This window comes from Steroidobacter gossypii, from assembly GCF_016801985.1.
Classification (GTDB): domain Bacteria; phylum Pseudomonadota; class Gammaproteobacteria; order Steroidobacterales; family Steroidobacteraceae; genus Steroidobacter; species Steroidobacter gossypii.
The window spans coordinates 692,059-855,223 of the sequence record NZ_JAEVLS010000003.1; the positions used below are offsets into that span (position 1 = coordinate 692,059).

The 163,165-nt window shown below is 61.8% G+C and carries 137 protein-coding genes, 3 tRNA genes and 5 pseudogenes (1 of these 145 cut by a window edge); 84 read left to right on the plus strand and 61 right to left on the minus strand.

The window, feature by feature from the left end:
* The 3 genes in view from dnaX to recR are tightly spaced (at most 43 nt apart) and all read left to right on the plus strand, a layout consistent with a single transcriptional unit that may run on beyond the window.
* Window positions 1-625, plus strand: the final stretch of a protein-coding gene (dnaX, locus tag JM946_RS16730; RefSeq protein WP_203168483.1) for a DNA polymerase III subunit gamma/tau. The gene continues 1,031 nt to the left of window position 1, outside the view; the window shows 625 of its 1,656 coding nt (coding positions 1,032-1,656); the start codon falls outside the window, past its left edge; the stop codon is at window positions 623-625.
* 43 nt (window positions 626-668) lie between these two features.
* Window positions 669-995, plus strand: a complete 327-nt coding sequence (locus tag JM946_RS16735; RefSeq protein WP_203168484.1) for a YbaB/EbfC family nucleoid-associated protein — start codon at window positions 669-671, stop codon at window positions 993-995.
* A gap of 1 nt (window position 996) precedes the next feature.
* Window positions 997-1,596: a recombination mediator RecR gene (gene recR / locus JM946_RS16740; RefSeq protein ID WP_203168485.1), complete on the plus strand. Its 600-nt coding sequence runs from the start codon at window positions 997-999 to the stop codon at window positions 1,594-1,596.
* A gap of 82 nt (window positions 1,597-1,678) precedes the next feature.
* On the opposite strand, the gene JM946_RS16745 is transcribed toward recR, so the two are convergent.
* Window positions 1,679-2,437, minus strand: coding sequence for a helix-turn-helix domain-containing protein (locus JM946_RS16745; RefSeq protein WP_203168486.1), 759 nt, complete (start codon window positions 2,435-2,437; stop codon window positions 1,679-1,681).
* A gap of 148 nt (window positions 2,438-2,585) precedes the next feature.
* Here JM946_RS16745 and JM946_RS16750 point away from each other — a divergent pair, with 148 nt between their 5' ends.
* The 11 genes from JM946_RS16750 (at window position 2,586) to tuf (ending at window position 17,554) form a co-directional block, all read left to right on the plus strand.
* Window positions 2,586-4,580, plus strand: coding sequence for a serine hydrolase domain-containing protein (locus tag JM946_RS16750; RefSeq protein WP_203168487.1), 1,995 nt, complete (start codon window positions 2,586-2,588; stop codon window positions 4,578-4,580).
* Window positions 4,581-4,646: 66 nt separating this feature from the next.
* Entirely contained in the window at window positions 4,647-6,866 is a 2,220-nt protein-coding gene (locus JM946_RS16755) for a TonB-dependent receptor (RefSeq protein ID WP_203168488.1), read from the plus strand.
* Window positions 6,867-6,884: 18 nt separating this feature from the next.
* Window positions 6,885-7,928, plus strand: coding sequence for a DUF1611 domain-containing protein (locus JM946_RS16760; RefSeq protein ID WP_322110945.1), 1,044 nt, complete (start codon window positions 6,885-6,887; stop codon window positions 7,926-7,928).
* 52 nt (window positions 7,929-7,980) lie between these two features.
* Entirely contained in the window at window positions 7,981-9,099 is a 1,119-nt protein-coding gene (locus JM946_RS16765; RefSeq protein ID WP_407700569.1) for a YkvI family membrane protein, read from the plus strand.
* A 49-nt stretch (window positions 9,100-9,148) separates the two neighbouring features.
* Window positions 9,149-10,276, plus strand: a complete 1,128-nt coding sequence (locus tag JM946_RS16770) for a dipeptidase (protein ID WP_203168490.1) — start codon at window positions 9,149-9,151, stop codon at window positions 10,274-10,276.
* A 91-nt stretch (window positions 10,277-10,367) separates the two neighbouring features.
* Window positions 10,368-10,880, plus strand: coding sequence for an RNA polymerase sigma factor (locus JM946_RS16775; RefSeq protein ID WP_203168491.1), 513 nt, complete (start codon window positions 10,368-10,370; stop codon window positions 10,878-10,880).
* A 2-nt stretch (window positions 10,881-10,882) separates the two neighbouring features.
* On the plus strand, window positions 10,883-11,926 hold the full coding sequence (locus JM946_RS16780) for a FecR family protein (RefSeq protein WP_203168492.1): 1,044 nt from the start codon (window positions 10,883-10,885) through the stop codon (window positions 11,924-11,926).
* A gap of 62 nt (window positions 11,927-11,988) precedes the next feature.
* Window positions 11,989-14,694: a TonB-dependent receptor gene (locus JM946_RS16785; RefSeq protein ID WP_203168493.1), complete on the plus strand. Its 2,706-nt coding sequence runs from the start codon at window positions 11,989-11,991 to the stop codon at window positions 14,692-14,694.
* Between the two features lie 2 nt (window positions 14,695-14,696).
* Window positions 14,697-15,032: a LysR family transcriptional regulator gene (locus JM946_RS16790; protein ID WP_218042908.1), complete on the plus strand. Its 336-nt coding sequence runs from the start codon at window positions 14,697-14,699 to the stop codon at window positions 15,030-15,032.
* A gap of 110 nt (window positions 15,033-15,142) precedes the next feature.
* Entirely contained in the window at window positions 15,143-16,057 is a 915-nt protein-coding gene (locus JM946_RS16795) for an alpha/beta fold hydrolase (RefSeq protein WP_407700553.1), read from the plus strand.
* A gap of 309 nt (window positions 16,058-16,366) precedes the next feature.
* Window positions 16,367-17,554: an elongation factor Tu gene (gene tuf / locus JM946_RS16800; protein ID WP_203168496.1), complete on the plus strand. Its 1,188-nt coding sequence runs from the start codon at window positions 16,367-16,369 to the stop codon at window positions 17,552-17,554.
* Window positions 17,555-17,600: 46 nt separating this feature from the next.
* Here tuf and rsgA read toward each other — a convergent pair whose 3' ends face one another.
* The gene (rsgA, locus tag JM946_RS16805) at window positions 17,601-18,530 is read right to left on the minus strand and encodes a ribosome small subunit-dependent GTPase A (RefSeq protein WP_203168497.1); all 930 of its coding nucleotides are present in this window, start codon (window positions 18,528-18,530) and stop codon (window positions 17,601-17,603) included.
* A complete protein-coding gene (locus JM946_RS16810) occupies window positions 18,527-19,780 on the minus strand; it encodes a M48 family metallopeptidase (protein ID WP_203168498.1) in 1,254 nt (417 codons plus the stop codon). The genes rsgA and JM946_RS16810 overlap by 4 nt, the downstream gene beginning before the upstream one ends.
* A 101-nt stretch (window positions 19,781-19,881) precedes the next feature.
* Here JM946_RS16810 and orn point away from each other — a divergent pair, with 101 nt between their 5' ends.
* Window positions 19,882-20,430, plus strand: a complete 549-nt coding sequence (gene orn / locus JM946_RS16815) for an oligoribonuclease (protein WP_203168499.1) — start codon at window positions 19,882-19,884, stop codon at window positions 20,428-20,430.
* A gap of 93 nt (window positions 20,431-20,523) precedes the next feature.
* Here the strand turns inward: orn and ppsA are convergent, their stop codons facing one another.
* Window positions 20,524-22,896 (minus strand): phosphoenolpyruvate synthase, encoded by a 2,373-nt coding sequence (gene ppsA, locus JM946_RS16820; RefSeq protein WP_203168500.1) that lies wholly within the window; start codon window positions 22,894-22,896, stop codon window positions 20,524-20,526.
* A 153-nt stretch (window positions 22,897-23,049) separates the two neighbouring features.
* Between ppsA and ppsR the strand changes: the two genes are divergently transcribed.
* From ppsR to JM946_RS16835, 3 genes are all read left to right on the plus strand, one after another.
* Window positions 23,050-23,874 (plus strand): posphoenolpyruvate synthetase regulatory kinase/phosphorylase PpsR, encoded by an 825-nt coding sequence (gene ppsR, locus JM946_RS16825; RefSeq protein WP_203168501.1) that lies wholly within the window; start codon window positions 23,050-23,052, stop codon window positions 23,872-23,874.
* Window positions 23,875-24,007: 133 nt separating this feature from the next.
* Window positions 24,008-24,487, plus strand: coding sequence for a DUF1249 domain-containing protein (locus tag JM946_RS16830; protein ID WP_218042910.1), 480 nt, complete (start codon window positions 24,008-24,010; stop codon window positions 24,485-24,487).
* Window positions 24,484-25,524 (plus strand): hypothetical protein, encoded by a 1,041-nt coding sequence (locus JM946_RS16835; protein WP_203168503.1) that lies wholly within the window; start codon window positions 24,484-24,486, stop codon window positions 25,522-25,524. Before JM946_RS16830 ends, JM946_RS16835 begins: the two co-directional genes overlap by 4 nt.
* Before the next feature lie 72 nt (window positions 25,525-25,596).
* On the opposite strand, the gene JM946_RS16840 is transcribed toward JM946_RS16835, so the two are convergent.
* Window positions 25,597-27,750 (minus strand): carboxy terminal-processing peptidase, encoded by a 2,154-nt coding sequence (locus JM946_RS16840; protein ID WP_203168504.1) that lies wholly within the window; start codon window positions 27,748-27,750, stop codon window positions 25,597-25,599.
* Between the two features lie 260 nt (window positions 27,751-28,010).
* Here JM946_RS16840 and JM946_RS16845 point away from each other — a divergent pair, with 260 nt between their 5' ends.
* Entirely contained in the window at window positions 28,011-28,298 is a 288-nt protein-coding gene (locus JM946_RS16845; RefSeq protein WP_203168505.1) for a hypothetical protein, read from the plus strand.
* A gap of 150 nt (window positions 28,299-28,448) precedes the next feature.
* Here JM946_RS16845 and JM946_RS16850 read toward each other — a convergent pair whose 3' ends face one another.
* On the minus strand, window positions 28,449-28,733 hold the full coding sequence (locus JM946_RS16850; protein WP_203168506.1) for a hypothetical protein: 285 nt from the start codon (window positions 28,731-28,733) through the stop codon (window positions 28,449-28,451).
* A 193-nt stretch (window positions 28,734-28,926) separates the two neighbouring features.
* Entirely contained in the window at window positions 28,927-29,379 is a 453-nt protein-coding gene (locus JM946_RS16855; protein WP_203168507.1) for a hypothetical protein, read from the minus strand.
* A gap of 149 nt (window positions 29,380-29,528) precedes the next feature.
* Here JM946_RS16855 and JM946_RS16860 point away from each other — a divergent pair, with 149 nt between their 5' ends.
* Complete coding sequence (locus tag JM946_RS16860) at window positions 29,529-30,497, plus strand: Gfo/Idh/MocA family protein (RefSeq protein ID WP_203168508.1); 969 nt, start codon at window positions 29,529-29,531, stop codon at window positions 30,495-30,497.
* Here the strand turns inward: JM946_RS16860 and JM946_RS16865 are convergent.
* Entirely contained in the window at window positions 30,466-31,701 is a 1,236-nt protein-coding gene (locus JM946_RS16865) for a hypothetical protein (RefSeq protein WP_203168509.1), read from the minus strand. The two genes, JM946_RS16860 and JM946_RS16865, sit on opposite strands and share 32 nt — an antisense overlap.
* A gap of 515 nt (window positions 31,702-32,216) precedes the next feature.
* On the opposite strand from JM946_RS16865, the gene JM946_RS16870 reads away from it, so the two are divergent.
* Window positions 32,217-33,368 carry an adenylate/guanylate cyclase domain-containing protein gene (locus JM946_RS16870; protein ID WP_203168510.1) on the plus strand — a complete coding sequence of 384 codons (1,152 nt, stop codon included), beginning with the start codon at window positions 32,217-32,219 and terminating at the stop codon, window positions 33,366-33,368.
* 5 nt (window positions 33,369-33,373) lie between these two features.
* On the opposite strand, the gene JM946_RS16875 is transcribed toward JM946_RS16870, so the two are convergent.
* The 6 genes from JM946_RS16875 to gspC all read right to left on the minus strand — a co-directional run bounded on the left by JM946_RS16875 (window position 33,374) and on the right by gspC (window position 40,549).
* Window positions 33,374-34,075: a UdgX family uracil-DNA binding protein gene (locus JM946_RS16875; RefSeq protein ID WP_203168511.1), complete on the minus strand. Its 702-nt coding sequence runs from the start codon at window positions 34,073-34,075 to the stop codon at window positions 33,374-33,376.
* A 130-nt stretch (window positions 34,076-34,205) separates the two neighbouring features.
* Window positions 34,206-34,478: a hypothetical protein gene (locus JM946_RS16880; RefSeq protein WP_203168512.1), complete on the minus strand. Its 273-nt coding sequence runs from the start codon at window positions 34,476-34,478 to the stop codon at window positions 34,206-34,208.
* 144 nt (window positions 34,479-34,622) lie between these two features.
* Window positions 34,623-35,840 carry a type II secretion system inner membrane protein GspF gene (gspF, locus tag JM946_RS16885; protein WP_203168513.1) on the minus strand — a complete coding sequence of 406 codons (1,218 nt, stop codon included), beginning with the start codon at window positions 35,838-35,840 and terminating at the stop codon, window positions 34,623-34,625.
* A gap of 6 nt (window positions 35,841-35,846) precedes the next feature.
* Window positions 35,847-37,370 carry a type II secretion system ATPase GspE gene (gene gspE / locus JM946_RS16890; RefSeq protein WP_203168514.1) on the minus strand — a complete coding sequence of 508 codons (1,524 nt, stop codon included), beginning with the start codon at window positions 37,368-37,370 and terminating at the stop codon, window positions 35,847-35,849.
* Between the two features lie 34 nt (window positions 37,371-37,404).
* Window positions 37,405-39,555: a type II secretion system secretin GspD gene (gene gspD / locus JM946_RS16895; protein WP_203168515.1), complete on the minus strand. Its 2,151-nt coding sequence runs from the start codon at window positions 39,553-39,555 to the stop codon at window positions 37,405-37,407.
* A gap of 52 nt (window positions 39,556-39,607) precedes the next feature.
* Window positions 39,608-40,549 (minus strand): type II secretion system protein GspC, encoded by a 942-nt coding sequence (gspC, locus tag JM946_RS16900; protein WP_203168516.1) that lies wholly within the window; start codon window positions 40,547-40,549, stop codon window positions 39,608-39,610.
* A 457-nt stretch (window positions 40,550-41,006) separates the two neighbouring features.
* On the opposite strand from gspC, the gene clpS reads away from it, so the two are divergent.
* A complete protein-coding gene (gene clpS / locus JM946_RS16905) occupies window positions 41,007-41,324 on the plus strand; it encodes an ATP-dependent Clp protease adapter ClpS (protein ID WP_129645834.1) in 318 nt (105 codons plus the stop codon).
* Between the two features lie 115 nt (window positions 41,325-41,439).
* Window positions 41,440-43,722, plus strand: a complete 2,283-nt coding sequence (clpA, locus tag JM946_RS16910) for an ATP-dependent Clp protease ATP-binding subunit ClpA (protein ID WP_203168517.1) — start codon at window positions 41,440-41,442, stop codon at window positions 43,720-43,722.
* A gap of 23 nt (window positions 43,723-43,745) precedes the next feature.
* Here the strand turns inward: clpA and infA are convergent, their stop codons facing one another.
* From infA to trxB, 4 genes are all read right to left on the minus strand, one after another.
* Complete coding sequence (gene infA, locus JM946_RS16915) at window positions 43,746-43,964, minus strand: translation initiation factor IF-1 (RefSeq protein WP_116810962.1); 219 nt, start codon at window positions 43,962-43,964, stop codon at window positions 43,746-43,748.
* Between the two features lie 116 nt (window positions 43,965-44,080).
* Entirely contained in the window at window positions 44,081-44,821 is a 741-nt protein-coding gene (aat, locus tag JM946_RS16920; RefSeq protein ID WP_203168518.1) for a leucyl/phenylalanyl-tRNA--protein transferase, read from the minus strand.
* Window positions 44,822-44,873: 52 nt separating this feature from the next.
* On the minus strand, window positions 44,874-46,052 hold the full coding sequence (locus tag JM946_RS16925) for a GNAT family N-acetyltransferase (RefSeq protein ID WP_203168519.1): 1,179 nt from the start codon (window positions 46,050-46,052) through the stop codon (window positions 44,874-44,876).
* Window positions 46,052-47,023, minus strand: coding sequence for a thioredoxin-disulfide reductase (trxB, locus tag JM946_RS16930; RefSeq protein ID WP_203168520.1), 972 nt, complete (start codon window positions 47,021-47,023; stop codon window positions 46,052-46,054). Before trxB ends, JM946_RS16925 begins: the two co-directional genes overlap by 1 nt.
* Window positions 47,024-47,381: 358 nt before the next feature.
* Here trxB and JM946_RS16935 point away from each other — a divergent pair, with 358 nt between their 5' ends.
* From JM946_RS16935 to serS, 5 genes are all read left to right on the plus strand, one after another.
* Window positions 47,382-49,706 (plus strand): DNA translocase FtsK, encoded by a 2,325-nt coding sequence (locus JM946_RS16935; protein ID WP_203168521.1) that lies wholly within the window; start codon window positions 47,382-47,384, stop codon window positions 49,704-49,706.
* Window positions 49,707-49,712: 6 nt separating this feature from the next.
* Complete coding sequence (gene lolA, locus JM946_RS16940; RefSeq protein WP_203168522.1) at window positions 49,713-50,369, plus strand: outer membrane lipoprotein chaperone LolA; 657 nt, start codon at window positions 49,713-49,715, stop codon at window positions 50,367-50,369.
* Window positions 50,370-50,375: 6 nt separating this feature from the next.
* Window positions 50,376-50,777: a VanZ family protein gene (locus JM946_RS16945; RefSeq protein ID WP_203168523.1), complete on the plus strand. Its 402-nt coding sequence runs from the start codon at window positions 50,376-50,378 to the stop codon at window positions 50,775-50,777.
* A 47-nt stretch (window positions 50,778-50,824) separates the two neighbouring features.
* Window positions 50,825-52,063, plus strand: coding sequence for a replication-associated recombination protein A (locus JM946_RS16950; RefSeq protein WP_203168629.1), 1,239 nt, complete (start codon window positions 50,825-50,827; stop codon window positions 52,061-52,063).
* 143 nt (window positions 52,064-52,206) lie between these two features.
* Complete coding sequence (gene serS, locus JM946_RS16955; protein ID WP_203168524.1) at window positions 52,207-53,487, plus strand: serine--tRNA ligase; 1,281 nt, start codon at window positions 52,207-52,209, stop codon at window positions 53,485-53,487.
* Window positions 53,488-53,578: 91 nt separating this feature from the next.
* On the opposite strand, the gene JM946_RS16960 is transcribed toward serS, so the two are convergent.
* Window positions 53,579-54,253 carry a Bax inhibitor-1/YccA family protein gene (locus tag JM946_RS16960; protein WP_203168525.1) on the minus strand — a complete coding sequence of 225 codons (675 nt, stop codon included), beginning with the start codon at window positions 54,251-54,253 and terminating at the stop codon, window positions 53,579-53,581.
* Window positions 54,254-54,629: 376 nt separating this feature from the next.
* Between JM946_RS16960 and JM946_RS16965 the strand changes: the two genes are divergently transcribed.
* Window positions 54,630-57,347 carry a LuxR C-terminal-related transcriptional regulator gene (locus JM946_RS16965; protein ID WP_218042914.1) on the plus strand — a complete coding sequence of 906 codons (2,718 nt, stop codon included), beginning with the start codon at window positions 54,630-54,632 and terminating at the stop codon, window positions 57,345-57,347.
* Window positions 57,348-57,459: 112 nt separating this feature from the next.
* Here JM946_RS16965 and JM946_RS16970 read toward each other — a convergent pair whose 3' ends face one another.
* On the minus strand, window positions 57,460-60,264 hold the full coding sequence (locus JM946_RS16970; protein ID WP_203168527.1) for a YncE family protein: 2,805 nt from the start codon (window positions 60,262-60,264) through the stop codon (window positions 57,460-57,462).
* A gap of 192 nt (window positions 60,265-60,456) precedes the next feature.
* Here JM946_RS16970 and JM946_RS16975 point away from each other — a divergent pair, with 192 nt between their 5' ends.
* Complete coding sequence (locus JM946_RS16975) at window positions 60,457-61,605, plus strand: PepSY-associated TM helix domain-containing protein (protein WP_203168528.1); 1,149 nt, start codon at window positions 60,457-60,459, stop codon at window positions 61,603-61,605.
* Window positions 61,606-61,637: 32 nt separating this feature from the next.
* Here the strand turns inward: JM946_RS16975 and JM946_RS16980 are convergent, their stop codons facing one another.
* The 3 genes from JM946_RS16980 to JM946_RS16990 are packed head-to-tail and all read right to left on the minus strand — an operon-like array spanning window position 61,638 to window position 64,836.
* Window positions 61,638-62,828: a carbohydrate porin gene (locus JM946_RS16980; RefSeq protein WP_203168529.1), complete on the minus strand. Its 1,191-nt coding sequence runs from the start codon at window positions 62,826-62,828 to the stop codon at window positions 61,638-61,640.
* A complete protein-coding gene (locus tag JM946_RS16985) occupies window positions 62,825-64,156 on the minus strand; it encodes a sensor histidine kinase (protein WP_203168530.1) in 1,332 nt (443 codons plus the stop codon). Before JM946_RS16985 ends, JM946_RS16980 begins: the two co-directional genes overlap by 4 nt.
* A 5-nt stretch (window positions 64,157-64,161) precedes the next feature.
* On the minus strand, window positions 64,162-64,836 hold the full coding sequence (locus JM946_RS16990) for a response regulator (protein WP_203168531.1): 675 nt from the start codon (window positions 64,834-64,836) through the stop codon (window positions 64,162-64,164).
* A gap of 260 nt (window positions 64,837-65,096) precedes the next feature.
* Here JM946_RS16990 and JM946_RS16995 point away from each other — a divergent pair, with 260 nt between their 5' ends.
* Window positions 65,097-66,119 carry a right-handed parallel beta-helix repeat-containing protein gene (locus JM946_RS16995; protein WP_203168532.1) on the plus strand — a complete coding sequence of 341 codons (1,023 nt, stop codon included), beginning with the start codon at window positions 65,097-65,099 and terminating at the stop codon, window positions 66,117-66,119.
* An 83-nt stretch (window positions 66,120-66,202) separates the two neighbouring features.
* Here JM946_RS16995 and JM946_RS17000 read toward each other — a convergent pair whose 3' ends face one another.
* The 3 genes from JM946_RS17000 to JM946_RS17010 all read right to left on the minus strand — a co-directional run bounded on the left by JM946_RS17000 (window position 66,203) and on the right by JM946_RS17010 (window position 67,017).
* Entirely contained in the window at window positions 66,203-66,598 is a 396-nt protein-coding gene (locus JM946_RS17000; RefSeq protein WP_203168533.1) for a type II toxin-antitoxin system HicB family antitoxin, read from the minus strand.
* A gap of 57 nt (window positions 66,599-66,655) precedes the next feature.
* Window positions 66,656-66,751 carry a type II toxin-antitoxin system HicA family toxin gene (locus JM946_RS31700; RefSeq protein ID WP_407700554.1) on the minus strand — a complete coding sequence of 32 codons (96 nt, stop codon included), beginning with the start codon at window positions 66,749-66,751 and terminating at the stop codon, window positions 66,656-66,658.
* A 176-nt stretch (window positions 66,752-66,927) separates the two neighbouring features.
* Window positions 66,928-67,017 (minus strand) — tRNA-Ser (locus JM946_RS17010).
* A gap of 143 nt (window positions 67,018-67,160) precedes the next feature.
* Between JM946_RS17010 and JM946_RS17015 the strand changes: the two genes are divergently transcribed.
* The gene (locus JM946_RS17015) at window positions 67,161-68,462 is read left to right on the plus strand and encodes an MFS transporter (RefSeq protein WP_203168534.1); all 1,302 of its coding nucleotides are present in this window, start codon (window positions 67,161-67,163) and stop codon (window positions 68,460-68,462) included.
* A 101-nt stretch (window positions 68,463-68,563) separates the two neighbouring features.
* Complete coding sequence (locus JM946_RS17020; RefSeq protein ID WP_203168535.1) at window positions 68,564-70,408, plus strand: DUF885 domain-containing protein; 1,845 nt, start codon at window positions 68,564-68,566, stop codon at window positions 70,406-70,408.
* A gap of 44 nt (window positions 70,409-70,452) precedes the next feature.
* Here JM946_RS17020 and JM946_RS17025 read toward each other — a convergent pair whose 3' ends face one another.
* Window positions 70,453-71,661 (minus strand): RtcB family protein, encoded by a 1,209-nt coding sequence (locus JM946_RS17025; RefSeq protein WP_203168536.1) that lies wholly within the window; start codon window positions 71,659-71,661, stop codon window positions 70,453-70,455.
* A 606-nt stretch (window positions 71,662-72,267) separates the two neighbouring features.
* On the opposite strand from JM946_RS17025, the gene JM946_RS17030 reads away from it, so the two are divergent.
* Window positions 72,268-72,753 (plus strand): hypothetical protein, encoded by a 486-nt coding sequence (locus JM946_RS17030; protein ID WP_203168537.1) that lies wholly within the window; start codon window positions 72,268-72,270, stop codon window positions 72,751-72,753.
* Here the strand turns inward: JM946_RS17030 and JM946_RS17035 are convergent.
* From JM946_RS17035 to JM946_RS17050, 4 genes are all read right to left on the minus strand, one after another.
* Complete coding sequence (locus JM946_RS17035) at window positions 72,724-74,010, minus strand: cation:proton antiporter (RefSeq protein WP_203168538.1); 1,287 nt, start codon at window positions 74,008-74,010, stop codon at window positions 72,724-72,726. The two genes, JM946_RS17030 and JM946_RS17035, sit on opposite strands and share 30 nt — an antisense overlap.
* A gap of 126 nt (window positions 74,011-74,136) precedes the next feature.
* Window positions 74,137-75,651, minus strand: a complete 1,515-nt coding sequence (locus JM946_RS17040; protein WP_203168539.1) for a tryptophan halogenase family protein — start codon at window positions 75,649-75,651, stop codon at window positions 74,137-74,139.
* Window positions 75,652-75,655: 4 nt separating this feature from the next.
* Window positions 75,656-76,618, minus strand: coding sequence for a hydrogen peroxide-inducible genes activator (locus tag JM946_RS17045; RefSeq protein WP_203168540.1), 963 nt, complete (start codon window positions 76,616-76,618; stop codon window positions 75,656-75,658).
* Window positions 76,619-76,716: 98 nt separating this feature from the next.
* Window positions 76,717-76,986: a hypothetical protein gene (locus JM946_RS17050; RefSeq protein ID WP_203168541.1), complete on the minus strand. Its 270-nt coding sequence runs from the start codon at window positions 76,984-76,986 to the stop codon at window positions 76,717-76,719.
* A 188-nt stretch (window positions 76,987-77,174) separates the two neighbouring features.
* Between JM946_RS17050 and JM946_RS17055 the strand changes: the two genes are divergently transcribed.
* The 3 genes from JM946_RS17055 to JM946_RS17065 all read left to right on the plus strand — a co-directional run bounded on the left by JM946_RS17055 (window position 77,175) and on the right by JM946_RS17065 (window position 80,731).
* Window positions 77,175-77,420, plus strand: a complete 246-nt coding sequence (locus JM946_RS17055; RefSeq protein ID WP_203168542.1) for a hypothetical protein — start codon at window positions 77,175-77,177, stop codon at window positions 77,418-77,420.
* A 326-nt stretch (window positions 77,421-77,746) separates the two neighbouring features.
* Window positions 77,747-79,900 (plus strand): TonB-dependent receptor domain-containing protein, encoded by a 2,154-nt coding sequence (locus tag JM946_RS17060; RefSeq protein ID WP_203168543.1) that lies wholly within the window; start codon window positions 77,747-77,749, stop codon window positions 79,898-79,900.
* A 75-nt stretch (window positions 79,901-79,975) separates the two neighbouring features.
* The gene (locus tag JM946_RS17065) at window positions 79,976-80,731 is read left to right on the plus strand and encodes a class I SAM-dependent methyltransferase (protein WP_203168544.1); all 756 of its coding nucleotides are present in this window, start codon (window positions 79,976-79,978) and stop codon (window positions 80,729-80,731) included.
* Window positions 80,732-80,805: 74 nt separating this feature from the next.
* Here the strand turns inward: JM946_RS17065 and JM946_RS17070 are convergent, their stop codons facing one another.
* The 4 genes from JM946_RS17070 to JM946_RS17085 all read right to left on the minus strand — a co-directional run bounded on the left by JM946_RS17070 (window position 80,806) and on the right by JM946_RS17085 (window position 83,313).
* Complete coding sequence (locus tag JM946_RS17070; RefSeq protein WP_203168545.1) at window positions 80,806-81,276, minus strand: SRPBCC family protein; 471 nt, start codon at window positions 81,274-81,276, stop codon at window positions 80,806-80,808.
* On the minus strand, window positions 81,273-81,626 hold the full coding sequence (locus tag JM946_RS17075) for an ArsR/SmtB family transcription factor (protein WP_203168546.1): 354 nt from the start codon (window positions 81,624-81,626) through the stop codon (window positions 81,273-81,275). Before JM946_RS17075 ends, JM946_RS17070 begins: the two co-directional genes overlap by 4 nt.
* A gap of 196 nt (window positions 81,627-81,822) precedes the next feature.
* Complete coding sequence (locus JM946_RS17080; protein ID WP_203168547.1) at window positions 81,823-82,503, minus strand: glutathione S-transferase family protein; 681 nt, start codon at window positions 82,501-82,503, stop codon at window positions 81,823-81,825.
* A gap of 387 nt (window positions 82,504-82,890) precedes the next feature.
* Window positions 82,891-83,313: a hypothetical protein gene (locus JM946_RS17085; RefSeq protein ID WP_203168548.1), complete on the minus strand. Its 423-nt coding sequence runs from the start codon at window positions 83,311-83,313 to the stop codon at window positions 82,891-82,893.
* Between the two features lie 325 nt (window positions 83,314-83,638).
* On the opposite strand from JM946_RS17085, the gene JM946_RS17090 reads away from it, so the two are divergent.
* Both JM946_RS17090 and JM946_RS17095 read left to right on the plus strand, forming a co-directional pair.
* Window positions 83,639-83,920, plus strand: coding sequence for a type II toxin-antitoxin system TacA family antitoxin (locus tag JM946_RS17090; protein ID WP_203168549.1), 282 nt, complete (start codon window positions 83,639-83,641; stop codon window positions 83,918-83,920).
* 211 nt (window positions 83,921-84,131) lie between these two features.
* Window positions 84,132-84,206 (plus strand) — tRNA-Asn (locus JM946_RS17095).
* A 193-nt stretch (window positions 84,207-84,399) separates the two neighbouring features.
* On the opposite strand, the pseudogene JM946_RS31705 reads toward JM946_RS17095, so the two are convergent.
* The 3 genes and pseudogenes from JM946_RS31705 to JM946_RS17110 form a co-directional block, all read right to left on the minus strand.
* Window positions 84,400-84,666, minus strand: a pseudogene (locus JM946_RS31705) (MerR family transcriptional regulator); the annotation flags it as partial.
* The gene (locus tag JM946_RS17105; protein ID WP_203168550.1) at window positions 84,663-85,085 is read right to left on the minus strand and encodes a nuclear transport factor 2 family protein; all 423 of its coding nucleotides are present in this window, start codon (window positions 85,083-85,085) and stop codon (window positions 84,663-84,665) included. The gene JM946_RS17105 and the pseudogene JM946_RS31705, both read right to left, overlap by 4 nt.
* Before the next feature lie 67 nt (window positions 85,086-85,152).
* On the minus strand, window positions 85,153-86,349 hold the full coding sequence (locus tag JM946_RS17110; protein ID WP_203168551.1) for a pyridoxal phosphate-dependent aminotransferase: 1,197 nt from the start codon (window positions 86,347-86,349) through the stop codon (window positions 85,153-85,155).
* Between the two features lie 194 nt (window positions 86,350-86,543).
* Between JM946_RS17110 and uvrB the strand changes: the two genes are divergently transcribed.
* The gene (gene uvrB, locus JM946_RS17115; RefSeq protein ID WP_203168630.1) at window positions 86,544-88,580 is read left to right on the plus strand and encodes an excinuclease ABC subunit UvrB; all 2,037 of its coding nucleotides are present in this window, start codon (window positions 86,544-86,546) and stop codon (window positions 88,578-88,580) included.
* A 57-nt stretch (window positions 88,581-88,637) separates the two neighbouring features.
* Here the strand turns inward: uvrB and JM946_RS17120 are convergent.
* Window positions 88,638-88,712, minus strand: a tRNA-Val gene (locus JM946_RS17120).
* A gap of 514 nt (window positions 88,713-89,226) precedes the next feature.
* On the opposite strand from JM946_RS17120, the gene JM946_RS17125 reads away from it, so the two are divergent.
* The 4 genes from JM946_RS17125 to JM946_RS17145 all read left to right on the plus strand — a co-directional run bounded on the left by JM946_RS17125 (window position 89,227) and on the right by JM946_RS17145 (window position 95,241).
* A complete protein-coding gene (locus tag JM946_RS17125) occupies window positions 89,227-89,664 on the plus strand; it encodes a FecR/PupR family sigma factor regulator (RefSeq protein ID WP_203168552.1) in 438 nt (145 codons plus the stop codon).
* Between the two features lie 454 nt (window positions 89,665-90,118).
* Complete coding sequence (locus tag JM946_RS17130) at window positions 90,119-90,421, plus strand: hypothetical protein (RefSeq protein ID WP_218042920.1); 303 nt, start codon at window positions 90,119-90,121, stop codon at window positions 90,419-90,421.
* 723 nt (window positions 90,422-91,144) lie between these two features.
* Window positions 91,145-94,012 (plus strand): TonB-dependent receptor domain-containing protein, encoded by a 2,868-nt coding sequence (locus JM946_RS17140; protein ID WP_203168555.1) that lies wholly within the window; start codon window positions 91,145-91,147, stop codon window positions 94,010-94,012.
* Window positions 94,013-94,662: 650 nt separating this feature from the next.
* Window positions 94,663-95,241: a FecR domain-containing protein gene (locus tag JM946_RS17145; protein ID WP_203168556.1), complete on the plus strand. Its 579-nt coding sequence runs from the start codon at window positions 94,663-94,665 to the stop codon at window positions 95,239-95,241.
* Window positions 95,242-95,557: 316 nt separating this feature from the next.
* Here JM946_RS17145 and JM946_RS17150 read toward each other — a convergent pair whose 3' ends face one another.
* Complete coding sequence (locus tag JM946_RS17150; protein WP_203168557.1) at window positions 95,558-96,520, minus strand: ornithine cyclodeaminase family protein; 963 nt, start codon at window positions 96,518-96,520, stop codon at window positions 95,558-95,560.
* 139 nt (window positions 96,521-96,659) lie between these two features.
* Complete coding sequence (locus JM946_RS17155) at window positions 96,660-97,697, minus strand: proline racemase family protein (protein WP_203168558.1); 1,038 nt, start codon at window positions 97,695-97,697, stop codon at window positions 96,660-96,662.
* A 319-nt stretch (window positions 97,698-98,016) separates the two neighbouring features.
* On the opposite strand from JM946_RS17155, the gene thrS reads away from it, so the two are divergent.
* From thrS to JM946_RS17205, 10 genes are all read left to right on the plus strand, one after another.
* The gene (thrS, locus tag JM946_RS17160) at window positions 98,017-99,945 is read left to right on the plus strand and encodes a threonine--tRNA ligase (RefSeq protein ID WP_203168559.1); all 1,929 of its coding nucleotides are present in this window, start codon (window positions 98,017-98,019) and stop codon (window positions 99,943-99,945) included.
* Between the two features lie 3 nt (window positions 99,946-99,948).
* Complete coding sequence (infC, locus tag JM946_RS17165) at window positions 99,949-100,473, plus strand: translation initiation factor IF-3 (protein WP_203168631.1); 525 nt, start codon at window positions 99,949-99,951, stop codon at window positions 100,471-100,473.
* Window positions 100,474-100,634: 161 nt separating this feature from the next.
* Complete coding sequence (gene rpmI / locus JM946_RS17170) at window positions 100,635-100,832, plus strand: 50S ribosomal protein L35 (RefSeq protein ID WP_116810930.1); 198 nt, start codon at window positions 100,635-100,637, stop codon at window positions 100,830-100,832.
* 11 nt (window positions 100,833-100,843) lie between these two features.
* Window positions 100,844-101,212 (plus strand): 50S ribosomal protein L20, encoded by a 369-nt coding sequence (rplT, locus tag JM946_RS17175; RefSeq protein ID WP_203168560.1) that lies wholly within the window; start codon window positions 100,844-100,846, stop codon window positions 101,210-101,212.
* Window positions 101,213-101,387: 175 nt separating this feature from the next.
* Window positions 101,388-102,416 (plus strand): phenylalanine--tRNA ligase subunit alpha, encoded by a 1,029-nt coding sequence (gene pheS, locus JM946_RS17180; protein ID WP_203168561.1) that lies wholly within the window; start codon window positions 101,388-101,390, stop codon window positions 102,414-102,416.
* Window positions 102,417-102,438: 22 nt separating this feature from the next.
* Window positions 102,439-104,820, plus strand: coding sequence for a phenylalanine--tRNA ligase subunit beta (pheT, locus tag JM946_RS17185; RefSeq protein WP_203168562.1), 2,382 nt, complete (start codon window positions 102,439-102,441; stop codon window positions 104,818-104,820).
* Window positions 104,821-104,833: 13 nt separating this feature from the next.
* Window positions 104,834-105,133: an integration host factor subunit alpha gene (gene ihfA / locus JM946_RS17190; RefSeq protein WP_066919939.1), complete on the plus strand. Its 300-nt coding sequence runs from the start codon at window positions 104,834-104,836 to the stop codon at window positions 105,131-105,133.
* Complete coding sequence (locus JM946_RS17195; protein ID WP_129649508.1) at window positions 105,114-105,470, plus strand: MerR family transcriptional regulator; 357 nt, start codon at window positions 105,114-105,116, stop codon at window positions 105,468-105,470. The genes ihfA and JM946_RS17195 overlap by 20 nt, the downstream gene beginning before the upstream one ends.
* A 97-nt stretch (window positions 105,471-105,567) precedes the next feature.
* Window positions 105,568-105,777 (plus strand): FecR/PupR family sigma factor regulator, encoded by a 210-nt coding sequence (locus tag JM946_RS17200; RefSeq protein WP_203168563.1) that lies wholly within the window; start codon window positions 105,568-105,570, stop codon window positions 105,775-105,777.
* A 351-nt stretch (window positions 105,778-106,128) separates the two neighbouring features.
* Window positions 106,129-106,392 carry a hypothetical protein gene (locus tag JM946_RS17205; RefSeq protein WP_203168564.1) on the plus strand — a complete coding sequence of 88 codons (264 nt, stop codon included), beginning with the start codon at window positions 106,129-106,131 and terminating at the stop codon, window positions 106,390-106,392.
* Between the two features lie 712 nt (window positions 106,393-107,104).
* Here JM946_RS17205 and JM946_RS17210 read toward each other — a convergent pair.
* Window positions 107,105-107,548 (minus strand): DUF6210 family protein, encoded by a 444-nt coding sequence (locus JM946_RS17210; protein WP_203168565.1) that lies wholly within the window; start codon window positions 107,546-107,548, stop codon window positions 107,105-107,107.
* A 1,764-nt stretch (window positions 107,549-109,312) separates the two neighbouring features.
* Between JM946_RS17210 and JM946_RS31710 the strand changes: the two genes are divergently transcribed.
* The 3 genes and pseudogenes from JM946_RS31710 to JM946_RS17230 all read left to right on the plus strand — a co-directional run.
* Window positions 109,313-109,573, plus strand: a complete 261-nt coding sequence (locus tag JM946_RS31710) for a DUF3072 domain-containing protein (protein WP_269141025.1) — start codon at window positions 109,313-109,315, stop codon at window positions 109,571-109,573.
* Between the two features lie 123 nt (window positions 109,574-109,696).
* The gene (locus JM946_RS17220; protein WP_203168567.1) at window positions 109,697-110,347 is read left to right on the plus strand and encodes a GDSL-type esterase/lipase family protein; all 651 of its coding nucleotides are present in this window, start codon (window positions 109,697-109,699) and stop codon (window positions 110,345-110,347) included.
* A gap of 731 nt (window positions 110,348-111,078) precedes the next feature.
* Window positions 111,079-111,984 (plus strand): annotated as a pseudogene (locus tag JM946_RS17230) (IS3 family transposase); the annotation flags it as partial.
* Window positions 111,985-112,453: 469 nt separating this feature from the next.
* On the opposite strand, the gene JM946_RS17235 reads toward JM946_RS17230, so the two are convergent.
* A complete protein-coding gene (locus JM946_RS17235) occupies window positions 112,454-112,729 on the minus strand; it encodes a hypothetical protein (RefSeq protein WP_218042922.1) in 276 nt (91 codons plus the stop codon).
* A gap of 475 nt (window positions 112,730-113,204) precedes the next feature.
* Here JM946_RS17235 and JM946_RS17240 point away from each other — a divergent pair, with 475 nt between their 5' ends.
* Window positions 113,205-113,447: a type II toxin-antitoxin system Phd/YefM family antitoxin gene (locus JM946_RS17240; protein ID WP_203168632.1), complete on the plus strand. Its 243-nt coding sequence runs from the start codon at window positions 113,205-113,207 to the stop codon at window positions 113,445-113,447.
* Window positions 113,444-113,829: pseudogene (locus JM946_RS31715) on the plus strand (type II toxin-antitoxin system VapC family toxin). Before JM946_RS17240 ends, JM946_RS31715 begins: the two are co-directional and overlap by 4 nt.
* Window positions 113,830-113,917: 88 nt before the next feature.
* Here the strand turns inward: JM946_RS31715 and JM946_RS31720 are convergent.
* The 4 genes from JM946_RS31720 to JM946_RS17255 all read right to left on the minus strand — a co-directional run bounded on the left by JM946_RS31720 (window position 113,918) and on the right by JM946_RS17255 (window position 114,994).
* Entirely contained in the window at window positions 113,918-114,139 is a 222-nt protein-coding gene (locus tag JM946_RS31720; protein WP_203168633.1) for an ATP-binding protein, read from the minus strand.
* Window positions 114,139-114,330, minus strand: a complete 192-nt coding sequence (locus tag JM946_RS17250) for an ATP-binding protein (RefSeq protein ID WP_203168571.1) — start codon at window positions 114,328-114,330, stop codon at window positions 114,139-114,141. Before JM946_RS17250 ends, JM946_RS31720 begins: the two co-directional genes overlap by 1 nt.
* A 176-nt stretch (window positions 114,331-114,506) precedes the next feature.
* A complete protein-coding gene (locus JM946_RS31725) occupies window positions 114,507-114,833 on the minus strand; it encodes a Mu transposase domain-containing protein (RefSeq protein ID WP_407700570.1) in 327 nt (108 codons plus the stop codon).
* Window positions 114,821-114,994, minus strand: a complete 174-nt coding sequence (locus JM946_RS17255) for a hypothetical protein (protein ID WP_203168572.1) — start codon at window positions 114,992-114,994, stop codon at window positions 114,821-114,823. Before JM946_RS17255 ends, JM946_RS31725 begins: the two co-directional genes overlap by 13 nt.
* A gap of 367 nt (window positions 114,995-115,361) precedes the next feature.
* On the opposite strand from JM946_RS17255, the gene JM946_RS17260 reads away from it, so the two are divergent.
* Together JM946_RS17260 and JM946_RS17265 are read left to right on the plus strand one after the other, a co-directional pair.
* Window positions 115,362-115,574 carry an IS66 family transposase gene (locus JM946_RS17260; protein WP_203168573.1) on the plus strand — a complete coding sequence of 71 codons (213 nt, stop codon included), beginning with the start codon at window positions 115,362-115,364 and terminating at the stop codon, window positions 115,572-115,574.
* The gene (locus JM946_RS17265; protein WP_203168574.1) at window positions 115,558-116,244 is read left to right on the plus strand and encodes an IS66 family transposase; all 687 of its coding nucleotides are present in this window, start codon (window positions 115,558-115,560) and stop codon (window positions 116,242-116,244) included. The genes JM946_RS17260 and JM946_RS17265 overlap by 17 nt, the downstream gene beginning before the upstream one ends.
* 668 nt (window positions 116,245-116,912) lie before the next feature.
* On the opposite strand, the gene JM946_RS17270 is transcribed toward JM946_RS17265, so the two are convergent.
* Both JM946_RS17270 and JM946_RS31730 read right to left on the minus strand, forming a co-directional pair.
* Entirely contained in the window at window positions 116,913-117,203 is a 291-nt protein-coding gene (locus JM946_RS17270; protein WP_203168575.1) for a helix-turn-helix domain-containing protein, read from the minus strand.
* Complete coding sequence (locus tag JM946_RS31730) at window positions 117,200-117,520, minus strand: type II toxin-antitoxin system RelE/ParE family toxin (RefSeq protein ID WP_203168576.1); 321 nt, start codon at window positions 117,518-117,520, stop codon at window positions 117,200-117,202. The genes JM946_RS17270 and JM946_RS31730 overlap by 4 nt, the downstream gene beginning before the upstream one ends.
* Before the next feature lie 757 nt (window positions 117,521-118,277).
* Here JM946_RS31730 and JM946_RS17280 point away from each other — a divergent pair.
* The 11 genes and pseudogenes from JM946_RS17280 (at window position 118,278) to JM946_RS17335 (ending at window position 125,158) form a co-directional block, all read left to right on the plus strand.
* A complete protein-coding gene (locus JM946_RS17280; RefSeq protein WP_203168577.1) occupies window positions 118,278-118,682 on the plus strand; it encodes a hypothetical protein in 405 nt (134 codons plus the stop codon).
* Window positions 118,683-119,299: 617 nt separating this feature from the next.
* Window positions 119,300-119,494, plus strand: a complete 195-nt coding sequence (locus tag JM946_RS17285; RefSeq protein WP_203168578.1) for a hypothetical protein — start codon at window positions 119,300-119,302, stop codon at window positions 119,492-119,494.
* 57 nt (window positions 119,495-119,551) lie between these two features.
* Window positions 119,552-119,809 carry a type II toxin-antitoxin system Phd/YefM family antitoxin gene (locus JM946_RS17290; protein WP_203168579.1) on the plus strand — a complete coding sequence of 86 codons (258 nt, stop codon included), beginning with the start codon at window positions 119,552-119,554 and terminating at the stop codon, window positions 119,807-119,809.
* Entirely contained in the window at window positions 119,809-120,222 is a 414-nt protein-coding gene (locus JM946_RS17295) for a type II toxin-antitoxin system VapC family toxin (protein ID WP_203168580.1), read from the plus strand. Before JM946_RS17290 ends, JM946_RS17295 begins: the two co-directional genes overlap by 1 nt.
* Window positions 120,223-121,157: 935 nt before the next feature.
* On the plus strand, window positions 121,158-121,493 hold the full coding sequence (locus JM946_RS17300; protein WP_218042926.1) for a type II toxin-antitoxin system TacA family antitoxin: 336 nt from the start codon (window positions 121,158-121,160) through the stop codon (window positions 121,491-121,493).
* Between the two features lie 11 nt (window positions 121,494-121,504).
* Window positions 121,505-122,014: a GNAT family N-acetyltransferase gene (locus tag JM946_RS31735; RefSeq protein WP_407700571.1), complete on the plus strand. Its 510-nt coding sequence runs from the start codon at window positions 121,505-121,507 to the stop codon at window positions 122,012-122,014.
* A gap of 113 nt (window positions 122,015-122,127) precedes the next feature.
* A pseudogene (locus JM946_RS31920) lies at window positions 122,128-122,687 on the plus strand (transposase); the annotation flags it as partial.
* Window positions 122,688-122,775: 88 nt separating this feature from the next.
* Window positions 122,776-123,147 carry an IS66 family insertion sequence element accessory protein TnpA gene (tnpA, locus tag JM946_RS17320; protein WP_203168585.1) on the plus strand — a complete coding sequence of 124 codons (372 nt, stop codon included), beginning with the start codon at window positions 122,776-122,778 and terminating at the stop codon, window positions 123,145-123,147.
* The gene (tnpB, locus tag JM946_RS17325) at window positions 123,144-123,497 is read left to right on the plus strand and encodes an IS66 family insertion sequence element accessory protein TnpB (RefSeq protein WP_203168586.1); all 354 of its coding nucleotides are present in this window, start codon (window positions 123,144-123,146) and stop codon (window positions 123,495-123,497) included. Before tnpA ends, tnpB begins: the two co-directional genes overlap by 4 nt.
* A 92-nt stretch (window positions 123,498-123,589) precedes the next feature.
* A complete protein-coding gene (locus tag JM946_RS31745) occupies window positions 123,590-124,504 on the plus strand; it encodes an IS66 family transposase zinc-finger binding domain-containing protein (protein ID WP_203168587.1) in 915 nt (304 codons plus the stop codon).
* Between the two features lie 12 nt (window positions 124,505-124,516).
* Window positions 124,517-125,158: a hypothetical protein gene (locus JM946_RS17335; protein WP_203168588.1), complete on the plus strand. Its 642-nt coding sequence runs from the start codon at window positions 124,517-124,519 to the stop codon at window positions 125,156-125,158.
* A gap of 152 nt (window positions 125,159-125,310) precedes the next feature.
* Here the strand turns inward: JM946_RS17335 and JM946_RS30035 are convergent, their stop codons facing one another.
* Together JM946_RS30035 and JM946_RS17340 are read right to left on the minus strand one after the other, a co-directional pair.
* Window positions 125,311-125,463, minus strand: a complete 153-nt coding sequence (locus JM946_RS30035; protein WP_218042927.1) for a hypothetical protein — start codon at window positions 125,461-125,463, stop codon at window positions 125,311-125,313.
* Window positions 125,464-125,668: 205 nt separating this feature from the next.
* Window positions 125,669-126,088, minus strand: coding sequence for a hypothetical protein (locus tag JM946_RS17340; RefSeq protein ID WP_203168589.1), 420 nt, complete (start codon window positions 126,086-126,088; stop codon window positions 125,669-125,671).
* Window positions 126,089-126,755: 667 nt separating this feature from the next.
* Here JM946_RS17340 and JM946_RS17345 point away from each other — a divergent pair.
* From JM946_RS17345 to JM946_RS17355, 3 genes are all read left to right on the plus strand, one after another.
* The gene (locus tag JM946_RS17345) at window positions 126,756-127,010 is read left to right on the plus strand and encodes a hypothetical protein (RefSeq protein WP_203168590.1); all 255 of its coding nucleotides are present in this window, start codon (window positions 126,756-126,758) and stop codon (window positions 127,008-127,010) included.
* Between the two features lie 236 nt (window positions 127,011-127,246).
* A complete protein-coding gene (locus JM946_RS17350; protein ID WP_203168591.1) occupies window positions 127,247-127,528 on the plus strand; it encodes a hypothetical protein in 282 nt (93 codons plus the stop codon).
* 190 nt (window positions 127,529-127,718) lie between these two features.
* Complete coding sequence (locus JM946_RS17355) at window positions 127,719-128,636, plus strand: restriction endonuclease (RefSeq protein WP_203168592.1); 918 nt, start codon at window positions 127,719-127,721, stop codon at window positions 128,634-128,636.
* Between the two features lie 474 nt (window positions 128,637-129,110).
* Here the strand turns inward: JM946_RS17355 and mutS are convergent, their stop codons facing one another.
* Together mutS and JM946_RS17365 are read right to left on the minus strand one after the other, a co-directional pair.
* The gene (gene mutS / locus JM946_RS17360; RefSeq protein WP_203168593.1) at window positions 129,111-131,699 is read right to left on the minus strand and encodes a DNA mismatch repair protein MutS; all 2,589 of its coding nucleotides are present in this window, start codon (window positions 131,697-131,699) and stop codon (window positions 129,111-129,113) included.
* A 395-nt stretch (window positions 131,700-132,094) separates the two neighbouring features.
* Entirely contained in the window at window positions 132,095-132,904 is an 810-nt protein-coding gene (locus JM946_RS17365) for a hypothetical protein (RefSeq protein WP_203168594.1), read from the minus strand.
* 707 nt (window positions 132,905-133,611) lie between these two features.
* Between JM946_RS17365 and JM946_RS17370 the strand changes: the two genes are divergently transcribed.
* The 3 genes from JM946_RS17370 to JM946_RS17380 are packed head-to-tail and all read left to right on the plus strand — an operon-like array spanning window position 133,612 to window position 137,259.
* The gene (locus JM946_RS17370) at window positions 133,612-134,886 is read left to right on the plus strand and encodes a DEAD/DEAH box helicase (protein ID WP_230979808.1); all 1,275 of its coding nucleotides are present in this window, start codon (window positions 133,612-133,614) and stop codon (window positions 134,884-134,886) included.
* On the plus strand, window positions 134,816-136,240 hold the full coding sequence (locus tag JM946_RS17375) for a hypothetical protein (protein ID WP_203168596.1): 1,425 nt from the start codon (window positions 134,816-134,818) through the stop codon (window positions 136,238-136,240). The genes JM946_RS17370 and JM946_RS17375 overlap by 71 nt, the downstream gene beginning before the upstream one ends.
* Window positions 136,240-137,259, plus strand: coding sequence for a hypothetical protein (locus JM946_RS17380; protein WP_203168597.1), 1,020 nt, complete (start codon window positions 136,240-136,242; stop codon window positions 137,257-137,259). The genes JM946_RS17375 and JM946_RS17380 overlap by 1 nt, the downstream gene beginning before the upstream one ends.
* 63 nt (window positions 137,260-137,322) lie before the next feature.
* Here JM946_RS17380 and JM946_RS17385 read toward each other — a convergent pair whose 3' ends face one another.
* The 6 genes from JM946_RS17385 to JM946_RS17410 form a co-directional block, all read right to left on the minus strand.
* The gene (locus JM946_RS17385; protein WP_203168598.1) at window positions 137,323-138,102 is read right to left on the minus strand and encodes a hypothetical protein; all 780 of its coding nucleotides are present in this window, start codon (window positions 138,100-138,102) and stop codon (window positions 137,323-137,325) included.
* Between the two features lie 136 nt (window positions 138,103-138,238).
* On the minus strand, window positions 138,239-140,980 hold the full coding sequence (locus tag JM946_RS17390; protein ID WP_203168599.1) for an ATP-binding protein: 2,742 nt from the start codon (window positions 140,978-140,980) through the stop codon (window positions 138,239-138,241).
* A gap of 38 nt (window positions 140,981-141,018) precedes the next feature.
* On the minus strand, window positions 141,019-141,606 hold the full coding sequence (locus JM946_RS17395) for a hypothetical protein (protein WP_203168600.1): 588 nt from the start codon (window positions 141,604-141,606) through the stop codon (window positions 141,019-141,021).
* Window positions 141,603-144,590 (minus strand): DUF1156 domain-containing protein, encoded by a 2,988-nt coding sequence (locus JM946_RS17400; protein WP_203168601.1) that lies wholly within the window; start codon window positions 144,588-144,590, stop codon window positions 141,603-141,605. The genes JM946_RS17395 and JM946_RS17400 overlap by 4 nt, the downstream gene beginning before the upstream one ends.
* 2 nt (window positions 144,591-144,592) lie before the next feature.
* Window positions 144,593-148,036, minus strand: a complete 3,444-nt coding sequence (locus tag JM946_RS17405; RefSeq protein ID WP_203168602.1) for a protein NO VEIN domain-containing protein — start codon at window positions 148,034-148,036, stop codon at window positions 144,593-144,595.
* Window positions 148,033-148,227 (minus strand): helix-turn-helix domain-containing protein, encoded by a 195-nt coding sequence (locus JM946_RS17410; RefSeq protein WP_203168603.1) that lies wholly within the window; start codon window positions 148,225-148,227, stop codon window positions 148,033-148,035. Before JM946_RS17410 ends, JM946_RS17405 begins: the two co-directional genes overlap by 4 nt.
* A gap of 323 nt (window positions 148,228-148,550) precedes the next feature.
* Between JM946_RS17410 and JM946_RS17415 the strand changes: the two genes are divergently transcribed.
* From JM946_RS17415 to JM946_RS17430, 4 genes are all read left to right on the plus strand, one after another.
* Window positions 148,551-149,363, plus strand: coding sequence for a hypothetical protein (locus tag JM946_RS17415; protein ID WP_203168604.1), 813 nt, complete (start codon window positions 148,551-148,553; stop codon window positions 149,361-149,363).
* A gap of 608 nt (window positions 149,364-149,971) precedes the next feature.
* Complete coding sequence (locus tag JM946_RS17420) at window positions 149,972-150,604, plus strand: hypothetical protein (protein ID WP_203168605.1); 633 nt, start codon at window positions 149,972-149,974, stop codon at window positions 150,602-150,604.
* 90 nt (window positions 150,605-150,694) lie between these two features.
* Entirely contained in the window at window positions 150,695-152,596 is a 1,902-nt protein-coding gene (locus JM946_RS17425; RefSeq protein ID WP_203168606.1) for a hypothetical protein, read from the plus strand.
* Between the two features lie 1,929 nt (window positions 152,597-154,525).
* Complete coding sequence (locus JM946_RS17430; protein ID WP_203168607.1) at window positions 154,526-155,752, plus strand: DUF6786 family protein; 1,227 nt, start codon at window positions 154,526-154,528, stop codon at window positions 155,750-155,752.
* A 16-nt stretch (window positions 155,753-155,768) separates the two neighbouring features.
* On the opposite strand, the gene JM946_RS17435 is transcribed toward JM946_RS17430, so the two are convergent.
* Both JM946_RS17435 and JM946_RS17440 read right to left on the minus strand, forming a co-directional pair.
* Entirely contained in the window at window positions 155,769-157,115 is a 1,347-nt protein-coding gene (locus tag JM946_RS17435) for an NAD(P)/FAD-dependent oxidoreductase (RefSeq protein ID WP_203168608.1), read from the minus strand.
* Window positions 157,112-158,107, minus strand: coding sequence for a lysylphosphatidylglycerol synthase transmembrane domain-containing protein (locus tag JM946_RS17440; protein WP_203168609.1), 996 nt, complete (start codon window positions 158,105-158,107; stop codon window positions 157,112-157,114). Before JM946_RS17440 ends, JM946_RS17435 begins: the two co-directional genes overlap by 4 nt.
* Before the next feature lie 577 nt (window positions 158,108-158,684).
* Here JM946_RS17440 and JM946_RS31310 point away from each other — a divergent pair.
* Window positions 158,685-159,854 carry a glycosyltransferase gene (locus JM946_RS31310; protein WP_203168610.1) on the plus strand — a complete coding sequence of 390 codons (1,170 nt, stop codon included), beginning with the start codon at window positions 158,685-158,687 and terminating at the stop codon, window positions 159,852-159,854.
* Window positions 159,855-161,431: 1,577 nt separating this feature from the next.
* Window positions 161,432-162,474 (plus strand): annotated as a pseudogene (locus JM946_RS17450) (reverse transcriptase domain-containing protein).
* Window positions 162,475-163,165: the final 691 nt, after the last annotated feature.

Genomic DNA, 163,165 nt, shown 5'->3' on the forward strand with positions numbered 1-163,165 from the left:
GCGCGGCGGCTTCGAGATGGTGCTGTTGAGGATGTTGGCGTTCAGCGTGCAGGAAGTGTCCGCCGCCTCCGCGGGTGGCAGTGCGCCGGCGCCAGCGCGTGCATCAGCTGCCTCTGTCGGCGGCGGTGTGCCAGCCTCGGTGCGGGCTGCTGCGGCGGCGCCTGTCGCGAACAACAGCGTGCCTGCTGCGAACGTCGCAGCCCCTGCGCCAAAGGCGGCGCCCGCGGCCGGAAGCAATGGCGATGCCGATTGGGCGACGATGGTTCAACAGATGAATCTGGGCGGCATCACGCGCCAGCTCGCCGTGCATTGCATGTTCCTCGGCCGGCAAGGAAACAAAGTTCGTCTGTCGCTCGATCCGGAAGGGGCGCACTTTCGCACCAACCTGATGGAAGACAAGCTCAAGCAGGCGCTGAGCACGTATTACGGCGAGGCCGTGGTGCTGGAGTTCGTCGAAGGCGCGAACGAGGCGCTGAATACGCCGGCGCGTCAGCTCAAAGCCGCGGCCGACGATCGCCTGCAGAACGCGCGCGCCGCCATCGAGAGCGATCCCAACGTTCGCGCCATGAAAGAAATCTTCGGCGCGACGGTCACGCCCGAGTCGATCCGGCCGACCGATCATTGAGGTTTCAATTTCTGGGAGCCAGTTTTTTTGGCGGAGTTGAGTTATGAAAGGCAACATCGGCAACATGATGAAACAGGCGCAGCAGCTGCAAGCCAACATGCAGCGCGCGCAGGCCGAGATCGCCCAGCTCGAAGTCACGGGCGAGGCGGGCGGCGGCATGGCGAAGGTGGTCATGACCGGCAAGCATGAAGTGCGCCGGGTGACGCTCGATGCTTCCATCGTGAGCAGCGACGATAAGGACATGCTGGAAGACCTGATCGCCGCGGCCATCAACGACGCCGTGCAGAAGGTCGACCGCACGACGCAGGAGAGAATGGCGAGCTTGATGGGTGGGCTGAATCTGCCGCCCGGGTTCAAGATGCCGTTTTGACGTGATCTATCCGCCGTCTCTGATTCGCTTGATCGAAGCGTTGCGCTGTCTGCCTGGGGTCGGGCCGAAGTCGGCGCAGCGCATGGCGTTTCATTTGCTGGAGAAGGACCGCAACGCTGCGGGTCTGCTCGCGGACGCCTTGCAGAAGGCGGTGACGGGCGTGGGGCGATGTCAGCGCTGCCGTATGTTCGCCGATGCCGAGCTGTGTCCGATCTGCGCATCGACCTCGCGCGATCGGGCGACCTTGTGCGTGGTCGAGTCGCCGGCGGACGTCGCCGCGATCGAGCAGTCCGGCAGCTACCGTGGAACGTATTTCGTTTTGATGGGCCATCTGTCGCCGCTCGATGGCATCGGGCCGGATGAGCTGGGCTTTGCGCAATTGGAAACATTGCTCAAAGCAGGCGAGGTGAGCGAAGCCATTCTCGCCACCAGCACGACCGTGGAAGGCGACGCCACCGCGCATGTGATCGCCGAGATCGCTGCTCGTCACCATGTGAAATCCAGCCGCATCGCCCATGGCGTGCCGATCGGCGGCGAGCTGGAGTACGTCGATGGCGGCACGCTGGCGCACGCGCTCGCCGGACGGCGCACGCTGACCTGACGCGTTCTGTCGCGGGCCCCGAACGAGCAGGCGCTCGCTCGTACGCCCATGTGCGGCCGGCGTCGGCTGATGGCGAGTTCGCCTACGCAGCCGTCTTTTTCGCGCGAGGTTTCGCTTTGGTCTGCTGAGGCGCGCTCTTCGGCTCGGGAGGCGTCAGGCGCACCTGATCCTCACCGTGCAGGCCCATCAGCGACTCCATCAGATCTTCCTCATCCGCGCTCGAGCACACGCCCAGCACCGTCGCCTCATCGCAGCCTTCGGCCGCGACGTACGCATGTCCCATGTTCGAATCGATATAAATCGACTCGCCGGCCTCGAGCACGATGGGATCGTAGAACTCGGTGTGCACTTCGATCTGTCCTTCGATCACGAAGATATATTCCTCGCCCGAGTGATGCACCAGTTCGCCGAACTCCTCGACGCTCTTGGCGCGGATGCGCGTCAGGATGGGGATCATCCGCTTGCGCCGCAACTCGGCGCATAAATAGTAGTAATCGTAGTTCCTGGTGTTGACGCGGATCGCCTGATCGATGCGCCCGATGCTGCGTCGGGCGGTGACCGCCTGCGAGGCCTGCTCGGTCGGCTCGGCGAACAGATCCGACATGCGAATCTTCAACCGCTCGCTCAATTGCAACAGTTTGTCGTAGGTGAGGGTCAGCCGGTCGTGCTCCACCTTGGCGAGCGTGGAGAGCGGAATGCCGGTGCGATCGCTCATCTCCTTGAGCGTCCAGTCATTGCGCGTCCGTAACGCGCGAATCACGCGGCCCAGGGTGGGCTTGTCGGCGGACTTCTCGGTGCGCTGGTTGGCGACGCGCTTGTCGGCGAGCTTGGCTGTTTTCATCGGGGTTCATTCTACCGGATGACCGTTCCGTCTTACCTCGATGGTGTTTTGCACGATCAGGTTGACGATTCTCCAATCAGGACTATTATTCCCAATAAGAGAAAATACCGCCGCCCCAAGAAGCGGCCCTGACGCAGGCGAGGATGCAATGCGCGTACGCATGGCGACGACGTTGATGGCGGCCCTGTATTTCCTGACGGGCGCGGCATGGGCCCAGGAAGGCGCGCAGCTGCCGCCGCCCGGGCCTGCGACTGAAGCCTCCATTCCCCAGGCCGAGGCGCCGCCGGGCGCGGCGCCGCTGACGCGGGCCGATCTCGAAGCCTGGCTGGATGGCTACCTGCCTTATGCAATGCAGGTGGGCGGCATCGCCGGCGCCGTCGTCGTGGTGGTGAAAGACGGCGAGGTCCTGCTCAAGAAAGGTTACGGCTACTCGGATGTGGCCGCGCGCAAGCCGGTGGATCCCGATCTCACTTTGTTTCGGCCGGGCTCGATCTCCAAGCTGTTCACCTGGACGGCGGTCATGCAACAGGTGGAGCAGGGCAAGCTCGATCTGGATGCCGACGTGAACCAGTATCTCGATTTCGAGATTCCGCCGCGCGACGGACAGCCGGTGACCCTGCGTCACATCATGACGCACACCGCGGGCTTCGAAGAGCAACTGAAGGGTCTGATGGGCGAGGTGGGCCAGCCCGTCGCAGGTTTCGAAGAACGCCTGAAAGATTGGGTGCCCACGCGCATCTTCGCGCCGGGCACGACGCCCGCGTATTCGAACTATGCGACCGCGCTCGCCGGTTACATCGTCCAGCGCGTGTCCGGCGTGCCGTTCGACGATTACATCGAACAACACATCTTCCAGCCGCTCGGCATGCAGCACTCGAGTTTTCGCCAACCGTTGCCCGAGTCGCTCGAGCCGCTCATGTCCAAGGGCTACGAAGTCGCCTGGGGCGAGCCGAAACCTTTCGAGATCGTGGGCGTGTCGCCGGCGGGCAGCTTGTCCGCGTCCGGCGCGGACATGGCGAAGTTCATGATCGCTCATCTGCAAAAAGGCGCTTACGGCTCGGCGCGCATCCTGCAGGAGAGCACCGCCGAGCAGATGCACACTACCGCGCTCACTATTCTGCCGCACGTGCATCGGATGCTGCTCGGCTTTTACGAGCAGAACCAGAACGGCCATCGCGCCCTCGGCCATGGCGGCGACACCAACTGGTTCCACAGCGACCTGCATCTGTTCGTCGACGATGGCGTCGGCATGTATCTCTCGTTGAACAGCGGCGGCGTCGGCCCGGCCAGTCACAGCATTCGCAGCGCCTTGTTCGAGCAGTTCGCCAATCGTTATCTGCCGGGGCCGACGCTCGACGGCAAGGTCGAAGAAACAACCGCCGCGGAGCACGCTCGCATGATTGCCGGCGTCTACGACAACTCCCGGCGGGTCGAGTCGAGCTTTTTCAGCCTGCTGGGCCTGATGGGTCCGATCAAGGTCTACGTCAACCCGGACCACACCATCGGTGTGTCGCTCGCCGACAGCTTAGGCGGCGGCCCGGTGAAGTGGCGAGAAGTCGAGCCGTTCGTGTGGCGTGATGTGAATGGCACGACGTTGCTATCCGCGCAGGTCGCGAACGGCGAGGTGGTTCGCTTCAGCTTCGATGGTCTGTCGCCGTTCATGATGTTCGATCGCACGCCGGCGTCGCGATCGCCGACCTGGCTGGTGCCAGCGCTGGTGCTCGCCTTGATCTCTCTGTTGCTGACCAGCCTCGCGTGGCCGGTGTCCGCGCTCGCTCGCAAGCACTATGGCGTGCCGTATGACTTGAGCGGCGAAGACGCAAAGGCGCATCGCTGGATCCGAATCGCCGCGACGGCCTCGGTCGCTGTATGCATCGCGTGGGCCGCCACCATCAGCCTGATGATGAGCGACTTGAGCATGCTCTCGGAGAGCTCCGATCCGTGGGTGTGGCTGATGCAACTGCTCTCGCTGGTGGTGTTCATCGGTGGCGCGGTGCTCGGCGTATGGAATGCGTGGACGGTCGTGCGCAGCGCGCGCAAGTGGTACGCCAAGCTCTGGGCGGTGGTGCTGGCCGTGTCGCTGCTGGTGCTGCTCTGGGTGGCGCTTGCGTTCCACCTGATTGCCTTCGATGTGAACTATTGAGATGGCGCGTGAGACCGCATGCGTGATTGGCAACTACAACGATGGGGAGCGACTATGAGTGTCTTCATGAAAACGTCGCGCGGCGTGAGATTCGGCGCATGCAGCGGCGCGCTGGCGTTGATGATGAGCGCCACCCACGCGGGCGCGGCCGAATCGCGCGACAGCGGGGTGATCGATGAAATCATCGTCACCGCGCAGAAGCGCAGTGAGAGCGTGCAAGACGTGCCGGCCTCCGTCAGCGCGTTCAGCCAGGAGCAGTTGACGCGCGTGCATGCGACTCAATTGCAGGATTTCGCCGCGTACATGCCCGGCATCAACATCACCAACGGCGGCTCGCCCGGCCAGACCTCGATCACGTTGCGTGGTATCGCTCCGGTCGGTCCCGGCTCGGTGGTTGGAACTTATATCGACGACACGCCGCTCGGCGCCAGCAACAACTATGCGCGCGCCAGCTTCTTCGTGCTGGACATGATGCCGTACGACGTGGAGCGCATCGAAGTACTGCGTGGTCCGCAAGGCACGCTATATGGCGCCGGCGCCATGGGCGGATTGTTGAAATATGTGATGCGCGATCCGAGTACCGAGGCGTTGGAATTTCGAGCGGGCGTGGAAGGATTTGATATCGCGGGCGCCGACGATCTGGGTTGGGGGGCGCGCGCCGGTATTAACGTGCCGTTGGGCGACACGATTGCGCTGCGTGCGAGCTACTTCACGCAGAACACGCCGGGCTACATCGAGAACGTGGCCACCGGCCAGGAAGATGAGAATGAGCTCGAGCAGAGCGGCGGTCGCGCCTCGCTGCTGTGGCAGATGAGCGAATCGGTCTCGCTCACTCTCGGCGGCCTGTGGCAACGGCTGGACTCGGACAACAACGCCAGCATGGCGTTTGCGCTGGCCGATATCGATCCGCCGCGGGCAGGCAGCGGTTTCGGGGATCTGCGCACCTCGCATCCCATCGAGCAGCCTTTCAGTAAGGACGTGGATTACTACTCGGCGACGCTCAATTGGGATCTGGGCTGGGGTGAATTCACCTCGGCCTCGAGCTACTCCAGCATGAAAACCACGCAGCGCCAGGATGCGAGCATCACCTTCGGCTCGCTGTTTCCGCTCTTGACCGAGGGGCTGGTGCCCGAAGGCCTGAGCTTGTTCGATCTGACCCTGGAGCTCGACAAATGGACCCAGGAGTTTCGGCTCGCATCGAGCGATGAGGGCCGCGTGCAGTGGCGCGTCGGCGCGTTCTACACAGAGGAGGAGAGCGAGAACTCGCAGTACGCCTATGCCTTCGATCAGCAGCGACAGCCGATCGAGCTTTTCTCGCCATTCTTCGCGATTGCATTGCTGCCCTCGGAATACGAGGAGTTCGCCGCGTTCGGCGATGTGACATTCAAGATCAGCGACAGCTTCGACGTCGTCACGGGCCTGCGGTGGGCGCGCAATGAGCAGAAGTTCCGCCAGATCACCGGCGGCGCGATTCTGCCGGAAGAGAACACCCCGGGCGTGTCCGAAGAGGATGTGTTCACGTATGCGGTGAGTCCGCGCTGGCACGTGAGCGAGGACACGATGGTGTACGCACGCGTTGCGAGCGGCTACCGTCCCGGCGGGCCGAACCTCATCCTGCCGGGCGTGCCCCCAAAGGTCGACGCCGATGAGCTGACCAACTACGAGATCGGCCTCAAAACCGTTTTTCTCGAGGGTCGTGCACTGATCAACACCGCGCTGTTCTATATCGATTGGCAGGACATTCAGCAGTTGCAGGGCTTTGGTGGCGTTTCCGCGCTCGACAACGCAGGCGACGCGAAGAGCCAGGGCGTGGAGTTCGAGTCGTTGTTCTCGGTGGCCGATGCGTTGCAGCTCGGGTTCAACTTCTCGTACACCGAGGCGACGCTCGAGTCGAGTCCGCCCGAGCTCAACAACAGGTTTGGCGTGCAGCTGCCGGATGTGCCCGAGTGGAACGCCTCGCTCACGGTCGACTACGAGTTCACGGCGTTCGGCGGTCGCGAGGCGCACGTCGGCGCGGGCTGGCGTTACGCGGACGAGCGGTTTTCAGAGGTGGTCACGCTCACGGACAACCTGGCTTACACGCTGCCTTCTTATGATGTGCTGGACTTGAATGCGGATGTACAGTTCGACAGCATGACCGTGCGCGTGTTCGTGAAGAATGTGACCGACGAGCGTGCATTCACCGGGGGCGACACGACGGTCGATGGGATCAATCGGCCGGTGCGTCTGGACTTGGGCGTATTGCAGCCTCGCACCGTGGGCTTGAGCCTGGATTTCCAATTCTGAACGAGCGTCCGAGCCAACGTGAATTCCACAGCCAACGTTTTCGCCGCCCTGGATCTGCCGCAACCGTATCTGCTGTTCATCGGCGATACCACCGAGGCGGGCTACGCCAAGACCGCCTTCGGGCTGCGCGACTGGGCGCGCGATCGATGCGTCGGCGAGCTTGCGTGCTCGCCGGATGCCATCACGTTGGGGCTGCCCAAGCTCACGCCCGCACAGGCCAGGGCCCTGGGCGCGCGCTCCATGGTCATCGGTGTGGCCAACGCGGGCGGCCGCATCCTGGACAGCTGGATGCCCTCGCTGCTCGAGGCGCTCGAAGCAGGTTTGGATCTCGTGGCGGGGATGCACATGCGCCTTGCCGATACGCCGGCGCTGACCGCCGCGGCCGAGCGCCATGGGCGTCGACTCATCGATGTGCGAACGCCGCCGAGAGGCATTCCCACCGCCACGGGACGCAAGCGCAGCGGCAAGCGATTGCTCGCGGTCGGCACCGATTGCGCATTGGGCAAGAAATACACCGCGCTTGCCATTGCCAGAGCATTCAAACAACGCGGCGTGAATGTCGATTTTCGCGCGACGGGTCAGACCGGGATCATGATCGCAGGCCGCGGCATGCCGATGGATGCGGTGGTGTCGGACTTCGAGGCCGGTGCAGCGGAGGTCCTCTCGCCGGATGCGGCGCCCGATCATTGGGATGTGATCGAAGGGCAGGGCTCGTTGTTTCATCCCTCGTATGCCGCGGTCTCGCTCGGTTTGTTACATGGCAGCCAGCCCGATGTCATCGTCGTGTGTCACGAGCCCGGACGCACGCACGTCATGGGCCTGCCGGATTTTCCGCTGCCCTCGCTCGAAGAGGCCATCGATCTCAATCTGCGCCTCGGGCGACGGACCAATCCTGCGATTCGATGTGGCGGCGTGAGCCTCAATACCTCTCAGCTGTCGCAGGCGCAGGCGCGCGCCTTGTTCGCGGCCGAGAGCAAGCGGCTCGGCGTGCCGGTGGCCGATCCGATCCGTGGCGGTGAAGAGTTCGAGCGGTTGCTCGATCACTGCCTGCGGATCGATTGATGAGCAGCAAGCCCGACGCGTGCGGGCGCGGCGATGCGCAGGAGCGTTCATGATGGTAGGAGCGCCCACCTGGTTTCAGCGCTACCTGCTGCCGGGCTTTGCCTTCAAGGCGGTCGTCATCGGCGGCGGCTATGCAACCGGGCGCGAGCTGGTCGAGTTCTTTCTACCCAGTGGTCCGCAGGGCGGGCTGCTCGGGATGGGGCTGGCCGCGCTGATCTGGAGCGTGGTCTGCATCGCGACCTTTCTGTTCGCGCGGGCCACCCACAGCGAAGACTATCGAACGTTCTTCCGACATCTGCTCGGGCGCGGCTGGATCGTTTTCGAGATCGCTTACTGCTTGTTCATCGTGCTCATCCTGGCCGTGTTCGGCGCGGCCGCCGGCGCCATTGGCGCGGCGCTGCTCGGCTGGCCGCAGCTCGTGGGAACCTTGTGTCTGATGCTCGGCATCGCGCTGTTCGTCACCTTTGGCAATGCCTCGGTCGAGCAGCTGTTCAAATGGGTGTCGTTCTTTCTCTATGGCGTGTATGCAGTGTTCGTGGTGCTGGCCATCGGCGCCTTCGGCGATCGCATCTCAGCCAACCTCGCTTTGGAGGCGCCGACGCAAGGTTGGGCGCTCGCGGGCGTGACGTATGCGGGATACAACATCGTCGGGGCGGTGGTGATCCTGCCGGTGCTTCGCCATCTCACCAGCAACCGAGACGCCATCATCGCGGGCGCATTGGCGGGGCCGCTTGCGATGATCCCCGCATGGCTGTTCTTCGTCTGCATGGTGGCGTATTACCCGCAGATCAGCGCGGAGGCGCTGCCGTCTGACTTTCTGCTGCAACGTCTGGACGCGCCGCTGTTTCATGCGACGTTCCAGCTGATGATCTTCGCGGCGCTGCTGGAAAGCGGCACCGGCAGCGTGCATGCGGTGAATGAGCGCATCGCGCAGGCCTGGCGTGCGCGATTCACACGAGATCTCTCCGCGCGCGCACGATTCATGGCGGCGGGCGTTCTATTGGTGATCGCCATGTTGCTCGCCGAACGCTTCGGCCTCGTGACGTTGATTGCCCGTGGCTACCGGGGCCTCGCCTATGTGCTGATTGCCGTTTATGTCGTGCCGGTGCTCACGTACGGCGTCTGGCGGCTCTGGCAGGGACGGGCGCAGGTAGCTCTTTCGGCTCAGTGAACCCGTCTCTGCATCAGCGGACTGGGCTGAAGCAGCGAAGGGAATAACAATGAACCGCAGAGAGTTCACGATGCGTGCGGGCATGGCGGCGCTCATGAGCACGCTTTCGCCTGCAGCGCTTGCGAGCGCGAATCAGCATTTGCGCTGGGCGCCGTATGCGGACACGGTGGCCATCGATATGTTGGCCGGTGTCGGCAAGGACGCTGACGATGCGATCAGCGCGACCGAGCTCGCCGAAATCCGCGCGAGCGGTTTGAGCGCCATCAATGTCACCATCGCCCCCCAGGGCAGGTTCTGGTTCGGCGCCGAGGCGGCGGAGAAATGCGAGCGCCAATTCCAGCTCTGGGAAGGCTACCTCACCAGGCACCCTGAAACATTCACCACCATTCGCGCTGGCGCGGACCTGGCCCGGGCGCATCGTGAAAAGCGCCTCGGCGTCATCTATGGCTTTCAGGACACCTCGCCCATCGGTGAGGATCTGAGCCGCATCGACGCCTTCCATCAGCGCGGCGTGCGCGTGATCCAGCTTACTCACAATCGTCGCAACCTCGTGGGCGATGGCGCGATGGAACCGGGCAACGCGGGCCTGAGTCGTTTCGGTCATCAGATGATCGAGGCGTTGGAGTCAAAGCGCATCGCCGTGGATCTGGCGCACGGCGGCCGGCGCACCACCATGGAGGCGATCAAGGCGGCGAAGAAGCCCGTGCTGATCGGGCACACCGGCTGCGCGGCGTTGAGCGATCTGCCCCGCAATCAGCATGACGATGTGCTGCGCGCGATGGCCGAGCGCGGCGGGGTCGCAGGCATCATCTTCTGGCCGTACCTGCGCAGGGTGGAGCAGCCGATGGCCGCCGATGTGATCGCCCACATCGAGCACGCCATGGATGTCTGTGGCGAGGACCACGTCGGCATCGGCACCGACGCCACGATCAACGCCATCGACCGCACGTCCGAATTCGAAACCGACAATCGCGCCATGATCGCCGACATGGTGGCGCAGGGCATCTTCGAGCGGGGCCGGCCGGCGGACCTGTACACATTCATTCCCGACCTCAACCATCCGCGGCGCTTCGAGACGCTCGGGGCGATGCTCTCGGCGCGCGGCCATTCCGATGCGCGGATCCACAAGATCTTGGGCGGCAACTTCGCCCGCGTGCTGGGCGAGATCTGGGGCTGAGCTCACGCAAAAAGCGGCGATTGCGGTAGCCTTTTGGGGCCCGTCATCCCGTCATTGCCGATGACATCCCATTAACAGCCTCAGGCGCCCCTTGCAGACCGAACACGATCGTCGCGAGCGCTGGTTTCAAGACCTGGTGGCCACCGTCGGTGGCGACCTGCTGCGCTTCTTGCGCTCGCGCCTGAGGCACGGCGATGTGGCTCAGGACCTGGCGCAGGAGGTGTATCTGCGCCTGTTGCGCATGGATGACGTGGGCCTGATTCGCAACCCGCGATCGTTCGTGATCCATCTGGCGGCGCATGCGGCTCATGAGTGGCGGATGCTGGCGCGCAATCGCCTGCAGCACTCCGAGGAGGCGCTCGAGCAGTTGGTCGCCGAGGCCGCCGATCCGGCCGAGGCGCTGGAGGAGGACGATCGGCTGCACGAATTGCGACAGGTCCTCGCCACCTTGAGTCCGAAGTGTCAGGCGGTGCTGCTCATGCATCGTCGGGATGGCATGACTTATCAGGAAATCGCGGATCACATGCAGCTGTCGGTAGCGATGGTGAAGAAGTACATGGCAAAGGGTCTGGCGGCCTGCCAGAAACGCAAGGCGGAGCAGTAGCCATGGACAACGCGCGCGACAAGAATGCGGACGCCGTCGTCGACGAAGCCTCTGAGTGGCTGGTGCGGCTCAACGCGCCAGAAGTATCGCTGGATGAGCGACGGGCATTCGTTGCCTGGCTCAAGCGCTCGCCGGTTCACCTCGCCGAGTATCTCCGATTGGAGTGCACGTGGGCGGATCTGGCGGACGTTGATCGGAGCAAGACGCTGAATGTGCAGGCGCTGCTTGCGGCAGAGGATGCAAACGTCATCGAGCTCACGCCGCATGTGTCGGCCCCGGCGCCGTCGATGACGCCGCGGCCCAAGCGCCGATTCGGCATGGCCATCGCGGCCTCCCTCGTGTTTGCCGTGGCTGCACTCTTTTCGTTGCAGGCGCTGTTTGTGGGCCGATATTCGACTGACATCGGCGAGCAGCGCACGATCCGCCTCGAGGATGGCTCGACCATCGCGCTCAATACCAACACGGCGATTCGCGTCGAGCTTACCGACACGTTGCGTCGTGTGAACCTGGTGCAAGGCGAAGCTTTGTTCAATGTCGCCAAAGACTCCGCGCGTCCATTTCGTGTCTTGAGCGATCGGGCGGTCGCGCAGGCGGTCGGCACGTCGTTCGTCGTCCGCCGCAACGCCGATGACACGGTGATCACCGTGATCGAAGGGCAGGTGGCCGTCGCCCGTGCCGATCAGGCCCGTCTGGCGTCGAACACTGACGTGCCGGCGAATGCGCTGCGCGTCTCCGCGGGCGAGCGGGCCGATGTCGTGTCCGAAGAGATACAAACCTCACCGGTGCCGAATCTCGCCGCGGTGACGGCGTGGAAGACCGGCCGGCTCATTTTTGAAGGCCAGGCACTGTCCGAGGTGGTGGCCGAGTTCAATCGATACAACCGCGTGCAGCTCGTGCTCGAGGACTCGTTGCTCTCGGCCGAGCAGTTGAGCGGTGTGTTCGACGCCAGCGATCCGCAGGCGCTGGTGCGCTTCCTCGAGCGGGCTAACGTCATCGAGCCGGCGCAGGCGGGCGACGAGCGCATCATCCTCACGCCTCGCAGGTAGCCAAAAACAGCGTGTGCGCCAGTCATGTCATCGAAGGGGATGCCACACGGAGGGCGGCCGAGATGAAAGGCAGGAGGGATAAGCGCGCGCTGGCGCTGATGAGCTCGCTGCTGCTGGTGACTCAACTGGCGCTGGCCGATCCGACCTATGAGTTCAACATTCGCGGCGCCTCGCTGCAGTCGGCGTTGCGACAGTTCGCCGATCAGACCGGTCTGCAGATCTCATATTTCACCAAAGTCGCCGAAGGGCGCACGGCGCCCGATGTGTTCGGCACCCTGACGGCCGAGCAGGCGCTCAAAGCGCTGCTCAAGGCCAGTGGCCTGACCTTCGAGCGCATCGATGCGCGAACGCTTGCGATCTATCCGGCGCCGCCCGCGCAGGAAGTCACCGCGACATCGACCGAAACCGCGGCGAGGCCGCCTCGACCCAAGTCGCTGCGACTCGCGCAGGCAACCACGCGTGCCGAAGGCCGGGTGGAAGACGAGCCGGCGGTGGCGGGTGACCACATCCTCGAAGAGGTCATCAGCACGGGCTCGCACATTCGAGGTGTGGTGAACGAAACGGCGCCCGTCACCGTGTTCGATCGTCGTTATATCGAGCGCTCCGGCTTCACCAACATGATGCAGCTGGTGAGCTCGCTGCCCATGAACTTCAAGGGCGGCACCTCCGGCGCCACGGAAGTGGCCGAGTTCGGCATGGCGCCGGCGTTCGCCCAAAATCTCACACGGGGCACCGGCTTCAATCTGCGGGGCTTGGGCTCGGTCGCGACGCTGACGCTGATCAATGGCCGTCGTGTCGCGCCCTCCGCGCAGGGGCAGTTCGTCGATGTGAGCACCATTCCGCTCTCGGCAGTGGAGCGAGTCGAGATCCTGACGGACGGCGCCTCCGCCATTTACGGCGCGGATGCCGTGGCCGGCGTGGTGAACATCATCCTGCGCAAAGATTTCGAGGGCGCCGAGACGGGCCTGGAATACGGCGCCACCACCGACGGATCGCTCGATGAGCATCGCGTGTCGCAGATGTTCGGATCGAGCTGGGAGACCGGCAATGCGCTGTTCGTCGGTGAGTACTATCGGCGCAGCAACCTCGACGTCAGAGATCGTGATTACATCCTGGAGGCGGGCGCGCTGACGCCGACCGATCTGTTGCCTGATCGAAAGCTCGGCACGTTGCTCTTCAGCCTCGACCAGCAGTTGCCTGCGAACTTCGATGTATCGACCAACCTGATGTATTCGTATGAAGAGGTTGTCGTTCGCAGCAGCATGCGTGGCTTCACCGACGTGCAGACGCCGAACACCAATCAGTGGAGCGCGGCGCTCGGCCTGGGATATGCCGCGCCGGGCGACTGGCGCATCTCGTTGGACGGATTGATCGGACGCGTCAAGCCCGACACCGACTTCACCTACTGGGATCTGGAGACCGGCGCGCTCGACACGGAGATCCAGGACTATCGCGATGAGTACGACACCTGGTCGGCGGACCTGAAGGCCGACGGCACGCTGCTTCAGTTGCCGGGCGGGCCGGCGCGGCTCGCCATCGGCGGCTCGTATCGAAAGGACGATCTGATCTCCACGCGTCACTGGATCTTCCCGCAACAGGGAAAGCAGGTGCGGGCCAATGACACCCGCGATGTGACTTCTGTCTTCGCGGAGCTGTATGTGCCCATCGTGGGCGCTGAGCAGGACCTGGCGTGGGCGCGGCGGATCGATCTGTCCATCGCCGCGCGCCATGATGATTATTCGGATTTCGGTAGCACCACCAATCCCAAGTACGGTCTGGTGTGGACGCCGTTCGCAAGTCTCGATGTTCGCGCCACCTACAGCACATCGTTCCGTGCCCCCAACGTCGCGGAGAAGGCGTGGACGACCCGGCCGGTACAGGTCTCCACCGGCTACCTCGATGATCCCACCGGCAACGGCGGCCGCATTCCGATCTTCTATCTGTACGGCAGTCGGCCGCTCACCGCGGAGGAATCGGAGAACATCGCGCTGGGTTTCACCTGGCGGCCGCAGGCGCTGAGCGGCTTTGAGCTGGCGATGAACTATTTCGATATCGACTATACGAATCGCATCGAGTCGCCGCCCTACGATGAGGGCGCGCTGTCGCGTCGGGAGGACTTCGGCGAGTTCATCACCGAGATCCCGGATGACGCGGCGGCGGCTGCGTATCTCGAGGCGCGTCTGGCCGAAGGCTGGTTCTTCACGGATTGGGAGGGCATCGGCTCGACCGGCGTGCGGTATCTGTACGATCTGCGACAACAGAACGCCGCTCGCACCCAGCTCAAAGGCGTCGACGCCACGCTGCTGTACAAGTTCAACGTGGCGCGGGACGCATTCGATCTGCAGCTCAATGTGACACATCTGAGCGAGATCCTGACGTCATTGTCTCAGGACTCCACGCAGTTTGACGTGGTGGACACGTTCAATCAGCCGCTCGACTGGCGCGTGCGCCTGCTGGGCACGTGGATTCGCGGCGGACTCAGCACGACCGTGGTCGTGAGTCACGCGGACAGTTATATCAACGACAGCCAGGCCATCGATGTGCCGATCGGCTCGTGGACCACGGCGGATCTGAATGTGAGCTACGACTTCGATGAGCGCACGCAGTCGCCGCTGCTCGATGGGACGCGCCTTTCGTTCGGCGTCATCAATATCACCGATCGCGAGCCGCCTCGGGCGAACTCGCCGCTGTTCGCCGTCGGGTTCGATGCGTTCAATGCCGACGCTCTGGGACGTTTCATTTCTGCGCGCTTCACCAAGCGCTGGTAACGATGCGAATGAATTTGCCGCCATTGTTGTGGGTGCGGGTGCTGGAGGCTGCGGTTCGACACGGCAGCTTCGTCGGCGCTGCCCGCGAGCTTTGCGTTTGCCCCGGCGCTGTGAGTCGCACCATCAAGGAGCTCGAGGCGTTTTTGGGCGCGAAGCTGTTCGTGCGACGTGCGCGTGGCGTGGTGCCAACGGAAACCGCTCGCACGTACGCGCAAGCGATCGCGCCTGCCCTCGAGCAGATTGCGCAGGCGTCCGCAGACGTGCGGCGCTCGCGCGCTGCGGCCGGGGCCAGCAAGCTCGCCAGGTCGGACGGCAGTAGTACCGCCGCGGCTCGTTGAAGTTGAGGCAGCCTTCGGGCGGCGTCGGCCGAGAAATTTCGCACGCTCATTGTCGGTTGCGGCCGTCGGGCCACGTCCTTGGGACAGGAACACACTCACGACATCGGAGAATGACAATGAAGCGTTTGCTCACCCTGACTGTCGCCGCGGTGGCGCTCCTGGCCCCGGTATTCCCGACCTTCGCCGACAGCGAGCCGGCCTCGGCCGCGGCGCCCGCGATCTCGGCGCCTGACAAGTCGGGGCGGGTCACGGTCAACGGGCTCGACTACTACTACGAGATTCGCGGCAAGGGCGAGCCTCTGTTGCTTCTGCACGGCGGCCTCGGCTCCATCGATATGTTCGGCCCGGTGCTGCCGGCCTTCGCCCAGGAGCGGCAGGTGATCGCCGTCGATCTGCACGGCCACGGCCGCACCGCGCTCGGTGATCGCAAGCTCAGCCTGGAGGCGATGGGGGATGACATGAAGGGCATCCTCGACAGGCTCGGCTACAAACAGGTGGACGTGTTGGGCTATTCACTCGGCGGCGGCGTGGGCTTCCGTTTGGCCGTTCAGCACCCGCAGGCCGTGCGGCGTCTGGTGCTGCTGTCTGCCGGTTATGCATCGAGCGGGTTCTTCGAGGAGATCCGCGCGCAGCAGAACACCATCAATGCCGATGCGATGCAGTTCATGAAGGACACCCCGATGTATCAGTCCTACGTCAAGGTCGCTCCGAAGCCCGATGACTTCCCGCGCCTGTTGAACGCCTTGGGCGACTTCATGCGCAAAGACTACGACTACTCGGCCGATGTGCCCAAGCTGAAGATGTCGGTGATGCTGGTGTTCGGCGACGGCGATATGTATCGGCCGGAGCACATGATCAAGTTCTATCAGAGCCTCGGCGGTGGGTTGAAGGATGCCGGATGGATGCGTGAGAACCTTTCCCAGCATCGCCTGGCGATCCTCCCCAACGCGACCCACTACGACATCCTGTACTCACCGGGCCTGGTGTCGACCACCTTGCCGTTCCTCAACGGCTACCCGAAGTAACATCCAGCGCCGACTCGGATCCATCGAGTCGGCGCTGTGTTCGAGCAGAGTAGGACGCGCCCGGGCCGTTGACTTCACGAGCGCCCATCGGCAGACTCATCTCCATGCGCTTCATTCTCTCATCGCTATCGCTTGAAGAACGCCTGCCCCCAGCGGGACGGGAGGGTCATGCCTAGCGTTTGAGCAAGCATCACGGCTGCGAGAACAGATAAAGCCCCCTTCGGTCCTGCCGGAGGGGGCTTTTTCGTTTGTGGCCGTTTGCGTCCACCGGCCCGAGTCATCAGTGGACGTGTTGATAGGAGATCACACATGAAGATGAAGTTCGAGCGTAGCAAGCCGCACATCAATATCGGCACCATCGGTCACGTCGACCATGGGAAGAGCACGCTGACTGCGGCGCTCACAAAAGTCATGGCGGCGCGCTACGGAGGCGAGTTCAAGGCGCTCGATCAGATCGACGCGACGCCCGAAGAGCGTGATCGGGGGATCACGATCACGGCGGCGCATGTCGAGTATCAATCGGAGGCTCGGCACTACGCCCACGTCGACTGTCCGGGGCACGCCGACTATGTGAAGAACATGATCACGGGTGCTGCGCAGATGGATGGCGCGATCCTGGTCGTGTCCGCCGCGGAGGGCGCGATGCCTCAGACGCGTGAGCACATTCTGCTCGCGCGTCAGGTTGGCGTACCTTATATGGTTGTCTTCCTTAACAAGGCCGATCTGGTCGATGACGTCGAACTGCTCGATCTGGTGGAGATGGAAGTGCGTGAGCTGCTGACGAAGCACGGGTTTCCGGGCGACACAACACCCATCGTCAGAGGTAGCGCCTTGCGGGCGCTCAACGATGCGAGCGATGAGCTCGGCGTGCCTTCGATCCTCAGACTGGTGGCCGAGATGGATCGGTTCATTCCGGTTCCGGAGCGGGTGCTGAACGCGCCATTCCTGCTGAGGGTGGAGGACGTTTATTCGATCTCCGGCCGCGGCACCGTTGTGACCGGTTGTATCGAGCGGGGCATCGTTCGAGTCAACGACGAGATTGACATCGTGGGGCTCGCGGCGACGCGCAAGGCCACCTGCACCAGCATCGAAATCTTTCGCAAGCACGTCGACGAAGGTCGGGCGGGCGACAACGCCGGCCTGCTCCTGCGAGGCATCAAGCGGGAGGAGGTCGAGCGCGGTCAGGTGCTGGCGAGCCCGGGCAGCATTGCCCCGCACACTCGTTTCGAGTGCGAGTTGTATGTGCTGACGAAGGAGGAAGGCGGCCGGCACACGCCCTTCATGAAGGGCTACCAGCCGCAGTTCTTCTTCCGCACGACCGATGTCACGGGCGCCGTGACGTTGCCGGAAGGTGTTGAGATGGTCATGCCAGGCGACACCATGAAGGTGAGTGTGCAGTTGTTCAGCCCCATCGCGATGGAAGCTGGCCAGCGTTTTGCGGTCCGGGAAGGCAATAAGACCGTTGGCGCAGGTCTGGTGCTGAAGATCTTGAGCTGACCGGCGGGTGAAGGTGATGAGCCTTCACCCGCTTTTTTGTGCTCTATCAACGCCGGCGTTCGTACTCCGGCGCCAGTCCACGCATGATGTTGAGCAGGCGTTTATAACTTTCATAGCGCCGAGCGGAGAGTTGGTGATCGGCGACGGCGGAGGTGACGGCGCAGCCGGGCTCGCGGATGTGCAGGCAATTGTTGAAGCGGCATTCGGGAGCGAGGCGGAGGATTTCGGGCCAGCCGACTTGCACCATGGCGTCTTCCACCGGCGGTGGGGCATAGTCGCGAACGCCGGGGGAATCGATGAGCTCGCCGCCGTTGGACAAGCGAAAGAGCGCGGTGGACACGGTCGTGTGACGTCCTTCGCCGGTGGCGTCGGACAGAGCGCGAGTGGCGCGCTCGGATTCCGGCGCAAGGCGATTGGTCAGCGTCGATTTGCCGACCCCGGATTGGCCGACGAGCATGGCGCTTGCGCCAGCAAGCAATTCGCGAACGGGCGCCACGGTTGGCTCGTTCTTCGCCGACACGCGCAGGACCGGAAACCCTGCGTCCTCATAATCCTTCACTCGCGCCTGAAAGCCATCATCTTCGGCTCCAGGCAACTCGGATTTGTTCACGATCAGCGCGCCCGAAATGCCAGCGAGCGCCGCGCCCGCCAAATAGCGGTCAGCAATATAAAGATCGGGCTCCGGCATGGGCGCGATGATCACGATGATCAGCGACAGATTCGCTGCGAGCGGCTCCGTGCGACCGCGGCTATCGGTGCGAGCAAACAAAGAGCGCCGCGGTGAAACGCTGATGACTTTGGCGACATCGCCGCTTTGCTGTGACGGCGGACGAATCATCACCTCATCGCCACACACGCAGTTCAAGCGCTTGCCGAACAACTCCGCCGGCATCCGAGCGCCGGCCGCTGTCTCGACGATCACGCGACGGCCGAAGGACTCCGTGACGCGCGCCGGCGTCTCAGCCCCGCTGTTCATGAACGCCCAGTGGCAAGCGATTGCAGCCGCGCGATTCGCACCAGCGCCGGCGGGTGCGAGTCATAGAAGGCCGAGTGCAACTCATCAGGCGTGAGCGTGCTCGCATTGTCGCGATACAACTTCACCAGCGCGTCCGCGAGCTGTTTCGCGTCCGCATGCTGGGCGGCGAATGCATCGGCCTCGAACTCGTGCTTGCGCGACCACCACGCGCCAATCGGCGTCAAAAAATAAGTGAACGCGGGCAACACGAACATGAAGAGCAACAGCGCGGCGTGCGTCGACGGCGTGCTCACGCCGAGCGCCGAGTAGAACGCCGGCCAGCGCATCAGCGCATCGATCAACAAGAATCCCAGCAGCGCCGTCACCATCGAAACGATCAGGCGCGAGCGGATGTGATGCAGACGGAAGTGTCCCAGCTCGTGAGCCAGCACGGCTTCGACTTCGGCGATTTGCAGGCGCTCGAGCAGCGTATCGAAGAATACGATGCGCTTGTTGCGGCCGATGCCCGTGAAATAGGCATTGCCGTGCGAGGAACGCCGCGAGCCGTCCATCTTGAACACGCCCTTGGACTCGAAGCCACAGCGCTGCAGGACGGCTTCAGTGCGCTGCTTGAGCGCCTCATCGGTGACCGGAGTGAACTTGTTGAACAGCGGCGCGAAGATCGCGGGCCACGCCCAGGTGACCAGGATCGAAAAGCCCGCCCAGACCAGCCACGCATACAGCCACCACAGCGCGCCGGCCTGTTGCATCAGATACAGGATCACAAAGATCAGCGGCACCCCGAACAGCAACCCGAGCACCAGGCCTTTGACCAGATCGGCGACATACAGCCCGGGCGTCATGCGATTGAAGCCAAAGCGCGCCTCGATGCCAAAAGTACGCCACAGTGACAGCGGCAGACCGATGGCGCCGACGATCAGGAAGGTCGAGACCACCACGGCGACGCCGTGCCAGGTAGGGGATAAGTCCGCGGCTCGCCACAGCCGATCGACGGCGTCGATGCCGCCCCCCAAGGTCAGGATCAGGGCCACCGCCGCATCCAGCAGGACATCCCAGCGGTTCACACCGGCGCGGGCGACGGTATAGTCGGCTGCTTTCTGGTGATCGGCCAGATCGATCTGCTGCGCGAACGCCTCGGGCACCTGGCCACGATGCCGGAGCACCGCCGCGACCTGGCGCTGATTGAGCCAGCTGCGCATGGCCGTGGAGGCGACCAGCAGCAATACAAACAAAGCGGTAAACCAATGCATTGAAGTAGATCTCGATGACGCGCCGGGGACTCTAGCCGCAGCTGCTATCATGAGGCAACGATACGTTTTTTCCGAAACTTCGAACCTGGGGCTGACCTAACGTGACCGACCGCGACCCGACCCGTCTCATCTGGATCGATCTGGAGATGACGGGCCTGAAGCCCGACACCGACCACATCATCGAAATCGCCACCGTTGTCACCGACAAGCACCTGAACACGCTGGCCGAAGGGCCGGTGCTGGCCATTCACCAGCCGGACCAAGTGCTGGACGCCATGGACGACTGGAACCGCCGGCAGCACGGCGCCTCCGGGCTTGCCGCCCGCGTGCGCGCCAGCACGATCACGGTACAGGAGGCGGAGCGGCAGACCGTGGAGTTCCTGAGCCGCTGGATCGAGCCGGGCGTCTCGCCCATGTGCGGCAACAGCATCTGCCAGGACCGGCGCTTCATGGCGCGCGAGATGCCGGATCTGGAGCGGTATTTTCACTACCGCAATCTGGATGTGAGCACGCTCAAGGAGCTGGCGCGGCGCTGGGCGCCGGAGGTGTACAGCAGCTTCCAGAAGAGCTCGACGCACCTGGCCTTGGATGACATCAGGGACTCGATCCGTGAGCTCCAGCATTACAGGACGAATTTCCTACGCGCCTAGGCGCGAGGAGTTCGCTGTTGGTAGTTGGCTGTGAGCCGGAGAATCGGTAGCCGGGATTGGCGGTACCGTTCCGGCACCGCCAACCCCTAACAGCTAACTACCTGCGCTGACCGCTCCACCAGCCAGGAACAGCCAGGTTTCCACCACAGTGTCAGGATTCAGCGAGATGCTCTCGATCCCCTGATCGACCAGCCAGCGCGCCAGGTCCGGGTGATCCGAGGGGCCCTGGCCGCAGATGCCCACGTACTTGCCTTGCTTGCGACAGGCGTCGATCGCGAGCTTGAGCAGCGCCTTCACCGCATCGTCGCGCTCATCGAACAGCTTGGCGATGATGGCCGAGTCGCGATCCAGCCCTAAGGTGAGCTGAGTCATGTCGTTCGAGCCGATCGACATGCCGTCGAAGAACTGCAGATAACGCTCGGCCAGCAGCGCGTTGGTCGGCAGCTCGCACATCATGATGACCTTCAGGCCGTTCTCGCCGCGCTTCAGACCATTCTCGGCCAGCAGCTGCGTGACCTGCTCGGCTTCCTTCAAGGTACGAACGAACGGCACCATCACCTGCACATTGGTGAGCCCCATCTCTTCGCGCACGCGCTTCAACGCGCGGCACTCGAGCTCGAAGCAGGGACGGAACGTCTCATCGACGTAACGCGAGGCGCCGCGGAAGCCGATCATCGGATTCTCTTCGTGCGGCTCGTACTGCCGGCCGCCGATGAGATTGGCGTACTCGTTCGATTTGAAATCGGACATGCGCACGATCACCGGCTCCGGCGCAAACGCCGCGGCGATGGTGGCGATGCCCTCGCAGAGCTTGTCGACGTAGAAGCTGACCGGATCCTTGTAACCATTCATCTGGCGGCGAATGGTCTGTTGCAGATCTTTGGAAAGCTGATCGAACTCGAGTAGCGCGCGCGGATGCACGCCGATCATGCGATTGATGATGAATTCGAGGCGCGCAAGTCCCACGCCCTTGTGCGGGATGCTCGCGAAGTCGAAGGCGCGATCGGGATTGCCGACGTTCATCATGATCTTGGTCTTGATGGCCGGCAGCGCATCGAGCTCGATGATTTTCTGCTCGAAGGGCAGGGCGCCCTCATACACGAAGCCGGTATCGCCCTCGGCGCAGGACACCGTGACTTCGGCGCCTTCCTTGATCGTTTCCGTGGCGTCACCACAACCGACGACTGCAGGAATGCCGAGCTCGCGCGCGATGATGGCCGCATGACAGGTGCGACCACCGCGATTGGTCACGATCGCCGAGGCTCGCTTCATCACCGGCTCCCAATCCGGATCGGTCATGTCGGCAACCAGCACGTCGCCGCTTTGCACGCGCGTCATCTCCTTCACATCGCGAATGATGCGCGCGGGGCCAGCGCCAATGCGCTGACCGATGGAGCGGCCGCTTGCCACCACCTTGGATTTCTTCTTGAGCGAGTAGCGTTGCACGCTGCGGCCGGCGCGGCTCTGCACGGTTTCCGGTCGCGCCTGCAGGATATAGATCTTGCCGGTCTCACCGTCCTTGCCCCACTCGATGTCCATCGGGCAGCCATAGTGCTGCTCGATGATCAGCGCCTGCTTCGACAGCTCCAGAATGTCGGCGTCGGTGATGCAGAAGCGATTGCGATCCTCGCTCGGCACATCGACGGTCTTGACGCGCTCGCCGCTGCCGGGCTCGCCATACACCATCTTGATGGCCTTGGCGCCGAGCGTGCGGCGCAGGATCGGCGAATGGCCCGACTTCAACGCGGGCTTATAAACATAGAACTCATCGGGATTGACCGCGCCTTGCACGACGGTCTCGCCAAGACCGTAGGAGGCCGTGATGAACACGACGTTGCGAAAGCCCGAGTCGGTGTCGAGCGTAAACATCACGCCGCTGGCGCCGACGTCCGAACGGCACATGTACTGAATGCCCGCAGACAGCGCGACCACGTCGTGCTTGAAGCCCTGGTGCACGCGATAGGCGATGGCGCGATCGTTGTACAACGATGCAAACACTTCGTGCACGCACTTGATCAGCGCTTCTTTGCCGCGCACGTTGAGGAATGTTTCCTGTTGACCGGCGAAGGAGGCGTCCGGCAGATCTTCGGCGGTGGCCGAGGAGCGAACCGCGACGGCGACGTCGCGACCGCCGCTCATGCGCTCGTAGCCGGCGAGGATCTCCTGCTCGAGCTTCGGCGGAAACGGCGTGGAGAGAATCCACTCACGAATCTTCCCGCCCACCTCGGTGAGCTTCTCCACATCGTCCACATCGAGCGCGGCGAGCTCCTTCGAGATGCGCTCGGCCAGTCCTTCGTGCGCGAGAAAATCCCTGTACGCCTGCGCCGTGGTGGCAAAGCCGGTGGGCACGCTCACGCCCATGTTGGCCAGGTGACTGATCATCTCGCCGAGCGAGGAATTCTTCCCGCCGACCGTGTCGACGTCGTGGCGTCCAAGCTTTTCGAAGGGTACTGTGTAAGCGGTCAAGGCCTGTCCTCATGAGCCCGCTTGTGGATCGGGCCCGATCAATGAAACACTTCGGATCGAACGTTGGTCGTGGCTTACAACGCTCTGCCACCAACAAAGCTCCGGGATTTTAACCGCAACGCGCGAGCGCGCGTGAGTCTTGGCGACAGAAGAATGGAACGACGAACGGTTTTTTTTGTGTCCGACCAGACCGGCGTGACCGCCGAGACCATGGGGCATAGCCTGCTGACACAGTTCGATGGGCAGGCGTTTCGGCAGGTGACTCTGCCATTTATCTCCACTGTTGACAAGGCGGAAGAGGCCGTTCGTCGCATCAACGCGACGGCCGAGGCGGAGGGCGTGCGGCCCGTGATTTTCAGCACTTTGGTGCAGGAGGACATGCGCGAGATCATCAAGCGCGCCAACGGTCTGTTCCTGGATTTCTTCGACGCCTTCCTGGGGCCGCTGGAGCTGGAGCTGAAGCTCAAATCCTCCCGAGCGCAGGGCCGGGCGCATGGCATGTCGGACATCGCCGCCTACACCACGCGCATCAACGCCACCAATTTCGCGCTCGCCAACGATGACGGCGCTGTCACCCGCGACTACGAGCGGGCCGATCTGATCCTGGTGGGCGTGTCGCGCACCGGCAAGACGCCGACTTGTTTGTACCTGGCCTTGCAATACGGCATCTTCGCCGCCAATTATCCATTCGCTGACGAGGAGCTCGAGACCGGCCGGTTGCCGGCGGCGCTCACCAGGCATCAACGCAAGCTGTACGGGCTCACCATCGCGCCGGAACGTCTGCAACAGATCCGCAACGAGCGGCGGCCCAACAGCAATTACTCTTCACCCTCACAAGTGGATTTCGAAGTCCGCACCGCCGAGGCGATCTTTCGTCGCTACGACATCCCATGCATCAACACCACGGAATGTTCCATCGAAGAGATCGCCAGCCGCATCCTCGATCGGACCGGCGTGGAACGGCGGTTGCGTCCTTAACAAGCTTGGATGGGGCGCGTCCGGCACGCGTTGTGCAAGCTCTGGCCATGCATCCGGCATGCATGCAAATGACCCGCGACGCAAGTCGCACACTACTGGCGGTAGCGCGAAACCGCTGTGCTATATTCGGCCCATGTCGATAGACCTTACAGCAAGCGATGTGAATTGCCCCGTCAGCTGGCGCTCCCGGCCGGGCAGCTTCGTCAGCCTGATGTCGCTGTACGAGAGCAATTACATTCGTCTGGGATGGCTCGTTCCCAACCTCGAAACGGCGGCGGCGACACAGATCTCCGTGGTCGATGGCGATTGCCCGTTGCATCTGGCCATCGAAGAGCGCAGCCGCTACACCACCACGTTGCGGCTGACGTATGTGTTCGAGGATGAGACCGGTGCGCTCGCCGATCCCGATCTGCTGATCCGGGTGTATCGCGATGCGCGCCTGGCTGAAGTGCAGGCGTGTGCGCGCTGGCATCGTCACGCGCTGCTCGAGTCGCTGCGTTCGCAGCTGGCGCGCGATCTGGGCGATCGCTGGCTGCGCAACGTGATGCTCAACAAGTGGCTCGATTATTGCGTCGAGCGCGGTCATCACTTTCCGGCGCTCGCCACCGCTTGAGTCTACGCGAGTTCCTCGCGCCGGGCCCACGCCCGCCCGCCGAAGACGAGCGGCTGCTGCAGCTCTATTGGAATCGCGCCGAGCTCAAGAAAGAGCTCACTCGCCTGCAGGACGAGCGTCACAAGCTGCTCGAACAACTGCGCAATCACGAAGCCACCTTTGTTCGTCACAGCGAACAGCTGCTGCAGCTGGAGGAATTTCTCGGCAATCCCGAGACCGGCCCGCACGCTCTGGTTTATTTCCAACTGCGCTCGCTGTGGCGCGCGACGTCGGCGAAAGTCGCACGATTCGCGCAGCAGCTCCAACAACAGCAGGCCGATCGTGAACAGCGCCGCCAGCAGCTCGAGTTCGATCGCACCCGTCGTCAGCAGCTCGCTGAGCTCGACCAGCGCATCGCGAGCGCCCGTGCGCGAGCAGAGACGCTGGCCGCGGAGCTGAAGCTGAAGGAAGCGGAGCTCGAGAACATGCGCGGCTTCTGGAATTACGCCCGCCGTCGGAAGCTCTCCGAACAGATCGCCGCCGAGCGTGCGGAATGGGATCTGGCCATGACCGAGGTCACCGATCTGAGCGACGATCGCGCGGCGCTCGAAGCCAAGGAGCCGCCGCCCTCCGAGGGCATCTCCATCGATGGTCGTCGCGTGGTCAATACTGCCGTCATCGCCTATGCGCAGCAGCTCGTCGCGCAGCTCTCGGGCGGCGGTCTTGCGGTGCTTGCGAAAGAAACAACCTGCAAGCGCGTGTTCGACATGAAGTACGGCACTCGCGAGGAATGCTCACGCTTGATGATGTTGCTGCGTGAGGCGCTGGCGACGATCAAAAACGAACAAGACGATCTCAGTGGATTGAAGGAGCGCACCGACGCGCTGCGCGCCGTGGTGGCTTATCGCAGCGATGCGGATACCGTCCCGCTGACCGATTCGATCGGCACGATGCCGGTGTCCTCAGTACTCGTGTCGGGACTCGAGGCCGCCAACAAGACTGGCGTGAATGTGCTGATCGACGACTATTGGGATTTGTATCAGGCGCTGCTGCAGTGAGCGCCTGATTCGATCGCGAGATGGCGGCGCCGCCTCGAGTAGGGCGGCGCCGTTTTGATTATTGGGTGGACGTTACTGCGTGCCGGCGCGATCGCTCTCGGCCTTCAGGCGCGACAGATACAGGTGCTGCATGCCGCTCAAGTCCGCGGCGATCTGCACTGACTCCTCCAGCACCGCATCCGGCGGATCCTGACCGGTCAGGTCCGCAAGCTTCGCCACCGTCGGCAGACCGCGCGCCTTGCGACGCTCGTTCTCGCGAGCGAGGCGCTCCTGCTCCAACTGTTCGCGCTCGGCGATGCGCGTCTGCAGATTCAGCGAGAGCTTCTTCTGCGTGCGCACTTTCTCGAACGAGTCCAGATCGGCGAGCAGCGAGCGGAAGTCCGGATCGGTGGCGATACGCTCCTCGTGCGCCCGCTCGAGCGTGGCGATGGCCTGGGTCAGCTGACCTTCCTTGTTGAAGTCGGCCGGACGGATGCGATCCCAGGGCAGGGCGCTCTCACGCGTGCTCTCACCGACTTCCTCGGGGCTGATGGCGGTCGGCATGGAGATATCCGGCTGCACGCCACGATGCTGAGTGCTCTCGCCAGTGACGCGATAGTACTTGCCGATGGTCACGGTGAGCTGGCCGAAGCCCGGATCCGGGCCCAGCGCGTAGCGATCCAGCGGATACAGGTTTTGCACTGAGCCTTTGCCGTAGGTCTGCTGACCGACCACGATCCCGCGGCCGTAATCCTGAATCGCCGCAGCGAAGATCTCCGAGGCGGAGGCGCTGTAACGATCCACCAGCACGATCATCGGACCATCCCAAGCGGTGTTCGGCTCCGGATCGTCGAGCACCTCGACCCGCCCGCCGGTCTCGCGCAGCTGCACGATCGGGCCATTCGGAATGAACAGGCCGGAGAGGGCGGTGGCTTCAGTCAGATGACCGCCGCCATTGCCACGCAGATCCATGATGAGCGAGTCGACCTTCTCGGCCTTGAGCTCATCGATCAGCTTGCGCACATCGCGCGTGGTGCTGCGATAGTCCTTGGCGCCCGAGGACTTCGCTTCGAAGTCCTGATAGAAGCTCGGCACGTTGATCACGCCGACCTTCAATTCACGATCGCCGCGCTTGATGGTGTGGACTTCCTTCTGCGCGGCCTGCGCATCCAGCGAAACCTTGTTTCGCTGCAGCTCCAGCACCTTCTCCGGCGAGCCCGGCGCGGCGCCGGCCGGCAGGATGCTCAGGCGCACGGTGGTGCCGACCTTGCCGCGGATGATCTGCACCACGTCGTCCAGACGCCAGCCGATCACATCAACCATCTTGCCGCTCTTGCCTTCGCCGACCGCGATGATGCGATCGTTCGCGCCGAGGGTGCCGTTGATCGCGGCCGGCCCGCCGGGCAGCACGTTGAGCACGGTCACATAGTCGTCGACGAGCTGCAGCGAGGCGCCGATGCCCTCGTACGACAGGCTCATCTGAATGCGATATTCCTCGGAGTTGCGCGGCGAGAAGTAGCTCGAGTGCGGGTCGAACACGTGCGCGAACGAGTTCATGAACACTTCGAAGATGTCGTCGCTGGTGACCTGCTCGGTGCGCTTGACCACGCGCTCGTAGCGCTTCTGCAGGATGTCGCGCGTCTCCGGCCAGGTCTTCTCGGTGAGCATCAGCGACACCGCGTCGTTCTTCACGCGACGGCGCCAGATGTCGTTCAACTCTTCGGTGGTCTTGGCCCAGGGCGCCTTGGCGCGGTCGAACTCGAACGATTCATCGACCGTGAAGTCGGGCTCGGTCTTGAGCAGCTCGAGCGCGTGGTTGACGCGCTCCTTGTTACGCACTTGGAAGCGATTGAAGATGGCGAACACCGGCTCGAGCTGGCCGCCGACCACGGCGTCGTCGAGCTGATAGCGATAGCGCTCGAACTCGGCGATGTCGGAGGCGAGGAAGTAGCTGCGGCTGCCGTCGAGCTGTTCGATGAACCGATCCAGCACCAGCGAGGAGACCGGGTCGTTGATCGGCGACTGGCGATAGTGCGAGCGCTCGATCACGTTGCTCACCAGTTTGCTGACGCGGCGCTGGCGCTCGGTGGGCGAGAGGTCCTGCGAGTTGGCGGTCGCGACCGCCTTGGCGACCGGGGCCTGGGCCGTCCCGGCCAGCAACGCACAGACCACCAGCAGCGCCGGCAAGCTGAAGATCAACGTATTGCGCCGCTGCTTGGCGGGTTGGTGCGAGGGCGACTGATACACTGTTTCACATCCTCATCAGGGGGAAAGGCCGAACGCGCCACGCGAGGCCGGTCCCGAAATCGACCCAAACCGTGAATCAAGAGCTAGGCAGGACAAATCCATTCTATGGGCAAGGCTAGAGAGACGCTGCACTCCGATCAAGTACGGACCACACCTGGGCTGCTCAAGCATGGCGACCCACATGGGGGCGGTGGCGAGAGTTGCCAGTCCGGCCTTCACTCAACCGGCCATCGTCCTGCCGCGCAGGACGGGAGGCGCTGATGCGTCCGCTTGCGGTGCTGAACGCCATCGTATTCGGCTCGGCCGCCGCCATCAGCTTCGGCCTGCTGGGAGTGGTGGTCATTTTCCTGGTCCTCAAGGGAAGCAACCCGGCAATGAGCAGCGAGTTCCCGGCGCTGCTCCGGGGCAGCGCGGCCTTTCTGGTGCTTGCGGCGGTGTCCGGCGCGAGTCTGCTGGGCTTGCTCAAGTCGCTCAGATGGCGCTGGATCGCGCAGCTGGCGATGTGGGCGGTGATCGCCGGCATCGCGTACATGTACTGGCCCGAGTAGCTGCCATAGCGAGTCGCAGGAGGATTTGCAGGGCGATTCACAGGGCGAGTCATGGAGTGACTCGCAGAATGCGCCGGGCGTTGGGAATTTGTCCCCGAATCGATCCGGGGACAAACCCTCAAAACGCGCCAGGAGCCGAGCCGGCGACGGCTAGCGGCGGATGACGCGCTCCCAGGCGTTATGGCGTTCGAAGGAACCGCTGTTGTAGGGATCGAAACCACTTTTGACCTTGTCGGCCACTAGATCGGCGTGAATACCACGCCGGGGCGAGCCGATCTTGGATGAACCGCTCTTGCTCGAAAGCTGCGACGAACCGAAACGTGACGAATTCTTCATGGCTCGGAGGGCGCCCGGCGAAGGCGGCGCGAAGCGCGCCGGCTCATCGTCCTCATGCCCCTTCCGGCCGCCGAATAAACGGGCCAGCCAACCACGCATTTTTTCTTCTTCCCAAGATAAAGTGTAAAAAAATCCAACAGAATCTTTGTGTTATCAGTCGCTTGCAGCGTACACCGCCGGCCTCCGGCGGGTCGCATTGTTTGCCGTGGAACTGTGAACTGGATCACGTCGCTTGCATGAGTGGATTCGTTGTGGCGTAAAGCGCGGATTCGAACAGCTCCGTACCAAAGACTCATTCCCGGCCGATGCGCGGTTCGACCCGAGCGCGAGGCGTCGGTGTGCGCTTCGGCTCATTTCTGGGGGCCGCCTTGGGCGCCGCGCGACGCGGTGGGCTCGGCGACGCTTCCTCTTCGACATCGCGGCGCGCGCTGGGTTCGTCCTTCACGCCGATGAAAATCGCACGCAGCAGATAGATCAGCAGCAGCGGGCCGAGCGCGATGATCCAGGCGCGCCCCGAGGCATCGGCCAGGTCGCCATAGAAATCGACGTAGAACGTACTCAGACCCGCGTTTTCTCCATACGCGCCGAGCAGCGCCGAGCCGACCCAGAAGATCAGCGCCGGCAGCACGAACAGACCGAACGCCAGCCACAGACTGGCGAAGATCACCTCGAAGCGCACACGACGCTGGCGGCGCGCCTCGTCGCTCGGCGCGTCATCGTCGTGGGAGTAGGCGGCTGCGTTCATGCGGTCCCGTATGCTTCAAAAAATCGCCGCGCATCTTGGCGGCTGCGCTCCTGGCTCGCAACTCATCCCGGATGGGAGGTCGCCCCCGGGCGATGGCCGTCGGCTGCGGCTATGATCGCGATCTTTCTTCCCGGCCCAAGGAATTCGTGATGTCAGATGCCACCCACGCGACTCAGCCGCTGCGCACCGCCGTGATCGGCGTTGGGTATCTCGGCCGGTTTCATGCGCAGAAGTACGCACAGATTGCGGGTTCGAAGCTCGTGGCGGTGGTGGATGCAAATGCCGAGGCGTGCGCCAAGGTGGCCGCTGAACTGGGCACCCAGGCCATCTCCGATTATCGCGAGCTGATCGGCAAGGTGGATGCGGTGAGCGTGGCGGTGCCGACGCCGTTGCATCACAAGATCGGCTGCGACCTGCTGAAACAGGGCATCGACGTGCTGATCGAAAAGCCGATCGCCACGACGGTGGAGGAGGCGCGTGAGCTGGTGGATCTGGCGCGCATTCACAGGCGTATTCTGCAGGTGGGACATCTGGAGCGCTTCAATCCGGCGGTGCTGGCGGCCGCGGCGCGCCTGCATACCCCGCGCTTCGTCGAATCCCATCGTCTCGCGCCATTCAAACAACGCGGCACGGATGTGAGCGTGGTGTTGGATCTGATGATTCATGACATCGATCTGATCCAGGAGCTGGTGGGCACGCCGATCGAGAGCATCGATGCGGTCGGCGCCACGGTGTTCTCGGGCGAGATCGATATCGTGAATGCGCGTCTGCGTTTCCAGGGCGGCTGCGTCGCCAACACCACGGCGAGCCGCATCAGCCTCAAGCAGGAGCGCAAGATCCGCATCTTCCAGGACGATGCGTATCTGTCGGTGGACATGCAACAGAAGATCCTCACCGTGATTCGCAAGAAAGAAGGCGAGGCGCCGGTGGAGTCCCCCGCGCAGGTCTCGATCGAAGAGCAATCGTTCGATCAGGGCGATGCGCTGCTCGCCGAGATCGAAGCGTTTCTGAAGGCCGTGCGTGAACGCAGCACGCCGGTGGTCACCGGCGAAGATGGGCTGCGCGCGCTCGAGACGGCGATGAAGATTACGGCCCTGGTTCAGCCAGAGGCTTCGTAAGCATTTCCCTTCGCAGCGATTGCAGCGGCTTGCCCGCGACTTGCTCGCCGATCTCTTGCAGCTCGGTGAGACTGATCTCGCCGCGCCTGGCGGCGAGCTTGCGCGCGACATCGTCCAGGCTGGCCGTGTTGTTGGTGACCTTGCGAATTTCTGCATCCACTGCTTGAAACACCAGCACGGCGCGCGCAGTCGTTGCGCCCGTTGAGCTCCGGGCGAACAGCGTCGGCGCGCGTTGCGCCCACTTCTGCAGATTCTCCACTGCCTGCTCATAGCGTTTCTGGCCGATGCCGCCGGAGCGACGCAAAGTTTGTATGGAATAAAACTCGGCGAGGCCCTCGACGATCCAGTCGCTCTCCTTGTCGCCGCGAATGCCGAGCGCCACGTGCACCAGTTCATGCAACAGCGGACTGGTGCGGTTCTCGCTGATCAGCGGCCGGTCCGAATGCAAAAAGATCGAGGCCGGACCCGACAGACCGCCGCGCCACATCGGATCGCCGGCGGAGACGATGAGCACGCGCTTGGGAAAGTCGGGAAACACCTCCAGCAGCTTGGGCAGATTCCAGTTCATGAAGGCGAGGGCGTCCTGGCGGCGCGCGTTATCGCCTTCAGGCGCGGCGATCACCGCATTCACGTGGCCGATGCGCTCGCTGCGCACGCCGAGCTTGCCGATCAGCATCCAGCCTTCGGGCTGATCGAAGCGACGGGTCGGATCGTCGATGCGAATGCGCTGCTCGCCGGAGGCCGCATACGGCGTGACGGCGGACCAGCCTTTCGGCAGATCGAATTCGAGCGTGGTGCGCGAACGTAAGCTGCGCGCCGCCGTGACCCGCGTGCGGGGGGCAAGCTTATCGCCGCGAAACAACGCCCAGCTCGAAGTCATGTACGAGTCGTAGCTGCCCGAGGAGCGCTGATGGTTGACGATGAACTCGTAGCTCAGGCTCGAGCGCTTGCCCTGGGGTCGCCAGATCACCTCGTCGGCGCTGACCTCGAGCGGCTCGTTGGAGCGGAAGTTTCGATAGCGCTTCGGATCGATCCGCAGCACCAGCTTGCTCGGCAGCTTCTCGCCCGACACATCGAGCTGCACCTGGGCATGGGCGATCCCGGGCTTGAAGGCCGCGCGGTAGGCGGCGTCGTAGTAGGCGGTCTCGGCCGCGATCGCGGGCCTGGCCGCGGCCAGAAGGGCGATCCAGAACAACGTGCGCATTGACAGAGGCGGCCATGACGAAGCCCGCCATGACAAAGCGGGCCGTGACAAGGCGAACAGGGCCGGCGGTTTCGAGGTCTGAAGGATCAACGGGTACGCATCCTGTCGGGGCCGATACATTCGCGCGCTAGTGTAGTCGGCGAGAGCGGGTTTTCCGCTGCGAGGCCCGCTTTTTTGACAGAACTCCGCCAGCGCCCCGACGAAACCCGAGCGAAAGTGTGAACGGCTTGGCGTTCGCTGCGCATTGCCGGTAGGATTCGCCGCCATGTAAATGTCTTTACGCACTTTCCGTCATGCCCGAGATGCTTCCGGGCGCGACGGTGAGTTCCGTGTGACATGCCCTGATCGTCTTGCCGAAAAAGATGGGCTATCCCTTGCACCTCATCTCCAGCGAGGGGTCCGCATCAACACAGGCCGCATCCTGATCGATGCCCAGGCCCTGACGATGAGCCCGCAATGATGAATGGCCAGCCTGACGAGTGGGGAAGCGCAGTGACCACGAGGAATTACGGACGATGTCCGCGACTCTTTCCGCGACGTTCAGAACATTGCTGGTGAGCAGCTCCGAGTCGAGCCGTGCGTTGCTCGAACGGTTGCTGGATGGCTCGGATTTCGTGATCGACGATATGGTCGCGCCCGACCAGGTGATCGCGAGCGTCGCGCGTCGCGCGCCCGATCTGATCGTGATCGATGTGGAAGCCGACGCCACTACGCTCACTCGCGTGTGCGGCGTGCTCAAAGCCAATCCCACCACCTTGCTGGTGCCGTTGGTGGGGCTTGCGAAATCCGCCAAGCAACGCCTGCTTGCGTTTGAGGCCGGCGTCGATGACTTCCTGACCCATCAGGTGCGTCGCGACGAGTTCATGGTCCGCGTGCGCTCGTTGCTGAAGGTGAGCGCTGCGCGTCGACAGCTCGCCGCCGAGCAGCTGGCCGAGGAGGTCAAGCGCCGCGAGCTGATTCGCGCCGCGTTCCGTCGGTACATTTCTCCGAAGCTCGCCGATCAGATTCTCGCCAGCCCCGAGCTGCTCGACTCGATGTTTGCAGGCACCCACAAGCGCACGCAGGTGGCGGTGATGTTTGCCGATATGCGCGGCTTCACCGCGCTGTCTGAACGGCTCAATCCTGAACAGGTGGTCGAGCTGCTGAACGAGTTCTTCAAGCTGCTGACCGATATCACTTTCGAATACGAAGGCACGGTGTTCAGCATGGCGGGCGACAGCCTGCTGGTGGGCTTCGGCGTGCCGGTGGCGCAGGAGGATGGTGCCGAGCGCGCCATTCTCGCCGCCAAGCTCATGCTCGAGAAATTCGCCGGCCTCGCGCATCGCTGGACGCAGCGCTACGGCGTGGAGACCGGTCTGGGCATCGGCATCAACGTGGGCGAGGTGATCGCAGGCAACATCGGCTCGCCCTCGTACATGAACTACACCATCATCGGCGATACGGTGAACGTCGCCTCGCGGCTGGGTCAGCGCGCCCGCGCGGGCGAGATGTTGTTCTCGGATGCGGTGAAGACATGGCTCGATGAGCGCGGCGTCGATGTGGGCGCCATGCCGTTGCCCTCGCTGGTGCTGCGAGGCCGCTCGAGCCCGATCGGCATCTTCTGCGTGCCGACCAGCAACAACGAGCGTCTCGACTTCCGTCCCGACGCGACCCTGCCGCCGCATTAGTCGCATCAAGCAGGCGCGTACGTCCTCGCAAGCTTCAGGTCTTCGACGAACTGTTGAAAGGCCGCGTCGCGATCTTCATCCGGCACGCGCAGCAGGTAGGACGGATGCACCGTCACGATCACATCCGCCGTGACCGAGCCTGCGAGTTCCTTTTCCTTGATGACGTGACCGCGATTCTTGCCGATCGCAGTGGCGCGACCGAACACGGCGCGCGCGGCGGTTGCGCCCATCGCAACCACGAGCGCTGGCGCGATGAGTCGCAGCTCATTGTCGAGCCAGTGCTGCTGGCAGATGGAGATTTCCTGTTCGTTGGGTTTTTTGTGAATGCGACGTTTGCCGCGCGGCTCGAACTTGAAATGTTTGACGGCGTTTGTCACATAGGTTGCGCGGCGCTCGACGCCGGCTGCCTGCAGGGCTCGATCCAATAGTTTGCCCGCCGGTCCGACGAACGGTTTGCCCGTGAGGTCTTCACGGTCACCGGGTTGTTCACCGATCAGCACGATGCGCGCGGTGGCGCGACCTTCCCCAAATACCGTCTGGGTGGCGTTCCTCCATAGTGGACAGGCACGACAATGCGCCGCTTCCTCGCGCAACGCTGTGAGCGAGCGTGCAGTGGGTCGGGCAGTCGTTGGCGTGTGCGACTCACGCGTGCTTTTCTTTGCAGGCGTGCGACGTGGCGCTCGCGTCGATGGCGTGGGGTGGATCATGCCGTGCATCCGTCCATGCAATGGATGCTGGAACGGTCGCCCCCTCGGATCGGTTCCTACCGATCCGAGACAATCAGACAAGCCGTCTGGGTTGCTGATCCGAAGTGCGTCGGCGGATTGCGGGCGCGAATCAGACGTCGCCGACCGATTCGTCGTCGCCGCTCGCGTCCTCCTCGTCCAATCCGATTTCGTAGTCGTCGAAATCAGACAGCTGTGCGGCCGTCTCGCGTTCTTCGCGAATGCGCTCCAGTCGACGCCAGGCGGGCTCGCCGGCCTTGGTGACGTTTTTCTTGCGCTTGTCGATGTCGGCGATCAAATGATCGACATCGAGGTCCTCGGATTCGACGGCGCCGCCGTCGTCCTCTTCATCATCGAACTCTTCGGATTCCGGCTTCTCGCTCATCGACGGCGATCCCGCAAATTGCCGCAACGCCCCAGGGTGAGTTATGGCGCGAGTATATAGAGGGAAGACTGCACTCCCGCAATAGCGTCTTTGCCAATTCGGTGAACCAGTCGTCGGCGCGGCCCCCGGCCGCCACGCGATCTCTCATCTAATCAACGTATTGAGCTGGAAGATCGGCAGCAGCATGGCCAGCACGATGAGCAACACCATGCCGCCCATGAACAGGATCATCAGGGGCCCGAGCAGACCCACCGCCGCGCTCAGGATCGAGTCCATCTCGCGCTCCTGGTTGGTGGCGGCGCGGTCCAGCATGGTTTCCAATTCGCCGCTCGACTCGCCGCTGGAGATGAGGTGAATCATCATCGGCGGGAATATTTTCGCCGAGCCCAGCGACTTGCCGATGGGCGCGCCTTCGCGAACTCGCGTGGCGGCATCCTGAACCGCATCGCGCATCGGCAGGTTGGTGACCACTTCGCCGGAGATGCGCAGCGCTTCGAGCACCGGCACGGCGCTCGACGTCAACGTGGAAAAGGTGCGCGCGAAGCGTGCGGTGTTCGAGCCCCGCACCACCTTGCCGAACAAGGGCAGACGCAGCAGTGCGGCATGAAAGCGGCGTCGTGCATTCGGATCGCGCAACCAGCGCCTGAAACCCAGCACCGCAAGCACCAGACCGACCACCACCAGCCAGCCCCAGTCGCGCAGGAAGTCGGAGATCGCGATCAGCACCTGCGTGAGCATGGGCAGCTCGGCCTTGGAGTTTTCGAACTGCTTGACGATCTTGGGCACCACGAAGGTGAGCAGCAGGGCGACGATGGAGATACACACGATGAACAGCAGCACCGGATACAGCATCGCGTTCACGGTGCGGCTGCGCAGTTGCTCACGGTTCTCGGTGTAATCGGCGAGCCGCTCGAGCACGGTGTCGAGGTGCCCCGACTGTTCGCCGGCGGCGACGGTTGCGATGTAGAGCTCTGGGAAGACGGTCGGAAAATCAGACAAGCCATCGGCGAGCGTGTGACCTTCCATGACCTTGGCGCGCACGCCCATGACGATGCTGCGCACTCGCGGCTTCTCGGTTTGCTCTGACACCGCGGCGAGCGCTTCTTCCAATGGCAGGCCCGAGCGCACCAAGGTGGCGATCTGTCGTGTCAGCAGTGCGAGATCCGCCGCTGACACGCCGCGCTTCAACGTAAAGCGCGACTCGCGTTGTTTCTGTTCGCTCTGCGAGACCTCGTTGACCGCCAGCGGCAGTAGCGCCTGATCACGCAGCAGCTGACGGACTTGTCTTGCGGTATCGCCTTCCAGCACGCCCTTGCGTTCGCGGCCGGAGGCATCGACCGCGGTGTATTCGAAAGCACCCATGTGTGATTAATCTTCGCGTGTGACGCGCAGCACTTCCTCGACGGTGGTGACGCCGGAGAGCACCTTGGCGCGACCGTCGTCGCGGATGCTTGGGGTGAGCGTGCGAGCGTAACGTTCCAGTTCCTGCTCGCTCGCCCCGTCGTGGATCATGGTTCGCATGGTGTCATCGACCAGCACCAGTTCATAAATGCCGGTTCGCCCTTTGAATCCTTGGGTCGCATCGGCGCCCGGTCGGTACAAGGTGGGCGAGGGCGCATTGTCCGGCACGTTGAGCAAACGTCGCTCGTATTCGCCGGCGGGATACGCCTCGCGCGTGTCAGGGTTCAGCACGCGCACGAGGCGTTGAGCGAGCACGCCGATCAAGCTCGACGACAACAGGAACGGCTCGACGCCCATATCGCGCAAGCGCGTGACCGCGCCGACGGCGGTATTCGTATGCAACGTCGAGAGCACCAGGTGTCCGGTCAGCGACGCCTGCACGGCGATGTGCGCCGTCTCGAGGTCACGGATTTCGCCGATCATCACCACGTCCGGATCTTGACGCAGGATGGCGCGCAGACCGCGCGCAAAGGTCATTTCGACCTTGGTGTTCACCTGCGTCTGACCGATGCCGTCGATGTAATACTCGATCGGATCCTCGACGGTGAGGATATTGCGCGTGTTGTCATTGATCCGCTCGAGCGCGGAGTAGAGCGTGGTGGTCTTGCCCGAGCCGGTGGGCCCGGTCACCAGGATGATGCCGTGTGGCTTGTGGATCAGCTCGTCGATGAGCTTCTGCGAGCGTGGATCCATGCCGAGCGCATTGAGCTCGAGCCGGCCCGCTTGTTTGTCCAGCAAACGCAGCACGACGCGCTCGCCGTGGCCTGCGGGAATCGTCGAGACGCGAACGTCGACGGCGCGACCGGCGACGCGCAGGGAGATACGACCGTCCTGAGGCAGGCGCTTCTCGGCGATGTCGAGCTTCGACATCACTTTGATACGCGACACCACGAGCTGCGCGACCGCGCGCTTGGATTGCAGCACTTCACGCAAGACGCCATCGACGCGGAAGCGCACCACGAGCCGATTCTCGAACGGCTCGATGTGAATATCGGAGGCGTTGTCCTTGACCGCCTGGGTGAGGATGGCGTTGATCAGTTTGATGATCGGCGCCTGGTCGTCGCTTTCGAGCAGGTCCGAAGGCTCAGGCAGATCCTGCGCGAGATGCGCAAGGTCGGTGTCCTCTTCGACGCCTGCCCCGGCGGCCTGCATGGCGGAGTTGCCGGCTTCGTACTGCTGACGCAGCAGCTGATCGAACGTCTCCGCTTCGACTCGTCGCAGCTGCAAGGGCATGCCGAGCACGCGTCGCAGCTCCGCGATCGCAGCAGGATGCGCGCCCGGACGATACACCACCTCGGCGGATGTCTCGCTGATCTTCTGCACCAGCACGCCGTGACGTTTGCAGAACGTGAACGACAATGCCGACGCGGCGGCTGCAGGCGCGGACGCTGCGCCTCGCGCGGCGACCAGAGTTTCAACTTGTGCGCTCATGACAACACCTTGTCTTTCGCAGCGGGGCGGTCGATCACGGCCTCGGTTGATCCGGCGGCGGTGTCTGCTCCGGCAGCGGTTGAGTTTCAGCCGGCGGCGGCATCTCGCGACTGGTGCCTGGCGTGGGCGCTTCGGCGCCGGCGGTCGGGTCGGCGTACTTGGACAGATCCTCGATCGGCGGCAGCAGCGGCTGGCGTTCGCCCGGCAACAACGTCACTTTGCCTTTCTTACGCTGCAGCTGCTGATTACGCAGCACGTTGTACTTGGCGTTGGTCTCGATGGCCGCGTCCACGCCGTCACGCAGGATGGTCGGACGGATGAACACCATCAGATTACGCTTGGTCTTGTTGCCGTTGCGAGTCTTAAACAGCTCACCGAGGATCGGAATACTCCCCAGGATCGGCACCCGCGCCTCACCTTCGTTGGCGCTGTCGCTGATCAGCCCGCCGAGCACGATCACGCCGCCGTCCTCGACCAGCACCGTGGTGGAGATGGTGCGCTTGTTGGTGATCAGATCGACCGCGCCCTGCACGCCCTGGGTGAGGTCGGAATTCTCCTGTTCGATCTTCAGCTGCACCGCCGTGCCTTCGTTGATCTGCGGCGTGATCTTGAGGATGTTGCCGACCTCTTCGCGCTGAATGGTCTGGAACGGATTGACCGCGCCCTGGTTGGTGGTGCCGGTGTTGGTGTATTGGCCGGTGATGAAGGGCACCTCCTGCGCGACCTTGATCTCGGCCTCCTCGTTGTCGAGGGTCGTGATGGAAGGGGTCTGCAGGATGTTGCTGCTGCCGTCGCTACGCAGCGCACGTAACAACAGCGCGAAGTTGAGTCCGCCTTCTTCGATCAGGCCGGCGCCGAGGGTCAGGCCGGTGGGTAGACTCACGTTGCCAGATTCCAGCACATCCGGATTGATGATGGCCGAGGCCAGGCTGCCAATGCTGGTGCCTCCCACCGACTGATTGAACGTGCCGATGGGAATGGTGGTGCCTTCCTCTTCGCTGAAGATCGCCCAGTTCACGCCCAGTTCGGCAGCGCGCTGCTGGGTGATCTCGACCAGGATCGCTTCGAGGTGCACCTGCGCGCGACGGATGTCGAGCTTGTCCACCACCTGCATGATCTGCCGCATCATCTTGGGGGCGGCGGTGATCACCAGGGCATTGGTTTGCTTGTCGGCCCAGATCGTGGTGTTGCGATCCTGAGCGGCGGCCGGGGCAGCCGCACCGGCCGCGCCGCCCGGCGCGCCCGCGGGCGCCTGGGTGATGCCGGTCACTTGTTCCTTCAGCTTGCCGGCGAGCTGCTCTGCGTCGGCGTAATTGAGATAGCGGACTTGCGTGTCGCCGCCGGATTCGAGCGGCGTATCGAGGTGCATCACCAGGCCTTTCAATCGCAAGCGTTGGCCCTTCTCACCGGAGATCAGCACGCTGTTGGTGCGATCATCCGCCACGAGCTTGGCCTGCATGCCCGGCGCTTCGCCTTGTTGTTGAGCCCCTTGTGACAGCGCGTTCACCACGCGCACGATTTCCGAGGCGCTCGCGTTCTCGAGGCGCACGATCTCGATCTCTTCATCGCCGGCCTGATCGAGCCGCTGCACGATGCGCATGATGCGCGAGATGTTGTTGGCCCGATCCGAGATGATCAGCATGTTCGAGGCGGGGTAGGCGACCAGGTGACCGTTCTGCGGGATCAAAGGCCGCAGCACCGGCACCAGCTGGGCGGCGTTGATGTTGCGCACCGAGATCACCTGCGTGACGACTTCATCGGAGTCCGGGTTGACGCTGCCCGGCAGATCGTTGCCCGGGATCTGACGCGCATTGGCGTCGGGCAGGATCTTGATGTTGTCGCCGCTCGGCACGGCGATGAAACCATGCACCTGCAGAATGGACAGGAATGTTTGATAGAACGCATCCGGCGTCATCGGCGTGGATGAGCGGATGGTCACCTGCGCCCGCACGCGCGGGTCGACGATGAAGGTCTTGCCCGTGATGGTGGCGACCGCATCGATGATCTCGGTCAGCTCCGCGTCACGAAACGCCGGCGTGATGGTCGCTTGCTGCGCAGGCGGCTGCTGAGCCGAAGCGGACATGCACGTGAGCAGGCACGTCAAAGTAAGCGCCAGAATGCCGGAGCGTTTGCCGCTGAGCGCGCTGGCCGGCTTCCCTGCGAGTGGAGTAATAGAGATCGTCATGGACGGTCCTTGACTGTGCAAAGGCATTCGTTCGTTCTTGGCGGGCAGGCGCTCATTCGGCGGAGCGCGGCTGCACGTTCGGTCGTTGGCCAGGTCGCGGGCTCGCGTTCGGATCGGGCACGCTGAGCTGCGCCATGTTCAAAGTCAGCTCCTGCGACTGACCGTTGCGTTCCACGGTCACCGTGACCCGATCGGCGCTGCCGATGGTGTTGAAAATTTCCATGCCGCGCTGGGGATCGTCGAGCGGCGTGCCATTGATTGAAAGCACCAGATCGCCCGGCACCAGTCCCAGCTTGGTGAACTGGGCGCGATTACGGCCCGGGTAGACCCGGTAGCCGCGTTGCACGCCATTGGCGAACACCGGCTGAGGTCGGATGATTTCGGCAAAGGCGCTCGGGTTGTTCTCGGCGATGCGCCGGAGGTTGTCGGCGACCTGGTTCTGCGCCGGTGGCGGCGGGCGGTTGATCACCAGCGCGCCCGAGGAGCGCTTGGGCAGCGACAATGCTTCCAGGTTACCGTTGCGGTCGAGAATGACGCGATCGATATACACGGCGTGCAATTTGGTGCCCGGTCGCACCGTGCCGCCGACCGCGAAGACTTTTGCCGACTGCGACGACTCGCCGATGATGGCCAGGCCCTTGGCGGGGTCCTCGGAGGCGAATACTGCCGACAACACCAGATTCATCTGCGTCGCCGGCGCGTTGGCCGCGTCGGGTTGAGTTTCCGCCGCGGCGACATCAAACAGATGGGCGTTCACGATTGCCTGAATGTCCACGCCGCTGCGAACCGGAGCAATGTTCATCGGCGGGGGCGCGGTCGGCGGCAGCGGCTGCGGCCCCCGATCGAGCAGCAGCCAGGTGAGTTGCACCAGCTGCCACGCGATGGCGATGACCAGCACGACCATCACGACCTGCGGCGCCGTCTGTGACACGCGGTCGAGCCACTGCTGCGGCGTCAGGTTCTGAAATTCGTGCAATTTGGCGGACAGCGGCATCGTTCGGATACGTAACCAGTGGCGGCGGTTGTAACGGCTCTTCATCCACCCATTGCGAGCTCACGGCGCAGCTCGTGCCGCAGCCGGTGGCGGATCAGTCCCTGAATCGGCGGCGCGCCGGCGGGTCGCAGCGTCCGACCGGCGGACTTGCCCGACCCCCATGCGCCCGACATGATACGGAGTGGCGTTAGTTTGTCACAAGAGATTGTTCCCATTGATGAAAGCCCTGTCGCAAAAGCCCGAATCCCGGGCCCTGCGCTGACGGCGTCGGCCGACACGAGCGGCTCGCGGCGATCATAGACCTCGGCCGCTGCGCCGTCGTGACGCGTCGCCGCGCCCCGCTGGATAATGGCGTTTCGACAGCGTGCGACGGGCGAAGTGCGGTGCGATGGGTGCTGCCTTGTAATGTCCGGGCAACCCCCCTATAAAGAGTGCGAACTGGTGGCGCGTTAAGTTGATGACGGAAGAGAGCACACGGCATGAGCGGGAGCTGGTCGCCGAGGAAGCCGAGCCAAAGCTCAAGCGTCCTCCGTTGTATCAGGTGGTCCTGCTGAACGACGACTACACGCCGATGGAATTCGTCGTGGATGTGCTGGAACGTATCTTCGGCATGGATCGTACGACGGCCACGCGCGTTATGCTTGAAGTGCATACCAAGGGCAAAGGGGTGTGCGGCGTCTTCACCTTCGAGATCGCCGAGACCAAGGTCGCGCAGGTGACCACGTACGCGCGTCAGCACCAGCATCCTCTGTTATGCACGATGGAGGAAACGTGAAGCCGTTCACCGCATCCATTCGTATGCCTGTCAGCCTGGAAACCGGACCCGACGGGCAGCCGAACCTCCGGCGCAAACGGCGGTCCATTTATTAGGTATTGGTGAGAGTCAGTCCGTGTTAAGCAGCGAACTCGAAATCTGTCTCAACGAGGCTTTCCAGTCGGCGCGCGAAGCGCGGCACGAATTCATGACGGTCGAGCATCTGTTGCTCGCCATCGTGGATACGCCGAAAGTCCGGGAAATCCTCCGAGCCTGCGGCGCGGATGTCGCCCGTCTGCGCAAGGACCTGAAGGACTTCATCGATCAGACCACACCCCGGTTAAAGGATGATGACGATCGCGAAGTGCAGCCGACGCTGGGCTTCCAGCGCGTCCTGCAGCGCGCGGTGTTCCATGTGCAGTCGAGCGGCAAGAAGGAAGTCACCGCGGCGAACGTGCTGGTCGCAATCTTCAGCGAGAAGCACTCGCATGCCGCCTACCTGCTCTCGATGCAGGATGTGGCCCGGCTCGATGTCGTCAACTACATCTCCCATGGCCTGTCGAAGATCGCCGAGGACCGTCCGGATAAGGACGAGTCCGCGCCCGGCGCCGAAGCCGAGCGGGGCGAGCCCGATGGCGGCACGGCGCTCGAGAAGTTCACGACCAATCTGAACAAGCAGGCGATGGAAGGGCGGATCGATCCGCTCATCGGTCGGCGCACCGAGATCGAGCGCACGGTCGAGATTCTGTGCCGTCGTCGCAAGAACAATCCGCTGTACGTGGGTGAGGCCGGCGTCGGCAAGACCGCGATCGCCGAGGGTCTGGCGCGCATGATCATCGAGGACAAGGTGCCCGATGTGCTCTCCGACAGCGTCGTGTACTCGCTCGACATGGGCGCGTTGATCGCGGGCACCAAGTACCGCGGCGATTTCGAGAAGCGCTTGAAGAGCGTGCTCAGCGAGCTGAAGAAGAATCCCGGCTCGATCCTGTTCATCGACGAGATCCACACGGTGATCGGCGCCGGCGCGGCCAGCGGCGGCGTGATGGACGCGTCCAACTTGATCAAGCCCGCGCTCGCCAATGGCGAGCTGCGTTGTATCGGCTCCACGACCTACACCGAATACCGCGGCATCTTCGAGAAGGATCACGCGCTTGCGCGTCGCTTCCAGAAGATCGACATCGTCGAGCCAACGGTGCCCGAGACGGTCGAGATCCTGAGAGGGCTGCGCTCGCGCTTCGAGGAGCACCACAACGTGAAGTATGCGGACGACGCGTTGGTCTCGGCGGCGGAGCTCGCAGCCCGTCACATCAACGATCGTCAGCTGCCCGATAAGGCCATCGACGTGATCGATGAGGCCGGCGCCCGGCTGCGCCTGAAGCCCGAAGGCGAGCGTGAGACCACGGTCACGACCCAGATGATTGAAGATGTCGTGGCGCGCATCGCCCGCATTCCGCCGAAGAACGTCTCGACCTCCGATAAGGACGTGCTGAAGAATCTCGAGCGTAATCTGAAGCTCGTGATCTACGGTCAGGATCCGGCGATCGAGTCGCTCGCCTCGGCGATCAAGATGTCGCGCTCAGGCTTGGGCGATCAGCGCAAGCCGGTCGGCTCGTTCCTGTTCGCCGGCCCCACCGGCGTCGGCAAGACCGAAGTCACGCGTCAGCTGGCGATCGCGTTGGGCGTCGAGCTGATCCGCTTCGACATGTCCGAATACATGGAGCGGCATACGGTGTCCCGTCTGATCGGCGCGCCTCCGGGCTATGTGGGCTTCGATCAGGGCGGTCTGCTCACCGAGGCCATCAACAAGCATCCGCACTCGGTGCTGTTGCTCGATGAAGTCGAGAAGGCGCATCCGGATGTGTTCAACCTGCTGCTGCAGGTCATGGACCACGGCACGCTCACCGACAACAACGGGCGCAAGGCCGATTTCCGCCACGTGGTGATTGTCATGACGACCAACGCCGGCGCGTTCGAAATGAGCCGTCCGTCGATCGGCTTCACCCCGCAGGACCACACCACCGACGGCATGGAAGCGATCAAGCGGCTGTTCTCGCCGGAGTTCCGCAACCGCCTGGACGGCATCATCCAGTTCAGCGGCCTGGATCCGCGCACCATTCAGCGCGTGGTCGACAAGTTGCTGGTGGAGGTCGAGGCGCAGCTGGAGCAGAAGGGCGTGCAGCTGCACATCGACGACAACGCGCGCGAGTGGATGGCGCGCAAAGGCTACGATCCGAAGATGGGCGCTCGGCCCATGGCTCGCGTGATCCAGGAAGCGATCAAGCGACCGCTGGCGGAGGAGCTACTGTTCGGACGCCTGGTCGGCGGCGGTCACGCGTTCGTCACCGTCGGACCGGACGACAAGCTCAAGGTGGAAGCGCGCGCCGATACGGAGCAGGCGCTGCTCGAAGAGTCCAAATAAGTAGGAAAGCGGAAGCGGCCGCGTCAGCGGCCGCGGTACACGATACGACCCTTGGTGAGATCGTAGGGCGTGAGCTCCACGGTGACCGCGTCACCCGTGAGGATGCGGATATAGTTTTTACGCATCTTGCCGGAGATATGCGCAATGACGGTGTGGCCGTTGTTCAGCTGCACCTTGAATGTAGTGTTGGGCAGCGTGTCGATCACGCGGCCTTCCATCTGAATCGCATCTTCTTTCGACATGCACTCTCTGGGACTGCCCGGCAGGGCCCGCCGGCAAGGCGCGCGAATTGTGCATAAAGCCCCCAGGCATTGCAATTGACGCTCGCCCGTGGCGGTGGCAGTCCGCCCTCTGATTGTCAAACTTCCACAGGCGGCGGTTCGTTCCCCGGTGGGCTCGCCGCATCATTCCAGAGCCCGGGTTCGTATGGGCCGTTGACGTGCTCGGCGAGCGCCTCGGTGAACTGCGCCCGAGGAATCATCTGGGCCCCGAGGCTCATCAGGTGCGGGGTCGACATCTGACAGTCGATCATGTGAAAACCGCGCGCAAGCAGCTCTTCGCACAGGCGTTTGAGCGCCACTTTCGAGGCGTCACGTTCGGTGCTGAACATGGATTCGCCGAAGAACATGCGCCCCACCGCGACCCCATACAGCCCGCCGACCAGCCGGTCATCGAGCCACGTTTCCACGGAGTGGGCGAAGCCGAGCTTGTGCAATTTGATGTAGGCGGCGCGCATCTCGGGCGACAGCCAGGTGCCGCCGGGTCGCAATTCGCTGCTGCCGCAGGCGCGGATCACGTCGCGAAACGACGTATCCATGCGCGTGACAAAGCCACGATTGCGACTTGATTTGAGCAGGCTGCGCGAGACTTTGAGCTGACCGGGCATCAGCACCGCGCGAGGATCGGGACACCACCACAGAATGGGCTGGCCGCGCGAGTACCAGGGGAAGATGCCGCGGCGATACGCCGCCAGCAAGCGGATCGGCGATAAGTCGCCGCCTGCCGCCAGGAGGCCGTCCGGCTCGACCAGCGCGCGGTCGACCGGGGGGAAAGCGTCAGGTGAATCGTGCTCCGAAAGCCAGACAATGGAGCCGCGCATGGTTCAGCGCCCGCGGCTTAAGAGCCATTGCCACTGCCATTTGCTCGTCCTCTCATTCGGGCTCTGCATGATCCACCTCGCTTCCATCGCGCTTGCGATGAAACGGCACGTGTTGCTCGACCTGCAGCATATATTGATCAATCGCCGCGCGCTCATCATTTAAGTAAGCATCGATGGCGCGGCGAAAACGCGCATCGGCGATCCAGTGCGCCGACCAGGTGGCGGTCGGCTCGAAGCCCCGCGGCACCTTGTGCTCGCCCTGGGTGCCCGGCTCGAAATGCTGTAAACCCTGCTCGATACAGTACTCGATGCCCTGGTAGTAGCAGGTCTCGAAATGCAGGCTGTGGAAGTTCGCGGCGGCGCCCCAGTAGCGGCCGTAGAGCACCTCATCCCCGCGGAAGAAGATCGCGGTGGCGATGGGGTTCCCCTGGTATTCGGCGAGCTTGATCACGATCGCTTCGGGCATCACTTGAGAGACGGTGCGGAAGAACTCGACGTTCAAGTAGTGCTCATGACCGTGTGACTCGAAGGTCGCGGCGGAGAAGCCGAATACGATGTTCCACAGCCTCGCATCCATCTCCGCGCCGGTGAGCGTGCGATACGTGACGCCGCCTTCGCGCACGCGCCGACGCTCGCGCAGCGCCTTCTTCCGCTTGTCAGAGCGGAAGGTCGCAATGAAATCATCGAAGGTCCGGTAGCCGCGGTTGTGCCAGTGAAACTGACAATCCTTGCGCCACAGATACGCCTGATCGCTCAAGCACACGCGATCTTCATCGGTGAGGAACAGCAGATGCGCCGATGATATGCGCTCGGCCCTGGCGTGCGTGAGCAGCTCTTGGCTGAGTCGCACGCGCGCTTCGGGCGGCGCAGCCGGCGCCAGCAACAATCGCGGCCCGGTCGCCGGCGTAAACGGCGGCATGCTCACGAGTTTCGGGTAGTAGCGCAGGCCCGCCTGGTCGTAGGCGCGGGCCCAGCTCCAGTCGAAAACAAACTCGCCCCACGAGTGGCTCTTGCGATACAGCGGCATGGCCGCGACCAGCCGGCCATCGCTTTCGAGCACCAGATGCTGAGGCGACCAGCCGGCCGCCTCGCCGACGCAGCCGGCGCGCTCGAGCGCCAGCAGAAACTCATGTCGAACGAAGGGATTGCCCCCAAGCGCCAGCGCATTCCATTGCGCGGCGGGGATGCGATCGATGCTCTCGATGAAGCGGGCGTGCAGAGTCGCTGCCATCAGCCCTTGAGATTAGCCGCATCGATCTGGTCGAGATACTTGTCAGCATCGAGCGCGGCCATGCAGCCGGTGCCGGCCGAAGTGATGGCCTGACGATAGACGTGATCGGCCACATCGCCCGCGGCGAACACGCCGGGCACGCTGGTCTGCGTGGCCATGCCGTTCAAGCCGGACTTGGTGATCAGATAGCCGCCTTTCATCTCGAGCTGTCCTTCGAACAGCTGCGTGTTGGGCGCATGACCCACGGCGATGAACAGGCCGTGAATCTGCAGCTCTTTCTTCGGGCCGCCGGCCACGGGCGCAAGGCGCACGCCGGTCACGCCGCTGTCATCGCCGAGCACTTCATCGACATTGTGATTCCACACGATCGAAACTTTGCCGGCCTTTTCGCGTTCGAACAGATGGTCCTGCAGGATCTTCTCCGAGCGCAGCTTGTCGCGACGATGCACCAGTGTGACGTGCGAGGCGATGTTGGAGAGATACAGCGCCTCTTCGACCGCGGTGTTGCCGCCGCCGATGACCGCGACCTTCTGATTCTTGAAGAAGAAGCCGTCGCAGGTGGCGCAGGCGGAGACGCCACGGCCGCGATAGTTCTGCTCGGACTCAAGGCCCAGATACTTGGCCGTTGCGCCCGTGGCGATGATCAGCGCATCGCAGGTGTAGCCGCCGCGGTCGCCTTCGAGGCGGAAGGGACGTTGCGACAGATCGACGCTGTTGATGTGATCGTTGACCACTTCGGTGTTGAAGCGTTCGGCGTGCTTGCGCATGCGCTCCATCAACAGCGGACCGGTGAGGCCATGCGGATCGCCCGGCCAGTTATCGACTTCGGTGGTGGTCATGAGCTGTCCGCCTTCCTCCAGGCCGGTCAGCAGCAGCGGCTTGCGATTGGCGCGCGCGGCGTAGACGGCGGCAGCGTAGCCCGCGGGGCCCGACCCCAGAATGATCAACCGGGAGTGGCGGGGAGTGCTCATGTATGATTCACCTTCACGGTCCTTAAGCGTGGACGCAACAGTTCTGACAATCTGTGAGGGCAAGGGCCGCGAATAGCAACGCCGCGCTGTTCTTCGTGAACGGCCGCCATGCCCTCGTTACGGGTCGTATGCGCCCATCAGGCGCACCGGGCAGGGGGCGAATGGTATTGAATGCGCCCCGCGCCGCCAAATTGACTGTCTCGATGCCGGTCATCGACGGACACATTCGCCAGCGTGCCCGATGGGCGCGCGTTCAGCTTTTGGCTTAGCCCGGCGAGGCGGGGTTGAGGTATAGTGGCGCTTCGATTTTTCAGGCGGTTACGCGTCTTTCTTATGCAAACTTGTGGGGTGAGTCGAGTTGGCCAGTAGGGCTGAAGTTCGCAGCGATGGACTGCGCTTGGGCGCGACAGTCGTGCGGTCATTGCGCGAGGGCGCCCTGTGGGTGTTCGGCGCGCTGGCGTTGATCGTACTGGCAGCGCTTCTGACCTACGACCGCAACGATCCGTCCTTCGCCACCACCGGCGAGCCCGGACCGATCTCCAACGTCATCGGCCCGTTGGGTGCGCACATGGCGGGGTTGCTCGTGCTGCTGTTCGGCGCGCCGGCCTTCCTGTTTCCGGTGATGATCGCCTTCGCCGGCTGGCTGCTCTATCGGGATCGCACCAAGGATGACGCGCAGTCGCACGCCACGCTCGCGTTTCGCGGCTTCGGATTTCTGCTCACGCTTGCGACCAGCTGTGGTCTTGCGAGCCTGCATTTCACGATCGGCAGCTACCCCGATTCGGCCGGCGGCGTGCTCGGCTCTCTCGTCGGGCAGGGGCTCGATTCGGGTTTGAGCTTTCTCGGCGCCACGTTGCTGCTGCTCGCGCTGTGGCTTGCGGGCGTGTCGCTCTTCATCGGCCATTCCTGGATCGAAGTGATGGACGCCACGGGGCGCGCCACGCTGCGCGCGTTCGAGTGGCTCACCGCCCGACTCAGCACCGCGCGTGAAATCAAACAAGGCCGCGAGGTGAAGGAGGCGCGCGCTGAGGTCATTCGCGAGGAGAAGAAGCGCGTGGCCTCGCGTCCGCCGCCGAAGATCGAGCCGGCGGCGCCAAAGGTCGAGAAGAGCGAGCGCGTCGAGAAGGAGCGTCAGGTCGCGCTGTTCGAAGCGCCCGCTTCGACGGAGCTGCCGCCGCTGTCGCTGCTCGATGACCCGCCGCCGAAGCAACAGGGCTACTCCGCGGAAGCGCTCGAGGCCATGTCGCGCCTCGTGGAATTGAAACTGCGTGATTTCGGCGTCGAGGCTGAGGTCGTCGCGGTCAATCCCGGCCCCGTGATCACGCGCTTCGAGCTCAGCCTGGGCACCGGCGTGAAGGTGAGCCAGATCACCAATCTCGCCAAAGACCTCGCCCGAGCGCTCTCGGCCATCAGCGTGCGCGTGGTGGAAGTGATTCCGGGCAAGTCGACGGTGGGTCTGGAGATCCCCAACGAGAAGCGCGAGATCGTGACCTTGGGCGAGATCATCAAGTCCAAGGCTTACGATGAGATGGCCTCGCCGCTTGCGCTGGTGCTTGGCAAGGACATCAGTGGCGGTCCGGTCTGCGCGGATCTGGCCCGCATGCCGCACTTGCTGGTGGGCGGCACCACCGGCTCGGGTAAGTCGACGGCCGTAAACGCGATGGTGCTGTCGCTGCTCTACAAGGCCTCGGCCGAGCACGTGCGGATGATCATGATCGATCCGAAGATGCTCGAGCTGTCGGTGTACGAAGGCATCCCGCATCTGCTCGCGCCGGTCGTGACCGACATGAAGGAGGCGGCCAATGCGTTGCGCTGGTGCGTGGCCGAGATGGAGCGCCGCTATCAGTTGATGGCGGCGTTGGGCGTGCGCAACCTCGCCGGCTTCAATCGCAAGATCAAGGAAGCGCAGGAGGCCAAGCAGCCGATCCGCGATCCGCTGCTGATGAAGATGCTCGGCCCCGAGGGCGATCCGAACGAGGTGCCGTTCCTCGAGCCGTTGCCGTTCATCGTGGTCATCGTCGATGAGCTCGCCGACATGATGATGATCGTCGGCAAGAAGGTCGAAGAGCTGATCGCACGTCTTGCGCAGAAGGCGCGCGCTTCGGGCATTCACCTGATCCTCGCGACCCAGCGTCCGTCGGTCGACGTGATCACCGGCCTCATCAAAGCAAACATTCCGACACGTATCGCCTTCCAGGTGTCGGCGAAGGTGGACTCGCGCACGATCCTCGATCAGATGGGCGCAGAAGCATTGCTCGGTCACGGCGACATGTTGTTCCTGCAGCCGGGCACCTCGGTGCCGGTGCGCGTGCACGGCGCGTTCGTTTCCGACCAGGAAGTTCATCGTGTGGTCGGCAGCCTGAAGGGCGCGAACCCGCCGTCGTACGTGAAAGAGATTCTGGAGGGACCTTCTACGCCGATTCCGGGTCTGAAGGGCGAGGAAGGCGAAGGCGGCGAGGGTGGCGAGGGCTCCGATGGCGAAGCCGATCCTTTGTACGATCAGGCCGTGAAGATCGTGGTCGAATCGCGCAAGGCCTCGATCTCCGGCGTGCAGCGCCGCCTGAAGATTGGTTACAACCGCGCGGCGCGCATGATCGAGACCATGGAGGCGGCCGGGCTCGTCGGTCCGCTGCAGTCCAATGGCTCGCGCGAAGTGCTGGCGCCGCCGCCGGCCGAAGAGTAGGTGTCGATGACACGTTTTTCGATCGCCAGCCGTGTGCTGGCCGCGTTGTGGGTGAGCCTGGTCGCTCAGGTGACCCTTGCGGCGTCCGATCCCGCGGCCGGCCGGCAGAAAGTCGAAGGCTTTCTGCAGGGGCTGCAGTCGCTGCAGGCGCAATTCAAACAAACCTTGAACGATCGCAACGGACTCACCATCGAGCAGGCGAGCGGTACGCTGGCGATTCGCCGGCCCGATCGCTTCCGTTGGGACTATCGCGAGCCGAACGAGCAGGTGATCGTCGCCGATGGCTCGCGCATCTGGCTGTATGACGCCGATCTCGAGCAGGTCACGGTGCGCAAGCTCGATGACACCTTGTCGGCGACGCCTGCGATGTTGCTGAGCGGGCAGGGCAATCTGCAGGACAACTTCACGGTGATCCAGACCTCGCAGGAGAGCGGCCTGTTCTGGGTGCGCATGGAACCCAAGCGCGACGACACCGATTTCAAGTGGGTGCGTCTGGGGTTCGATGGCGCGACGCTCAGGTTCATGCAACTGGCCGACAAGCTCGGTCAGACCACCAGCCTCGAATTCTCGCAATTGGAACGCAATCCCGCCCTCGATCCGTCACGATTCACGTTTACTGTGCCGCCTGGCGCCGATGTGATCGGCGACGCCTCCAGGAATTGATCATTGATGCTGTCATTACGTTTCCCACGGCTGTGGCTGGGGCTGGGTTGGTTTGCCGTGGCGCTCGCGATCTTCGTGTGTCTTGCGCCCATCGAGAAGCTGCCGCAGCCGCCCACCTTGAGCGATAAGGCCGAGCACTTCATCGCCTATCTGCTGCTGGCGGTGTGGTTCGCGGGCATCTACGAGCGCCATCGGTATTGGATCATTGGCGCCGGGCTGCTCGTTATGGGCATAGGCATCGAGTTCGCACAGAGCGCCATGGGCTTGGGAAGGCACGGCGACTTTCGCGACGTGATTGCGAACGCAAGCGGCATCCTGGCCGGGCTGACGCTGTGCTGGTTCGGCCTCGGCGCCTGGATGCAGTGGGTGGAAGCGCTGGTGAGCAAGACACAGGTCGGCAAATCGTGAACCTGCCGCTCGAGCAAGCCCTCGATGCGCGACCGCTCGCGGATCGCATGCGGCCGGCGTCGCTCGAAGAATATATCGGCCAGTCGCATTTGTTTGGACCGGGCAAGCCGCTGCGACGCATGCTCGAAGGCGGCCATCTGCATTCGATGATTCTTTGGGGGCCGCCCGGCACCGGCAAGACCACGCTGGCGCGGCTCGTCGCTCAGCAGTGCGATGCGCAGTTCATCTCCTTGTCCGCCGTCATGGCGGGCGTGAAGGACATCCGCGCGGCGGCCGAGCAGGCGCAGGAGGCGCGCAGGGCGGGGCGTCGCACGGTGTTGTTTCTGGATGAGGTGCATCGGTTCAACAAGGCGCAGCAGGATGCGTTCTTGCCTTGGGTGGAAGATGGCACCTTGGTGTTCATCGGCGCGACCACCGAGAATCCCTCCTTCGAGCTCAACAACGCGTTGCTGTCTCGCGCTCGCGTGTATGTATTGCGTTCGCTGACGGAAGATGACATCCGGCAGGTGCTGGATCGTGCGCTCGCTCGTCAGTCGAATGATGTGAAAGTGACCGCGGAGGCGCGGGCGCTCGAGCTCATGGCCAAGGCGGCCGATGGCGATGCGCGCCGCTCGTTGAACATGCTCGAGCTTGCGATGGATCTGGCGAGCGATGGCGATCCGCCGGTGATCACCGAGGCGATTGCGGGCGAGGTCGCCTCCGGTGGCCTGCGACGTTTCGACAAGCAGGGCGAGGCTTTCTACGATCAGATCTCGGCGCTGCATAAATCGGTTCGCGGCAGCGATCCGGATGCGGCGTTGTATTGGTTGTGCCGCATGCTCGATGGCGGCTGCGATCCGCGTTACCTCGCTCGTCGCGTGCTTCGCATGGCCTCGGAGGACATCGGTCTTGCCGATCCGCGCGGGCATACCCTGGCGCTCGAGGCGTGCGAAGTGTATGAGCGGCTCGGCTCGCCGGAAGGGGAGCTTGCGCTTGCGCAGGCGGTGGTTTTTCTTGCCTGCGCCGCGAAGAGCAATGCCGTTTACAAGGCGTTCAACGAGGCGATGCAGGACGCGAAGACCTTGGGCTCGTTGGATGTGCCCTTGCATCTACGCAATGCGCCGACGCGACTCATGAAGTCGCTCGGCTACGGCAAGGACTACCGCTATGCGCATGATGAGCCGGATGGCTACGCGGCGGGCGAGAACTACTTCCCCGAAGGCATGGAGCCGCGCAACTACTACCAGCCCGTGCCCCGCGGCATGGAAATCAAGATTGCCGAGGCGTTGGCCCGGCGCAAGAAATAGTCTGAGACTTTTCTCGGCTCGCGCTCGCCACCTCCCTGAGTTTTTCCTGTCCGGGCGCAGCCCCGAAAAACAACCTGCGGCTGCGTTTTGCGCCGCCGGTGGCTTAAACTCCCACGTCTTACGCCCCTAGACCTTTCACAGTCATGCTCGACCCGAAACTGCTCCGTTCCGATCCCGATGCCGTCGCCGCGAACCTCGCGCGACGTGGCTTCAAGCTCGACGTGGCTCAGCTCAGCTCCTTGGAAGAAGCGCGCAAGAAATGGCAGGTGCGCGCCGATGAGTTGCGGAATGAGAAGAACGTGCACGCCAAGAGCGTGGGCAAAGCCAAGGCGCAGGGTCAGGACATCGCGCCTCTGCTGAAGCAGGTCGAGACGCTCGGCTCGGAGCTTGCGGCCGCGGAGGCCGAGTTCGCCAAGGTTCAGCTCGAGCTGGAGAAGATCACGCTCGGCCTGCCCAACATGCTGCACGAGAGCGTGCCCGTCGGCCCCGATGAGTCCGCCAATGTCGAAATCCGTCGCTGGGGCGAGCCGCGCAAATTCCCGTACAAGCCGCTCGATCACGTCGAGCTCGGTGAGAAGCTCGGTCAGATGGACTTCGCCGCGGCCACCAAGATCGCCGGTGCACGTTTCTCAGTGCTCACCGGGCCGCTGGCCCGACTGCATCGTGCATTGATTCAGTTCATGCTCGATCTGCACACCGGCGAGCATGGCTATCGCGAAACGTATGTTCCTTATCTGGTGAATGCAGACTCTCTGACCGGCACCGGTCAGCTGCCCAAGTTCGAGGCGGATCTGTTCGGCGTGAAAAGCGATCCGGCGCTGTATCTGATTCCAACCGCCGAAGTGCCGGTGACGAATCTCGCCCGCGAGACCATCATCGAGGCGGATCAATTGCCGCTGCGCTACGTCGCGCACACGCCCTGTTTCCGCTCCGAAGCCGGCTCCTACGGCAAGGACACCCGAGGCATGATCCGTCAGCATCAGTTCGAGAAGGTCGAGCTGGTGCATCTGTCCAAGCCTCAGGACTCCTATGCCGAGCACGAGTTGCTGACGCGCAATGCCGAGGAGGTGCTCAAGCGCTTGAACCTTCCTTATCGCGTGATGGCGCTCGCGTCGGGGGACATCGGGTTCGGCTCTGCCAAAACCTACGATCTGGAAGTGTGGCTGCCCGGCCAGGATGCCTACCGGGAGATTTCTTCCTGCTCCAACTTCGAGGCCTTCCAGGCCCGTCGCATGCAGGCTCGCTGGCGTAACCCGGAGACGGGCAAGCCGGAGCCGCTGCATACGTTGAATGGCTCGGGCGTTGCGGCTGGCCGGGCTTTGGTCGCCGTGCTCGAGAACTATCAGGAGCCGGATGGCAGCGTGAAGGTGCCGGAGGTTCTGAAACCCTACATGGGTGGGCTCGACGTCATTCGCCGGCCGTAGAAACGACGCGATTGCAGCGGGCAAACAACGGGCAAACAAAAAGGGCGCTGCGTCAGCAGCGCCCTTTGTTTCTACCGCCGCGGCGGCGTGATCAGTCGTCGCCCGAGGCTGCCCCCAGCAGGTGGAGCAGGCTGGTGAACAGGTTGTAGATGCTCACGTACAGCGTCACGGTGGCGAGGATGTAGTTGGTCTCGCCGCCGTGGATGATGTTGCTGGTCTCGTAGAGGATCAGGCCGGCCATCGCGATCACGAACACGCCGGAGACCACCAGGGACAGCGTCGACAGCTCGAAGAAGTAGGCGACCAGGCCCAGCAGGAAGGCGCCCAGGATGCCGACCATCAGGAAGCCGCCGAGGAAGCTGAAGTCCTTCTGGCTCTTCACCGCGTAGGCCGACAGGCCGACGAAGGTCACGGCGGTTATGCCGAGCGCCGTCGTCACCACTTGCGAGCCGTTCGGCAGGAAGTTCAGGTACGCGCTGATGATGGGACCGAGGGTCAGGCCCATGAAGCCGGTCAGCAGGAAGGTAAACAGCAGGCCCCAGGCGCTGTTCTGGGTCTTATGCACCGCGAACAGCAGACCGAAGTAGCCTCCCAGGGTGATCAACAGGCCCGGATGGGGCAGGTTGAGCATCATGGAGATGCCGGCGGTCAATGCACTGAAGGCGAGCGTTGCGCCGAGCAACAGGTAGGTGTTCCGCAGAACTCTATTCGTCGTCAGCGCGGAGCCGCGTGCAGATGTTGCGACTGTGCTTGGATAAGAGGCCATGACTTTCGATTCCTCCGGTAGGTGTCCTGTTGGACCGCGTTCCGCCTCGCGAGTTGCAGGCCGGCGCGCCAGCCCCGGCATTCTACAGGGACCGGGACGTGCCGACTATGTGGTTGCAACGTTGTGAATTGCAAGGGGTTCCGTGACCCCTCGACTTGTCATAGAGGATGCCATGCGGCGTCGGCAGGCGCATTGACACTGCTGTCAGCAGGCTCGTAGATTCGCCGACCTGGCCTGATTGTTCCTTCGAAAGCTTGCAGTAACTGATTGCCGCCGCATCGGTTGCGGTGGCCCGTCCATCGCAACGCCTGCATGGGGACCTATGCGCACGGCACGGAAGCGCGACTTGCCGCCGATCGTCGGCACGGCCAGGAGCTTGGCCAGATCCACTTCGCCCAGATACAGCGCGCCCAGGGGCGCCTCAGCGCTGATTGCCCGCCCGGCGCTACAAGATCGAGTCGAATATGCGGGCAAGCTCGTCCTGCTGCTCGCGCCGCCTGGCGCCGGCAAGTCATCCCTGCTCAGCCAATGGAACGCCCGATTCGGCGCCAGCCACCGGATCGCCTGGCTGCTTTGTGACGCGCGCGATCGGGAACCGGCATATTTTTTTTCGTGTCTCGCCGCCAGTATCGATCAGGCGCTGCAGTGCTCGGCCCGGCTCGGAGGTGACGCGATCGGCGTCGAGGGGTTGGCAGAGAAGCTCGGTGCGACCGAGCAAGACATCTTCGTCGTCATCGACGACCTGCAGTGTCTGGACTGCGCCGAGGGCGAGCGGGCGCTGTCGTCCTTGATCCTGCGCTCATCGCCGTCCGTTCGTTGGGTGCTGGCCACGCGACGGGCGCCGCGGTTCGATCTGCAGCGCCTGAAGCTCGATGACGCGCTGACCTTGCTCGACGCGGCGGAGCTCGCTTTTCAATCCGAGGAGATCTCAGCGCTCGCGCAACTGCTGCATGGAACGGAGCTGTCGCCGACTGAAGCGACCGCGTGCGCTCGGCGCACCGAAGGCTGGATTGCCGGCGTGAAGCTGTCGCTCCTGGAAAGAGGCGAGCGCGTCGAAGGACTCAATCACGACATCAGCGCGTACTTCGCCGCCGCGGCCTGGCAGGACTTATCCGCGCCCTTGCGGGCGTTCCTGCTCGTCACATCCGTTCCCGAGCGGTTCTGCGGCGAGCTCGCTTGCGCCTTGCTCGAGGATGACACCGTCGCTTGCCACCTCGACGAGGTCGCTAGCCTGCAGCTGTTCGTGCGCGCTCTCGACAGCACACATCGGTGGTTTCGCTATCACGGCCTGTATCGAGAGTTTCTGCTCGCTCAGCTGCGCAAGAGCGAGCCGGCCCGCATCACCCAGCTGCACCGGGTCAGCAGCGACTGGTTCGCCCGGCACGATCGGCCCACCGAAGCGCTACAGCACGCCTTCCAGACTTCCGATCGGTCCTGGAGCGTGCATGTGCTGGCGCGATGCGTGGGCTCATGGCTGCGCACAGGCGAATTCCCCGAAGTGTTGCAATGGACGGCGCGACTGACGCAGTCGGAGATCATGAGCTGCATCACGGTTCGCGATGCGCACCTGATGAGCCTCATCTTCCTGCGGCAGTTCGATCGCGCGCGACTGGATCTGCAAGCCGCAGAACATGCCGCTCAGCGCGCCGCCGACGCCGAAGCCGCACCCGCAGCCGAAGCCGAAGTATCCGGGGGCGGCTCGTCAGCTCGCAAAGTCATGGCGGGTTCATCTGGCATCGAGGCCAGTAGCGAGCTGCAGCGACGCGCGCTGCCAGCGATGAAGCTGATGCTGGACATCATGACCGAGGCGGGCGTTCAGCTCACGGCATCGAGCGTGGAGGCGCTGAGCGTCGCCGAGGATCCGTATCTGTCGGCCAACCTATTCAACGTCGCCGCGTATCAGTTGCTCGTGGACAAAGAGTTCGACGCCGCACGTCGCCTCGCATTGCGAGGGCAGGAACTGCTGCAGGGAAGCGAGCACGTCTACGCGGCCGCGCAATCCTCCATCGTGTTGATGCTCATCGATCGGGCGGAAGGTCACGCAAGAGCGGCGGCCGAGACCTGCATGCAACTTTACGCTCGCACGCGAACAGGGCGTCGCAATCCCATCTGGGTGACGGCGACGACCGCCGCGGCCTCGGTGCACTATCATCACAACCGCCTCGCACAGGCCGAGGCGCTGTGCAGTGAAGTCCTGCCGTTGGTCTCGATGGCGCCCTCGCTCGAGAATCTCACGGTCGCGCACGTGGTGGCGGCGCGCCTGAAGTGTGCCGCCGCCCGATATGGAGAGGCGCTGCGACTGCTCGACTATCTGCACAGCGTGCTCGAAAGCAGCAACTGTCAGCGACTGCTCGCGCGCGTGTGCTTCGAGAAGGTGCGGCTGTGGCTGCTGCAGGAACAACCGTTGCGCGCACTCAAGGTGCTCGCCGATTGCGGCCAATCGTTCCACTTGGAAGATATCGAGGCGACGGCGCAGTCGTGGGAGGAGTATGCGCTCTCGCGGGTTGCGATCCTGATCCATCGCGGCTCATTCGAGACTGCGGCCATGCACTTGCAACGGCTGTGCGAGCGGGCCGAGGCGGCGGGCGATGTCTATGGTCGAGTGCGGGTGGAAGCGGCGCTTGCGACGTGTCGCTGGCAGGCGCACGAAGAGGAGGATGCGCTTCGATGGATGAATCACGCGCTCACGCTGACCGACCATCGCGGTTTCAGCAGAGCGGTGTTCGATGACGTCTACGGGCTCCCAATGGTGTTTGCCGCTGCCCTGAAGTCATCGCGCCTTGCGAAGCTGCCCCCGGCCGACTACTTCAAACGATTCCAGGACGTGCTCGCATTCGATCCGTATGAGCACCGGCCGACGCCCGAGTCTGCGCCTGTGCTCACCCAGCGTGAGTTGGATCTGCTGAAGCTCGTATCCATGGGATTGAGCAATCGCGACATCAGTCAACGCAGCAACATCACATTGCTCACGACCAAGTGGCATTTGAAGAACGTGTTCGCGAAGCTCGGAGTCAGCACGCGCATGGAGGCGGTGTTTCGTGCACAGGAGCTGCAACTGGTCGACGGGCGTCCGCCGTCGCCCTTGGCGCGCTGAGCGCTCCGGCCAGTCACCAGTCACTAGTCACCAGTCACTTCTCAAAAAAACGGTCGCCGTCAGAGTGGGGTGACGGCGACCGGGATGAAGTCTGCAGCTCAACTGTTATATGTCAGGGAACGGCCGCGATGCGCGCCCCCGAGCCGGGCGGCGCGCAGGTGAATGTGATCTCTTGACCCGGAATCAGCGCGAGCGCGCGGAACAATGGATCCGGCACGCTGATGCTGGTGCCCGAAGCCACGAACGCATCGGAGCTCGCGTTGTACAAGAATCCTCGTGGCGTGCCGGCGAGGTTGAGCTTCGCGACCAGGTCGCACTCCGTCACCGTGCCGTCCAGGATCTTCGAGGTGAACGGCGCGGCGGCGCGTGCTTGCAGCAGGTCGATGCGTGGGCCGACGGCGGCGGCGTTCGTCTTGGTCAGCGTGATCTGCTGACCCACGATGGGCGCAAGATCCGAGTCGAAGGCCAGCATGAACTGCTCCGCGTCACGCCGCGTCTGCTCGTAGGTCGCCGCCGGGAAGCCCACTTCCGGGGTCGGCGCGAACAGCACCGCCGAGAAGAAATGGAACATCGTGTCGATGGAGCCGTCGTGCAGGAAGCCGAAACCACGGATCTGATCGCCCATGTTGCCCGTGTCCGGGGTGGTGAAGAACGGCATGCCGGGGAAGCCGAACATGCCGACCTTCGTATAGGCATTGCGCAGGTGAGGGATCTTCACGATCTGCGGCAGGCCCTCGAAGCTCGCCTGGCCATCCGTGCCGAAGAAGCCCTGTGAGGGATCGAGGCGATGACAGCCTTCGCAGGTAAAGCCCGTGCCGGGACCCGCAGCAGGCGGCGCGCCATCGGCACGCCGTGGACCGAAGTAGAAATCGCGTCCACGTTGTTGCGACTCCGTGAGCGAGTTGTCGAGGTTGCGGATGGGATTGGGCGGCAGCTGCACTTCGAGTTGGAAGTCTGTGAAGCGCTGCATGGTGCTCAAATCCGGCACGCTCGAGCGGCCGATCAAGCCGTCGAACGCCACCACGAAGTTGTTGAACGAGAGCTCCGGATCGAACGCATCGGTCCCGAAGAAGCCGTGCGCGCGATCGCCACGCCAGTGCATCGCGCCGTGATTGCGCATGCCACGCAGCGTCTGCGTCGTCATCGGGCCTTTCATCGGATGGAAATCCGTCACGACGCCGGTGCCGTTGATGCGAGGCTGCGTGTTGAGCGCAGCGAAGTCCAGGCGGATCGGAATCGGGTTGCTGGTGACGATGTCATCCGGATTGCCCAGATCCCAGGCCAGATCGTCGTTGTCACCAAAGATGTGACAGCTGGCGCAGGCGGCCTCGCCATTGGCCGACATCTCGAGCGCGTCGTAGAGCAGGGGGCGGCCAGCGACCACGTGCGCAGGCTCGGGGTTCGCCAGGGGCAGCGCGGCCACTTCAGCCTTGGTGGTGAGGTTGATGACCTTCACTGCATTGTCGAAGCGCGTCATCACATACAACCGATTGCGGCCTTCATCGAGCGCAAGACCGCTTGGACCGCCGCCGCTCACGTTGATGTAGTTCGGGCTCGAGGTCACCGGGTTGAAGGTGTTCGCCTCGAGCGCCGCGGTGTCGAACACGCCGACCTTGCTCGAGCCGAACGCGGCCACATACAGCTTGCGCCCATCGCGGCTTACGACCATTTCGAGCGGCGTCGACAGGCTGTGATTCTTCACCGTGGGATCGAAGCCCGGATCGTGTGCGAGCAGGTCGTAGTTGATGTGCTTGTTCAAGTGGCGCGAGGTCACGGTGGAGCCTGAGATCACGCTGATGCGCGTCTCGGCGAGCCGGCCTTGCACGGTCGAGCCGCCGACCACGCCCGGGCCTTCGAAGCGCACCTGATTCACCGCTTCGGTATTGGAAACATACAACTTGCCGGTGCGCGGATTGGTCACCATGTTGAACAGCGTGGTGCCGACGTGCGAGAACGCGGCCTTCTGGGTCAGCGCGTTCGCGTCGATTGAGAACACGTCCTGATCCGGCAGGCGGAAGCGGACCGCGGCGTCCCAATTGCGGCCCAGCTCATCCTCCCAATGGCCGCTTGCCCGGTTGAACTTGACGATCAGGCCCACTTCCGGCGCGCGCTTGCCTTCGAAGTTGGTGAGCGGACCGGGATTGCCGCCGGGCAGTTCGTTGCCGGCGAAGGTGCAGGGCGTGTCGGGGTCGAAGCCGTCGCACACCATCAGCTCGAATACTGTGGTGGTTTGATTGCCCGATTTGAACGCCGCGGCATATACGGTTTTGCGATCGGGGCTCACCGCGAGCGCTCGCGGGGTATCGCTGAAGAACGTCATGATCTTGAGCGGCGTGCCGCCGAGGCTCGCGCCGAGATTCGCAGGATCGAATACCCACACGTCCGCGCGGCCCACGCCGGGCGTGGTGAACTGCGGATCGCCCGCGCCGGGGACCGACGCAATCGATGGATCGGTGCGATGCTGGCCGCGGTGCGCCGTCGTGATGAATGCCCGACCGTTCGTGCCGGCGAACACGATGTCGCGAGGCTCATCGCCGACCAGCAATGTTCTCGTGACTCGCGGCGTGCCGGAGACCGAGACGATGCTGATGCTGTCGGAGAGATGATTGACCACCCACACTTCGCCGCTGTTTCGGATCGCGACCGCCACGGGCTCGAGGCCCACCGACACTTCGGCGTGCTTGTGGATGCCCGAATGCGTGACGTTGTAGATGACCAAGGTGTTGTTGGGCGTGTTGACGGCGAACAATCGCGAGCCGTCGGAGGACAACGCCAGCGGTCGCACGTGACCGCTTTCGAAAGCAATGAAGGACGGTGCTGCCTGCACCGCAGGCGATATGATCGAGGCCGCCAGCAAGGCGCCGCTCGCCGCCAACCGTCGCCCCCACCGGGCGACTCCCCCTGAGCGCTTGAGCATGGGTTCTCTCCGTAGCCAGGCCAATCCGTTGTTCTGAACGGCTCGGACTGTACGCGCTCGTGGGGCAGGCTCGCGCCCCTCCACGGAGGGGGGGCGTTTATCATGTCATTGCAACGCCTGTCAGGCCTCTGTCAGCCAGGGCAGGCTAGGCTTGCGACCGTTCTTCCATTCATTCTCTACCGTTCCGCGCGCATGGCTAAAAGCAGGTTCTGGTTCCAGGCCCACTGGCTGGTGGGCATCACGGTGGGCGTGTTGCTTGCATTGATGGGAGTCACTGGCGCCATGATGTCGTTTCAGGATCCGATCCTCGAGGCGCTGAATGCGGATGCGCGCAAGGTGACGATGGCAGGTGAGCGCCTGTCGATGCCGGACATCATCGAGCGCGCCCAAACCGAAGCGCAGCGCATGGGCGCTCGCGTGCGCACCGTGACCGCGCCGCAGAGTGCGGACAGCGCGGTGCGCGTGCTGTTTCTATCCGGGCCCGGTGAGATCGTTCGCTATCTCAATCCGTATACCGACGAGTGGCAGCGTGGCGGCGCGCGTGGCGAGAAGTTCTTCGAGATCGTCGAAGAGATTCATCGGGGGCTGGTTACTGATCGCATCGGCGGCAAGTACGTGGGTCGACGCGTCGTGGACGCCGCCGCCGTGTTGCTGGTGGGCCTCGTGGCCACCGGTTTGTATCTTCGATGGCCGCGGCGGCTCACGAACTTCCGCGCATGGTTCGTGGTCGACCGGAGATTGAAAGGTCGCGGCTTTCTGTATTCACTTCATGCGGTCATCGGCACCTACGTGTTGCCGCTGCTGCTGCTGTCTGCGTTGACGGGCCTGTATTTCGCGTATGACTGGTACAGCTCGCTGCTCGAGCGTATGGCCGGGGTGCCGCCGGTGGCCGAGGAGCAGATGGCGGGCAAGCCGCTGGTGGCCGCGGATGTGGCGAAGGTGTGGAGCGCGTTCGAACAGGCGACCTCGCACGAGAGGGTGGGTCAGATCAGCCTGCGTCTGCCGAAACAGGCCGAAGAGCCGCTGCGCATTCAATATCTCGAGTTCGATCCACCGCACGCCACCGCGTTCAGCACCATAAAGATCGATCCCACCAACTCACAGGTGCTCTCGCATGTTCGCTATGCGGACAAGAGCACGGGCGCGCGCTTGCTCTCGAGCATGCTATCGATTCACAAGGGCGCCTATTTCGGCGTCGTGGGCAGCGTGCTGCTGATGTTATCGAGCCTTGCGCTGCCCCTGTTCGTGATCACCGGCTGGATGATGTACGTCGATCGCAGGCGGGTCGAGGAGCGCCAGCGCGCGCGCAAGCAGAAGGCGGCGAGCGCCGCGACGGTCTGATATTTGTTTGATGTGTCGATGAAGGCGGGCGCTCAGCCCGCCTCTTTGCTCCAGCTCAGCTCGAACCGAAGCCCCACCACCCACGCGTTGTCCAAGGTCGGATCCGTGCCCGGATTGATCACGTACTGCACGTCGGGCTGTAGCGCGAGCCACGACAGCGCCTGCACGCGATAGGTGAGCTCGATCGCGGTCTCGTGTCGCTCGACCGTTGTGCCGAGCGCTGCCTGGGCGCGACGGAACCTGCCGCCGTTCGCAGCGCTTGCGAGCGCAAGGCCGAATTGTTCTTCGCGCTCAGCGCTCGTGAATAGTGGCCCGGACCACACGACGCCCGCGCCCACGTAGCGGGAGATCTGATGCACGTCGGCGTCGGCCACGCCCACCCGTACGAAGCCGTTCAGTGAATGCTCACCGCGCGCCATGAGCGTTCCTTCGGCGAGCCCGTACACGCCGAGCGATTCGGTTCGACGCTGCAGCTCTTCATCGGCGAGGTCAGTGGAGCGTCCGGTGTGTCGCCACACCCCGAGCAGATATCGGCTCGCCTGCGTGGGCAAAAAAGTGATCTCGCCGGCGAGCAGCGCGCCTTCGTCGCTGTCAAGATCGAAAGTCGTTCGATGCGGACGCTCCGGATCGCCGACCGTGGCTTCAAACGCCGCAAGGCGCGCCTGCACGCGCTCGCTGTAATCCCAGCGCATGACGGCGCCCAATCCGGTGATCGGAAAGATGGACGGACCGTTCTCACCGACCTGGCTGAAGTCCGGGCCGATGCCGTGCGAGCTGTGGATGAACAGCAGGCCGGTCTCGTTCACATCCAGCTCACTGTTCAAATCGATCAGACCGGCCTTGAACGCGCCGGCGTCGAACGCGTGTTCGACCCAGGCCTGGTAGAGGCGGGTGGCGCCGTAGGTGTCGATGTTGCTGACCGTTTGGATGTCGCCCACGATCCGATCCGACAAGCTCGGATCGTTGTTGTACAGACCTGAGACCATGAAGGTCGTGCCGCGCCAGCCGAACGCGCGCTCGGCATCGAGCGTTGCGATGAGATCGATGTTGTCGAGATACGCGCCGTCGCGACGCACGCCGCCGCTCACGTTGCGCCAGGCTTCGCCCTTGTAGGCGCCCTCGATCACAAGCGCCGCGCCCGCCTCATCGGGTGATTCGGCGGCATCGAGCCCGATGGGCAACGCCAGTGCCGCGATCAACGCCGGCACGCCCGCAGTTCTCATGACAAGCTCTCTTGAATCCATTGGATCGTGAAGACCGCGCCGCCGTCGACGGCGTTGTCTGCTGTGATGGTGGCGCCATGCCTGGACAGAATGCTCTGCGCGATAGCGAGCCCGAGGCCCGCGCCTGCGCGACCTGGCGAGGCGCCGCGCCAGAATCTTCGAAACAGATGCTCGGCGCTCTCACGCGAGAAGCCCGGGCCGCGATCGCGCACGATGAGGCGAGGGCCGGGGCCCACCACGACGTCGATGCTGTGATTTTTGGGTGAATGCGCGATGGCGTTGTCGATGAGGTTGGTTAGCACGCGCGACAAGGCTTCAGCGTGGCCTTTGATCGAGCCGCCGCCCTCGTTCTTGAGCTCGATGTCACAACCGCGCGCCACGGCGACCGGCAACATGCGCTCGATCACATCGCGCGCCAGCGTCGGCAGATCCACCGCTTGCGTGAGTTGTGCATCGAGCGTGTCGGCCTGGGCCAGATCCAACATCTGGTTCACCAGGCGCGTCATGGCGGCCACGTCCTCGCGCAGGGCGTTCTTGGCCGGGCCCGGCTCCAACGCTTCGACCCGCAATTTCAGAATGGAGAGGGGCGTGCGCATCTCATGCGCGGCGTCGGCGGTGAAGGACTCCAACGTTTGCATGGCCTGCGCCAGCCGATCCAGCGCGCGATTCATCGCGAGCACGAGGGCGCGCACCTCGCGAGGCGTCGAGGGAACCGAGAGTCTCGTTTCCATCCGTGAGGGGTCGAGCGCGTCGACTTCCGAGGCCGCTTGCGACAGCGGCGCGAGCATCCGTCGCACGATGAAAACATTCAGCGCGAGCAGAAGGATGGTGACCGGGGCGACGGGCACGATGACGTGCGCATAGGCCTCGCGCATGAAAACCGGCGCGAACAGCGGCAATGACTTCCCAGTCACGCCGATCGTGAGCCAGGCGTCGTTGGGCAAGTGTCTCGATCCGTACAGCACGATGGGCGAGTCGTCGCGTGCGATGCGCGTCCAGTCGTGATCGATCGGCGCGGGCAGCGGATCGAAGGTTGCGGCGTTCTTCGCGTCCTGCTGAAAGCGGGGATGGCGCTTGCTGTCGTGGACGAGGAATGTCCAGTCCTCCGCGCCATAGGGAACATCCAGTTGCGCAAGCTGCGAGGCATCGCCGCTGGTGAGCGCCGCGTGGATGCGCTCGCTCTGCGCATTCACCCATTCCTCGGCGAGCTTGGGATGATCGGCGCTGTACAGAAACAGCACGCCGATGATCTCGATCAGCGAGACGATCACCGCGGCCGCGACCAGGCGGACGGAGATCTGTCGAACGAGGCTCGGACCGGAGGTCATGATTTTCAGGACTGCTGGAAGATGGCGTAGCCGATGCCGTGCGCGGTGCGCACGAGGACAGTGGCCTGCGCTGCGGCCAGACGTTTGCGAAGTCGCGACACCGCGCTTTCGAGCGCGTTTGGCGTGACTTCGTCGCCGAACGAGTAGAGGGACTCTTCCAGGTGACTGCGGCGGACCACCTGCTCAGCGCGTCTCAACAGCAACTCGAGCAATGTGACTTCGCGCGGCGGCACCTCGATGCGCTGCTCGTTGACGGTGACCATGCGTGTGGTCGTGTCGAGCGCAACGTTGCCCAGCTGCAGAACCACCCCGAGGCTTGCGCCTGGACGTCGCAGGAGCGCCCGGCAGCGCGCTGCGAGCTCGGCGATCTCGAAGGGCTTCACCAGATAGTCATCGGCGCCGCTGTCCAAGCCGATCAAACGATCGTTCAAGCCGCCGCGGGCCGTCAGAATCAGAATCGGCGTGGAGTCATTGCCCTCGCGCAGTTGACGCACGAGGCTCATGCCATCGCCATCGGGCAGACCGAGATCGAGCAGGATCAAGTCATAGCTCGCAGCCGCGCGCGCCGCGATGGCTTCTTTCAAGGAGCCGGCGCGATCGATGGCGAAGCCCTGGCGTGCCAGTCCGTCCAGGACGAGTCCCGCCAGCTGCGGATTGTCCTCAACCAGCAGCAGTCGCATGAGGAAGGCTCCGGCGTGCGCCGAGTTGGATGTGATCGGGATTCATTCTCATCAAATGATGGATAGGGACACGCGGCATAACGCGCAGCATAGGCGGCGGGGGCTGACCGAGACCTGACATGGACGAACTCGCAATGGAACGTCCGTGCTTCACTCACGTCCTTGCGGTGTGTGCCCGGCACCAGGCGGGGCCAACTTCGCATCTATGAGCATCGGCAGCTTGCCAACATACTTGACTCACCAACGTCGTGAGTCACCGCATGCCCGCGAAGTCGAGTCTGTCCCTCGCTCTGATCGTCGCTTTGCTGGCTGGCTGCTCACCGCCGCCGCAGGCGAGCTCGCTCGGTGAGAAGGGCGTCGCAGGTCCGCAGGTTCTTGTGGTGTGTCCGACGCAGACCATGGCGCCGGACTGCGCATTCTCCGGCGGCAGCGGCATTCAGGCGGCCGTCGACGTAGCCTCTGATGGTGACATCGTGCAGATCCGCGCCGGTACGTACTCGCCCAAAGCCGTACGGGATGTGCCTTATAAGATTCATACCATCCGTGGCTTCGTGGTCGTCGATGGCAAACAGATCAGTCTCGTGGGCGAGCCTGGCGCCGTGCTCGATGGCAGCATGGGGCCACGCACGACGGGACTCGTCCTGCATCGCTCGAGCGTCGAGGTGAGCGGGTTGAAATTCACGGGCTTCAAGTTCGAGGTCGAAGAAGATGAGATCTACGAAGGCCACGGCATCTTCGCCATCGACAGCCGCGTGCGCCTTCGCGATGTCACGATCGAGAAGTATCAGAAGATGGCGCTCACGGGCCGTGGCTCCACGGATCTCGATGTCGAAGACGTTCGCATCCTCGACGGGCACGTCGCGATCTGGCTGGATGAGTACGCGCACCTGCGTTTGCGCAACTCGCTCATTCGCGGTAACGACTCAGCCGGCATCGCCGCATACACGAACTCGACCGCACACGTGTCGAACTGCGTGTTCGATGGCAATCTCGACGATGCGTTGTACGGGGAGCAGGAGGCGACGATCCATGCAACGAACTCGATTTTTCTGAACAACAAGCCTTATGTGGCTCGGGCGACGGGGAACAGCAAGATCTGGATCGGGTACAGCGGGCTATTCGGAAACGAAAATGGACTCTTGGCGAAGGATGCGGCGGTGGCGAGGCAAGGGGCGAATGTGATCGAGGGCGATCTGATGTTGGATGCGGCGTATCGGGTGAGCGAAGACTCGCCCCTGTTTAGCAAGGGCGATCCGGCATTTGGGATACCGGGTCTGAGGTAGCCCCTGCCATCCATCTGAATCATCCGGCTCGCATGCGATTGACTGAGGCGCTCAGCATCCAGGAACGTGCAGGGCGGACGAAGTCATTGCATCGCCTTCTCAGCCGCGCGTACCAGGAACCCGGAACGCGTCTCTCCGTGCTTGCGGGCGAATTCATCGATGCGCTTCAAAACGCGCGCGGGCACGGTGATGTTGATCTTCTCCGCGGGTCCGAAGTACTTCTCGATGGGCACGTCGACAACGCCCCAGGTCCAACCCTTGAACTGAGGGTTCTTCTGCCACTCGGACATCGGCCGAGTCTTTGGCAGATCACCCTCGTCCTCAGCGAGGATCTCGCAAAAGGCATCGATCGCCTCGATTGCGTTGTCGAATGCTTCCTCGATGGTGTCGCCCGCGCTGAAGCAGCCCGGCAGATCCGGAACCACCACCCCGAAGGCGGTTTCCTTGGTATCCGGTTCGATCGCAATCGTGAATCTCATGTTGATCTCTCTATTCCTCTATCGCCATCTCCCTTCACTTGAGCCCAGCCTGCTTCATCAGCTTGTGGACGATGCCTTTACCTTCTTTGGGTGCGGTACCGTCAAGTGCCCCGGACGATCCGGATGCTGAAACACATGGTGGCAACCGCGCACCGCGCGGAGCTTCCAGCCTGCTTCTTGGAGTTTTTGATCAAGTCCGCGCTGGTCATGGTGGGTATCATATCCACCGGGACAGCTTGGCCAACACTATACCCACAGAAATGGGCTGGCTGCGCGACGTGCAGCATCTTCGGAAAAGCAAAAAGCCCCACTTGGGGGCTTTTGGTTTTTGGCGGAAGGGGTGGGATTCGAACCCACGAGAGGCTTGCGCCCCTGCCGGTTTTCAAGACCGGTGCAATCGACCACTCTGCCACCCTTCCACACGCATCGAGCGCGGCCCGAAGGTCAGCTCGGGGGCGCATCCTAGCATAGAGGCGGGCGGTGGATGGAGAGTGAGTTGGCGACGGCGGGGCCTTTTGGGAAGATCGCCGCCGGGCCGAGCCGGCCAGCTCAAGGTAACTCGATGACACAGGCTGACGAGGTGGGCAGCGCGGCGCTACGCAAGGTCGCGTGGCGACTGATTCCGTTTCTGGGCGTGCTGTATTTCTTTGCATTCCTGGATCGCGTGAACGTCGGGTTCGCAGCGCTCACGATGAATGCGGATCTGGGACTCACGGCGACCGTGTTCGGTATCGGCTCGGGCATCTTCTTCATCGGGTACATCCTGTGCGAAGTGCCGAGCAACGTGATGCTCGAGCGCTTCGGCGCGCGGATCTGGATCGCGCGCATCATGATCAGCTGGGGCATCCTGTCGGCGGCGATGGCGTTCGTGCAGGGGCCGATGAGCTTCTATACCGTGCGCATGCTGCTCGGCATCGCGGAGGCCGGCTTCTTCCCCGGCATCATCTTCTATCTCACATGCTGGTTCCCCTCGCAGCACCGCGCCCGGATCATTGCGCTGTTCATGATCGCGCTGCCGATGTCGAGCGTCATCGGCGCACCGATCACCACTGCCTTGCTCGGCATCGAGGCATTCGGTATGAAGGGCTGGCAATGGATGTTCCTGCTGGAGGCCATCCCCACCATCCTGCTCGGCATCGTCGTGCTCGCCGTCCTTCCAGACCGTCCCGCCGATGCGAAATGGCTCAGCGCCGATGAGAAGCGCTGGCTGCTAGGCGAACTCGCGCGCGAGCACGCCGACCGCGCGCAGGGTCATGCGAGCAGCCTGCGCGAAGCGCTGTCATCGCCGCGCGTGTGGCGCGCCGGCATCGTCTACTTCTGCATCCTGGTCGGACTGTACGGTTTCGGTTTCTGGCTGCCGCAGATCATCAAGTCGCTGGGCGACATGACCAACGCGCAAGTCGGCCTCGTCACCATGATTCCATACACCGCCGCGTGCATCGCGCTGGTGCTCTGGGGACGGCACTCCGATGCGACCGATGAGCGATCCTGGCACGTGGCGTTGCCATCGCTGCTGGGCGCTGCGGCGCTTACGGTGAGTGGCTGGACCACAGGACCCGTGATTGCATTCATTGCGCTTTGTATGGCCGCTGTCGGCATCTATTCAGGCTTGCCCGCGTTCTGGGCGATGGCGAGCAAGGGCCTGCAGGGCGCCGCGGCCGCCGGCGCGATCGCCTTGATCAACTCGGTCGGCAACTTCGGTGGCTTCTTCGGGCCCGCCGCCATTGGTCTTGCGAAGTCCTACACGAACAGCTACGCGGCGAGCTTGTTACTGATCGCCGTATGTCTTGCGATCGGTGCGGCGCTGGTGATCTGGGAACGCACCCTCGATCAACGAACCTTGACGATGGCGAGGCAGGGGTAAGCAACGTCGCAACCCTCGGACGCCTTTGCACTGGCTCGCCTTGCGGGCTCTGGCAGCGGAGTGCTATTGGTGCTCGCCATCGAGCACCAGGAGCACCGACTTTGTCCGACCGACGATCGTTTCTGAAGTCCGCTGTATACACGGCGGCCGCCGCCCAACTTCCATCCATCGCGTTCTCACAAAGCGCATCGACCGCGGCCAAAGACGCCGAGGCCGAGCTCAATGCGGTGATGGATTACATCTATGAAGAGAGCGTTCTGTCCGATCCCGAGACGCGCACCAGTCTCGGACTCGACAAGGGCGAGCACGCCGCCGCCAAGCGCAAGTTGCACGACCGTTCGGCGGCAGGTATCGAGAAAGATCGTAACGCGGGCCGCACGGCGCTCGCGCGCTTGAAGCAGATCGATCGACAAGCGTTGTCGCCCAAAGCGCGCGCCGACTACGACACGTTCGATTATTACTTTTCGACGGTCGTCGGCGCTTACGATGAATTCGATTACGGCACATTCAGCTGGCCCGAGCCCTACAGCGTGCATCAGCTCGGCGGCACGTATCGAAGCATCCCGGATTTCCTGCACAACCAGCATTCGATCGAGACGCGCGAGGATGCCGACGCGTACCTGTCCCGCGTCGCCGCGTTCGCTAAAGAGCTGGATAACGAGACCGCACGCCTGCGGGCCGAGTATGCAATGGGCGTGATCCCACCAGATTTTGCCGTGGATCGCACCGTCGCGATGATGGATGGCATGCTCGCGCAAAAGCCGGCTGAAACCGTCCTGGTAACATCCATCGCAACGCGTACGCGTGAAAAGGGGATTGCGGGCGACTGGTCAGCACGCGCCACGCGCCTGGTCGAGCAAGAAGTTCATCCTGCACTCAAGCGTCAGCGCGATCAGATCGCAGGCATTCGCTCGAAGGCGAGCAGTGACGCCGGCGTGTGGAAACTTCCAAAGGGCGATGACTACTACAAGTATGCGTTGCGCTACGCCACCACGACCTCACTTGGCGCCGAGGAGATTCATCGCCTCGGGCTCGAGCAGATGGCGGAGCTTTCCGCTCGGGCGGACCGGCTGCTGAAGAGCCAGGGGTTGACGAAGGGCACGGTCGGCGAACGATTTCGCGCGCTCGCGACCGATGCACGTTTCATCTATCCGAACACCGACGCCGGCAAGCAGGAGCTGCTTGCATATCTGAACGCCGGGATGGTGAAGATACAGGCGCGCTTGCCGGAGTACTTCGGCAAGATTCCGAAGGCGAAAGTGGAGATTCGTCGCGTGCCGCCGGACATCGAAGCGGGCGCGACCGGCGGCTACTATCAGCCGCCTGCGCTCGATGGCTCGCGACCTGGCGCTTACTACATCAACCTGCGAGACACCGCGGAAACGCCGCGCTGGACCTTGATGACGTTGACCGCGCACGAAGCATCGCCCGGTCATCATCATCAACTCGCGCTGGCGCAGGAATCCACCTCGGTTCACCCCGTGCGACGGTTGGGATCGTTCTCTGTCTACAGCGAAGGTTGGGGCCTGTACGCCGAGCAACTCGCCGATGAGATGGGCGTGTACGAAGACGATCCGTTCGGTCAGCTGGGCTATCTTCACTCTTTTATGTTTCGCGCCGCGCGCCTGGTGGTCGACTCAGGCTTGCATCACAAACGATGGACGCGGGAGCAGGGCGTCGATTACATGGTCGATTCGATCGGCGAGCATCGCTCCGTGGTGACGACGGAAGTGGAGCGCTACTGCGTGTGGCCGGGGCAGGCGACCAGCTACAAGATCGGCCAGACCCGATGGCTGCAATTGCGCGAGGAGGCGAAGAAGAAGCTCGGCAAGCGCTTTGATCTTCGTGAGTTTCACGACATGGCGCTGGCGTCGGGTACGGTGCCGCTTGCGGTGCTCGAGCGGCTCGTCAATGACTGGGTAGCGAGCAAATTGGGCAAGGCATGAGCAGGTCAGGCGGGCTGCGCTTTGCGACGCAGCCCGCCACTTCTCTAGCCCTTGATGCACATCACCTGTTTCAAGGTGTGCACCACCTCGACCAGGTCCGACTGATTCGCCATCACCACGTCGATGTCCTTGTAGGCCGAGGGGATCTCATCGACGACGCCGCCATCCTTGCGGCATTCGACGCCCTCGGTCTGCTTGGCCAGATCGAAGCGGTTGAAGCGACGCTTCGCTTCCGTCCGGCTCATGCGGCGACCGGCGCCGTGCGAGCAGGAACAGAACGATTCGGGATTGCCCTTGCCGCGCACGATGTATGACTTGGCGCCCATGCTGCCGGGGATGATGCCGAGCTGACCTTCCTGCGCGCTGATCGCGCCCTTGCGGGTGATGAACAGCTTCTCGCCGAAGTGATGTTCCACCGCCACGTAGTTGTGATGGCAGTTGATCGCCTCCCCGTCGGTTCGAAACGGCGGCAGGTGAGGAGATAGCGCATCCAGCACCAGCTTCATCATCATGCTGCGATTCAACAGCGCATAGTCCTGCGCCCAGTCCACCGCTTCGACATAGTCATCGAACAGATCGGAGTCCTCGCTGAAGTACGACAGATCCCGATCGGGCAGATTGACCTGATGACGGCGCATGTCCTTGCGCGCGGCCTCGATGAAGTAGCGGCCGAACACATTGCCGATGCCTCGCGAGCCCGAATGCAACATCACCCACACGCGCTGCTCTTCATCGAGACACAGTTCGATGAAGTGGTTGCCGCCGCCCAACGTGCCGAGCTGGCACACCCAGGTCTGTGCGAACTGACGCTGCATTTTCATGACGCCCGGATGCTTGCCGATGATCTTGTCGAGTCGATCGTCGAGCGTGCGAGCCTGACGCGCATGAGCGCTGCCACGGACCTTGTCGGAATCGTGCTGATTGAATCCCACGGGCACGCGCGCCTCGACGGCGCTACGTAGCTTCGCAAGACTCTCCGGCAGATCCTTCGCGTGCAGCGTGAGGCGAACGGCATTCATGCCGCAGCCGATATCGACATCGACCGCCGCCGGAATGATGGCCTGCTTGGTCGGAATGACGCTGCCCACGGTCGCGCCGATGCCATGATGCACATCCGGCATGGCGGCCACGTGGCCGTGGACGATAGGCAGTTGCGCCACGTTCAGCAGCTGCTGAATGGCGTCGTGCTCGATGTCCTGGGTGAACACCTTCACCGGCACCCGAGCTTTGTTCAATGTGATCTGTACTGGCATGACTCTTCTTCCTTATGTATGGCCAGCCGTCCCGACGTAAAGTCCGGTGAGACAAAAAGCCCCTGGCTGGGTGTTCCCGCCAGGGCGAGTCCGGAGTTTGCAAAACAGAAAGCCCCTGGCTGGGTGTTCCCGGCCAGGGCCAGTCCGGAGTTCAAAAACAGAAAGCCCCTGGCTGGGTTTTCCCGGCCAGGGGCTTTAGCGGAGCTCTATGCTTCGCACCTGACTTGGGGAGCTGGCGTGCTCCGCAAGTCATCTTGCGGATCAACGCGCGTTGTTCATGTTCGTTTCAAGATTTTGCGATGCGTGCATGTCCGTCTCCGAGTTGAGACCCGGCTGTGTGCCGGGGGCGCGCATGTTACTCATCGGCGACCGGGTGTCAACAGTGTTGTGATGGATTCTCTGGGTCGGCGATTCTCACATGTAAAAGTGACAGCACTCGCGGGCCGCTCGTGGGAATCGACTTTCACGCAAGGCGCTGCTGGAGCCAAGTATCACCGGCAACTCGCGATGGTGACCGCAATTCGACCGCGGGCCGACTGACATCTCATGGCCCGCGGCCGCATCTTGATCCCCACTTTCAAGCATTCTGGATCCGTCGGAGGAGCCATGCTGCAGATGTCAGTGCGAGGTGACTACGCGACCTTCAACTTCAACGCGATCTCTTCTTCGTCCTCATCCGATCCGCTGCGCCGGTGGCTCGAGGGGCGTTGGGCGTTGCTGTTCTCACATCCAGGGGACTTCGCGGCCGCCGGGTTCGAGGCAGATCGCTGGCTCGTGTATGTGCGCGATGCCTTTGCGAGCCTGCCCGTGCGGCCCATCGGGATCGGCGGCGGCGATGGCGCCGGTTGGATCTCACAAACCGGCGGCCGTCTGGTGCCGCACGATGTGGCGGAGGATTTTCTACCTGCGGAGGTGCGAGAGACCTCGGAGCATTTCGTAACGATTCTGGACAGCACGCTGCGTGCGCGCCGGACGCTGCTGTACACGCCGGGCATCGATGTTCCCTGTGCCATCGAGCTTGCGCACACCGCCGCGCATCAACGCACGCGCGGCGGCTCGCCGTCAGTTCGCCGGATTCTGCAGGGCGTCTAGTTCGCCGCGCGCCCGAGCGTCGCGACCATAGACGTACTCAAAGAGCGGCGACGCCATGAGCGTGGTGGCGATCGCCATCATCACGAGGATCGAAAACAGCGCCGGGCCGATCACCCCGGCCTGCAGGCCGATGTTGATGATGATGAGCTCCATGAGGCCTCGAGCATTCATGAGGGCGCCGATGCCGAGCGCCGTGCTGTTGTCCTGACCGGAGAGGCGCGCGGCGGCCCAGCAGGCGCCGAACTTCGCCAGTACCGAGGCGGCGAGGATCACCAGGGCCACGAGCAGCAGTTCGGCGTTGTTCACCATGGTGAGCTGGGTGTTGAGCCCGGAGTAGGTGAAGAACATGGGCAGGAGCAGCACGACCGTGAACGGTTCGAGCGTTTGTCGTAGCTGATCGGCGAGGGCGCCTCGCGGCATCACGGTGCCGAGCAGAAAGCCGCCGAACACGGCATGCAGACCGATCAGGTCCGCCACGTACGCCGACAACATGAACAGCATGAGCACGATCGACAGCAGCGTGGGGCTCAAGCCATGACCGAGCGCCTGCTCACGTTCGGCCATGCGGCCAAGCGGCGCGAGCAGCTTCGGCGCGATCAGGAGCATGAACGCTGCGAACACGATGCCGCCGACGATAGCCGTGATCGCAACCCCTGCGCCTGCCCCGAAGCTTGCAAGCACGACTGCCAGGACGCACCAGGCCGCCGCGTCATCGATGGCGCCGGCGGACAGGGACAGCGTGCCCAAAGAGGTGTGACTCAGGCCGCGCTCATGGATGATGCGCGCGAGCATCGGAAACGCCGTGATCGCAATCGCTGCGCCCATGAACAAGGTGGCGTCAAAGCGCGTCGCGTTCTCGGCGAACAATCCCGGCAGCGTCATGAGCCAGGGCGTGCCGACGATGGCGATCAGAAAGGGCGCCGCCATGCCGGAGATCGACACGGCCGCCGCTTTGCCGAGGCTGTGTCTGAAGTGATCGGTTCGAAAGCCGAGCCCCACGAGAAACATGTAGAGACCGACGCCGAGCTGTGCGCCCACATACAAGATGCCCTTGGTTTCGGCGGGGAAGACGATCTTCTGCAGCTCAGGCAGAAACAACCCGAATAGCGAAGGGCCCAGGACGACGCCCGCGATCATCTCGCCGACCACCTGCGGCTGCTTCAGATAGCGTCGACCCAGCCAGCCGACCAAGCGACAGGCAGCCAGGATGAAAAACATCTGCAGGAAGAAGGCAACCGACAGCTTGGCGATCGACACGTGAGCCCCATCGTTCGTTGTAGGCCGACAGGGCGCGCCTGAGCGCGCCGGTGACAGCGTTCGTAATGGCGAGGGTTTATAGGAGACGCGTGCGATCAGCCACAACCTGGCGCCGATTGATTCTCGCTATGGCGAGGCGGGCTGGTCGAGTTGGCCGAGCTGGCCGCTCAAGAACTGATCGTGCGTGGGCAGGTGCTCGACCATGCCCGCAATCGCCGCCTTCGCGGTGCGCAGGGTGGCCTCAATCTGGGAGTAGTCGATGTGGTCGATGCGAGGTGACCAGGCGCGTGGCCGGATGCCCATGCCTTCGAAGACCGATTGCCAGCTCGAGGCGCGAAACAACTCATCCACGCCTTCTCGCGTCGCGCCCTGACTCTTGAACAACTCGATGCGCTCCTGAAGCGAGTCCGGCAGCGGGATCCGTCGGCACGCTTGCCAGAATGGCGAGTCGTCGCGATCGGTGGCGCTGTAGTGGAGCACGATGAAGTCGCGCACCTCTTCGAAATCGGCGGTCATGCGACGGTTGTACTCGCGCGCCAGCGCGGGATCGCAGTCGCTCGCCGGGAAGTAGCGCAGGAAGAAATCCATGCCGCGGGCGATCAGATGCATGGCGGTGGCTTCCAGCGGCTCGATGAAGCCGCTCGCAAGGCCCAACGACAGGCAGTTGAGCTTCCAGAACTCGCGCCGGTGTCCGGTGTTGAAGGGAATGATCCGCGGCTCATCGAGGCTTGCGCCGCCGATATTCCGAAGCAGCGTCGATCGCGCCTCCGCATCGCTGCAGAACTCGCTCGAATAGACATAGCCCTGGCCGGTGCGACGCTGCAGAGGAATGCGCCACATCCAGCCCGACTTCTGCGCGGTGGCGCGGGTGTAGGGCAGCCGCGGCCCTTGATTCTCGGTGCGCGCGGCGATGGCGCGATCGCAGAGCAGATACTTCGACCAGTCGTGCGACTCGACGCCGAGCGTCTTGCCGATCAGCACGCCTCGAAAGCCGGTGCAGTCGATGAAGAAGTCGCCGCGAATCTCACGGCCGTCCTCGAGCACGATGCGATCGATGAAGCCGTTGTCCCGTCGGCGCACGTCGGTGACGCGGCCTTCGGTGCGCTTCAAGCCACGGGCTTCGGCGTACTGGCGAAGGTAACGTGCGACCCGCCCGGCATCGACATGCAATGCATAATTGGCCCCACCGATGGGAGTGTTGCGTGCACGCGAAGGCGGGAAAAAACGACCATTTTCCGCCATGACATTGCAGGGTGAGAAATCCTGCAGCGACGATGCATGTCCCTGCGCCCGGGCCTTGAGCCAGCACTGATAGAAGTCGTAGCTCGCAATCGGCTTGCCGATGCCGCCAAAGGGGTGGAAGTAGGTGTCAGTCCGTCGATGCCAGCCGACGAACTGGATGCCTAACTTGTAGGTGGCGTCGGTCGCGCGGATGAAGTCCTGCTCATCGATCCCGAGCCGGTGGATCAGGCCGACGAACGGCGGCACCGTGGACTCGCCGACCCCGATCGTGCCGATTTCTTCGGATTCGATCAGCTCGATCTCGCACAGCTCGCGTTTCAAGTGATGGCGGAGCATGGCCGCGGCCAGCCAGCCGGAGGTGCCTCCGCCCACCACCACGATTTTCGACAACGGCTGCATTGCCCTACCAGTCCCGGTTCTCGACCATCACGCCGGCAGCGCCGGGCTCACGGGCGCTATTGTAGTTCCAATACGCGGCGCTGCTGGCCTGAATGGCCCTTCGGAGCACGTCGATGGCCTTGTGCCGGGGGTAGCTGACGCGCCAGGCGAGCACCACGGTGCGTTTCGGCGCAGGATCTGTAAAGGGACGGGTCACCAGGATATCGGCTGCGTAGAGCGGGGCATTCGCCGCGCTCTGGGGCAGGATCGTGACGCCCAGGCCCGAGGCGACCATGTGACGTAACGTCTCGAACGTGCTGCCTCTCATCGAGCTGTGTCCTGGATCCTGCGGGCGAAGGTGGGGGAACGCGGTGAGGACCTGCTCCCGAAACGAGTGGCCTTCATCGAGAAGCAGCACCTCGGCGGGATTGAGATCCTGGATATCGATGATCGGCTGGCTTGCGAGCCGGTGCCGTGCAGGCAGCATAACTACCAACGGCTCATCGAAAAGCGGCTGGGTCACGATGTCCGGCTCGCTGAAGGGCGCGGTGAGCAACAGTACATCCAGATCCCCGTTGCGAAGCTTCGCCGCCAATGTTTGTTGCGGCCCTTCCTCGACGAAGAGCGGCATGCCGCTGGCCATCTCTTTGAGCAGGGGAATGAACTGCGGCAACAGATACGGCCCGACGGTGGACAGGGTGCCGAGCGCCACCGGGCCGTTCAGCTGATTTGAATCGCCCGAGGCGACATCTTTGATTTCCGCCGTTCGCTCGAGCACGCCGCTCGCCATGCCGATGATGCGCGCACCCAGCGGGGTGACCATGACGCCTTGCTTGGCGCGCTCGAACAATGTCACACCGAGTTCGTCTTCGAGTTTCTTGACGGCGATGCTCAAGGTCGGCTGGCTGACGTTACATCGCTCGGCCGCACGTCCGAAGTGCTGCTCCTGGCCCAGGGCGACGATGTAACGCAGTTCGGTGAGGGTCATGGCGACGATCGGTGCACGATGCGTCGGATCATAGCAATCCGCCTCGCCGGGCGGGCATGGCCGCCGCACCGATCTCGCGCTTCGGAGGATGAGCGGCGCTACCGGGCGCGGGCCGTCTTAGGGGCTTTGGAGCGCCGCGTGGGATTCTTGACCGCCTGGGTCTTCTTGCTGCGCTTGCGAGCCGGGCCGCTCGCCTTGCGCTTGCCGCCCGATGTCTTGCGCGCCTGTTTGCTGCGAACGGTGGGCCGCGCTTCTTCGCGGGCGGCGTACTCGGCGGCGATCGGGTCCTGCTTGGCCTTGCGTCGATTCGCGCCGCGACGTTTCGGGGGTTGATCGTCCTTCAGGGACTTCTTGCGTCGATGTGGCATGGGAACACTCCCAGGGGGCGGATGTGTCGCATCAATTCCTGCTCGAGCATTCGGTTCCGTAAGCACATTCCATGTACTTGAAAAGTGTTCTATGCGCTGCGACACTCGCGCGCATGCATCCCCCCTTGATTTCACGTCTACGTGGATCGCCAGCAAGACCGCGCTCCCGCGTCGTCCTGGTGGGGCTGATGCTGTGCGTGTGGATGGTCGCCTTTGCCTCGCACATCCATTCGGGCGATGAGTTGCCGTCGAATGGGCCGTCCACCGCATGTAGCTTCTGCTTGTCGCTGCCCGCCGGCGCGCCGGCACCCACGCCCACAGCCCTGTCCCGGCTGGTGCTCGTCGCCATCGAGGCCGTCGTCCAAATCGGCGTGCCGCAGATCGCGTTCGATCTTCCTACCTTCTATCTGAGCCAGGGCCCCCCGGCGCTCTGATCCTCGCTGCAATGCTCGTTCGCGCCGTGTTCTTGCGTCGGGCGAGCCTCCCATTGCAGCGCCTTCGCTGAGCTGATTGACCCTTGTTCTTGTCGTGATGCGCCGTGCGCCTCGCGACGAATCGGCTGCGCGTCGTTCGCGCGGTCGCCGGGCAGAGCTTGGATGACACCGATGATGATTGAGCCCGTTGCGCTCACTTGCGACGGTGAGCGTTTGCGTGCATTGGGCGTGCAGCGTGTGATCTCACGTCATTGGAAGCGAGCGATCGCGGGCGCCTCCCATCCTGTCCGGTCCCGAATCTTCGTTTCGTTATTTCGGAGACCCTCATGAGATCTCACAACGTACTGGCCCACGGCACACCCGCCCATCAAGCGTTGGCCCACGGCACATTGGCATGGAGCATTCGCCTGGCGCTCGCAGGCTCGCTGGCAGGCATCGCCTTGGGCGCTCAGGCGCAGGAGCGCGGGGAGGATCGCATCATCGAGACGGTGCGCGTTTCGGCGAGCGCCGTGGATGAGGACCCCCAGAATCTCGCGGCGTCCTACAGCATCCTGGAGGGTCAGGCGTTGTTCGAGCGCTCGCAGCCGACCCTGGGCGATACGCTGAACTCGCTGCCTGGCGTGAATTCAGACACCTTCGGCGGTGGGGCGAGCCGCCCCGTCATTCGCGGCCAGACTGCGCCGCGCGTCGCGGTGCTCTCGGACAGCTCCGTGCTGTTCGATGCTTCCAACATCTCACCTGATCACGCCGTGACGGCGGAGCCGCTTCTGATCGAGCGCATCGAGGTGCTTCGCGGACCTGCGACCTTGCTCTACGGCAGCGGCGCGATCGGCGGCGTCGTCAACGTGCTCGATAAGAAGATTCCGGATCGGTTGCCTGAAGATCGCATCGAAGGCTCCTTCGGCCTGCGTGGCTCGAGCGTGGCCGAAGAGAAGGCGGGCGCCTTCGAGATCACGGCGCAGGCCACCGATCACCTGGTGTTTCATGCCGAGGCGATGATGCGCGATGCCGACAACTATCGCGCTCGCGGACTGGATGAATCCCGCGTCGATGGCACGTTCTCCGAGTCGGAGAACGCGAGCCTCGGCGTGTCCTGGGTCGGCGAGCGCGGATTCCTGGGGCTTGCGTATTCGTATCGCGATGACGGCTATGGCATCCCGGGCCACAGCCATGAGTATGAAAGCTGCCACCCGCACGGCAGCGCGCTGCATTGTGGCGGCCACGAGGATGATGGTGGCGAGGATCACGACCACGATCATGAGCATGAGCATGAAGCGGTCCCGGAGATTTCGTTGCTCAGCAAGCGCGTGGATCTGCGCGGTGAGCTGGCCGAGCCGTTCGCGGGCGTCGAGCGCATTCGCTTGCGCGCAAGTCACACCGACTATCGTCACTATGAGCTGGAAGAGCGGGAGATTGCGACGACGTTCTTGAATGACGGCTATGAGGCTCGCATCGAGGTGCAGCACGCCGAGGTCGGGCCGCTTCGGGGCGTCGTCGGTGTGCAGTACGCCGAGAATGAATTCAGCTCGCTGGGAACCGAGGCGTTCCTGCCCACGGTCGAGAGCCGCACCATCGGCCTGTTTGCGGTCGAGCACATCGAATTGAGCGATGCCTGGCACTTCGAGCTGGGCGCACGCCAGGAGTGGCAGAAGCACACGCCCATCAACGACACTCGCGGTCGGCCCGAGTTCGATGATTCGGCGACGTCAGCGTCTGCGGCGGCGATCTGGCAGTTCGTGCCGGACTACTCACTGACGCTCGCCGTCACGCACTCCGAGCGCATGCCTCACGCGCAGGAGCTGTACGCCCGCGGCATTCACCTCGCGACGAACACGTACGAGTGTGGCCTGATCCCGCATCCCTTGACGTGCGGCGGGCCGGAGAACAACGCAAGTCTGGAGACCGAAACGTCCCGCAACGTGGAGCTCACGCTCAAGAAGAATGTGGGCGATGTGACGTTCGCGGTCGGCGCGTTCCGCAATGACATCGATGACTACATCTACGCTCGCACGCTGGATCAGTTCGAAGACTTCCGGCTGATCAAGTACACGCAGGGTGATGCGAAGTTCACAGGCGTCGAAGCCGAGGCGACGTATCGGGTGAATGAGATGTTCGCCGCCACCGTCTTCGGCGACTACGTCCGCGCTGAGCTCAAAGACGGCGGCAACCTGCCTCGCATTCCCGCCGCCCGCTATGGCACGCGGCTCAATGCAACGATGCAGGCGATCTCCGGCGAGCTCGAGTACTACCGCGTGAATGAGCAGGACGACATCGCGGCGGACTTCGAGTCGGTCACGCCCGGCTACGACATGCTGAATCTCACCTTGAGTTACAGCATGCGCGGCGGGGAGGGCCCGGCGGTGTATCTGCGCGGTACGAACCTGCTCGATGAGGTGGTGTGGAACCATGCGTCGTACCTTGCGCATGTCGTGCCCCTGCCTGGGCGCGGCGTGACGGCGGGGCTTCGGGTGTCGTTCTGATACCGCGGATGAGCCTTCGTTTCGCGCGTCTTGCGAGCGCCCAGGGTGTCATACCGTGGGCGTTCTAAGAACACCATGAACTTATCGCTTTACGAGCGCATCCACGAGCTCCACGGTTCGATGCCTTGGGGCTCGGTGCTGGATGCGGGCACCGGGCCGGGCTCGATGCGGTGGCTGTTGTCGCTTGCGACGACGCGCTGGACGGCCGTGACGGGCTCGCCTCGAATGGCGGAGGTGGTGCGCAAGCAGGTCGGCGAGCAGATGCGTGCGGACGATCGCCTGATCGTGGGCAACTGGCTCGAACCCGAGCTGCTTGCCGGCGAAACCTTCGATGTGGTGCTGGCGGACTATCTGCTCGGCGCCGTCGATGGCTTTGCGCCTTACTGGCAGGATCAATTGTTTCCACGTCTGCGGCCGCATGTCGGGCGTCGTTTGTATGTGGTCGGGCTCGAACCCTACGTCCCTCACGTGCCCACCGATCCGGCGGGTCGCGTTGTTAACGAGATCGGTCGGCTTCGGGACGCCTGCTTGCTCTTGAGCGGAGACCGTCCCTATCGGGAGTACCCGTTGCACTGGGCGCTACGACATCTGGAGCTCGCCAAGTTTCGGGTGCTGGATGCGCAGCAGTTTCCTATCCGCTACGGCGAGCGCTTCGTCCACAGCCAGCTCGACATGTGCGTCCAGGCGCTTCAGAAGCTCCGGGATCGATCTCTTGCCGTCTCCTTGCAATCTCACATCGCAGCCCTGCGCGATCGCGCCCTCGCGTTCGTTGCCCGCGAAGGCGGCATCCGGCATGGATCTGACTATATCGTGGTGGCGGAGCCGGTCTGAGCGTCGCTCGTCATGGTGGCGCTGCAGCCGCCGCGGTGAGGGGGGATACCATGGGATCGCCTGGGGCGAACCGATCAGGCGCGAACCGCGTCTCTCAGTAGTAACTCCAGCCGATCGAATCCTTCGTTCGTCCCTTCGATCCGTTCCTCAACGTCCGTGAAGCCATCGAGCAGGGCGAGCTGTTCCGTGTAGGTCATGTGCGTTCCCTTGCGGCTTGGCTCGAAACTCACCGTCACGAGCGAAGCTGACAGTCGCTTCTCGCCAATGACGAGGTCATAGCCGAAGATGATCCGCTGATCCGGCACGATATCAAAGAACACCTTCTCAACCGAGAGGGTCATGCCATCGGGCAGCCGCACGCGATAATGCTCATGGCCTCCATGCCGGAAGTCCATGCTGAACTCGCTGTCCCTCGCGTCCGTGTGACAGTCCGACCAGCTGAGTTTCGCCTCCACATCGGACCACGCAAAGAACACGTGCGAGGGTGGGGCAGGGAAGTCCCGCTCGATGACGAAGCTCGTATGAGACGCGGATCGCTCCGTCATTTGCTCTCTCCGGTCGAGCCTGCTCCTTTGGCGAGAAACTGCTCCAGCCGATCGAACTGCCGATCGAGCCCGCGCTTGCGCTTCGCAACCCAGGTTTCGATGGCATCAAACGCCTTCGGCGCCAGCGCATAGGTCCGCACTCGGCCCTCCTTGCGCGAGATGACGATGCCTCCCTGCTCGAGCACCGCCAGGTGCTTCACCACTGAAGGCAGCGCAAGCTCCAACGGCTCCGCGAGCTCAGAGACCGACGCGGGCCCCTTCGCCAGCCGATCCAGCATCCCACGCCGACTCTGATCCGCGAGCGCATGAAACATGCGGTCCAATCGCTCGGCATCCTCGATGCGTTGCATGTCAGTTCTCCGATTCAATCCTGCCGCGTACAGAGATGGCGCGTTTTCCGCGGAAATAACGTCTCCCTCGCAGTCTTCTGCCCAGTCTTGTCAAACCCCGCATACTGACTTTCGAAATCCGTGGCGCTCGATACGAAGCGCTTCCTTCTTAGCCGCGTCGCCGCTCCTGCTTGCACGGGGTGCGCTCCGCTCGCACCTAGTCGTGCAGAAAGCGCGCAGGGATATCCTTCTTCAGCGGAAACAGCTCGAAATACGGCCGCGCTTCCTTCAGCACGCGAGCGACGGACGGCCGCGCCATGAGCCTCTCATGATACTCCGCAAGGCGCCGGCAGCTCGCTGGGAAGGGGTGCACGATGCTCGCATAGAACAGCGCCGGCGCCGCTGCGCAATCCGCCATGGTGAACGCATCGCCCGCGGCCCAGACATTATCCGCAAGCTGCCGCTCCACCAGTTCATACGCCATGTCGAGGGTCTCTCTAGAGCTCGAAGTCACGAGCGCATCCCGCTGGGTCTCGGAGCGCAGTTGCTGAGCAACGATTGACTGCATCGGCGACATCACATAGCTGTCCAACAATCGATCCCACAATCGCACGTTGAGTTGCGCATCTCGATCATGCGGCAACAGGGGCACCGGGCCGGGATAGTGCTGCTCCAGATACTCGATCATCACACTGCTCTCCGGCACCGTGCGCCCGAGGCGCTCATCCACCAGCACCGGCATCTTGCCCGTCGGCCAGACCGCGACAAACGCAGCCCTCGACTGCGCATTCCCCAGATCCACGTGCACAGGTTCAAACGGCGTTCGATTCTCGTACAGCGCGATGAGCACCTTGTGACAGTACGAAGCCAGCGGATGCGAATAGAGTTTCAGTGACACAGGCCGTTCCTCGGCGGACGTCGTCCGCTCGCAATTACTTTCCCAGTTGGCAAAGTATTGCGACTTGGACGAAGGAGCGCAAGAACAATTTCACGATTGGGAAAGTATTGCGTCGCTGACGAGATCAACCTGGCCAGGGGGGGCTGCGGTTGGTCGTGTGTCGCTGGACGACTTGCGACTGACGGGTAGCGGGCGAGCCCGGCGAAGGTCACCGACAGCTGATCTGCCATCGAAGGCTGTGCTCGAGGAGCGCGCGCCGGCGCGCTCGGACAAACTTGGAGCTTGCGATTAATTTCGGAAGCCCGCGAAGCGGCAGAACTCGCGCTTCGCGGGCAAGAGGAGGGAAGTGAAACCGCCGTCAGGCCTCTGCCTGTCCGGCGCGTTCGTTCAGCACTCCCCCGGCCTGCAGCCACTTCCGGTCCTGCTCATTTGCGTGCGAGTCTCCTCGGCGGCGCGAATGCGTGCGCGCAGCTGGGTATCCGTCAGGCAGACGGGCTTGGCAAGCCGGCTACCGAGCGTCTTCTCATTCCGGCAGTACAAGGTCTGGCCATCTTTTTCCGTTTTCCGGTACTGCTTGGCAATGCGCTCGAACTCCGCGCTCTCACGGCGCCCCCGCTCGGCCTCATTCTCCTCAGAGGTCACCGCGCTCGTAGTCTCAGTCGCAGGAGTTGCGGAAGAGGCCGACTGGCTGGGAGGAGACGCCGGCGCCGCCTCGGCGGCCTGCTGTTCTTCGGCATGAGCTTGAATGACAAAACCGGCCGCCAGCATGCAGCTCACCAACACATCCCGCACGCACATCCTGAAACGCATGAGACCTACCCTTTTTATCTGATGTGAGAAATCATCCGCCAGTGCATCAGGCGCTGTTCAGCCCGAACGGACCCGCTGCATGACTATATACATCAGGCGCATGGAATGGAGTGGCGCTCTTGACCTATTTATTTTGAGCCGCCCGGCCCGCTCGTGAGCACGATTGCACCGCCTTCGACGCGTCAGTATGGTATGCGCCGGACGATCCAATCGGATCTTGCACAGGGAGCGAACATGCGGCGAGCATGGTGGATTCGTGGAATCACGATGGTTGTCGAGACTGCCCCGCCATGCTGCCTGTCAGTGCATTCCGCGGAGCCTTGCCATGAGTCGCAATCCTGATCGCAAAGACGAGCTGATCCATATCCGCGCTTCCGCAGCTACGAAAGAGTTCCTCAATCGTGCCGCCACTCTGCGGGGTCAAAAACTCCCTGAGTTCATACTCGAGAGCGCGCGTGCGCGCGCCGACGAGACGATTCTCGATCAAAGTCTCTTCTTGCTTCCGCCCGGCGCCTACGAGCGGTTCGTCGCCATGCTGGATGCCCCCGACACGCCAAAGAAGGCGGTCCGTGCGCGAATGCGACGCAAGCCTGTCTGGCAAGAGTAATATCAGCGGCGAGATCTCCGTCGTAGCGAGACCTCCGTGGAGGTCGGTTGGCCCCAGTCTCTGCGTCGATGCTCGTTTGTCCGCCGCAGCGCCGCTATCGGGAGCGGGTCTGCCGGACGCCGCTCACACTTCGCATCGAAGTGATCGGCATTCCTTGACAGGGCCGCGGTGCATTACGCAAAATCGCGCGCCTTCGATTTGACCCGCCTGTTCCCCGGTAGCTCAGTGGTAGAGCGACGGACTGTTAATCCGTTGGTCGCTGGTTCGAGTCCGGCCCGGGGAGCCACCTTCACGCGTGTAGGCAATCGCTGGCGCTTCAGGGCCCCTGGGGCATCCTCCAGCGCGACGACGAAGTCGCCAGGGCGCCGGTCATCCTCCAGCCATTTCAAGTAGTAGGCCTGCTTGTGCTCGACGAAGCGCAGAGCCGCCTGAAGTTCGGCGATATGCGCGGCGGTTCGCGCGTGATGGGCATCCAGCAGCGCGAGCCGTTCCCGGATGGTCTTCTTCCCCTGAGCGGCAAGGCTTGCGTACCGGCGCATCTCGCGCACGCTCATGCCGGCGTAGCGCAGGCGGACCAGGAAGAGCAGCCAGCTCACGTGGTGTGTGTTGTAGACGCGCCGCCCGCCGGGATCGCGAGTCACGCCCGGCATCAATCCCTGCTTCTCATACCAGCGGATCGTGTGCACGCTGCGGCCGGTCTCGCGAGCGAGCCGGCCGATATGAAAGCGCGTGCTGTTTGAACTCATGCCGTGGCCCAGGCGGGTGGCTCGAGCGCGGAGGACACGAGCTCCGTATCGAGATATTCGGTGAGCTCCACCATCTTGCCCTCGCGCATGCGGATGACCATACAGTAGGTGTTGCAGTAGGGCTTGCCGGCCTTCGTGGTCACGTTCCCGCGACTCTCCACCACGACATAGTCGCCATCGGCCAGGATGCGCTTCGGCGAGTTGGTGTACCGGGCGCCAAACTGCGCGAACAACGGCCCGATGAGTCGCTTACGCACATCCGTCTTGCCTGCAAACGTGCCCGACCAGGCGGTCGTGCCCATCATGTGCCAGGTGAAGTCATCCGCCATCGCGTCACCGAAGGGCTGCCGCTCACCGCGTGACAGCGCCTCCATGATGTGGGTAACGATGGCTCGATTGCTTTCTGTAACGCTCGTCATAGGTCGCCTCCTTGAAGGTTGCGACCTGCTTCTTACGACCTAGAGCACGCTCCAGGTCAAGCGATCATCAAGCAGCCTGGGCGGCCCGGAGCGTCTTTTCCATGCGCTTCAACGCTTCCTCGAGCGTCTGCATGCTGGTCGCGAACGACAGCCGCATGTGATTGGGCGCGCCAAAACCGCTGCCCGGAACGACCGCGACGCCGCCATGAATCAGCAGGTGCTCGGCGAAGGCATTGTCATCCTTCGCGCCGACGATCTTCATCGCCCGCTCCACGTGCGCGAACGCGTAGAACGTGCCCGCGCCTTCGAGGCAGGTGACCCCAGGGAGCTTATTCAAGCCTGCGACCACGAAGTCGTGGCGCTGCTTGAAATGCTTGTTCATCTCGCGCACGCAGTTCTGATCGCCGTTCAGCGCGGTGATCGCCGCCTTCTGCGCGATCGAGGAGGGGTTCGAGGTGCTCTGGCTCTGGATCGTCGACATCGCCGTGACGAGTTCGATCGGACCACCGCAGTAGCCGATACGCCAGCCCGTCATCGCGTACGCCTTCGACACGCCATTGGTCGTCACGATGCGCTCGTACAATTCAGGGCACACCTGCGCGAGTGTGGCGAACGGTTCGCTCGCCCAGTAGATGTGCTCGTACATGTCATCGGTGCAGATGATCACCTGCGGGTGTTTGGCGAGCACATCGCCGAGCGCGCGCAGTTCTGCGGCCGTGTACGCAGCCCCCGTCGGGTTGCTCGGGCTGTTGAGGATGAACAGGCGCGTCTTCGGGGTAATGGCGGCCTCAAGCTGCGCAGGCGTCAGCTTATAGCCCTGATCGGGACCGGCATACGGGGTGACCGGCACGCCGTCGGCGAGCAGCACCATGTCTGGATACGACACCCAGTACGGCGCCGGGATGACGACTTCATCGCCCGGATCGACCACGGCGAGAATCAGATTGAAGATGGTCTGCTTCGCGCCGGTGGACACCAGGATCTGGTTGCGCTTGTACTCCAGGCCATTCTCGCGCTTGAACTTCGCGATGATCGCGTCTTTGAGTTCCGCCACGCCTTCGACCGGCGTGTAGCGCGTGAAGCCTTTGCGAATGGCTTCAACGCCCGTGTCCGCGATGTGAGCGGGCGTATCGAAATCCGGCTCGCCGACGCCCAGGCCGATGATGTCCTTGCCCTCGGCTTTCAGCTGCGCGACCCGTCCGGTCAGGGCGACCGTGGGGGAGGGCTTCACACGTTGGACGCGCTTTGAAACTGGTAGACTCACGGTGACACTCAACGAGCTTGGGCCGACCTGAAGAAACGGAAAATCCCTGACAAACGACGGGATGTTTTCGTGCGATTGTAGTGTGATTCAGCGTCAGGCTCTATACGAACCGGCCATCTCCGCCTGGAAAAGCGCCGTTTGAGCCCTATCTCTTCGGATCCGCCATGCCAGTATCCCCGCGCTCGCTGCAGACCATGACCGATAAGCCCGCCCAGACGCCGTTCCAGCTGAAGGGCGAATTCAAGCCTTCCGGGGACCAGCCCACGGCCATCGCCCGGCTGATCGAAGGCATCGAGGCGGGTCTTGCGCACCAGACGCTGCTCGGCGTGACGGGCTCCGGCAAGACATTCACGATTGCGAACGTCATCCAGAAGATCCAGCGCCCGACGCTGGTGCTTGCGCATAACAAGACGCTGGCCGCGCAGCTGTACGGCGAGTTCAAGGAATTCTTCCCTGACAACGCGGTGGAATATTTCGTCTCGTATTACGACTACTACCAGCCCGAGGCGTACGTGCCGTCCTCGGACACGTATATCGAGAAGGACTCCTCGATCAACGAGCACATCGAGCAGATGCGCCTGTCGGCGACCAAGGCGATTTTAGAGCGGCGTGACGCGATCATCGTCGCCACCGTCTCTGCGATCTACGGCCTGGGCGCGCCCGAGACGTACCTGTCGATGGTGCTGCATCTGTCCCGCGGCGAGCACATCGATCAGCGCGCCATCCTGCGGCGGCTCACCGACATGCAGTACAAGCGCAATGAGCTCGATCTCACGCAAGGCACGTATCGCGTGCGTGGCGATGTGATCGACATCTTCCCTGCCGAATCCGAAAGAGAGGCGCTGCGGGTGGAGTTGTTCGATGATGAGATCGACTCGCTGCTCTTGTTTGATCCCTTGACCGGTGAGATCAAGCGCAAGATCCCGCGCTACACCGTGTTCCCCGGCACGCACTATGTGACCCCGCGCGATCGGCTCGTGACGGCGGTGGATCAGATTCGCGATGAGCTGCATGACCGGCTCATTGAGTTGAAGAACGCCGGCAAGCTCCTTGAGGCGCAGCGCCTGGAGCAGCGCACGCGCTTTGACATCGAGATGATCCGCGAGCTCGGTTACTGCAACGGCATCGAAAACTACTCTCGCTTTCTGTCCGGCCGTGAGCCGGGCGAGCCGCCGCCGTGTCTGTTCGACTATCTGCCGCAGGATGCGCTGCTCGTCATCGATGAAAGCCATCAGACCATTCCGCAGCTCGGCGCCATGTACAAGGGCGACCGCTCGCGCAAGGAGACGCTGGTGGAGTACGGCTTCCGCCTGCCTTCAGCGCTCGACAATCGACCGCTTCGCTTCGAGGAGTGGGAGCGGCTTGCGCCGCAGACCATCTTCGTGTCCGCAACGCCCGGTCGCTATGAGCTCGAGCATTCGGCGGGCGAAGTGGTCGAGCAGCTGGTGCGCCCGACTGGGCTCGTCGATCCGGAGGTCGAAGTCCGTCCGGTGCGCACGCAGGTGGACGATGTGCTCTCGGAGATCAAGCTTCGGGTCGCCAAGGACGAGCGTACCTTGATCACCACGCTCACCAAGCGCATGGCCGAGGATCTCACCGAGTATCTCGATGAGCACGGCGTGAAGGTGCGCTACCTGCACTCGGACATCGATACGGTCGAGCGCATGGAGATCATCCGCGATCTGCGCCTCGGCAAGTTCGATGTGCTGGTCGGCATCAATCTGCTGCGCGAGGGCCTCGACATGCCGGAGGTGTCGCTCGTCGCCATTCTCGATGCGGACAAGGAAGGATTCCTGCGCTCGGAGAACTCGCTCATCCAGACCATCGGTCGCGCCGCGCGCCATTTGAACGGCAGGGCGATCCTGTATGCCGACAACATCACCGGATCGATGAAGAAGGCGCTGGATGAGACCAGTCGCCGTCGCGCGCGACAGATTGCCTTCAACGAGGCGAATGGCATCACGCCTCGGGGCATCAAGAAGGCGGTCGCGGACATCCTGGAAGGGGCGTATTCGAATGCGGATCGCGGCCCGGTGAGGAAGGTAGCAGAGGCGACGCCGGACTATTCGGCCCTGTCGCCTGATCAGGTCCTCCGGCGCATCAAGAAGCTCGAGCAGGAGATGCTCAAGCACGCACGGAACCTCGAGTTCGAGGAGGCGGCGAAGTTGCGGGATCAGATCAGCCAGTTGCGGAAGTCGAGCCTGGGGTTGGTGGCGAGCAAGGCGGGATAGCCGGCGCGTGACCACGACCGGCCCGGTCGCAAGTCTTTGGTTATCAAGCAGAAAGCATGGTGCGCGCGACAGGGATCGAACCTGTGACCCCTACCATGTCAAGGTAGTGCTCTACCGCTGAGCTACGCGCGCATTGGGTGCGGATCGAAGGGGGCGGAAGAATAGCGGCGAGTCGCGCTGCTGGCAAGCAACGATAGAGGCGCATTTCCGATCTGACCATGAGGGGTGGGGTTAGAGCGCGGTATTCGCGCTGACTCAGGAGTGTCGGTTCTCCGGCGCAATGGTCCCGCCGGTACAGGATTTTGACGCCAGCCCGCATTTGGCTGACCGAGGGATCACAGCAGAGCAAGTTCTCGGCAGGCGATCATTCGGCTGCTCGTGTGGCGGATGGTCATCGACCGGGCGAATCGATGATCTGCAGTAGTGGCGTGTCACCTGCGATGACTTCCGTCGAGCGCTGGAGCCGACCATTGATATTGACACGACGATCATTCCGTCGCCGTCCCCGTCCCCAACGTTGACGATGATGGCCATAGTTCTCCTCGGCGCGGTCTGCACGAGAGATCAGGCTTCAATGAAAGGTTGCAACGGCGACTCGTGTGTATGTTTGTATGAGAGACACAGAGAGGTCTGTGCGAAGCCGCAGATGAAGTGCACCGAATATCCGAGACAAACCCTTATCCCGGTGCATCATGACGTCGTGATGCGAAAACAGATGTTTCGCACTGTCCAGCACATCGTGTGCGTAGTCTTCCCAAGTGAAAATGTTTCATATCAATGGCACTTTCAATCCAGGGCGCAACGCTGGGCAACACCGGTCCTTCAAGCAGGGGCACTCCTGGAGATCAAAAGCATGGCGGCGAAATTCGAAGCTGATCGTGAACCCCTCGTTACGGCGGCTGTGGAGTGGTATGTCCGACTGCGCGACGGTATTTTGACAGCCGCAGAACGCAAAGAGCTGATGAGTTGGCTCCAGAAACCCTCGCACTGCCGCGAGTTAATGGCGATTGCGAGGATGGACGGAATGGTTCTGGGGCGTGAGATGACGGGTTGGCATACCCGCAATCGGCGTCGTATCCACTGAGCGGTTGGCAGGGCGCGGGTATCATCGATGCGCTTACGCGAAATATCTCACCGACGGGGCAGTGGCGATTTGAAGCGATAGCCTGCATTTCTGCAGACACAGCTTGCCAGTCCGGGCGGACTTGCCCCATTTCTCGATCAGGCACATCAACTCGATTCTTCCGGCACCTGGACGCAAACCTGAAGTGCGGGATCGGTCGCGGCTTGCGTATTGGCCCGATGGACAATAGGGGAACAGGTGCGATTCCTGTCGCGCGCCCTCATCTTTGTGCCCTGTAGTCAGGACCTGCATCCCAGTTGATCCCCTGTGAGTAAGGGTTGGCTGCCGACACTCACGCGTGTCTCCCGAGTCAGGTGCCATTGGGATCAAGATTGCGGCACAGCCGATCGAGGCGATCGCTTTGGCGTGACGATGCTCCGCTCCGTGGAGATGCTCCGCATTCCTCATGCAACCCTTGTCCGATCTGTCGTACTGGCAGTTTGATGACGAACGACTCACCTCCTGTTCGCTGGTGATTGCCTACGTACGCCGCGCAGACGATCCACCATCCTGCGTGGCCTCGGCGGCTTACCACTTCATGCCAACTGATGTTGTTCGCGCATCTCTTCTGTTCGACTGGGAAGATCGATTCTGCTCGTTGGAAAGCGTTGAGCAAACTTCACCGTCCTGCGATTCGTATAGATCGATCCGAATCGGTCGCGTCATCACACTAGAGCATCGCGACGTGCAGATTGCAGGTACGATGAACGAGCGCTGAGGCAGCTGTCTGTCCTCCACCATTTCTGCGGACGAGAACGCATAGGAATGAACGACGAAGTTCCCGATTTCCGACTCAGCGCTGCTCGATTGTCATTCTTTGTGAGCGTCGAGATGAAGCTCAGATCTCTCTTCAAAGGCGCACGCGCTTCGTCGTTCAACGGAAACGCGATTGAGGGATTCGCAGATTTCGTCCGAAATCTTCTTGATGGAAACCTCTGAACATCGAGCGGTTGCGGTCTTTCGGAAGGTCGCGCGCCGATCGTCACGGGCGCTGCGGCCCAGGATCCTCATGGAATCGCGCCGCGGGGGTTGATGCTTCTCGTCCGCAGCACTATCGAGTTGGCGCACCAACAAACAAGATCGCCTGGGTCTAAACGTTCATACACGAACCAATCGAACGATTGGTTCCTGAGTGGTTCCAGATGACGCGATATCTGATTCCAACTCGCATGGCTGAACGCACGGAGGCTCAACCGACCCAGCGCCTGCCCGCAGCCACAGATCAGGATCAGGATGAAAGGTGTGCCGTCATGGGTGATGCGTGAGCCGCACGTAAATGAGAGTCAGAATTGCGGATGAGCCGGTCATATGCATTACGGACCAGCAGGGAAGTCCGGCTCCTCGACGATCTCACCGTCACGCGCTTGTCTGGGAGCCGCATTCGATGGATTGACTTACAACAACAGGTAAGTGCGCGTGAGCGGAGTTCAGGGCATCCGGCATGTCCGTGTTCTTGTCATGGAAGAGTGCGTGCATATGCTCACATGTGCCCGTACTCCTGACGCTGGTCAGCGCTGCATGCATCGCTGCTTCCCGTACTGACGCCCCGCCCATCGGCGATGAGAATGAAATTCGATTCTCTCTCTCCGCCGGCGTCCGGCCGGCTCGTGAACATGCCGAAAGTCTCCGTGTTTTCACCGGTTACGAAGCCAAACCGGGTGAGTGCGGCAATGTAGTGCTCGGTCCGCTGCCGGAAGGCGAATATACGGGCGAGGAGGCATGGCGAGCCTTGGTAGGTCGCGTATGTCGCCTTGACGATCGGCTTGACGCGAAATCCGGCAAGATACAAACGTTTGCAAATATGCACGAGTGCACGTGCAGTTTTGGATTCCCGCCATACACGCCTGTGGAGCCTCGCAGCCTGCAGGTGACGAGTTCTCCGCTACCAATGCTGGGCGAATCCATTCCGAGCAAGGTTGTTGTGATCCATCGCCGAAACATCGAGGAGACCGGCGCTGCCAGCGTTCCTGATCTCCTGCGTTACGTGTCTCAGACTGCTTTCCATCGTGGTTCAGGATTTCGTGGCTCGGGGGCTCAGTTCGCCGAGCTTCGTGGACTGGGCGCAGAATATACATTGGTCCTAGTCAATGGACGTCGCACCTTCGGTACCGCATCTGACCTCACGACCAGCGCCTTCGATCTCTCAGCCATTCCCATCAGTGCAGTGAAGCGGGTTGAGATCAGCATGGACGCCAATTCCCTGCTGCATGGAATGGACGCGATCGGTGGCGTGGTCAACCTGGTATTGAACGACAGCGTCGAGGGCGACGCGACAGTGAGGCATGATTACCTCGCCGGCGGAGGTTCACAGACACATGCATCGCTCAGCGGCGGCAAGCGAGGTGATCGTGGCCGAATGGCAGTCTACTTTGACTATCAGCACTGGAACGAATTGCTGGGACGCGAACGAAACCGATGGAGTAACCAGGATTTCGCACGCTTTGGAGGGCGAGACTATCGTTCGAGATTCGCTTATCCCGCGAACGTGACCTCGCTGAATGGTGAAGACTTGCCTGGTCTAGGTTCGTCTATTGCTGTCGCCGCAGTGGATCCGGACACAGGCTTGTTCGATTTCCGGCCCAGGGAAGAGAATCGCACGAGCCTCAGAGCGTTCCAGTCCATCGTTCCTGAAGGATACCGGGCAACGTTGTGGGCGAACGGCTCGTTGAACCTCGGGCGCGCGGTTGCGAAACTCGAACTGCTCGCGAGCGAACGCGAGAACGAGTTGCAACTCAAACCAGCGACCTCGCCAGGATACATTTGGGGCCCGAATCATCCGGAGAACCCATTCGATGTGCCGGTCAGGGTCGAAGCATCATTCTCCGGGTTACCTGCGAGTCGCCAGCAGTACACGACGAACTCGGTGCGCGCCGTCGGCGAGATTGCTGGCCCGCTCGGTGACTGGGACTACACCGCCTTCGTCGTTTACTCCAATGAAGAGGCAGAGGCGCGTATGCGCAACGTGCCCGATGAAGTTGCTCTCGCCGATGGCTTGATGGGAGATGACCCCAGCGAAGCCTTGAGTCTGTATAGCACCATACGACTCACCACGTTTCCGCCAGATCTGTTTGTGAACCCGCCGGCGGCCCGATACGACACTAGTGCAACTCACTTCCAAGGATCGTTGCGCGGCTCCCTCCTTGAGCTTCCGGCAGGTCAGCTGATTGCACATCTGGGCGCGGAGTACCGAGACGAGCGGATGAACTTCGATACGAGTATTCGTGGAGCACAACGCGATGTACGCTCCGCTTTTGCACATGTGAGTCTGCCGCTGGTCGATCCCTCGATGCACGTAAAGGGAGCATACGACCTACGACTGCTGATGGGCGCGCGATCGGATCACTATGACGACGTTGGCACTGTCACGAAAAAGCAGCTGGGGATGGCGTGGCGGATGACCGAGGCGCTGACTTTGCATGTCGCGACGAGTCAGTCGTTCCGTCCACCCTCGTTGGTCGATCTGTACTTCCCGCGGGTTTCGATGACGACGGAGCTCTTCGATCCAAAGCGCAGCGAAACAGCGCCAGTGGAGTTGATGACGGGTGGCAACCCGCAGCTCCGTCCATCCACCGGACGGTCCACCAGTCTCGGTCTCTCATTCCAGTCGCGCAGCGGCTTGAGCTCATCTGCCGAGTATTGGCGCATCAGAGTTCGGGACCACATCAAACTGTTGGCTCCAATGACTCTGCTGGCGCACGAGGACGGCGCATTGTTTGGCCGCATCGCGCGAGCCGCGCCAACTGAGGAGGACCTGGCTGCCGGTCGACCGGGAAGATTGACTCGCGTGGACAACTCGCGAGCCAATGTGGGTGGCGCGTTCGCCGAAGGCGTGGATCTGGGCGCCGAAATACCCATCGAGACGCAGATTGGCACGTTCACGCCACGAGTCGCAGTAACGCTCACCGACAGGTTCGAGTATGGCGATCTGCCGACCGCGACGGTGCAGATGGAAAATCGCGTGGGCGTGGCCTCTGAATATGGAACGATTCCGGCACAACGAGGTGTGTTCTCGGTGACCTATGATGGCAGGGCATTCAGCGCATCAGTCCACGCGCGCGTGATTTCCTCCTATCGGGACAGGGATTACGCAACAGGTATGCCGATGCAGAGACGGGTCCCACGTAGCACCATCCTGGATCTGAACATTTCCAAAGCCATCTCGGATCACCTTCAAGTGACGCTGGGCGCCTTCAACGTGACAAACAGGGAGCCGCCCTATGCATTTATGGGTGGCCCCCTAGGTTTCGATAGTTCACAAGGCTCGCTCGAGGGGCGTGAACTCTACGCGACGATCAGCAGGAAATTCTAGGAAGCCGGGGTACGGTCCGCGTCCAAAGAAATGGTCGGGGTACTCCTGTGAGATCCAGTGCTGCTTGGTTTCTGCAGTCACCTCGCCCAGATCAATCATTTCAAGGGCGTTGTCATGCTGAGCTTTCATGGCGCAGATCCTCCGATTGAGATGATCGCGCAAGATACGGTCCTTACGTGCATGGACTGGGTCAATACGTACTCGGGTCTCACGCAGAGCACCCGCTGATAAACATGATGAAAGTGTCCCTAGACGGGGTTAGGGTGCGCCGCAGACCACCAGCGGATCAACATAGATCGCGCGCTGCGTTGCCGAAATGGGCTGGACGTACGCTCCATCCGGTCATCCCAAGGATTCCGCCTGCAAAACAGCGGCTAGGGGCAACTGCATAACAACGACTTGTTGAGCTCTCGCCTGGGCGATCAGCGGAAATGATAAGGGCGAGCATGCTCAACGTATGAGCAGCGAAGACGTCGAGCCCGGGGTGGGTCTGTTACTGAATTGGGTTGCAAGTGCTGCGCGCGGTGTGGTGGAAGCGCTGCGACGTGCAGGAGTCTGAAGTGGCCGATGGAATGTCTCATGAGTCAGAGCCCCAGAGTGCGTCGGAACGGGAAGCGACGAGGCGGAAAGCTGAGGTGATCGAACTGCCAATGAATTGGAGATCAAAGAACAATCTTCTCAAGCTCGCCAGACTGGGGCTGACGCCGAAGGAAAAGTGGCGTCGAAACATCGCGGTTTGCTGCATCGTGCTCGCGACATCGGTGGGTCTGGCCTATACGTTGGGCGCTTGGAATGCAATTCGTGCATTCGTGGATAGAGGCGCGATCGTGCAGATTCCGACTCGCGTGAATGCAAGTGCGAGCACGCTCGATAGCGCGTACCAGATCACGTCAGATGAAGGCGGCACCCAGACGTTCGAGGACGGCACGGATGTCGAGTACGCGGCGCACACCACCGTGGAAGTCGATTTCTCGGCAGGTCGACGTGTGGTTCGTCTTCGCGCGGGCAGCGCTACGTTCAACGTGGCGAAGGATCCTCGTCGGCCATTCATCGTGTTGGCGGATGGGTTGAGTGCGACTGCCGTGGGTACGAAGTTCGATGTCACTGTCACTCCAACTGTCCGAGTGCGTGTTTACGAGGGAGTGGTGGCGGTGGCGGAAGGACAGGTCAAGGCCGGGCAAATGGTAAGAAAGCTGAAGGCAGGAGAGGAATACGAGCGGCCGCGCTAGCTCAGGGCTCGCATCGGTATCTCCTAGCGGGGCTCAGACATTCTTTACGTCCGCTATACGCGGGACAATCGCGGGGACGAGGTCGCTCAAATCCATGTGGAGCGGCTGATTAAATCTAAGGCGGCCGAGCGTGAGACGATGAAGAGAGTCGGCGCTGGTCCTGTCGTTTCGCCGGGTGCCGAGTGAACTCGAGAGGTGCTCGCAAGGCTCGCTTCGAGGTCCGGCGATTGAAGCACTTTAACATCCCATCGCACCTCATCGGTCCGATGGGGCGACAGAGATGACGCCGTCACATCTGAAACACGACAAGCTGTGTTCACAAGGTAACTTCGCGGCCGAGGCCACGACGCCTGGCGGCGGCATAAAGCTCGAAAGCGACGAAGAGGTCATAGATCGCTGAGCCGACCGTTTTATATACCGTGGTGCGAGCGACATCGATATCCCGTTCGCCCGTTACGCACTCGGCGATCGAAAACACGTTTCCATCGCTCAAGATGTTTCTTCGCAGCGCATTGATCACATCGCCCGCCTCATGGCGGGCATGCTCTGAATCGACCGCGAGGCTACCTGCCAATCGATAAATCGAATCCGGCAGTTCCTGCATGGCGGGCCGGAAGGATCCGACGCTGATGAAGTGTTTGTTCTGAAGCAAAGCCGGCTCATCCGGCAGCACAGGCTCGGTGGAAGTCGTCGCCGCGATCACGAGGTCGGTGCGGTCGAGGAGCGCCCGAACACTGCCGCAGGCGGTGATGCGCACGCCTGGCGCATGGCGGCCCACTGTCGCTGCGAATCGATCGAAGGCGGCTTGCGACCGTGCGTAAGCGAATACCTCCTCGATCGGGCGCACCGCGCAGGTATAGATGGCCTGCCATGCTCCCTGGACGCCGCAGCCGATGATTCCAACCGAAGCCGTTTGCGCAGGAGAGAGATACTTTGCGCCGAGCGCGCCCACGGCGCCGGTGCGTTGGGCGGTGAGTGCGGCGGCGTTCAACAGGGCGAGTGGCGCGCCGGTGTTGCGGTCATTGAGAATCATGACGCCACTCGTCACCGGCAGATGACGGTCTTTGTTACCCGGGACCACAGAGACTACTTTGACGCCCACGCCGCCTGCGGCCGCCGCAGGCATGGTGAGCAACGAGTTGTCGTCCCAGTCGAGGTGCAGCCGTTGCGGTGCGGCGAGCGCGCCCGAGGCTTGTGCGCGCAAAGCCGCCTCGACCGCGGCAATGGTCTCCAGAGGTGAGATCAGACCCGTCAGATCTCGTTCGGCAAGGACTAGCATGGCGGCGATATCTTCCAAAGGGAGCTATGTGTGCGGCGGATGCGGAGGTCTTCCGTTTCTCATCATACTTCGCACGGTTTATTGGTCATTTCGAGCATCTGGCGCCGCAAGCGCGGTATCACGCGCCGCCGTCGGATTTCTATCGGAAATTGAAGCCACCACCCAGCGCATCGTTCGGGTCGAGATAGAACTCATTCCGACCGATGATGTGCGCCGTACCGCTCACCTCCGGAATGATGGCGGCGTGCGGGCCGAACTGCGTCGCTTCGACCGCTCGCACCGTCATCGCGCTGCCCAGGATGCTCTCGATGATGATGGGCTCCCCGAGCGGGAGTTCGCCGCGGGCGTGGTGCAGCGCCGCCCGCGCACTCACGCCGGAGCCGGTGGCAGAGCGATCGAGCTCTCCATCGGCAAAGATGCAAACGTTTCGACTGTGATGTCCCGATTGGTGCGGCGGCCCGGTGAAGATCGTACCGTAGAGAAATGAAAGCTCGGCTTCGAACGGATGCTCGATGCGACTTGTCGCCATCACCGCATGCTTGATCCGACGCCCAGCGTCGATGAGCTGATTGAACTCGCGGGGAATCAGCTCAAAACCAAACGGCCGGGCGTCGACCAGGGCGTAGAAGGCGCCGCCGTAGGCGAGGTCATAGCGCACGCAACCGAGCCCCGGCACGTCGATTTGCTGGTCACGCTGATAAGCGAAGGAGGGGACGTTGCGGAAGGACACCTCTTTGACGCGCTCACCCGACATGGTAGCCGTGGCGTGGATGCGACCGGCAGGAACGTTGAGGATCAGTTCGCGGCGAGCACCGCTGCGGGCGATCAGGCCGGTGTCGAAGACGAGCGTGGTGATGGCGATGATGGCATGCCCGCACATGGTGCTGTAGCCCTCGTTGTGCAGGAAGAACACATCGAGGTCTGCATCGCGCGAGGCGGTGATCACCGCGCCATACATATCCGCGTGGCCGCGCGGCTCCCAGATCGTGGCGAGCCGGAGGTGATCGTAGCGGTCCCGAAAGTACGCGCGCTTCTGCAGCACCGTCTCGCCAGGAAGCTCGGGGAGCCCGCCGGTGAAAATGCGCAAGGGTTCCCCACCGGTGTGCATCTCTACGCTCGTGACGCGTTGAAACCGTGCGGGCGGTTGCCAATCCCAGTGTTCGAAGACGCCCATCATTGCCCTCTCATCTGTGGTCTCGGCGGGTTTCGCATGAGGATGCCGATTCCGATGATGCCTGCCTGGCGACGTATGAAGACCGTTCATCTGCGCTTCAATGGCCCGGAAGAATCGTCCATCAACTGACGCGAGCTGCCTGATCCGCTTCGTTGGGCGGGGCGTGCCGCTATCCTGCGCTCGATTCCATCCGCGCTCGATCCCATCCCGGGGCCCCCCTTCCCCCGGCACTGGCAGGTGCGGGTGCGGTTGCCTGCCATGACGACGCCGGGCATACTCCGCACCCTTTTCCCCACGCTTAACGACCTGAATTCCCTGGCTTATGCCTGTAATCACCCTCCCAGACGGAAGCCAACGCAGCTACGCAGAGCCCGTCTCGGTCGAGAAAGTCGCCGCCGACATTGGCGCGGGCCTCGCGAAGGCGGCGCTGGCGGGCAAGGTGGACGGCCGCCTGGTCGATACCTCGCACGTCATTGATGAGGATGCGAGCCTCGCGATCATCACGAGCCGCGACGCCGAAGGCGTCGATGTCATCCGCCATTCCACCGCGCACCTCCTCGCGCAGGCGGTGAAGCAACTGTTTCCCGAAGCACAGGTCACCATTGGCCCGGTGATCGAAGATGGCTTTTATTACGATTTCGCCTACAAGCGCCCGTTCACGACCGAGGATCTCGCGGCCATCGAGGCGCGCATGCACGAGCTCTCCGAGGCCGATCAGAAGGTCACGCGCCGGGTGATGAGCCGCAATGATGCGGTCGAGTTCTTCCGCAATCAGGGCGAGATCTACAAGGCCGAGATCATCGCGAGCATTCCGGAGAAGGAAGAGATCAGTCTGTATGGGCAGGGCGACTGGGTCGATCTGTGCCGCGGCCCGCACGTGCCAAGCACGGGCAAACTGAAAGCGTTCAAGTTGATGAAGGTCGCAGGCGCGTATTGGCGCGGCGATTCTCGCAACGAAATGCTCCAGCGCATCTACGGCACCGCCTGGGGCGATGAGAAGTCGTTGAAGGCGTATCTGACTCGCCTCGAAGAGGCTGAGAAGCGCGACCACCGCAAGCTGGGTAAGGAACAGGACCTGTTCCATTTTCAGGAGGAAGCGCCGGGCGCCGTGTTCTGGCATCCGAAGGGCTGGACGCTCTTCCAGACCCTGATCGCCTACATGCGGGAGTACCAGGGCAGGGCCGGCTGGCAGGAAGTGAGCGCGCCGGAGGTCATGGACATCAAGCTCTGGAACGCCTCGGGGCACCTTGCGACCTTCGGTGAGAACATGTTCTTCACCGAGCTGCCGGACAAGCGCAAGTTCTGCTTGAAGCCCATGAACTGCCCGGGTCACGTGCAGATCTTCAATCAGGGCATTCGCAGCTACCGCGATCTGCCGCTGCGCTTTGCGGAGTTCGGCAAGGTGCATCGGTACGAGCCTTCCGGTGCCTTGCACGGCCTCATGCGGGTGCGCGCCTTCACCCAGGACGATGGCCACAGCTTCGTCGCGCTCGATCAGCTGTTCGATGAAGCGGTGAACCTGACCCGACTGATCCTGGGGATCTATGCCGATTTCGGCTTCACTGACGTGCGCATCAAGTTCTCGGATCGTCCGCCGAAGCGGGTGGGGTCGGATGAGGTCTGGGACACGGCGGAAGCTGCCCTCAAACAAGCGGTTACAGCCGCCGGCCTCGAATACACCTTAAATCCGGGCGAGGGCGCGTTCTACGGCCCCAAGCTTGAATTCGTGCTTCGGGACGCCATTGGGCGGGACTGGCAGTGCGGCACCCTGCAGGTCGACTTGAACATGCCGGGCCGGCTGGGGGCGCACTATATCGGTGAGGATGGCCAGAAGCACACCCCGGTCATGTTGCACCGGGCCATGTTTGGCTCGCTCGAGCGCTTCACGGGCATCCTGATCGAGCATTTCGCGGGCAAGTTGCCGACCTGGCTCGCGCCGGTGCAGGCTGTGGTGCTGAACATCACCGACGGCCAGGCCGAGTACGTGCGTAGCGTCACTGAAACCCTGAAAAATCAGGGGCTTCGGGTCACTTCGGACTTGCGCAACGAAAAAGTCGGCTTTAAGATCCGCGAACACACCCTGCAGCGGGTGCCCTACCTGTTGGTGGCGGGCGACCGCGAAGCAGGTTCGAATTCTCTGGCCGTGCGCACCCGTAATGGCAAAGACTTAGGCGCGATGCCCGTCGAGAGCATCGCGCAGAAGCTCATCGCCGAAGTTACCAGCCGTGGCCGGACTAGCTTGGAGGTATAACGCATCGCTGCTCCCATAGGAAAGCGCATCCGGCGCAATGAAGAGATCACCTCGCCACAGCTGCGAGTGATCGATGCTGCCGGCGAACAGATGGGCGTCATGAGCCGCTACGACGCGCTGCAGATGGCACAAGCTGCCGAGCTCGACCTGGTTGAAGTATCGCCCACGGCCGAGCCGCCGGTTTGCCGCATCATGGACTTTGGCAAATACTTGTTCGAGCAGAACAAGAAAGCGCACGCAGCGAAGCGCAAGCAGAAGCAGATACAGATCAAGGAAGTGAAGTTTCGCCCCGGCACCGAGGAAGGCGATTACCAGGTCAAGCTGCGTAATCTGATCCGCTTCCTGGAGGAGGGCGACAAGGCCAAGGTGACCATGCGGTTCCGTGGCCGGGAAATGGCTCATCAGGAAGTCGGCCGTGAATTGCTCGGGCGAGTTCAAGCGGACCTGGCGCCGTACGCCACGGTCGAGCAGAACCCGCTCATGGAAGGACGGCAGATGGTGATGATGTTCGGACCTAAGAAGAAGTAGGTCGTCGAACAAAACAAGCGAGCCTTGATTGTAAAAAAATCAGGCTCGCCACAAGTGAACGGCAATGTTTCCAACGAAACGGCGCCGTCCCGCCTGACAGGGCAAGGGCTCAAGCAAGAGCTCGAGTTCCTCAAAGGCTAACAATCGAATCGAGACATGAAATGCCTAAGTTGAAGACCAACCGGGCAGCGGCGAAGCGTTTTCGCCAGACTGCCAAAGGGTTCAAGCGAGCCCAATCGCATCGTCGTCACATCCTCACCAAGAAGCCCAGCAAGCGGAAGCGTCAGCTGCGCGCGCCTTCGATGGTCGCAAAGCAGGACCTGGTGCGCATGGAGCAGTTGCTCCCGAACGCGAAGTGAGGAGATAGACAATGGCACGCGTTAAAAGAGGCGTCATCGCTGGCGCACGTCACAAGAAGATCCTCAAGAAGGCGAAGGGCTACTACAACGCCCGTCGCAAAGTCTTCCGCGCCGCGAAGCAGGCCGTCATCAAGGCCGGCCAGTATGCGTATCGCGATCGCAAGACCAACAAACGCAACTTCCGCGCGCTGTGGATCACGCGCATCAATGCCGAAGCGCGCGTTCACGGCTTGTCTTACAGCAAGCTGATCGCAGGCTTGAACCTCGCGGGTCTCTCCATCGACCGCAAGGTGCTGGCCGACATCGCGATGAACGATCCGGCGGCGTTTGGAGTGATCGCGCAGAAGGCGCGGGACAGCCTGCTCAGGAAAGCAGCCTGATCTTAAAGCGCCTCGCTTGGGGCGCTCACAACGTTGAGTGAATCGGGCGTCCATAGTGGCGCCCGATTCGTCTCAGAAGACCTGAAAAACTGTGACGCTTGGTCACGCGCGCCGCCCGGCAAAAATCTGTATTGTGGGTGGCTCGTGCTTCACCGGAACTGACATCGCCATTGCCATGACCGACACGGTTCAAGCTCTGCCGGCGCTCATCGACGCCTCCCGCCAGGAGATCGCGGCGGCCACGAATCTCGAAGACTTAGAGCAGATCCGGGTGCGTCTGCTCGGCAAGAAAGGCTCCGTCACCGAGTTGCTGAAGTCGTTGGGGAGCATGGATCCGGAGACCCGGCGCACTGCCGGCGCGAAGATCAACGAAGCCAAACAAACATTGACCGCCGCGCTCGAAGAACGGCGCGCGGCGCTGGAAGCTGAGAGGCTCGCCGCGCAGCTCGCAGGCGACGCCGTCGATGTGACGTTGCCGGGGCGAGGGCAGACGATCGGCGGCCTGCATCCGGTCACGCGCGTGCGTCGTCGCATCGAGCAGATCTTCCGGAACGCAGGCTTCGAGATCGCCGACGGACCTGAGATCGAAGACGACTGGCACAACTTCACCGCGCTCAACATCCCCGAGAATCATCCGGCGCGGGCGATGCACGACACGTTTTATTTTCCCGATGGCCGATTGCTTCGCACGCACACCTCGCCGGTGCAGGTGCGCTCGATGGAGCAGCAGAAGCCGCCCATACGCGTGGTGGCCCCCGGCCGCGTGTATCGCTCGGACTCGGACATGACGCACACGCCGATGTTTCATCAGGTCGAAGGCCTCGTGGTCGATGAGGGCATCACGTTTGCGAATCTGAAAGCCGTGCTGCATGGGTTCATGCGCGAACTCTTCGAGAAGGACGTGAAGATGCGCCTGCGTCCGTCCTACTTTCCGTTCACCGAGCCTTCCGCGGAGGTCGATATCTCCTGCGTCTCCTGTGGCGGCTCGGGCTGTCGCGTGTGCAAGCAGACCGGCTGGGTGGAGGTCGCCGGCTGCGGCGTCGTGCATCCCAATGTGTTGAAAGCCGTGAACATCGACCCCGAGCGCTACACCGGCTACGCCTTCGGCATGGGCATCGACCGGCTCACCATGCTTCGCTACAACGTGAACGATATCCGTCTGTACTTCGAGAACGACCTGCGGTTCTTGAAGCAGTTCGCGTGATTGGATTCTTGGGAACGGTGCGATGAAGATCAGTCTGAATTGGCTGCGTGACTGGGTGGATGCGGGCGATGACGTGCCGGCGCTTGCGCACGCGTTGACGATGGCGGGGCTCGAGATCGAGGGCGTCTCGGCCGCAGGCCCCAAGCTTCCCGGCGTCGTTGTCGGTGAAGTGAAGTCGGTCACCAAACATCCCGATGCCGAGAAGCTGAATGTCTGCGTCGTCTCGACAGGCAAAGAAGAATTCCAGATCGTCTGTGGCGCGCCGAACGTTCGCGTCGGCATGAAGGCGCCCCTTGCGACCATCGGCGCGAAGCTGCCCGGTGGGATGGAGATCAAGCGCGCGAAGCTGCGCGGCGTCGAGTCCTTCGGCATGCTGTGCTCGGCGCGCGAGCTTGCGATCAATGAAGAGGCCTCGGGCCTCTATGATCTGCCGGCGGATCTGCCGGCGGGGCAGGATCTCATCGAGGCGCTCGGCCTCGATGACACGATCTTCGAAGTGAATCTCACGCCCAATCGTGGCGATTGCATGAGCGTGGCGGGCGTCGCGCGTGAAGTGGCGGCCGCTCGGGCGACGCCGTTGCATGCGCCTGAGATCAAGGCCGTGGCCGCGACCATCCAAGATGCGTTTCCGGTTCGCATCGACACGGGCGGCTCCGCCGATGCGCCGGTCGGTTGTTATAAATTCGTCAGTCGCGTCGTTCGCGGCATCCGTCCGAACGCCGCCGCGCCGTTCTGGATGCAGGAGCGTCTGCGTCGGGCGGGACTGCGTCCGATCAGTGCCGTCGTCGACATCACCAACTATGTGATGCTGGAGCTCGGCGCGCCGATGCACGCGTACGATCTCAACCGTTTGAGCGGCGGCATCCAGGTCCGCTTCGCAAAGCAGGGCGAGAGCTTGAAGTTGCTCGACGGCCGCGAGATCACGCTCACGCCCGACGTGCTCGTCATCGCCGATGAGCGTTCCATTCTCGGCATGGCGGGCGTCATGGGCGGTGAAGACTCCGGCATCGGAAGCGACACCGTCGATGTGCTCTTCGAATGCGCGTTCTTCGATCCGAATGATGTCGCCGGTCGGGGCCGTCGCTATGGTCTGATCACGGATGCCTCGCAACGCTTCGAGCGCGGCGTCGATCCGCAGTTGCAGGAGCGCGCCATCGAGCGCGCAACGCACCTGCTGCTGGACAGCGCCGGCGGCAATGCCGGCCCGACGGTGGTCACGCGCGCATCGCGCAGCTATCCGGCGGCGCCGGCCATTCGCGTGCGTCATTCGCGCATCGAGCATGTGCTGGGGGTGAAGATCGAGGCCGCCATCGTGCAGCAGCTCCTGACCCGCCTCGGCATGACGGTGAGCGGGGCGGCCGGCGAGTGGCAGGTGACGCCGCCGAGCTGGCGTTTCGACATCCGCATCGAGGAAGATCTGATCGAGGAGGTCGCGCGCCTCTACGGCTTCGACAACATTCCGGAAGCGCCCGAGTCCGGCGCGCATGAGGTGGCGCCGTGGACCGAAACCCGCGTTCGCAACGAGCGTGCGAGCGACCTGCTCGTCGATCGCGGCTATCAGGAAGCGATCAATTACGCCTTCACCGACGCCGCGGCCCAGGCGCTGTTGTGCCCCGAGCCTGCGATTGCGCTCAGCAATCCGATCTCGGCCGAGCTTGCGGTGATGCGCGTATCGCTGTGGCCGGGGCTGCTCGCCGCGCTCGGCAGCAATCAGCGCCGTCAGCAGCCGCGCGTGCGCCTGTTCGAAGTCGGTCGTCGCTATTCGGCGTCAGCTGAGACGGAAGTGATCGCGGGCGTCGCGGCGGGCGCCGCGTTGCCAGAGCAATGGGGTAGCGATGCGCGGAAAGTGGATTTCTTCGACGTTAAGGCCGACGTCGAAGCGCTGATCGCATTGACCGGCGCCAGTGATGAGTTCCGGTTCGTCGCAGAGTCCCATCCGGCGCTGCACCCCGGTCAATCCGCGCGGATCTATCGCGGCGATCGCGCCGTGGGGTGGTTGGGCGCCGTGCATCCGGAGCACACGAAGCGCCTGGATTTGACATATCCGGTGTTCGTATTCGAGTTCGAGACGCAGGCGGGTCTCACCGCAGTCGTGCCGCAGTTCGAGGAGATCTCCCGATACCCGGCCATCCGTCGGGATATTGCCTCGATCGTCGATGAAGGCCTGCCCGTGGAAGCGGTCCGAGCGGTCGTTGAAAAGAGTGCAGGGAGCCTGCTCAAGCGCCTCACGGTGCTCTCCGTGTATCAGGGGCAGCAGTTGCAGAAAGGCAAGAAAAGCATAGCCTTAGGCCTGCAATTGCAGGATACTTCCCGGACGCTGACGGACAGCGAAGCCGACGCCCTGGTGGCGCAGGTCGTCGAACAATTGGGCCGTCAACTCAAGGCCACCCTCCGGGACCAATGAGCGGGACAGCAGCATGGCACTGACCAAAGCGGAGATCGCAGAAGCATTATTCGACCAGCTGGGTCTGAACAAGCGTGAAGCTCGCGAGCTGGTTGACTTGTTCTTCGAGGAACTGCGCGCCTCGCTCTCCACCGGCGAGCAGGTGAAACTCTCCGGATTCGGCAACTTCGATCTGCGTGATAAAAACCAGCGCCCGGGGCGCAACCCCAAGACCGGCGAGGAGATCCCCATCAGCGCCCGTCGCGTGGTGACGTTCCGCCCTGGCCAAAAATTAAAAGCTCGAGTCGAGGCCTATGCTGGAAGCAGGCAATAATTCCGAACTGCCGGCCATTCCCGGCAAACGTTACTTCACCATCGGCGAGGTGAGCGAATTGTGTGGCGTGAAGCCACACGTGCTGCGGTATTGGGAACAGGAGTTTCCTCAGCTCAAGCCGGTGAAACGCCGCGGCAATCGTCGTTACTACCAGCGCCAGGACGTGCTCGTCATCCGGCAGATCCGCTCCTTGCTGTACGAACAGGGCTTCACCATTGGTGGCGCGCGGAATCGGTTGCAGGGCGATGAGGCACGGGATGACCTGACGCAGGCACAGCAGATCGTGCGGCAGATCCGGGTGGAGTTGGAAGAGGTGCTGCGGATTCTGCGGCGGTAGCGCTGCGAGGAAACGCGTACTTCTGGTCGGGGTTCAGCCGCGCTCGGGGTTGATCTAACAACGAGAACCCTGAGGTCCAGCCCGGAGGGACGAGCCCATGTCAGCGGATATCGAAGCTCGAAGAAAGGCCGTCATCAAGCAAGCCGCCGAGTGGTATGTGCGGTGCATGGATCAGGATATGACGCTGCAGGAGTGTGAAGAGATGCACCGGTGGCTCGAGGCCTCCGTCGAGCACGAGGTGGAGTTCGCCAGCATGTTCAGGCTGGATGCGCACCTCATCCTGCATTCGAAGCGCGTGCTGCAGTAGAGGCGCCGCAGAACCCGCAAGAACGACCTGGGGAAAGCAGGATCCGCGCCTGCGCTCCACCTGGTTGAACCGGCGAACCCATCGGTGATGGCGCGCCGACGAATTCATCAACTTCCGGCAACGATGATCTGCACGAAGAAGTCAGCGTCGCAGGAGATGCAACGCGCAGATCGACGAAGTAATCCCCATCCGCCTCAGGCCCGGCGCCCGCTTGACCCGTCTTTGTATCACGTCCATTGCATGGGCGGGTCGCTGCCGCGAGGTTATCCTGCAAGCATCGTCGCAGCCGGCAATGCCTGTCATTGGATGTACTGCGTTCTTCCTCTGTCGCAGCCGGGGTAAGCTGACCTCATGCCACCAGAGCACCAGTTCGCACCGCTCTATCGCGCCACCGTCGGGCGCGAAGTCTTCGATGAGCCGTTAGAGTGGCGCGTCGAAGATGCATCCGGCGCATTGATCTGCACCGTCTACGATGGAGGCATGGCGGCCAGGATCGCGACGGCGCTCAACCTTGCTGAGAAAGCCGCGGCCGGCGCTGGCCTTCCGGAGATGGCCGATGCGCTCGAGCGCTACTTGGCAGCGCGCCATCGGCAGGCCTCGTCCCGCAGCCCGTGATGTCTCGAAAGGTGAGATTCGAGAACGGGTCGAACGAGCGTTCTCACAGGGCGACGCGCGCCTGTACGCTGATGCTCAGGGATTCCAGAGGTGAGCGTGATGGCGCTGCCCGCCGGATCGCATCTCGCATTGTCCGGTGGTGAGCGATACGAGGCTGCCTCAGTGAACGCAGGGCTGGTCATCGCGTCCGTCGCTTTGCGTTTTCATTCCGGTGAACCGGCAGCGATATTCCCTGAGTGTCGAGGGGCAGCAGCGCCTCGCGCCTCGCTCAGCTGTCGCATCGAATCGAGCCGCACGATGAAGTCGAGGGCGCCCGAGCATCCGCTCGGGCAGCGTCCTGACCTCGTTTGAAATCCTCGGCGGTGCTCATCGGCTGCCGGGCGGAACCGCGCAGCCGTGGGCATTTCACGATTTGTGTCTGGTGATCAGCTCGCCCGATGTGTCTGCTGCACTTCATTGTGACGACTGTCGGGCGCGGCCTCGGGGGTTCGGTCCCCGCATCACACTGATGACACTCGATACATGATCCCTCATCAACGGCTCGCTTTGAAATGTCCCTCAGCGTGGGCACGATCGAGTCACGCGAAAGGAGAATGAGCGGGTCTCAGGGTGGGCGGCGGAGGCTCCGCTCGACTCAGGCCGGCGGTTTCAACCTTTCGGTGCTTAGCGATCGCAGGGTGATGCGCCTTGCACGGGAAGAGGGCGCCCGAGCTCAATCGCTGTTCGGCCAGGTGAGGATGGCCCTCACCTTGGTGGCAACATTCGTGAGGGGTATCTGCGCGCGCCATCTGGACTCGAGATCATCCGGCGAGATGATGACGTGGACCCACGCCTCCCAGGACTGCTCGAGCATCGAGCGATCGACGCGCAGGCAGGCGAGGCCATGCTGCTTCAGCGCGTCGTCCACCGCGTTGGCCTGAGTTGCATCCAGGCATTCCCAGGCGCCGCCGAAGAGTTCGAACAAAGCCGCGATCGGCCGGCCCACGCGGGCTGAGAGAGGTACGAAGTAACCTTCGGCTTCCGGATGGGCGCATGCGTAGCCTGCCGCCTGGTTCGAATAGCGCACTCCGGTCGGCGCCTTGACGATCAGGCCGAGGTCGGGAACGGCGTCCAGGATGACGAGTGGGGAGTTGGCTTTAGTCATCGATGCAGGCATCCGTCATGGGAAAACGACGGGCGGTGAGCGCAGCCGCTCGTGCTCGTACGACGGCGACGATGCGGCGGCGTGTGCGGGTTGGTGTGTGATCTGGCCGTGGGCGCCGGTGCGTGCGTGTACGACATGCTTGCGTGCTCTGATTCGCGCGAGGATGACCCATCGCACGCGGGGCGGGCACCGTGCCAGCTGCGAAAACATCACTATAGTGGTCGAGCGACGCCTCGATGCCGATCCCGAAAATGCAGGGCTGATGCCGACGTCCGTTGAATCGGCGTGACGCAGCCGCCATCGGGGATAGCGGCCAGCGCCGAGTGCCTTGCGAGCACGCGGCGTGACTCGCACGTGCTCGAACCGCATATGCCGCAGCCGTAGACCTGCGCGGGCATTGCGGATGTCGTCTTCGCTTCAGCACGCACCGGAGCGTGGGCGCCTTTGAGCGCGACGATGACATCTCTTGCGTCGAGGGTCGGGCTCGGCTTGCTGCGCGGTTCCGCGCGGGCGTGGCCGGCCGTGCATCCGATGCGCTCGCATCGGACACGCTTTGCGGCGTGCATTCGCATGCTTCGCGGCGAGCCATTGCTCGATGTCCTGCCGTCGCCATCCGAGTCTCTTGCCCTGATAGCGCTGAGGTTGTGGAAATCGCCCGATCAATATCAGGGCCGATAACAGGCGCCGCGGGCGTCGAGTGAGGCGCGCCACCTCGTGATCCGTCAGCAGCGTGGTCCATTCCGGGCAGCGCTCGTTGATCCATCGCGACAGGCGAAGGCGAGAGCAACCCTCCAGTTGATTGCGTACATGTGAGCTCATGTGAAGTCCTTTTCGTGGTTGGGTTCGCTTGAAACGGGAGTGTCACGAGCGACATGTTCAACCCGACAGGCGCTGCAGTCAGGGGGAGGAATCGCCGCAAAATCGGCGAAACCCGGGGGGAATTCAGTTTGCGCTCACGGCGGCGGCGTTCGTGAGCGCCCTCGGGTCATCCCCTGGCGCTCACAAAGGGGAGGCGCAAGCGCCAGGATTTGCGCCTGCCGACGGCCTTTCCTCAACAGCCTGTCGTCACGCGCGTGGGCCGGCGGACGGCGCGTGCTCGATCCACACACGATCTGTCAGCGGCGCAAAACGCCGCGATATCGACGTCGGTCATCCGGATGACGCGACCGGGGTTCGATGCGCATCATTGAGACGATGCGCGGGTCGCGGCGACGCCTGCTGCTCAGGCAGGCGCCCGCATCGCCCTGCCGGCGCTGAGGCTCGTAGCGCTCGCAAGAGGAGACATCTTCATCCACGCCAACCCGCGGCGCGCCGTGCAGCCCGCGTCGGTTTCTGCTGTGGGAGCGGCCATGCACCGCTTGTTCAGTCGATGAGACGTTTTGATCTGCTGCTGCGGCGGCGAAGAATGAGATGACTGTTCGAAAGGGCGCGGGTCAGCGGGGCATCGCCCGAAGCCTGGCCAGGATGAAGCCACCGCGATGCAAAGCGAGAGCCCGCCGCTGGAGTGCCTGCGGTAGCAGCACCAGCGTTCCCGCGTCGATGTCGCTGAGGTGGATGGCCCGCCTGCCGCGTCGGCGAACGCCGGGCAGGCACGCCGGAAGCACCGTAGCGCCCAATGTTTTGCATTGGCGTGCATCCGTGTCAGTTCGTTCCGCCGAGCGCTCACGCATCTCTGCCGAACGGGGCTGGCAGGGACGACGGCAGCCCGTTCCTTGACGGAACCGAGCCGGGGCGCGGGGTGTTAGGAGGCATCTGTATAAAGACACAGTTGACGAGATGACCACTGACTCCCAACGCGGTCCTGTGGCACAGGCGCCCTTTCGAGAGCCTGAGCAATGGAAGACGGGCGATGAGCCCATGACGGCGGCCCAACGCTCTTACTTGCAGACGCTCGCGACGGAAGCCGGAGAGAGCGTTGATCCTGAGATCGAATTGACGAAAGCCGAGGCCGCCGTACGCATCGAGGAACTGCAGAAGCAGACGGGCGGGGGGAATCGGCGTAGCGGGGCGCGCGAATGCGTGACCTCAAGGAACTGAAGTGCCGGCCAAGAGGTGGACCTACACATGGAGTCGATCACACGTCGGAGGCTTGCCGGGGTGCTGGGTGCGGCGGTCCTCGCCGGGCAGGCGCGTCCGTCCGGTTCTTAAGGGGTGCAATCCGTGGGCGGCGACATCGTTCTTTTGGGTGATTCCATCTTTGACAATGCCGCCTACACGGCAGGTGAGCCCGACGTGCTCGGGCATCTGCGATCAATGCTTCCGACGGGCTGGCGCGCGTCGTTGCGCGCGCTCGACGGGGCGAGAATTCCTCAGTTGCGTGAGCAACTCTCTCGGCTGCCGGGGGAGACCACGCATCTGGTCGTCTCCATCGGCGGCAATGACGTGCTCGGCAACACGGATTTACTGTCCACGGCGATGTCTTCGACGACGCTATGGTCCTTGTTCGCAGAACGGGTCGACGCCTTCGAAAGCGCATATCGTGCAGCCATCGAGCACGTCCTGACACTCGATAAGGCGATCACGCTCTGCACGATCTATAACGGCAATCTTGATGCTGCCATCGCGCCGGCGGCGCGCCTTGCGCTCACGATGTTCAACGACGTCATTCTGCGCACCGCGTTTGAACGGTCGATCGGCTTGATTGAACTCCGCCTCGTATGCACGCAGCCCGCCGATTACGCCAATCCGATCGAGCCCTCAGGCATCGGTGGGCGCAAGATCGCGCAGGCGATCGTGGCCGCCGTAGGCATCGACACGGGCGCAGGCATCGCCTCGCGCGTGACGGCGCTGCGCGTAGACGCCTCACCTTGAGGGGCGCGGCGTGTCACAGAGCGCGCGAGCAGGCATTGTGGCGAAGAGTTCATCCACATCGATTCACCTTCGGTCGTGAAAGCTTGTGAGAGGCGCATCCAGGATGGAGCAAGTGTGGCGTGGAGGAAGCGCTGTGCGCTCGAGGTCGATCTCAGGGCGGTAAGCCCGCTGCGGCCACGATGACTCGCTCGCAGGCTCGGCGGATCGTCGCGTCAATTCAGGTGGGGACGAGCCGCCGGAGTTTTTTGATGCTGCAGCCGAGTTCGTGACAGAAAAGCAGGAGCGAATCGATGGTGGAGATTTCAACGACGCCGCAGGATTTGTCTTTCGCCGCGAGTTGGACGGCGCCAGATCCGCGGTGGCGTCAATGTTGAAGCCTACAAGACACCGGAGGACATCCGAAGAAATCTGGCAATGAGATCCAAGCGCCCACCCATCGCTTCGACATAGAGTATCAACGTCGAGCGCATCAAATCGGCGCGGCTTTCGAGCTTGGAAATACGCTCCTGGCCGACGCCAGGCGTTTTGGCAAGGCTTGTTTGGTTTGGGTGAGCGCGCGTGCGCGGCGAAGCTCACTCGAGGATTTCTCTTGCGCGATCAGCGCCGCCGTTCGCGCGGCGATCTTCGCCCGGCGTTCCGGCGACAGGCTCGCCAAGTTCTCTTCCAACGTCTGACCCACGGTTGGAGTTCCCAGGCTTTCACGGACAGTCTCTCTAGGGGAGAAATAACCTAGGAGCGAATCCGAGATGACAGTCCGATCGAGCGCTGGACGAGTTCGAAAGATCTACAAATTTATCAAGGAGAACAGCTCGGAGCACAGCGTGGAGATGATGTGCCAACTGCTCAAAGTGTCCCGCAGCGGATACTACGCGTGGCTCGCCAAGCCTATGTCAGATCGAGCACACGAAGACGCTCGGTTGCTCCGCCTGATCCGCGCGTCATTCAAGGCCAGTCACGGCATCTACGGCGCCCCACGCATCTTTCTGGATCTCCGAGAGGCCGGGGAAGTGTGCAGTAAGCACCGAGTAGCGCGCCTCATGCGCGTCAACAACATAAAGGCGCTGCACGGATACCGCACTCGGCGGTACGTCGTATCAAGACCTGCTGAGTTGACGCCGAACCTGCTGAAGCGTGCCTTCACCGTATCCAAGCCGAATACGGCCTGGGTGACGGATATCACGTACGTTCGGACCTGGGAAGGCTGGCTGTATCTCGCGGTCGTAATGGATCTCTTCTCCCGCAAAGTGATCGGCTGGTCAGTTCGGTCAGCGATCGTCAAAGAGCTCGTCCTGGACGCCGTTCTAATAGCAGTGCGAAGGCGAAAACCCAAGAAGGCGTTGATTCATTCTGACCAAGGATCACAGTATGGCAGTGATGCTTGGCGACGCTTCTGCCAATCTCACAATCTGGAGCCCAGCATGAGTCGGCGTGGAAACTGCTGGGATAACGCGGTGGCGGAATCTTTCTTCAGCAGCCTGAAGAAGGAGCGGATCAAGAAACGGATCTACAAGACGCGAGACCTCGCGAAAGCAGATATCTCCGAGTACATTGATTCGTTCTACAATACGACGCGTCGCCATGCTCATATCGGTGGCGTAAGCCCGGATGCTTTTGAAGCTGCCGCACATCTCCGCTAGTGGGTGTGTCCACGAAAGCCTGGGAACTCCAGGTTACCTCCTTGTTGAGATCCTTGAGTTGTGCCAGGTGCTGATCGAGCCGAGCATCGCGTTGAAAACGGAACAAGACGGGCGAGGCGGGTCAGCGCGCGTCGATGAGTGACTTGCCAGAGCCGTTCGTGGCGCGCCTCGCGTGCGTGTCTCACCACGCCAGATCGGGGCGCCTGGTTTTTGCGGATCGAGAAGAGTCGCCTTGCGCTCATAGGACGAATGTTACATCGCAAGAGGAGCCATGAGCTTCGATGCGCGATCGAATGTCTACTGTAGTGGACGCGCCCACGACGTATCAGGGATCCGGCGCCGCTCACGAAGGGTGGATCATCGGCGAGCGCAAGCCCCAGGGCGCCTTCGTGCGGTGGGTGAATGCGGCAGCGCCTGGCCTGCAGTGGCTCGGAAGATGTCAGCGAACATCGGCGCGGAGCACACGATTCTATGCATCGTGTGCTCCGTTCTCAAAACCATTGATGGAACGCGCGTTTGTGAGATCCGGTTGCGCGCGTAGTGGCGGCTTGTTTCTTTTGAAACGTCCATCGGCCGCCGGTGAAAACATCAGGAACGCCGCGGGCATGTCCACCATAGTAGACAATCTCATCAAATCCGCCGGCCAGTCCTTGATGCATCGCGCACGTTCCGTCACATTGGAGCCCATGCCGGACGGATCGATGTCCGGAGAGAAATGCGAATGATCCATGCGCACGCTGATCACACCGAATCCATTGGATTGGTCGCTGAGGCGACGCGCGGTGAGTCGTACCTGTGCGCAGCCATGGGCACCTCACGCCACGGCTCTACCGTTGCGATGCGCGGGATGGTTTGAATGGATGTCCTCATCGTTCCCGGCGACCCTTGAACCGAAGCGGGGGGACCGGGAGCGATCGGCTCCTTGGAGATTGCTTGCGCGCGCCATCGCGGAAAGGATGCGAGGTGCGCAGGCGTCCGCCGCTACGCTCTGAGCAAGTACGGTGTCTGAATCAATATGTGGGTCTGACAGGCGGGGCAGTCTGGAGCCTTTTCGCCTGGGCGCTCTCGCACCGCTCGCGTTTGCGACAGTCAGGTCAAATTCGATGCACGTGCAACGACTCGTGAAGATATCGATGTCGAATCTCCGAGTGACTCGCGCGAGGTTGCTGCCCATGCTGATGTGGACTAAACCAACCGAACTTAGTTCATTCGTGGCCGTCATGAAGACGATCAACATCCATGAAGCAAAGACGCATCTGTCTCGGCTCGTCGAGCAGGCCGCGCGGGGGGAGTCGTTCATCATCGCGAAGGCGGGTAAACCGCTCGTGAAGGTTGTTCCTGTCACTGCACCGGAGGCAAGTCAGGTGAAACGCATCGGATTTCTCGAGGGCGAGATCCGTGTTCCGGATGATTTCGATAGCATGGGGCAGGCTGAAATTGAAAGCGTGTTTGGATCACCGTGAAGTTGCTGCTCGATACACATCTGCTTCTGAGGATTGCCGGGCAATCTGATCGATTGTCTGAGCAAGCGCGCTCGCTCATCGAGGCTCCGCAGAATGAGCTCATCTTCAGCGTCGCAAGCCTCTGGGAGGTCGACATCAAGCGGGCTTGGGTCGAGCGGACTTCAAGGTCGATGCTCGCTTGCTGCGTAGGGGACTGCTCGACAATGGCTACGATGAGCTACCGATCGCGAGCGAACACGTCGTTGCCGTCGATAACCTGCCGCTCATTCACAAGGATCCCTTCGACAGGATTCTTCTCGCACAATCACAGGTTGAAGGGATCACGCTCCTCACGGCTGATCCAACCCTTGCTCACTATGCAGGCGCCGTGCGATTGGTTTGACGGGATGGGCGGCCCGCCGCGAACTGCCCCGCACAAGAGCGCGGCCGCGAATTGCGTCTGCGTGGCCGGCTCGCATCGCGGGATCCGTTCAGATTGATCGCTGGATCCCAGCAATTCCCTGGCAAGCCGAGCACCACATCGAGTGCTGTGCACAGCGCGAGCCACGATTGTCGCGCGGTTCGTGTTCTGCGACGAGAACAGCGCGCGTGGTCTGCGCCAGGCTTGCGAAATGGCGGTATCCTGCTCTGATCGCCTTCAGTCCCAGATCTACGGCCAGGTGAGTCTCGCCGACGCCAGGTGATCCGAGGATTACGGCATTCTCGCCATGCTCGGGAAGTGAGCGGCAGCGAGTTGCTGGATCTGCTTCTTATCAACGGAGAGTTGATAACCAAACTCGAAGACCTCCAAGCCCTTCACGAAGGGGAAACGCGCCAGGTTCGTGCGCATCGTGATGTTCTTGGCCGTCTTTGCAGCGACCTCCTCGGTCAGCAATCGATCCAAGAAATCTGCCTATGAATCTCCTGGGTGGAAGCCTCTTGCAAGAGCGCCTCCAATCGTTCGCGACTCTTGATGAGTCGTGATCGGGAACACTGTTCCTGCAATCGCTCAAGCTGTGCGGCGTTCATAGGGAAACCTCCTTGGGGGCGCAGTCCGCCAGTTGTAAGTAAAGGGACAGATCACGACCTTCCACCTCGTTGTGATACGGCGGGGTATCGAGCGCGCCGCCAATCCAAAGCGGTGGCGCGCGTTCGAGCAATGGCGCCGGGACCCTGTTCGGGCAGGATGCGCAGCTGATGTCCCTCGAGCATCGGGTGCTCGGCAACACACTGTCCTCGGTGATAGATCGTCAGCTGTCCATCACGAGCTTGTAGCTCCACCGTCTGCCCGATCAGCGGGAAAGGCACCGAGTAGCGGTTGGTTCGAAAGCTAAGGAGATAGTCACTCGCGACGATGCGACTGCGTCGGCCCTCCTGTGCGAAGGAGCGCTGACTTACTGTTGGTATGAGGGTGGATCGTTCCCTATCGAACCGATCGGTCGCTCGTGGGTGGCGCCGTGAATACGCACATCGGCGATCGTGGCCGTCCAGTCCCGCAACTGCTCGGTGAGATCGACGATGTCGATAAACTCGCGTCCAGGTAGGAAGTTGTGCTCGATGTACTTCACACCGGACTCCACCTCACCCTTGGTCTGAGCGCGGTACGGTCGGCAATGCCGCGGCTCGAAGCCCAACAGACTGCGAAGCGTTTGAACGTCGGGTTCCGCACCACACGGCCGTCGCCATCGGGATAGCACGCGCAGCGTGTTCGTTCATAGAGATGCTCGCGAGTGTGGCCACCGAAGTGCTCGAACGCGCGCTCGTGCGCATCCAGGAACCGTGCTAAGCGTTCATCGACCGAGGGCCGATAGAAACCTCGGCGGGAGTATCAAAGCGGTCAACACGAAGAAGTGCACCGTGCGCCGGCCGCTTCGGCACGGCACCTGACTCTGACCCCAGGTCGATCTGGCTCTGCTGAACCTGATGGATGAGCGGATGCGAGCTTCCGGCTACATCCGGATCGACGAGACGCCGGTGCAGGTGTTGAAGAGCGATGCCAACGGCACCCAACAGTGGGTCAGAGTCGCCGGCCCACCCGGACAGCGATTGATCTTGTTCGAGCATGATCCGAGTCAAAGCGCGCAAGTGGCGGCACGGTTGCTGGAGGGCGCGCGCGGCTACGTCCAAAGCGATGGCTGCGAGGCGTAGCTTCTTCGAAGCCGTGCAGGCGCTATCGAGATTGGAGCAAAAGAAGAACACCGCCGTGCACGAGATCGTTCGGCGCATCGATGCGCTGTACGCAATCGAGCGCGAGATCAAACATCTATCAGACGAGGAGCGACGTCATGTGCGACAAACGCGTGCGGTACCGCTGTTCGATTCGTTACATACATTCGCACAGGCACTGCAAACCCAGACATTGACCTCGGGCAAGCTCGGTGAGGCGCTCGCGTATCTCAACGAACAATGGGCGAAGTTGATTCGCTATGTCGACGATGGACGCATCGCAATCGACACGAACTTGGCGGAGAATGCGATTCGCCCCTTCGCTCGGGGCCGGCGCGCCTGCTTGTTCGCTGACACTGCCAAAGGCGCGAAGGCCAGTGCGGCGTTCTTCAGCCTGATCGAGACCGCCGCTTACAGTTCGGCGATATGCGGATCGGATTTCTGCGCGTCAATCAGAGTGTTCGCACCAGCAAAACGCTCCTGCGGTCATGGAGTTCATCGCGAGGCGTTTTCACGGCAGCGAACCGCTACGAGATCGCTTGAGGGAAGCGAGGGCGGCATTGCGCCGCGCCTCATCGTGCATCGGTCGCACACCTTCAGGCGCGCGACACAGTCCAAGACGACCCTGGCTTTTAGCTTCCGGAAGCGTTGACCTCGTTGTCGCTGTCGTCGGCGGTGCTCATTGGCGCGTGGAGGCGCTGGGTGGCCGCTGATCCTACTCGATACCCGCTCCCCTGGCGCACGGCGCCACTGATTGTCGCTTATAGTGGACGTGGCGGCGACAAACCAACGGCGTCAGTGTCGATGAGTCGCCTGCCGGGCTTCAAGCTTTGGATCGCATGAGATCTCGAGGCGAGCGTGACGAAGGGCAGGGCATTCATCGAAGGTGTCAGGCGCCCAAGCGCGTAAGCGGACGAGCAGGCCGTCCGCGAGTCACCTCTGTGCGGCGGATCGCGCTGACGGCGGATTGGAATCCGCCCCCGACGGTGGCAAGCGCTCGATGGCGATGCGCCTGTCGCACGATGAGGATCTGATCGGCAGGTGTCTCGAGATCGAGAGCGCGCCGCATCTATAGCGTTCGAGTCTTCCCGTCAGGCGCATCACGGCGAGGTGGAAGCCGACGATTACGGGCATCGTGTGCTCCGTATGCCGAAGCGTCGGGGCAGGGTCAAGCAAATGAAGGCAAGCGGACGGCCTCAGATTAACTTTGATTCGCTTGACGTGATGATATTTGCTTGTCGTCGGGTGCAGCGGCCGCACCTTGGACGAAAAGTCTGTCACTGTTTCCTACAGTTGGCGGTCGCCGTTAGTGAATACGCACTATGCGACTTTCTTGACGCGCATCTCGACACGCAATCCCGCCGCCGCCAACATATTCACAAGAGCATCCAGACTGAACTTATCGATCTTCCCGCGAAGCAGGTCATTGATTCTCGGCTGGGTGACACCGAAGAGCCTGGCGGCCTGAGCTTGCGTAATCTCACGTGCCTCTTCGCGAATCCTCGACATGAGCTGGGCGCGCAGTTGCAGATTCTCGGCTTCCCCTGGCGCGAATCCAAGATCCTCGAATACATTGCCGCTGCCGCGCTCAGTCTTCACTCTACTTTTCATCGATTTCTCCGCTGTTGCACTAACGCTCGATATCGGGCGCATGCAATTTCGATATCGGGCTGCGGTGTTCTTAGGGACTTCTTCTGAAAGGCATGCAGCACGTATACAGCCTCGTCGAACTTGGCGACATACAATACGCGGAACTCGCCCTTACTATGGAGTCGGATCTCCTTTACGCCAGGGCCAACGGATGTCATCGGCTTCCAGTCGGACGGCTCATTGCCTAGCTGGACTTCCCACAACTCGAAACCCGCTCGCTGTCGGACCTCTTCCGGAAAGGCGCGGATCTGCCGATGGCTATCGCCCGGCCAGTGCACGGGTTTGGACAGCAGGAGTGGTATACCCGTTTTGATATAGGTTTCAAGTCGAGGCGGTTCATATTCCTCTGTCCGCTCGATTGAACGTCCGACGCGCTGCCGCCGAAGCAGGGCGGCGCCGCGTTGATACCTTCATGCGCCAGGACGCGGCGCGTTCGATTCCGCTATGAGAAGATGGTGAGAAAGCAAGAGGAGATGGTGATCGCGATGGTTCAATTTTGTACACCATAGTGAACCGCCGATCACGCGCGGGCGTGTAACATTCCTATTCGCGAGAGGGCCTGCGCGCGATCTGCCAAGCGAAGGGATGTGCCCTGACGATGAAATACCTGGCTCCACGAGCCTGATTGACAGCACATCGAGCCTCATCATCGAATCCACTCAAAATCCCGGACGTTCCTCTCGACAAGAACGAGAAGGCGGTCGGGCGCAAAAGCCGCCGCAAGGCGGTTTTTGCACGATAGGGCCGGTCAAGGCTTGCGTTGATGTCACCGGCAGGCGGCGAACGACGGCGCATCAGGACGCGCGTCTATATCGATGGGTATAACCTCTACTACGGCTGTCTGAAGCACTCGGCCGATAAATGGCTCGATCCCCGAGCGCTCATCGAATGTATTCTCCCCACCATTCTGCATGAGTCAGGTGGGGCGCCTTGAGATCAAACTTCGTCAGCCCATGCAGTTCTCCAGTCTCTATCAACGCTGCTTGGAAGGCGACACGCCGAGTGCGCTGAGCGGCGTCGCATTCCCCTAACGCCATGAAGCCCCTGCGATACATCCTTTATCGAAGCTACAAGACAGAGGCCCGCGCCACCGGATTCTTCGGCTGGGGGCTGCCTCTGCTCATGACATCGATTGCAAGTGGGTTGAATGTGCTTGCCCTGATGGGATTGGCGATGTGGGCCATCGGCACGCAACCGAGGCTGCCCGTGGAGGAGGAACGCGTGCAGGCGGTCTTGTTCAGCATCGTGGCGGTCATCTTCGCCCTGCTGTATCGGCGATGGATTGCCTCAGGCCGGTATGTGAGGTTTGCCAAAGAGTTTGAGCCGGAGTCACGACAGCAGCAGGTGACTCGAACGATCCTTCTCTACCTGTATGGCGCGGTGACGCTTTTGAGCCCCGCGCTGGTCGGGTATCTAATCAGACGCACTGCGGAGGGATAGCGCGGTCGGGAGGCGCACTTGCGTGTCCTGATCGTGATGGGCTCGAGTCGAGGCAGCGATGCGCTTGGGGTCCCCGCGCCTCGAGCATCCCATCGGCTAGGAGAGCGGTTTGAACCTCTTCGGCTACGACCGACCCGGTCGTCGTCCGAACTGAGCGTGTCTTGAGGTCCGGTTTGCGTGCGCGGCCGCCCAATGCGTCACAACTATCGTGAGCCAACGGCGCCATCGCCGAGATCTGGGATGAGAGAGAAGAAGGCGCGCTCGTTGCGCCGCCCCCTCCCGCCGATCGGCTGCGCTCTCTCGGGAGGCCCACACCCGGAACAGCATCGGCCGCGCAATCGCCTCGGCGCGAAAACGCCCGGCGAGCGGAAATGGAGCGCATGGGCGGTGGTTTGAACTGCGTGCGATCCGGATCGAGCGCATCGAGGAAGTTCACCGTATTCCACAGGCAGTATTCTTGCGATTCGCCTTCGAGAAATATCGGAAGACGCTGAACGTCGTAGTCGATGGAGGGTTGACACCGGTCCCTGTATGCGTTCGATGCCAGAGCAAGTACCGGCCCGAGCAGCTCCCGTCATGCTAGAGGGTGAGCCCGGAGGAAGGGGAGCATGGGGACGATGAAGTTGTTTGAAATCGAGATCGACCGCGTAGCGTGGCGTGAACTGCGAACGATGGGTGCGCGCGGAGGCCAGGTGCCAGATGCGCCGCGTGAGTTACTTACCGCATCGGACGCGCAGGATGCAGAAAGGGGGCACCGCGCACACGCCGGTGACCGGCACGTTGAAACCTCCGGCTGCTGGCTGCCGGATTGACACGACATAAGGATCTGACTAGTATTCTGACTAGTGGAAACCCAGAGGACCCACCGCATGAAGCGTTGGCCGGTACAAGATGCGAAGGCGCGTTTCAGCGAGCTTCTGCAGGCGAGCCTCACTCGCGGGCCGCAGCTCGTCACCATGCGCGGTGAGGAGGCGGCCGTGTTGGTGCCGGTGGAGCAGTGGCGCCGGCTGAATGCTCGCGCACGTCCGGGGTTGAAAGCGTTGCTGCTCGAGCACGAGGCGCCCGCGGAACTCACTCTCCCAGCGCGTGGCAAGTTACGTCGCAGAGCGCCGCAAGAGGCGCGTTGATGCCCTATCTGCTGGATACCAACGTGGTTTCGGAATTGCGCAAGCCCAAGCCGCACGGCGGGGTGCTCAGTTGGGTGAGAAAGACTCACGAGGAATCTCTGTTCATCTCTGCGGTCACCCTGGGTGAGATACAAGCCGGCATCGAGTTGACTCGGGCCCAGCAACCCGAGAAAGCCGCACAGATCGAGACCTGGCTGGATGATCTGGCGGAAACATATAACGTGCTCGCGGTGGACGCCGCCATTTTCCGCCGCTGGGCGCAACTCATGCACGGTCGCAACGATCATCACCTGGAAGATGCGCTGATCGCGGCAACCGCGCTCGTTCATGACTTGACCGTTGCCACGCGCAATACGGAGGATTTCAAATCGTTCGGCGTCGCTCTCATCAATCCGTTTCTGACGCCTCGATAGTCCTTCAGCGAGCGGCGTGGCCGCGCTTTGCGTGATCGATGCGGGCGCGCTCAGCGGAGAGGCCCTGCCGTCACTCGATGCGCCGTCCGAACGGGCATGTCTTTTCCGGAGCGTGCGCGGTCTCTCGCATCGAGCCTCAGCGCAAGCACGCTATTACTTGACTCGTGTGCTCCGATTGGAAAACCCTTAGTCGGTCACGCGTTTGTGAGAGCCGGTCTCACGCGTAGTGGCGCACGTGAGGGAGCGTAGTGGCGGCGTGTTTCCTTTGAAACCTCCATCGGCCGCCCGTTGAAACCTTGGAGCCCGGCGAGCATGTACACCATAGTGGACAATCTCATCAATTTCGCAGGCTCGCTCTTGATGCGGCGTGCTCGATGCGTCACATTTGTTTCGAGCGCCGTAGTCGTCCTTTACGCGGATCGGGCCTGCAGCGTGAAAAGTCACGGATGCATGACTGATCAAAGAATCTGATCTCTGCAAGGGACGAGATGCGCACCCTCGATATCCAGGATGCGACAACTCATCTGTTTCAGTTCGGGCAGCAGGCCGCGCGCGGTGAGTCGTTCCTGATCGCAACCTCGGGCACGCCGCGCGTGTTGGCGATTCCCGTGGATGCACTCGACGCAGGTCACGTGAGGCGCATCGGATTTCTCGAGGCCTGTCTCGAGTCTCGCGTGATCGACGCGCTAAAGGACCGAGGCGTCGTGGGCATCCGAATCTCGAGGGCCGGCACGTTTGAACGCCCAGCGGGAAACTCAGGGGCGTTCTGGCGCCGGCGCCTGACACATGTGTGGATGATGCGAGCTTCCGCGACATATCCGGGAAAATGAATTTCATGCAACTACTTACGGCAGGCCGATTTGATAGAGCAAGTTCGCCGTTGAGCTTGATGCGATGAACTGTATTGCAAAATGCACTACGTCGAGGTAACGTTCATGAGAGATTCGGCTGAGGATTTGATTGGTCCCATGGCGACACGTCGTGCCCGCAAAAAGAAGGAACATCCGCTCTCGATGCGGTTACCTGAGGCGGATATCGCCATCATTGACCGGGCGGCGAGTGTCCGTGGTCGATCGCGAACCGATTTCGTTCGGGAAGCGGCGGTGCGCGCGGCCGAGGAGGTGCTGATGGAGCGGGTGCTCGTTCGCATGAGTCCCTCGGGTTTCAACGCATTCGTCAAAGCGCTGGCGGAGCCAGCGATTGCGCCGCCCGAGATGCTCGATCTGCTCGGGCGACCCGCCCCTTGGGAGGTGGGGGATTCGCGCAAGTGACAGTTCGCGCTTTGCCTCTGTCTTCACCTGAGCCCCTAAATCCGAATCACGACGTTTCGCAATTCTGCTGCGGGCGAGCCAGTCTCGATGAGTGGTTGAAGAGGCGCGCGCTCTCCAACCAGGAGAAAGGGTTCACGGCCGTCATGGTCGTCCACGAGCGCAACCGCGTCGTTGGCTACTATGGGTTAGCACCCACCGCTGTTGTGCCAGCGTTCCTGCCTCGATCGATTCGCACGGGACAACCTCCAGATCCGGTCCCGTGCTTACTCCTTGGGCAATTGGCCACTGACGTTGCATGGGCAGGAAAGGGGGTCGGTCGCGGCTTGCTCAAGCACGCGCTCATGCGCTGTGTTACTGCGGCGCGTCTGATTGGCGGGCGCGCGCTCATCGTTCATGCGGTGGATGCATTCGCTGCGGAGTTTTGGCGTCGGCACGGCTTCTTGCCGTCCAAAGAGGATCCTCTGGTGCTATTCCGATCGATGGCGGACATTGCCGCCGCTATCGATAGAACAAACAAATGAGTGTCGAGCACCCACGCTAACAGGCTCATCGCCCTTCCGGACAGACGAATTGATCGTCCCCCGATTTCGTGGAGACCACCAAAAGGTGGACAATACGAAGTTGGAGGTTGGAAGTGTCAGAGCAGAGAACGACAAGGCAATACAGCGACGAGTACAAGTCGGAGGCGGTGCGCCTAGTGCGGGAATCCGGCAAGCCCCTGTCGCAGATCGCGCGTGAGCTCGGAATCAACGACAACATGCTGCATCGATGGTCGCGAGAAGAACGTGACGCTCAGGTGGCCGGCAAAACGCGAGGTGAGGTTAAGGACGATCAGGAGGAGCTGGCTCGATTGCGTCGAGAGCTGGCGCGGGTAACCGCGGAACGCGATTTTTTAAAGCGAGCGGCGGCGTTCTTCGCGAAGGACGTGAAATGAAGTTCCGAGCCATCCGGGACAACATTGGCCGCTTTGCTGTGGGTTTGATGTGCTCAGCGTTAGGTGTATCGGTGTCCGGCTATTACGCTTGGCGAAATCGACCACCGAGCGCACGGACGCGGGCCAATGATCAACTGCTAGAGCAGATTCGCGAAGCTCATCAGCGTTCACGTGGCACCTATGGCAGCCCGCGGATCACCCACGAGTTGAGAGCCCAAGGCCATCGCGTCGGCGAGAACCGCGTTGCTGGGTTGATGAGAACAACGTAAGCGCTCGATCTTCCGCAGCCTGCCCACCTGACCCCGGATCTGCTGGGGTGTGTCGTTTTCTCAACCAACGGAGAGCGACATGTCGAAGCAAGAAGCACGTGCGCAGCGGATCAACGAGTGGCTCGAGCACCTGCGCCGATGGAAGGCGTCCGGCGGATCATTGGCGGCCTACGCGAAGGAACATGGGGTGGCGTTGTGGGCGCTGTATCACTGGCGCGGTGTCCTGATCCAAGAAGGCCGCTGGGAGCCAGCGCGAACGCCAAAGGTGAAGCGCGCCGCGTCTCGCCTTGAAGCGATGCCCTTGCAGTTTGCCCGCGTAGCGGTGTCGGAGGCGCCCATGGCGCCGTATATCGTTCGATTGCAGTTAGGCAATGGGCGTCGCGCCGAGATCGAGTTGCGTCAGGTGGAGCCGCTGTTGCAACTGATCGCGGCCATGGAGCGGCAGCCATGATGCGCCCGGGTTCAGAGATCACGGTGTATCTGTGCGTGGCGCCGGTGGATGGACGCAAGCAGGCGGCGAGCCTGGCCCTGCTGGTCGAGCAAAGCCTGGGTCACAACGTGTTCGAGCCGGCCTTGTATGTCTTTACGACGCGGCGACGTGATCGCGTGCGGATCTTGTACTGGGAGCGCAATGGCCTCTGCCTGTGGAGCAAGCGGCTGGAGCAACAGCAGTTCGTCTGGCCGCGCTCGGCGCCTGGCGAGACGGTGTTGATGAACGGGCGCACCTTGAACGCGCTGCTGGATGGATTCGATCTGTTCAGTCACGGACACCGTGAGCTCGAGATCCGCCGCGTGGGTTAGCGGTTGAGCGAGCATCGATTGTTTGTTTTCTCGGGTCGATTCTTCCTTCTCATTTGTTTCTTTGAACGCTCCGGCATGCGATACTCCAACGCATGCTGGAGCCCTCCTCGAGCACCGACGCCCAAGCGCAGATCGCGCAGCTCCAGGCATTGCTGTCGGAGCGTGAACGACGCATCCGAGTGTTGGAAGAAGCGCTTCGCCTGATGCGTGTCGAGAAGTACGGCGCGAGTCGCGAGAAGCTCGGCGAAGCGCCCGGCCAGCGCGGGTTGTTCAACGAAGCCGAAGCCGCGGTCGAGATCCTGGAAGCCGCCGGCGTGGAAGCGACGTTGATCGCCACGCCGTTGCGCGACGATAAAGCTCCCGCAAAGTCTCCCGGCCGCAAGGCGCTGCCCGCCCATCTGCCACGCATCGAGGTGCGGCACGAGTTGCCGGCGATCGAGCGTATCTGTGGTTGTGGCTCGGCCCTCCAGGAGATCGGCGCGGAGACCTCCGAGCAGCTGGACATCATCCCGGCGAAGATCCAGGTCATCCGCCACGTGCGACCGAAGTATGCATGCGCCCACTGCCACGTCGGCGTGATGGATTTCTTCACGCCGGACGTTGGCTTGTACCTGGCTCTGGGCGGTTCAGCGGCACTCAATGCCACGCGCGAGAAGCTTCAGGAGATCGTCGATCGGCGCGACAGCGACTTGAGTGATCCGACCGTAGCGCACCTGGTGCGGGCGATCGCGATCGATGATAGCCGAGAGTATGTTCGGTATGCGCACGGCAAGTTCGAGCGTACGCAGCCGATGCTCGAGCGAGCCACGCACATGCTCGAGTCACTGTCTGCACAGAAGGTAGGCGGGCTTGATCCCGCCACACAGCGCAAGACGGTGGCACTGGCTGAGCGCTGTCGCGCACGATTGGAGGGTAAGCAGTTTGACCTGCCCGCACTGCTCACGCCCGATAAGCTCTCGGCCGCAGAATCCATCAGGGCGCTGGATCGGGCTCAGCATGCCATCTGAGGAGCGCGTGTCATGAGTGCTGCAGGCCAAACCCGCCGTATAGGGCTCGTGCTGCTACTGGTGATCGCCGGTGCCGGCGCGTGGGTCGGCGCGGTGAGTCCGGCCATCGCGTTGAAGGACTTTACCGGTGCAGACGTGCTGAGACTACTTGGCGCATACGCAATTCTCGCGCTGGTCCTCGAGCGAACGCTGGAGGTGCTGATCAGCGCCTGGCGCGGCGAGGTGAAACAGAAGCTCTTCTCGGAGGCGCAGAATGCCAAGCTTGCGCTGCGCGCTCGGCCCGGCAATCTCGCAATTGAACACGTCATGGTATCGAGCATGGACGCCCTGCAGGCCTATCAGAACCAGACCCGCGCGATTGCGCTGCGCGCGGGTGTCGTGGGTGGTCTCTTGATTGCAGCCGTGGGGCTGCGAACGCTGGAGACGTTTGTGACGGCGCCGATGAGCGTTCCTGCGCTCTGGCTTTTCAAGGCGCTCGATCTGCTGTTCACGGCAGGCATGATCGGTGGGGGAAGCGAAGCGGTTCACAAGCTCATGTCGACCGTGACTACGTATTTCGAAGCGGTCACTGGCAAGCTGAAGGATCAGAATACATCTTCCCATCAAGGCATCACGGTGCTCACGCCGCCGCCGCTTACGCCCGGGAAGCCTTGATCCAAGCTGCCGACAGTTTCCCGCCGCTTCCGGCGGCAAAGCTGCGGTCGCATTGAAGCCGAAACAAACTCCGAGACCAGAAAACGCCGGTGTACCGACCGTCTGCGAGCCTGATCGCTGCGGCCACATCGAAGCTACGGAGCGCGCGTGTATCACTTGCGCTGTTTCGTTCTCGCCCCGTTCTTGAGGGGCACGCGATTGCCCGGCTCGAGCTCTACAAGCCCCGTGCGCTTGCCCTCGATTTGAGTCAGATGCAGGCACCGCAGGTTCTTGCAATTCATGTAATTGCCCTCGTGCGTTTCCATCAACCTCCCCACCATGGCTTCCAGGTTAGATCCGAGGGCACGGGTTTGAGCCAGATCGCGGTCATCCGAGAGAACAATGACGGCAATGTTCTCTAGGGCGCGTTCGAGGTGAGCCGAAGGCGACGGTAGCCTCGGCCGTCAAAATTGCACCTTGGCGCTATGGCGTGTCGCGGCCCCACGTGGCGATGGCTGTGGACGTTGCGCCTCACAGACGCTCATTGAGATGCGGCGAGCCAAGCTCGTCGACATAAACAAGCTTGGGTGTTCTGCTGGACAATCGGTCCTCCAGACGCCTGCGCTGCGCCACTTCATCCTGAATCATCGCCACCAGCATGTGCGCGATCGTGTCGGGCTGGGAGCCGCCCCGAACAAGCTCGAAGAAGTTCTTTCCTTCGAAGAGTGGGCGACGTAGCACCCTGGCGTTCTGCGCAAGGCCCGCCGCATCCAGTATGTCGGCTGCCCGGGCCAATTGCTCGAGCGCTCGCTCGTTCTCTGGCGCGATCCGCCGTCCAGCTTGCCACTCCTGAAGCGTTTGCGGCGACAGTTCAAAGAGCGAGGCGAGTTCCGTGAATGAAGGCTCCAAGACCTCCTTCACGCGCGCGAGGTTTTTCGAAGCGCTGGGCATACTCAAATCCTCCCTAGGCACAGTAAAGTGCTCGAAGCCCGATTCGATCGTCGAAAGGATAGCCGGGGTGGCTGCGCTCCGTAATGTGGCCCGCGGTGCCCAGCCCGCCGCTGCCCACGAGTAACGCGAGGATCGCGCCCCGGATGCGCGATAAAGACCAGGAGGTAGTCTTCCCGCAGGGCAGTGGGCGGGGGATACTTCTCCTGCGTTGTCTGTGGCCACCATGGCCACGCAGATCTAAAATGCAGGTGTGTACTGCGCAAACGCGCAAGGTGCATGATGACCTCTTTCCTGTCTCATTCCGGATGCTGCGCGTGATCTGTCATCACTGCGTGGAGCACTTCGACGATGAGCTCATGAATGTCACTGTGCGAGCACTGAAGTCGTCCGGTTCGAATGGCGTTGAACGCCGGTCTGAGCTGCCGCTGGGCATCTTCGGAAAAGATCCGCTGCGTGTGATTGGATCCCGGGTAGGCGGTGCCGCGCGTTGCCTGAGTAGAGCGTAGCGGTGAATGGGCCTCATCTGCGACGTATGAACGCTACGGCGATGGCGCAGACTTAGGTTTCGCAGCGTGAAGCAGTCCGGCATACCAGATTCGAACCTTTCCGATAAGCCCCGAGTTGGCCGCTGCAGTGTGCATTCGTCGCGCGGTAGTCGGCAACTGGGATGAGTCAGCAACGTCTTGATCGCTTCTGCCAATCGTTCCCGATCGAGGTTTGCATTCTCGAGTTGATCGGAGACCCACAGAAATTCATGCCAGTCGATACCGCGATGCTGGGCCAGTTGCCTCAATGCTCGGTCGCCGGAGAGCAGCGTCCAGCCGTGTTGCTCGGCGAGGATGAGAGCGGCACAGTCGACGAGGGACACCGCTCGGTTTGCGTGAGCGAGCAACTGGGCGTCCTCGATCGCTTGCGCATGTAGGGGCAGCAAGTGAAGCCCCGAGCCTGCCACTCGGCGCCTCCGTCGTCTCGAAGCTCTTTGGTCAGCGATTGTGAAACGCGCCTGCATCTGCAGCAGGGTGTCGCAATAAGCGGCTGATGTTTCTTCCTTTTTTCGCTGTCGATATCTCTTACGGCATCCGGTTCTCGGTTGTGGGCTTCGCAAACATTGTTGTATCTTGGCTGTGATGATCCGCTCAGGCGGAAGGGGAAGGGCGCATGTCTGCAAGTCATGAGTCATTCGAGTGGCATCTGACCCCGGCTGGCGGGGTCGAAGGGAGTGAGTTTCTGGACTTCGGCGGGAATGTCTTAAGGCCGACTCCAGAAGATCGGGTGGCGACCTTTGTTCTGGATGAGCACCAATGTCACGCTTTGGAGAAGATCCAATGCACGTGGTCACAGACGTGGATCAAGGCGGACTCGAATCTGGCGCCGCTTTATGAAAAATACGGGATGCATCCGGCTCATGTCGCGCAGTCATTGGAGAAGTATGGGCGCTAATTAGCAGTCCACCGCCTGATGGACGGCGGTCGCACCCGGTCCATCGAATTGTCCTCGCTGCCATCTAAGCTACCGAGGAGCCCTTCGGAACGACGGCTCGGAGAGGGGCATTTGAAGGTGCGGCGTTGTCTGTTGCGCGAAGAGATAGACAGATGCGTCGCGTGTCGCGCGTGAGGAAGCAGAAGAAGCGATGATTCCGGACTACCAAGCCCTGATGCTACCCGTCTTGAGATTTGCCAAGGATCGACCGATCCAGGCCAAGGAGGTCATCCAAGGTCTCGCGGACGAAATTGGCTTGACGGCCGAGGAGCGCGAGCAGCTGCTGCCCAGCGGCAGGCATCGGATGTTTGATAACCGCGTGCACTGGGCCAAGACATACCTGAAGCAAGCCGGTCTGCTGAGCTATCCGCGACGTGGCTTCTTGGTCGCGACGGAGGCGGGCCAGAAGGTCCTTTCTCAACGGATCGATCGTATCGACGTGACCTTCCTGAAGGGCTTCGAGGCTTTCCGAGCCTTCCTCGAGCGCAGGCGTGCGGATCAGGATGACTTGGCGCTTGCGCCCGAGCCGATTGCGGCGAGCGCCGCAACGCCTGATGAAACACTTCGCCTCGCGCACGCCCAAATCAATTCCGCACTGGGGGCCGAACTTCTTGAGCGGGTGCGAAATGCATCCTCCGAGTTCTTCGAGCACGTGATCATCGCCTTGCTTTCCGCGATGGGCTATGGCGGGGTCTCACCAAGCGCGACCCAGGTGCTCGGCCGTACGGGAGACGATGGCGTTGACGGCGTCGTCAATCAAGATGCCTTGGGCGTGGATCGGATTTATGTCCAGGCGAAGCGATACGGACGGCGCAACAGTATCTCGGCGGGCGACATTCGCGACTTCTTCGGCGCGTTGAATCTCAAGAAAGCGCACAAGGGCATTTTCTTTACGACCTCCTCGTTCAGTCCGAGCGCGATGCAGACCGCGAGCGGCTTGAGTGTGAGGATCGTCCTGATCGATGGAGAACAGCTGTCCAATCTGATGATTCAGTACGGCGTTGGCTGTCGAACCGAAGAGACGCTGCACCTAAAGAAAATCGACGACGATTTCTTCGAGGATATCTAGCGCCAACAAGCGCGCGAGCAGGGCGCAGCGGTCAGGACCGCAAACGGGCCGTGCGGCCTGCTGCGTACGACTTGTACTTCGTCGTTCGGCGCGGCCTCGCGTGCTCGGCTTCTTGCGGGCTCAAACCTCAAGCCGTCACAACGGGTTCGCGCGACCGGGTGCATGCCGCGGCAAGGATCCAAGGCGTGGGCGGCTCTCGTGCGCATCCCTCGCATCCGTAGAGCGATCCTCGCTATGGCGGTGAGCCGAACGGTTGAGTCTGCCATTCGTATGAATGTCAGGAGCACTGTGCGATGAGCGTGATCGCGAAGCGCGGAAACGATGGGCTCATCCATCGTTGGGCCTGATCGAGATCAATCGCCGCGCACGAGCATGCGCTTGTGATGCAGAACGGGCTCACGCAGGCGGGAGCGCTCGCCGCGATGGGCGGTGCCACGCCGATGCGTGCGCGCCGTTCTGGCCGCGTAGGGTGTGTTACTCGGTGATGAGCTTCTTCAATCGGTAAAGCGTCTCTAGCGCCTCGCGCGGCGTCATCGAATCTGGATCGAGGTTACGAAGCGCGGTGACGGCTTGATGGTTCTCTGTTGCAACGTGGGGAAGCTGCAGCAACAGATCTCCCTGCGGATACCTATCTTGTGCAGCTGCCGAGCGGCGTTCCAGTTCGTGTAAATAGTGGCGTGCTGCGTTGATGACGTGGGGGGGTACACCGGCGAGCGCCGCGACCTGCAAGCCATAGCTTTGATTGGCTGGGCCATCCTTCACGGCGTGCAGGAAGATCAGCTTCTTGCCGTGCTCGGTCGCATCGAGGTGCACGTTCGCGCAGTGCTCGAGCTCATCAGCGAGCGCTGTGAGCTCGAAGTAATGCGTGGCGAAGAGCGTGAAGGCGCCGACGCTACGAGCGAGGTGATGCGCGACGGACCACGCGAGCGACAAGCCGTCGTACGTGCTCGTGCCGCGACCGATTTCATCCATCAGCACCAAGCTATTGTGGGTTGCATTGTTCAAAATGTTTGCCGCCTCGGTCATCTCGACCATGAAGGTCGAGCGGCCGCCGGCGAGATCGTCGGAGGCGCCGATGCGGGTGAACACCCGATCGATGGGGCCGATGCGCGCGGCTGCGGCGGGCACGTAGCTGCCGATGCGAGCGAGAATCACGATCAGCGCGGTCTGGCGCATGAACGTCGACTTTCCGCCCATGTTCGGGCCGGTAATCACCAGCATGCGTCGTTGGTCATTGAGCCGCAGATCGTTGGGCACGAACGGCTGATCGATGAAGCGCTCGACCACCGGATGACGGCCCTCGGTGATCTGAATGATCGGATCATCGGATAGTTCAGGCTTTGCGTAACGCAAGCTCACCGCGCGCTCCGCCAGATTTGCAAGCACGTCGAGCCCGGCGAGCGCGGCTGCGCTGCCTTGCAGATCGGCGAGGTTCGTAATCAACCGATCTAGTAATTCATCATAAAGCTGTTTTTCACGGGCGAGTGTCCGCTCGCGCGCGCCAAGCACTTTGTCCTCGAACGCTTTGAGCTCCGGTGTGATGTAGCGCTCGGCATTCTTCACGGTCTGACGACGGTGATAGTCGGCCGGTACGTTGTCAGCGGCGCTGCGACTGATTTCGATATAGTAGCCCGACACACGGTTGTAGCCGACGCGCAGGTTCGCGATACCGCTACGCTCACGTTCACGGGTTTCTAGATCGACCAGATAGCGATCGCTGTGCTCGCTGATGAGTTTAAGCTCATCGAGCTCAGCGTCATACCCCGACGCTATCACGCCACCTTCGCGTAGAAGGGGTGGCGGCGATTCCACGATGGCGCGCGTGAGCATGTTGTGGAGATCTGGATGCGTGCCGGCTTGAGAGGCAAGTTCACGTAGCAGCGGCGCGTCGATGTTCGCCAGCAGTTGCTGCAACTCGGGCAAGCGTCCGAACGCGTTACGCAGCTGAGCAAGGTCACGAGGCCGCGCACTTTTCAACGCCACCCGAGCAAGGCAGCGTTCGATATCACCCACGTGGTTGAGCAGATCATGCAGCGGCGTGTACAGCGCGCGATCAATGAGTATCGAGATCGCCTGGAGTCGCAACTCGACCGTGCCACGATCACGCAGCGGTCGATGCAGCCAGCGGCGCAATTCGCGAGCACCCATTGCCGTCGCTGTTTGATCGAGAACCGCGGCGACCGTGCAGTCGGGGCGATCGGATAAGCTCACATCGAGCTCAAGATTCCGTCGAGTCGCGGCGTCCAGCAGCACGGCTTCACTGCGCACTTCGGTACGAAGACCTCGCAAGTGAGGCAACGCCGCCTTCTGCGTCTCGCGAACATAGTGAAGCAACGTGCCCGCTGCACGAATGGCGAGCGAGTCATCGGCGCAACCGAAGCCGGAGAGATCGCGCGTCGCGAATTGCTCGCAGAGCAGCCGAGTACAGGTTTCCAAATCGTAGTGCCACTGCGGACGTTCCCGCACCTGCGCAGGAATGCGGATGCGCGCGGAAGCTTCCGGCACGAGCAGCTCCGCCGGCCGCAAGCGCTCGATCTCAGCGGCCAGGCCTTCCTCGCCGGCAGCTTCCATCACACTGAAGCGACCGCTCGACAACTCTAGCCATGCAAGCCCGAAGCGCGCGCCTTCGCGGTACACCGATGCGAGCAGATTGTCCTTGCGCGCATCGAGAAACGCATCATCCGTCAGCGTGCCCGGAGTGACCACCCGCACCACCGCGTGTTCACCCGGGCCTTTGGATCCCGCCGGATCGCTGATCGGTTCACAAAGGGCGACCGATTCGCCTTGTCGGACCAATCGGGCGAGGTAGGACTCCGCGCTGTGATACGGCACGCCGGCCAGCGGTATCGGCTGTCCGCCGAACTGTCCGCGCGCGGTTAAGTTCAGATCCAACAGGCGCGCGGCCCGTTTCGCATCTTCAAAGAACAGCTCGTAGAACTCGCCCTTGCGATAGAACAGCAACTCGTTCGGATGCTGCGCTTTGAGGCGCAGGTACTGCTGCATGACTGGGGTAGGCTGTTGAGCCGGTTGCGGCTGCGCGTTGAGCTCGGCGACTTTAGACATTGTCCTTGGCAATCAATCATCTATACCTTCATCGAAGGGCGTTCGCCTCTCGCCTTGTGCATGCCGAGACGGCGTTCGTGTGCGCACGATGACGCCCAAACCATCGGCGCCTCGGAAACCAGATTGTACGGTCGGCGCGACGGTAGGGATACATGGCGGCTCGCGGAGTCCTCCCTCAGGGGCTCGTAAAGAGCCACTCGCTCGAAGTGCCGAGGCGGCTTTTCGCGAGTCCACGGGCGAGCGCTTCGTCGAAGTCATAGCACTGCGAGGAGCCCTGCCATGTCCGGAGGTTGGTTCATTGCCTGCTTTGGGGAGAAGACTTTTGAAGGGGACGCGTGTCCCTTGTCCAAAAGTCGTCCTTGGCGAGTCTCATTGAAGTATCTAGCCGAGCGATGCTACGAAAGCGTCTTCCAGCCGGTGGTTAGCAGGTCATTGATTGCGCTGCCCTGAAAGAACAGGTGATCCGCATCGCGGAGGAGTGCACGAACGCCGGGTACCGCCTGGTTGTCGATGAGTGCAAATAAAAAGAAGATCAGCGTGCCGCGAGCTTTATAAGCAATGAAGTAATTCCCGCCTCCCATCTCGTGAATCCATGGCTGCAAATCATCATCAAATGGTTTTGTGGGGCCGAAGGCATCATCGAAACTCAGGGAGGGGGGTGCACCTGTGTAGGCAAAGGCATGAATTCGCCAGTAGGAGGACGGCGCAACGCCATGCCGCTTACAGAGTAGGGCGGCGGCGCTCTTTGCGAGGACAGAAAGAGAGACGAAGACCGCCTGTCGTATCGGATTGGTTCGTTCTTTGTCTCGGAAGAACTCCGGTGAAGACCACGCGCCTTGATCTACATCGCGTACATCGATCATTTTGAAGAAGCGTAAATCCGCTTCTGTGAAATTCGGGAGAAGTCCCGCATTGATCGCCATGATCTTGATGTCGGGGGCCGCCACATGTTGTCGTTCAAGTAGGAAGTCAGGCTGGCCAAGAGCGGCGAGAAACTCGATGGCTCGTACTGCATACGTTTCTGGGCCAAATCGATTGTTGCATTCCGGGTGAGTGGGAAGCGCGCCTGCGTAGTCATACCCCTTAACTTTCGGTTGCGACCGTTGGATGAGCGATGCGGGGACAGCGTGATCCCTGCTTCGGGCGCCCTCGATCGATTTGCCGCAGAGGTAACAGATCATCGTGATCGCGGATTTTTTTCGCATACTGCAATGACCCCCGCAGAGCCGGCTTCGATTTTGCGAAATGCAGTCAAACCAAACCTCAGCCGGCCGTGGAAGTCGATCTGATGGTGTCAGTGGTCGCTTTCAAGGGAGGGGCTGTCTAAAGCATGCATTCGGCATCGGCGTTGAATAGGGAACTTGAATCGCCCGATCTGCCGCCGACAGCAAGCTGGCTTTTAGTCACCGTTGCGGTCGTCGCCCAGAGCGGAGTCCACGATTGCTTGTTGGAACGGCCGCGGCGCATGCTCCCGCGGGACGTGTCGATGTTTGTCACCGGGGCTACGGCGCGCGCCGGCAAGCTTACCGGCTGAGCCCGCGCTACGAGCTCCGAAGCTGGATAGTGGATCAACTCCCAGTCGGGTGCCGCAATTGCACAAAGGAGGAGGATCGGAGAACTGTTCTTCTTGTGATATCGCTCCACAAAAACGTCACAATCACAGTGAACAAGATCACAGCAGCTATCCAGCGATCGGATTACGGTGGGCTGGTCATCAGGCTGCAAGTGATGTGGGAGAACCGACCTTCGTATCGTCGTGAGCAGTTAGCGCAGGTTCCTGCACGCGGGGCCCGGTGCTCTGGGTGCTGAGACCGGGAGCGAAGAATACACAGCGGTCGCGGGCTATGCGGCCTAGATAAAAGTGGGGTTCTTTGAGATGGATGATTCAGGAATAGAGTCATACTTGCGTGAGATGGGATGGGCTCTGACATTCCGAGAGGATACTCCCGCACGGGCACCGGGCTGGTTCGATTACCACGATTTGCCGCTGTCTGCGGCCTCAAGAAGCACCCTGAGTCAGTTTCGCGACGGGATCTATCAGCATCAGCGCGAAGGAATATTGCGGTATCTTGGGGGTGCCCATCTAGCGGTGACCACGGCGACCGCCTCGGGAAAAACCCTCATTTTCAATATCTGCGCGCTGGAGGAACTCGCCAAACCGGGCGCGCGCGTGCTCGCTATTTATCCGCTCAAGGCCCTTGCGGCCGAGCAGACGATGCGGTGGCAGACGGCTCTCAAACAAGCTGGGATCGATGCGAAGGTGGGTCGGATCGATGGCGGAATTGCGATGAGTGAGCGCCAACGCATTCTCAAGGAGAGCCGGGTGTTGGTCATGACCCCCGATATCATTCACGCCTGGCTCTTCTCCGTGATCGACGCGCCGGTTGTGGTGAATTTCTTGAAGAACCTGACCTTGGTCGTAACGGACGAGGCGCACACCTACTCGGGGGTTTTTGGCAGTAACGCAGCCTTTCTCTTCAGGCGCCTTTTGCACGCTGTGCGAAAGCTGGGTGGTCAATGTCGCTTCATCGCATCCTCCGCCACGATGAAGGATCCGACGGCGCACCTGCTCAAGTTAACGGGAGAATCGTTCGAGACCATTGGTCCAGAGCTTGACACCTCGCCCCGCGCCGAACGACGTACGCTGCTCGTGTCGCCACCCAAAAGCAAAGACCTCTTGACGGCCGTCTCGGATCTGCTGATCTATGCGGCTGCGAACACGAGTCATCAATCCATCACGTTCGTCGACAGTCGCAAGCAAACCGAGTATCTCGCCGCCATCGTTGAGCGCAGAGTGAACGAGGAGAGTGAGGACGCTGATGCGCCCGTCTTCGAGCGGCTCCGAGACATGCAAATCTATCCGTACCGTTCGGGCTACGAGGAAGAGGATCGCGAGCGCATCCAAGGGCGCCTTGCGGCCGGGGCGCTCAAGGGGGTGGTGAGTACCAGCGCCTTGGAGATGGGCATCGATCTTCCCTATCTGTCGCTCGGTGTGCTGTATGGCATTCCAAGTTCCGCGACCAGCTTGCACCAGCGCATTGGTCGTGTGGGGCGTCGCAAGCCGGGCTTGATCATCATCGTCAATAACGGGTCAGTGATTTCTGAGAGTGTGTTCCGTGCGCCGGAGAGAATCGGAGACCTACCGCTCGCCCAAAGCGCTCTCTATCTTCATAACCGCCCTTCATAACCGCCGTATCCAGTACATCCATGCGATGTGCCTGGCGAGACAGGGTGGCGAGGATCAGTCGATTTGCAATAGCGCGGGCATCACCGCAGACAAGTTTACTTCGCCGCTCGCGTTGCCGGTCGACTTCCAGAAGCTCTGTGAAGCCGAGCGTGTGGGGGAGATCGAGCCAGAGCTGCAGGCCATAAAATCCCAAGCGGGGGATGACCCGAACCACACGTTTCCCCTGCGGGATCTCGAGCTGCAGTTTAGGGTTGAATATCGGCACGGCCCCGAAGTCCGACAACTCGGTTCGCTCTCGTATGCTCAGCTCATGCGCGAAGCCTATCCGGGCGCGGTCTACTACTACCAGACTCGTCCGTATCGTGTCGTGCGCATCAAGAAACAGCAGCGCATTGTGGAGGTTCGCGGGGAGAGGCGCTATTTCACGACGCCGAGGTTCTTACCGACGCTGATTCTTCCCAATCTGGTTGGCGACAACCTGTTTGACGTACATGAGTTTGGTGAGTTGCGTGTGATGGAGTGTTCTTTGCAGATTGGCGAAGCGATCACGGGATTCAAGGAGAGACGCGGCAACACGGAGAAGGAATACAAGTATCCGCTGGATCCCGCCTTGGGGCTTTATCATGATTCAGCCAAGTTTGCGCGCTATACATTTACCTCGGGCGTGGTCTTCACGCATCCAGCGCTCAGCCGGGAAGGCGTTAAACCGGCCGCCATCGCGGCCGTGCTCTTTGAGGCCTTTCTGATGACCATGCCCTTCGATCGGCAGGACATCAGTGGGGGGGCTGATAAACACCGTGCAACGCGTGACGGCGTTCGAGAGGGAGAGCGATTCGTGAGCGTCTACGACCAGACCTATGGCAGTTTGCGTCTGACGAGTCACCTCATGAAGACCGAGGTGTTGCGCGATGTGTTCACGCGTGCCTGGGACATCGCATCGAATGATGCAAGCTTGGAGCTCAATAGCGCCACCATTGCGGCCTTGAAAGCGATGAAGATCTGCGCCGAAGCGGAGCCGCAAAAAAGCCATCTCACTCGCTCGGCGATCCCCGCAGCAGAACAATTTGTACCGATCATCATGCCGGGATCCGTTGGGATCAACGTGCACAAGGACAATGAGGAGTTTGAAGTAGAAGGGGTGTTCTACAGCCCGCAGCTGCAATGCTTAGCCTACCGAGGCAAGCATCTGTTCGAGAAGCGGCGTGCAGAAAGGGAAACGTGGCGCCATGGGAAGGCGACCATGTCCGTTCCAGTCCATCATGTCGCGCCGCTCGATGGTGAGAGCAAGATGGGGTTCTACAATATCGAGACCGGTGAGACTCTGGCGCAACTTCCCCTGGACGGAGAGTTCTGATGGAGCAGGAGATCACGTTCCAACCGGTTCGCTTGGATATGCCGGGGGCGATTCGTGCGATTGCGGAGTTATCCAAACTGCCGCCGGCCCAGTGGTACGTGATCGATTTCTCGCGCCTTGAATGGATCGAGCCCTTTGGGATGTTGTTTTTTGCTCGGCAGTTGCGCGTGTTTCGTGACCAGAGGAGGCCAGGTCGGTGCCGTGCGATCAACCATGAGCGACACGGCTATGCGGCGCACATGGGATTCTTTCAGAGTTTCGGACTGAACTTCGGTAATGAGCCCGGCGAGGCACCCGGCAATACCCAGTACCTGCCGATCACTGAGCTCACGATTGAAGACATCAAGCGGGAAGCTCGTGAAAGATTCGAAGATCCACGACAGATCATCGAGTGTCGATGCGAACCTTTGGCTGGGGTCCTCGCAAGAGATGCGGGCTGCGAAGTCAGAGATACCTTGAGCTATTCGCTGCGGGAAATCTTTCGGAACGTACTTGAGCACAGCCAAGCAGGTTCCATCTGGTATGCGGCTCAGTATTGGCCGGCGAAGCGGGCGGTTGAATTATGCATCCTGGATCAAGGGATCGGCATCCGACGCTCCCTTGCTCGTAACCCGCATGTCAGTGTCAGAGAGGACGAGGATGCCCTGCGCGTCGCACTGCTTCCTGGGGTTTCAGGCATCGCCTTCAAAGGCGGGCCACGTCAGCGCCGTGATGAGTGGGCGAACTCCGGATATGGTCTATTCATGACCAGTCAGCTTTGTGCCAGGGGCGGAAGCTTTACGATCTGCAGTGGCAACCGCGGGTTGACCTTGAGCGGCGAGGGCACGAGCACCTTCGATACAGGCTTTGAAGGCACCGCATTGAGGCTCGAGCTCTTCCTTCCTGAGGTACAGGCCCTGAATGGGAGTCTCGCGGCGCTGCGTGATCGAGGAGCCCAGATCGCGGGTGAACTTCGACACACGGCCAATCTGACTGCTTCGATGTCCTCTCGGATGCTAGCGAAGGACTTTCCCCGGTGAGCGGTGTTGATTCTCGATGGGACACGCGCTGGGTCGGCGTGAATATGAGATGGGCCCCAAGTTTCACGGTGACCCCGGTGCTGTTTTTGGCTTGCGGCAATGCGGGGGCGGGCTTTCCGGCGTATTGCTCGGCAAATCAACCCAAGCATCGTACTGGTCGCTGCCCGATTTGAACGCCTCACGCGCCAGGACCGCTGAAATGGTTGCGTTCGAGACCCAGTGGATGCTTCGGTCTGGGAATACAAAGGCATGCCAATCAGCATCGTTGTTCTCTTCCCAGAACGGTCGCCCTTGACTGTGCGAGATGCGAAAGCGCCGATCACGATTGCGCTTTTTTACCTCCACCTTCAAGCGACAAGACTCGCAAATCAAATCGGCGGTGCGTTTTTTCTTGGCGGCGTAGGTGATCTCGAAGCACCCGGGCGATACGATTTGCGCAGCCGGAATGCAGTGTTGAAACTCGTCACGCAATGTCCGTGCGACCTGGCGCTGGGCCTTTTCACCCGCCTTGGTCCGTAGCGCAAACAAGCCGTCGTCTTTCTCGCTGAACCGAAGGTCGTCTGCTTTGGTATCTCGATAGGCGATGTGGATCCAGAAGATACGCACGCCGGTTTCATCGACGATGATATCGACTTCGTCACCTCGCTCGATGACCCAATCGAGATACGTGGCGGCCGTGATGATTTCAGTCCCGAAGCGCATCTCGAGGGAGGCGCGAATCGGTAGCCGCTCAGGCAATCCTTCGATGGCGAGCCAGATGCGGTCGTCCCGCTCGGCGCTGCGAGCGATGAGCCGAGCTTGCCGGATCAGCGTCAACTGCTTCGCGCCGAGCAGATCGGTCACCGTACCTGCGACCATGCGCTGATCGCGAAATTCGCTCGGCAGATAGTCCATAGCCCCGTTCCAATAGCCCGTCCGGCACAGGTGCATGAATCACGCAGCGATCCATGGCTGCGCCGCCCAACTTCAACGGTAGACTTTATGGCTTGCGGATCACATCGACAGTCTCGGAAAGTCCCAGTTCCCTCAGTGCCACCTTCGTTTCCTCCGCCTTGCCCGCGGGGATGCCGGTGGGCGAGGTGATCTCGACGTTGACGACGAGCTTCAAGGCAGCGCTGGTGACCCAGCGGGAGAGCACTTTGGTATAGAAGTTCATCCACTTCTGCGAGGAGATCTCTCCGCTCCATCGCAACGTGCTGATCTCTGCCGGCGTGGCGGCAGGGCTCTCGATCGTGCCGCCGGGCGTGGTCGGGGCAGGCGTCGGCTCCGGCGCAAGCATAGGCAACGAAGCCGCGCTCAAGCTCGCCAGATAGCTCTCAGCGCGCTCCGGCGAAATGAGGTAGAGGTCGGCAGAGAACTCGATGTCATCCGCCGCAAGCGTTCGTTTGTAAATGAAGGGCTCGAACCGCTCCGGGCCAGCCTTGCCGACATACGCCCACAGACCGCCCTCCAAGCCCCGCACGAAAGTGTCCTTTAACGCATCGGGCTTGAGCAGTCGCGGAAACTTGGGCGATGAGAAGAACGCGTCGCGAATCGCGCGCGTGCTCCATTCGGGCAACGCGGGCGGCCAATAGCGCGTGAGCACCATGGGGCCCACCGACTCTGCGACCAGGTCCTCTTGCCTCAGGCGCGACAAGATCAAATCGACCAGCGAGGGCGCCGCGCCGGACTGCGTGAGGCCGAGGTCGATTTTCCGCATCGTGTTGTCGGGCCCCAGCAGAAAGATGTTCTTATAAGCGCGCCAGATCGCTTCCTTCAAATCGCGCTCGGCTCGTTCCAGATGGTCTTCAATCTGATGACGCTGAGACTCATTCAGGTGTAGGTCGGTCGTGTCCTCGGCGATTTCTGTCCACGCGAGGCGCTTCCGGCCCTCATCGAGCATGGGATTGGCATCCTCTGCCACTGCCCAGATCAGCGCGCTTCGGAATACGCGCGGGGACATCCCATATTCGCGATTTAGCGCCTCGATCAGTGTGACGGTCGCAGGCTCCGCGGCTGTCTGTTCCGGTGCGAGGACGACCAGCGTGAGCGCAGCCCGATCGGCGATGTCGCTGCTCTTTTTGGGGAAGTACACGGGCGGCTCGAGCTTGTTCCCTCGACCAAAGAGTTTCTGGATTTCGGCGAGTATCAGCTCGTGCGTCTGCGCCGAGCTGATACTCGCGCGGCGGTCGGCGAGCAGCTTGTTGAGGTTCGGCTGAATGGTGAAGCGATAGCGGTTGCGCTCGGCATTGAGGAAATAGCAGTGATCCGTGAGGGTCTCCAAACACTGGTCCACGCTGCCGATATTCAAGCCCGGCTCGGCCACGGCGAGACGAATCTCGGGCAAGGTTGCCTCGGCACGTGACTGACCGCCGTTTGATTCCATCAAGATGCAGGTTGCGATCTTACGATGCAGGCGTGCCTTCTTGATCTCCATGCGTGCTTCGGCATCCAGGCGCAGGGCATGTGCATGGTCCTTACCGGCAATGTCGGTGGTGACCGCAGGCTCCAAGCGCTCTTCGCCCAGCTGATGAAATAGCGCAGCCCGAAAGAGCGGATCCTCAAGCGGTGCGGTGCCGAGCGATATGAGCGGATCCTTGTGCACGTTGTTGTAGCCTTCGCGATAGGCATGCGCGACCCACAGCGCAAGTAGCCGCAGCATGCCGCGTGTTTGCTGAAAGCGCGGCAGTCCCCGCCACTTGCGCTCGAAGACGGACAGTAATGAGGGATGAAGCGGGTAGGACGCGCGCAGCGCTTCCTGGGCATTGTTGACCGGAAACCAGCTCGGTAGGCTTTCTTTATTCCCCTGAATCCAGGCGGCATATTCTTCGATCGTGTCGCGCGCCTCGGCGGGTACGCCCTGCCAATCAAACAGTCGACGTCGGATGATCTCCGAGCTCTCCGCCTCTGCCGACATGATCACGGCCTTACCCAACCGATCGAGCAGCTTCTGTAGGCGCTCGAAATCCGATTGGTCTTCCGCGGTCATTTCCAATTCCGCTGCGGGAATGGACACCGCAAGGACCACGTCGTTGCGCCCCCGGGCGACTTCAGACAAGTTGTGCAGGAAGTTGTAGATTTGCGCTCCGAGGCCACTCTTGCGACTGCGGCTCACGTAATTCATGAGCTCGTCCATCAAGATCAGGGTGGGTCGACCCGCCGGCAGCATCTTCTCAATGACATCGCCCCCAGGTGCGGTGAGGGATTCATCGTGCGCCTTGACCCGTTCGAATCCCCGCGCCTTGTCAAGCTGAAAGGCGATCTCACCCCAGGGCGTGCGTCGAAGCGGCGTGCCGTCATCTCCACCGCGGCCTCGTACCGAATCAAACTCGGTACCGACGAACACCGCGGTCTCAGCCGCGGGGACCTCGTTGACCTGGGCGTCGGAGAGAATCTCGCTCACGCCTTTCCACCCCTTCGCCGCGCTGCCGTGCTTGGCGAGGTGATAGATCAACGTGAGCGAGTGGGTTTTACCGCCACCGAATTGGGTCGAGAGATTGAAAACCGCGGACGTCTCCACCCGAATCCCAGAGAGGCGGCGTACCACTTGGGCGGAGAGATCACGAAGATTCTTGGTGAGATACGTGCGCTCAAAGAACTCGGCCGGATCTTGGTACACCGAGGGCGCTCGACCCTCACGCACGTGATCCAAATGGACGGCGAACTCGGAGGCATCCAGCGGCTTGTTCTTGCGCAAGTCCTCGCGCGGCGTCACGACGGTGTACCAAGGCTTCAGTGCCATCTTGCGCTCTCTTCGTTATGTCTCGACCTGCGCGCCACTCAGCGTGCAAAGCGTTCAAATCGACCGGTGTTGTGACTCAACTTCCAAGGCTGAAAGAATCCATAAGGAAAGGTGCTCGACTCATCGCGCGATCCCACGATGACGAGCGTTTCGCCCGAGAGGCTCGCGCGCTCCGATAACGGCATCGCACCGACGACCGTGCGCGCCAGCTGCGAGACCAACGCGGTGCCTTCGGCAGGCTCGGGGCGGTAGCAGAAGACCATCCGCAACGATGCGCGCACACACAGGACCTTCCAGAACGCATATTGTACAAGGTCTGCGCTCGCCGCATTTTCAAGCTCACACACGGCCGCCGGAAATCGCCAGCCGGCCGGCGTCCTTGGGAAGACCATCACGTCCTGTCCCAGGTACTCTTCCCGGCACACGGGCAGGCTCTGGCACCGCGTGCCCTTGCTGGCGACTTCGTAGCCGAGCGCCTTAAAAGAGTGCACCACGACGCCGGTCAGCGCCGTGGTCCAGCATCCCAGGTTTAACGCGAGCGCGGCCTCTCGCAGGTCCTCACTCGTGGCTCGGTCCTCGGTGAGGGTTGCGTAGAACTGGGACAGCCAAGTCGCGCCGAAGCTCATCCGAATCCCAGGCCCTTCTTGCGCGCAAGCACGCCATCGATCCAGCGTTTTTCCTCGGCCCCCACCGGATACAGAAAAGAAAGCGCTTGGGCGAGTCGCCAAAACGTCGATTGCTGACCGACCCCATCCTGTAGAAGGAAGCGTTTCATCGCTTCGTCGCGACCGGCGGCAAACAACACCATGGCTTGATGCACCCGATCGAGCGTTGTGTGGCCCGGCGAAGGCGCCCCGATCGCCCCCCAGCCCTGATGTTCAGCCACTTCATCGAGCTCGGCAAACAAGGTCATCTGCTTTTTCTTGGCCGCCTTTTTCGCGGTGGGGACGGCCTCGCGGGCACCGAAGAGATAGGTCACGCGCTCTGTCACGGACAGGAGCCGCGCCTTGTTACCTTTGACCTCGATGAGATGGCTGAGTTCGGCGATCTGCGCCCCGAGTCCTTGCGCAATCTTGCGTGCCGCATCGAAATCAAGGATGAACCCCGCGTTGCTGCCGGCGCTGCCGCCTGCGGTGGCGTCCTCCTCGGCGCGCTCGGACTCGCCCGCGGCGTCATCCTCCGCGCCGAGCTCGCCCGCCGAGGTGGGCGCGGCCAGGGTCCACAGCCACACCGCCGTGACGCGAGCATCCGCTTCCAACCCCTCGGTCTGGGCGCCTGAGAAGAGCATCGAGAGTGCCTCGCGCGAGACCGAGGCCCAGACATGTTCGAGGTACTCTGGGAGTTTGACGATGTCGCCTGAGACCTTCTGGACCTCTGAATAACGCGAGAAAATCTCAAGCGCAGGCCCCAAGCACGCGAAGATGGCATCGGCACCCACCACGCCTTCCTCCGCAAGCCGCGGCAACCACTGATGGAGCCGGACGGGAAGTTCGGCCAAGACGGCACTCCAACTGCCAATGGCATCGACCTGAAGCTCCCCGGCCTGATCTTCGCGGGGGCGACACACCAGGTGAACCGAGGAGGCGAGCGCGGCGGCGCCGAGCGCGCGCTGGCGGGTCGGGCGTTCCGTATCGATGGGCCAGGAGGCGGTCACGATCCATCCGGCGTCGATGACGCCGGTCAGCAGCGCCTCCCAGCTCTTGGTGTCTTTGTGCGCGAACACGATGACGCCGATGCCGCTCGGCTCAACGACACGGCGAGCCTCGGCGAAGGCCTGACGCATTTGTTCATAGAACCAATCGTGGTCCTTCCTCGGGACGCCTTCCCGAGTGACTTCAGGATTCACGATGATCTCAAGCTCCTTGGGCGTCTTCCCATCCAAGCCGAACTGGGCAAAGCGCTCGTGTGGCCGCGCGGTGCTTCGTTTCAGCCAGACAAAGAACAGGTCCGATAGATCTGCATAGCCGAAGGCGTCGTAGTAGGGCGGGTCGGTCGCGAGCAGCGCGGCGGCATCATCGGGCAGCGGATGAGTTTGTGCGGGCGCTTGCACCACGGTCGCGGCGCGAGGGACGGTGCTTCCGATGTGTTCCAACACCCGAACGATCCAATCGACCTGGCCTTCCCAGCTGCCACCGGCACCCGCGAAGGGCGCAGCCTCCGCGAAATCCCAGACCATCGATACGCGGTTCTGAGCTCGGTTCGCGCCCACGACCGTATCGGCCCAGGTGCACAAGCTCGAGTTCAGATCCTGGAGCCGGCCTAAGGCCAGGCTCAAGGTGGCGCAGAGCGGCTCGGCCACCCCTTCGGCTTCAAGCGCCCGTAAGGTTTGGGCGATCGTTGCAAGCGTCACCAACTGACGTGCGCTGTGCAGATGATCAAAGCGGGTGATGCCATAGTTTTGGACCCGAAAACCCAGCGCCCCCTTCGGCGGCAACGCTTCGTCGGGCAACAGATCAGGATGGCTCTCGCGTAGGCGGGCCAAGCGTTCCCGCGCGCGTGCCACGCCGGAGAGGTCTTGGGGCGTCGGTGCGCGGTAGGAGCGGGCGCCGTTTGCGTTTTCCACGACCACTGCCATCAGCGTCGCCGTATCCGCGCCCCCGCGGTCCTTGGACAACTGTGCGCGCACTTGCTCCACCGGGGTCACATGCGTGCACCAAGGGCACAAGGCGGCGCCACGTTGAACCGTGGGACGGGAGACTTGATCCGTTCGAGGTTTGACGAGCACTTCAAAGGTGGGCTCTGTCGCGGAGGCGGGCGTGTGCATCTTGACGCCCACCCCGCCGGCGCGTTGCGTGAGCCAGAACGTTCGCGCCAAGGCAATGGGCTTGCCGCAGGCCGGCCCCTCACAGCGCACGGTGCGTGCCCACAGATAGGCAATGGGCTTGGTGCCACTTGCATCCGCGGGATACAGATCCGCGACCTGTGCGCTGACCCGTCGGGCGACGTCGGCGCCGAGCTGCCGCACTTCGCTTGCGAATCCCTGTTGCTGGCCGGGGGCGTACTCAAGCGACACGCGATTGAGCAAGACGGCAAGCGGATTCAAATCCGAGGCGAACGCATCGGCGCCCACCCGCAAGGCCTCAAGCGGCATGGCGCCGCCGCCTGCGAAGGGATCGATCACCCAGGGGCGCGGCGATACGGGGCTTAAGCTTGCATGCGAGGCGAGCGTCAGGGTCTCCAACACGCCGAGCACGAGCCGGTTGGAGGCGGCTTGCCAGGCCGAGGACAACGCGACCACCTCGAGCAGGGCGGTGCGCAACTTCAAGGGCTCACCCGCCAAGGTATCGGCAGGCGTACGCGCGACGCCCGCCCAGAACTGATCCGTCTCGCCCAAGAGCGGGCGGGTGTCACGATCCATGAGGGCGGCCTCGGCGAACTCCCGCAGCGTACGCGCGATGGCGCTCAAATAAGCCGGGGAGGCGTTCGGATCGTCCGGATCGATCCACAACGAGGCCGCAATGACCGCCCGACACGCCGCAAGCGGCCGGCGCGCCCACCACACGTGTAAGGTGGAGAGATTGCCGTGACGGGCGGACTTCTCAGATCGAGAAGCGTGAGAGATACGTCGAATGGGTAAATCGACTTCGATCAAACGTTTTGGATAGGTCATCTTCAAAGATCTGCCGCTGCCACGATCGCGTCGGCAGTGACGTGGTAGTGTTCAACCCGAACGACCGGCTTCCAATTCAACTGAGCCGGGTTCTGAATTTTCTGGAGGCGAGGCGTGGTCGCACAGTCGAAGACCACATACAGCCAGTAATCCTCACCCAATCGTTGTGCGGTTCGATACTCATTGGCGGTCAAGGCGATCTCACCGGTGCCCGCGCGCCCCTTCACTTCAATGAACCGTGCCTCGAGTAACACGGCCGCATCGTCCTCTTTGAAGCGTTGGGATAAGAGATCGTAGCCGCGGTTTTCGGTCTCGATACTGCTCACCACACATCCTTGAGCGCGCTCGTGCTCGATCACGACCTGCACGGCGCGTTGTTCGATCGCCTCATCGCGCACCATCGGCGCAATGCCAGGAGCGGTGCGTTCGGGGTGCGGGAATACCCGCGCGCGGCCCATCGGTTGGATATCGGCGATCGTGCAATGCCGCTCCATCTCGAGCTCGTACCGACGGCGCTCAAGTCGCGCGATCAATTCGTCCAGATGCGCCTCGGCCTGGGCGATATTGCCTTCCAAACCGGGCACATTCTCGCCTGCCACCCGCCGATTGAGCAGTTCCGCAAGCGACAATTGTTGACGATGGATGATCTCCTGCAAGGAGATTTCGATGTGTTCTGAAATGATGCGATTCTCATTCGTGCGCTGCGTCTGCACCTCATCGAGAAAGGGCGTGAGTGCGTGCTCGACCAGAAACACTTCGGCCGCCGCGTGATCCGCGGGGGGAAGGCTTGCGGGTGAGGCTGCATCGTGCGCGGTGAGCAGATCTAAAAAGAGCGTCGGCTGACGCAGGCTCATCGTTCCATCGATCTCGGTGCGCACCACAAAGAGTCGCTTGTGGAGGGTATGGCCCCGACCGTCCTGAATGGCGGCCGTAAAGACATCGAGATCGTAGGGGCTCGGCGCATGCAAGTCCCAGAAGATCGCGCCGCGCCGCAGATCGGCCGCGACGCGCTCGGCGACATCACTGCGCACCGTCTCAAAGAGCGCATGTCCGGGGGTGACCCACTCAAGCGTGGCATCCTCCCCGAGGAGCGACTTATCGAAAATCACGCGCTCGTAATGGCCTGCGAGCTTGCCAAAGCGCGGCTCTAATTGCGTGCCCAATGGCGCAAGCGTCTTTGGAACTCGACCAATGCGATACACCCGCGGCTGACCGCGCACAGGCGTGGGGTGAATGCCAGAGATGGGCGCCGCGGCGATAAAGAAGTCCTCGACCGCCTCGGGCACGAGCCGTCGTTCTTTGGCCTCAACCGACTTTCCGACCAAGGCCGACATATTGAGATCGCGCTTGGCCAAGCCCTCAAGGGTGGATCCCGTGATGCGCTTGAAGCGTTCCGGATCGATGTCTTGCACGATGCGGGCGGCGATGGTGGATTCACTTAGGCGCTTGGCATACATGTCGCGGAAGAGTTTTTCTAAGAGGTTCGAGGGCAACATTTCGCCCACGACATCGAACACTTTATCGGTGCCCAGTTCTTCTTGGATTTGCGCAAGTCGCGTCAAGAGCTTCTCAAGCACGCGCCCCTCGCGTGTATTGACGGCCACGAAATTAAAGATGAGGCAGTCGTGCTCCTGCTTATAGCGATGAATGCGGCCCATCCGCTGCTCTAAGCGCACGGGATTCCAGGGGATGTCATAGTTGATCATCAACCAGCAAAACTGCAGGTTGATGCCTTCGCCGGCGGCTTCGGTCGCAACCAGAATTTGGCACTCTTCGCGAAATTCTCTCTCTGCATAGATTCTTGTGTGCGGTGTGTCCCGATCGCCGATGGGCATGCCACCGTGGATTTGCGTGACGGTGAGTCCCCACTCGCGCAGTTTGCCGAGCGGCCGACCTTCCCGGCCATCGCCTGCGAGATAATCGAGCGTGTCCTTGTGCTCGGTGAACACCAGCAGCTTCATGCGGGGATCGCTGAAGATCTGCTGCTCATTCAAGACTTGGCGCAGTTTGTTCAACTTCGATTCGACTTCGCGAGATTCCAGATCGCGAGCCTGATCGACGAGCCTTCCAAGTTGCTGGATCTCCTGCCGTAGCGTCGCAGGATCAATGTCGAGGACCGACTCCTCGGCCTGCATCAAGAGGCGCGTCTGCTCCTCCTCCGTCAGATCCTCGAAATCCTCCGGCAAGCGTCGCTCAATCTGTTCTTGGCGATAGCGTTGCGGGTCCTCAAGGATGCGTTTGCGCTTCTCGCGCATGCGCTCCAAGCTTCTTCGTACGGCATACAGACTCGAGGCAAAGCGCCGTTGGAGCATCGCCATTTGAAAGGAGAGCACATTGGCTTGGACATTGTCCGAGGCCGCGGCAAGGATCGACTGATCCTCGACATATCGAGTGAGGCCATCATAGAAATCAAACTCCTCGCCATCGAGTTCAAAGCGCGCGGTGCGCACCTCTCGCTCAGTAAAGAGTTTTTTCACCACGCCCGTCTCAGGATCGGGGAAGCTGACCAAGGCTTCTTTCAAACGCCGTAAATAGAACGGCGCCGATTGCTGCCGCATGGCCTGCTCTAAGCTCTTTACATCGCCATAGACATCTCGATCCAGCAAACTTAAAAAAAGACGAAAGTTTTCAGGATCGCCCTTGTGGGGAGTCGCCGTCATCATGAGCAAGTGATCGGTACGCTGCGAGAGCGCCTCACCAATCTGAAAGGCCAGTGTCTTCTTATCGGCGCTGTAGGCACTCATTTTGTGGGCTTCATCCACAATGATGAGATCCCAAGAGGATCGAAGCAGACTGTCTTTCGCATCCTCCACCCGAGAGATCCAAGAGACGGACGTGACCACCTGGTGGTGCTCTTGCCAGGGATTGCGTCCGTATTGGGTGCGCAGCAGTTCACCGCGCATGACATCAAACTGTTCGCGAAACTTGTCCTTAAGCTCCCGCTGCCATTGGAAGGTGAGGTTCGCGGGCGCAACGATGAGGGTGCGATTGACCAGCCCCCGAATTTTGAGTTCTTTCAGTAGCAGCCCCGCCATGATGGTCTTTCCCGCGCCTGGATCATCGGCGAGCAGGAAGCGGATACGAGGTAGCTTGAGGAAATAGCCGTAGACCGCCTCGAGCTGATGCGGCAGGGGATCCACACGGGCGATCGATAAAGAGAAGTACGGATCGTACTCGTACGCAAGCGCCAGCCGCGCCGCTTCGACACCGAGCTTGAAGTGCAGCGCATTTCCATCGAAGCGCTGTTCGCGCGGCAGAAGGCGCAAGCCACTCACTTGGTCTGCGCTCAGCACCGGTTCGCGCACCTGTCCGGTTCGCAGGCCTTTGCCGATCAGTTTGATGGCGCGCCCCAACGGGACGACCGCGAGAATCTCGAAGGGCTCGGGCAACAAGCCCGCTTCGATCACCACCCCGGGCTGAAGGTCGGCGAAGACGGGCGAACTCATGCCTGACCCTTATGGACGGCGCCTTGCGCCTGCGCCGCAAGCCACTGGTCGAAGTCGACCTGCCGAATGCGCCACTGGCCTCGAACTTTGAAGGCGGGCAGTTCGCCGGCCTGGGCCATCGCATAGACGGTTTTTTCCGCAAGCTTGAGCACGGCAGCGACCTCCCGAATCGTGAGGATCTCCTCAGGCATCTTGTTCTCGCGAAAGGCAGGGCAGGGCACGGGACTCCAAAGGAGGGTACTCTACGGCATTGCGATCCAGGCGAAAACTGGACAGCCTCTGCGACAGGCGACAGACACCTCACGCGCCCGGTCTCAAGCCTCCGTCCCCGGAGCACCTCGCAAGGCAGGTCGATTCGAAGATGCGAGGTGCCGTCTTCACGCTATTCTCGATTGGGGGATGCTCGGCGTCGGCACGCAGACGCTTGAGGTTCAGTAAATAAACCGATGCCAGAAAACAGGTGCCCAATCGGCACTTACGAGGATGGAGGATCCGGTTCGATGCGAGCGGCAGATTGTTCGAGCTTCTGGCCAGCACTACTTGGCGCACGATCTTACGGGCGAAGCAGAATCAGATTGCGTTGGGCGAGGATGCGATTACCTCCATCAATCTCAACGCGATTGCCTCATTCGCAGGCGGTGTCGCGGTCGAGGACACGCGAATCGATGAGGCCAAGAAAGGCTGCGACTTTGAAGTGTGGATTGGCAGCGCGGATGAGGGCTGGTGCCGCTATGCGGTGCAGGCGAAGAAGATCAGCTTCAGGGGCTTTCGCTATGAGAAGTTGAGGCACCGAGTTCGCGGGCGGGATCAGATCGAGATCCTGCAAGAGTATGCGGCGAAGGTGCGAGCGGCACCGATCTTCTGCTTCTTCAATTTCGCTCCGCACGTCGATGTGTTCAATTGCAAGCGCGATCACGATGAGACCCAGCTTGGGTGCATGGTGCTACCGGCGGCGGTGGTTGAAGATGCTTTGCGAACGCGCGGTCGCCGGCACTTCGGCTGGCTGCATGCTCAGCAGGAGGCGATTCCGTGGCGCTGTCTCATCACGTGCCTACCAGGGCACCTGGCGGTTCGAACGCCATCCGCGTCGTTGGGCTGGCAGAACCTTGAGTCATTTCATCACGAGGAGCTTCCACATGACCTGCAGCGGGGGCTTAGGCAAAAAGGCAGCATCCACGCCGATCAGCCCGTGAGCCACGGTGAGGTGCCTTCATACCCGTTGCAGGAGGGATTCTTCTATCCGCGATGGCACGTGGTGGTGGACACGGGTGAGGCGGGAGAGGATTCTCGCGCGCGATCAAGTCAAAGTCTCTGGCATCGTGGCTAGAGGTCTGGCAGCTTGAGTGCGAAAAAAGGGCCGAGAGTGGTTGCGAGCGCCTGATGCGGAGCAAACCGTACCGGGGGGCGTGTGAGAGCCGAGCCTAACCTGGGGCACATTGGAGCACCGTAACCGCGAGGTCGTGACATCGAAGCGACGGTTCGATCACACCATGACGGTGGCACCGATCCTTTCGAGGCGTTTTAAGCCCGATGGCTCGCGATGTCGGATGAGCTTACAGATGCCTCACCACAGCATGACAAATGAAAAAACGTTGCTAGAGTCTCGCGACATTCGAGCTCATGTCGGGGCGGATTACTAATCCAGACGGCGGAAGCCGATCGAGGGCGACGGTAGGCACGCAAAACGAGGAAGGTAGACGTCCCTTCGGCCCAGGGTTGAGCACTCGCTTGATTGGTGATGGCGTTGGTGAGTGCGGCGAGCGCCGCGCCCTGCCGGCGACGGCTTGCTAACACGGTTGCGCAACACGATATCGTCGTCGTTCGAGCAGACATAGCGCGGCTCTCGCGTGCATGGTCCTCGTGTCTGTAAGCGTCACGGAAGGGCAGACGGGTCGCATCAGCGGATTTTTGCTAGCTGCCTGAGAGGATGAAGTGATGTCGAGGAAGGCGCTGTCCATTCTCTGGTGGATGATCGGCGTGTTCGCGCTGACTTTCAGCCTGCTCGCGTTCTTGCGCACCCGAGGTCAGGATGTGCCCGGAGAGATCTTCGGTATTCTCGAGATGAACCCGGCGGAAGTTGCGGCCCTGGCAGTTCCGGTCGCATTCGCGGCGTACAGTCTCCTACTATATTTGACCTGCATGTGGTGCAAGGAATGTGGTGGCAATCACTGGGCCTCCAGGATTCCAATCGCGCGTTTCGGCCCGGAGGATGTCGATCCCGAACATCCGGGCGGCCAAGGCTTCCAGGGCGTGGTGATCGGACTCGTGCTGATCCTACCCATGATCATTTTGGTGCTGCTTGGCGTGCAGTATCTACGGGGCTCCATCTACTTCAGTATCAAACGCGGGCCGACCGAGTTGTTGGGAATGGAATGGCTGGGACACTTCTATACCGCAACGATTTACTCAGCCACGCAGGGTAGGGCTGGATTCTTCAGATTCGGCAGTGCGACCGGACCTCAGTACTACCCAGTTCTGACGTGGATATATCTGTGCTGGTTCATTGGCATGGTGATCACGTTCGGCGTGACCCTCAAACGTATCTTTCGCGCGAAGCTCGAGCACTAGCGGAGAGGTCTCATGAAGTGCGGACGGCTGTTCCTAGTCTTCATTCTGATTGGCGCAGCGACGCTCGCGAGTGCCGCACTCATCGCATCGATGAGCTTCGACAGCATCGAATACTCGAACGACGACGTGCTCCCGCTTCAGGTCAGCAACCTCGCTCAGACGCTCACCGTGCTCCAGGCCATCCCAGTGGTTGAAGCGCCAATGATGCGGGTTGGCATCTCAGATGTCGGCCTTCAGCAGATCGCGTCCGCTTTGGTCGGTACGGAAGTGCACCTTCCCGCCCTCGCCGATTCACGCATCTCCGTTTCCGAAGCAGCGATTCAAACCGTTCCAGGCGAGTTGCGGGTCACGCTGGGGCTGATTGGCCGCTCGCCAGCCATGCAGGCGGAAGTGGCGCTTTCTGGAACGGGCGCAATTCTGTTCGAGCGTTACGCGCTCGCGGCGGACGCGCGTTCGTTGCACGCGGTGTATCGGGTCCACATCGAACGGCTGGCGCCGGCTTTTCGGGTGGGCTTGCTGTCAGTTCGTACACGCAAGTGGGCCAACGAACTATTGAGGAGTCGCGCGCTCGAGCAGTTCTCGGAGGTTCTGACGTTCAAGATTCCTGTGCCCTCGATGCCCGAATTACCGCTGGGATTCGTGCGCGAGGATACGACGTTCATCGAAGACACGGGCGCAACCTACGTCATTCGTTCCGAGCTTCCAGCATCCAAGCTTTCCTGGCCTCTTGCGGTCCAACTCCCGATCGTTTCGGCAGATGGGCTGCACATCCTCGCCACGGCGGCTCCGAACGATCTAGCCAAGCCCGCGGTGAATGATGCTTCACCGGAAGAACTGGCGATGCAGCGCAGTGAGCTTATGGGCAAGGTGCAGGCTCTCACCACACGACTCCCGGAGCTCACAGCTCCCATCGAGTTGACCGTACATCGCCGTTTGTTCGAGCAGCTGGTCGCGCAAGTTAACGCGCTGCCCGGGCCCGCGCGCACCGTGAGTTATCGGCTCATGTCCTGGCGAGGTCGATTGGTAGATGAGATTCACGAGGCAGAGCTCGTCGGCAAGGGCGGCTACTACGTCGAGTTCAAGGATCAAAACAGCGCATCGGCCAAGGTCCAGATTGCGAACCTCACGTCAGCTTGGTCCGAGCACGGGCTGACGCTTGCGACCTCCCTGAGCGCGAATGCTCAGGCGCGGCTGAACGTTCACATCGACCCATATATCGGCGGCGGGTTCGATTTCGACATGGGAATCGAGGGTGATGCGACCGCTCCCGTTGATATTACGCTCGCGGCGCGCAAGCTCGGTTTCGGCGATCGCATCGCGTTCGTGATCGGTCCGGTCTTGCGATGTGCGCAGTTTCCGCTGATCGTGCAAGGCGGCGGCAGCGTGAAGTTCGGTGTTGAGATGTACGAGTTGATCGGCGAGCATTTGTGGCAGCCGACGGTCTTGCTCACGGACCTCTCTCAGCACGTGCCCCTGCTTCCAGAAGTGAACAGCCATAGTTTGCGGCATGCAGCGACGTATCTTCAGGTGAGGCCGGTGCCACAAGCGGTTGAGGTTCTCACCGACGCTTATCAATTTCGCGCGGCGCTACAGGTGACACGCCACGTTGGCGCGATTTCGATCGAAGCGGGCGAGGGCAAGCTATCGGAGGCGGCGCTCGCGGCACTGGAGAGTGCATGGGGGCGGGAAGTTGTACCCACGTGTCCGGCGAAACCCGCAAGCAAGTTCCTATTCGCGGGTCAGGATTTCGGACCGAATAACGCAGCCGTGAAGGTCTTGCGGGACATCGGCCGATCCATCGGCCTCACCAAGCACAATGCAAAAATCGCCTGGGGTGACGTGGAGACTGTGATTGAAGACCCAGGTAAAGCGCCCGAGAAGGTGGCCGAGATTGCTGTGCGCGTCGGGCGGGAGGTGGAGAGAGCTGGCGAGCGTATCGAGCGCGACGTCCTGAAGCCCGCCAAAAAACTCATCAAAAAATTGAAATTCTAGTGCCGTTGCATCAGATCTTCCGCCGGCTTACGCAGCTCGATGGCGCCTGAATTCCGCGACGCGAGACCCGCCCGATACTCACCGCGCAACGATTTCGGTCTGCAGATGATTGGACCGTAGGTCTCTCAGCTGCGGCCGCAAACGCTTTCACGAGCATCTTTCGCATGGTGTGGCGGAACGAGAGCGTCGTTGATCGATGATCCTTTTGGATGCGACCTTCTCGCTCGGGGGACGGAATTCTCTTGTCGGGCCAGCTTAGCGGGAATACGAGAAGTTTCCATCTGAACGGCATTTCTGAGGTGATTGCAGAGCTATACCTAGAGTTTTTTGGTGACCGGCGGCGATGGCGGCAGCGAGGACGCCGTACACCCGGAGGCCGCTCTGCACCATCGCCCGGACTGCCTGGCCATGTGGGGATATCGAGGGCTGGTCTGATACCGAGGATCATCGAAGCCTGCGCCTGATCGGCTAGCCACGACGTGGCCAACGCACCGCAACAGCGGAAAGGAGTCAGGCAACCCGCCCACATTGACGGATCACGCAGAATACGCATCGAAACGAGCCGAGGATCCTTGTGTGGCATCGGTTGCAGCCAAACCCTTCTCGGACGCGGATAACCGCGCAGGGTGCGCCGTATGGACAGCCCAGTGCCGAGCCGGTAGAGCGCTCGGTTGTGCGTTGTGCGTATCACCCATCGTCAGCGGAGCGCTTTTCGCAGCCTCGGTTAGTTGGAGTGGGCAAATCAAATTCATCCGCGCTCCCAAAGCCCAGAATCTCACCGAACCCCTCACGCACCAAGATGTCGTTGGATAAGAAGGCTCGTTCACGTCCCTCGGGCAATGAGTCGTGCTGTCGATGCAGACTGTTCGCATCGTTCAGATGCTCTGCGATGTGCGAGGCGTGTTCCAACGGCCGTCGCACTTCTCGCCGCGGCCACCAAGAGTCCTAATGGGCACCGAAGACAAGTGCACTCGAGCCATGGTGCCGACGTTCCTGGAGCGTAATGACTCCAGCTTCAATGTGATCGTCAGTCGTGAAGATATATTCGCGATCTCTGGTTTCTCGGTTTCTCAGGCAGTGAAATCAAACCACTCGCCCTCGATCGCGTCCATCTGGCCTGTCAGATGGAGTAATGGATGTTGCCGGCGGTAGGTAGTGGCGATCTCGCGAAGATGCCGAAACAGGCAGTCGCCACTCGGACCCGCATGCTGCCGAGCGCGGCAGGTCGTGACGGCTGCCGCCGCTCGAGGGGCGGGGGGCCGCCACCCCAGGCTCGAGCACACGTGGTGAGCCAATTCGTGAAGTTCGCGGCACTGGAAGGGGTGCTGGGCTCGATGAGAGGCGCGTGTTGTCCCTTGATGCACGCCCCAATGAGCAGCAAGCGTCAGGCCGGACTTTTGTCTATGAGTACGGCGTGAGGAGCGATCGGGCATTGTGTCAACGGTCATCCAAAACTCCCCAACTCCAGTCGCGTCTTAGTTGATGGCAGTCGTAGGTTCTTCATGATCTCGCTGATGCTAGACATACCAGCGGGCATCGCGTCTGCTTTTTTGTAACTACGGGAGGGGTCGGGCGACGACTTCAAGCGCTCCATGCTGTGTGAATCTTCCAGTATCGAAGGATGTATGTCGCGTTGCGGAATATACGATCGCTGCTAGAGACGGAAGGATAAATGAGAAGATAGTTCTGGGCCTCCTTGACATGAGGTCGGCGCTGATGCACGCGTTCTATATCTATGTGCACTGGGAGGGCATCACATGTTCTATCACATCCCTGCTCCGAAACGGCGGATCCAGATGGCTCAGGATACAAACAAGTTACGGATTCTCGACCCGCTGCCTTTCATCTTGCGTCGAGACGTTTAGCGATGGAAATGTGGTTGTTTTCTGAGCACAACTGCCACTACCGAATGGTTTGAGGAATGCCATTATGAATGCGATCGGAGTCTCGGTATCCTTTTTACTGATGGTTCTAACTGTGAGCTCTGTGACGAAAGCAGGTGCCACTGAGGCCACCTTCGGGGACGATGTCGCGTTCTTGCAGAAGCATACGAAGTTGGTGGTATTAAGCGACGTTCAAGGTAAAGCAAAGATCGCCGTTACTCCCGCGTGGCAAGGGCGCGTTATGACGAGCACCGCTGAGGGCGATGCAGGGCAAAGCCTGGGCTGGATAAACGCGAAGCATATCGCCTCGGGAAAACTCGTTCCGCACATGAATATCTTCGGGGGGGAGGAGCGCTTCTGGCTTGGACCAGAAGGCGGGCAGTTCTCAATATTTCACGCCAAGGGTGGAGGGTTCACTTGGGAGAATTGGCAGGTTCCTCCCGCGCTCGATTCCCTCCCATTCGATCTGGTGAGTCAATCTCGTGATCGAGCGGAGTTCGGTGCCGAGTTCTCGCTGCAGAACCACGCTGGAACGACATTTCAGCTAGGCGTGAAACGCGTTGTTCGGTTACTTGATACTAAGACTTCGTGGCGTCATCTGGGACTATCCCCGTCCAGCGCGGTATCAGTTGTAGGCTACGAGTCAAACAATACTCTCAAGAATCTCGGGAGGCAGCCCTGGCGCAAGGAGACTGGTCTGCTGTCCATCTGGATCGCTGGGATGCACCCGGCGTCTAAGGGGGCCGTGTTCATTGTTCCCCTCAAAGAGGTCGCTAGCGAGAAGATTGATGAAGGAATTACCTCAGACTACTTTGGTCGACTCGAGAACGACCGACTCAAGGTGATGCGCGATGCAGTCTATTTTCGCGTCGATGCAGCGTATCAAAGCAAGATCGGTATCAGTCCGAGTCGAAGTCTCGGGAAGTATGGAAGCTATAATCCAGAGCGTCGAACGCTCACAATCACGCAATTCAGTCAACCTGAGGGGGTGACGGAGTACGTTAAGTCTTTGTGGCGCTTGCAGGCCGATCCCTATAGCGGAGATGCTATCAACAGCTACAACGACGGACCGACCAAGCCTGGTGAGGAGCCCTTCGGGCCCTTCTATGAGATGGAGTCATCGTCACCGGCTGCTGCGCTCGCGCCAGGGAACACCATCGAGCATACGCATCGAACCGTCCATTTAATCGGAGATCGCACTGAGCTTGAGAAGATCGCTCGTGCGACCCTTGGCCTTTCTCTAGATGTGACCTTTGGGGCGGATACCGAATAGCGCCAGAAATTGCGTGTCAAGCCGGCGGGTGCGGGGACGAGCCTCGCGAGCCCGCTATTCGGCGTGCCAGTCTAGTCGCGGCGCGAACCGCGTAGTTCGTCCCGCGATCCTCAGGATAGATCTGTGCCATCGTGCAGATGAAGAATCCTGGACGAGGGCCTTCTTCGGGCGGGCGTAGCTGTCCATAGCCCTTCTCCACAATCGGCTGAGACCAATGCGCGCGCCAAAGGTGGCAGGCACGAATCCACGTTCGCTCCATGGCCGGGAACATGGCGGTCAGGTACGGGAAGGCGTAGTCACAGAACTCTTGTGCCGTTGAAGAAAACAGCGGGTCACTCGTTCTCATGTATCGTGACAGATATACGATATGTCGCCCTCCGTAGTGGGAAGCACTCTCTAGATTCGTGTGCTCAATCAAAGCCACGAAAGGGAACGTAGGGTCATTGACGTTGAGCCAGTAGGAGTTTGTCAGTGACCGGTCGAGTTCGAGAACGAGGCAGATGTTTCCAAGGTAACGAATGCGTTCAAGCTGGCGCGTGTAGTCGGGCGGCGACCAATGCTTGATCATGTTCGAGATCAGGGGCAGCGCGGGCGTCGCAACCACCGCCGTTGAAACGATGGTCTCGTGCGGTGTAACGGTCACCCACTTGTCGCCATCGGGCTCGATCCGGGACACGGGCGAATTGACTTCTACTCTTCCGCCCAGCTCTTCAATTCTTCGTGCAATCGCCTGTGCCAGGACCGTGAAACCACCGTGGATGTACGCAAAGCGTTCCTCGCCCCCATTTGCCCTGCTGGCTGATCTGAGCTTTAGCTTGTTCCAGAACCATACCGCAGAGATTTGCTCGGCGAAGTCACCGAATTTTCCCTTCAGCAGCGGCTGCCAAACGACACGAAAGACATTCTCGCCGCCGAGTTCCCGAAGCCACTCGTAGGCCGATCGCTGCTCCAACGATGCCCAGTCATTCACGAGTCGCGCACGGACCATCAACAGGCCAAGTCTCAGGCGGTCGATAGGCCGGAGCGCTCGGAAGGTCAGAAGATCCCAAGGGCTCGATAGCTTGAAAAAGCGGTGCGCGTAGTAGATCGAAGCATTTGTCGCATTCACCGTAACCTGGTCGCTCAGGCCAAGCTCCCGAAGCAACCGCATGATCTCATGATCGGTCGTGAACAGAATATGATAGAAGCGGTCGAGTTTCGTGTTACCCACTGAGAAGGCCGAAGCTAGCCCACCCACCTCATCGTCAGCTTCTAGCAAGGTTACTTTGATGCCCAGCTTTGCAAGTTCATAGGCGGCTGCCAGGCCCGTGAAACCAGCGCCGACGATCGTAACATCCGTAGTGGACGGGTGCGAGTTGCTCATGGTGCTGCTACATCTACGCGCGCACGAAGGTGGTGGGAGATCAGGTAAGGTGTGCCCAGCAGGACGGAAGGGACTGCGAGTATGGCGTGCACCACCAACGCATAGGCGGTAGCCGCCGCGGCAGAATTTCCAGTACTGGTCATTGCGACGACGATTGGATACTCGAAGGTGCCTACGAAGCCTGGCGTACTTGGAATCAGTGTGGCGAGCGTTCCCACGGGAAGCGCAAGTAGGCTGGATATCGGGTGAGAAAGCATGGGGATCGCTAGAGCGACGAACCAGAATATCAAGAATTCGATAGCCCATATGATCGTTGTGAGCGAGAGCAGTCTGAGTGATGACTGCCGGGAGAGGATCTTCCTAACTGCGGCAAAGCCGACGTGAATCTCCGATTCAACCCGCTCACCAAGTTTCGGAGAGATGCGACGAAGAAGTCCGGCACAGCTAAGTGCAAGGCGAAAGGTTACGTCAGGAAACTTGAGTATGAGTATGGTGAGTATCGAAGCTAAGAGTATCGTGAACACGCCGCCACCCAGCAATGGGGAGGCGGAACGACCGAAGTAAATCAAAGCCAGGCCAAAGAGGCAGAGCAGCGCTAGCAAATCTAGCAAACGCTCGATGATCAACGTGGCCACGGTGGCGCCTGGCGTTGCGCCAAGATCTCGCCTGAAGGCGAAGGCGCGTATCACGTCACCTGCTCTCAACGGCAGAAGGTTGTTCGCTGCATAGCCGGCGAAGAATGGTCCCGCGCAGGCCATCCATCGCAGGCGCGGGTTCTCGTATGCAAGCATTTGCCGCCATCGCTCGATCCGGACCGCATATCCAGCGGCGTATGCGACTAGCGCGACGGTGGCCCAGGAGAGGTCAGTCGCGGAAAGAGACCGGAAGAGCTCTGTGGAGTCGACGCGTCGGGCCAGCAACCACAGGCAAGTGATCGTGAGGGCCGCGCCCAGGGTAAACCTCAATGAATTCCAGGTTGCGGGAGCCGGCATTCGTTTCACGGCGTGGTATGAAGGTACAGGTGTCTGCAGTATGAAGTGAACGAGAGAAGATGAAAGAGGACGTGGGCACGTACCGTTCGCGAGTGTTCAAGCGCAGGAGCTTAATTGGCTAGCAACTACCGTGTGGGGCAGTGTGTCGTGTCTGACTCAGAGGTTTCACTGCCATCTCGTTCTGCTCGGTGTCAACGAGTGAAGTGTTGAAGTGTGACTTCGACGTGCGCGCCATCTGGCGTTTTGGATAGCTCCGAGGTGGAGTTCAGCACGATTGTCGGATGAAGCTCCAACAATGGTATGACTGTGATGAGGGCGTGAAGGCAAAGGTCGCGCCGTCAGCTACTCGGATTGTGAGTTAGCAGCGAGCACAACTCCCCGTGAGGTCAGGCGCTGGCGGCGAGACGCCGCTTTCTCCGCGACACCGTCGCTGAGGGCTGTGATTTCCTCAGTGTGGCTTGGTTGACGAAGCGCGCGAATCGATGTTCCGTATGTATGTCAAACAATCGCAGCCAACGATGGGCTTCGTTTTTTAACCATATCTCGGGACTAGTTGTTCCTTCACAGGGGATAGATCGTGCAGCACACAGGACCCGCGCTATCTGTCATCGTCCCCACCTTCAACGAAGCGAGTAACGTTGAAGCGCTCGTTACGCGGTTGGCGGCGATACTCTCAGATATCGAATGGGAGGTGATCTTCGTTGATGATAACTCTCCTGATGGCACTTCGAGCGTGGTGCGAAGGATTGGGCGCAATCAGCCACAGGTGAGATGCCTGCAGCGAATTGGCCGAAGGGGGCTATCGACGGCTTGCATCGAGGGGATGCTTGCCTCGAGTGCTCCTTACCTGGCAATCATGGACTGTGACTTTCAACATGATCCTGCGGTGCTGCGTACCATGTATGGAGTGCTTGAGTCCGGAGAGGCGGAACTCGTGATTGGAAGCCGATACGCCGAGGGGGGAGGCTGCGGAAACTGGTCGAGGCGGCGTCATCAAATCAGTAGGATGGGCACGGCGATTAGCAAGATGCTCATCGGCCAGGATATGAAGGATCCGATGAGTAATTTCTTTGCATTGCGCCGAGAACTCTTTGACGAAGCGGCAAGCGAGCTTTCAGGGTTGAGCTTCAAGATCCTATTGGACCTGCTATTGACGATTCGCCATCCGGTTCGATTCTGCGAGATACCCATCACGCTGGGGCAGCGGACGGCCGGTGAGAGTAAGTTCGAACTCGTTGTTGCTTGGGAGTTCGCGATGCTCGTGGCCGACAAAACGGTCGGCCGCTACGTCCCGGTAAGATTTCTGGTGATGGCCGGCAACGGTGGTGCGCTTGGCGCCATCTTCCTGGGTCTATTTCTTGTCGCCCACAAAGGGTTTGGATTGACCTTCTTCTACGCTGGCGTTGCGGCGGTGACTGTTAGCATCATTGCCGGCTATCAGATCAGCAATGTGCTGAGCTATGGAGATCGGCGGAGACATGGGTTGCAGTGGGTTCGTGGCCTGTTGACGTTCATATTAGTGAGTAGTATCGGCGCGGCCGCAAACCTCGTATTGGCCAATTACCTGTATAGCGTCGGCGCCGATTGGTTCGTCTCTGCTGCTGCCGGCACGTTGCTGTGGCTGGCCTGGGATTTCACGGGGGCGAGCCCGGAGCGATGGGGACTGGGGCGTTATCTCTCTGTCGGGCGGAGTCAATCTTCGAAGACTTCGGTGAGGAGTCTCGCGCGGCGGCGACACTCTAGTTGACGCGCAACGACGTGCCGGAGTGGATTGGCGCCAGATTATGGGGGCGCTGTGTTGGCATTTGTCATACGTATAGACTCCACCGTAGGCGGAGTTGGTTGACATTTAAACCGTTTCGCGATTGGTCGCTTCGAGCGAACCTCGCTGCGTGCGCTCACATAGGCAGATCCATGCCGTGTTCGTGTGAGAGCAGCATCTAGCGGGCCGAGCCGATCCGCTCGAATTGCTCGAAGACAGGACGGATCGCCTTGTCTTAGCGCGCCGATCTGGATCCTTCTTCAACCGCTCCACCTCTTCCGGCAGCGTTCGTTCGAAGCGCGACGTGCGATGGCCAAGCGCTGGAAGCTGATCATCATTGCGCCTGTTGGCTTCATAGAGCGAGATTCATTCAGATCGTTGCTCCCCCACGGTGCGTGCACCGCCTCTCGACCGATCAGCACTGTGTCAGCACACGGGAGGCTTCGAGCAGCTGCTGCCACTCCCGGCTGTTGCGTACAACGCGCGAGACCCGGCGCGGTGACCGCGCTAACGCGATCGAGGCAGGCCTCCAATACGATGCTCGACCTGGTACGCGCCTGTGTGCCAGATACTGATCGCCCGAGATCTTCATCGACTATTTCGATGTTGGTGAAGCTCAGATCACACATATGTGACTGCATCGCATACTGCGCTTCCTGGCTCTCATCATTGTGTTGAGAGGTCGACGATCCCGAACGTGGAGACCGTCTTACGAGCAAGATGCTGCGACTGGCCCTTGTCACTTCATCCACGCCGGGATAAACCGGCAAGAAGGAGAGAATGAAAGAGTCTCACATCGAAGGGCTAGCGACCCACGATGACCCCGAGTCATGCGCGGCTAGCTGTAAGGCTGGCTGTGAAGTGTTGACAGGGGCACACGCAGGTTCGGTATTGAGCCGCGAAATCAGAACGATCAGGGTGCCGACGCTGTTAAGCGAAGCGGAAGGCAACATCCAGTTGAGACGCCATCGCGAGTCTCGGCTGGCCCTGCGCGGTCGCAGACCCGATACATGCGTGGAACCTTCTTGCGCGAGAACCGGGAGATCCTGTTGACGCCCGCCGCGGATGGTGCGGCGGGCCGCTCCGAGAAGGCCGTTGGCCGCACGTCGGAGATGCACGTCGATGGGAAGTCGGACGGATCAGTAGTACCCGCGAGGCAACCGAACAAGGCCGAAGGATGGGCGGCGGAGGTTGCGGAGGGAAGGGATCCGATCAAGGGGAACGCGAACGAGCAAAACGCATTCCGGACACAGGGCCGGGCCGATGCGCACAGTGCGCTCGATCGCGTACGCAGGGCTGCGAAGGCAGATAGGGCGAAACAGTTTACAGCGCTCTTGCACCATGTAAGCGTGGATCGATTGCGTGAGGCGTACTTTACTTCGAAGAAGTATGCGGCAGCGGGAATAGATCAGGTGACATGGCAGCGCTACGGTGAGCGGCTCGAAGAGAACCTTCGGGATCTGCACGCCAGAGTGCACCGCGGAGCGTACCGTGCGAAGCCGACTCGTAGGGTGTACATCCCGAAGGCAGATGGCCGGCAGCGGCCATTAGGCATCGCAGCGATGGAGGACAAGATCCTGCAGCGCGCTGTGGCTGGGGTGCTCAATTGCATCTATGAGTGCGACTTTCGCGGCTTCTCGTATGGCTTCCGGCCCGGCCGTGGGGCGCACGATGCGCTGGACGCGCTGGCCACCGGAATCCTGCGCAAGAAGGTCAACTGGTGCTCGATGCAGACATCCGTGGGTTCTTCGATACCATCGATCACGGGTGGCTGATGAAGTTTATCGAGCACCGCATTGCGGATCGAAGGGTTCTGCGGCTCATCCAGAAATGGTTGAGCGCCGGAGTGATGGAGGACGGTAGGCGCTTAGCAACGGAAGTTGGATCCCCTCAAGGAGCAACGGTGTCACCGTTGCTCGCCAACATCTGTTTGCACTACGTGCTTGACTTGTGGGTTGAGCAGTGGCGGCGGCGACATGGACATGGTGACATCATCATCGTGCGCTACGCCGACGACTTTGTGCTTGGCTTCCAACATCACCTGGATGCGCAGCGGTTCAAGCAGGAGCTTCGCGAACGACTCGCACGGTTCAAGTTGGAACTCCATCCTGAGAAGACCCGGCTGTTGCGGTTTGGGCAGTTCGCTGCCAAAAACTGCAGAGAACGGGGTGAATCAGGTGCGCCGCCGACTTTTAACTTCCTTGGGTTGACACATTGCTGTAGTCGCTCAAGGCAGGGGAAGTTCTTGCTACAGCGTCACACGATGAGGGAACGTCTGACGGCCAAGCTTAGAGAATTGAAGCTTGAACTGCGTCGTCGCATGCATGCCTCGATCGCCGAGCAAGGAAGATGGCTGGCGACTGTGCTGCGCGGACACTACGCGTACTATGGTGTGCCAACCAATGTTGTGGCGATCGGTGCGTTCCTGAATGAAGTCATCAAGCATTGGCGACGTTCGCTTAGGCGGCGCAGTCAGCGCCGACGGCTCGACTGGACGCGCATGCAGCGCGTGGTAGATCGCTGGCTTCCTCCGGCCCGCATTGTTCATCCTTGGCCTGAGAATCGCTTTGACGTTCGGACCCGAGATAAGAGCCCAGTGCGGTAGCTCCGCTCGCTGGGATCTGTGCGGGGGGCGGCTTGAGTCTTCGGACGAAAAGCCGTCCCTACCGCGACCACTTCATCGCGCACGATGCGTGTCGAGCGCGAGTATGTTGCCGTAGCAATGTCGCGGGTAGCGCGAGGGCCTCGCCAGATAGATTGATCCAAGGCGCTGGCGTGCTGGAGGGCACAGCCGGAGTTGCTTGCTCGATGTTCTTCAACTCCTTCTGCATCGCATGAGCTCCTCCCACATCCTGGCGAGATAGTTGCTCGGCTGCTAGCAGAGGCGCCGGGGGAATCCGCTCAGTGACTTGGATGCTTCACCAGCTTTGCCGGACGATGTGCCTCTTCAAGAGATCCTGTGCGGACCTGCCTGCGCCAAGCGCTGTAAAACTGGAACGGAGGCGGAACACTCGGGTGGCTCGGCATCGCGCTGTCGGCGTCTGCTATCGTCGAGTGTCATCCGATGCTCTGGATCACCCGTATTCTCCAGCAGCTTCTAAGCGCCTGCCACTTCCGACTGCCTGGGTTTGCCCCCTCAAAAACGTCGGGGGGCCGGCAGCGAAAGCGGCGTAAGCGTCTGACGAGAACCCTCTTGCCTATCGCCCGAACTAGGCAGCGGCCTTGGTCTTGTCTGGTGCCGCGTGCGCCAGATTCCAGGGAAGGAGTTCCTCGATGCGATTGATGGGATGATGGGC

Excerpts from the sequence above, each read along its gene's own strand:
- JM946_RS17070 (WP_203168545.1), bottom strand. The coding sequence starts at position 81,276 with ATGACGGAGCGATCCGCGTCTCATACGAGCTTCGTCATCGAGCGGGAC.
- JM946_RS17300 (WP_218042926.1), top strand. The coding sequence starts at position 121,158 with ATGAGAGATTCGGCTGAGGATTTGATTGGTCCCATGGCGACACGTCGT.
- JM946_RS17285 (WP_203168578.1), top strand. The coding sequence starts at position 119,300 with ATGAAGTTGTTTGAAATCGAGATCGACCGCGTAGCGTGGCGTGAACTG.
- JM946_RS16785 (WP_203168493.1), top strand. The coding sequence starts at position 11,989 with ATGAAAGGCAGGAGGGATAAGCGCGCGCTGGCGCTGATGAGCTCGCTG.
- clpS (WP_129645834.1), top strand. The coding sequence starts at position 41,007 with ATGACGGAAGAGAGCACACGGCATGAGCGGGAGCTGGTCGCCGAGGAA.
- JM946_RS17150 (WP_203168557.1), bottom strand. The coding sequence starts at position 96,520 with ATGCTAGTCCTTGCCGAACGAGATCTGACGGGTCTGATCTCACCTCTG.
- JM946_RS17345 (WP_203168590.1), top strand. The coding sequence starts at position 126,756 with ATGAGTCAGCAACGTCTTGATCGCTTCTGCCAATCGTTCCCGATCGAG.
- JM946_RS17000 (WP_203168533.1), bottom strand. The coding sequence starts at position 66,598 with ATGAGATTCACGATTGCGATCGAACCGGATACCAAGGAAACCGCCTTC.
- JM946_RS16745 (WP_203168486.1), bottom strand. The coding sequence starts at position 2,437 with ATGAAAACAGCCAAGCTCGCCGACAAGCGCGTCGCCAACCAGCGCACC.
- JM946_RS16975 (WP_203168528.1), top strand. The coding sequence starts at position 60,457 with ATGGCTAAAAGCAGGTTCTGGTTCCAGGCCCACTGGCTGGTGGGCATC.
- aat (WP_203168518.1), bottom strand. The coding sequence starts at position 44,821 with ATGCGCGGCTCCATTGTCTGGCTTTCGGAGCACGATTCACCTGACGCT.
- JM946_RS31745 (WP_203168587.1), top strand. The coding sequence starts at position 123,590 with ATGCTGGAGCCCTCCTCGAGCACCGACGCCCAAGCGCAGATCGCGCAG.
- trxB (WP_203168520.1), bottom strand. The coding sequence starts at position 47,023 with ATGAGCACTCCCCGCCACTCCCGGTTGATCATTCTGGGGTCGGGCCCC.
- JM946_RS16830 (WP_218042910.1), top strand. The coding sequence starts at position 24,008 with ATGTCGATAGACCTTACAGCAAGCGATGTGAATTGCCCCGTCAGCTGG.
- JM946_RS16970 (WP_203168527.1), bottom strand. The coding sequence starts at position 60,264 with ATGCTCAAGCGCTCAGGGGGAGTCGCCCGGTGGGGGCGACGGTTGGCG.
- JM946_RS16995 (WP_203168532.1), top strand. The coding sequence starts at position 65,097 with ATGCCCGCGAAGTCGAGTCTGTCCCTCGCTCTGATCGTCGCTTTGCTG.
- JM946_RS17270 (WP_203168575.1), bottom strand. The coding sequence starts at position 117,203 with ATGAAAAGTAGAGTGAAGACTGAGCGCGGCAGCGGCAATGTATTCGAG.
- JM946_RS17390 (WP_203168599.1), bottom strand. The coding sequence starts at position 140,980 with ATGGCACTGAAGCCTTGGTACACCGTCGTGACGCCGCGCGAGGACTTG.
- uvrB (WP_203168630.1), top strand. The coding sequence starts at position 86,544 with ATGACCGATAAGCCCGCCCAGACGCCGTTCCAGCTGAAGGGCGAATTC.
- ppsR (WP_203168501.1), top strand. The coding sequence starts at position 23,050 with ATGGAACGACGAACGGTTTTTTTTGTGTCCGACCAGACCGGCGTGACC.
- JM946_RS17410 (WP_203168603.1), bottom strand. The coding sequence starts at position 148,227 with ATGCCTGAGGAGATCCTCACGATTCGGGAGGTCGCTGCCGTGCTCAAG.
- tnpB (WP_203168586.1), top strand. The coding sequence starts at position 123,144 with ATGATGCGCCCGGGTTCAGAGATCACGGTGTATCTGTGCGTGGCGCCG.
- JM946_RS16735 (WP_203168484.1), top strand. The coding sequence starts at position 669 with ATGAAAGGCAACATCGGCAACATGATGAAACAGGCGCAGCAGCTGCAA.
- JM946_RS17200 (WP_203168563.1), top strand. The coding sequence starts at position 105,568 with ATGTCAGCGGATATCGAAGCTCGAAGAAAGGCCGTCATCAAGCAAGCC.
- gspC (WP_203168516.1), bottom strand. The coding sequence starts at position 40,549 with ATGCCGCTGTCCGCCAAATTGCACGAATTTCAGAACCTGACGCCGCAG.
- JM946_RS17050 (WP_203168541.1), bottom strand. The coding sequence starts at position 76,986 with ATGCCACATCGACGCAAGAAGTCCCTGAAGGACGATCAACCCCCGAAA.
- JM946_RS17055 (WP_203168542.1), top strand. The coding sequence starts at position 77,175 with ATGCTGTGCGTGTGGATGGTCGCCTTTGCCTCGCACATCCATTCGGGC.
- JM946_RS17290 (WP_203168579.1), top strand. The coding sequence starts at position 119,552 with ATGAAGCGTTGGCCGGTACAAGATGCGAAGGCGCGTTTCAGCGAGCTT.
- JM946_RS30035 (WP_218042927.1), bottom strand. The coding sequence starts at position 125,463 with ATGGAAACGCACGAGGGCAATTACATGAATTGCAAGAACCTGCGGTGC.
- JM946_RS17240 (WP_203168632.1), top strand. The coding sequence starts at position 113,205 with ATGAAGACGATCAACATCCATGAAGCAAAGACGCATCTGTCTCGGCTC.
- JM946_RS17370 (WP_230979808.1), top strand. The coding sequence starts at position 133,612 with ATGGGATGGGCTCTGACATTCCGAGAGGATACTCCCGCACGGGCACCG.
- JM946_RS16780 (WP_203168492.1), top strand. The coding sequence starts at position 10,883 with ATGGACAACGCGCGCGACAAGAATGCGGACGCCGTCGTCGACGAAGCC.
- JM946_RS16990 (WP_203168531.1), bottom strand. The coding sequence starts at position 64,836 with ATGCGACTGCTGCTGGTTGAGGACAATCCGCAGCTGGCGGGACTCGTC.
- JM946_RS16795 (WP_407700553.1), top strand. The coding sequence starts at position 15,143 with ATGACAATGAAGCGTTTGCTCACCCTGACTGTCGCCGCGGTGGCGCTC.
- JM946_RS17015 (WP_203168534.1), top strand. The coding sequence starts at position 67,161 with ATGACACAGGCTGACGAGGTGGGCAGCGCGGCGCTACGCAAGGTCGCG.
- JM946_RS31710 (WP_269141025.1), top strand. The coding sequence starts at position 109,313 with ATGACCACTGACTCCCAACGCGGTCCTGTGGCACAGGCGCCCTTTCGA.
- JM946_RS16925 (WP_203168519.1), bottom strand. The coding sequence starts at position 46,052 with ATGGCAGCGACTCTGCACGCCCGCTTCATCGAGAGCATCGATCGCATC.
- JM946_RS16960 (WP_203168525.1), bottom strand. The coding sequence starts at position 54,253 with ATGGCCTCTTATCCAAGCACAGTCGCAACATCTGCACGCGGCTCCGCG.
- JM946_RS16980 (WP_203168529.1), bottom strand. The coding sequence starts at position 62,828 with ATGAGAACTGCGGGCGTGCCGGCGTTGATCGCGGCACTGGCGTTGCCC.
- JM946_RS17085 (WP_203168548.1), bottom strand. The coding sequence starts at position 83,313 with ATGCGTTTCAGGATGTGCGTGCGGGATGTGTTGGTGAGCTGCATGCTG.
- JM946_RS16850 (WP_203168506.1), bottom strand. The coding sequence starts at position 28,733 with ATGCGTGGTTGGCTGGCCCGTTTATTCGGCGGCCGGAAGGGGCATGAG.
- mutS (WP_203168593.1), bottom strand. The coding sequence starts at position 131,699 with ATGTCTAAAGTCGCCGAGCTCAACGCGCAGCCGCAACCGGCTCAACAG.
- JM946_RS17065 (WP_203168544.1), top strand. The coding sequence starts at position 79,976 with ATGAACTTATCGCTTTACGAGCGCATCCACGAGCTCCACGGTTCGATG.
- JM946_RS17340 (WP_203168589.1), bottom strand. The coding sequence starts at position 126,088 with ATGCCCAGCGCTTCGAAAAACCTCGCGCGCGTGAAGGAGGTCTTGGAG.
- JM946_RS16755 (WP_203168488.1), top strand. The coding sequence starts at position 4,647 with ATGAAAACGTCGCGCGGCGTGAGATTCGGCGCATGCAGCGGCGCGCTG.
- JM946_RS17040 (WP_203168539.1), bottom strand. The coding sequence starts at position 75,651 with ATGCAGCCGTTGTCGAAAATCGTGGTGGTGGGCGGAGGCACCTCCGGC.
- JM946_RS16870 (WP_203168510.1), top strand. The coding sequence starts at position 32,217 with ATGTCCGCGACTCTTTCCGCGACGTTCAGAACATTGCTGGTGAGCAGC.
- JM946_RS17260 (WP_203168573.1), top strand. The coding sequence starts at position 115,362 with ATGCGAGCTTCCGGCTACATCCGGATCGACGAGACGCCGGTGCAGGTG.
- JM946_RS16880 (WP_203168512.1), bottom strand. The coding sequence starts at position 34,478 with ATGAGCGAGAAGCCGGAATCCGAAGAGTTCGATGATGAAGAGGACGAC.
- JM946_RS17440 (WP_203168609.1), bottom strand. The coding sequence starts at position 158,107 with ATGCCGGCTCCCGCAACCTGGAATTCATTGAGGTTTACCCTGGGCGCG.
- JM946_RS17395 (WP_203168600.1), bottom strand. The coding sequence starts at position 141,606 with ATGAGCTTCGGCGCGACTTGGCTGTCCCAGTTCTACGCAACCCTCACC.
- JM946_RS17205 (WP_203168564.1), top strand. The coding sequence starts at position 106,129 with ATGCCACCAGAGCACCAGTTCGCACCGCTCTATCGCGCCACCGTCGGG.
- rpmI (WP_116810930.1), top strand. The coding sequence starts at position 100,635 with ATGCCTAAGTTGAAGACCAACCGGGCAGCGGCGAAGCGTTTTCGCCAG.
- JM946_RS16765 (WP_407700569.1), top strand. The coding sequence starts at position 7,981 with ATGGTAGGAGCGCCCACCTGGTTTCAGCGCTACCTGCTGCCGGGCTTT.
- JM946_RS16875 (WP_203168511.1), bottom strand. The coding sequence starts at position 34,075 with ATGATCCACCCCACGCCATCGACGCGAGCGCCACGTCGCACGCCTGCA.
- tnpA (WP_203168585.1), top strand. The coding sequence starts at position 122,776 with ATGTCGAAGCAAGAAGCACGTGCGCAGCGGATCAACGAGTGGCTCGAG.
- JM946_RS17420 (WP_203168605.1), top strand. The coding sequence starts at position 149,972 with ATGTCGAGGAAGGCGCTGTCCATTCTCTGGTGGATGATCGGCGTGTTC.
- JM946_RS17400 (WP_203168601.1), bottom strand. The coding sequence starts at position 144,590 with ATGACCTATCCAAAACGTTTGATCGAAGTCGATTTACCCATTCGACGT.
- JM946_RS17125 (WP_203168552.1), top strand. The coding sequence starts at position 89,227 with ATGAAGTGCACCGAATATCCGAGACAAACCCTTATCCCGGTGCATCAT.
- gspE (WP_203168514.1), bottom strand. The coding sequence starts at position 37,370 with ATGAGCGCACAAGTTGAAACTCTGGTCGCCGCGCGAGGCGCAGCGTCC.
- JM946_RS17430 (WP_203168607.1), top strand. The coding sequence starts at position 154,526 with ATGAATGCGATCGGAGTCTCGGTATCCTTTTTACTGATGGTTCTAACT.
- rsgA (WP_203168497.1), bottom strand. The coding sequence starts at position 18,530 with ATGAACAGCGGGGCTGAGACGCCGGCGCGCGTCACGGAGTCCTTCGGC.
- JM946_RS17210 (WP_203168565.1), bottom strand. The coding sequence starts at position 107,548 with ATGCCTGCATCGATGACTAAAGCCAACTCCCCACTCGTCATCCTGGAC.
- JM946_RS16855 (WP_203168507.1), bottom strand. The coding sequence starts at position 29,379 with ATGAACGCAGCCGCCTACTCCCACGACGATGACGCGCCGAGCGACGAG.
- JM946_RS17425 (WP_203168606.1), top strand. The coding sequence starts at position 150,695 with ATGAGCTTCGACAGCATCGAATACTCGAACGACGACGTGCTCCCGCTT.
- JM946_RS16865 (WP_203168509.1), bottom strand. The coding sequence starts at position 31,701 with ATGCGCACGTTGTTCTGGATCGCCCTTCTGGCCGCGGCCAGGCCCGCG.
- thrS (WP_203168559.1), top strand. The coding sequence starts at position 98,017 with ATGCCTGTAATCACCCTCCCAGACGGAAGCCAACGCAGCTACGCAGAG.
- JM946_RS17060 (WP_203168543.1), top strand. The coding sequence starts at position 77,747 with ATGAGATCTCACAACGTACTGGCCCACGGCACACCCGCCCATCAAGCG.
- infA (WP_116810962.1), bottom strand. The coding sequence starts at position 43,964 with ATGTCGAAAGAAGATGCGATTCAGATGGAAGGCCGCGTGATCGACACG.
- ihfA (WP_066919939.1), top strand. The coding sequence starts at position 104,834 with ATGGCACTGACCAAAGCGGAGATCGCAGAAGCATTATTCGACCAGCTG.
- tuf (WP_203168496.1), top strand. The coding sequence starts at position 16,367 with ATGAAGATGAAGTTCGAGCGTAGCAAGCCGCACATCAATATCGGCACC.
- gspF (WP_203168513.1), bottom strand. The coding sequence starts at position 35,840 with ATGGGTGCTTTCGAATACACCGCGGTCGATGCCTCCGGCCGCGAACGC.
- JM946_RS17105 (WP_203168550.1), bottom strand. The coding sequence starts at position 85,085 with ATGACGAGCGTTACAGAAAGCAATCGAGCCATCGTTACCCACATCATG.
- JM946_RS17145 (WP_203168556.1), top strand. The coding sequence starts at position 94,663 with ATGAATTGGAGATCAAAGAACAATCTTCTCAAGCTCGCCAGACTGGGG.
- JM946_RS16845 (WP_203168505.1), top strand. The coding sequence starts at position 28,011 with ATGCGTCCGCTTGCGGTGCTGAACGCCATCGTATTCGGCTCGGCCGCC.
- JM946_RS16860 (WP_203168508.1), top strand. The coding sequence starts at position 29,529 with ATGTCAGATGCCACCCACGCGACTCAGCCGCTGCGCACCGCCGTGATC.
- JM946_RS17280 (WP_203168577.1), top strand. The coding sequence starts at position 118,278 with ATGAAGCCCCTGCGATACATCCTTTATCGAAGCTACAAGACAGAGGCC.
- JM946_RS17195 (WP_129649508.1), top strand. The coding sequence starts at position 105,114 with ATGCTGGAAGCAGGCAATAATTCCGAACTGCCGGCCATTCCCGGCAAA.
- JM946_RS16790 (WP_218042908.1), top strand. The coding sequence starts at position 14,697 with ATGCGAATGAATTTGCCGCCATTGTTGTGGGTGCGGGTGCTGGAGGCT.
- rplT (WP_203168560.1), top strand. The coding sequence starts at position 100,844 with ATGGCACGCGTTAAAAGAGGCGTCATCGCTGGCGCACGTCACAAGAAG.
- JM946_RS17355 (WP_203168592.1), top strand. The coding sequence starts at position 127,719 with ATGATTCCGGACTACCAAGCCCTGATGCTACCCGTCTTGAGATTTGCC.
- JM946_RS17075 (WP_203168546.1), bottom strand. The coding sequence starts at position 81,626 with ATGCAACGCATCGAGGATGCCGAGCGATTGGACCGCATGTTTCATGCG.
- JM946_RS16770 (WP_203168490.1), top strand. The coding sequence starts at position 9,149 with ATGAACCGCAGAGAGTTCACGATGCGTGCGGGCATGGCGGCGCTCATG.
- JM946_RS17405 (WP_203168602.1), bottom strand. The coding sequence starts at position 148,036 with ATGAGTTCGCCCGTCTTCGCCGACCTTCAGCCCGGGGTGGTGATCGAA.
- JM946_RS16985 (WP_203168530.1), bottom strand. The coding sequence starts at position 64,156 with ATGACCTCCGGTCCGAGCCTCGTTCGACAGATCTCCGTCCGCCTGGTC.
- serS (WP_203168524.1), top strand. The coding sequence starts at position 52,207 with ATGCTCGACCCGAAACTGCTCCGTTCCGATCCCGATGCCGTCGCCGCG.
- JM946_RS16750 (WP_203168487.1), top strand. The coding sequence starts at position 2,586 with ATGCGCGTACGCATGGCGACGACGTTGATGGCGGCCCTGTATTTCCTG.
- JM946_RS17350 (WP_203168591.1), top strand. The coding sequence starts at position 127,247 with ATGTCTGCAAGTCATGAGTCATTCGAGTGGCATCTGACCCCGGCTGGC.
- JM946_RS17090 (WP_203168549.1), top strand. The coding sequence starts at position 83,639 with ATGAGTCGCAATCCTGATCGCAAAGACGAGCTGATCCATATCCGCGCT.
- JM946_RS17155 (WP_203168558.1), bottom strand. The coding sequence starts at position 97,697 with ATGATGGGCGTCTTCGAACACTGGGATTGGCAACCGCCCGCACGGTTT.
- JM946_RS17335 (WP_203168588.1), top strand. The coding sequence starts at position 124,517 with ATGAGTGCTGCAGGCCAAACCCGCCGTATAGGGCTCGTGCTGCTACTG.
- pheT (WP_203168562.1), top strand. The coding sequence starts at position 102,439 with ATGAAGATCAGTCTGAATTGGCTGCGTGACTGGGTGGATGCGGGCGAT.
- JM946_RS16945 (WP_203168523.1), top strand. The coding sequence starts at position 50,376 with ATGCTGTCATTACGTTTCCCACGGCTGTGGCTGGGGCTGGGTTGGTTT.
- JM946_RS17435 (WP_203168608.1), bottom strand. The coding sequence starts at position 157,115 with ATGAGCAACTCGCACCCGTCCACTACGGATGTTACGATCGTCGGCGCT.
- JM946_RS17025 (WP_203168536.1), bottom strand. The coding sequence starts at position 71,661 with ATGCCAGTACAGATCACATTGAACAAAGCTCGGGTGCCGGTGAAGGTG.
- JM946_RS17265 (WP_203168574.1), top strand. The coding sequence starts at position 115,558 with ATGGCTGCGAGGCGTAGCTTCTTCGAAGCCGTGCAGGCGCTATCGAGA.
- JM946_RS17365 (WP_203168594.1), bottom strand. The coding sequence starts at position 132,904 with ATGCGAAAAAAATCCGCGATCACGATGATCTGTTACCTCTGCGGCAAA.
- lolA (WP_203168522.1), top strand. The coding sequence starts at position 49,713 with ATGACACGTTTTTCGATCGCCAGCCGTGTGCTGGCCGCGTTGTGGGTG.
- JM946_RS16950 (WP_203168629.1), top strand. The coding sequence starts at position 50,825 with ATGCGGCCGGCGTCGCTCGAAGAATATATCGGCCAGTCGCATTTGTTT.
- JM946_RS17295 (WP_203168580.1), top strand. The coding sequence starts at position 119,809 with ATGCCCTATCTGCTGGATACCAACGTGGTTTCGGAATTGCGCAAGCCC.
- JM946_RS17140 (WP_203168555.1), top strand. The coding sequence starts at position 91,145 with ATGTCCGTGTTCTTGTCATGGAAGAGTGCGTGCATATGCTCACATGTG.
- JM946_RS16810 (WP_203168498.1), bottom strand. The coding sequence starts at position 19,780 with ATGCATTGGTTTACCGCTTTGTTTGTATTGCTGCTGGTCGCCTCCACG.
- JM946_RS17380 (WP_203168597.1), top strand. The coding sequence starts at position 136,240 with ATGGAGCAGGAGATCACGTTCCAACCGGTTCGCTTGGATATGCCGGGG.
- pheS (WP_203168561.1), top strand. The coding sequence starts at position 101,388 with ATGACCGACACGGTTCAAGCTCTGCCGGCGCTCATCGACGCCTCCCGC.
- JM946_RS17045 (WP_203168540.1), bottom strand. The coding sequence starts at position 76,618 with ATGACCCTCACCGAACTGCGTTACATCGTCGCCCTGGGCCAGGAGCAG.
- JM946_RS17030 (WP_203168537.1), top strand. The coding sequence starts at position 72,268 with ATGCTGCAGATGTCAGTGCGAGGTGACTACGCGACCTTCAACTTCAAC.
- gspD (WP_203168515.1), bottom strand. The coding sequence starts at position 39,555 with ATGACGATCTCTATTACTCCACTCGCAGGGAAGCCGGCCAGCGCGCTC.